Origin of the sequence: Burkholderia sp. MS455 (assembly GCF_016899445.1) — a bacterium.
Classification (GTDB): Bacteria; Pseudomonadota; Gammaproteobacteria; order Burkholderiales; family Burkholderiaceae; genus Burkholderia; species Burkholderia pyrrocinia_C.
On sequence record NZ_CP041778.1, the window covers coordinates 2908543 to 3136268 of the forward strand.

General features: G+C 66.1%; 203 protein-coding genes, 2 tRNA genes, 3 rRNA genes, 8 pseudogenes and 1 riboswitch (2 of these 217 only partly in view). Of the genes and pseudogenes, 95 read left to right on the plus strand and 121 right to left on the minus strand.

Going from position 1 to position 227726, the window contains the following annotated elements:
• On the minus strand, positions 1–1014 hold the 5' portion of the coding sequence (locus tag FPJ27_RS17360; RefSeq protein ID WP_204421938.1) for a hypothetical protein. Its footprint begins 288 nt before the window's first position; 1014 of the gene's 1302 nt are visible here — the first part of the coding sequence; the start codon lies at positions 1012–1014; the stop codon falls past the left edge of the window.
• A 390-nt stretch (positions 1015–1404) separates the two neighbouring features.
• A complete protein-coding gene (locus FPJ27_RS17365) occupies positions 1405–2823 on the minus strand; it encodes an MFS transporter (RefSeq protein WP_072443750.1) in 1419 nt (472 codons plus the stop codon).
• A gap of 430 nt (positions 2824–3253) precedes the next feature.
• Here FPJ27_RS17365 and FPJ27_RS17370 point away from each other — a divergent pair, with 430 nt between their 5' ends.
• Entirely contained in the window at positions 3254–5698 is a 2445-nt protein-coding gene (locus tag FPJ27_RS17370) for a DUF3772 domain-containing protein (RefSeq protein WP_204421939.1), read from the plus strand.
• A 229-nt stretch (positions 5699–5927) separates the two neighbouring features.
• On the opposite strand, the gene FPJ27_RS17375 is transcribed toward FPJ27_RS17370, so the two are convergent.
• Positions 5928–7439 carry an aldehyde dehydrogenase family protein gene (locus FPJ27_RS17375; RefSeq protein ID WP_204421940.1) on the minus strand — a complete coding sequence of 504 codons (1512 nt, stop codon included), beginning with the start codon at positions 7437–7439 and terminating at the stop codon, positions 5928–5930.
• A 629-nt stretch (positions 7440–8068) separates the two neighbouring features.
• On the opposite strand from FPJ27_RS17375, the gene FPJ27_RS17380 reads away from it, so the two are divergent.
• From FPJ27_RS17380 to FPJ27_RS17390, 3 genes are all read left to right on the plus strand, one after another.
• On the plus strand, positions 8069–9649 hold the full coding sequence (locus FPJ27_RS17380; protein WP_204421941.1) for an amino acid permease: 1581 nt from the start codon (positions 8069–8071) through the stop codon (positions 9647–9649).
• Positions 9650–9782: 133 nt separating this feature from the next.
• Entirely contained in the window at positions 9783–11051 is a 1269-nt protein-coding gene (locus FPJ27_RS17385) for an FAD-binding oxidoreductase (protein WP_204421942.1), read from the plus strand.
• Positions 11052–11166: 115 nt separating this feature from the next.
• On the plus strand, positions 11167–11841 hold the full coding sequence (locus FPJ27_RS17390) for a TetR family transcriptional regulator (protein ID WP_072443757.1): 675 nt from the start codon (positions 11167–11169) through the stop codon (positions 11839–11841).
• Positions 11842–11898: 57 nt separating this feature from the next.
• On the opposite strand, the gene FPJ27_RS17395 is transcribed toward FPJ27_RS17390, so the two are convergent.
• On the minus strand, positions 11899–13692 hold the full coding sequence (locus tag FPJ27_RS17395; RefSeq protein ID WP_204421943.1) for a phospholipase D-like domain-containing protein: 1794 nt from the start codon (positions 13690–13692) through the stop codon (positions 11899–11901).
• A gap of 105 nt (positions 13693–13797) precedes the next feature.
• Positions 13798–14556 carry a DeoR/GlpR family DNA-binding transcription regulator gene (locus FPJ27_RS17400; protein ID WP_204421944.1) on the minus strand — a complete coding sequence of 253 codons (759 nt, stop codon included), beginning with the start codon at positions 14554–14556 and terminating at the stop codon, positions 13798–13800.
• Between the two features lie 216 nt (positions 14557–14772).
• Between FPJ27_RS17400 and FPJ27_RS17405 the strand changes: the two genes are divergently transcribed.
• The 3 genes from FPJ27_RS17405 to nadE all read left to right on the plus strand — a co-directional run bounded on the left by FPJ27_RS17405 (position 14773) and on the right by nadE (position 17186).
• On the plus strand, positions 14773–14958 hold the full coding sequence (locus tag FPJ27_RS17405) for a hypothetical protein (RefSeq protein ID WP_204421945.1): 186 nt from the start codon (positions 14773–14775) through the stop codon (positions 14956–14958).
• A gap of 205 nt (positions 14959–15163) precedes the next feature.
• On the plus strand, positions 15164–16033 hold the full coding sequence (locus tag FPJ27_RS17410) for a DMT family transporter (RefSeq protein ID WP_175962093.1): 870 nt from the start codon (positions 15164–15166) through the stop codon (positions 16031–16033).
• 247 nt (positions 16034–16280) lie between these two features.
• Complete coding sequence (gene nadE / locus FPJ27_RS17415; RefSeq protein ID WP_204421946.1) at positions 16281–17186, plus strand: ammonia-dependent NAD(+) synthetase; 906 nt, start codon at positions 16281–16283, stop codon at positions 17184–17186.
• A gap of 75 nt (positions 17187–17261) precedes the next feature.
• On the opposite strand, the gene FPJ27_RS17420 is transcribed toward nadE, so the two are convergent.
• The 3 genes from FPJ27_RS17420 to FPJ27_RS17430 all read right to left on the minus strand — a co-directional run bounded on the left by FPJ27_RS17420 (position 17262) and on the right by FPJ27_RS17430 (position 21484).
• Positions 17262–18938 carry a peptidase S1 gene (locus FPJ27_RS17420; protein WP_204421947.1) on the minus strand — a complete coding sequence of 559 codons (1677 nt, stop codon included), beginning with the start codon at positions 18936–18938 and terminating at the stop codon, positions 17262–17264.
• A 73-nt stretch (positions 18939–19011) separates the two neighbouring features.
• Positions 19012–20604 (minus strand): S53 family peptidase, encoded by a 1593-nt coding sequence (locus tag FPJ27_RS17425; RefSeq protein ID WP_204421948.1) that lies wholly within the window; start codon positions 20602–20604, stop codon positions 19012–19014.
• 259 nt (positions 20605–20863) lie between these two features.
• Positions 20864–21484, minus strand: coding sequence for a LysE family translocator (locus tag FPJ27_RS17430; protein ID WP_204421949.1), 621 nt, complete (start codon positions 21482–21484; stop codon positions 20864–20866).
• A 134-nt stretch (positions 21485–21618) separates the two neighbouring features.
• Here FPJ27_RS17430 and FPJ27_RS17435 point away from each other — a divergent pair, with 134 nt between their 5' ends.
• The gene (locus FPJ27_RS17435; RefSeq protein ID WP_204421950.1) at positions 21619–22083 is read left to right on the plus strand and encodes an Lrp/AsnC family transcriptional regulator; all 465 of its coding nucleotides are present in this window, start codon (positions 21619–21621) and stop codon (positions 22081–22083) included.
• Positions 22084–22140: 57 nt separating this feature from the next.
• Here FPJ27_RS17435 and FPJ27_RS17440 read toward each other — a convergent pair whose 3' ends face one another.
• Positions 22141–23052, minus strand: a complete 912-nt coding sequence (locus FPJ27_RS17440) for a LysR family transcriptional regulator (RefSeq protein WP_204421951.1) — start codon at positions 23050–23052, stop codon at positions 22141–22143.
• Between the two features lie 139 nt (positions 23053–23191).
• Here FPJ27_RS17440 and speB point away from each other — a divergent pair, with 139 nt between their 5' ends.
• Together speB and FPJ27_RS17450 are read left to right on the plus strand one after the other, a co-directional pair.
• Positions 23192–24148: an agmatinase gene (speB, locus tag FPJ27_RS17445; RefSeq protein ID WP_072443776.1), complete on the plus strand. Its 957-nt coding sequence runs from the start codon at positions 23192–23194 to the stop codon at positions 24146–24148.
• Between the two features lie 56 nt (positions 24149–24204).
• Positions 24205–25530: an MFS transporter gene (locus tag FPJ27_RS17450; RefSeq protein ID WP_204421952.1), complete on the plus strand. Its 1326-nt coding sequence runs from the start codon at positions 24205–24207 to the stop codon at positions 25528–25530.
• 195 nt (positions 25531–25725) lie between these two features.
• On the opposite strand, the gene metE is transcribed toward FPJ27_RS17450, so the two are convergent.
• Positions 25726–28020, minus strand: a complete 2295-nt coding sequence (gene metE / locus FPJ27_RS17455) for a 5-methyltetrahydropteroyltriglutamate--homocysteine S-methyltransferase (RefSeq protein ID WP_204421953.1) — start codon at positions 28018–28020, stop codon at positions 25726–25728.
• A 126-nt stretch (positions 28021–28146) separates the two neighbouring features.
• Here metE and FPJ27_RS17460 point away from each other — a divergent pair, with 126 nt between their 5' ends.
• Positions 28147–29055, plus strand: a complete 909-nt coding sequence (locus FPJ27_RS17460; protein WP_204421954.1) for a LysR family transcriptional regulator — start codon at positions 28147–28149, stop codon at positions 29053–29055.
• Between the two features lie 21 nt (positions 29056–29076).
• Here FPJ27_RS17460 and FPJ27_RS17465 read toward each other — a convergent pair whose 3' ends face one another.
• Together FPJ27_RS17465 and FPJ27_RS17470 are read right to left on the minus strand one after the other, a co-directional pair.
• Positions 29077–29805: a CbtA family protein gene (locus FPJ27_RS17465; RefSeq protein WP_204421955.1), complete on the minus strand. Its 729-nt coding sequence runs from the start codon at positions 29803–29805 to the stop codon at positions 29077–29079.
• A gap of 13 nt (positions 29806–29818) precedes the next feature.
• Positions 29819–30028, minus strand: coding sequence for a CbtB-domain containing protein (locus FPJ27_RS17470; RefSeq protein ID WP_072443795.1), 210 nt, complete (start codon positions 30026–30028; stop codon positions 29819–29821).
• A gap of 32 nt (positions 30029–30060) precedes the next feature.
• Positions 30061–30199, minus strand: a riboswitch (cobalamin riboswitch).
• Positions 30200–30253: 54 nt separating this feature from the next.
• Between FPJ27_RS17470 and FPJ27_RS17475 the strand changes: the two genes are divergently transcribed.
• The 3 genes from FPJ27_RS17475 to FPJ27_RS17485 all read left to right on the plus strand — a co-directional run bounded on the left by FPJ27_RS17475 (position 30254) and on the right by FPJ27_RS17485 (position 33643).
• Positions 30254–30841: a histidine phosphatase family protein gene (locus FPJ27_RS17475; RefSeq protein ID WP_204421956.1), complete on the plus strand. Its 588-nt coding sequence runs from the start codon at positions 30254–30256 to the stop codon at positions 30839–30841.
• 180 nt (positions 30842–31021) lie between these two features.
• Positions 31022–32614, plus strand: a complete 1593-nt coding sequence (locus FPJ27_RS17480) for an inorganic phosphate transporter (protein ID WP_204421957.1) — start codon at positions 31022–31024, stop codon at positions 32612–32614.
• A gap of 285 nt (positions 32615–32899) precedes the next feature.
• Positions 32900–33643 (plus strand): 2OG-Fe(II) oxygenase, encoded by a 744-nt coding sequence (locus FPJ27_RS17485; RefSeq protein WP_204421958.1) that lies wholly within the window; start codon positions 32900–32902, stop codon positions 33641–33643.
• 237 nt (positions 33644–33880) lie between these two features.
• Here the strand turns inward: FPJ27_RS17485 and FPJ27_RS17490 are convergent, their stop codons facing one another.
• The 13 genes from FPJ27_RS17490 to phnS all read right to left on the minus strand — a co-directional run bounded on the left by FPJ27_RS17490 (position 33881) and on the right by phnS (position 48961).
• Positions 33881–35305, minus strand: coding sequence for a DHA2 family efflux MFS transporter permease subunit (locus FPJ27_RS17490; RefSeq protein WP_072443803.1), 1425 nt, complete (start codon positions 35303–35305; stop codon positions 33881–33883).
• A gap of 544 nt (positions 35306–35849) precedes the next feature.
• Positions 35850–35962: ribosomal RNA gene (gene rrf, locus FPJ27_RS17495) — 5S ribosomal RNA — on the minus strand.
• A 185-nt stretch (positions 35963–36147) separates the two neighbouring features.
• A 23S ribosomal RNA gene (locus tag FPJ27_RS17500) occupies positions 36148–39029 on the minus strand.
• Positions 39030–39332: 303 nt separating this feature from the next.
• A tRNA-Ala gene (locus FPJ27_RS17505) sits at positions 39333–39408 on the minus strand.
• Between the two features lie 85 nt (positions 39409–39493).
• Positions 39494–39570: transfer RNA gene (locus FPJ27_RS17510), tRNA-Ile, on the minus strand.
• A 63-nt stretch (positions 39571–39633) separates the two neighbouring features.
• Positions 39634–41166, minus strand: a 16S ribosomal RNA gene (locus FPJ27_RS17515).
• Together the 16S, 23S and 5S rRNA genes with 2 tRNA genes alongside form the textbook arrangement of a ribosomal RNA operon.
• A gap of 506 nt (positions 41167–41672) precedes the next feature.
• Positions 41673–42224, minus strand: a complete 552-nt coding sequence (locus tag FPJ27_RS17520; protein WP_204421959.1) for a phosphonate degradation HD-domain oxygenase — start codon at positions 42222–42224, stop codon at positions 41673–41675.
• Positions 42225–42228: 4 nt separating this feature from the next.
• A complete protein-coding gene (phnY, locus tag FPJ27_RS17525; RefSeq protein WP_204421960.1) occupies positions 42229–43683 on the minus strand; it encodes a phosphonoacetaldehyde dehydrogenase in 1455 nt (484 codons plus the stop codon).
• Complete coding sequence (gene phnA, locus FPJ27_RS17530; RefSeq protein WP_204421961.1) at positions 43680–44987, minus strand: phosphonoacetate hydrolase; 1308 nt, start codon at positions 44985–44987, stop codon at positions 43680–43682. Before phnA ends, phnY begins: the two co-directional genes overlap by 4 nt.
• A complete protein-coding gene (gene phnV, locus FPJ27_RS17535) occupies positions 44984–45844 on the minus strand; it encodes a 2-aminoethylphosphonate ABC transport system, membrane component PhnV (RefSeq protein ID WP_204421962.1) in 861 nt (286 codons plus the stop codon). Before phnV ends, phnA begins: the two co-directional genes overlap by 4 nt.
• Entirely contained in the window at positions 45834–46754 is a 921-nt protein-coding gene (gene phnU / locus FPJ27_RS17540; protein ID WP_204421963.1) for a 2-aminoethylphosphonate ABC transporter permease subunit, read from the minus strand. Before phnU ends, phnV begins: the two co-directional genes overlap by 11 nt.
• Positions 46732–47835, minus strand: coding sequence for a 2-aminoethylphosphonate ABC transport system ATP-binding subunit PhnT (gene phnT, locus FPJ27_RS17545; protein WP_204421964.1), 1104 nt, complete (start codon positions 47833–47835; stop codon positions 46732–46734). Before phnT ends, phnU begins: the two co-directional genes overlap by 23 nt.
• Positions 47836–47869: 34 nt before the next feature.
• Positions 47870–48961, minus strand: a complete 1092-nt coding sequence (phnS, locus tag FPJ27_RS17550; protein ID WP_111018957.1) for a 2-aminoethylphosphonate ABC transporter substrate-binding protein — start codon at positions 48959–48961, stop codon at positions 47870–47872.
• A gap of 314 nt (positions 48962–49275) precedes the next feature.
• Here phnS and FPJ27_RS17555 point away from each other — a divergent pair, with 314 nt between their 5' ends.
• Positions 49276–50385, plus strand: a complete 1110-nt coding sequence (locus tag FPJ27_RS17555) for a 2-aminoethylphosphonate--pyruvate transaminase (protein ID WP_204421965.1) — start codon at positions 49276–49278, stop codon at positions 50383–50385.
• A 112-nt stretch (positions 50386–50497) separates the two neighbouring features.
• Here the strand turns inward: FPJ27_RS17555 and FPJ27_RS17560 are convergent, their stop codons facing one another.
• Genes FPJ27_RS17560 through aroQ form a run of 3 tightly spaced genes read right to left on the minus strand, consistent with a single transcriptional unit; the run spans position 50498 to position 53196 of the window.
• A complete protein-coding gene (locus FPJ27_RS17560) occupies positions 50498–51841 on the minus strand; it encodes an MFS transporter (RefSeq protein ID WP_204421966.1) in 1344 nt (447 codons plus the stop codon).
• A 33-nt stretch (positions 51842–51874) separates the two neighbouring features.
• Positions 51875–52744 (minus strand): shikimate dehydrogenase, encoded by an 870-nt coding sequence (locus FPJ27_RS17565; protein ID WP_204421967.1) that lies wholly within the window; start codon positions 52742–52744, stop codon positions 51875–51877.
• Positions 52741–53196, minus strand: a complete 456-nt coding sequence (gene aroQ / locus FPJ27_RS17570; protein WP_034181783.1) for a type II 3-dehydroquinate dehydratase — start codon at positions 53194–53196, stop codon at positions 52741–52743. Before aroQ ends, FPJ27_RS17565 begins: the two co-directional genes overlap by 4 nt.
• 257 nt (positions 53197–53453) lie before the next feature.
• Here aroQ and FPJ27_RS17575 point away from each other — a divergent pair, with 257 nt between their 5' ends.
• Positions 53454–55346 carry a sugar phosphate isomerase/epimerase and 4-hydroxyphenylpyruvate domain-containing protein gene (locus tag FPJ27_RS17575; protein WP_204421968.1) on the plus strand — a complete coding sequence of 631 codons (1893 nt, stop codon included), beginning with the start codon at positions 53454–53456 and terminating at the stop codon, positions 55344–55346.
• 287 nt (positions 55347–55633) lie between these two features.
• The gene (locus FPJ27_RS17580) at positions 55634–55897 is read left to right on the plus strand and encodes a hypothetical protein (RefSeq protein WP_072444620.1); all 264 of its coding nucleotides are present in this window, start codon (positions 55634–55636) and stop codon (positions 55895–55897) included.
• A 70-nt stretch (positions 55898–55967) separates the two neighbouring features.
• Here FPJ27_RS17580 and FPJ27_RS17585 read toward each other — a convergent pair whose 3' ends face one another.
• Entirely contained in the window at positions 55968–56762 is a 795-nt protein-coding gene (locus tag FPJ27_RS17585; RefSeq protein WP_034181780.1) for an AraC family transcriptional regulator, read from the minus strand.
• A 650-nt stretch (positions 56763–57412) separates the two neighbouring features.
• Between FPJ27_RS17585 and FPJ27_RS17590 the strand changes: the two genes are divergently transcribed.
• Both FPJ27_RS17590 and FPJ27_RS17595 read left to right on the plus strand, forming a co-directional pair.
• Positions 57413–58549, plus strand: a complete 1137-nt coding sequence (locus FPJ27_RS17590) for a branched-chain amino acid ABC transporter substrate-binding protein (RefSeq protein WP_083534239.1) — start codon at positions 57413–57415, stop codon at positions 58547–58549.
• A gap of 313 nt (positions 58550–58862) precedes the next feature.
• A complete protein-coding gene (locus tag FPJ27_RS17595; RefSeq protein WP_204421969.1) occupies positions 58863–60173 on the plus strand; it encodes an MFS transporter in 1311 nt (436 codons plus the stop codon).
• 99 nt (positions 60174–60272) lie between these two features.
• Here FPJ27_RS17595 and FPJ27_RS17600 read toward each other — a convergent pair whose 3' ends face one another.
• The 4 genes from FPJ27_RS17600 to garD all read right to left on the minus strand — a co-directional run bounded on the left by FPJ27_RS17600 (position 60273) and on the right by garD (position 63602).
• A complete protein-coding gene (locus tag FPJ27_RS17600; protein ID WP_072444614.1) occupies positions 60273–60710 on the minus strand; it encodes a DoxX family protein in 438 nt (145 codons plus the stop codon).
• 194 nt (positions 60711–60904) lie between these two features.
• On the minus strand, positions 60905–61360 hold the full coding sequence (locus tag FPJ27_RS17605; RefSeq protein ID WP_072444612.1) for an RbsD/FucU family protein: 456 nt from the start codon (positions 61358–61360) through the stop codon (positions 60905–60907).
• A gap of 77 nt (positions 61361–61437) precedes the next feature.
• The gene (locus tag FPJ27_RS17610; protein WP_072444610.1) at positions 61438–61830 is read right to left on the minus strand and encodes a nuclear transport factor 2 family protein; all 393 of its coding nucleotides are present in this window, start codon (positions 61828–61830) and stop codon (positions 61438–61440) included.
• A 218-nt stretch (positions 61831–62048) separates the two neighbouring features.
• Positions 62049–63602 (minus strand): galactarate dehydratase, encoded by a 1554-nt coding sequence (gene garD / locus FPJ27_RS17615; protein WP_204421970.1) that lies wholly within the window; start codon positions 63600–63602, stop codon positions 62049–62051.
• Positions 63603–63832: 230 nt separating this feature from the next.
• Here garD and kdgD point away from each other — a divergent pair, with 230 nt between their 5' ends.
• A complete protein-coding gene (kdgD, locus tag FPJ27_RS17620) occupies positions 63833–64747 on the plus strand; it encodes a 5-dehydro-4-deoxyglucarate dehydratase (RefSeq protein WP_034181775.1) in 915 nt (304 codons plus the stop codon).
• A gap of 198 nt (positions 64748–64945) precedes the next feature.
• On the opposite strand, the gene FPJ27_RS17625 is transcribed toward kdgD, so the two are convergent.
• Positions 64946–65497, minus strand: coding sequence for a hypothetical protein (locus tag FPJ27_RS17625; RefSeq protein WP_034181774.1), 552 nt, complete (start codon positions 65495–65497; stop codon positions 64946–64948).
• Between the two features lie 265 nt (positions 65498–65762).
• On the opposite strand from FPJ27_RS17625, the gene FPJ27_RS17630 reads away from it, so the two are divergent.
• Together FPJ27_RS17630 and FPJ27_RS17635 are read left to right on the plus strand one after the other, a co-directional pair.
• Positions 65763–65960, plus strand: a complete 198-nt coding sequence (locus FPJ27_RS17630; RefSeq protein WP_072444647.1) for a type II toxin-antitoxin system VapB family antitoxin — start codon at positions 65763–65765, stop codon at positions 65958–65960.
• Positions 65957–66328, plus strand: a complete 372-nt coding sequence (locus tag FPJ27_RS17635) for a type II toxin-antitoxin system VapC family toxin (RefSeq protein WP_175917054.1) — start codon at positions 65957–65959, stop codon at positions 66326–66328. Before FPJ27_RS17630 ends, FPJ27_RS17635 begins: the two co-directional genes overlap by 4 nt.
• Before the next feature lie 133 nt (positions 66329–66461).
• On the opposite strand, the gene FPJ27_RS17640 is transcribed toward FPJ27_RS17635, so the two are convergent.
• Positions 66462–68039: an aldehyde dehydrogenase (NADP(+)) gene (locus FPJ27_RS17640; RefSeq protein WP_204421971.1), complete on the minus strand. Its 1578-nt coding sequence runs from the start codon at positions 68037–68039 to the stop codon at positions 66462–66464.
• Between the two features lie 253 nt (positions 68040–68292).
• Between FPJ27_RS17640 and FPJ27_RS17645 the strand changes: the two genes are divergently transcribed.
• On the plus strand, positions 68293–69669 hold the full coding sequence (locus FPJ27_RS17645; protein ID WP_275557387.1) for an MFS transporter: 1377 nt from the start codon (positions 68293–68295) through the stop codon (positions 69667–69669).
• A 74-nt stretch (positions 69670–69743) separates the two neighbouring features.
• Here FPJ27_RS17645 and FPJ27_RS17650 read toward each other — a convergent pair whose 3' ends face one another.
• Positions 69744–70469 carry a site-2 protease family protein gene (locus tag FPJ27_RS17650; RefSeq protein ID WP_072444600.1) on the minus strand — a complete coding sequence of 242 codons (726 nt, stop codon included), beginning with the start codon at positions 70467–70469 and terminating at the stop codon, positions 69744–69746.
• Entirely contained in the window at positions 70466–71419 is a 954-nt protein-coding gene (locus tag FPJ27_RS17655; protein ID WP_204423245.1) for a DUF2167 domain-containing protein, read from the minus strand. The genes FPJ27_RS17650 and FPJ27_RS17655 overlap by 4 nt, the downstream gene beginning before the upstream one ends.
• Positions 71420–71673: 254 nt before the next feature.
• Between FPJ27_RS17655 and FPJ27_RS17660 the strand changes: the two genes are divergently transcribed.
• Together FPJ27_RS17660 and FPJ27_RS17665 are read left to right on the plus strand one after the other, a co-directional pair.
• Positions 71674–72519: a helix-turn-helix transcriptional regulator gene (locus FPJ27_RS17660; protein WP_204421972.1), complete on the plus strand. Its 846-nt coding sequence runs from the start codon at positions 71674–71676 to the stop codon at positions 72517–72519.
• A 420-nt stretch (positions 72520–72939) separates the two neighbouring features.
• Positions 72940–74667 (plus strand): YadA family autotransporter adhesin, encoded by a 1728-nt coding sequence (locus FPJ27_RS17665; protein WP_204421973.1) that lies wholly within the window; start codon positions 72940–72942, stop codon positions 74665–74667.
• A 111-nt stretch (positions 74668–74778) separates the two neighbouring features.
• Here FPJ27_RS17665 and FPJ27_RS17670 read toward each other — a convergent pair whose 3' ends face one another.
• The 6 genes and pseudogenes from FPJ27_RS17670 to FPJ27_RS17695 form a co-directional block, all read right to left on the minus strand.
• Positions 74779–75990 carry an acyl-CoA dehydrogenase family protein gene (locus FPJ27_RS17670; protein WP_204421974.1) on the minus strand — a complete coding sequence of 404 codons (1212 nt, stop codon included), beginning with the start codon at positions 75988–75990 and terminating at the stop codon, positions 74779–74781.
• The gene (locus FPJ27_RS17675) at positions 75987–76838 is read right to left on the minus strand and encodes a hypothetical protein (RefSeq protein ID WP_204421975.1); all 852 of its coding nucleotides are present in this window, start codon (positions 76836–76838) and stop codon (positions 75987–75989) included. The genes FPJ27_RS17670 and FPJ27_RS17675 overlap by 4 nt, the downstream gene beginning before the upstream one ends.
• A gap of 54 nt (positions 76839–76892) precedes the next feature.
• A complete protein-coding gene (locus tag FPJ27_RS17680; RefSeq protein ID WP_027781522.1) occupies positions 76893–77549 on the minus strand; it encodes a methionine ABC transporter permease in 657 nt (218 codons plus the stop codon).
• A complete protein-coding gene (locus FPJ27_RS17685; RefSeq protein WP_204421976.1) occupies positions 77542–78720 on the minus strand; it encodes an ATP-binding cassette domain-containing protein in 1179 nt (392 codons plus the stop codon). Before FPJ27_RS17685 ends, FPJ27_RS17680 begins: the two co-directional genes overlap by 8 nt.
• An 18-nt stretch (positions 78721–78738) precedes the next feature.
• Positions 78739–80151, minus strand: coding sequence for an LLM class flavin-dependent oxidoreductase (locus tag FPJ27_RS17690; RefSeq protein WP_204421977.1), 1413 nt, complete (start codon positions 80149–80151; stop codon positions 78739–78741).
• A gap of 11 nt (positions 80152–80162) precedes the next feature.
• A pseudogene (locus tag FPJ27_RS17695) lies at positions 80163–80894 on the minus strand (MetQ/NlpA family ABC transporter substrate-binding protein); the annotation flags it as partial.
• 541 nt (positions 80895–81435) lie between these two features.
• On the opposite strand from FPJ27_RS17695, the gene FPJ27_RS17700 reads away from it, so the two are divergent.
• From FPJ27_RS17700 to FPJ27_RS17720, 5 genes are all read left to right on the plus strand, one after another.
• Entirely contained in the window at positions 81436–82800 is a 1365-nt protein-coding gene (locus tag FPJ27_RS17700; protein ID WP_072444572.1) for a 2-hydroxycarboxylate transporter family protein, read from the plus strand.
• 117 nt (positions 82801–82917) lie between these two features.
• Positions 82918–84801 (plus strand): ATP-binding protein, encoded by a 1884-nt coding sequence (locus FPJ27_RS17705; protein WP_204421978.1) that lies wholly within the window; start codon positions 82918–82920, stop codon positions 84799–84801.
• Complete coding sequence (locus FPJ27_RS17710; RefSeq protein WP_204421979.1) at positions 84791–86152, plus strand: sigma-54 dependent transcriptional regulator; 1362 nt, start codon at positions 84791–84793, stop codon at positions 86150–86152. The genes FPJ27_RS17705 and FPJ27_RS17710 overlap by 11 nt, the downstream gene beginning before the upstream one ends.
• A gap of 25 nt (positions 86153–86177) precedes the next feature.
• Positions 86178–86531, plus strand: coding sequence for a DUF3579 domain-containing protein (locus FPJ27_RS17715; RefSeq protein WP_204421980.1), 354 nt, complete (start codon positions 86178–86180; stop codon positions 86529–86531).
• Positions 86532–86778: 247 nt separating this feature from the next.
• Positions 86779–87630, plus strand: coding sequence for an alpha/beta hydrolase (locus FPJ27_RS17720; RefSeq protein ID WP_204421981.1), 852 nt, complete (start codon positions 86779–86781; stop codon positions 87628–87630).
• An 86-nt stretch (positions 87631–87716) separates the two neighbouring features.
• Here FPJ27_RS17720 and FPJ27_RS17725 read toward each other — a convergent pair whose 3' ends face one another.
• Positions 87717–88157, minus strand: coding sequence for a PACE efflux transporter (locus FPJ27_RS17725; protein ID WP_204421982.1), 441 nt, complete (start codon positions 88155–88157; stop codon positions 87717–87719).
• A gap of 98 nt (positions 88158–88255) precedes the next feature.
• Here FPJ27_RS17725 and FPJ27_RS17730 point away from each other — a divergent pair, with 98 nt between their 5' ends.
• On the plus strand, positions 88256–89146 hold the full coding sequence (locus FPJ27_RS17730; RefSeq protein ID WP_204421983.1) for a LysR family transcriptional regulator: 891 nt from the start codon (positions 88256–88258) through the stop codon (positions 89144–89146).
• Between the two features lie 65 nt (positions 89147–89211).
• On the opposite strand, the gene FPJ27_RS17735 is transcribed toward FPJ27_RS17730, so the two are convergent.
• On the minus strand, positions 89212–89544 hold the full coding sequence (locus FPJ27_RS17735) for a Tautomerase enzyme (RefSeq protein WP_204421984.1): 333 nt from the start codon (positions 89542–89544) through the stop codon (positions 89212–89214).
• Positions 89545–89793: 249 nt separating this feature from the next.
• Entirely contained in the window at positions 89794–89961 is a 168-nt protein-coding gene (locus tag FPJ27_RS17740) for a hypothetical protein (RefSeq protein ID WP_204421985.1), read from the minus strand.
• Positions 89962–90435: 474 nt separating this feature from the next.
• Between FPJ27_RS17740 and FPJ27_RS36575 the strand changes: the two genes are divergently transcribed.
• Complete coding sequence (locus FPJ27_RS36575; RefSeq protein WP_239483224.1) at positions 90436–90837, plus strand: hypothetical protein; 402 nt, start codon at positions 90436–90438, stop codon at positions 90835–90837.
• A 288-nt stretch (positions 90838–91125) separates the two neighbouring features.
• On the opposite strand, the gene FPJ27_RS17745 is transcribed toward FPJ27_RS36575, so the two are convergent.
• The 6 genes from FPJ27_RS17745 to FPJ27_RS17770 all read right to left on the minus strand — a co-directional run bounded on the left by FPJ27_RS17745 (position 91126) and on the right by FPJ27_RS17770 (position 97474).
• The gene (locus FPJ27_RS17745) at positions 91126–92409 is read right to left on the minus strand and encodes an IS256 family transposase (RefSeq protein WP_204420906.1); all 1284 of its coding nucleotides are present in this window, start codon (positions 92407–92409) and stop codon (positions 91126–91128) included.
• 119 nt (positions 92410–92528) lie between these two features.
• Positions 92529–93032 (minus strand): prolyl-tRNA synthetase associated domain-containing protein, encoded by a 504-nt coding sequence (locus tag FPJ27_RS17750; RefSeq protein ID WP_204421986.1) that lies wholly within the window; start codon positions 93030–93032, stop codon positions 92529–92531.
• Between the two features lie 66 nt (positions 93033–93098).
• Positions 93099–94523, minus strand: a complete 1425-nt coding sequence (locus FPJ27_RS17755; protein ID WP_204421987.1) for an aspartate ammonia-lyase — start codon at positions 94521–94523, stop codon at positions 93099–93101.
• The gene (locus FPJ27_RS17760; RefSeq protein WP_204421988.1) at positions 94501–95502 is read right to left on the minus strand and encodes a LysR family transcriptional regulator; all 1002 of its coding nucleotides are present in this window, start codon (positions 95500–95502) and stop codon (positions 94501–94503) included. The genes FPJ27_RS17755 and FPJ27_RS17760 overlap by 23 nt, the downstream gene beginning before the upstream one ends.
• A gap of 63 nt (positions 95503–95565) precedes the next feature.
• A complete protein-coding gene (locus FPJ27_RS17765; RefSeq protein ID WP_204421989.1) occupies positions 95566–96960 on the minus strand; it encodes an MFS transporter in 1395 nt (464 codons plus the stop codon).
• A gap of 190 nt (positions 96961–97150) precedes the next feature.
• The gene (locus FPJ27_RS17770) at positions 97151–97474 is read right to left on the minus strand and encodes a hypothetical protein (protein WP_204421990.1); all 324 of its coding nucleotides are present in this window, start codon (positions 97472–97474) and stop codon (positions 97151–97153) included.
• Positions 97475–97555: 81 nt separating this feature from the next.
• On the opposite strand from FPJ27_RS17770, the gene FPJ27_RS17775 reads away from it, so the two are divergent.
• On the plus strand, positions 97556–98881 hold the full coding sequence (locus FPJ27_RS17775) for an IS256 family transposase (RefSeq protein ID WP_239483157.1): 1326 nt from the start codon (positions 97556–97558) through the stop codon (positions 98879–98881).
• 55 nt (positions 98882–98936) lie between these two features.
• On the opposite strand, the pseudogene FPJ27_RS36580 reads toward FPJ27_RS17775, so the two are convergent.
• Positions 98937–99098: pseudogene (locus tag FPJ27_RS36580) on the minus strand (gamma-glutamylcyclotransferase); the annotation flags it as partial.
• A 130-nt stretch (positions 99099–99228) separates the two neighbouring features.
• The gene (locus tag FPJ27_RS17780) at positions 99229–100317 is read right to left on the minus strand and encodes a type II asparaginase (RefSeq protein ID WP_275557388.1); all 1089 of its coding nucleotides are present in this window, start codon (positions 100315–100317) and stop codon (positions 99229–99231) included.
• A 558-nt stretch (positions 100318–100875) separates the two neighbouring features.
• Between FPJ27_RS17780 and FPJ27_RS17785 the strand changes: the two are divergent.
• A pseudogene (locus tag FPJ27_RS17785) lies at positions 100876–101500 on the plus strand (tyrosine-type recombinase/integrase).
• A gap of 269 nt (positions 101501–101769) precedes the next feature.
• On the opposite strand, the gene FPJ27_RS17790 reads toward FPJ27_RS17785, so the two are convergent.
• The 3 genes from FPJ27_RS17790 to FPJ27_RS17800 all read right to left on the minus strand — a co-directional run bounded on the left by FPJ27_RS17790 (position 101770) and on the right by FPJ27_RS17800 (position 106779).
• Complete coding sequence (locus tag FPJ27_RS17790) at positions 101770–101913, minus strand: hypothetical protein (protein ID WP_175925440.1); 144 nt, start codon at positions 101911–101913, stop codon at positions 101770–101772.
• Positions 101914–102090: 177 nt separating this feature from the next.
• Positions 102091–105354, minus strand: a complete 3264-nt coding sequence (locus FPJ27_RS17795; RefSeq protein ID WP_204421991.1) for a hypothetical protein — start codon at positions 105352–105354, stop codon at positions 102091–102093.
• A gap of 9 nt (positions 105355–105363) precedes the next feature.
• Entirely contained in the window at positions 105364–106779 is a 1416-nt protein-coding gene (locus FPJ27_RS17800; RefSeq protein ID WP_204421992.1) for a hypothetical protein, read from the minus strand.
• 206 nt (positions 106780–106985) lie between these two features.
• Between FPJ27_RS17800 and FPJ27_RS17805 the strand changes: the two genes are divergently transcribed.
• Complete coding sequence (locus tag FPJ27_RS17805) at positions 106986–108041, plus strand: WYL domain-containing protein (protein WP_204421993.1); 1056 nt, start codon at positions 106986–106988, stop codon at positions 108039–108041.
• 441 nt (positions 108042–108482) lie between these two features.
• On the opposite strand, the gene opcM is transcribed toward FPJ27_RS17805, so the two are convergent.
• The 4 genes from opcM to FPJ27_RS17825 are packed head-to-tail and all read right to left on the minus strand — an operon-like array spanning position 108483 to position 115385.
• Positions 108483–110018, minus strand: a complete 1536-nt coding sequence (gene opcM / locus FPJ27_RS17810; protein ID WP_204421994.1) for a multidrug efflux transporter outer membrane subunit OpcM — start codon at positions 110016–110018, stop codon at positions 108483–108485.
• A gap of 10 nt (positions 110019–110028) precedes the next feature.
• Positions 110029–113229 carry a multidrug efflux RND transporter permease subunit CeoB gene (gene ceoB, locus FPJ27_RS17815; protein WP_204421995.1) on the minus strand — a complete coding sequence of 1067 codons (3201 nt, stop codon included), beginning with the start codon at positions 113227–113229 and terminating at the stop codon, positions 110029–110031.
• A 45-nt stretch (positions 113230–113274) separates the two neighbouring features.
• A complete protein-coding gene (gene ceoA / locus FPJ27_RS17820) occupies positions 113275–114492 on the minus strand; it encodes a multidrug efflux RND transporter periplasmic adaptor subunit CeoA (protein WP_204421996.1) in 1218 nt (405 codons plus the stop codon).
• Positions 114493–114524: 32 nt separating this feature from the next.
• Positions 114525–115385 carry an alpha/beta hydrolase gene (locus FPJ27_RS17825; RefSeq protein ID WP_027781544.1) on the minus strand — a complete coding sequence of 287 codons (861 nt, stop codon included), beginning with the start codon at positions 115383–115385 and terminating at the stop codon, positions 114525–114527.
• A 174-nt stretch (positions 115386–115559) separates the two neighbouring features.
• Here FPJ27_RS17825 and ceoR point away from each other — a divergent pair, with 174 nt between their 5' ends.
• Entirely contained in the window at positions 115560–116564 is a 1005-nt protein-coding gene (gene ceoR, locus FPJ27_RS17830) for a putative multidrug efflux transcriptional regulator CeoR (RefSeq protein ID WP_072444546.1), read from the plus strand.
• A gap of 394 nt (positions 116565–116958) precedes the next feature.
• Complete coding sequence (locus FPJ27_RS17835; protein WP_072444545.1) at positions 116959–117252, plus strand: DUF4148 domain-containing protein; 294 nt, start codon at positions 116959–116961, stop codon at positions 117250–117252.
• Between the two features lie 215 nt (positions 117253–117467).
• On the opposite strand, the gene FPJ27_RS17840 is transcribed toward FPJ27_RS17835, so the two are convergent.
• The 3 genes from FPJ27_RS17840 to selD form a co-directional block, all read right to left on the minus strand.
• Entirely contained in the window at positions 117468–118547 is a 1080-nt protein-coding gene (locus FPJ27_RS17840) for a purine nucleoside permease (protein ID WP_204421997.1), read from the minus strand.
• Between the two features lie 290 nt (positions 118548–118837).
• On the minus strand, positions 118838–119428 hold the full coding sequence (locus tag FPJ27_RS17845) for a LysE family transporter (RefSeq protein WP_204421998.1): 591 nt from the start codon (positions 119426–119428) through the stop codon (positions 118838–118840).
• 70 nt (positions 119429–119498) lie between these two features.
• Complete coding sequence (gene selD / locus FPJ27_RS17850) at positions 119499–120563, minus strand: selenide, water dikinase SelD (protein ID WP_083534240.1); 1065 nt, start codon at positions 120561–120563, stop codon at positions 119499–119501.
• Positions 120564–120668: 105 nt separating this feature from the next.
• Here selD and FPJ27_RS17855 point away from each other — a divergent pair, with 105 nt between their 5' ends.
• Positions 120669–121505 (plus strand): DMT family transporter, encoded by an 837-nt coding sequence (locus FPJ27_RS17855; RefSeq protein WP_072444542.1) that lies wholly within the window; start codon positions 120669–120671, stop codon positions 121503–121505.
• Positions 121506–121622: 117 nt separating this feature from the next.
• Here the strand turns inward: FPJ27_RS17855 and FPJ27_RS17860 are convergent, their stop codons facing one another.
• Complete coding sequence (locus FPJ27_RS17860; protein ID WP_204421999.1) at positions 121623–123131, minus strand: PLP-dependent aminotransferase family protein; 1509 nt, start codon at positions 123129–123131, stop codon at positions 121623–121625.
• 126 nt (positions 123132–123257) lie between these two features.
• Between FPJ27_RS17860 and FPJ27_RS17865 the strand changes: the two genes are divergently transcribed.
• Positions 123258–124541 carry a 4-aminobutyrate--2-oxoglutarate transaminase gene (locus FPJ27_RS17865; RefSeq protein ID WP_175960092.1) on the plus strand — a complete coding sequence of 428 codons (1284 nt, stop codon included), beginning with the start codon at positions 123258–123260 and terminating at the stop codon, positions 124539–124541.
• A gap of 85 nt (positions 124542–124626) precedes the next feature.
• Positions 124627–126096: an NADP-dependent succinate-semialdehyde dehydrogenase gene (gabD, locus tag FPJ27_RS17870; RefSeq protein ID WP_034181738.1), complete on the plus strand. Its 1470-nt coding sequence runs from the start codon at positions 124627–124629 to the stop codon at positions 126094–126096.
• A 115-nt stretch (positions 126097–126211) separates the two neighbouring features.
• On the opposite strand, the gene FPJ27_RS17875 is transcribed toward gabD, so the two are convergent.
• The gene (locus tag FPJ27_RS17875; protein ID WP_204422000.1) at positions 126212–127756 is read right to left on the minus strand and encodes a PAS domain-containing methyl-accepting chemotaxis protein; all 1545 of its coding nucleotides are present in this window, start codon (positions 127754–127756) and stop codon (positions 126212–126214) included.
• Positions 127757–128068: 312 nt separating this feature from the next.
• Here FPJ27_RS17875 and FPJ27_RS17880 point away from each other — a divergent pair.
• The 3 genes and pseudogenes from FPJ27_RS17880 to FPJ27_RS17890 form a co-directional block, all read left to right on the plus strand.
• Positions 128069–128428, plus strand: a pseudogene (locus FPJ27_RS17880) (class I SAM-dependent methyltransferase); the annotation flags it as partial.
• Positions 128429–128448: 20 nt separating this feature from the next.
• A complete protein-coding gene (locus FPJ27_RS17885) occupies positions 128449–129009 on the plus strand; it encodes an N-acetyltransferase (protein ID WP_204422001.1) in 561 nt (186 codons plus the stop codon).
• Positions 129010–129083: 74 nt separating this feature from the next.
• Positions 129084–129611 carry a DUF523 domain-containing protein gene (locus tag FPJ27_RS17890; RefSeq protein WP_204422002.1) on the plus strand — a complete coding sequence of 176 codons (528 nt, stop codon included), beginning with the start codon at positions 129084–129086 and terminating at the stop codon, positions 129609–129611.
• A 92-nt stretch (positions 129612–129703) separates the two neighbouring features.
• Here the strand turns inward: FPJ27_RS17890 and pcaF are convergent, their stop codons facing one another.
• Positions 129704–130906, minus strand: coding sequence for a 3-oxoadipyl-CoA thiolase (gene pcaF, locus FPJ27_RS17895; RefSeq protein ID WP_204422003.1), 1203 nt, complete (start codon positions 130904–130906; stop codon positions 129704–129706).
• Positions 130907–131259: 353 nt separating this feature from the next.
• Here pcaF and FPJ27_RS17900 point away from each other — a divergent pair, with 353 nt between their 5' ends.
• Positions 131260–132045, plus strand: a complete 786-nt coding sequence (locus FPJ27_RS17900) for an IclR family transcriptional regulator (RefSeq protein ID WP_204422004.1) — start codon at positions 131260–131262, stop codon at positions 132043–132045.
• A gap of 219 nt (positions 132046–132264) precedes the next feature.
• Here FPJ27_RS17900 and FPJ27_RS17905 read toward each other — a convergent pair whose 3' ends face one another.
• Positions 132265–133380: a succinylglutamate desuccinylase/aspartoacylase family protein gene (locus FPJ27_RS17905; RefSeq protein WP_204422005.1), complete on the minus strand. Its 1116-nt coding sequence runs from the start codon at positions 133378–133380 to the stop codon at positions 132265–132267.
• A gap of 56 nt (positions 133381–133436) precedes the next feature.
• Positions 133437–134210 carry a transporter substrate-binding domain-containing protein gene (locus FPJ27_RS17910; protein ID WP_204422006.1) on the minus strand — a complete coding sequence of 258 codons (774 nt, stop codon included), beginning with the start codon at positions 134208–134210 and terminating at the stop codon, positions 133437–133439.
• Between the two features lie 136 nt (positions 134211–134346).
• On the opposite strand from FPJ27_RS17910, the gene FPJ27_RS17915 reads away from it, so the two are divergent.
• On the plus strand, positions 134347–135267 hold the full coding sequence (locus FPJ27_RS17915) for a LysR family transcriptional regulator (protein WP_204422007.1): 921 nt from the start codon (positions 134347–134349) through the stop codon (positions 135265–135267).
• Between the two features lie 36 nt (positions 135268–135303).
• Here FPJ27_RS17915 and FPJ27_RS17920 read toward each other — a convergent pair whose 3' ends face one another.
• Complete coding sequence (locus tag FPJ27_RS17920; RefSeq protein ID WP_204423249.1) at positions 135304–136626, minus strand: MFS transporter; 1323 nt, start codon at positions 136624–136626, stop codon at positions 135304–135306.
• Positions 136627–136680: 54 nt separating this feature from the next.
• A complete protein-coding gene (locus FPJ27_RS17925) occupies positions 136681–137871 on the minus strand; it encodes a M20 aminoacylase family protein (protein WP_072445230.1) in 1191 nt (396 codons plus the stop codon).
• A gap of 176 nt (positions 137872–138047) precedes the next feature.
• Here FPJ27_RS17925 and FPJ27_RS17930 point away from each other — a divergent pair, with 176 nt between their 5' ends.
• A complete protein-coding gene (locus tag FPJ27_RS17930) occupies positions 138048–138401 on the plus strand; it encodes a hypothetical protein (RefSeq protein WP_239483225.1) in 354 nt (117 codons plus the stop codon).
• Positions 138402–138420: 19 nt separating this feature from the next.
• Here FPJ27_RS17930 and FPJ27_RS17935 read toward each other — a convergent pair whose 3' ends face one another.
• Entirely contained in the window at positions 138421–139308 is an 888-nt protein-coding gene (locus FPJ27_RS17935; protein WP_204423250.1) for a LysR family transcriptional regulator, read from the minus strand.
• Between the two features lie 143 nt (positions 139309–139451).
• On the opposite strand from FPJ27_RS17935, the gene FPJ27_RS17940 reads away from it, so the two are divergent.
• Together FPJ27_RS17940 and FPJ27_RS17945 are read left to right on the plus strand one after the other, a co-directional pair.
• Positions 139452–140204, plus strand: coding sequence for an SDR family oxidoreductase (locus tag FPJ27_RS17940; protein ID WP_204422008.1), 753 nt, complete (start codon positions 139452–139454; stop codon positions 140202–140204).
• A gap of 160 nt (positions 140205–140364) precedes the next feature.
• Positions 140365–141045 carry a glutathione S-transferase family protein gene (locus FPJ27_RS17945; protein ID WP_204422009.1) on the plus strand — a complete coding sequence of 227 codons (681 nt, stop codon included), beginning with the start codon at positions 140365–140367 and terminating at the stop codon, positions 141043–141045.
• Between the two features lie 206 nt (positions 141046–141251).
• Here FPJ27_RS17945 and FPJ27_RS36585 read toward each other — a convergent pair.
• The 9 genes and pseudogenes from FPJ27_RS36585 to FPJ27_RS17995 form a co-directional block, all read right to left on the minus strand.
• Positions 141252–141838: pseudogene (locus FPJ27_RS36585) on the minus strand (transposase); the annotation flags it as partial.
• Between the two features lie 242 nt (positions 141839–142080).
• Complete coding sequence (locus FPJ27_RS17960; RefSeq protein WP_072440273.1) at positions 142081–143082, minus strand: NADP-dependent oxidoreductase; 1002 nt, start codon at positions 143080–143082, stop codon at positions 142081–142083.
• 310 nt (positions 143083–143392) lie between these two features.
• Positions 143393–144256 (minus strand): alpha/beta hydrolase, encoded by an 864-nt coding sequence (locus tag FPJ27_RS17965; RefSeq protein ID WP_204422011.1) that lies wholly within the window; start codon positions 144254–144256, stop codon positions 143393–143395.
• A gap of 71 nt (positions 144257–144327) precedes the next feature.
• Positions 144328–144909, minus strand: a complete 582-nt coding sequence (locus tag FPJ27_RS17970; protein WP_072440271.1) for a TetR/AcrR family transcriptional regulator — start codon at positions 144907–144909, stop codon at positions 144328–144330.
• Between the two features lie 46 nt (positions 144910–144955).
• On the minus strand, positions 144956–146206 hold the full coding sequence (locus FPJ27_RS17975; protein WP_072440270.1) for an NADH:flavin oxidoreductase/NADH oxidase family protein: 1251 nt from the start codon (positions 146204–146206) through the stop codon (positions 144956–144958).
• A gap of 6 nt (positions 146207–146212) precedes the next feature.
• A complete protein-coding gene (locus tag FPJ27_RS17980; RefSeq protein WP_072440268.1) occupies positions 146213–146611 on the minus strand; it encodes a helicase in 399 nt (132 codons plus the stop codon).
• Positions 146612–146667: 56 nt separating this feature from the next.
• Positions 146668–147513 carry an alpha/beta hydrolase gene (locus tag FPJ27_RS17985; RefSeq protein ID WP_072440266.1) on the minus strand — a complete coding sequence of 282 codons (846 nt, stop codon included), beginning with the start codon at positions 147511–147513 and terminating at the stop codon, positions 146668–146670.
• Between the two features lie 223 nt (positions 147514–147736).
• On the minus strand, positions 147737–148525 hold the full coding sequence (locus FPJ27_RS17990) for an SDR family oxidoreductase (protein WP_072440264.1): 789 nt from the start codon (positions 148523–148525) through the stop codon (positions 147737–147739).
• A gap of 56 nt (positions 148526–148581) precedes the next feature.
• Positions 148582–149664 carry an alkene reductase gene (locus tag FPJ27_RS17995; protein WP_204422012.1) on the minus strand — a complete coding sequence of 361 codons (1083 nt, stop codon included), beginning with the start codon at positions 149662–149664 and terminating at the stop codon, positions 148582–148584.
• A gap of 132 nt (positions 149665–149796) precedes the next feature.
• On the opposite strand from FPJ27_RS17995, the gene FPJ27_RS18000 reads away from it, so the two are divergent.
• Both FPJ27_RS18000 and FPJ27_RS36590 read left to right on the plus strand, forming a co-directional pair.
• Positions 149797–150426: a TetR family transcriptional regulator gene (locus FPJ27_RS18000; RefSeq protein WP_175960074.1), complete on the plus strand. Its 630-nt coding sequence runs from the start codon at positions 149797–149799 to the stop codon at positions 150424–150426.
• Positions 150427–150643: 217 nt separating this feature from the next.
• Entirely contained in the window at positions 150644–150988 is a 345-nt protein-coding gene (locus FPJ27_RS36590; RefSeq protein ID WP_239483226.1) for a hypothetical protein, read from the plus strand.
• 203 nt (positions 150989–151191) lie between these two features.
• On the opposite strand, the pseudogene FPJ27_RS18010 reads toward FPJ27_RS36590, so the two are convergent.
• Both FPJ27_RS18010 and FPJ27_RS18015 read right to left on the minus strand, forming a co-directional pair.
• A pseudogene (locus FPJ27_RS18010) lies at positions 151192–151605 on the minus strand (sigma-70 family RNA polymerase sigma factor); the annotation flags it as partial.
• A pseudogene (locus tag FPJ27_RS18015) lies at positions 151604–151861 on the minus strand (DUF4142 domain-containing protein); the annotation flags it as partial. The pseudogenes FPJ27_RS18010 and FPJ27_RS18015, both read right to left, overlap by 2 nt.
• Positions 151862–152050: 189 nt before the next feature.
• Here FPJ27_RS18015 and FPJ27_RS18020 point away from each other — a divergent pair.
• Together FPJ27_RS18020 and FPJ27_RS18025 are read left to right on the plus strand one after the other, a co-directional pair.
• Entirely contained in the window at positions 152051–153124 is a 1074-nt protein-coding gene (locus tag FPJ27_RS18020; RefSeq protein WP_204422015.1) for a TIGR03118 family protein, read from the plus strand.
• Positions 153125–153201: 77 nt separating this feature from the next.
• Positions 153202–153618, plus strand: coding sequence for a plastocyanin/azurin family copper-binding protein (locus FPJ27_RS18025; protein ID WP_072440253.1), 417 nt, complete (start codon positions 153202–153204; stop codon positions 153616–153618).
• A gap of 424 nt (positions 153619–154042) precedes the next feature.
• Here the strand turns inward: FPJ27_RS18025 and FPJ27_RS18030 are convergent, their stop codons facing one another.
• The 4 genes from FPJ27_RS18030 to FPJ27_RS18045 are packed head-to-tail and all read right to left on the minus strand — an operon-like array spanning position 154043 to position 156540.
• The gene (locus FPJ27_RS18030; RefSeq protein WP_204422016.1) at positions 154043–154525 is read right to left on the minus strand and encodes a DoxX family protein; all 483 of its coding nucleotides are present in this window, start codon (positions 154523–154525) and stop codon (positions 154043–154045) included.
• Positions 154522–155346 carry a putative DNA-binding domain-containing protein gene (locus FPJ27_RS18035; protein WP_204422017.1) on the minus strand — a complete coding sequence of 275 codons (825 nt, stop codon included), beginning with the start codon at positions 155344–155346 and terminating at the stop codon, positions 154522–154524. The genes FPJ27_RS18030 and FPJ27_RS18035 overlap by 4 nt, the downstream gene beginning before the upstream one ends.
• Entirely contained in the window at positions 155318–156205 is an 888-nt protein-coding gene (locus FPJ27_RS18040; protein WP_204422018.1) for a DUF692 domain-containing protein, read from the minus strand. The genes FPJ27_RS18035 and FPJ27_RS18040 overlap by 29 nt, the downstream gene beginning before the upstream one ends.
• Before the next feature lie 14 nt (positions 156206–156219).
• Complete coding sequence (locus FPJ27_RS18045; RefSeq protein ID WP_175960065.1) at positions 156220–156540, minus strand: DUF2282 domain-containing protein; 321 nt, start codon at positions 156538–156540, stop codon at positions 156220–156222.
• A 132-nt stretch (positions 156541–156672) separates the two neighbouring features.
• Between FPJ27_RS18045 and FPJ27_RS18050 the strand changes: the two genes are divergently transcribed.
• Complete coding sequence (locus FPJ27_RS18050; protein ID WP_204422019.1) at positions 156673–157323, plus strand: sigma-70 family RNA polymerase sigma factor; 651 nt, start codon at positions 156673–156675, stop codon at positions 157321–157323.
• Positions 157323–157979: an NrsF family protein gene (locus FPJ27_RS18055; RefSeq protein ID WP_072440308.1), complete on the plus strand. Its 657-nt coding sequence runs from the start codon at positions 157323–157325 to the stop codon at positions 157977–157979. Before FPJ27_RS18050 ends, FPJ27_RS18055 begins: the two co-directional genes overlap by 1 nt.
• 107 nt (positions 157980–158086) lie before the next feature.
• Here the strand turns inward: FPJ27_RS18055 and FPJ27_RS18060 are convergent, their stop codons facing one another.
• Both FPJ27_RS18060 and FPJ27_RS18065 read right to left on the minus strand, forming a co-directional pair.
• Entirely contained in the window at positions 158087–158959 is an 873-nt protein-coding gene (locus FPJ27_RS18060; protein ID WP_204422020.1) for an SDR family NAD(P)-dependent oxidoreductase, read from the minus strand.
• 180 nt (positions 158960–159139) lie between these two features.
• A complete protein-coding gene (locus tag FPJ27_RS18065; protein WP_204422021.1) occupies positions 159140–159718 on the minus strand; it encodes a TetR/AcrR family transcriptional regulator in 579 nt (192 codons plus the stop codon).
• A 202-nt stretch (positions 159719–159920) separates the two neighbouring features.
• Between FPJ27_RS18065 and zwf the strand changes: the two genes are divergently transcribed.
• Positions 159921–161396 (plus strand): glucose-6-phosphate dehydrogenase, encoded by a 1476-nt coding sequence (gene zwf / locus FPJ27_RS18070; protein WP_204422022.1) that lies wholly within the window; start codon positions 159921–159923, stop codon positions 161394–161396.
• Between the two features lie 89 nt (positions 161397–161485).
• On the opposite strand, the gene FPJ27_RS18075 is transcribed toward zwf, so the two are convergent.
• On the minus strand, positions 161486–162436 hold the full coding sequence (locus FPJ27_RS18075; protein WP_072440235.1) for a LysR family transcriptional regulator: 951 nt from the start codon (positions 162434–162436) through the stop codon (positions 161486–161488).
• Positions 162437–162537: 101 nt separating this feature from the next.
• Between FPJ27_RS18075 and FPJ27_RS18080 the strand changes: the two genes are divergently transcribed.
• The 7 genes from FPJ27_RS18080 to FPJ27_RS18110 all read left to right on the plus strand — a co-directional run bounded on the left by FPJ27_RS18080 (position 162538) and on the right by FPJ27_RS18110 (position 168923).
• Positions 162538–163740, plus strand: a complete 1203-nt coding sequence (locus tag FPJ27_RS18080) for an MFS transporter (RefSeq protein WP_072440232.1) — start codon at positions 162538–162540, stop codon at positions 163738–163740.
• Between the two features lie 31 nt (positions 163741–163771).
• Entirely contained in the window at positions 163772–164095 is a 324-nt protein-coding gene (locus FPJ27_RS18085; protein WP_204422023.1) for an adenylate cyclase, read from the plus strand.
• A 13-nt stretch (positions 164096–164108) separates the two neighbouring features.
• The gene (locus FPJ27_RS18090) at positions 164109–165071 is read left to right on the plus strand and encodes an LLM class oxidoreductase (protein ID WP_204422024.1); all 963 of its coding nucleotides are present in this window, start codon (positions 164109–164111) and stop codon (positions 165069–165071) included.
• A gap of 150 nt (positions 165072–165221) precedes the next feature.
• Positions 165222–166028: a 2,5-didehydrogluconate reductase DkgB gene (gene dkgB, locus FPJ27_RS18095; RefSeq protein ID WP_072440228.1), complete on the plus strand. Its 807-nt coding sequence runs from the start codon at positions 165222–165224 to the stop codon at positions 166026–166028.
• A 64-nt stretch (positions 166029–166092) separates the two neighbouring features.
• The gene (locus FPJ27_RS18100) at positions 166093–167208 is read left to right on the plus strand and encodes an alkene reductase (protein WP_072440226.1); all 1116 of its coding nucleotides are present in this window, start codon (positions 166093–166095) and stop codon (positions 167206–167208) included.
• 20 nt (positions 167209–167228) lie between these two features.
• Complete coding sequence (locus FPJ27_RS18105) at positions 167229–168233, plus strand: aldo/keto reductase (protein WP_204422025.1); 1005 nt, start codon at positions 167229–167231, stop codon at positions 168231–168233.
• Positions 168234–168404: 171 nt separating this feature from the next.
• On the plus strand, positions 168405–168923 hold the full coding sequence (locus tag FPJ27_RS18110; RefSeq protein ID WP_204422026.1) for a DUF3455 domain-containing protein: 519 nt from the start codon (positions 168405–168407) through the stop codon (positions 168921–168923).
• A 140-nt stretch (positions 168924–169063) separates the two neighbouring features.
• Here the strand turns inward: FPJ27_RS18110 and FPJ27_RS18115 are convergent, their stop codons facing one another.
• The gene (locus FPJ27_RS18115; protein WP_204422027.1) at positions 169064–169729 is read right to left on the minus strand and encodes a class I SAM-dependent methyltransferase; all 666 of its coding nucleotides are present in this window, start codon (positions 169727–169729) and stop codon (positions 169064–169066) included.
• 48 nt (positions 169730–169777) lie between these two features.
• Between FPJ27_RS18115 and FPJ27_RS18120 the strand changes: the two genes are divergently transcribed.
• The 3 genes from FPJ27_RS18120 to FPJ27_RS18130 all read left to right on the plus strand — a co-directional run bounded on the left by FPJ27_RS18120 (position 169778) and on the right by FPJ27_RS18130 (position 173085).
• The gene (locus tag FPJ27_RS18120) at positions 169778–170455 is read left to right on the plus strand and encodes a TetR family transcriptional regulator (RefSeq protein ID WP_204422028.1); all 678 of its coding nucleotides are present in this window, start codon (positions 169778–169780) and stop codon (positions 170453–170455) included.
• A 435-nt stretch (positions 170456–170890) separates the two neighbouring features.
• A complete protein-coding gene (locus tag FPJ27_RS18125) occupies positions 170891–172279 on the plus strand; it encodes an NCS2 family permease (RefSeq protein WP_204422029.1) in 1389 nt (462 codons plus the stop codon).
• Positions 172280–172491: 212 nt separating this feature from the next.
• Entirely contained in the window at positions 172492–173085 is a 594-nt protein-coding gene (locus FPJ27_RS18130) for a hypothetical protein (RefSeq protein ID WP_204422030.1), read from the plus strand.
• Between the two features lie 9 nt (positions 173086–173094).
• Here the strand turns inward: FPJ27_RS18130 and FPJ27_RS18135 are convergent, their stop codons facing one another.
• On the minus strand, positions 173095–173496 hold the full coding sequence (locus FPJ27_RS18135) for a CopD family protein (RefSeq protein WP_204422031.1): 402 nt from the start codon (positions 173494–173496) through the stop codon (positions 173095–173097).
• Positions 173493–173801 carry a DUF3817 domain-containing protein gene (locus tag FPJ27_RS18140; RefSeq protein WP_111019019.1) on the minus strand — a complete coding sequence of 103 codons (309 nt, stop codon included), beginning with the start codon at positions 173799–173801 and terminating at the stop codon, positions 173493–173495. Before FPJ27_RS18140 ends, FPJ27_RS18135 begins: the two co-directional genes overlap by 4 nt.
• Before the next feature lie 108 nt (positions 173802–173909).
• Here FPJ27_RS18140 and FPJ27_RS18145 point away from each other — a divergent pair, with 108 nt between their 5' ends.
• The 4 genes from FPJ27_RS18145 to FPJ27_RS18160 all read left to right on the plus strand — a co-directional run bounded on the left by FPJ27_RS18145 (position 173910) and on the right by FPJ27_RS18160 (position 178241).
• The gene (locus tag FPJ27_RS18145) at positions 173910–174857 is read left to right on the plus strand and encodes a helix-turn-helix domain-containing protein (RefSeq protein ID WP_204422032.1); all 948 of its coding nucleotides are present in this window, start codon (positions 173910–173912) and stop codon (positions 174855–174857) included.
• A gap of 141 nt (positions 174858–174998) precedes the next feature.
• Positions 174999–175919: a LysR substrate-binding domain-containing protein gene (locus tag FPJ27_RS18150; RefSeq protein ID WP_072440209.1), complete on the plus strand. Its 921-nt coding sequence runs from the start codon at positions 174999–175001 to the stop codon at positions 175917–175919.
• Positions 175920–176145: 226 nt separating this feature from the next.
• A complete protein-coding gene (locus FPJ27_RS18155; RefSeq protein WP_204422033.1) occupies positions 176146–176928 on the plus strand; it encodes an ABC transporter substrate-binding protein in 783 nt (260 codons plus the stop codon).
• Between the two features lie 197 nt (positions 176929–177125).
• Positions 177126–178241, plus strand: coding sequence for a succinylglutamate desuccinylase/aspartoacylase family protein (locus tag FPJ27_RS18160; RefSeq protein ID WP_072440205.1), 1116 nt, complete (start codon positions 177126–177128; stop codon positions 178239–178241).
• Between the two features lie 133 nt (positions 178242–178374).
• Here the strand turns inward: FPJ27_RS18160 and FPJ27_RS18165 are convergent, their stop codons facing one another.
• Positions 178375–179181 carry a MetQ/NlpA family ABC transporter substrate-binding protein gene (locus FPJ27_RS18165; RefSeq protein WP_204422034.1) on the minus strand — a complete coding sequence of 269 codons (807 nt, stop codon included), beginning with the start codon at positions 179179–179181 and terminating at the stop codon, positions 178375–178377.
• 307 nt (positions 179182–179488) lie between these two features.
• On the opposite strand from FPJ27_RS18165, the gene FPJ27_RS18170 reads away from it, so the two are divergent.
• The 10 genes from FPJ27_RS18170 (at position 179489) to FPJ27_RS18215 (ending at position 189073) form a co-directional block, all read left to right on the plus strand.
• Positions 179489–180649, plus strand: coding sequence for a porin (locus tag FPJ27_RS18170; RefSeq protein ID WP_072440203.1), 1161 nt, complete (start codon positions 179489–179491; stop codon positions 180647–180649).
• A gap of 206 nt (positions 180650–180855) precedes the next feature.
• A complete protein-coding gene (locus tag FPJ27_RS18175; protein ID WP_072440302.1) occupies positions 180856–181116 on the plus strand; it encodes a DUF2866 domain-containing protein in 261 nt (86 codons plus the stop codon).
• 124 nt (positions 181117–181240) lie between these two features.
• The gene (locus tag FPJ27_RS18180; protein ID WP_204422035.1) at positions 181241–181624 is read left to right on the plus strand and encodes a DUF6232 family protein; all 384 of its coding nucleotides are present in this window, start codon (positions 181241–181243) and stop codon (positions 181622–181624) included.
• A gap of 210 nt (positions 181625–181834) precedes the next feature.
• Positions 181835–182062, plus strand: coding sequence for a hypothetical protein (locus FPJ27_RS18185; RefSeq protein ID WP_034181704.1), 228 nt, complete (start codon positions 181835–181837; stop codon positions 182060–182062).
• Positions 182063–182306: 244 nt separating this feature from the next.
• Positions 182307–184577, plus strand: coding sequence for a TonB-dependent hemoglobin/transferrin/lactoferrin family receptor (locus FPJ27_RS18190; RefSeq protein WP_204422036.1), 2271 nt, complete (start codon positions 182307–182309; stop codon positions 184575–184577).
• 49 nt (positions 184578–184626) lie between these two features.
• Positions 184627–185718, plus strand: coding sequence for a ChuX/HutX family heme-like substrate-binding protein (locus FPJ27_RS18195; RefSeq protein ID WP_204422037.1), 1092 nt, complete (start codon positions 184627–184629; stop codon positions 185716–185718).
• Complete coding sequence (locus FPJ27_RS18200) at positions 185715–186632, plus strand: helical backbone metal receptor (RefSeq protein WP_204422038.1); 918 nt, start codon at positions 185715–185717, stop codon at positions 186630–186632. Before FPJ27_RS18195 ends, FPJ27_RS18200 begins: the two co-directional genes overlap by 4 nt.
• Positions 186633–186647: 15 nt before the next feature.
• On the plus strand, positions 186648–187736 hold the full coding sequence (locus tag FPJ27_RS18205) for an iron ABC transporter permease (RefSeq protein ID WP_204422039.1): 1089 nt from the start codon (positions 186648–186650) through the stop codon (positions 187734–187736).
• 19 nt (positions 187737–187755) lie between these two features.
• The gene (locus tag FPJ27_RS18210) at positions 187756–188586 is read left to right on the plus strand and encodes a heme ABC transporter ATP-binding protein (RefSeq protein WP_204422040.1); all 831 of its coding nucleotides are present in this window, start codon (positions 187756–187758) and stop codon (positions 188584–188586) included.
• 103 nt (positions 188587–188689) lie between these two features.
• A complete protein-coding gene (locus FPJ27_RS18215) occupies positions 188690–189073 on the plus strand; it encodes a VOC family protein (RefSeq protein ID WP_204422041.1) in 384 nt (127 codons plus the stop codon).
• 21 nt (positions 189074–189094) lie between these two features.
• On the opposite strand, the gene FPJ27_RS18220 is transcribed toward FPJ27_RS18215, so the two are convergent.
• Together FPJ27_RS18220 and FPJ27_RS18225 are read right to left on the minus strand one after the other, a co-directional pair.
• Positions 189095–189706, minus strand: coding sequence for a trimeric intracellular cation channel family protein (locus tag FPJ27_RS18220; protein ID WP_204422042.1), 612 nt, complete (start codon positions 189704–189706; stop codon positions 189095–189097).
• 8 nt (positions 189707–189714) lie between these two features.
• Positions 189715–191832 (minus strand): PBP1A family penicillin-binding protein, encoded by a 2118-nt coding sequence (locus FPJ27_RS18225; RefSeq protein ID WP_204422043.1) that lies wholly within the window; start codon positions 191830–191832, stop codon positions 189715–189717.
• Positions 191833–192070: 238 nt separating this feature from the next.
• On the opposite strand from FPJ27_RS18225, the gene FPJ27_RS18230 reads away from it, so the two are divergent.
• Entirely contained in the window at positions 192071–192862 is a 792-nt protein-coding gene (locus FPJ27_RS18230; RefSeq protein WP_204422044.1) for an aminoglycoside phosphotransferase family protein, read from the plus strand.
• Between the two features lie 86 nt (positions 192863–192948).
• Here the strand turns inward: FPJ27_RS18230 and FPJ27_RS18235 are convergent, their stop codons facing one another.
• The 6 genes from FPJ27_RS18235 to FPJ27_RS18260 form a co-directional block, all read right to left on the minus strand.
• Positions 192949–193785, minus strand: a complete 837-nt coding sequence (locus FPJ27_RS18235; protein WP_034181695.1) for a bifunctional allantoicase/(S)-ureidoglycine aminohydrolase — start codon at positions 193783–193785, stop codon at positions 192949–192951.
• A gap of 660 nt (positions 193786–194445) precedes the next feature.
• Entirely contained in the window at positions 194446–194649 is a 204-nt protein-coding gene (locus FPJ27_RS18240; protein WP_143155750.1) for a hypothetical protein, read from the minus strand.
• A gap of 19 nt (positions 194650–194668) precedes the next feature.
• A complete protein-coding gene (locus FPJ27_RS18245) occupies positions 194669–195124 on the minus strand; it encodes a hypothetical protein (protein WP_034181694.1) in 456 nt (151 codons plus the stop codon).
• A 377-nt stretch (positions 195125–195501) separates the two neighbouring features.
• Entirely contained in the window at positions 195502–196161 is a 660-nt protein-coding gene (locus tag FPJ27_RS18250) for an isoprenylcysteine carboxylmethyltransferase family protein (protein WP_072440181.1), read from the minus strand.
• Positions 196162–196311: 150 nt separating this feature from the next.
• Positions 196312–196476, minus strand: a complete 165-nt coding sequence (locus FPJ27_RS18255; protein WP_162836114.1) for a hypothetical protein — start codon at positions 196474–196476, stop codon at positions 196312–196314.
• A 258-nt stretch (positions 196477–196734) separates the two neighbouring features.
• On the minus strand, positions 196735–197154 hold the full coding sequence (locus FPJ27_RS18260; RefSeq protein ID WP_204422045.1) for an HIT domain-containing protein: 420 nt from the start codon (positions 197152–197154) through the stop codon (positions 196735–196737).
• 286 nt (positions 197155–197440) lie between these two features.
• Here FPJ27_RS18260 and FPJ27_RS18265 point away from each other — a divergent pair, with 286 nt between their 5' ends.
• Together FPJ27_RS18265 and FPJ27_RS18270 are read left to right on the plus strand one after the other, a co-directional pair.
• A complete protein-coding gene (locus FPJ27_RS18265) occupies positions 197441–198622 on the plus strand; it encodes a hypothetical protein (RefSeq protein WP_204422046.1) in 1182 nt (393 codons plus the stop codon).
• 192 nt (positions 198623–198814) lie between these two features.
• The gene (locus tag FPJ27_RS18270; RefSeq protein ID WP_204422047.1) at positions 198815–200206 is read left to right on the plus strand and encodes a serine hydrolase; all 1392 of its coding nucleotides are present in this window, start codon (positions 198815–198817) and stop codon (positions 200204–200206) included.
• A 62-nt stretch (positions 200207–200268) separates the two neighbouring features.
• On the opposite strand, the gene FPJ27_RS18275 is transcribed toward FPJ27_RS18270, so the two are convergent.
• From FPJ27_RS18275 to FPJ27_RS18300, 6 genes and pseudogenes are all read right to left on the minus strand, one after another.
• Positions 200269–200892 (minus strand): glutathione S-transferase, encoded by a 624-nt coding sequence (locus FPJ27_RS18275; RefSeq protein WP_204422048.1) that lies wholly within the window; start codon positions 200890–200892, stop codon positions 200269–200271.
• 72 nt (positions 200893–200964) lie between these two features.
• Positions 200965–202464, minus strand: coding sequence for a TIGR01777 family oxidoreductase (locus tag FPJ27_RS18280; RefSeq protein ID WP_204422049.1), 1500 nt, complete (start codon positions 202462–202464; stop codon positions 200965–200967).
• A pseudogene (locus tag FPJ27_RS18285) lies at positions 202461–202880 on the minus strand (DUF393 domain-containing protein); the annotation flags it as partial. The pseudogene FPJ27_RS18285 and the gene FPJ27_RS18280, both read right to left, overlap by 4 nt.
• Positions 202881–203027: 147 nt before the next feature.
• Positions 203028–203498 (minus strand): DUF2269 domain-containing protein, encoded by a 471-nt coding sequence (locus FPJ27_RS18290; RefSeq protein ID WP_072440171.1) that lies wholly within the window; start codon positions 203496–203498, stop codon positions 203028–203030.
• Positions 203495–204814 (minus strand): SDR family oxidoreductase, encoded by a 1320-nt coding sequence (locus FPJ27_RS18295; protein WP_072440169.1) that lies wholly within the window; start codon positions 204812–204814, stop codon positions 203495–203497. Before FPJ27_RS18295 ends, FPJ27_RS18290 begins: the two co-directional genes overlap by 4 nt.
• Before the next feature lie 88 nt (positions 204815–204902).
• The gene (locus tag FPJ27_RS18300; RefSeq protein ID WP_047902276.1) at positions 204903–205436 is read right to left on the minus strand and encodes a MarR family transcriptional regulator; all 534 of its coding nucleotides are present in this window, start codon (positions 205434–205436) and stop codon (positions 204903–204905) included.
• Between the two features lie 160 nt (positions 205437–205596).
• On the opposite strand from FPJ27_RS18300, the gene fabV reads away from it, so the two are divergent.
• Positions 205597–206799 (plus strand): enoyl-ACP reductase FabV, encoded by a 1203-nt coding sequence (gene fabV / locus FPJ27_RS18305; protein WP_072440167.1) that lies wholly within the window; start codon positions 205597–205599, stop codon positions 206797–206799.
• Between the two features lie 54 nt (positions 206800–206853).
• Here the strand turns inward: fabV and FPJ27_RS18310 are convergent, their stop codons facing one another.
• Positions 206854–207558, minus strand: coding sequence for an SDR family oxidoreductase (locus tag FPJ27_RS18310; RefSeq protein WP_072440165.1), 705 nt, complete (start codon positions 207556–207558; stop codon positions 206854–206856).
• Between the two features lie 345 nt (positions 207559–207903).
• Between FPJ27_RS18310 and FPJ27_RS18315 the strand changes: the two genes are divergently transcribed.
• A complete protein-coding gene (locus FPJ27_RS18315; protein ID WP_072440163.1) occupies positions 207904–208488 on the plus strand; it encodes a TetR/AcrR family transcriptional regulator in 585 nt (194 codons plus the stop codon).
• Between the two features lie 51 nt (positions 208489–208539).
• Here the strand turns inward: FPJ27_RS18315 and FPJ27_RS18320 are convergent, their stop codons facing one another.
• Positions 208540–209118, minus strand: coding sequence for a hypothetical protein (locus FPJ27_RS18320; protein ID WP_204422050.1), 579 nt, complete (start codon positions 209116–209118; stop codon positions 208540–208542).
• Between the two features lie 26 nt (positions 209119–209144).
• Here FPJ27_RS18320 and FPJ27_RS18325 point away from each other — a divergent pair, with 26 nt between their 5' ends.
• Positions 209145–209384 carry a hypothetical protein gene (locus FPJ27_RS18325; protein ID WP_143155749.1) on the plus strand — a complete coding sequence of 80 codons (240 nt, stop codon included), beginning with the start codon at positions 209145–209147 and terminating at the stop codon, positions 209382–209384.
• Positions 209385–209399: 15 nt separating this feature from the next.
• Here FPJ27_RS18325 and FPJ27_RS18330 read toward each other — a convergent pair whose 3' ends face one another.
• The gene (locus FPJ27_RS18330; RefSeq protein ID WP_204422051.1) at positions 209400–210179 is read right to left on the minus strand and encodes a YhfC family glutamic-type intramembrane protease; all 780 of its coding nucleotides are present in this window, start codon (positions 210177–210179) and stop codon (positions 209400–209402) included.
• A gap of 34 nt (positions 210180–210213) precedes the next feature.
• Positions 210214–210744, minus strand: coding sequence for a GNAT family N-acetyltransferase (locus tag FPJ27_RS18335; protein WP_204422052.1), 531 nt, complete (start codon positions 210742–210744; stop codon positions 210214–210216).
• A 191-nt stretch (positions 210745–210935) separates the two neighbouring features.
• Here FPJ27_RS18335 and FPJ27_RS18340 point away from each other — a divergent pair, with 191 nt between their 5' ends.
• The 3 genes from FPJ27_RS18340 to FPJ27_RS18350 all read left to right on the plus strand — a co-directional run bounded on the left by FPJ27_RS18340 (position 210936) and on the right by FPJ27_RS18350 (position 212370).
• Positions 210936–211301, plus strand: a complete 366-nt coding sequence (locus tag FPJ27_RS18340) for a metalloregulator ArsR/SmtB family transcription factor (RefSeq protein WP_204423252.1) — start codon at positions 210936–210938, stop codon at positions 211299–211301.
• Positions 211273–211758: an SRPBCC family protein gene (locus FPJ27_RS18345; RefSeq protein ID WP_204422053.1), complete on the plus strand. Its 486-nt coding sequence runs from the start codon at positions 211273–211275 to the stop codon at positions 211756–211758. The genes FPJ27_RS18340 and FPJ27_RS18345 overlap by 29 nt, the downstream gene beginning before the upstream one ends.
• Positions 211759–211893: 135 nt before the next feature.
• Complete coding sequence (locus FPJ27_RS18350; protein ID WP_034181826.1) at positions 211894–212370, plus strand: SRPBCC family protein; 477 nt, start codon at positions 211894–211896, stop codon at positions 212368–212370.
• A 27-nt stretch (positions 212371–212397) separates the two neighbouring features.
• Here the strand turns inward: FPJ27_RS18350 and FPJ27_RS18355 are convergent, their stop codons facing one another.
• The 4 genes from FPJ27_RS18355 to FPJ27_RS18370 all read right to left on the minus strand — a co-directional run bounded on the left by FPJ27_RS18355 (position 212398) and on the right by FPJ27_RS18370 (position 217195).
• Positions 212398–213528 carry an amidohydrolase family protein gene (locus tag FPJ27_RS18355; RefSeq protein WP_204422054.1) on the minus strand — a complete coding sequence of 377 codons (1131 nt, stop codon included), beginning with the start codon at positions 213526–213528 and terminating at the stop codon, positions 212398–212400.
• A 1-nt stretch (position 213529) separates the two neighbouring features.
• The gene (locus FPJ27_RS18360; RefSeq protein ID WP_204422055.1) at positions 213530–214837 is read right to left on the minus strand and encodes an MFS transporter; all 1308 of its coding nucleotides are present in this window, start codon (positions 214835–214837) and stop codon (positions 213530–213532) included.
• An 82-nt stretch (positions 214838–214919) separates the two neighbouring features.
• Positions 214920–216212: a CaiB/BaiF CoA-transferase family protein gene (locus FPJ27_RS18365; RefSeq protein WP_204422056.1), complete on the minus strand. Its 1293-nt coding sequence runs from the start codon at positions 216210–216212 to the stop codon at positions 214920–214922.
• Complete coding sequence (locus tag FPJ27_RS18370; protein WP_204422057.1) at positions 216209–217195, minus strand: hydroxymethylglutaryl-CoA lyase; 987 nt, start codon at positions 217193–217195, stop codon at positions 216209–216211. Before FPJ27_RS18370 ends, FPJ27_RS18365 begins: the two co-directional genes overlap by 4 nt.
• A gap of 172 nt (positions 217196–217367) precedes the next feature.
• On the opposite strand from FPJ27_RS18370, the gene FPJ27_RS18375 reads away from it, so the two are divergent.
• Entirely contained in the window at positions 217368–218183 is an 816-nt protein-coding gene (locus FPJ27_RS18375; protein WP_204422058.1) for an IclR family transcriptional regulator, read from the plus strand.
• Positions 218184–218332: 149 nt separating this feature from the next.
• Positions 218333–218971, plus strand: a complete 639-nt coding sequence (locus FPJ27_RS18380; RefSeq protein WP_204422059.1) for a 2-hydroxychromene-2-carboxylate isomerase — start codon at positions 218333–218335, stop codon at positions 218969–218971.
• Positions 218972–218994: 23 nt separating this feature from the next.
• On the opposite strand, the gene FPJ27_RS18385 is transcribed toward FPJ27_RS18380, so the two are convergent.
• Entirely contained in the window at positions 218995–219138 is a 144-nt protein-coding gene (locus tag FPJ27_RS18385) for a hypothetical protein (protein WP_204422060.1), read from the minus strand.
• 345 nt (positions 219139–219483) lie between these two features.
• Here FPJ27_RS18385 and FPJ27_RS18390 point away from each other — a divergent pair, with 345 nt between their 5' ends.
• On the plus strand, positions 219484–220176 hold the full coding sequence (locus FPJ27_RS18390) for a phosphatase PAP2 family protein (RefSeq protein ID WP_204422061.1): 693 nt from the start codon (positions 219484–219486) through the stop codon (positions 220174–220176).
• A gap of 100 nt (positions 220177–220276) precedes the next feature.
• Here FPJ27_RS18390 and FPJ27_RS18395 read toward each other — a convergent pair whose 3' ends face one another.
• Positions 220277–220936 (minus strand): glutathione S-transferase family protein, encoded by a 660-nt coding sequence (locus FPJ27_RS18395; protein WP_034181666.1) that lies wholly within the window; start codon positions 220934–220936, stop codon positions 220277–220279.
• Positions 220937–221062: 126 nt separating this feature from the next.
• Complete coding sequence (locus FPJ27_RS18400; RefSeq protein ID WP_204422062.1) at positions 221063–222133, minus strand: MBL fold metallo-hydrolase; 1071 nt, start codon at positions 222131–222133, stop codon at positions 221063–221065.
• Between the two features lie 397 nt (positions 222134–222530).
• On the opposite strand from FPJ27_RS18400, the gene FPJ27_RS18405 reads away from it, so the two are divergent.
• Complete coding sequence (locus tag FPJ27_RS18405) at positions 222531–223439, plus strand: HTH-type transcriptional regulator ArgP (RefSeq protein ID WP_072440132.1); 909 nt, start codon at positions 222531–222533, stop codon at positions 223437–223439.
• A 31-nt stretch (positions 223440–223470) separates the two neighbouring features.
• Here FPJ27_RS18405 and ltaE read toward each other — a convergent pair whose 3' ends face one another.
• Positions 223471–224484: a low-specificity L-threonine aldolase gene (gene ltaE, locus FPJ27_RS18410; RefSeq protein ID WP_204422063.1), complete on the minus strand. Its 1014-nt coding sequence runs from the start codon at positions 224482–224484 to the stop codon at positions 223471–223473.
• Positions 224485–224969: 485 nt separating this feature from the next.
• On the opposite strand from ltaE, the gene FPJ27_RS18415 reads away from it, so the two are divergent.
• From FPJ27_RS18415 to FPJ27_RS18425, 3 genes are read left to right on the plus strand one after another with little or no spacing between them, the layout of a single operon-like run.
• Positions 224970–226382, plus strand: a complete 1413-nt coding sequence (locus FPJ27_RS18415) for a cytochrome ubiquinol oxidase subunit I (RefSeq protein ID WP_072440128.1) — start codon at positions 224970–224972, stop codon at positions 226380–226382.
• A gap of 29 nt (positions 226383–226411) precedes the next feature.
• Positions 226412–227419 carry a cytochrome d ubiquinol oxidase subunit II gene (gene cydB / locus FPJ27_RS18420; protein WP_034187693.1) on the plus strand — a complete coding sequence of 336 codons (1008 nt, stop codon included), beginning with the start codon at positions 226412–226414 and terminating at the stop codon, positions 227417–227419.
• Positions 227391–227570, plus strand: a complete 180-nt coding sequence (locus tag FPJ27_RS18425; RefSeq protein WP_047902253.1) for a hypothetical protein — start codon at positions 227391–227393, stop codon at positions 227568–227570. The genes cydB and FPJ27_RS18425 overlap by 29 nt, the downstream gene beginning before the upstream one ends.
• A gap of 53 nt (positions 227571–227623) precedes the next feature.
• Here the strand turns inward: FPJ27_RS18425 and FPJ27_RS18430 are convergent, their stop codons facing one another.
• Positions 227624–227726, minus strand: partial view of a TIGR00725 family protein gene (locus FPJ27_RS18430; protein ID WP_204422064.1) — the final stretch only. It continues 446 nt past the right edge of the window; 103 of the gene's 549 nt are visible here — the last part of the coding sequence; its start codon lies off the right edge, out of view; the stop codon is at positions 227624–227626.

Below are 227726 nucleotides of genomic sequence, written 5' to 3' on the forward strand. Positions count from 1 at the left end.
GTCGGGGTCGGTCGCATGCATCCGGAAGCGCATCGGCGACACGCCGCCCTTGCCCCAGCCGCGCTCGCCGTCCTCCCATCCGAAGTCGTAGATGCGCATGTCGCGACGGCCGTAGCCGCGAATGCCGTTGTCGTTCGTCGTGCCTTCCGCACGGAAATCCATGTTGTCGGGCGAGTGATGGAACACGCCGAGCGGCGTCACGAAATGATCGTACTTGCCAGGCAGCCCGGTGCCGACCGGCGATGCGCCGATCATCAGCCACGCATTGGCCGGCGTCGCGCGGAAGTAAATGAAAAGCGCCTGCACGTTCGGCGCGCGGTCGACCATCGCGACGTATTCGCCGGCCAGGTCGCCGAGGTCCGCATCGGCGAGCGCCTTCTGGAGCCGCTCGGCGTATGCGCGCTGCTCGCTTACGGGTAGGTTCAGGCGCCGCGTGACTTCCTGCGTGAAGCGCTTGCGCATGTCGATTGCACGTGCCGTCGCGTTTTTCGCCTCGTCGGCCGACAGCGGCGGATGCCGGCGCGGCGGGGTCGGCACGGGCGGCTCGGCCTCGCTGGCCGGTACGTCGGACGCGTCCGACGCAGGTTCGGCAGTGGACGCCGCGGAAGCCGCCGATGCGCCCGATGCCGCGCCGGCAGGCTCCACATGATGCACATGCGATGCCGCAGTCGCGGGCTGCGCGGCCGACGCACCCGACGACGCATGCGCGGACGAAGCCGGATGCGCACGGGAAGCTGCCGACGCCGGCGACGCAACCGATGAGGATGACGTAGCAGCGGACGACGGGACGCCGGATGCCGCAAAGGCAGGCCGCCAGGCAAGAACGGCAATCGGCAGCATGGCAGCGAGCCACACATACGCGGCGACTGCGCGGGTACGGCAACGTGGCTTCGCAAATCGCCGCATCAGGATGGAAAGCATCATATGTTCGAAGCCATCGGCCGATCCGGCCGCCGCATGTTGCTGTTGCGAGCGGCGCATCGTCCGCGCGAGGCATCGACACGTCCGGCGCATCGTGTGCGTCCGGCGCCGACGCCTCTTCGCGGTGGAGCCGTTCGCTGATGCAACGCCTGCGGTCCGATGGCGGCTAATGAGTCGTCAGGCCCTTCATTCTACGCGCCAGCGCAGGAATCGGCAGCGGCGAAAGTCGCGGTTTCGCGGCGGATTTGCGCTTCGTCACGCTTTGTTTCAACTCGTTGCCGCTTGCGGCGTCGTCGCGTGGCAACCTTACAAGTTGGACGTTTCAAAGCATGCGTCCGGCGGGTTTTTGCGCTCCGCCCGCAACGATGTTTTCCGCCAAACAAATTCGCATGCCAAATCATTTCGGCGACGCCGTTTTCCTCCGGGAAAACCGCATCGCACGCATGCCGCACGAACCATGCGACACGCGTGCGCAACCACCGACTACTTCGAAATGGTTTCGAGCGCGATGCCCTTCGTGCGCGGCCCCATGAGTCCGATCGCGGCCATCACGATCGCCATCGCGCCCGCAATGAACGCGAACACGCCGAAGGTGCCGAAGCCCTTCAGCACGGCCGCGATCACGAACGACGAGAAGATCGCAGAGAAGCGGCTCCACGAATAGACGAAACCGACGGCCCGTGCGCGGATCGACGTCGGAAACAACTCGGCCTGATACGCGTGGAAGCTGTACGACATGATGTTGCTCGCGAGCGTGAGGCCGATGCCGAGCACGATCAGGAACGCACCTACCGTCGTCTGGCTGAACAGCAGCCCGCAGACGACGATCGCCGCCGCCATCGCGACGATCACCGACTTGCGCTCGAAGCGGTCGGCGATCACGAGCCCGATCAGCGGGCCGATCGGCGCCGCGAGCGCGATCACGCTCGAATACATCAGGCTCGACGTGATCGTGATGCCCTGCTTGATCAGCAGCGTCGGCACCCAGTTCGCGAAGCCGTAGAAGCCGACCGTCTGGAACACGTTGAAGATCGTCATCATGATCGTGCGGCTGCGATACGGCGGCACCCACATGTCGCGAAAGCTGCCGCGCGGCGGCACCGGCTCGGCCGGCGCGGGCGGCGGCAGCGGCCGCCCGTATTCGGCTTCGACCTTCGCCTCGAGCGCGCGCATGATGCGGTCGGCTTCGTCGACCCGGCCCTGCTGCGCGAGCCAGCGCGGGCTTTCCGGCAGTTCGCGGCGAATCCACCAGACGAACAGCGCGCCGTGCGCGCCGATCAGCACGACCCAGCGCCAGCCGTCGAGGCCGAACGGCGCATGCGGCACGAGCAGATACGCGAGGAACGCGACCACCGGCACCGCGACGAACCCGACCGCCTGCTCGCACGCGAATGCGCGGCCGCGGATCTGCTTCGGCACGAGCTCGGAGATGTACGTGCCGATCGTCACCATCTCGACGCCAAGCCCGAGACCGACGACGAAGCGCCAGAAGTTCAGCCCGGCCGCGGTGTCCTGGAACGCCATCACGACGTTGGCGGCCGTGTACCACAGCAGCGACCACGTAAAGATCGCACGGCGGCCGAAGCGGTCGGCGAGAAAGCCGCACGCGATCGTGCCGATGAACAGCCCGGAGAACAGCGCGGCGATGAAGCTCGCGACGCCGGTGGTGCCGAACAGGCCGTGTGTTGTCGCGGAAAGGATGCCGCTTTTCACGAGGCCGGGCGCGACGTAGCCGCTGTAGAGCAGATCGTAGAGTTCGAAGAAGAAGCCGAGGCTCAGCAGTACGACGAGTTTCCAGACGCTGCGGGTCGGCGGCAGGCGGTCCAGGCGGGCCGAGATGGAGCCGGGGTCGATGGATGGGGAATGGGAAGATGCCTGCGAAAGGCTGTCCGTTGAGGCCATCTTGGGCGCGTCTCCTGATCGTGTCGTGTTGTGTGTTGTTGTCCGGCGACCGTCGAGCCGCCGTCGGGCGAATCGCTGCATTGTACCGGCACGCCCGCCTGCGGTCCGGCCGCGCTGCGTGCACCGAGCCGATTCGGACACCCCGATTTCGCGCCGGACAATGTGTAAATTGCGTAACCGTCTGTCGGGTATGGAAAAAGCGTCGGAACGACGATCCGGCGCCGCCCGTGCCGAGCCTCGGCGGTGCCGGCCCGACGGTACGGGCCTGCCGCACCGTTTCGCGCGGGCGCGCATCGCCGGGATCGCCGAAAACGGGGTACGCAATCGGGACAACCACGCGTTCCGCGCCCCGGTAACATGCTACCGGGCCAACTACCGGCTTCCGGGTGCCTTTCGGCGACCGGCATTGTCGGCAAATCGTAAGCATTCCATGTTCATACAACGACTATCCACGTACGCCCGCCGGATCGCACTGATTGCGTTGCTGCAGTTCGCGGCGATCGCGACCGCATCGGCGTTTCCGGCGGCTGCTTCCGCCCCGGGCGCGAGCGGCACCGACGCGTTCGTGCCGACCATCTCGCTGAACGACGCCGTCGCGCAGCTCAAGCAGATGCAGGCCGAACAGGATCGCATCAAGCAGCAGACCTCGACCGCGTCCAACAGCAAGGAGCTGGACGCGCTCGGCGATGCGACGCAGGAGCTGAGCACCGATGTCGCGAAGCTGCAGAGCGAGCTCGTTCCGCAGCGCGCGCAGGTCCAGGCGCAACTCGACGTGCTCGGCCCGGCGCCGGCCGAAGGCGCCGCGCCGGAAACGCCGGCTGTCGTGAAGCAGCGCGCGACGCTGGACGCGCGCAAGACGCAGCTCGATGCGGCGCTGAAACAGGCCGCCGATCAGAAGACCAACCTCGCGAACCTGACCGAACAGTTCGCGAAGCTGCATCGCGGCCTGCTGAAGAACCAGCTCGCGTTCCGTTCGGGCGGCATCTTCAGCGCGCAATTCTGGCTGCCGCTGTTCCAGCGTTCGCCGGACGACGTCCAGCGGCTCGAGGATTTCAACGACGAACTGCGCGACATGCTGCGCTCGTCGTGGGTACCCGGACAACGGGCGATCACCGCGCTGCTGCTGCTCGCCGCGTTCGCGATGTGGCTCGGCGGCCGCCGGCTCATCGAGCGCGGGCTCGCGTGGATCTGCCTGAACCGCCTGCCGCCCACCCGCTTGCGCCGCAGCGCGCTGGCGCTGTCGACCGCGCTGTCGACATTCCTGGCAACCGCCTTCGCCGTTCAGATCCTCTACCTCGCCGTCGCGCGCCACTATGAACTCACGCCGTCGCTGACCGATCTGTGGGACCAGTTCGCGAAGCTCGCGGCGACCTGCGCACTGATCGCCGGGCTCGGCCGCGCGCTGCTCTGCACGAAGCATCCGTCGTGGCGCCTGCCGGCGCTCGCCGATTCCGTCGCGCTCGCGATGAAGCCGTTCCCCGGCATCCTGGCCGCGCTGCTGCTGATGTCCGGCACGCTCGAATCGATCAACCGGATCGTCGACACCAGCCTGTCCGTCACGCTGTTCGGCCGCGGCATCGTATCGCTCGTCGTCGCGCTGACGGTCGGCGCGTCGCTGCTGCGCTCGAACCGCGCGCGCAGCGCGCTTGCGGCGGCCGGCGAGGCGCCCGAGCAGCGCTCGACGCTCGCCGGGCTGATCCACGCCGGCGTCACGCTGGCGATCGTCGTGTCGCTGATCGCACTCCTGATCGGCTACGTCACGGTCGCGCGCTTCATCACCTACGAGCTCGTATGGTTCGAGATCGTGCTGTGCGCCACCTATATCCTGATCCAGTTGACGCGCGACGCGAGCGAAAGCCTGTTCTCCGCGAGCCTGTCGACGGGCCAGCAGATCAAGAACCTGTTCGCGCTCGAAGACCGGCACCTCGACCAGGCCCGCACGGTCCTGTCCGGTTTCGGCACGAGCCTGCTGATGCTGATCGCGGCCATCGCGCTGCTGACGGGCGGCTTCGGCACGACGCCGGGCGACCTGCTCGACAGCGCGGTCGCGATGATCGGCAGCCAGCGGCTGCAGAGCCTGAACATCATGCCCGACCGGATCCTGAATGCCGTAATCGGCTTCGCGATCGGCTTCTACCTGCTGCGTTCGCTGCGCCGCTGGCTCGACGGCGAGTTCATGCCCGCGCTCGGCATGGATACGGGGATGCGCGTGTCGCTGATCACGCTGTTCACCAACGTCGGCTACGTGCTGCTCGTGCTGATGACGCTCGGGCTGCTCGGCGTCAGATGGAACAACCTCGCGTGGATCGTCAGTGCGCTGTCGGTGGGTATCGGCTTCGGCCTGCAGGAGATCGTGAAGAATTTCGTGTCGGGGCTGATCCTGCTGACCGAGCGGCCGGTGAAGGTGGGCGACATGATCAGCATCGCGGGCGTCGAAGGCGACATCCGCCGCATCAACGTGCGCGCGACCGAGATTCAACTCAGCGACCGCTCGACCGTGATCGTGCCGAATTCGCAACTGATCTCGCAGAACCTGCGCAACGTGACGATGGGCAACAGCACGCAGGGCGTCGCGACGCTGGTGCTGACGTTCCCGCTGAACACCGATCCCGAACAGGTGCGCGACCTGCTGCTCGATGCGTACCGCACGCATGAGGCGATTCTCGAAAAACCGGCGCCGTCGGTGACGTTCAGCCAGCTCACGCCCGACGGGATCACGCTGAGCGTGACGGGCTACGTGTCGAGCCCGCGGATCGCGAGTTCGACGAAGAGCGATCTGCTGTTCGAGATCCTGAAGCAGTTGCGCGCGGCAGGGATCACGCTGTCGAGCCCGCAGATGCTGGTGGTGCAGAACATGCCGGCGCTGGAGAAGTAACGGACGTTGCGCGCCAGCGGGTATTCGACTGGAACAGGCCGCACGCGCTCGATGCAATGGTTCGCGGCATCGTCCCCGGACACCACTCATTCGTCGCCGGTCCGCGTCAGGAATCCCGATTGACGCCAATGCGCACGATACTCCACCGCCCGAAACACGACGGGCCGGCACCGCATCGCGGCAACCGGCCCGTTTCATTCACACGCGGCGCCGAAACCGGCGCCCCGCATTACACGTCAAACTTCACCCCCTGCGCCAGCGGCAACTGCCGGCTGTAATTGATCGTATTCGTCGCGCGACGCATATAAGCCTTCCACGCATCCGAACCCGACTCACGCCCGCCGCCCGTTTCCTTCTCGCCACCGAACGCGCCGCCGATCTCCGCGCCGCTCGTGCCGATGTTCACGTTGACGATCCCGCAATCGCTGCCCGCTGCCGACATGAACTGCTCGGCCTCGCGCATGTCGTTCGTGAAAATCGCCGACGACAGGCCTTGCGGCACCGCGTTGTGCAGCTCGATCGCGTCGTCGAAGTTGTCGTAGATCATCACGTACAGGATCGGCGCGAACGTTTCGCGCTCGACCACCGCCGATTGCTTCGGCATCCGCACGATGGCCGGACGCACGTAGTACGCATCCGCGTGACCGATGTCCACGCGCTCGCCGCCCTTCACTTCGCCGCCCTGCTCGCGTGCATCGGCCAGCGCCTTCTGCATCGCGTCGAACGACGCGCGGTCGACCAGCGGGCCGACCAGCGTGCCTTCTTCAAGCGGGCTACCGACCTTCACCGACGCATAGGCCTTCTCGATGCGCGGCAGCAGTTGCTCGACGAGGCTGCGATGCACGATCAGGCGACGCAGCGTCGTGCAGCGCTGGCCGGCCGTGCCGACCGCCGCGAACGTGACCGCGCGCACCACGAGGTCGAGATCGGCGCTCGGCGCGACGATCATCCCGTTGTTGCCGCCGAGCTCGAGGATGCCGCGCGCAAGACGCTGGCTCAGCACCTTCGCGACTTCCTGGCCCATCCGCACGCTGCCCGTCGCGCTGACGACCGGCACCTTCTTCGATGCCGTCAGCACCTCGCCCACATCGCGCATGCCGAGCACCAGCTGGCTCAGGCCCTGCGGCGCGACGCCCGGATGGGTCTGCTCGAATTCGCGGATCGCCTTCTCGAGCAGCACGTGGCACGCAATCGCGGTGAGCGGCGTCTTCTCCGACGGCTTCCACACGACCGAATCGCCGCACACGAACGCGAGCGCCGCATTCCACGCCCACACCGCGACCGGGAAGTTGAACGCCGAAATCACGCCGCATACGCCGATCGGGTGCCACGTTTCCATCATCCGGTGGCCCGGGCGCTCCGACGCGATCGTGAGGCCGTAGAGCTGGCGCGACAGGCCGACCGCGAAATCGCAGATATCGATCATTTCCTGCACTTCGCCGAGGCCTTCCGACGTGATCTTGCCGGCTTCGAGCGTGACGAGGCGGCCCAGCTCGGCCTTGTGCTCGCGCAGCACGTTGCCGAACACGCGCACGAACTCGCCGCGCACCGGCGCCGGCACCGTGCGCCACTTGAGGAATGCGTCGTGCGCGGCGTCGATCTTGCGCTCCGCGTCGGCGGGCGAGTCGACCGCCAGCGTCGCCAGCGTCGCGCCGTCGAGCGGCGAACGCGCGGTCAGCGCAGTGCCTTTCCACCGGGCGAGATCGATGTCGAGCGCAGCAAGAATGTCGTTGAATTGCATCACTTCCTCTTCAGGGACAGATTGATCGGTGCGGCGGCGACGCCGCCCGCGTGATTCGATTGGAGCGCGTTCGCGCGCCCTGTGCAAGCGGATGCGCAGCTCGGCGGGCCCGGTGCGCCGCACGGCGCATCGCGCTGCGCCGCCGCCGAAAAGCCCGGCCGGACGGCACGCCCTCGCGTCGCGAGGCACGATCCATGAAACACATTGTCGGCGGCCACAAGTCGGGCCGCTATTGATATTAACTCACGACTTCATTCCCAAAACGCAACACCTCAGCGAGCCAGACCGATGCATTCTTGTGCCGATATGGGACGTTTCCAAAGCCCGTAGCAGGGCGGCCAGACGCGTCCCGACGCGACGCAAGTTGATGACAAAGCCGCATCACCCTGTTCGGAAATATCGTTTGCCGGCCCGTGCATCGGGCACACACAATCGGTGCGACGTCGAGGTGCAACGCACCCGGCGCGCCGCCGGCCGCCACTACGGCAGCCGGACGACAGACGAACGCGACACGCATCGCGGCCCGGCTCATCCGGCCCGTTCCCGCGAAGCACCACCGCTGCCCGGCCGGCAACGCGTCGCGCTTCGTCGCCGAAAAACAATCCCGGAGACAGCGCCCAGCACCCGCCATGCATTCAGATGCCCGCCCCGATTCGCCCCATCCGTCCGGCTCGCCGCCCGCGAAGCCGTCCCTCCACCGCGCGCTGCAGGCCCGCCATCTGCGGATGATCGCGATCGGCGGCTCGATCGGCACGGGCTTGTTCGTCGCATCCGGCGCGTCGATCTCGCAGGCCGGCCCCGGCGGCGCGATGCTCGCGTACATGGTGATCGGCCTGATGGTCTATTTCCTGATGACGAGCCTCGGCGAAATGGCCGCGTTCATGCCCGTGTCGGGTTCGTTCGCGACCTACGGCGCGAAGTTCGTCGACGAAGGCTTCGGCTTCGCGCTCGGCTGGAACTACTGGTACAGCTGGGCCGTGACGCTGGCGGTGGAACTCGTCGCCGCGCAGCTCGTGATGCACTACTGGTTTCCGCATGTGCCGGGCGTCTGGTGGAGCGCGCTGTTCCTCACGCTGATCTTCGCGCTCAACGCGCTGTCGGTTCGCGGATTCGGTGAAGCCGAATACTGGTTCGCGCTGATCAAGGTGCTGACGGTGCTCGCGTTCGTCGGCGTCGGCCTGCTGATGATCTTCGGGATCATGCAGGGCGGCCCGAGCGCGGGCTGGGGCAACTTCACGATCGGCGACGCGCCGTTCGCCGGCGGCTGGGCGACGATGCTCGGCGTCGCGATGATCGCCGGCTTCTCGTTCCAGGGCACCGAAATGATCGGCGTCGCGGCCGGCGAATCGGAGCACCCGCGCACGACGATCCCGCGCGCGGTGAAGCAGATCTTCTGGCGCATCCTGCTGTTCTATGTGTTCGCGATCTTCGTGATCGGCGTGCTGATTCCCTATACCGACCCGAGCCTGCTGAAGAGCGACGTGACCGACATCGGCGTGAGCCCGTTCACGCTCGTGTTCCGCCACGCGGGCCTCGCGTTCGCGGCCGGCGTGATGAACGCGGTGATCCTGACGGCCGTGCTGTCGGCCGGCAACTCGGGCATGTACGCGTCGACGCGGATGCTCTACAACCTCGCCGTAGAAGGCCGCGCGCCGAAGCTGTTCGCGAAGCTGTCGCCGGGCGGCGTGCCGCGCAACGCGCTGTATGCGACGACCGCCGTCGGCGCACTGTGTTTCCTCACGTCGCTGTATGGCGACAAGACGGTGTACCTGTGGCTGCTGAACACGTCGGGCATGGCCGGCTTCATCACGTGGCTCGGCATCGCGGTCAGCCACTACCGGTTCCGCAAGGGTTTCCTCAAGCAGGGCTACCGGCTCGACCAGCTGCCGTACCGGTCGAAGTGGTTCCCGTTCGGCCCGCTGTTCGCGTTCGCACTGTGCGCGGTCGTCGCGCTCGGCCAGGATTACCAGGCGTTCCTCGCCGACAAGGTCGACTGGGCGAGTATCGCCGCGACCTATATCGGCCTGCCGTTCTTCCTCGCGATCTGGCTCGGCTACGCGCTCGTGCGCAAATGCCGCCTGGTGCGCTACGAGGACATGGAGATCGCGCCGTGGATCGAACGCAACGCGATACCCGAAACGGCACCGCAGGCCGAAACCGGCTACGCGGGCTACGTCGCCCGCCCGGCCAACCCGGCGCAGGGCGCCTGACGGCCCGCCTCGTGCCGGCCGCCTGCCCGGCCGCGGCAGCCGGCGCCTCGCCCCCATTCGACGCGGCGCGCGCGTTCAGGCAAGATCGACGCGCGCCGTCCGTTTTTCCGCCGTTACGAGTCAACGAAATCGCATGCAGAACTTCTACGAAGCCACCGTTACCCGCCAGCCCTACCCGCAACTGACCGGCACGACCGACACGCAGGTCTGCATCGTCGGCGGCGGCCTCGCCGGCCTGTGCACGGCGCTCGGCCTCGTCGAGCGCGGCGTGCGCGACGTCGTCGTGCTCGACAGCGAACGGGTCGGCTTCGGCGCATCGGGCCGCAACGGCGGCTTCGTATTCGGCGGCTACAGCCTCGACAACGCCGACCTGCTGCGCACGCTCGGCCGCGACGAAGGGCGCCGGCTGTACCGGCTCACCGTCGATGCGGTCGACCTGATCCGCGCGCGGATCGCACGCTACGGGATCGACTGCGACATCGTCGATGAGGGCGTGATGCTCGCGAACTGGTTCGACGATCCTTCCCGGCTCGACAGCGTGCGTACGCTGATGAAGCGCGAACTCGGCGTCGACTGGGAACCCGTGTCGACGGACGCGCTGCGCACGCGGCTGAAGACGCAGCGCTACTACGGCGGCCTGTTCGAGCCGAACGCACTCCACTTCCATCCGCTCAAGTACGTGCTCGGCGTCGCGGCGGCCGCATCGCGCGGCGGTGCGCGCGTGTACGAGCGCTCGGCCGCGCTCGGCATCGCGCGCGAAGGCGCCGGGTACCTCGTGCGCACGGCGCAGGGCGCGGTACGCGCGAAGGACGTCGTGTTCGCTGGCGGCGGCTACGCGCGCGGCGTGTCGCCGCGCATCGAACGCGCAGTGCTGCCGATCGCCACCTACGTGATCGCGACCGAACCGCTCGGCGCGCGGCTGCCGGACGCGATCGACGCGCCGTACGCGATCTACGACACGCGTTTCGCGTTCGACTACTACCGCCCGCTGAAGGACACGCGCATCCTGTGGGGCGGCCGGATCTCGGTGCTCGACCGCGGCCCGGACGCGATCGCACGCCTGCTGCGGCGCGACCTGCTGCGCGTGTATCCGCAACTCGAAGACGTGAAGGTCGACTACGCGTGGGGCGGGCTGATGAGCTACGCGCGGCACAAGATGCCGCAGATCGGCCGCGACGCGGACGGCGTGTGGCACGCGATCGCGTTCGGCGGCCACGGGATGGCGCCGACCACGGTCGCCGGCGAAGCGCTCGCGGCCGCGCTGGCCGAAGGCCGGCCGGTGCCGGACGGCTTCGGCGCATTCGGGCTCACGCGCACGTTCGGGCTGGCGGGCCTCGCCGCCGCGCAGCTCACGTACACGGCATATCAGGCCCGCGACGCGCTCGCGTCCTGCCGCCGCTGAGCGGCCGCGGCGGCCGAAACACCCCTGCCGATTAGAGCGGAGGGTCGGCCGGGCGGGGATTTCCCACATGCTAGAATGCCTTTTCCAAGCCGCCGCGAACCCACAACAAAGTCACATGAAAGCAGGAAGCAAAGCCGCCACGTCCGAAAGCCGCGCGCTTGCGTCCGACGCGCGGCGCAAATACGATCCCGAGCAAACCAAGCGCAACATCCTCGATGTCGCCACGCAGGAATTTTCCGCGATGGGCCTCGCCGGTGCGCGCGTCGACGCGATCGCCGAGCGCACGAACACGACGAAACGGATGCTCTATTACTACTTCGACAGCAAGGAAGGCCTGTACGAGGCCGTGCTGGAGAAGGTGTACGGCGACATCCGCGCGCTCGAGCAGGAACTGCACGTCGGCGACATGGAGCCGCGCGAAGGCATGCGCCGCCTCGTCGAATTCACGTTCGACTATCACGACAAGCATCGCGACTTCGTCCGCCTCGTGTCGATCGAGAACATCCACGGCGCGAAGTATCTCGAACAGCTCAAGTCGTTCAAGAACCGCAACGTCAGCATCATCAAGACGCTCGAGGAACTGGTCGAGCGCGGCGCGGCAAGCGGCGCGTTCCGCAAGGACATCGATGCGTTCGACCTGCACCTGCTGATCAGCTCGTTCTGCTTCCACCGCGTGTCGAACCGCTACACGTTCGGCGCCGCGTTCGGCCGCGATCCGTCGGCGCCGCGCCTGCGCGCGCGGCATCGCGACACGATCGCCGACGCCGTGCTGCGCTACGTCGCCGCGTAAGCGGCGGCCGTAGCAGCCGAGGGCACGAAACGTCCGTGCCCTTCGCGCGTCAGCACTTCAATCCGTCGGCGCGGTCGACGCCAGCGCGATCCGCGCCTTCTCTTCCGGGCTCCCCGCCACGTAGTACTTCTTCGCCCAGCTCGAATCGGGCGCGAGCGCGAGCCGCGCATGCGTGCCCGTGCCGGCACTCGTGCCGCGCTGCTTCGCACTGATCGCCAGCGCCCGCGCACGATAGTGCTCGTAGAGCCGCAGGAATTCCGCGAGATAGATCGCCGCGATCCGCTTGTCGCGTATCTCGAGCAGATTCTCGTCGTTGTACTGCTCCGAATTGCGGCTCATGTTCGCCGAACCCGTATAGACGACCGGATTCGCGCCTTCCGCATCGATCACGATGAACTTGTGGTGGATCACGACGGGCGGATAGGCCGGCGCCGGTTCGCCCGGAAACTGCCGCAATTCCGGCTCGAAACCCTGCGGCACCGTCGCCGGCGAGAAGTACTCGGCGTCGATCACGTCGTGGTTGTCGCGGCTGCGGTGATACAGCTCGAGGTTCGCGAGCGTCGCCGCATCGAGCGTCTGGCCGGCCTGGCGCGCGGCGTCGGCCTTCGTCGCGCTGCCGATGTTGATCTTGTTCACCAGCCCGAACATCATCAGCCCGCGGTCGCCGGCCGCGAAGCACGCGTCGCGCAAGGCCGCGTCGGTCGGCATGAACAGGCAGAACGACACCGAATGCTTCGCGGCCGTGATCGCGGCGACGATCGTGTCGATCTCGGTGCGCTGCCCCGACGGTTCGGGCGAGAACGCCAGCCGCACCTGCGCGCTGCCGATCGTCATCGGCGCCGACCAGCCCGGCGACAGCCGCGCCGTGTCCGCGATCGACGGATTGCCGGCCAGCGCATGCGCGCGATCGTTGTACAGCGCGGCCAACGCAGGCGAATCGAACGTGTGCAGCACGTTGGCCTGCTCCGTCAGCCCCTCGGTCGTGAAGTTCGCGGAGCCGGTCAGCACCCGCACGGGCGCCGGGTTGGACGGCGCGTCGGTCACGATGAACTTGTCGTGCATGATGTGCGTCTTGTCGCGCGGCGCGAGCGTGGCGAGCCCCTGCAACGCGTCGACGGCCGGCTGGTTCGGCGACGGCAGCGGCGGCTTGCCCTTGCGCGCCGTCGTGTGCGCGTCGTAGACGATCGCGAGCGACGCGTCGCCGTGCTTGCGCCCGAACGCTTCGAACGCGGGCAGCGCCCACAGCGTGTCGGTCAGGTGATAGACGGCCGACGCCGCGCGCGACGCGCGGTCGAGCATCTCCGCAAACACCTGTTCCATGTCGTTCGCGAGCCACGTGCGCAGCTTCAGCGCCTGCGCGTCGCTCGGTGCCGCATTCGGCGCGAGGCCCAGCGCCGCGACCTGCTTCGCGAACGCCTGCGAGCTCACCACCGCGCGGTTGAACCACGTGCCGATGCCGTCCTCGATATGCGCGGGCAGCACGACGTCGCACACGCCGGCTTGCGCGTCGAGCACGTGCAGGTCGTCGGGCGTGCCGACGACCGGATAGACGTCGTAGCGGAACGACGCGTCGCGATCCTGTGGATCGATGCGTGCGTCCCACCACATGAATTTCTGGATCGGCGCCTGGTCGGTCGGCGCGTCACCCTGCGTGTCGGCGGCCGGACCGTCGAACGTCAGCCGGTTCGGCAGCCAGCTGTTCGGCGCGCGCGTCTTGCCGTCGGCCGACCAGAAGCCCGGCGTGCGCCGGATCGCGAAGCCGAGGAAATCGTTGCGCGACTGCGCATCGGACCAGTCGAAGGCCAGCAGGACGAGAGTGGGGGAAAGATAGCTGCGCACGCTGACGGACATTCGTTGCTCCCTGGCCGCGAGGCCGGTCGAAATGAATGGGTCAGTGTCGGTAGAGGTTCTTCCCGCGGAATGACGGTTCGATGAACCTTGTATGTCGGACGCGCGTCAGTCGCACACGAGCAGCTCGATCCCGCGCGAGGTCAGCGCGCGGCGCACGGCCTTGTCGGGTGCGCGTTCGGTCACGAGATAGCGCGCGGCCGCCGCGCCGTTGATCCGTACCGGCGTCACGCGGCCGAATTTCGAATGGTCGGCGACGATGATCGCCGTGCCGGCCGCCGCGATCATCCGGCTGCGCACTTCGGCCGCGATCCGCGAGTAGTCGGTGCACTCGCCGTCGGCCGTGATGCCGCCGGCGCCGACGAACGCGAAATCGACATGGTATTGCGCGAGCTGGTGGATCGTGTCGAGCCCGAAGGTTGCGTCCTCGTCGTCGGACAGTTCGCCGCCGAGCAGCGTCACGCGGTTGCCGTTGCGCCGCGCGAGCACGAACGCGGTGCGCCAGTCGTTCGTGTAGATCGACAGCCGGTGCCGGTCGGCGAGCGCAAGCGCAACCGCATGCGGCGTGCTGCCCGAATCGATCAGCACCGATGCGTCGTCGGGCACGAATTCGGCCGCGCGCCGCCCGATCGTGCGCTTCGCGTCGGCGTTCGCGGCTTCGCGCTCGGACAGGCTCGGTTCGCGGCGGTCGGCAGCGAGCGCGCCGCCATGCGTCATCACGAGCAGGCCGCGCGCGGCAAGCGCGTTCAGGTCGCGCCGCACGGTCTCGCGCGACACGTCGAGCGAGCGCACGAGTTCCGCGACCGACAACGCGCCCGACCGTCCGAGTTCCGACAGGATGTATTGATGACGTTGTTCCGCCAGCATCGCGTGTGCGCCCGGGGCGACTGGTAATGGGTAAGCCGGCCATTGTATTACGGCCGCTTTACCGGTATTTGACTGCGGCGCGAAACGCGGCCGGGCGGCCGGCCGCATTCCCCGAAAGCGAAATTCTGTATTGCCTGACGCGCGCGAATCGGCGCGGTGCCGGTTGCTACACTTTGCGCTTCGTCAAACGACAGACCAGGCAAAGGGGCCCGCACAATGTATCGCAAAGGCAGCGTGATCGAAATCCAGTTTCCGCCCGAACGACTCAACGATGCGGCCGGCGATCCGTACTGGATCGACCTGACGCTCGACGAGGCGCGTCGGCTCTACGAGCAGCTCGCCGTGCGCTTCGCGACCGACGCGCGCGCCAACCAGCCGCTCGACACGTTCTCGATCGACTGATCTTCGCAGCTTCGCGCTTGCCCGCACCGCTCGCGCCCGCCGATAGCCGGCCCGTACCGGAAGCCGGATGCCCGGCACCCAATGACCGTCGGCGCATTCCCACGATGCGCGGCACGAGTGCAGGATTCGACAAGACGCCGGTGCCGCTTCCCGCGATACTGGCCGACTTTACGATTCCGTCCGGCCGCATCGCGGCCCGCCTCGCATGCTTACCTCGATCGTCGCCGCCGCTTTCGTCGCGCTGTGGTCCACCGGCTTCATCGTTGCACGGGCAATCAAGCCCTACGCCGATCCCAACCTGTTCCTGCTCGCCCGTTTCGCGGGCACGGCCGCGCTGTTCGGCGCGGTTGCGCTCGTCGCGCGCGCGCCGTGGCCGGCCCGCCGCGAATGGCCGCGCCACCTGATCGCGGGCGCGCTATTGCAGGGCGTCTATCTCGGCGCGAGCTACTGGGCCGTCGCGCAAGGGCTGAACGCGGGCGTGATGGCGCTGCTCGGCGCGCTGCAGCCGCTCGCCACCGCCGTGCTCGCCGTCCCGCTGTTCAACGAGCGGCTGCCCGCGCGCGGCTGGTTCGGGATGGCGCTCGGGCTCGCCGGCGTCGCGCTCGTGCTGGCGCCGAAGGTCGCGGGCGGCGTCGCGCCGCCGCCGGGTGCGGCGCCTGCGTGGTTCGTGGTCGTCGTATCGGTGCTCGCGGTCGGGTCGATCACCGCCGGCTCGCTGTACCAGAAGGGCAAGCTCGCGCAGAGCGACCTGCGCACCGCGGTCGCCGTGCAGAACTTCGGCGCGGCGATCGTCGCGGCGATCTTCGTCGCGCTGCTGCATGAAACGCGCTGGATCGGCGCGCCGGCACTGTGGGTGTCGCTCGTGTGGGGCGTCGTGTTCCTGTCCGGCGGCGCGGTCACGATGCTGATGTGGATGCTGCGGCGCGGCAACGCTGCGCGCGCGACGTCGCTGCTGTTCCTCGCGCCGCCGCTTGCCGCGCTGCAGGGCTACCTGCTGTTCGGCGAGACGCTCGCGGCGATCCAGCTATTCGGCTTCGCGCTCGCACTGGCGGGCGTCGTGCTCGCGCGGCGCTGACGCGGGCGCACATGTACGCGGTTGTACGGCCGCGCCGACGCTTGCCGACAAGCTCGAGCGCATCGAGGCTGGCCTCACGGATGCCGTTCCCGCGGCATCCCGCACCCGCCCGGCGCACCGTGCACCACAGCGACGCAGCGCGTCTCGCCGAAGCAACGCAAGGCGGCCGGATCGCACGCCCGGCGCGGCGCCCCGCCGCGATTGCGCTTATGATGGGCGCCTTGCATTTCGTTCCGGAACCTTCTTCATGACATCCGCCGATTACGCCAGCCGCCAACGCGCGATCATTGCCGAACTGAACGTCGCCCCGCATTTCGACGCCGAGGCCGAGATCGCCCGCCGCGTCGATTTCCTCGCGCAATACCTTCGTTCGACCGGCCTGCGGACCTACGTGCTCGGCATCAGCGGCGGCGTCGATTCGTCGACGGCCGGGCGGCTCGCGCAACTGGCGGTCGAACGCCTGCGCGCCGACGACTACGATGCGCGCTTCATCGCGATGCGTTTGCCGAACGGCGTGCAGAACGACGAAGCCGATGCGCAGCGCGCGCTCGCGTTCGTGCGCGCGGACGAGGAACTGACCGTCGACGTGAAGCCGGCCGCCGATGCGATGCTCGCGTCGCTGGTCGCATCCGGTCATGCGTTCGACACGCCCGCGCAACAGGATTTCGTGCACGGCAACATCAAGGCGCGCGAGCGCATGATCGCGCAGTACGCGGTGGCCGGCGCACGGCGCGGCATCGTGATCGGCACCGATCACGCGGCCGAATCCCTGATGGGTTTCTTCACGAAGTTCGGCGACGGCGGCGCGGACATCCTGCCGCTCGCGGGCCTGAGCAAGCGCCGCGTGCGCGCGGTGGCCCGCGCGCTCGGCGGCGACGAAGCGACCGTGATGAAGGTGCCGACGGCCGATCTCGAGGAGCTGCGCCCGCTGCGTCCCGACGAGCACGCATACGGCGTCAGCTACGACGAGATCGACGATTTCCTCGAAGGCAAGCCGGTCAGCGACCATGTGTACGAAACGGTGCTGCGCTTCTACGACGGTTCGCGCCACAAGCGCGCGCTGCCGTACACGCCGTTCGACTGGCCGACCGCGCAAGCCGGCCACCAGCGCGAAAATACCGTCGCGTCGCAATCCGGCGCTGCGGCCGCATGACCGGCCGGCCGCGCCGGAACCCGACCGCCGCGCGCACCGTAGCGGCAACACGCGGCAACCAAACGACGGGCAACGCTACGCGTGCCCGCCCGTCTTCTTCGCCTGCAGCGCGCGAATCCGCATCCGTGCGCCCGTATCGCTGACCGTCGTGTCGTACATCGTCGCGAGATCGCGCTTGAGCGCGGTGCGCGAGCCGCCGTCGAGATACACCATGTGCCCCGACGGATAGAAACGCGCGGACAGGTTCTGCCGCACCTTCTGATCCTCGAGCGGCATCTGCTGCAGGTCGATCACGGTCTGGTAGAACGGCGTGACGAAATCGTACAAGCCGTTCGCCGACAGCACCTTCAGGTCGACGTTCAACGCCATCACCGCGGCGAGATCGCCGGCCGTATAGAGGATCACGTTCCCCTGCGCATCGATGCCCTGCTGTGCGCCGGTCGGGTCGATGTGGCTGAAATCCCAGTTCCGGAACGCCTGGTCGTTCAGGTCCGTGAACGCGGAATTCGACGTGAACTTCAACTGCTCGTTCAGGTAGCTGTTCCACATCGCCGTATAGACGCCCGTCACGGCCGTCATCGTCGGATCGTTGCCGCCCGAGTTCGGGTCGATCTTGCCGGCGATGCCCGTCGAGATCGCGGTCACGCGGCCGTCGTACGAACCGAGCGAGAGCCCCTGCGCATGCAGCAGCGTCGTCAGGAACAGCGAATTGCCGCGCGCGTCGTAGCCGGCGATGTCGAGGCGCCACGATTGCAGCGTCGCCGTGTCGATGCCCGTGTATTGCGACAGTTTCTGCACGGCCGCCGGGTCTGCATGCGGGGCCTTGCGCAGCGCGTTCAGGTAGTCGGTGCGCGAGAACTGCGCGACTTCCTCGACGAACGCGCCGAGATCGGCCGGCGCCGGCGTGACGCCGAGTTTCTTGTGATACCACGCATCGGCCGCGGCGGTCGGCAGCGCGCCGACCGGGTTGCCGGCCTGCCGGTAGTCGAGGATCGACGATTGCAGCGTGACGCCGTTCAGGTCGACGCCGTCCTCGTGCAGCTTGTACGCGAGCACGCAGCTGCGCGCGGTGCCGTACGATTCGCCGAACAGGTATTTCGGCGAATTCCAGCGGTTGTTCTTCGTCAGGTAGCGCTTGATGAACTGCTTCAGCGAATCCGCATCCTGGTCGACACCCCAGAAGTTGCGGTTCTTGTTCGGCGCGACGGCCGCCGAATAGCCGGTGCCGACCGGGTTGATGAACACCAGGTCGCTGTGGTCGATCATGCTGTCCGGGTTGTCTTCCATCTGGTACGGCGCGGGCGGCGTGAAACCCGGCATCGACGTCTTGATGCGCTTCGGCGCGAACGAGCCGAGCAGCACGAACACCGACGACGAACCGGGCCCGCCGTTGTAGAAGAACGTCACGGGCCGCGTTTCCTCCTTCGCGCCGTCGGCCGTGAACGCAACGTAGAAGATCTTCGCGGCCGGCAGCGAACTGCTCGGGTCGACCGTCACGAGGTGGCCGACCGTCGCCGTGTACGCGATGCGCTTCCCGTCGATCAGGATCGTGTGATGCGTGATCGCGGCCGCTTCGGTCGTGTCGGTCACCGAATCGTCGGGGCCGTTGCCGTACGCAACCGGATCGAAGAACGGCTGGTCGCGGCCGCGGCTCAGCGCGACCGGATTGATGGTCGGCGGCACGCCATGCGAATTGTGGTCGCCGTGATGCAGCGGATAAACGCCGCCGGAAGATGCGGAATCGATGCCCATCGTGCTGCTCCTGGAGGTGAAAAAAGACGCGGGCAGGGAACCCGCGTCGAACGGAAAGGCGTGTGCCGACGCGTCAGCTCGACGGCTTGCGCGCGAGGATCGCGGCGAGCTGCGCGCCGTCCGGGCTGCCGAGGCCCGTGCATGCGTCCCAGCCCGACGCGGCCGCATACGTGCCGTTCGATCCTTTCGTGATATCGCGCAGCGCGCCCGGATTCTTGTACAGCACCGGATTGACCCAGCCGGCCGATGCGCCGGCCGCCGCATTGATCCGCGCGATCAGCGCGGCCCACAGCGGCGCGACCGCGCTCGTGCCGCCCATCACGGTAGCCGTGCCGGCGACCGATACCTCGTAGCCCGTCTGCGGCGACGCATCGCCGGCTACGTCCGGCACGCCGCGCTTTGCGAGCGGCGTGCGGCTGCCGTCGGCGCGCGTGACGGCGAGCCCCTGCTGCCACGCCGGCAGGTCGAACAGCGTACTAACGCCGCCGCCGCCCGCGCCGCCGCCCGACGCCTCGTCGTTCCACGTGACCTCGCTGCGGATGCCCTGCCCGGGCAGCGCGTCGAGCTGCGTGCCGCCGCAGCCGAGCACGTACGGGCTCGATGCAGGGAAGTCGACGTGATCGGCGCCGTCCTGCAGCCCGTCGCCCGAGCCGCTGTCGCCCGACGCCGCACACACGGTGATCCCCTGCGCAGCCGCCGCCTGCAGCACGCGGTTGAACGCCTGCGCCGACTGCGCCTGCCAGACCGCTTCCGCGCCGCCCCAGCTGATCGAGATCACCGACGGCTTGTTGGTCTTGTCGTTGACGGCCGCGTTGACGGCCTGGATGAAGCCCGCGTCGCTGTTCGGTGCGAAGTAGACCGCGATCTTCGCGGCCGGCGCGATCGCACCGGCGATCTCGATGTCGAGCGCGACTTCGCCGTCCGGGCCGTTCGGGTCGCCGGACGGCGCGTTGCGGCCGGTGCCGACGTTCACGTCGACGAGCGTCGGCGGCATCTTGATGCCGAGCCCGCTGAAATACTGCCGGATGTCGGCCGCGCGGTAGCCGCCGCCGAGTTCGACGATCGCGATGCACTGCCCGGCGCCGTCGCCGGCCGGGAAGCCGTACAGCGACGCGAGCTGGATCGGCGTGAACGTGACGCCCGCCATGCCGCCGCGCGCCGGCCTGAATGGCGGGCGCAGCCGGAAGTGCGGCCGCGCCTGCGGGCGGCTGTCGAGGCCGAGCACGGCCGTGACGGCGTCGCCGAGATCGTCGGGCAGCGTGATCGGGCCCGAGCGGCCGCGATACTGGCCGATCGAACGATGCTCGAAACGCTCGAGCTTCACGCCGAACGCCGCTTCGAACTGCTGGATCATGCCGGACAGCACGACGACGCTTTCGACGGGGTCGACGCGATCGACCGTCAGCTGGTGACGGCGCGCGAAGTCCTCGGTCTTGCGGATGTCGTCGGGATTGGCGGAGAAACGCTGCGCGAACGCGTCGCGCGACAGCGGTTTCGCCTGTGCGTCGCCGGTGGCGAGCTGCTGGACCAACGTATCGAGTTGCCCTTCTTCCTGCCGCCGCAACATGATCGTGACGTGGATGCGTTCTGCCGGATCGCACGGGCCAAGGCACTTGGACTCGGCGACGATTCGGGGTTCACGGTCGGCGTGAAGATGCCTTGCCATGTTCAGACCCTCCTTGGTACCGCGTTGCACGGAACAGCCAGGAAATCGGACATAGCCGGCGGAAGTCGGTTCCGTTCGGTCAGTCGGTTCGCAGCAGCGCGAAGTTAAAAGGAGTTTAGAACAGTCAGATGATTTGCGCGCGCGCCCTGCGGCGGCGGGGGATGCGCACGAAGGCCGGCATTGCGAGCGGCCTGCGCCGAACGGCGCAGCGGCACCGCACGGCCCGTCGACCTGCTCGGCGGCAAGGCAGCGGCGGCGCTCAGTCCATCGACAGGCGCAGCGCGAAACCGATCAGCGCCGCGGAAAACGTCCAGCGCTGCACCGTCTGCGCGAGCGGATGCGCGCGCATCCACGCCGCGATGCGCGCCGCGCCGAACACGCAAGCGAGGTCGAAGCACACGCCGGCCGCAACCAGCAGCGCGCCGAGTTCGAACATCTGCACGACGACCGGCCCGGCCTCGGGCCGCACGAACTGCGGCAGCAGCACCGAGCAGAACAGCAGCGCCTTCGGGTTCAGCAGGTTCGTCAGCAGCCCCTTCACGAACGACTGCCGCAGCTCGCCCGCCGCCGCGTCGCCGTCGCCGAGCGCGAACACCGGCGAGCGGAACACCTGGATCGCGACATACGCGAGATAGAGCGCGCCGCCGTAGCGGATCACCTCGTACAGCCACGGCGCGCTGCGGATCAGCGCCGCGACGCCGCATGCGGACAGCGTCACGTGCGCGGTGCGCGCGAGCGACAGGCCGGCCGCCGCCGCCATTCCCGGCCGCACGCCGCGGCCGATGCTGGTCTGCAGCACGAGCGCCATGTCGGGCCCCGGCACCGCATAAATGGCCGCCAGCGCGGCGAGATAGATCAACAGCAAATGCGTGGAAATCATGTTCTGCCCCCGTCCTTCAATGACGATATGTTGCCGCTGAAGAAGGAGGGATTATTGGCCATCTTTGGCCATGAATTGGCGATTCGTAGTGGAATCCTCCACAATCTCGAAATCAGAACAAGGATTCCGCCAATATGACCGAACTCGACAAAACCGATCGCGCGATCCTCGCTGCGGTGCAGCGCGAGGGCCGCATGCCGATCGCGCGCCTCGCCGAATCCGTCGGCCTGTCCGAGACGCCTTGCGCGCGGCGCCTCAAACGTCTCGAAAGCGACGGCTACATCGAGCGCTACCGCGCGCAACTGTCGCGCCAGGCGCTCGGCTTCGGCGTCGTCGCGTTCGTGCTGGTGCGGTTCGCGACGCACGACCGCAAGGTCGCCGACCGGTTCGAACGGGAAGTGCTGGGGATCGAGCGGATCCTCGCGTGCCACAACGTCGCGGGCACGGCCGACTACCTGCTGCAGGTGGTCGCGCGCGATCTCGACGACTACGGCACGTTCCTGCGCGACTCACTGCGGATGCTGCCGGGCGTGACGTCGATCGAATCGGCGCTGTCGCTGCGCGAGGTGAAGCACGACGCGGGGTTGCCGGTGCCGTGACGCGCGCGGCGGCCCGCGCCGATGTAACGCTCGTTCACATTGCCGGCGGCGCCGGCGTCACGCGATGTCCGGCGCCTGGTGCGCGCGCTCGAGATCCTCGAGAAACGCCTCCACGAGCGGATTACCGCGCCCGTTGCGCGCGACGACCATGTGGAACGTCACGTCGTAGCGCAGTTGCTCCGGATTGAGCGGCGCGAGCAGCCCCTGCGCGACGTACGGCGCCGCGAAGTGCTGCGGCAGGTAGCCGAGGTGGTGACCGGACAGGATCAGCAGCGCGACGGCCTCCATGTTGTCGGCGGTCGCGGTCACGCGGTCGGGCGTCGTCGACATCTGCGCTTCCGGCAGCGGATACGAGCGCCACGCCCATTCGAAGCCCGCGACGTCGGCCGGCGTCAGCGTGCCGGCGCCGTCGAACAGCGGATGGCCGCGCCCGCAGTACGCGACCTGGCGCTCGACGAACAGCGGCGTGTAGTGCAGCGACGGCACGCGGTGCCAGAAATAGCCGACCGCGATCTGGATCTCGTCGCTCAGCAGCTTCTCCTCGAGATCGCCCGGCGCGCGCACGGAGATCGAGAAGCGCACGGCCTCGTCGCGCGTGCGGAACGCGGCGATCGCCTCGGCGATCCGCGCGTTCTGGCTCACCGGCGTATGGCCGATCAGGCCGATATTCAGCGTGCCGACCAGTTGGCGGTCCATGTGCCGCGCGGCCATCCCGAATTCGTCGAGCGCCGCGAGCAGCTTGCGGCTCATCGCATGGAACCGTTCGCCCTTCGGCGTGAGCCGGAAACCGCTGCGGCCGCGCTCGCAGAGCCGGTAGCCGAGCCGCGTCTCGAGCGACGCCAACTGCGCGCTGATCGTCGACTGCCCGACGTTCAGCACGGCCTGCGCGGCCGATACGCCGCCCGCGTCCGTGACCGCGAGAAACACGCGGATCAACCGCAGATCGAGGGTCGACAGATTCCCCAGCACGCTCTTCCCCTTCCATACATCGATGGGAATCGATGTTAACGTCGATATCTTCGCATTCTTCTTTCCCGGCGGAGCGCGTAAAACTGTGCGCCAAGCCGCGTCGAATGATACGGCAACCCCACATCGGAAGAGGCGCCCCATGAACGACCACACCCATTTCCAGCCGCTCGGCGGCAACGAGATGCCGCGCTGCGGCGGCATCGCGACGATGATGCGCCTGCCGCACGTGGCGAGCGCCGAAGGCCTCGACGCATGCTTCGTCGGCGTGCCGTTCGATCTCGGCACGTCCAACCGCACCGGCGCGCGCTTCGGCCCGCGCCAGATCCGCACCGAATCCGTGCTGCTGCGCCCGTACAACATGGCCACGCGCGCCGCGCCGTTCGACTCGCTGCAGGTCGCCGACATCGGCGACGTCGCGATCAATCCCTACAACCTGCACGATTCCATCGCGCGCATCGAAGCCGCATACGACGCGATCCTCGAGCACGACTGCAAGCCGGTCACGCTCGGCGGCGACCATACGATCGCGCTGCCGATCCTGCGCGCGATCCACCGCAAGCACGGCAAGGTTGCATTGATCCACGTCGATGCACACGCCGACGTGAACGACACGATGATGGGCGAAAAGATCGCCCACGGCACGCCGTTCCGCCGCGCGGTCGAGGAAGGCCTGCTGCACGGCGACAAGGTCACGCAGATCGGCCTGCGCGGCACGGGTTACGCCGCCGAGGATTTCGACTGGTGCCGCGAGCAGGGCTTCCGCGTCGTCCAGGCCGAGGAATGCTGGAACAAGTCGCTCGCGCCGCTGATGGAAGAAGTGCGCGAGCGCGTCGGCGACACGCCCGTCTACATCAGCTTCGACATCGACGGCATCGATCCGGCCTACGCGCCGGGCACGGGCACGCCGGAAATCGCGGGCCTCACGGTGCCGCAGGCGCTCGAGATCATCCGCGGCGCGAAAGGGCTGAACATCGTCGGCTGCGATCTCGTCGAGGTCGCGCCGCCGTACGACCCGTTCGGCACCACGGCGCTGCTCGGCGCGAACCTCGCGTACGAGCTGCTGTGCGTGCTGCCGGGCGTCAAGTACCGCGACTGATCCCCGCAACGCACGACCCATTCCAAATCAGAAGATTCCAGAGGAGCCAATAAAAGATGGGGACTTCCGTCAAGCAACCGAAGCGGGCGGCGCTCGCTTCGTTCGTCGGCACCACGATCGAGTGGTATGACTTCTATAGCTACGCGACCGCCGCCGCCATCGTGTTCGGGCCGCTGTTCTTTCCCGGCGAAAACCGCTTCGTCAGCCTGCTCGCATCGTTCGGCTCGTTCGCGGTCGGCTTCTTCGCGCGGCCGCTCGGCGGCGTGATGTTCGGCTATCTCGGCGACCGCTTCGGCCGCAAGCGTTCGCTGCTCGCGACGCTGATGCTGATGGCCGTATCGACGGTCGCGATCGGCCTGCTGCCGACCCATGCGCAAGCCGGTGTGATCGCACCGATCCTCCTCGTGCTGATGCGCGTGCTGCAAGGCATCGCGGTCGGCGGCGAATGGGGCGGCGCGGTGCTGCTCGCCGGCGAGCATGCGCCCGAAGGCAAGCGCACGTTCTTCGCGTCGTTCGCGCAGCTCGGCAGCGCGAGCGGCCTGATCCTGTCGATGCTCGCGTTCGGCGCGATCAGCACGCTGTCGAAGGACGACATGATGAGCTGGGGCTGGCGCGTGCCGTTCCTCGCGAGCGCCGTGCTGCTGGTGGTCGGCTTCGTGATCCGCGCGAGCGTGTCCGAGTCGCCCGAGTTCGAGGAAGTCAGGAAGAGCGGCAACACCGCGCAAAACCCTGTGCGCGAAGCGCTCAAGTGCTGGCCGCTGCTGCTGCTCGCGATCGGCGCGAACGTGTACGGCATCGCCGGCGTGTATTTCAGCAACATCTTCATGATCAGCTACGCGACGCAGTTCCTGTCGCTCGACCGGTCGATGGTGCTGCATTGCATGGCGATCGTCGCGGTGCTGCAGTTCGTCGTACAGCTCGCGGCCGCGTTCCTCGCACAACGCTTCGGCACGACGCGCGTGCTGCTGATCACCGGCGCATGGGCCGCGATCGTTCCGTTCGTGATGCTGCCGCTCGTACACATGGGCACGCCGCTGTCGATCACGGTCGGCGTCGGCCTCGCGACGCTCGCGGAATCGGGCTACTACTCGGTGGTCGCGGGCTTCGTCAGCGGCATCTTCGCCGCGCGGATCCGCTATACGGCGATCTCGATCGCATATCAGGTGTGCGGCGCGCTCGCCGGCGGCCTCACGCCGCTCGTCGCGACCATCATCGCGCAGAACACCGCACCGCAATGGTGGCCGCTCGCGATCCAGTATACGAGCGCCGCGATCCTGTCTTCGCTGTGCGTGTGGCTGATCTCGCGCCGCGTCGGCATCGACGATGCCGGGGCGCCCGGCAAGGCGAACGAGCCGCTGCCGCACGGCGCGCGCACTGCGTAACGTCCGCAACGGGCAGGTTGCTTCACTCGCCTGCCCGGTCATCGCATGCAAGGGGCGGCACAACCACGCCGCCCTTTTTCATTTCCCCGCCGAAAGGCCGGGCGCACGGCGAGCATCGCGTTGCGCTTGGCGCCGAACACGCTGCAGAACCGGCCGTGCGGGCGGGTGCAGTCGTCGCGACAGGCGCGGCGTTTGCTATTGCACCTGGCTGCGCAGCGCCTTCGCCGCCGCGACCATGTTCGTCAGCGCCGGAATCACTTCCGCCCACCGGCGCGTCTTCAGGCCGCAATCCGGGTTCACCCACAGACGCTCTGCCGGAATCCGCTCGGCCGCCTTCTTCATCAGGCCGACGATGTGGTCCTGCGTCGGAATGTTCGGCGAATGGATGTCGTACACGCCCGGCCCGATCTCGTTCGGATACCTGAAGCTGTCGAACGCGTCGAGCAGTTCCATGTCCGAGCGCGACGTCTCGATCGTGATCACGTCCGCGTCCATGTCGGCGATCGACGCGATGATGTCGTTGAACTCCGAATAGCACATGTGCGTATGGATCTGCGTATCGTCCTGCACGCCGTTCGCGGTGATGCGGAACGATTCGACCGCCCACTTCAGGTACTCGCTCCATTGCGCGCGGCGCAGCGGCAGCCCTTCGCGCAGCGCGGCCTCGTCGATCTGGATCACGCGCACGCCGGCCTTCTCGAGATCGAGCACTTCCTCGCGGATCGCGAGCGCGAGCTGGTAGCACGACACCGAGCGCGGCTGGTCGTCGCGCACGAACGACCAGTTCAGGATCGTCACGGGGCCGGTCAGCATGCCCTTCATCGGCTTGTTCGTCAGCGACTGCGCATACGCGATCCATTCGACCGTCATCGCCTTCGGGCGGCTGATATCGCCGAACAGGATCGGCGGCTTCACGCAGCGCGAACCGTACGACTGCACCCAGCCGAACTGGCTGAACGCGTAGCCGTCGAGCTGCTCGCCGAAGTATTCGACCATGTCGTTGCGCTCGGCTTCGCCGTGCACGAGCACGTCGAGCTCGAGCGACTCCTGTTCGCGAACGCTGCGTTCGATTTCAGCCTTCATCGCCGTGCGGTAGCCGGCTTCATCGAGCACACCTGCCTTGAACCGGCTGCGCGCCTGGCGGATTTCGGCGGTCTGCGGGAACGAGCCGATCGTCGTCGTCGGGAAGGCCGGCAGGTTCAGTCGCGCCGACTGCTTCGGTGCGCGCTGCGTATACGGGCTCACGCGGTTGCCGAGCCGCGCGTCGATGCGCGCGATCGCCGCCTTCACCGCCGGGTTGTTCACGCGCGGCGAGCGGCGGCGCGAGTCGATCGCGGCGGCGTTCGCGGCAAGCGCATCGGCCACCTTGTCGCGGCCTTCGTTCAGCGCGATCGCGAGCACCTTCAGCTCGTCGAGCTTCTGCAGCGCGAACGCGAGCCACGAACGGATCTCCGCGTCGAGCTTCTCCTCGCTCGCGAGATCGACCGGCACGTGCAACAGCGAGCACGACGGCGCGAGCCACAGGCGATCGCCCAGTTGCTTCGCGAGCGGCTCGAGCCAGTCGAGCGTCGCGCTCAGGTCCGTCTTCCAGATGTTGCGGCCGTTGATCGCGCCGACCGACAGCACGCGCTCGGCCGGCAGCTCGCGCACCAGAGCGTCGATTTCGTCGCGCGCATTGATCGCGTCGACATGCAGCCCGTCGACCGGCAGCGAGCTCGCGAGCGTCAGGTTGTCCTGAAGCTGGCCGAAGTACGTAGCAAGCAGCAGCTTGATGCGACGCGTCTCCAGCACCGCATACGCGGTGCGGAACGCCTGCCGCCATTCGGCGTCGAGCTCGGTGACGAGAATCGGTTCGTCGATCTGCACCCATTCGACGCCCTGCGCGGTCAGCGTGTCGAGCAGCGCGCCGTACACGGGCAGCAGCTTCGGCAGCAGCGCGAGACGATCGGAATCGTCCTTCGCCTTGCCGAGCCACAGATACGTGACGGGGCCGATGATCACCGGCTTGGCATTCACGCCCTGCGCCTTCGCCTCGGCCAGTTGCTGCAGCAGGCGCGACGGGTCGAGCGAGAAGTTCGTGTCCGCGTGGAATTCCGGCACGATGTAGTGATAGTTCGTGTCGAACCACTTCGTCATTTCACCGGCCGAGACACCACCGCAGCACGCCGCATGCTCTTGCGCCGACTGCGCCGAACGGCCGCGCGCAACACGGAAATAGTTGTCGAGCACGTCGCCGTGGAAACCCTGCACGCGCTTGGGCAGGTTGCCGAGCATGAAGCTCATGTCGAGTACCTGGTCGTAGAACGCGAAATCGCCGATCGGCGCGAGATCGAGATCGCGCTGTTCGTTCCAGTGGCGCTGGCGCAGCTCGGCGCCGAGCGCCTTCAGTGCGTCGCGCGACGATTCGCCCTTCCAGTAGCGTTCGAGACCGAACTTGAGTTCGCGCTTCGCGCCGATGCGCGGAAAACCGAGGTTGTGTGTCCTGACCATGAAGCTGCCGTCCAGATGTAGTGAATGTCCGGCAGCCATGATAGGGATTTCAAACCATGAAATAAAATGGCATTATTTCATTCATCCATTAAATTTGTTCATGCATCTGTTGAGCGAACGATATCCATGCTGGAACGATTCCATCTCGTCGTCATTCGTGAAGTCGAGCGCCAGGGCTCGCTGACCGCGGCCGCCAATGCGCTGCATCTCACGCAGTCGGCGCTCAGCCATACCGTCCGCAAAATCGAGCAGCAGCTCGGCACGCCGATCTGGGATCGGGAAGGCCGCGGCCTGCGGCTCACGCAGGGCGGGCACTTTCTGCTGAAGCTCGCGAACCGGCTGCTGCCGCAGTTCGAACTCGCCGAGGAGCGGATGAGGCAGTACGCGAAGGGCGAGCGCGGCACGCTGCGCATCGGGATGGAGTGCCACCCGTGCTACCAGTGGCTGCTGAAGGTCGTGTCGCCGTATCTGTCGCGCTGGCCCGACGTCGACGTGGACGTGAAGCAGCGCTTCCAGTTCGGCGGCATCGGTGCGCTGTTCGGCTACGACATCGACGTGCTCGTCACGCCCGATCCGCTGAACAAGCCGGGCCTGCGCTTCGATCCCGTGTTCGACTACGAGCAGGTGCTGGTGGTCGCCGACTCGCATCGGTTCGCCAACGCCGACTACGTGACGCCCGAGCAACTGACCGACGAGATCCTGATCACGTACCCGGTCGAAACCGACCGGCTCGACATCTACAACCAGTTCCTGACGCCGGCCGGCATCGTGCCGAGGCGCCACAAGTCGATCGAGACGACCGACATCATGCTGCAGATGGTCGCGAGCGGGCGCGGCGTGGCCGCGCTGCCGAGATGGCTCGCCGACGAATACGCGGACCGGATGCCGGTCGTGCCGGTCAAGCTCGGCAAGCAGGGGATCGCGAAGCAGATCTTCCTCGGCATCCGCGAAGCGGATGCATCGATCGACTATCTGGCCGCGTTCGTCGCGCTGGCGCGCGAATCGACGTGGAGCGCGCCGCGCATGCTGCGCTAGGCGCGCCCATTGCAATGCGCGTCAGGCGGCGCGCATGCCGATGCGTTCGTCGCGTTCCACCCATGCGCCGAACAGCAGGCCGATCGTCGTCCACATGATCGCCTGCATGCCGATGGCCGCGACGCGGAACTTCCACAGCACGGCGGCCGGGAACGCGGCCGGCACTTCGTTGATCGACGGCAGCCCGAACTGCACCGCCGCGATGATCGCGATGAATACGAGCCCCGCGACAATCGACGCATTCCATTGGCCGAGCGTCGCCAGCAGATGGCGGCGCACGCTGACCGAGAACGCCATCGTCGCGATCGAGACCGCGATCATCAGGAAGAACAGGCCCGTGCGATAGCCGATCGTGTCGGGATCGCCGACCGACGGCGGATTGGCCGGGTACTTGATGTTCGGCACGATCACGAGCGCGACGAATGCCGCCAGCGCAAGCCACGCGGCCAGCGGCCGTGCCGGAAGGCGGCCGCCTCGCCCGTATGCATACGCAAAGACCAGCGAGAACAGCCCGCCGAATGCCGCGCCGTAGGTCACGACACCCGTCAACAGGCCGAGGCCGGCCTGCGTGTCGCGGCTGACCAGTTCGTGCTCGTGCTCCGGCACGTCGCCTTTGGCGGCCTCGAGCTTTTCTTCAAAGGAAATCGCCTGATCGACTTGCGGTTCGCCGACGATTTTCGCGAAACCGAACGTGAGGAGGCCCGCGGCGATGCCTGCGAGCATCCCGCGCATGAGCAGCTTTCCGACCATCGTGTACTCCGCGTCAGTGGCAGGGAAAGCCGAGCAGGTGGCGGCCGTCGTGGACGAATTCATGAACGACCATGCCCGGCACGAGCGACGTCGCGCCTTGTTCCGCGCCGACGAAATAGAGTGCGAGCAGCAGGATCAGGCCGGCGAACACGGCCCACGGCAGCAGTTCACGGACGGGGATGGGTGCCGGCACGACAACCGGCTTCAGCACTGCTTCGCTCATGGATGCACCTCAGGGGAATCGCGCCCCGGCAAATGTTGGATGGGTACGAAGGCAGGTCTGGCTTCCGGGATCGGGATTCCCCGGTTACAGTGGCGCGACCGCGCCGGGATTGCACCGGCTTCCGCGTTTCGTATCGGGCGAATTGTACGCGCGAACGGCCGCGCATTGAAGGAGTGAAAGCCCGCGGACGACCGCGCACCCGCCCCGGCCCATCCGAAAACCGACATGAACATGCATGCCTCGCTGCGCCTGATCGCACACGCATCGACCCGAGCGATGCGCACCGGCACGTTTCCCGACGACGATCCGCTCGATGCACGCGGGCTCGCAGGCGCCGCTGCGCTGCGCGACCGGTGGGCAGGCGTCGCCGGCTCGCTCGTGCTGTGCAGCCCCGCATGCTGCGCGCGGCAGACCGCCGATGCGCTCGGGCTGCATGCCGACGTCGATGATGCGCTGCGCGACATCGACTACGGAAACTGGCGCGGCAAGCGGCTGCTCGACCTCGCGCGCGACCTGCCGGACGAACTGGGTGCATGGATCGCCGATCCGTCGGCGTCGCCGCATCGCGGAGAGTCGTTCGAAGCCGCCGCTCGCCGTGTCGGAATATGGTTGAACGCGCTGCCGCCCGGCCGAGACATCGTCGCGATCACGCATGCGGCGATCGTTCGCGCGGCCGTCGCACACGCACTGCGGATGGATCCCGACGCTGCAACCCGCATCGACGTCGCGCCGCTGTCGTGCATGACCTTCATTGCATCGCCGCACGGCTGGACGTTGATCACGAACGACGATCGACGCGACACCGATGCGTAAGTCCCTGCGGTGTCGTGTTCACTATGTGGACAGAGATGCGAGCCGACGTGTCGCGTCTCTGTCGCATGCCGACGTTCACCTTGCATCGCCGTAAGACATACCGTTCGTCATCCCGATTGTCATCAAACTGACTGCTGGCCACCGCTAGGATCGGAAGCGGTTCCCTTACGAGATGCCGTCATGAATCAACCCGCTTCGTCCACCGCGAACAATCGCGGCTCCGTCGAGCGCAACCGGCAGGTCGGCTATGCCTTCTTCCTGCTGGTGCTCGCGATCGGCGCCGTCTATATCGCCACGCACCTGATCGCCGATCTGTCGCCTGTCCGCGAAGGATCGCTGTTCCCGTACCTGATGCTCGGCGCCGCGCTGCTGATCGCGCTCGGCTTCGAATTCGTCAACGGCTTCCACGACACCGCGAACGCGGTCGCCACCGTGATCTATACGCACTCGCTGACGCCGAACGTCGCGGTGATCTGGTCCGGCATGTGGAACTTCCTCGGCGTGATGGTCTCGAGCGGCGCTGTCGCGTTCGGCATCCTGCAGTTGCTGCCTGTCGAGCTGATCCTGCAGGTCGGCAGCGGCGCGGGCTTCGCGATGGTGTTCGCGCTGCTGATCGCCGCAATCGTCTGGAACCTCGCGACCTGGTATTTCGGGTTGCCTTCGTCGAGCTCGCATACGCTGATCGGCTCGATCATCGGCGTCGGGCTGATGAACCAGTTGATGCACGGGCCGTCGGGCACGAGCGGCGTCGACTGGGGCCAGGCGCTCGGCGTCGGCAAGTCGCTGCTGCTCTCGCCGATCGTCGGCTTCCTGTGCGCGTCGCTGCTGCTGCTCGTGCTGAAGGCCGTCGTGCGGATTCCCGAGCTGTACAAGGAGCCGCCGAAGGATCAGCCGCCGCCGTTCTGGATTCGCTGCCTGCTGATCCTGACCTGCACGGGCGTGTCGTTCGCGCACGGTTCGAACGACGGGCAGAAAGGGATGGGCCTCATCATGCTGATCCTGATCGGCACGGTGCCGACCGCGTATGCGCTGAACAAGGCCGTTACGCCTGCCGAATCGCAGACCTTCGTTGCGGTCGCGAACCAGGCCGCCGCGACCTTCGGGAAATACACGAACGGCGTCGCGCCGTCCGCGAACCCGCGCGCCGACATCGAGCACTACGTGCAGCGTCGCGAGCTGACGCCCGCCGTGCTGCCGGCCGTACAGCAGTTGTCGACGTCGCTCGCGACCGCGGTCGGTGCGTCGGGCTCGATGGCGGCGGTGCCGCAGCGCGACGTCGACAACGTACGCAACACGATGTATCTGGTATCCGAAGCAATTCGTCTGATCGAGAAGTCGGGCCAGCCCGCGCTTGCCGCTGACGACAAGCTCGCGATCGACAACTATCGCAAGCAGCTCGACCACGCGACCAAGTTCATTCCGACCTGGGTGAAGGTCGCCGTTGCGATCGCATTGGGTCTCGGCACGATGGTCGGCTGGAAACGGATCGTCGTGACCGTCGGCGAGAAAATCGGCAAGCAGCATTTGACGTACGGACAGGGCGCGTCGGCGGAACTCGTCGCGATGCTGACGATCGGCGCAGCCGACGTGTACGGGCTGCCCGTTTCGACGACACACGTGCTGTCGTCGGGCGTCGCGGGCACGATGGCGGCGAACGGGTCCGGGTTGCAATGGAGCACGGTGCGCAGCCTCGTACTCGCGTGGGTGCTGACGCTGCCGGCGTCGATCGCACTTGCGGGCGGGCTCTACTGGTTGTTCCGGTCGCTGGCCTGATCGGGGACGCAGCGGGTGGCCGGCCGAAGCCGGCCGCCTGCTGTTGGAGATTCGACCTTCGCTTCTTCGCTCCGACGTCGACGCATCCGGTGCGCCCATCCCACATCGCGGGCTTTCCCCTCTTCCTTTTCCGAATTGGAGCGCAATATCTGGAACGCGCCGGCGCACGGATGTCGCTAGACTGGGTTCATCAACTTCCATCGTGGACTCAACCGTGCGTGCAACGTTTCCTGAGCATTCCGAGCGACCGCACGGCGCCACACTGCTGACGAACGAGGTACGCCCGTGAACATCGCCGACCTGCAACCTGCCGTCGAATCGCTGGATATCGCGCAACGCGTCGACACGGTCGACTGGACGACCGTCGATGCCGAGCTCGATCGCTACGGATGCGCGCGCTTGCCGGGCCTGATCTCGGCAAGCGAGTGCGATGCGCTCGCATCGCTTTATCCGCGGGATGCGCTCTATCGTTCACGCGTCGTGATGGCGCGACACGGATTCGGGCGCGGCGAATACAAGTATTTCGCCTATCCGCTGCCTGCGACCGTCGCCGAGTTGCGTACCACGATCTACCCGCATCTCACGCCGATCGCGAATCGCTGGAACCAGGCACTCGGGATCGACGTCCGCTATCCGAAAGACCATGCGACCTTCCTCGATCGCTGCCACGCGGCGGGACAGACACGACCGACGCCGCTGATCCTGCAATACTGCGCCGACGACTTCAACTGCCTTCATCAGGACCTGTATGGCGAGAACGTGTTTCCGCTGCAGGTCGCGATCCTGCTGTCGGCGCCGGGACGCGATTTCACGGGAGGTGAGTTCGTGTTGACGGAACAGCGGCCACGCATGCAGTCGCGTGCGGAAGTGGTGCCGCTGACGCAAGGCGACGCGGTGATCTTTGCCGTGCACGGCAGGCCCGTGCAAGGAACGCGCGGTGTCTATCGCGTCAACCTGCGCCACGGCGTAAGCCGGATCAGAAGCGGCCACCGCAACACGGTCGGCATCATCTTCCATGACGCGCAGTGACGGTAACGAGCGCGATACGGTCGTGCGGTTGATCACGCGGATGGGTTCGCGCGGTAAACATCGCACGTCTGTCGCGCCAGTCGCGTGTAATCGTTCCGAGGACGTTACGGCCACGCATCGCCGCACGATCTGCCCGCCCATCAGGTCATCACAGCCATGACGATTCGACGTTGCTTGCGAGCGACAGGAAACCAAAACACTCACCTGTCGCGACACAAACGCGATTAGCAGTCCGTCCTACCCTCGAGCCACATTCGCCCGCAGCCGATCGCCTGCATCGGAGGCCAATCGCGCGTAGCCCGGCAACGTCAGCAGTGCGAGCACGCCCGCCGCGACGAATGCCCAGCGGAAATCGTCGAGCACGTAATGCATGCCGGCCGCATCGCCACGCACCAACGCCGCGAGCCGCAGCGACAACGCGCCGAACGCGATCCCCATCCCGATCGTCATTTGCTGCGCAGCGCTCCACAACGTGCTGGCCGCGCTCGTCTGGTGAGCCGGGATATCCGCATAGGCCAGCGTCGCGAGCGTCGTGAACTGCATCGACCGCGTCAGCCCGTAGACGAATACGACGAACAGCGTGATCGTCAGCGGCGTCGATGCGGTCAGCCAGCCGCATACGATCGTGAAGATGCCGACGAGCGTCACGTCGACGAGCGCGACGCGCCGGAAACCGTAGCGGTCGAGGATCCACGACGTTCCCGCCTTCATGCCGAGATTGCCGAGCGCACTCGCGAGCAGCAGCAAACCGGACTGGAACGGCGACAGTCCGAAACCGATCTGGAACAGCAGCGGCAGCAGGTACGGCACGGCGTTGATCGCCATCCGCGTGATCGAGCCGGTGATCACCGTCACCGAGAACGTCGGTACCTTCAGCGTCGTGAAATCGAGCAGCGGATGCACGCAACGTTGCGCATGCAACCATGCGGCCATGCCGAACAATACGCTCGCGCCCACCAGGACGGCCGCGCGCGTGAAGTGGACATCCTGCTGGCCGGCCGCCTCGGTGCCGATCAACAGACAGGTCAGTGCTCCGCCGGCCAGCACGAAGCCGACCCAATCGAGCGGCCGCTGCTCGTCGGCCCGCGTGTTCCGGACGATCAGCCAGGTACAGACGAGCGCGGCGATGCCGAACGGGACGTTCAACAGGAAGATCCATCGCCAGGACGCATAGGTCGTGATGAAACCGCCGATCGGCGGCCCGACGACGGGCGCGACGATGCCCGGCCACGTGATCGTCGCGATCGCACGCATCAGCCTTGCTTTCTCGGTGCTGCGCACGACGATCATCCGCCCGACCGGCACCATCATCGCTCCGCCGACACCCTGCAGCAGCCGCGCAGCCGTGAACGTCACCACGCCATCGGACAGCCCGCACAGCACCGACGCGCCGGTAAAGACGACGATCGCGCTGGCGAACACCGTGCGCGATCCATATCGATCCGCGATCCAGCCGCTGATCGGGATGAACACCGCAAGCGCAAGCATGTAGGCCGTCATCCCGAGGCTCAGCGCGTTCGGCCCGACGCCGAACGAATGCGCCATTTGCGGCAGCGCGGTCGCGATCACGGTCGTGTCGAGGTACTCCATGAAGAACGTTGCGGCGACGAGATACGGCAAGAAGTCGGTCGTCCGACCACCTTGGGCAGGGCTGTCAGTCATGAATGCAGGAGATGGAATGCGAAAAACACCGACCGCCAATAGGTGCAGACAAGCACCGGGATCGGGGGCGAATGGCGATATTACCCTGAAGGGCTTTGCCTTCGCTTCGCCGACTCATGTCGCACGAATGCACTTTATGCGCATAGATTTCGGGGACGGTTTCGTGCTGCGCTCGTCGAGTGACGTCCTCGGACAGCTCGAGGCAAAGCATGGGAGGATGGATTTCTTTCGCAGAAACACGCCATTTATCGAACATCATCGATGAACGTCGCCCATCAGTGGCCATTACAACATCATCTTCGAATCTGCCGACATGCGCTAGGCACCGGCTGAAGGTGCATCGATACGATGCGTAGAAGAAGACACCTGAAAATTTCAGCGGCGCAGAACTGCGGATCGCTCGAGAACGGTAGCTGCTCAAATCGATGCCATCGGCGCTCCGGCTCTGGCCCCGACTGCGGTGCCGTTGCTTGGCCGCCCGGCATTTTGGCCGCGCCAATGCAAAAACCCCCGCCTGGTTGGGCGGGGGTTTCTGGCTAAGGGAGCCTGACGATTACCTACTTTCACACGGGAATCCGCACTATCATCGGTGTAGAGTCGTTTCACGGTCCTGTTCGGGATGGGAAGGGGTGGGACCGACTCGCTATGGTCATCAGGCAAAGAGGGTTGTTGCGTTGCTTCGCAGCGCAACCAATCTTGGAAGAAGCAGTAATTTAGTTGGGTTGTGAGCTGTATCTCACACGTACGCGGTACTTCAACCGTCGTACGTCGAGTGCCTTGCACTCGACGCTCGATATCCGTAAGCGCTGAAGCGCTAACGGCTATCGAGACAGACTTGTTATAGGATCAAGCCTTACGGGCAATTAGTATCAGTTAGCTGAACGCATTACTGCGCTTACACACCTGACCTATCAACGTCCTGGTCTCGAACGACCCTTCAAGGGGATCTAGTCCCCAGGGATATCTCATCTTAAGGCGAGTTTCCCGCTTAGATGCTTTCAGCGGTTATCTCTTCCGAACATAGCTACCCGGCGATGCCACTGGCGTGACAACCGGTACACCAGAGGTTCGTCCACTCCGGTCCTCTCGTACTAGGAGCAGCCCCCTTCAAATATCCAACGCCCACGGCAGATAGGGACCAAACTGTCTCACGACGTTTTAAACCCAGCTCACGTACCTCTTTAAATGGCGAACAGCCATACCCTTGGGACCGGCTACAGCCCCAGGATGAGATGAGCCGACATCGAGGTGCCAAACACCGCCGTCGATATGAACTCTTGGGCGGTATCAGCCTGTTATCCCCAGAGTACCTTTTATCCGTTGAGCGATGGCCCTTCCATACAGAACCACCGGATCACTATGACCTGCTTTCGCACCTGCTCGACTTGTCGGTCTCGCAGTTAAGCACGCTTATGCCATTGCACTATCAGCACGATTTCCGACCGTACCTAGCGTACCTTCGTACTCCTCCGTTACGCTTTGGGAGGAGACCGCCCCAGTCAAACTGCCTACCATGCACTGTCCCCGACCCGGATCACGGGCCAAGGTTAGAACCTCAAACAAACCAGGGTGGTATTTCAAGGACGGCTCCACCGAAACTAGCGTTCCGGTTTCATAGCCTCCCACCTATCCTACACAGATCGGTTCAAAGTCCAATGCAAAGCTACAGTAAAGGTTCATGGGGTCTTTCCGTCTAGCCGCGGGTAGATTGCATCATCACAAACACTTCAACTTCGCTGAGTCTCGGGAGGAGACAGTGTGGCCATCGTTACGCCATTCGTGCAGGTCGGAACTTACCCGACAAGGAATTTCGCTACCTTAGGACCGTTATAGTTACGGCCGCCGTTTACCGGGACTTCAATCAAGAGCTTGCACCCCATCATTTAATCTTCCGGCACCGGGCAGGCGTCACACCCTATACGTCCACTTTCGTGTTTGCAGAGTGCTGTGTTTTTATTAAACAGTCGCAGCCACCAGTTTATTGCAACCCCTTCACCCTCTGCGCGCAGGCGCATCAAGCTACAAGGGCGTACCTTATCCCGAAGTTACGGTACCAATTTGCCGAGTTCCTTCTCCCGAGTTCTCTCAAGCGCCTTAGAATACTCATCTCGCCCACCTGTGTCGGTTTGCGGTACGGTCATCGTTAGACTGAAGCTTAGAGGCTTTTCTTGGAACCACTTCCAATTGCTTCGCTCCCTAAGGAGCTCGCGCCACACCCTTGAATCCTGCGCCCGGATTTGCCTAAGCGCCTTCTCCAATGCAGCGACCGGGACTTCCAACACCCGGACAACCTTCCGCGATCCGTCCCCCCATCGCATCTAACAATGGTGCAGGAATATTGACCTGCTTCCCATCAGCTACGCATTTCTGCCTCGCCTTAGGGGCCGACTCACCCTACGCCGATGAACGTTGCGTAGGAAACCTTGGGCTTACGGCGAGGGGGCCTTTCACCCCCTTTATCGCTACTCATGTCAGCATTCGCACTTCCGATACCTCCAGCACGCTTTTCAACGCACCTTCGCAGGCTTACGGAACGCTCTCCTACCATGCGTGCAAAGCACGCATCCGCAGCTTCGGTATATAGCTTAGCCCCGTTACATCTTCCGCGCAGGACGACTCGATCAGTGAGCTATTACGCTTTCTTTAAAGGGTGGCTGCTTCTAAGCCAACCTCCTGACTGTTTTAGCCTTCCCACTTCGTTTCCCACTTAGCTATATTTGGGGACCTTAGCTGGCGGTCTGGGTTGTTTCCCTCTTGACACCGGACGTTAGCACCCGATGTCTGTCTCCCGTGATTGCACTCTTCGGTATTCGGAGTTTGCTATGGCGGGGTAATCTGCAATAGACCCCCCAACCATGACAGTGCTCTACCCCCGAAGGTGAGACACGAGGCACTACCTAAATAGTTTTCGGAGAGAACCAGCTATTTCCAAGTTTGTTTAGCCTTTCACCCCTATCCACAGCTCATCCCCTAACTTTTCAACGTTAGTGGGTTCGGACCTCCAGTACGTGTTACCGCACCTTCATCCTGGCCATGGATAGATCACTTGGTTTCGGGTCTACGCCCAGCAACTGAACGCCCTATTCGGACTCGCTTTCGCTACGCCTGCCCTATACGGTTAAGCTTGCTACTGAACGTAAGTCGCTGACCCATTATACAAAAGGTACGCCGTCACCCCTTACGAGGCTCCGACTGTTTGTATGCATGCGGTTTCAGGATCTATTTCACTCCCCTCCCGGGGTTCTTTTCGCCTTTCCCTCACGGTACTGGTTCACTATCGGTCGATCACGAGTATTTAGCCTTGGAGGATGGTCCCCCCATCTTCAGACAGGATTTCACGTGTCCCGCCCTACTTGTCGCACACCTAGTTCTTTCATACTGTTTTCGCCTACAGGGCTATCACCTGCTATGGCCGCACTTTCCAGAGCGTTCGGCTAACAATACAAATAAAGAGTGCAAGGCTCATCCCATTTCGCTCGCCACTACTTTGGGAATCTCGGTTGATTTCTTTTCCTGCGGTTACTTAGATGTTTCAGTTCACCGCGTTCGCTTCACATGGCCTATGTATTCAGCCATGGATACTCCAAAAGGAGTGGGTTTCCCCATTCGGACATCTACGGATCAAAGCTCGTTTGCCAGCTCCCCGTAGCTTTTCGCAGGCTACCGCGTCCTTCATCGCCTGTGATCGCCAAGGCATCCACCACATGCACTTGTTCGCTTGACCCTATAACGAGTCTGTCTCTCGACAGTCGTTACAGGTTGAGTTCTCGCGTTGTGCCGTATTCCAATTGAGCCGAACAATGAAGTTCGAATCATCTTGAGATACATCGATACAATCACAACCCGGATAGTTTTCACGTCCATCTCGAGACGCTTCCGCTATCCAAATTACTTGCTTCTTCCAGATTGTTAAAGAACGACAGCCGATATGGTGTTACTCATATCACTCTGACTGGCTCAATCGCCAATGGCAAATGCTCGTCTCACACGTCACTTTCGTGTGATCCAAACGCTTCCCATTGAAGATTGGTGGAGGCAGACGGGATCGAACCGACGACCCCCTGCTTGCAAAGCAGGTGCTCTCCCAGCTGAGCTATGCCCCCATGTACAGAGACCTCAGGTACTAGCCTGTCGGCTTGGGGTACTCGTAAGCGCTAAAGCGCTAACGATCACCGACACGTCAGACAATGGTGGGTCTGGTTGGATTCGAACCAACGACCCCCGCCTTATCAAGACGGTGCTCTAACCGACTGAGCTACAGACCCCTGAGTCTGTCTTTAATTTACAGCCGATAAGCGTGAGCGCTCAACTTCGCGAGATAGCTCTGGAAAGGAGGTGATCCAGCCGCACCTTCCGATACGGCTACCTTGTTACGACTTCACCCCAGTCATGAATCCTACCGTGGTGACCGTCCTCCTTGCGGTTAGACTAGCCACTTCTGGTAAAACCCACTCCCATGGTGTGACGGGCGGTGTGTACAAGACCCGGGAACGTATTCACCGCGGCATGCTGATCCGCGATTACTAGCGATTCCAGCTTCATGCACTCGAGTTGCAGAGTGCAATCCGGACTACGATCGGTTTTCTGGGATTAGCTCCCCCTCGCGGGTTGGCAACCCTCTGTTCCGACCATTGTATGACGTGTGAAGCCCTACCCATAAGGGCCATGAGGACTTGACGTCATCCCCACCTTCCTCCGGTTTGTCACCGGCAGTCTCCTTAGAGTGCTCTTGCGTAGCAACTAAGGACAAGGGTTGCGCTCGTTGCGGGACTTAACCCAACATCTCACGACACGAGCTGACGACAGCCATGCAGCACCTGTGCGCCGGTTCTCTTTCGAGCACTCCCACCTCTCAGCAGGATTCCGACCATGTCAAGGGTAGGTAAGGTTTTTCGCGTTGCATCGAATTAATCCACATCATCCACCGCTTGTGCGGGTCCCCGTCAATTCCTTTGAGTTTTAATCTTGCGACCGTACTCCCCAGGCGGTCAACTTCACGCGTTAGCTACGTTACTAAGGAAATGAATCCCCAACAACTAGTTGACATCGTTTAGGGCGTGGACTACCAGGGTATCTAATCCTGTTTGCTCCCCACGCTTTCGTGCATGAGCGTCAGTATTGGCCCAGGGGGCTGCCTTCGCCATCGGTATTCCTCCACATCTCTACGCATTTCACTGCTACACGTGGAATTCTACCCCCCTCTGCCATACTCTAGCCTGCCAGTCACCAATGCAGTTCCCAGGTTGAGCCCGGGGATTTCACATCGGTCTTAGCAAACCGCCTGCGCACGCTTTACGCCCAGTAATTCCGATTAACGCTCGCACCCTACGTATTACCGCGGCTGCTGGCACGTAGTTAGCCGGTGCTTATTCTTCCGGTACCGTCATCCCCCGGCTATATTAGAACCAAGGATTTCTTTCCGGACAAAAGTGCTTTACAACCCGAAGGCCTTCTTCACACACGCGGCATTGCTGGATCAGGCTTTCGCCCATTGTCCAAAATTCCCCACTGCTGCCTCCCGTAGGAGTCTGGGCCGTGTCTCAGTCCCAGTGTGGCTGGTCGTCCTCTCAGACCAGCTACTGATCGTCGCCTTGGTAGGCCTTTACCCCACCAACTAGCTAATCAGCCATCGGCCAACCCTATAGCGCGAGGCCCGAAGGTCCCCCGCTTTCATCCGTAGATCGTATGCGGTATTAATCCGGCTTTCGCCGGGCTATCCCCCACTACAGGACATGTTCCGATGTATTACTCACCCGTTCGCCACTCGCCACCAGGTGCAAGCACCCGTGCTGCCGTTCGACTTGCATGTGTAAGGCATGCCGCCAGCGTTCAATCTGAGCCAGGATCAAACTCTTCAGTTTAAACCTGTTACTGTTTTCGGTTCAGTTAAGAACCGGTCGCTCACTCAAAGCTGACAGGAATATGTATCACTTCATAAACCTGACTTACTTTAGTGTGAGACTCTTGATACTTTCGCTATCTGATCCGAAGATCAGCTCGCTTCCATCAAGCGCCCACACTTATCGGCTGTTAATTTTTAAAGAGCATTTCTGCGAGAAACTTCGTGTTTCTCAGCAGCGCCGCGTTTTCAGCAGCAGAGAAGCGAGATTATGAACCGTGTTTCGCAGCTCGTCAACAACTTTTTAACCACTTCGTTGCGACTGCGGGGCCCATCTTCCTGCGCCAGCCGTGCGCCCAACCTGCTGCACACCACCGACTTCGCTTCCCTCCCCCGCGCCGCGTTTCCGTTAGCGCGAAAGAGGCGTGATTCTATGCACCCCGCGACAATCATGCAAGGGGTTTCGCAAAAAATAAAAGGCCCCGCACGCTGCCGCGTGCGGGGCCTTTTATAGAAGCAGCCGAACCGTCAGGCCGCGCGCACCTGGCGCGCGACGATCTCCATATAGTGATCGAGATCCGGCGTCGTTTTTCCTTCTTCCTTCGCGGTATCGTCCCAGCGACGCAAACGCAGCGCGTCCTCCGCAAACGGGCGCTGCAGGAACGCCGCCGTTTCCTCTTCACTAAAGATGCCCCCCTGCAACGCGAGGCTGCGCACCGAGTCCGGCGACAGGCTCTCGAAGTAGCCGGCGTCCGTGCGGCACAGGCAGCGCTTCGCATCGACGTGCAGCCGGATCGGTTCCAGCACCGCGTCGGAAAATAGCGGCCGCAGGAACGGCAGCACGTAATACTGATGCAGATCGTCGATCCCGCGCGCGCTCGGCGTCTCGCCCTGGCGATTCAGCAGGTGCCCGAGGTCGTGCAGAAACGCCGCCGCAACCAGCGCTTCGTCAGCGCCCGCCTCTTCCGCCAGCAATCCGCTTTGCAACGCATGCTCGAGCTGCGTGACCGGTTCACCGCTATAGGCCACATGGCCGTGCTCGCGATACAGCCCGTGGATCTCTTCCACCGTCAATGCCATTCGCTCACTCCCAAGGCAGCGAAAACGTCTTCAGGTTCGTGAAGCTCTTCATCGCCTCCTGAACACCTTCCTTGTAACCGAGCCCCGAATCCTTGATCCCGCCGAACGGCGACAACTCGATCCGGTATCCGGGCACCTCCCATACATTCACGGTGCCGACGTTCAGCTCGTTTACAAATCGCACGACGGCTGCCGTGCTGTCCGTACAGACTCCCGACGACAGCCCGAACGCCGTTCCGTTGCTGATCCGGATCGCGTCGTCGATCGTGTCGAACGCGATGACGGGCGATACGGGGCCGAAGGTCTCCTCGCGCACGATCGTCATCGACGGATCGACGTTGTCGAGGACGGTCGGCGCATACAGCGCGCCGCGCCGCACATTGCCGGTCAGCAGGCGCGCACCCTGCGCAACCGTCTCGTCGACCCGCGCCTCGAACAGCCGCGCCGCCGCCTCGTCGATCACCGTGCCCATTTCGTTCGCCGGATCGAACGGATCGCCGTACTTCCATGCGCGGGTCTTCTCGACGAGCAACTCGGTAAACGCGGGCGCGATGGAGCGCTGCACCAGCATCCGCTTGACGGCCGTGCAACGCTGGCCCGAATTCCGGTACGAACCGAGCACCGCCAGTGATGCCGCGCGTTCGAGATCGGCATCATCGAGAACGATCAGCGGGTCGTTGCCGCCCAGCTCCAGCACGATGCGCCGGTAGCCGGCCCGCGCGACAATCGCCTTGCCGATCGCAACGCCGCCGGTAAACGTGATCAGCGATGCATGCGGATGCGTAACGAGTTCGTCCGCAATCTCGCGCGGGTCGCCGGTCAGCACCTGCAGCATCGGCTCCGGCAGCCCGGCCTCAACCAGCAGATCGGCCAGATAGAACGCCGACAGCGGCACCTTCTCCGACGGCTTCACGATCACGCGGTTGTTGGTCGCGATCGCCGGCGCGATCTTGTGCGCAACCTGGTTCATCGGATGATTGAACGGCGTGATCGCGACGATCACGCCGTCGAGCGGCTGCCGCTGCGAGAACACGCGTCGCGCCTTGCCGTGGGGCGTCAGGTCGCACGAGAAACTTTGCGCGTCGTCGCGCAGCGCCTCGACCGCCGCGAACTTCAGCACGTCGGCAACGCGACCGATCTCGTAGCGGGAATCCTGTTTCGACAGCCCCGATTCGAGCGTGATCAGGTCGGACGCTTCCTCGGTACGCTCGCGCAGCAGCGCGGCCGCACGTTCGAGGATCTGCGAACGCTCGTAGCGCGTAAGCTTCGGCCGGTAGGCCATCGCGTAATCGAACGCGGCGCGCACGTCGTCGACGCTGGCGAGCGGCGCGGTACCGACCCGGGCGCCCGTATAAGGATCGTCGATATCGAAGGTGCGCTCGCGCGTCGCGCGCGTGCCGCACCAGCGCAGCGCCTCGGCGCGAAACTCGGGGTGGTCTTGCCGGGGGTGGGCCATCATGTCGCGATCCGGTTCAGCACGAAATCGAACACGTCGAAGTTGCGCGGGCGACGCGCGGGATCGTCCCGCTCGATACGGCGATTGAACAGCAGCGGCACTTCCTGTTCCGACACGCCGCCATGCGAACGTAGCGGCACCGTGAGGCCCGACAGGTCGTGTTCGCGCTCGCGCGTGCCGAGCGTCATGTCGCGACGGCCGATCACGACGAGATCGCCGATCCGGTCGGCCGGCAGCTCGAAGCGTGCGGCGGCTTCCGCGTTGTCGAGCACGAGCTCGACACCGTCGAGGCCGCCGACGCGCCACATCGCCTCGGCCCGGTCGACGCCCGGCGCCAGGTAGATGGTTGCAAACGAACCCAGCGCGCCGTGGTGCACGACATACGGATCGGTAATCGGCAGGATCACGCGCGCGGCCTGCGCGCCGTACCAGCCGTCGAACGCATCCTGCAGATAAATCACGTTCGGGCGGCCGGTCGCGGGATCGTGCTTCGCGTTCATCCCGTGGTCGGCCGTGAGCCCGATCGCCCAGCCGAGCGCGTCGAGCTGCGCGAGATAGCCGTCCATCATCGCGTAGAACGCGTTCGCGCCGGCGCTGCCCGGCTCGCACTTGTGCTGCACGTAGTCGGTGGTCGACAGGTACATCAGGTCGACCTGCCGCGTCTGCGCGAGCCGCACGCCGGCCGCGAACACGAATTCGGACAACGCCGCGCTGTAGACATCCGGCGACGGCAGGCCGACCCAGTCGAGCACGTCGACGATGCCGTTTTCCGCGAGATTCGCCTGCGCGGCCTTCTCGGCGGAAAAGCAGATGCCGTTCAGCTGCCAGCCAAGCAGCCGGCGCAGCTTGTCCTTCGCCGTCACGACGGCCACCCGCGCACCGGCGTCGGACGCCGCCGCGAGCAGCGTACCGGCCCGCAGATAGGCCGGATCGTTCATCATCACTTCGGCGCCGCGCCCGCCGTCGGCGGCCGCGTCCCAGAAATAGTTGCCGCAGATCCCATGGACCGACGGCGGCACGCCGCAGACGATCGACAGGTTGTTCGGGTTGGTGAAGGTCGGCACGACGCAATCGGCGCGCCACGCCGTGCCTTCCGCGATCATCCGGGCAATGAACGGCGCGACGCCCGCTTCCACCGCACGTTCGAGATAGTCGTACTCGCAGCCGTCGACACAGACGACGACGGTCGGCTCGACCGGCAGCCGGTAGCGCCGGCCGTTGACGTCGACGGAGCGTCCCGCGAGATCCGGCGATGCGCCGGCCGCCGACGCTTCACCGGGATGGCGCAATGCGAACGCGGCGTTCATGATGCAGCCCGCGTGCCGCGCGGCACGCGCGCGGCGATCAGCAGCAGCGCCGCGAGCGACGCGCCGAGCATCAGCAGCGACAACGCCGATGCCGGAAGGTAATAACCACGCTCGACCTGACCGATCACGACGATCGGCACGGTCGCGAAGCCGGGCGGATAAACCGTCAGTGTGGCGCCGAGCTCGCCGAGCGACAGCGCAAAACCGAGCGCGAGGCTCGCGCGCAGCGCCGGCACGAGCTGCGGCAGCAGCACGCGGCGCAGCACCATCGCGGGTGGCGCACCGAGGCTCGCCGCGGCTTCGCGCAGCACGGTCAGCTCAGGGCGCAGCGCGGCGGCCGCGCAGCGATAGCAGAACGGCAAAATCAGCGCGAGCTGCACGAGCACGACGATCGCCGCCGAGCTCGACAAGTCGACCGGCTTCTGGTGATACGCGATCAGCACCGCGAGCCCGAGCACGACGCTCGGCACGCCGTTCGGCACCATCACGAGCGCGTCGACGACCGCGCCGAGGCCGCGTCGGTCGCGCCCTTCGAGCGCAAGCGCAAGCCACAGCCCGAGGATCGTGCCGATCGCCGACACGCCGAAGCCGATTTCGAGGCTCGTCAGCAGCGCATCGTATTCCGGCGAGCCGAGCCGCTCGAACCAGCGCAGGCTGTAACCGGCCGGCAAGATCGTGCCCGACCATTGCGTCGACACGCTCGACAGCGCGACGACGATGACGGGCAGCACGAACAGCCAGAAGCACGCGAATGCGGCCAGCGCGAGCGCGGCGCGCGACGCATGCTTGAGCAGCGCGTCGCTCCAGCCGATCTGGCGGCGCGGCACGGCCTGCCCGATACGGAATTCAGCGGACATCGTCCCCTCCCGTCGCACGCCGGTTCACCCGGCGATAAACCGTATACAGCGCCAGCGACAGCGCGAGCATCACGACCGCGCCGGCCGACGCGGTCGGCAGGTCGAGATCGACGGTCGCGCTGCTGTAGATCGCGACCGGCAGCGTCACGAGCCGCGCGCTGCCGAGCACGAGCAAAATCCCGAATTCGTTCAGCGTCAGCAGGAAGCACAGTACGGTGCCGGCGGCGATGCCCGGCCACGCGATCGGCAGCACGACGCGGCGCGCGAGCATCCAGCCGGGCGCGCCGAGGCTGCGCGCGGCTTCGATCAGCCGCAGGTCGAGCGTCGCGAACGACGCGAGTGTCGGCCGCACGACGAACGGCGTATAGAACACGGTCTGCGCGAGAATCACGCCGCCGATGCCGAACAGGAAATCGAGCGGCGGATTCTCGAGATGGAACAGGCGCTGCAGCGCGATGCCGATCGACCCTTGCGAGCCGTACAGGAAGATCAGCGTGAACGCGACGAGGAACGACGGAAACGCGACGTACAGTTCCAGGAAGCGCGTGACGAGCGATGCGCCCGGAAACGGCTTGAAGAACAGCAGCGCGGCCAGCAGCACGCCGAGCACCGACGCGGTGCCGGCGCTCGCGAACAGCACGCCGAGCGTCGTCAGCAGCACGGTGCGCGTGTCGGGGTTACCGAAGAAGGTCCGGTATGCGGCAAAACTCAGCCCGTGTTCGCCCGATACGCTCAGCAGTACGAGCCGCACCAGCGGATACACGACGAGCGGGCCCAGCACGACGACCGCGAGCGCGGCCAGGTGCAGGTCGCCCATGCGCTTGCGGCGCCGCGCGACGGCGGCATGCGCGGCGGCGGACGCGAGCACGTGCGGCGGCAGGCCGGCCTCAGGGCTCGATAAGGACGACATCGTCTGCCTCGCAATGCAGGGAAACGCGCGCACCGCGCTCGGGGGCCGCGCCGCGGCCGCGTTGCATCGTCACGCGCACGGGTTCGTCGGGCGCCGCGTCGATCACGACCGCGATCGACAGGTCCGCGCCCTGCCATTCGACGGACGACACCGTGCCGTGCAAGCCGCCTGCAGCGGGCGGCATCACGGTCAGGCGCTCGGGGCGCACGCACGCGACCTTGTCGCGCACTTCGTGACGCGGATCGCCGAGCGGGAAAATCACGTGCGGCGGCAGCAGGTTCGCCGGGCCGAGATAGCGCGCGACGTAGCCGTCCTGCGGCGCGTCGTACAGTTGCTGCGGCGTGCCGAGCTGCGCGATGCGGCCGTCGCGCAGCAGCAGCGCGCGATCGGACAGCACGAGCGCGTCGTCGCGGTCGTGCGTCACGCAGACGACGGTCAGGTTCGGCAGGCGCTCGTGCAGCGCCTTCAGTTCGCTGCGCACCGATGCGCGCAGGTTGGCGTCGAGCGCCGACAGCGGCTCGTCGAGCAGCAGCACGTCCGGCTCGATCACGAGCGCGCGGGCCAGCGCGACGCGCTGCTGCATTCCGCCCGAAAGCTGCGCGGGCAGGTGGTGGCCCGCATCGCCGAGCTGCACGAGCTTCAGCGCGTCGGCGACGCGTCGCGTCACTTCGGGCGACGCCATGCCGCGTGCGCGCAGCCCGAAGGCGACGTTCTCGAACACCGACAGGTGCGGGAACAGCGCGTAATTCTGGAACAGCAGACCAAGATTGCGCTTGTGCGGCGGCGCATAGGTCAGGTCGCGTCCGGCAACGGTCAGCGTGCCGGTCAGGCCGTCGGCCTTCACGAACCCGGCGATGAAGCGCAGCAGCGTGGTCTTGCCGCAGCCGCTCTTGCCGAGCACGGTCAGAAATTCGCCGGCGCCGATCGACAGCGACAGATCTTCCAGCACCGTGCGTGCGCCGTAGCGCACGCTCAGGTGCTGGATCTGCACGCCGCCCGGCGCGCCGGACCGCAGCGTCGCGTGCGGTTCGGCGGCGCCGAATGCGCCGGGATGGGTCAGGGTGGTTTCCACCGGGTTCATCCTCTTGCTCGCTGATACAGGCGGTGTGCGCCGATCACTTCGGCTTGACGACGTCGAGCTGCTTGCCCGAGCTGCCGATCACGTCCTTCTTCCAGCGCTCGATCCACACCGGCTTCTTCGCCATCACCTGGGCCCAGTCGACCGGGATCAGCTTCACGCCGGCGATCGCCTTCTTGACCGCTTCGCCGTTCTTGCCGGCCAGCGGCACGTCCGTGCGGCCCGGGATGCCGTACATGTCCGGCACCTTCGACTGCACTTCCGTCGACATCAGATAGTCGATCAGCTTCTTGCCGGCGTCCTGGTTCGGGCCGCTCTTGATCAGCCCGATGCCGTACGGGAGCTGGAACGTGGTCGGCTGGTCGCCTTCCTTCGCGGCCAGGAAGATCGGCTTGACGGACAGCGCGCCGTGTTCGGCATCGTCGAGGTCCATCTGCAGGTCGCCGTTCGCGACGCTGATCTCGTTACGCGACAGCAGCACGTTCAGGTAGCCCGTGCCCTTCGTGTGGAACTTCACGCTCTGCGACAACTTCGCGAGGTAGTCGAACGCCTTGTCCTCGCCCATCAGCGAGGTCGTCAGGATCAGCACGGCCATCCCGTCGCCGGCCGTGGCCGGGTTCGAGTACGCGACCTTGCCGGCGTAGCTCGGCGACAGCAGGTCGGCGAACGTCTTCGGCTGGTTCTTCACGACGTCCGGGTTGATCGCGAACGAGAAGTAGTTGTTCACGAACGTCGCCCACGTGCCGTCCTCGGCCTTCGCGATCGCCGGCACGTTCTTGTAGTTCACGCTCTGATACGCCTGTAGCAGGCCCATCTGGCCGGCCTGCTGAATGAACGGCGGCAGCGTGACGATCACGTCGGCCTTCGGGGAATTCTTCTCGATGTTCGCGCGGTTGACGACCTCGCCGCTGCCCGCCGTCACGATGTTGACCTTGACGCCTTCCTTCTTCTCGAAGGCCGGCAGCACATCGCGATAGAGGTTCTCGAGACCGTCCGCCGTATACAGCACGACCGCGTTTGCCGCATGCGCCGGCAGCGCGGCACCTTGCAGCAGACCGGCGGCGCAGGCGGCCAGTGCGAGCTTGCGGAACGCGCCGGCAGCGGCGCGCGAGGAATTCTGCAGTGTCATCTCACTTCTCCGTAGGCGGAACACCAAACGGCCGGGGCATGTCCGGCCCCATGCTTCGCGGTCGGCCGGAGTTGGCGCTTCAGCACTTCCTCCGGCTCCATGCAAGGCCTGTTATCTCCGGGCAGGCCGATAAGCGGCCCGCCTCGCCGCCGCGCTGCGGTTGGTTTCGCGCGGCAACCGAAGGATCACAGCGTTCAATGACAAACCCGTGACGAGTGCCACAATTTCCAAAAAATGACACATTTTGCCAATATCATGCACGTCATTCAGAAATGCCGCCCGGCGTTTCGCCCGACCTTTGCTGGAGACAAACCATGCCCGACCCGATCCTGCTCACGCCCGGCCCGCTCACCACGTCCGCCACAACCCGCCACGCAATGCAACATGACTGGGGGTCGTGGGACGCCGCTTTCAACCAGTTGACGGCCAGCGTCTGCACGGACCTCGTCGCGATCGCGCGCGGCGGCGGCGACTACGTGTGCGTGCCGATGCAGGGCAGCGGCACGTTCTCGGTCGAGGCCGCGCTCGGCACGCTGGTGCCGCGCGACGGCGTCGTGCTCGTGCCCGACAACGGCGCGTATTGCGCGCGCATCCTGAAGATCCTCGGCCGGCTCGGCATCGACGCGATCGCGTTGCCGTTCGGCGAGGACGCGGCCGTCGACGCGGCCGCGGTCGAGGCCGCGTTCGCACGCGAGCCGCGCATCACGCACGTCGCCCTCGTGCACCTGGAGACGAGCGCCGGCATCCTGAACCCGCTGGACGCGATCGCGGCCGCATGCCGGCGACACGGCAAGCGGCTGATCGTCGATGCGATGAGTTCGTTCGGCGCGCTGCCGATCGCGCTGGCGGACAGCGGCATCGATGCGCTGATCTCGGCGAGCGGCAAATGCCTCGAAGGCGTGCCGGGGATGGGTTTCGCGATCGTGCGGCGCGACGCGCTCGACGCGAGCGAAGGCAACTCGCGGTCGCTCGCGCTCGATCTTCACGATCAATATGCGTACCTGCGCAAGACGGGCCAGTGGCGCTTCACGCCACCGACGCACGTGATCGCCGCGCTGCGCGCCGCGCTCGACCAGTACCTCGCCGAAGGCGGCCAGCCCGCGCGCGGCGCGCGCTACGCGGAGAATTGCCGGACGCTGGTCGAATCGATGCGCGCGCTCGGCTTCGTGCCGTTCCTCGACGCGGGCGTGCAGGCACCCGTGATCGTCACGTTCCACGCGCCCGACCATCCGGCCTACGATTTCCGCCGCTTCTACGACGCGGTGCGCGACGCGGGCTTCATCCTGTATCCGGGCAAGCTCACGCAGCTCGAGACCTTCCGCGTCGGCTGCATCGGCGCGATCGATGCCGACGATATCCGGCGCGCGGTGGCTGCGATCGCGCAGGCGGTCGAATCGCTCGGCATCGCCGTGCAGCGCGCGTAACGCGCCACGCGAGCCGGGATACAAGCCGGCACACCAGCCGGCGCGCAAACAAAAAAGCCCGGCGGCCAACCGGCCGCCGGGCGAACGCACGAGATGCGCGTGGAGTGGGTGCTTACAGCTCGATCCGCTTGATGTCGCCGACGACGAAGATGTACGACAGCGCCCCGACCAGCGCGATCACGCCGATGAACACGAGCGCACCGACGAACGAGCCGGTCGACGCGACAATGAAGCCGACGACGAGCGGCGTGATGATCCCCGCCAGGTTCGCCGCGAAGTTGAAGATGCCGCCCGTCACGCCGAGCAGGCCGTCCGGCGCGATGTCCGACACGAGCGTCCAGCCGAGCGCGGCCATCCCCTGCGCGAAGAATGCGACCGACATGATCGCGATCACGGCCTCGTTGCTCTGCACGTAGTTAGCGAGAATGATCGTCGATGCGAGCAGCAGGCCCGCGATGATCGGCAGCTTGCGTGCGAGGTTCGCGGATTTGCCGCGGCGCAGCAGCCAGTCGGAGAAGATCCCGCCGAACATCACGCCGACCGACGCGGCGATGAACGGCATCACCGCGAAGAAGCCGATCTTCAGCCAGCCCATGTGGCGCTCGGTCGCGAGATAGGTCGGGAACCAGGTCAGGAAGAACACGAGCGTCGAATTGCCGGCGAACTGGCCGAGGCAGATGCCCGCGAGCTGGCGCTTCTTCAGCAACTGGCCGGCCATCGCCCAGCTGAACTTCTTCTGCCCGCCCTTGCCGCCGTTGTCACCGTCCTTGCGTGCGGCGTGCACGAGACCGCCGCCCGCCTCGATATACGCAAGCTCTTCCGAGTTGGCGCCCGGATGGTTGCGCGGCTCGTGATAGAACTTCCACCAGACCAGGCCGAACGCGATGCCGACCGCGCCGACGACCCAGAACAGCGAGCGCCAGCCGAACGCGCCCATCAGCGCGAACAGCACGGGGCTGAAGAACGCGAGGCCGATGTACTCGCCGACGGTATAGGTGCCCGTTGCCATCGCGCGCTCGTTCTGCGGGAACCACGTCGCGACGACACGGCTGTTGGTCGGGAAGCACGGCGCCTCCGTCACGCCAAGGCCGAGCCGGCATGCGAGCAGCGTCGCGACGCCCGGCACGAAACCCTGCAGTAACGTGCAAAGCGACCACAGCGTCATCGACCAGTAATAGGTGATCTTGCTGCCGAAGCGGTCGAGGAACAGGCCGCCGGGCACCTGCATCGCGACGTACGTCCACGAAAACGCGGAAAACATGATGCCCATCACGGCCGCGTTGATGCCGAGCTCCTTGGTAAGCTGCGGCGCAGCCACCCCCAGCACGGTGCGGTCGAGGTAGTTGATCATCGTGCCGATCGCGAGCAGCGCGAGAATCTTGTAGCGCGCCGAGGTGCGCCGGACCGTGCCGGCCGCCTGCGCCGGCGCGGCACTCGTATGAGTGGTGTGCTGCATGGTCGTCTCCTGGTCTCTCTTTCTATAAGGGGGTCAGCGCGCGACGAGCGACTGAAAGTGATCGAACATCCGCTCGGGGTCGGGCGTGCGTCCGGTGAAGATCTCGAACGCGTCGACGGCCTGGTAGACGGCCATCCCGCCACCTGGCAGCGTGGCGCAGCCGGCCGCGCGCGCGGCGCGGATCAGTTCGGTTTCGAGCGGGAAATACACGATGTCGGCCACCCACATCCCAGCGTGGAGCAGCTCGGCCGGCAGCGGCAGGCCCGGGTGCTTGGTCATGCCGGTCGGTGTCGCGTGAATCAGGCCCGTCGCGGCGCGCATCGCGGCCGCGAGATCGTCGCCGGACGGAGCGCCGCCCGACGCAACGCGCGCGGCCGGGAAGCGCTGCTGCAGCTCGCCCGCGAGCGCGATGGCGCGCGCGCCATCGACATCGAAAATCGTCAGTTCGGCCGCGCCCATCTGCAGCGCCGCATGGGCCACGGCCGCGCCCGCGCCGCCCGCACCGAGCTGGACGACGCGTTCGAGCGACGCACCGGGCAGCCCGCGGCGGAACGATTTCGCGAAGCCCGACCAGTCGGTGTTGTGGCCGATCCGCTTGCCGTCCTTGAACAGCACGGTGTTCACTGCGCCGAGCGCGCGGGCATCGTCCGACAGCTCATCGAGGTGTTCGATCACGCGCTGCTTGCACGGGTGCGTAATGTTGAGTCCGTTGTAGCCCATCCGCTGCGCCGCATCGAGCAGTTGCGGCAGCGCGTCGGCGGTCACGCCGAGCACGTCGAGATCGATGCGCCGGTAGACGTAGCCGAAGCCCTGGCGGAATCCTTCTTCCTCGTGCATCGCGGGCGACAGCGAACCGCCGATACCCTGGCCGATCAGGCCGATCAGAAACGACGGGCGGCTCATCGCGCGGCTCCCTGCGCAAACAGCGTCGACAGACGCTGCAGCGCGAACACGTAGCCTTCGGTGCCGCAGCCGCAGATCACGGCTTCGGCGACCGCCGACACATAGGAATGGTGACGGAACGCCTCGCGGCGATGCACGTTCGAGATATGCACTTCGATCACCGGCTTCGCGATCGCCGACAGCGCATCGGCCAATGCCACCGACGTATGCGTATAGGCGGCCGGGTTGATCACGATGCCGTGCGTGTCGTGACGCGCCGCATGCAGCCAGTCGATCAGCTGGTGCTCCGCGTTCGACTGGCGGAAATCGATCTCCAGCCCGAGCCCGTCGGCCGCCGCGCGGCAGCGCTGCTCGACGTCGGCGAGCGTTTCCGCGCCGTAGATATGGGGCTCGCGTGTCCCCAGCAGATTCAGGTTCGGGCCGTTCAGCACCAGCACCTTGTGCTTGCTCATGGTGATTCTGCTCCTAAAACGGGGGCGAATCGCTAGCCGACTTCGCCCCCTGACGTCAAGATTTGGCGCTAGTGTGCGCTTGCGCAAGCGCAATGTCTTTTCGGGTTTTCGCTAATTTGTACCAACTAGTTAGTTTGTATAATCCATGTCACTTACCCAGTAAATTCGGGATATGGCGCGCACCCGGAACTCAACGACTGGTTCATTCAGGGCCGGTTCGACCGACGCCATGCCCCGCTCATCCGCAGGATTCGCCCATGCAGCGCTCGATCGCCACCGTGTCACTGTCCGGCACGCTCGCCGAGAAGCTCGCCGCCATCCAGGCCGCGGGCTTCGACGGCGTCGAAATCTTCGAAAACGACCTCGTCTACTTCGACGGATCGCCGGCCGACGTCCGGCGCATGGCCGCCGATCTCGGCCTCGACATCGTGCTGTTCCAGCCGTTTCGCGACTTCGAGGGCGTGAGCGCGGCACAGCTTGCACGCAATCTCGATCGCATCAAGCGCAAGTTCGACGTGATGCACGCGCTCGGCACCGACCGCATCCTCGTCTGCAGCAACGTGTCGGCCGACACGATCGCGGACGACGGGCTGCTCGTCGACCAGCTCGGCGCGCTCGCCGAAGCCGCCCGGGAGGCCGGCGTGGTCGCCGCGTACGAAGCGCTTGCGTGGGGCCGCGTCGTGAACCGGTACGGCCATGCGTGGAAACTCGTGAACGCCGTGAACAGCCCGCATCTCGGCCTCGCGCTCGACAGCTTCCACACGCTGTCGCTCGACGATTCGCCGGATGCGATCGCCGAGATTCCCGGCGACCGCATCGCATTCGTGCAGATCGCCGATGCGCCGAAACTCGCGATGGACGTGCTCGAATGGAGCCGCCACTACCGCTCGTTCCCGGGCCAGGGCGACTTCGACCTCGCGCGCTTCACCGCGCGCGTGATCGAATCGGGCTACACCGGGCCGCTGTCGCTCGAGATCTTCAACGACGGCTTCCGCGCGGCGCCGACCGCGATCACGGCCGCCGACGGCCATCGCTCGCTGCTCTATCTGGAAGAACTGACGCGCACGCGGCTTGCGCAGGACGGCCGTGCGCCGGCCGCCGGCCAGCCGCTCTTCGCGCCGCCGGCGCCGCCCGCGCACGTCGGGTTCCAGTTCATCGAATTCGCGGTCGACGCGCAGGCAGCGGCGACCGTCGGCGAATGGCTCGGCAGGATGCGCTTCCGGCTCGCCGGCCGGCATCGCTCGAAGGACGTGACGCTGTTCCAGCACGGCGCCGCGTCGATCGTGCTGAACGCGGAGCGCGACTCGTTCGCCGATGCGTTCTTCCAGCAGCACGGGCTGTCGCTGTGCGCGTCGGCGTTCCGCGTCGACGACGCGAAAGTGGCATTCGAACGCGCGGCCGGCTTCGGCTACGCGCCGTTCTCCGGCCGCGTCGGGCCGAACGAGCGCGTGCTGCCGAGCGTGCAGGCGCCGGACGGCAGCCTCGAGTATTTCGTCGACGAAGCGCCGAACGCGCCGACGTTGTATGAATCGGACTTCGTGCTGACCGACATCGACGGCCCGAGCGAAGTCGGCCCGCTGACGGGCATCGACCATGTGTGCCTCGCACTGCCCGCCGACGCGCTCGACACGTGGATCCTGTTCTTCAAGACGGCGTTCGGCTTCGAGGCCGAGCGCAGCTGGCTCGTGCCCGATCCGTACGGGCTGATGCGCAGCCGCGCGGTGCGCAGCGCCGACGGCTCGGTGCGGATCGCGCTGAACGCGTCGGTCGACCGTCACACGGCCGTCGCCGAATCGCTCGACCGCTACCACGGCACGGGGCTGAACCACGTCGCGTTCCGCACCGACGACATCGTGAAGACGATCGCCGCGTTCGCGGCCGACGGCGTGCCGTTCCTGCGCATTCCGCCGAACTACTACGACGATCTCGCCGCGCGCTACGCACTGCCGGACGAACTGATCGACACGCTGAGCGCGCACCACCTGCTGTACGACCGCGACGAGCACGGCGGCGAATTCCTGCACGCGTATACGGAACTGGTCGACAACCGCTTCTCGCTCGAGATCGTCGAGCGGCGCGGCGGATACGACGGCTACGGCGCGGCGAACGCGGCCGTGCGGCTCGCCGCGCAGGCGCAGCGCAGGAAATAACGGAAGGATGCGAATCGGGAGTCTGGGGCCGGATCACGCCGCAGCCCGCGTCCGACTCAAAGGGCCGCATCCCGCGCGCACCATCGTGGCGAATCGAGTGGCCGAGAACCAGCCCGCGCGGCTGACCGTGACCCGGCCGGGAGCCGCGCTCCGTATGACGTTACATACGGTAACCCGTACCGCAGCGCAGCATCCCGTCGCCCGCCACCGTTTTAAGAATCGCTTAAGTCTTCGACGGCACCATCCGCAACCAGTACCCGATGGTTATCTCGAAAAGGAGGAAAGCGATGAGCGCCGTAGAAGCACCCGCGGGCCGCCAGGCCGCGCCCCCTGCAAAGAAGACGATGCTGCGCCGCCTGCTCAGTCATCACGAAATCGCGACGCTGCTCGTGCTGCTGCATGCGCCGATCGGAGCGAACGCCAAACCCGAATTGCCTGCGCTGCAGGAAGCCGGCCTCGTCGAGATGATCAAGCTCGACGCCGATACGGCTCCGAGCTTCCGGCTGACCGAAGACGGCACGGCCGTCCTGAAAGGGCTCGGCTACCGCTGAGCCGCCGTTTTCCCCGCTTCCCCGCATCGCCCCGATCCCTGCGACGCGCCGGCCCTTCCGGCGTCTCGCGTCATCCCGCCCGCTCCTGCAGCATCAACCGGTATTCCGTCGGCGTCACGCCGACCGTCGCCTTGAACTGGCGCGTGAACGCGCTGTGATCCGTATAGCCGCATAGCGCCGCGACGTCGGTCACCTTGTCGTGCGTGACGAGCAGCGCGGTGGCCGCATCGAGCCGCGTCTTCAGCAGCACCTGGCGCGGCGTCAGGTGGAACACCTTGTGGAAATAGCGTTCGAGCTGCGCGACCGACATCCCGGCCATCTGCGCGAGATGCTTCAGGTTCAGCGGCTGCACGTAGTGATCCTGGATGTGCTGGACCACGTCGGCGAGCTTGCTGTAGGCCGGATGCGATCCCTCGTGCGCCTTCAGGTCGCGCGAGATGCCCGCGAGGCCGACCACCTTGCCCGCGGCGTCGCGCAGCGGCTCCTTGCAGGTCAGGCACCAGCCCGGCTGGCGGCCCGGATACAGGTGCAGCTCGAGCTGGTCCATCAATTGCTGGCCGGCGTTGATCGTCGCCATGTCCTGCTCGAAATAGCTGCGGCCGAAGCGGCGCGGAAACACTTCGTCGGTCGTCTTGCCGAGCAGGTCGCGCTTGTCCTTGTAGCCGCAGCGCATCGCCAGCGTGCGGTTGACGAGCGCGTAGCGACCGCTCGCATCCTTCACGAAGAACGCGACGTCCGGCAGCGCATCGAACACCGGTTCGAGCAGGCGGAAATGCGCGAGCATCGCGCCGAAATCGGCGTTGTCGGGCTGGTAGCGCAACGTGTCGGACAGGCTCATGGGCGGTACGGCAAGCAAGGTCGTCATCCCGGCATCCGCGAAGCGAGTGGCAGATGGCGTCGATTATAGGAGCGCCCCTTCAATCGCGTCGCGCCGATCGCGGGGGGCGGGCAAGCTGGCGGCAGCCGTCGCATCGCGCCGCCGATCGGCCGGCATCGGCAAGCGACATCCGTTGCGCGCGCAACTACCGCGCTGCGGGTACGGCGGCCGGCCGCGAATCCGCTTGCGCCGCCGCATGCAGTCACGCATGCGCCGATGCCGACCTGCCGCATTGGCGCACCGGCACTGCGTGTCCGGATCCACCATCCTAAAAATGCGGACGTGCAGCGTCTTGGCGCGATTGCGCATTCGACGTGACGATTTCGGCATATATCAGGGTTATCGACGATATGCCGATATCGTCGCCGGCCGCGCACCGAACGCGCAAGACGCGCGCATTTTCGCTATCTAGACTTCGCTTCACGGTCACGAGACGACACCGCGCCGCTGCAGCAATCGGCGCGCACGGCCTCGCCGCATCACCCGCAGCGCACGCCGATTCCGGCACAACCCGGGCTGCCCGCGGCGAGCAAGCATGGCCTTCGCATCGGCCTGCCGGCCGAACCGTCTCGCCCGGTTTACCGGCGCCGGCCCGCTAGCCGGCGGCGGCCCAACCACGCCATCAAGGGGAAGTGAAAGTGAAGCTGAAGGTATCGTACGTCGCGCTGGCTGCCGCCTGCGCACTGTCGGGCACGCATGCCATCGCCGCCGACGTCGTCAGGATCGGTTTCGCCGCACCGCTGACCGGCCCGCAGTCGAACTACGGCTCGGACATGCAGAAGGGCGTGCAGCTCGCGATCGCCGACTTCAACGCGACGCGCCCGACGATCGGCGGCAAGCCCGTCACGTTCCAGCTCGACTCGCAGGACGACCAGGCCGACCCGCGCACCGGCACGACCGTCGCGCAGCGGCTGATCGACGACAACGTCCGCGGGATCATCGGCCACTTCAACTCGGGCACCAGCATTCCGGCGTCCGACCTGTACGATCGCGCGGGGCTGCCGCAGATCTCGATGGCGACGTCGCCGCAATACACGGCGCGCGGCTACAAGACGACCTACCGGCTGCTGACGAGCGACGCGCAGGCGGGCCGCATCGTCGGCACGTACGCGGTGAAGACGCTGCGCTTCAAGCGCATCGCGATCATCGACGACCGCACGGCCTACGGCCAGGGCATCGCCGACGAATTCGCGAAGGCCGTGGAGGCGGCGGGCGGCACGATCGTCAAGCGCGACTTCACGAACGACAAGGCGCTCGATTTCTCGGCGATCCTGACCAACCTCAAGGGCGTCAATCCCGACGCGGTCTTCTACGGCGGCGGCGACGCGCAATCGTCGCCGATGATCCGCAAGATGCGCCAGCTCGGGATGAAAGCGGCGTTCGTGACGGGCGAGATGTCGCGCTCGCCGACGTTCCTGAAAGTCGGCGGCGAAGCGGCCGAAGGCGCGATCGTCTACATGGGCGGGCTGCCGAAGGAAAAGATGCCGGGCTTCGCCGGCTACGCGGCACGCTACAAGGCGCGCTTCAACGAAGACGTGATCACGTACTCGCCGTACTCGTATGACGGCACGATCGCGCTGCTCACCGCGATGAAGGACGCGAACTCGACCGACCCGAAGGTGTACACGCCGTATCTCGGCAAGGTATCGGTCAAGGGCGTGTCGGCCCCCAGCATCGCTTACGACACGAAGGGCGACCTGAAGGATGCGCCGGTCACGATCTACAAGGTCGAGCACGGCGCGTTCAAGCCGGTCGATACGATCGCCGGCAACTGATACGCGCGACCTGCCCCGCGCGGCGCGGGAAGCGGCTCACCGGCCGCCCGCGCCGCGCACGCTTCGGCTGGACGTTCGAAGCCTTCCTCGGTGCGCACCCGCGCGCGCATTTCGCGCTCCTGTAGAATCCCCCCACCCGCTTTGACGCTTCGTCTGCGCCGCGCCCCATCCCGGTGCGGCGGTGCGTGTTTCGTGCCCTATCCGGCACCCGGCACGCCTCGACGACGCAAGCCGCGCCTTGTCAGTCCATGCCGATAGCGGGCCCTGGAGACGCAGCACCGACAACAACATTCGAAAACCGATCGTCCTGACCATGCAAGCTTCCGAATTGAGCGGCGTGCCTCGCGCCGCCGAACGCGCGCTCACGCGCAGCGACTACAAGACCCTTGGCCTCGCCGCACTCGGCGGCGCCCTCGAGTTCTACGACTTCATCATCTTCGTGTTCTTCGCACCGGCGATAGGGCAGCTGTTCTTCCCGCACGACATTCCCGACTGGCTGCGCCAGTTGCAGACGTTCGGCATCTTCGCGGCCGGCTATCTCGCGCGTCCGCTCGGCGGCGTGATCATGGCGCACTTCGGCGACCTGTTCGGCCGCAAGCGGATGTTCACGCTGAGCGTGCTGATGATGTCCGTGCCGACGCTGCTGATGGGCCTGCTGCCGACCTACGACTCGATCGGCATCCTCGCGCCGGTGTTGCTGCTGCTGTTCCGCGTGCTGCAGGGCGCGGCGGTCGGCGGCGAAGTGCCGGGCGCGTGGGTGTTCGTGTCCGAGCATGTGCCGTCGCGCCATATCGGTTATGCCTGCGGCACGCTGACCGCGGGCCTCACGGCCGGCATCCTGCTCGGCTCGCTCGTCGCCGCCGGCATCAACAGCCGTTACTCGACCGCCGAAGTCGCCGCGTTCGCATGGCGCATCCCGTTCCTGCTCGGCGGCGTGTTCGGGCTGTTCTCCGTGTACCTGCGCCGCTGGCTGCATGAAACGCCGGTGTTCGCCGAGATGAAGGCGAAAAAGGCGCTCGCGGCCGAGATTCCGCTGAAGGCCGTGCTGCGCGACCACGGCCGCGCGGTGATCGTGTCGATGCTGCTCACGTGGATGCTGTCGGCGGCAATCGTCGTCGTGATCCTGATGACGCCCGCGCTGCTGCAGAAGCAGTTCCACCTGACGCCCGCGACGACGCTGTTCGCGAACAGCGTCGCGACGCTGTGCCTGACGGCCGGCTGCATCACCGCGGGTTCGCTCGCGGGCTGGATCGGCGCGAAGCGCGTGCTCGGCATCGGCGGCCTCGGGCTGGCCGCGTGCTACTACCTGCTGTTCGTGCAGGTCGCGGCGGACGCGTCGACGCTGCCGCTCTACTACGGGATCGCGGGCTTCATGGTCGGCACGATCGGCGCAGTGCCGTTCGTGATGGTCAAGAGCTTCCCGGCCGTCGTGCGCTTCTCGGGCATCTCGTTCTCGTACAACGTCGCGTATGCAATCTTCGGCGGCCTCACGCCGGTGATCGTGTCGCTGATGATGAAGTCGAATCCGCTCGCACCGGTCGTGTACGTCGCGACGATCTGCGTGCTCGGCGCGATCGCCGTGCAGTTCTCGAAGGATGCGAAGGACGTGAAGGACGCGCACTGAACGCGGCGCACGCGCCCGTTCCATGAACAAAGGGCCGAATCCCGCGGCGTGCGGGATTCGGCCCTTTCGTTTTGCTTCAGCGCAACGGCGCGCGTGCGATCAGCGCAAGCCGCCGTACGACGAACTCGGACGGCGCAGGCCGTCGATGCTCGCGCCGCCCGCGCCGGTGACGAACAGCAGCAGGAAACCGCCGGCGATCGAGATGTTCTTCCAGAAGTGGATCACCATCTCGTGCTGGACCGCGGCGTCCGTCGCATCCCAGAAATTGTGCCCGACCATCGCGGTCGCGACCGTATAGAACGCCATCAGCAGCGCGAGCGGCTTCACCTTGTAGCCGACGATCAGCAGCAGGCCGCCGAGCCCCTCGATTGCGACGACGATCGGCGCGACGACCTGCGGATACGGCACGTTCAACCCATGCAGGTAACCGACGAAATCGCCGTAGCCGAGCAGCTTCATCACGCCGCCCCACAGGAACAACGCCGCCAGCGCCAGGCGTGCGAAAAAAATGACGCCGGAATCGACGGAACGCGTCATGCCTCTCTCCTCGTATGCAGTTCGGCCGGCCGGACGTGGCGCGCCCACGCGGCTCGGGGCCGCGCGACCCTGCGGGGCCCGCGGCAAATGGGCCAGCATAGAGGGTCTTTCGGCCGGGTCCAAGAAAAAGGTTGTAGCAAATCTTTACACGGCAGCGGTCGCGCGGCCCGCTTGCGGCGGCACGAAAAAAGCGTTTAGCCCGCGTCGCTCAACAGCACGCCTTTCTTGAAGATGAAGCAGCCGTAACCGCGCAGTTCGCCGGTGACGATCACCGCATACGCCTGCTGCGCGCGCTCGTAGAACGCGAAACGCTCGACGCCGGTGAGCGGCACCGCACGCCCTTCCGCGCGGTCGATCTCCGCCTGCACCTCGCGCTGCACGGGCGGCACCGCAGCCGCGTCGCCGACGACTTCCATCCGCCATGCGGGTGTGTCGACGAACGTATCGAGCGGCAGCACGGACAGCACCGCACGCGCGACGCGTGCCGAATCGGCGCCGTCGATCCGCAGCGCGCGGCCGACCACCGTGTGCTCCGCGACGGATTCCGCCGGAAAATTCGCGTCGCAGATCGCGATTTCGTCACCGTGGCCCATCGCGCGCAGCGTGTGCAGGATGTCGGCGTGCAGCAGCGGGTCGAGATTCTTCAACATGTCGGCTTGTCTCCAGGATCAGGAATGAACGCATAAATTACCCGATCGCTGTCGCCGCCGGGCAGGTATCGCTCGCTTCACGACGCCGCGACGGGCATTTCGTCGATGAAACCCGTGACCGATGCGAGACGGCCCGACGCATCGACGGCGCCGAAGTCCGAGCCCTTCACGATCGCCGCGCCGTCGGGCGACACGAGCGCCCACGAGAACCGCAGATGCTGGCCGAACGCGTCGACGTCGGTCGTGCGGCGGAAGCGGTATGCGGGGAAGCGCGCCTGCACGGCCGCGATCATCGTGTCGATGCCCGCGTGGCCGTCGCCGGCCATCAGCGGATCGCGATAGGTCGCATCGCTCGCGTAGGTCGCATCGATCAGCGCGCGGCGGCGCGCGACGTCGGGTTCGTTCCATGCGTCGAAGTAGCGGTCGATCAGGTCGGCGTGAGCGGACCGTGCGGATTGGGCGGTGTTCATGGCGAGGCTCCTTGTGTCGATGAGGGAACGGTGTCGCGAACGTTTCGTGTCCGCGTGCAGCTATCGTCGCCGGCCTCGCGCGGGCGGTCGATTACGTGCGAGGTAAGGAATTCGTGCCGGCCGCGTACGACATGCATGCGCCGCATCGCGAGCCCGCCGCCACAGCAAAAACGGGCGCCCGAAGGCGCCCGCATCGTCTGCCGTCACCACCGCGCGCGTCAGGTCACCGGCGCCGGATTGAACAGCGTCAGCGCATTCGCGAGCTTCCATTGCTCGGCCCACGTGCGGCGCTTGCCGCTCGCGACGTCGAGCATCAGCCGGAACAGTTCCCAGCCCACATCCTCGATCGTGGCCGCGCCGGTCGCGATCTGCCCGGCGTCGAGATCCATCAGGTCGTGCCAGCGGCGCGCGAGATCGCTGCGCGTCGCGACCTTGATCACCGGCACCTGCGCGAGGCCGTACGGCGTGCCGCGGCCGGTCGTGAACACGTGCAGGTTCATCCCCGCCGCGAGCTGCAGCGTGCCGCAGATGAAGTCGCTCGCGGGCGTCGCCGCGTACAGCAGCCCCTTCTGCCGCGCGCGATCGCCGGGGCGCACGACGCCGGCGATCGGCGCGCTGCCCGATTTCACGATCGAACCCATCGCCTTCTCGACGATGTTCGACAGGCCGCCCTTCTTGTTGCCGGGCGTCGTGTTCGCGCTGCGGTCGACGCGGCCGCGCTGCAGGTAACGGTCGTACCAGTCCATCTCGCGGATGATCTCGCGTGCAATATCCTCGTTCGCCGCGCGCGACGTGAGCTGCGCGACGCCGTCGCGCACTTCCGTCACCTCGGAGAACATGATCGTCGCGCCCGCGCGCACGAGCAGGTCGGCCGCGAAGCCGACGGCCGGGTTCGCGGTGAGCCCCGAGAACGCATCGCTGCCGCCGCACTGCACGCCGACGACGAGATCCGATGCGGGGCACGTCTCGCGGCGGCGGCGGTTCAGCCGCTCGAGATGCGATTCGGCCATCGTCACGATCGAGTCGATCATCGAGTTGAAGCCGACGTGCGCGGCGTCCTGCAGGCACACGACACCGCCGTTGTCGGTCGCGCCGTCGGCGGCCACCGGAATCGTGCCGGGCGGCAGCAGGCGCTCGGGCTGCAACTTCTCGCAGCCGAGGCTCACGGTCATCACCTCGCCGCCGAAGTTCGGGTTCAGGCTGATGTTGCGCAGCGTGCGGATCGGGATGTCGGCGTCGGGCGCATCGATCGCGACGCCGCAACCGTACGTGTGCTCGAGCCCGACCACGTCGTCGACGTTCGGGTAGCGCGGCAGCAGCTCGGCCTTGATCCGCTTCACCGCATGCTCGACGACGCCCGACACGCACTGCACGGTCGTCGTGATCGCGAGGATGTTGCGCGTGCCGACCGAGCCGTCGGCATTGCGGAAGCCCTCGAACGTATAGCCTTCGAGCGGCGCCAGCGGCGGCGCGGCACGCGTCGCGAGCGGCAGGTCGTCGAGCCCCGGCGGCTCGGGCATGCGCATCGTGCGCTCGTTGACCCAGCTGCCGCGCCGCAGGTCGGTCAGCGCATAGCCGATCACCACGTTGTAGCGGACGATCGGGTCGCCGGCCGCGAGGTCGGCCAACGCGACCTTGTGCCCCTGCGGCACGCCTTCGCGCAGCGTCAGCCCGTCGGCGAACGTCGCGCCTTCGTGCAGGCCGCCGTCGTTGACGACGATCGCGACGTTGTCGTCCGGATGCACGCGGATGTAGAGAGGAGAAGCAGTCATCGGAATTTCCTGGAAGCGACCGGTCATATCGTTAGTCATCATACGACACTCGGCCTCAACCGGGGATTCTGCGTAAACCCTTATCCGGAAAGACCCTACTATCGAGCAGCCAGCAAACCGCTTGCGCCACCCTTTCCCTCGTTGTACGATGACATACAACGACATCGCCAATGTGGCTCGTATGCCGTTCCCGACGAACCCAGCACTCGCGCTAGACGGACGACCCAACCATGACTTCACCGCAAGAACTCAAACAAATCATTTCCCACGGCCTGCTGTCGTTTCCGCTGACCGACTTCGACGCCGACGGCAACTTCCGCCCGACCACCTATGCCGAGCGCCTCGAATGGCTGGCGCCGTATGGTGCGAGCGCGCTGTTCGCGGCCGGCGGCACCGGTGAATTCTTCTCGCTCACGCAGCGCGAGTATTCGGACGTGATCCGCGTCGCGACGGAAACCTGCAAGGGCAAGGTGCCGATCCTCGCCGGCGCGGGCGGCGCGACGCGCGTCGCGATCGAATATGCACAGGAAGCCGAGCGCCTCGGCGCGAGCGGCGTGCTGCTGATGCCGCATTACCTGACCGAAGCGAGCCAGGAAGGGATCGCCGACCACGTCGAACAGGTGTGCCGCGCGCTGAAGATCGGCGTCGTGGTGTACAACCGCGCGAATTCGAAGCTGAACGCCGACATGCTCGAGCGCCTTGCCGACCGTTGCCCGAACCTGATCGGCTTCAAGGACGGCGTCGGCGAAATCGAAAGCATGGTCACGATCCGCCGCCGCCTCGGCGACCGATTCGCGTACCTCGGCGGCCTGCCGACGGCCGAAGTCTATGCCGCCGCGTACAAGGCGCTCGGCGTGCCGGTGTACTCGTCGGCCGTGTTCAACTTCATCCCGAAGACGGCGATGGAATTCTACGAAGCGATCGCGAAGGACGACCATGCGACGGTCGGCCGCCTGATCGACGATTTCTTCCTGCCGTACCTGAAGATCCGCAATCGCCGCGCGGGTTATGCGGTCAGCATCGTGAAGGCGGGCGCGAAGCTCGTCGGCCACGACGCGGGCCCCGTGCGCGCGCCGCTCGTCGACCTCACCGACGAAGAGGCGGCGGAGCTCGACGTGCTGATCAGGAAGATGGGCCCGCAGTAAGCGGGGGTGGCCGGCGCGGCGCCTGCATCGGCGCCGCGGCCGGCTCGCCGTTACGCAGTGCGCAACGTTTTTGTGTCGCGGCCGGTTTGTATCTGCCGCGGTCGTTTGTATCGGTAATCGTGCACGCATCCGCCGCGATGCGTGCGGCGTCGCAGCGCTCCGCCCGACGCCACCCGCTTCGCGGGCCGGCCGCCTCCGTCACATCTGCGCGATGATCCCGACGATCCGGTAGCGCACGTTCCCCAGCTTGACCCGCGTTGCCTCGATCTGGTCCTGCGCGCCCGTACGCGCACGCGCCTTCGATTCGCCGTCGAGGATCTGCCCGAGCACATCGCGATCGACGACCGCGTCGAAGAACCGGCCGACCGTGATCGTCGCCGACTGCTTCGCGGTCGCGAGCTGGCTGTTCGCCTGCGTCAACGCTTCGGCGCGCAGGCCCTGGTCGCGTTCGTCGATGCTGCGCCGGTATTGGAGCGCGAACACGAGCGCTTCCATGTCCTGCCGGAAACGTCGGACGGCCTGCCCGAACATGAGCGAATGCGCGTCGGCGCCCGTGACGAGCCGCCCCTGGTTGATCGTCAGGTCGAATTCGCTGCCGCCCAGGTCCCGCTGGAATTCCAGCAGCGCGTTCGCGAGCACGCGCCCTTCGCTGTATTGGCCGATCTGGGTGCGCACGGATTTCGCGACGTCGCCGATCGCTTTCCACAATCCGGCCGCGAACAGGTGATCGCCACGCTTGTTGATGTTCATCGGAGGGTTCCCTCGTTGTCTTTTGTCGGTCTCTCAGGCTCGCCCACGGACCGTGCGGCCCGGGGCTTCGCTACTGTAGGAGAAATTCGGGCGACGCGGAAGACGGCAAGATCGACGACAGCCTGGCCTCCGGTGCCGCCGCTACCCCGCCCGACCCACCGTGCTGCACCAACATGCCCCCGGTCATCTCCCCCTCATCGCGAGGCATCACAATCGACATCAATCGGTGACATAATTGATGCACCTATCGTTTCGGAAGCCGATCATGCGCACCACCTTATCCCTGGACGACGCCCTGCTCGCCAAAGCGCAGCAGTTGACTGGCGTCACCGAAAAGTCGGCGCTGGTAAGAGAAGCACTGCGCGCGCTGATTGCCCGCGAAAGCGCACGACGGCTGGCTCGTCTCGGCGGCACCGAACCCGATCTCGAACCCGTGCCGCGCCGCCCGTCGGAGCCAGCATGATTCTTGTCGACACGTCCGTCTGGATCGACCACCTGCGAGCCGGTGATGCGGCGCTCACTACGCTGCTCGAAGCCGAGCGGGTATTGATCCATCCGTTCGTGGTCGGCGAGCTTTCGCTCGGCAGCCTGCGCGATCGCCAGACCGTGCTGGACGCGCTGCGCGACCTCCCCGCTGCCACCTCGGCAACCGACGACGAGGTTCAACGCATGATCGATGTCGTGCCGCTTCACGGACTCGGCATCGGTTACGTCGACGCGCACCTGCTCGCTTCAGTCAGACTGACCAGCGGCAGCAAGCTGTGGACACGCGACCGGCGCCTGCTGGCCGCAGCCGACCGCCTGCAGCTCGCCGCTCACCCCGCCCACTGACCCGACGAGATCGACGGCACGAACGCCCGCCATGCAAAAAGGCGGAAGCGGCCCACCGGCCACTTCCGCCTTTCTGTTTCCCTGCCCCGGCGCACCAACCACCGGGTATCGTGCCCTCAATCGATCCGCCCCGTCACTCCGCCTTCCCGTCCCGCAGACGCGGAATCGCGAGCGGATTGCTTTCCTGCAGCCCTTCGGGCAGCAGGTCGTCCGGGAAGTCCTGGTAGCACACGGGCCGCAGGAAGCGCTCGATCGCCGTCGCGCCGACCGACGTGACGGCGGGGTTCGACGTCGCGGGGAACGGCCCGCCGTGCACCATCGCATCGCACACCTCGACGCCGGTCGGATAACCGTTGACGAGCAGGCGCCCGGCCTTGCGTTCGAGGATCGGCAGCAGCCGGCGCGCGAGCGGCTTGTCGTCGGCGTCCATCTGCAGCGTGGCCGTGAGTTGGCCTTCGAGCGCGTCGAGCACACGCGCGACTTCGTCGAGATCGCGGCAGCGCACGATCAGCGACGCCGGCCCGAACACCTCGTGGCTGAACGCCGGCTCGGCCAGGAACGCCTGCGCACCGACTTCATACAGCGCGCCGCCCGCCTGGCATTCGGTCTGCGCGGCCTCGCCCGCGCCGATTTCGCGCACGCCCGGCAGTTCGGCCAGCTTGCCGCGGCCGTTGCGATACGCATCGGCGATGCCGCGCGTGAGCATCACGCCGGCCGGCTTCTTCGCGAGCGCCTGCGCAGCGACGGTCTCGAAGCGGTCGAGGTCGGGGCCGTCGATCGCGAGCACGAGGCCGGGGTTCGTACAGAACTGGCCGACGCCGAGCGTCAGCGAATCGACGAAGCCCGTCGCGATCGCGTCGCCGCGCGCGGCGAGCGCGGCCGGGAACAGCACGACGGGATTGATGCTGCTCATTTCCGCGTAGACGGGAATCGGCTGCGGGCGCGCGTTCGCGAGCTGCACGAGCGCCATGCCGCCCTGCCGCGAACCGGTGAAGCCGACGGCCTGGATCGCCGGATGGCTGACGAGCGCCGCGCCGGTCACGCGGCCGGGGCCGATCAGCAGCGAGAACACGCCGGCCGGCATCCCGCATTTCGCAACGGCGGCGCGGATCGCGCGGCCGACCAGCTCGGACGTGCCGAGGTGCGCTTCGTGCGCCTTCACGATCACCGGGCAGCCGGCCGCGAGCGCCGACGCCGTATCGCCGCCGGCCACCGAGAACGCAAGCGGGAAGTTGCTCGCGCCGAACACGGCGACGGGCCCGAGCCCGACCTTCTGCAGCCGCAGGTCCGCGCGCGGCAGCGGCGTGCGCGCGGGCTGCGCGGGATCGATCGACGCGGCGAGGAAGCGCCCGTCGCGCACGACGCGCGCGAACAGCCGGAGCTGGCCGACGGTGCGGCCGCGCTCGCCCTGCAGCCGTGCGACGGGCAGGCCCGTTTCGGCGTGCGCGCGCTCGATCAGCGCGTCGCCGAGCGCGACGATTTCATCCGCGATCGCGTCGAGAAACGCCGCGCGGGCCGCGAGCGGCTGCGCGCGGTACGCATCGAACGCGTCGCGCGCGAGTTCGCACGCGCGGTCGACGTCGGCCTGCGTCGCGACACCGAACGCCGGCGCATCGATCGGTGCGCCCTTCGTCGGATCGAACGCGTGCAAGGGTCCGGCCGACCCGGCCACCGCTTCGGCGCCGATCAGCATCTCTCCAGTCAGTTGCATGGGGGTGTGCTCCGTGGTTCGTTCGGGAATGGTCCGTCAATTGTATCTCAACAGATACGATGTCTGCCGACAGCATGGCAGCATTCTCACCGCCTGCGATGGCGTCGACGATACACCGGAAAGCCTTGTGCAGTCAGCATAAGCGCGTCTTTCCCACATTGTGATGACGATCCTCGAGGGAAAACCCGAAGTTTCTGAATTCGGGCTTTCTCAATAAACTTTCAGCCATGTCATACGACGACGTACATTTAAAGTGAACGACCACACCTCTCCCCGCGATCTTCCGATCGAACTCGCCGGCAGCGCGCGCCGGACCGCCGTGCGCTACTGGATCCTGGCGATGCTGTTCGTCGTCACGACGCTCAACTACGCGGACCGCGCGACGCTGTCGATCACCGGTACGCCGATCCGCAAGGCGTTCGGCATCGATCCGGTGACGATGGGCTATATCTTCTCGGCGTTCAGCTGGGCGTACGTGCTCGCGCAACTGCCGAGCGGCTGGCTGCTCGACCGCTTCGGCGCGCGGCGCGTGTATGCGGCGAGCATCTTCCTGTGGTCGGCGTTCACGCTGCTGCAGAGCACGATCGGCCTCGGCGGCAGCGCCGCGTTCGCGGTCGCCGCGCTGTTCGCGATGCGCTTCGCGGTCGGCATCGCCGAGGCGCCCGCGTTCCCCGCCAACGCGAAAGTCGTCGCGAGCTGGTTCCCGACCGCCGAGCGCGGCACGGCGTCGGCGATCTTCAACGCCGCGCAGTATTTCGCGGCCGTGGTGTTCTCGCCGCTGATGGCGTGGCTCACGCATGCGTACGGCTGGCACCACGTGTACCTGTGGCTCGGCCTCGCTGGCATTGCGCTTGGGTTCCTGTGGCTGCGCGTGATGAAGGATCCGGCCGACCATCCAGCGGTGAACCGTGCGGAACTCGACCATATCGAGCAGGGCGGCGGCCTCGTGCGGTCGAAGTCGCGCGGCACCGGTCCGGCGTCCGAAGGCAGCCGCGTCGCCGGCTGGTACTACGTGCGCCAGCTGCTGTCGAACCGGATGCTGATCGGCGTCTATCTCGGCCAGTACTGCGTGAACGTGCTCACGTACTTCTTCCTCACGTGGTTCCCGATCTACCTCGTGCAGGCGCGCGGCATGTCGCTGCTGAAGGCCGGTTTCATGACGTCGCTGCCCGCGATCTGCGGGTTCCTCGGCGGCGTGCTCGGCGGCATGCTGTCGGACGCGCTGATCCGCCGCGGCGTGTCGCTGACGCTCGCGCGCAAGATCCCGATCGTCGGCGGGATGCTGCTGTCGATGGTCATCATCGGCTGCAATTACGTCGACAGCGAAGCGCTCGTGATCGCGCTGATGGCCGTGTCGTTCTTCGGCAAGGGGATCGGCTCGCTCGGCTGGGCCGTGGTCGCGGATACCGCGCCGAAGGAAGCGATCGGCCTGTCGGGCAGCCTGTTCAACATGTTCGGCAACACGGCCGGCATCGTCGCGCCGATCGCGATCGGCTACCTGGTCGGCGCGAGCGGCTCGTTCAACGGCGCGCTCGTGTTCGTCGGGCTGAACGCGCTCGTCACGGTGTTCAGCTATCTCGTGATCGTGAAGGACATCAGGCGCGTCGAGCTGCGTCATCGCGACGCTTGAGCTTCGGCGGAAAATTTCGGCGCAAAAGGATGGAAGACGACGGCGGCCGCGTAAAAGCGGCCGCCGTTCTTGCGTCAGGTCGCGGAATGCACGACGCGCAGCATGTCGTGCACGCCGGATGTCATCAGCGCGAGGAACGCGAGCAGGCCGACGTAGCAGAGCGCGTACGTCGTCTTCGTCTCGATCGACGTCGCGTAGTACACGCGGTTCTCCGGCGCGTCGGGATCGTAGCGCCACGCGCGCTTCAGTTGCGGCAGCGCGAGGATCGCCATCACGATCAGCAGCGGGCTCGGCCGATACACGAACAGCGCGATCAGCACCGGCACGCCCGCGAACCAGATGCGCGGCGACAGCACCGCGGTGATCCGCCCGCCATCGAACGGCGACAGCGGAATCATGTTGAACAGGTTCAGGAAGAAGCCCGTGTACGACAGCGCGAGCAGCAGGTTGCTGTCGTAGTGGCGTGCAGCCGCGTAGCAGGCCAGCGCGCCGAGCGTGCCGACGAACGGCCCGGCGAGCCCGACGTACGCTTCGGTTTCCGCGTCGTGCGGCATCTCCTTCAGCTGGATCCATGCGCCGACGAACGGGATGAACGTCGGCAGCCCGACGTCGAGCCCGCGCCGCTGCGCGGCCAGGTAGTGGCCGGCCTCGTGCACCAGCAGCAGCGCGACGAAACCGGCCGCGAACCGCCAGCCGTAGAACAGCGCGTAGACCGCGATCGACGCCAGCATGGTGCCCGCCGAAACGAGCACCTTGCCGAGCTTGAGGCCGCCGAAGATCAGCAGCAACAGCTTCGTCATTCCTTGCGCTCCGTGCCGGTTGCGTCGGACGCATCGGCGACGGCCGGCACCGCGGCCGCCTTCGGCTTGCGCCCGAAGAAGCGCTTCAGCGCCGCGCCGCCGGCCAGCAGCGCGACCGCGCCGATCTTGAAGAACTTCACCGCGAATGCGCCGATCAGCGCGAGCAGGCCGAGCTTCTTCGCGCCGACGCCGACGATCAGCGCCGCGAGGCCGTACTCCGCGACATGGTCGGTCGACTTGTTGAAATCGGCATAGCGCTTGCCGTCGTTGAAGCTGATGTTCGACAGCAGGCCGTCGGCCGACGCCTTGTACTTCGGCAGATCGGCCAGCGTCGACGCCATCGTCAGCGACAGGTAGCCGTCGCGGCCGAGCACGAGCGTCCGGTAGTTCACGCCGTCGTTCGCGGCGTTCGGGGCCGCACCCTTGTCACGGATGATCGCGGACCACACGAGCCGGTGCGTGGCCGCGTCGTACGCGGGCGCTTTTGCCCAGCCGACCACCTCGGTTTCGGGCAGGCCGCGTTCCTTGCGTGCCGAGTTGTTTTCCTCGGTGCCGGCCTGCAGGTTCTTCAGCAGTTCGTCGGGCTTCCAGTCCTTCGCGTCGTCGTCGCGGATGTAGCCGCTCGGCTCGAACGACACGACCGAAATCCAGTCGGCGTCGGGATCGTCGGGCAGCACGAGGCCGACCAGCTTCGATTCGTCGATCGAGTTGCCCATCGAACGCAGGTAGCGGCCGGCTTCGGCGGCCGGCACGAACGACTCGCCGGCCTTCAGCTTCAGCACGGCTTCGTGCTTCACGTCGATGTCGGTCGGCCCTTTGACGACGGCCTCGTTGGCGGCCGCGGCGGCGGCCCTCATTTCCACCTGCGCAGCTTCGGTCTGCGCGTGGCCGCTGGTCGCGGCGAGTGCGAGCGTCGCCACGCAGGCGAGCCGCACGGCAAGCGTTTTCATTTTCATTGTTGGATTCCCCTGGAATGCCTTGTTGTAAACGTGCGCGGAACCGGCCCATGCATTGTCGTCGCGGGTCCGGAATCGCCTCTCAGGTGGCACGGAAGCTATGGTAACGCAGCGCCGGGGGCGCCCGGGGAGCCGCATGCGCAACGGGCTGTCGACCGCTGAAGCCAGCGGTCGGCGACGCGCGTCGGACCGGAATGCTTACCTTGCAGGTAATACCCGGCGCGTACAGGATTGCCTATCATCTGCGCATGAACCCGACCGCCACCCTCTCCTCGCCCTCCCCGTCCGCCGGCCGCGCGTCCGGCATCGGCCCGCTGCTGCGCACGTGGCGCCAGCGTCGGCGCCTGAGCCAGATGGCGCTCGCGCTCGACGCGGAAGTCTCGGCGCGCCATCTGAGCTTCGTCGAATCGGGTCGCGCGCAGCCAAGCCGCGAGATGGTGCTGCATCTCGCGGAACGGCTCGACGTGCCGCTGCGTGAGCGCAATGCGCTGCTGGTTGCGGCCGGCTTTGCACCGCTCTTTCGCGAGCGGCCCTTCTCGGATCCGCAGCTGGACGCCGCACGCCATGCGGTCGAAGCCGTGCTGCGCGGCCATGAGCCGTACCCGGCGCTCGCGGTCGACCGCCACTGGACGCTGCTCGCCGCGAACCGGATGCTCGGCGCGCTGGTCGCGCAGGCCGATCCGTCGCTGCTGCAGCCGCCCGTCAACGTGCTGCGGCTGAGCCTGCATCCGGACGGCCTCGCGTCGCAGATCGTCAACTGGCACGAATGGCGCGCGCACATCCTGCATCGGCTGCAGCGGCAGATCGATGCGAGCGGCGACCGCGCGCTGCATGCGCTGCGCGACGAACTCGCCGCGTATCCGGCGCCGGCCGGCCAGGCCGACGACAAGCACGCGCGCGCCGACTTCGCGGATATCGCCGTGCCGCTGCGGCTGCGCACCGCGACCGGCGAACTGACGTTCTTTAGCACGACGACGGTGTTCGGCACGCCGGTCGACGTGACGCTGTCGGAACTCGCGATCGAGGCGTTCTTTCCGGCGAATCCGGAAACGGTGGACGCGATGCGGAAGCTGGCGGACGCGTTGGCGGTGTAGTAGCAAGCGCGCAGCGGAGATTGACGGAAGCCGACGCCCGAACGCCCGCTTCCGCGCCCAGGACCGGTATGCCGGCGGTCGGCGCAACCATCAAGACGACGAACTTTCCCCAAAGCATAGAGATCGGGCGCCATGGCAAACATGGGCGCTGGCGAGTCCGATCAAAATGCGTCGTCGCATCTCAATGCTGCAGATCCGGGACGCGTCCGCGTTCCGGAAAACGTCAAATGTAGCGGCACCCGTGCCATTTCCCCCTGGACTCACTCCGCCGAATGTCAAATTTGTTTAGTACATCTTTTCAATCGGACTGTATTCGAACAAGGGCTTCGGCAAAAAAGATCGCGAATGCACTGCGATCGGGAAATCGTGAGAACGACAAGCAAGCCACAACACAATTTTCATATCGAGCCTAGGAAAAACATGAGCAAGATGCATCGAGGGTTGGGGAATCCGGCACTGCGCGCGCCGGCGAAGTCGAAAGCAGCGCTGGCCATCGCCGTGAGCGCAGCGGTTGTCGCATTCGCGGCTTCCGCACCCGCGCGCGCCGACTATGTGCAGAACGGGACGTCGACCGAAACGTCGGCCGGCTGTGTCGGCAACATCGCCATCTCGGGAAGCGGCACGTATCCGGCCGCTGCAACGGGCTGCGACAACGTGGCGATCGGCACTGCGGCAGTCGCGAATTCGGGCTCGTCGACCGGAGCCTATAGCGAAACCGTCGCGATCGGCCGCATGGCGGCCGCGACCGGTACGTTTGCGACGGCCGTCGGCGGAAATGCCGTGGCAACCGGCGACCAGGCGACGGCGATGGGCGCGGCCGCAAGCGCGGTCGGAACCCAGGCGACGGCAGTCGGCAACGGAGCCATCGCGAACGGCACGACGGCATCCGCCTTCGGCCAGGGCGCGTTCGCGGTCGACCAGTCGACGGCGGTCGGGCAAAGCGCCAGCGCCACCACGACATTCTCCACGGCCGTGGGCAAGGGCAGCATTGCGGCCGGCGGTACGTCGCTCGGCTTTCAGGCAAACGCCGGCGCGAACGATGCGGTAGCGCTCGGCGTCGACAGTTCGGCCTCTGCTGTCGGGAGCATCGCCATTGCGCGTGCGACGGCATCCGCAGTGAATGCGGTCGCGATCGGCGAAGGCGCGAACGCCGCCGATGCGAATTCCGTCGCACTGGGCTCGAACGCGTCTACGCGCGCTTTCACGACCGTCAACAGCGTGACGCTCAACGGCGTCAGCTACGGCGGCTTCGCGGGCACGCCCGTGGGCGTGGTCAGCGTCGGCAGCGCGGGCGCCGAGCGTCAGATCGTGAACGTCGCGGCCGGCGCGATCAGCGCGACCAGCACGGATGCAGTCAACGGCTCGCAGCTCTTCTCGATCGCAAACCAGGTTTCCACGTTGACGGCGGATCTGGCAACGCTCACGACGACCGTCGGCAAAATTTCGTCGAGCGTCCCGAGCGGCACGGTGACGGACGATACGGACACCGCAATCGGCAAAAATACGCGGGTCAGCGTGCCGAACGGGACCGCGATCGGCGACGGCTCCAATGTCTCGGGCGATAACGGTACGGGCATCGGCGTCAATTCCACCGTCACGGCGACGAACGGAACCGCCATCGGCACGAATTCGAAAGTTACCGCGCCGAACGGAACGGCGATCGGCGCAGGGTCGAATGTCTCCGGCAAGGACTCTACCGCGATCGGCACGAACAGCCGCGCGACCGCCAGCAATTCGGTCGCGTTGGGAGCGAACTCGGTCGCCGACCGGGACAACACGGTATCGATCGGTTCGCCCGGTGCCGAACGTCAGTTGACCAACGTGGCCGACGGCACCGCGCCGACGGACGGCGTCAACGTGCGTCAGTTGAACGGCGCAATCAATTCGGTTCGCGAAGAAATGTCGAAGTATCGCAAGGACGCGAATGCCGGCACGGCAAGCGCGATTGCAATGGCAAACCTGCCGCAGGCAGTGCTGCCCGGCGAGAAGGTGGTCGCGCTCGGCGGCGGCACGTATGGCGGCCAAAGCGCAATGGCGGTCGGCCTTTCCGTCGCCACGGCGAAATGGCTGGTCAAAGGCTCGGTGACGACGGCCGTGTCGGGCCATGGCTCGTTCGGCGCGGGCGCCGGCGTCGGCTATCGCTGGTAATCCAGCGGCAGCGGCAACGCGTCGGGAGCTGTTTCCCGACGCCCGCAGGCCGGCCATCGGCGCCCATGCGCCAACGACATGACGGCGTGGCCCGTGCGGCCCGCCGTCATGTCACGTATACAACGACGCCGGCGGCAATTCTCCCGTCAGCGCGAACCGGCCGACATCGCGCAGCCGATAGTCGAGCGGATCGTGCAGCGTATGCGTGCGCGCATTCCGCCAGAAGCGGTCGAGGCCGAGCGACGCAGCCGTCGCACGCGCGCCGCATGCGTCGAACAGCGCCTCGCCGTTGTCGAGCGCCGTGCGCTGCGCGACGATCTTTGCGTCCGATACCGCAAGCGCCACCTCCGCTCGCTCGTTCGCCGTCAGCGCATCGTGCCGCGCCCACGCGTGCTGCAACGCGCCGGCCGCGCGATCGGCCAGCGCCGCCGCGGCAACGGCCCGCACGCGCATGTCGCCGAAGCGCTGCAGCGTGTACGGATCGTCGCTCGCCTGCGCGGCGTCCGAGTGAATCCACGGCCGGCCATGCTTCAGCACATAATCGCGTGCCTCGACCAGCGCGCCTTCCGCGAGCCCGACGAACAGGTTCGTCAGCACGAGCTGCGACACGAGCGTGCGCAGCGTCGCGCGCGGCGTTGGCGGCGTCTCGGAACGGTGCAGCACCTCGTCCGGCGCGAGCGTCACGCCGTCGAAGCGCACGCTGCCGCTGTCGGTCTGGCGCTGGCCGATCGGGTCCCAGTCGTCGTTGACCGTGATACCCGGGCGATCGGTCGGCACCACGCCGAACACGGTGCGGCCGGTTTCCGGATCGTGCGCGGACACCGTCATCCGCTGCGAGCCGCGCGTGCCCGAACAGAAGCCCTTCACGCCGTCGAGCCGGTAGCCGCCGTCCTGCGTCGCGGTGGCCACCAGCCGCGTGTCGAGCGGATTGACCGCATTGCCCCACCACCAGCGCTGCTCGACCGTGCCGCGCAGATAACGTTCGCGCTGCGCGGCGCTGCCCCACACGTCGACGCTCACCACCTGCAGGCACTGGAACCCGACGAGATGCGCAAGCGCACTGTCGACGCGCGCGATCTGCCGGATCGCGTCGTAGATCGCTGGCCACGCGGCTTCCTGCCCACCGAACTCGCGCGGCACCGCGAGCGTCAGCAGGCCCGCGTCGGCGAGCCACTGTTTCTCCTGCGCCGCGTGACCGCCCGCGCGGTCGCGGGCGGCGGCGGTTGCACGCAGTGCGTCGATCGCGCGCGCAAGTGCGGCCGGATCGATTGCCGAGACATCCGTTGCCGCGGCGAGCGTCGCCGGGCCGCGTGGATCATTCATGCGACGGCTTCCTGTTCCTGGGTCGAGACGGCTTCCGACAACGGCACGAGTTTCCCGAGTTCGCGCCTGCCGGTCAACCGCGACAGGATCTCGCGCCGCCAGTCGTCGTAGATCGCGCGGTAGTCGGCGATATCCGCGCCGAACACGTGCGCGGTATGCGCATACTCGTCGTGCAGATAACCGTCGAGCCGCGCCTGCGTTTCCTCGTCGGCCGCGATCACGCGATCGATCAGCGCTTCGCGCTCGGCCGCCGGCAGCGCGGCGAGCTTGTCGAACCACCACTGGACGATCTGCACGCGATGCCACTCCTCGTCCGGCCGGATCCGGTTCTCGCCGTGCTCGCGCATCGCGCCGTCGCCGATGCGGCCGGTCTTGCGCTGGATCCACAGCTTCGCGAGGATGTGCAGCTCGTAATGCCATTCGAACGCGAGAAAGCCCGCGACGTCGCGCACCGCGATATCGCCGATGCGCGCCCAGTGCGCGGCGACGAGCCGGTCGACTTCCGGCAGCGGATCGCGCCCCGTCAGTTCAGTCACGCGCTCGCGGCCGATCACCGCATGCGCGCCGTCGTCGCCGAGCTGGCGCGACAGGATCAGCTGGAAATGCGGATCGTCGCGGAACAGCGTGTCGATCGCCTTCGCGACGACCTGCACGATGAACAAGTCGTGCGACGCCATCTTCGTGTAGTAGTCGGCGACGGCGGCCAGTTCGTCCGCGTTGCGCGGTTCGCGCGGCGGCGTGGCCAGCTTGGCCGGGAAGCCGGGACGATGGCGTCGCGCCACGTCGAGAAACAGCGCTTCCTCGAATTCTCCGTTCCATTCGCGCGGCGCGCCGATGGGCAAGGTCATAGGTATTGTTCTCTCAGGATCATGAATGAAACGAGCGGACGCTTGTGGCGTCGCTCAGGTGCGCCGGGTCACACGTCGGACCAGGCGGTCGCCCGTGATTTGCACGGCCGAGACGAGCGCGATCAGGATCACGATCACGGTCGCCATGACGGTGGTATCGAAACGCTGGTAGCCGTAGCGGATCGCGAGATCGCCGAGCCCGCCCGCACCGACGGCGCCCGCCATCGCGGTCGAGCCGATCAGCGCGACGACGGTGATCGTGAAGCCGCCGAGCATGCCGGGCAGCGCCTCGGGCAGCAGCACGTGCCACACGATGTGGCGGCGCTTCGCGCCCATCGCGAGCGCGGCTTCGATCAGCCCGCGATCGACTTCGCGCAGGCTCACTTCGGCGATCCGCGCGAAGAACGGGATCGCGGCGATCGACAGCGGCACGACGGCCGCCCATACGCCGATCGTCGTGCCGATCAGCACGCGCGTGAACGGCAGCAGCGCGACGAGCAGGATGATGAACGGCGTCGAGCGGAACACGTTGACGAGCGCGCCGAGCACCGCGTTCACGCCGCGCCGCGCGTAGATGCCGCCGGGCGCGGTCGTCACGAGGATCACCGCGAGCGGAATGCCGATCAGCGCCGCGATCGCGGCCGACGCGGCGACCATCGACAGCGTGTCGCGGATCGCGTCGAGCAGTTCGGGCCACCAGAGCTCAAACATAGCCGAGCACCTCCGCGTGATTCGCATGGCGGCGCGCGCGTTCGAGCAGCGCGGCAACCGCGCCGCCGCGTGCCGACGACTGGCCGGCGTCATCCGCCCGCGGCGCGGCCGCGATCACGAGCCGCCCCTGCGCATGCCCCTGGATGCGCTCGATCCCGCCGTGCAGGAAACGCACCGAGCCGCCGAGCGCCGCCGCGAGCGCGCCGACGTCCGGCTCGCCGCCGCTCTCGCCCGTATAACGAACGTCGAGCACGACCTGCGCGCCGTCCGGCAACGCGGCCTGCTCGGGCAACGGCTGCACGCGCGCGGCCAGTTCGGCCGGCAGGTCGTGCACCAGCGTGCTGAGCAGCGCGCGCGTCGCGCCGTGGCGCGGATCGCCGAACACGCGCCACACCGGGCCCGTTTCGACGACTTCGCCCTGTTCGATCACCGCGACCGTGTCGCACACCGCGCGGATCACCTCCATCTCGTGCGTGATCAGCACGATCGTCAACCCGAGGCGGCGGTTGATGTCGGCGAGCAGCGCGAGGATCGACTGCGTCGTCTCGGGGTCGAGCGCCGACGTCGCCTCGTCGCACAACAGCACCTCGGGATCGTGTACGAGCGCGCGCGCGATTCCGACGCGCTGCTTCTGTCCGCCCGACAGGCTCGCCGGATACGCGTCGCGCTTCGCGGTCAGCCCGACGAGTTCGAGCAGCGCGTCGACCTTGCGCACGCGCTCGGCCTTCGGCACGCAGGCGATCTTCAGCGGCAGCGCGACGTTCTCGAATACCGTCTTCGCGGACAGCAGGTTGAAATGCTGGAACACCATGCCGGTGCGGCGGCGCAATGCGACGAGCCCGTCCTCGTCGAGCGCGCCGACGTCGATGCCCTGCACGCGCACGCGGCCCGAGCTCGGCCGTTCGAGGCCGTTCAGGAGCCGCAGCAGCGTCGACTTCCCGGCGCCGCTGCGGCCGATGATCCCGAACACCTCGCCGCGCCGCACGTCGAGCGTCACGTCGCGCAGCGCGGCGGCCTGGCCGCGCGGCGTCGCGAACACCTTGCCGACCTGCTCCAGCGACACGGCCACACCATCGGCCGGCGCGGCCGTTGTCTCATGCACCGTTGCAGCGGCGCCTGCGCGCGCGGCCGATGCGTCGACGAAACCCAGCGTATCGAACAATTGCGTCATCGCTTCGCTCCGTCACGTTCAGGCATGCGCGGGATGCGCGGGTTCGGGCACGGCGGCCGGCCGGTGCTGCGCGCCGGTGTGCCACGCGGGCAGGCGTGCGCCCGCGCCGAACAGCTTCTCGCGCAGCGTCGGCGCGGGATCGTAGTCTTCCTTGTAGACGCCGCGGTTCTGCAGCTCGGGCACGACCCAGTCGACGAAATCCTCGAACGACTCGGGCATCACGGTGCGCGTCAGGTTGAAGCCGTCGATGCCCGTCTCGTCGATCCACGACTGCAGCTCGTCCGCGACCTGCGACGGCGACCCGACGATCGGCGCGTAGCGGCCGCCGAGCGACATCTGTTCGAGCATCCGGCGCACGGTCCACGTGCCGGTCGTGCTCTTGCGCGAGATCGCGTCGACGGCCGACTGGATCGAATCGGTCTTCACGTACGAGATCGGTTCGTCGAGGCCGTACTTCGCGAAGTCGATGCCGGTCGAGCTCGCGAAATGCGCGAGGCCGGCTTCGGGGCTCGCGTAGCGCCGGTATTCGTCGAATTTCTCGCGCGCGAGCCGCTCGGTCTCGGCCGTCACGACGCTCACGCCCGCGAAGATCCGGATCGACGCCGGGTCGCGCCCCTGCCGCGCGGCGGCCGCGCGGATGTCGAGCGCCGCCGCACGCGCGGCGGCCTTGCTCTGCCCGTTCACGAACACGCATTCCGCATGCCGGCCCGCGAACTCGACGCCGCGCGCGGACGAACCGGCCTGGTACAGCACCGGCGTGCGCTGCAGCGACGGCTCGCTCAGGTGGATCGCGTCGACCGAATAGAACGGCCCGTCGTGCTTCACGCGCCGCACCTTGCCCGGCTGCGCGAACACGCGCGCCTGGGCATCGCGGATCACCGCGTCGTCGTCCCAGCTCTGTTCCCACAGCTTGTAGACGACGTCCATGTAGTCGTCCGCGCGCTCGTAGCGGTCATCGTGGCCGACCTGCTGCGCGAGGCCCATCCCGCGCGCGGCGCTGTCGAGATAACCGGTGACGATGTTCCAGCCGACGCGCCCCTTCGTCAGGTGGTCGAGTGTCGACATGCGGCGCGCGAACAGGTAAGGCGGCTCGTAGGTCAGGTTCGCGGTCACGCCGAAGCCGAGATGCCGCGTGACCTGCGCCATCGCGGGCACGAGCAGCAGCGGATCGTTGACGGGCACCTGCACCGATTCGCGCAGCGCGGCGTCGGGGCCGCCGCCGAACACGTCGTACACGCCGACGATGTCCGCGAGAAAGATCCCGTCGAACTTGCCGCGTTCGAGCGTCTTCGCGAGATCGGCCCAGTAGTCGAGATCGGTGTAGTGCGCGGAGCGGTCGCGCGGATGCGTCCACAACCCGTGATTGATGTGCCCGACGCAGTTCATGTTGAACGCGTTGAGCAGGATCTTCTTCCGGTTCGCCGTCGTCATGTCAGCCTCCGTCACCACGCGATCGCGTACAGCGAGCCGAACGCGTTGTCGAGCGCCTTGCGCACGGCCGGCGAGTGCTGGTAGATCGCGATGAACTTGCGGATGCGCGGATCGTTCACGCTGTCGGGCCGCACGACCCACTGGATCGCGAAGATCTTGTTCTCGGTGCCGTCGAACAGCAGCGCGCTGTTCGGGTCGGTCGTGCCGGCAAGCTTGATGAAGCTCGGATAGCCCTGCGCGAGATCCACGTCGTCGAGCGAACGCGCGAGCTGCGATGCTTCGAGCGGAATGATCTTCAGGTGCTTCGGGTTGGACACGATGTCGTGCGTCGTCGCGCGGTAGTCGGCGCCCGGCTTCAGCGTGATCAGCCCCGCGCGCTGCAGCAGCAACAGCCCGCGCCCGCCGTTCACCGGATCGTTCGCGATCGCGACGCGCGCGCCGTCCTTCAGCTCGGCAAAGCTTTTCACCTTCTTCGAATAGAGGCCGATCTTCATGATCGTGCCGGGCGCGATCGACACGAAGTTGTAGCCGCCCTGTTTGTTCGCGTTCTCGAGAAACGGGATGTGCTGGAAGTAGTTGACGTCGATGTCCTTGTTCGCGAGCGCCGCGTTCGGCGTATTCCAGTCGGTGAACTCGACGATCTTCACGTCGAGCCCCTGCGCCTTCGCCTCCTTCGCGGCGATCTTCAGCGCTTCGATCTGCGGGCTGGTCGAGATGCCGACCTTCAGCGGCGCGGTGTCGGCGCGTGCGCCGTTCGGCAGCCCGACGCCGAACAACCCGGCGAGCAGCACGGCCGCCAGCAGGCGGGCCGGCCTCGCGAAGCGGCCGGAGGAAAAGCGGGCGGAAAAAACGGCATGCAGCATGGAAACCACTCTCCTGTCCAAAGACGGTATCGACGGATGAGCGACGCCGCGGCGAACGCGCGGGCGTTCTCCGGACAGTCGTCGTCGCATCGGAAAAGGATCAGCCGATGATAGAGAGCGGCGAGGGGGCGGTCTACGAAGCGATTGTGCGAAGAAAATCGCGCGCGGCGATATGGCGGTCGATCGGGCGCGGCCGGGGGCCCGGCCGGCCATCCGGCCGAAATCTCGGCCTGCCCGCCGCACGAATTCCGAAATCTCGGAACGGCCTTCGCGCCGCCCTTTCCGCAGACGATACAAATCCCTTATGAATCAACGATCTGCAAACAAGCCGACAGGCCGACACCTTGGCACGGAGGTTGCGTAATAGTCGGCACACGATGCCGCGAAGCAAAGCAGGCATTCCAACATCAGGAGACACGTCTTGCAGACCTCTATCCATACCCCGTCCCATCCCGAGCCGATTGCCGAAGCCGGCCCCGCCACGCGCGCACGCTTCTGGCCGGAAGGCTGGTGGAAGCTGATGGAAATCCGCATCGGCATCATCCCGCTGCCGGTCTACGTGATCCTGTTCGGGTTGATCGTCGGCTTCGCGGTGACGGGCAAGGTGCCCGGCGAGATCTCGATGGCGATCGCCGTGCTCGCGTTCTTCGGCTTCACGTGCGCCGAACTCGGCAAGCGCCTGCCGCTGCTGCGCAACATCGGCGCGGCCGCGATCTTCGCGACCTTCGTGCCGTCGGCGCTCACGTACTACCACCTGCTGCCGAAGCCGGTGCTGAACCTGACGGTCGAATTCACGAAGTCGACCAACTTCCTGTACCTGTTCATTGCGTCGATCATCGTCGGCAGCATCCTGAGCATGGACCGCCGCGTGCTGATCCAGGGCTTCTTGAAGATCTTCATCCCGCTCGCCGTCGGCTCGGTCGCCGCGGCGATCGTCGGCACGGCGGTGGGCACCGCGCTCGGCCTCGGCGCGCGCCACACGCTGCTGTACATCGTCGTGCCGATCATGGCCGGCGGCGTCGGCGAAGGCGCGATTCCGCTGTCGATCGGCTATTCGGAACTGATGCACCTGCCGCAGGGCGAGATGTTCGCGATGGTGCTGCCGCCGGTGATGCTCGGCAGCCTGACCGCGATCATCCTGTCGGGCGCGCTCGACATGCTCGGCAAGCGCCTGCCGCACCTGACCGGCAACGGCCGCCTGCAGGTCGGCGAAACCGGCGACATGACGCCGGAAAACGAAGAAATCCGCGGCCACGTCGACGTCACGCACATCGCGGGCGCCGGCATCACGGCGATCACGCTGTACCTCGTCGGCCTGATGGCACACAAGCTGTTCGGCCTGCCCGCGCCGGTCGCGATGCTGTTCCTCGCGGTGCTCGTGAAGCTCGCGCGCGCGGTGTCGCCGCCGCTGCAGGAAGGCGCGTTCGTCGTCTACAAGTTCTTCTCGACCGCCGTCACGTATCCGCTGCTGTTCGCGATCGGCGTCGCGATGACGCCGTGGGACAAGCTGACCGCCGCATTCACGATCGTCAACGTCGTGACGATCGTGTCGACCGTCGCGACGCTGATGGGCACCGGTTTCGTGGTCGGCCGCCTGATGAAGATGTACCCTATCGACACCGCAATCGTGAACGCGTGCCATAGCGGGCAAGGCGGCACCGGCGACGTCGCGATCCTGACCGCCGCGAACCGGATGCAGCTGATGCCGTTCGCGCAGATCGCGACGCGCATCGGCGGCGCGATCGTCGTCACGGTGACGCTGATCCTGGTCGCGCACTTCGGGTGACGCTCCGCCGCGCGCACCGTCGCGCAGACCGCTTCGCACGCGCCGCCGCCGGCTTTGCCGGCGCGCGGCGCGCGTCGTTCCGGCGACGCGGTTGCTGACGACCGGTTGCGGGCTTCGATGAGGGCGAACGTGCAGAAGAGCTTCAAGGGAATCCCGTGGTGGGGTTGGGCGTTGACCGCCGTGCTGTATGTCGGCGTGGCCGCCGCGGCCGTCGATTTCGCATGGGAACGCGCGATCGACGCGCTCGAGGAAACCGGCGCGCACCGGCTCGACCTGTACGCGTCGAGCCTGAAGAGCGAGCTCGGCCGCTTCGAGATCCTGCCCGGCCTGGTCGCGCGGCAGGACGGCGTGCGCGCGATGCTGAAGGCCGCGCCGCACGACGCGCCCGACCTCGTGCACAAGGTGAACACGTACCTCGAAGCCGTGAACCGTGACGCGGGCAGCGGCGCGGTCGACGTGATCGACCTGCAGGGCGAAGTGATCGCCGCCAGCAACTGGAACGAGACGATCAGCTTCGTCGGCACCAACGTGTCGTACCGGCCGTACTTCAAGGACGCGCTCGCGCGCGGCAGCGGCCGCTTCTTCGGCATCGGCACCAACACGGGCGTGCCGGGCGTCTACTTCGCCAGCGCGGTGCGCGACGACGGCGTGCCGATCGGCGTGGCCGCCGTGAAGATCAGCGTCGATTCGCTCGAATCGGCATGGCGCGCGCCGGGTGTCGCCGCGATGGTCGTCGACAGCAACGGCGTGGTCGTGATTTCGACCGAACCCGCATGGAAATTCACCGCGCTGCGCCCGATCACCGCGCAGCAGCAGCACGACATCCAAGCGTCGCGCCAATACGCGGGCCGTACCGTCGACGCGCTGCCGTACCGCCACATCGGCGAGCGCAGCGCGGCCGCGTGGCTCGGCGCGTTCCCCGATCCGCGCCGCGCCGGCCGCAGCACGCGCTATCTGGTGATGTCGCGGCCCGCGCCGCAGGCCGGCGATTCGCTGATGGTGCTGCTCGACGTCGCGGGCGCGCGGCGCCAGCAGCAGACGGCGTTCGTGTTCGTCACGGGCGCGTTCCTGATCGCCGCGCTGCTGGCCGGCTACGCGATCCAGCGCCGCCGGGCAATCGTCGCGCGGCTGAGCGCACAGGATGCGCTGCGCCGCGCGAACGACCGGCTCGAACTGACCGTCGCGCAGCGCACGGCCGCGCTGACGGCCGCGAACGAGCGGATGCAGCGCGAGATCGACGAGCGCGAGCGCACCGAGCAGCGGCTGCGCGATTCGCAGCAGGAAGTCGTGCACGCGGGCAAGCTCGCGGTGCTCGGGCAGATGGCCGCCGGCCTCACGCACGAGCTGAACCAGCCGCTCGTCGCGATCCGCACGCTGTGCGACAACGCGCGCACGTTCTTCGCGCGCGGCCAGCCGGCGCAGGCGGATGCCAATCTCGAACGGATCGGCAAGCTCGTCGACAGCATGGCCGTGCTCACCGGCGAGCTGAAAACCTTCGCGCGCAAGCCCGACGTCGAGCGCGTCGCGGTGTCGCTGAACGAGGCCGTTGCGCATGCGCGGCTCATCTACGACGCGCGAATCCGCGACGAAGGCGTGCGGCTCGACGTGAACATCGCGCCCGGCACGGCGGTGTCCGCTGAATCGAGCCAGTTGCAGCAGGTTATCGTGAACCTGCTCGGCAACGCGCTCGACGCGGTGCACGACGCGCCCGTGCGCCGCATCGTCATCGAGGCGGCCGAGCCGGACGAAGCCGGCCGCGTGCGCTTCACGATCGCCGACAGCGGCGCCGGCATCGCGCCCGACGTGCTGCCGCACCTGTTCGAGCCGTTCGTCACGACCAAGCCGCGCGGCCAGGGCCTCGGGCTCGGCCTCGCGATCACGTCGCGCATCGTCGAGGCGTTCGGCGCGAAGATCGCCGCGACGAACCGCGACGAAGGCGGCGCGCAGTTCAGTATCGAATTCGCGGCGGCGACGCTGCAAAGGACAGAGCATGGAAGATGAGATTCGGGTGCTGGTCGTCGAGGACGATGAAAACGTCCGGATCGGCGTCGAGCAGGCCGTCGCGCTCGCCGGGTTCCCGGTCGACGCGTTCGCGTCGGCCGCCGACGCGCTCGCGCACGTCGCACCCGGCGCGCCGGTGGTGATCGTGTCGGACGTGCGGATGCCGGGCATCGACGGGCTGCAGCTGCTCGATCGCGTGATGGCCGTCGATGCGCAGATCCCGGTCGTGCTGATCAGCGGCCACGCGGATATCTCGACGGCCGTCGGCGCGATGCAGGTCGGTGCGTACGACTTCATCGAGAAGCCGTTCTCGTCGGACGTGATCGCCGGCCGCGTCGCGCGCGCGGTCGAGAAGCGCCGCCTGACGCTCGAGGTGCAGGGGCTGCGCGCGGCGCTCGACAACTGGCAGGGCATCGAGGCGTACGTGCTCGGCAAGTCGCCTGCGATGGCCGACGTGCGCAAGAAGATCCTGCGCCTCGCCGATACGTCGGTGTCGGTGCTGATCACCGGCGAAACCGGCACCGGCAAGGAACTGATCGCGCGCAGCCTGCACGACTTCGGCAGCCGGCGCGATGCGCATTTCGTCGCGCTGAACTGCGGCGGCCTGCCCGAGCAGATCTTCGAGAGCGAACTGTTCGGCCACGAGGCCGGCGCGTTCACCGGCGCGATCAAGAAGCGCATCGGCAAGATCGAATGGGCGCACGGCGGCACGCTGTTCCTCGACGAGATCGAGACGATGCCGATTTCGCTGCAGATCAAGATGCTGCGCGTGCTGCAGGAGCGCGTGGTCGAGCGGCTCGGGGCGAACGAGCTGATTCCGGTCGACTGCCGCGTGGTTGCCGCGTCGAAGGCCGATCTCGCCGAACTCGCGGCCGACGGGCGTTTTCGTGCGGATCTTCTGTATCGCCTCAACGTCGCGCAGATCGAGCTGCCGCCGTTGCGCGAGCGGCGCGAGGACGTGCCGCTGCTGTTCGAGCATTTCGTGCTCGCGGCCGCGCGGCGCTTCGGGCAGCCGGCGCCGGTCGTCACGGCTGCGCAGGTATCCGAACTGATGACGCACGCGTGGCCCGGCAACGTGCGCGAGCTGCAGAACGTGGCCGATCGCTTCGTGCTCGGGCTGACCGGCGACAGCCTGCTGTCGTCGGGCGGCGCGCCCGCCGTGGGCGGCACGCTCGCGGAACAGCTCGCGTATTTCGAACGGATGCTGATCGAGGACATGCTGCAGCGTCACCACGGCAACGTTGCGGACGCAAGCGTCGCGCTCGGCATGCCGAAGAAGACGCTCTATCACAAGCTGCGCAACCTGCGGATTCCCGCGCGCGGCGACGCGGCGGCCGACGGCGGCGAATGACGCGGACAAGGACACGCACCACGGCATGGATCGCATCGAAGTCACTGAACACGGCCGCCTCATTGGCCCAACCCACGGCCAAACCCACGGCCACCTGATCCGCGGCGTCACGCGCGCGCGGAAGACCTTCCGCCCGAGCGACTGGCCCGAGCGCCTCGCGGGCGTCATCACGCTGTTCGTCGGCGAACGGCGGCCCGGCTATCCGTGCGCGCTGTCGCGGCTCGCGATGCCGGTCGTCGACGGCGGCGTCAAATGCCTGTTCGTGTCGGACGAATTGCGCGACGTGTGCGCCGACGCGTTCGACTTCGCGATGCAGTTCGCGACCGACAACGATCTGCCCGTCGAGCTTCGGGCCGCGCCCGCGTTGACGGTGCGCTGACGCGCAGCCCCCTGCCTCCCCTCTTTTCCGGTGCGTTTGCGCGTGTGCGCAGGCCGCCGCACGCCCTTTCTCCGCCGAAATCAATCGTCAGATGATTGAAGGCTTCGACATATGGCCACGCTCCGACAGGGGTTTGCGGAGCAGCCATCAATAAAATTGATCGTCACGATGAAAATTATGCGTTTTCCTTGCAGGTCGCCGTGATGCATAGTTGCGTCGTGTTGACGCACCTTTGAGTCTTTCAGTCATGAACATGCGAATCGAGCCGTCCGTGCTCGCGAACCCCGACCTGCAATTTGCGACGCTTTCGTCAGGCATCAGCCTGCCGTATGTCGAGCGGGGCAGCGGCGCGCCGATGGTGTTCGTGCACGGCTCGCTTTGCGACTACCGCTACTGGGATCCGCAGCTTGCGTCGCTGTCGGCCCACTACCGCTGCATCGCGCCGAGCCTCAGCCATTACTGGCCGGCCGTCGAAGCGGGCATCCAGGACGAGTTCAGCTGGCAGAACCACGTCGACGAGCTCGCCGAATTCATCGACGCACTCGATCTCGGCCCCGTGCACCTGGTCGGCCATTCGCGTGGCGGCAGCGTCGCGTTCAACGTCGCGCGCCAGCATCCGCACCTCGTCGACACGCTGACGCTCGCCGATCCGGGCGGCCCGCTGCAGCAGCAGGGCGTGCGCGAAGCCGCGCTGCCGGCCGCCGCGATCGCGCTGCGCACGAAGGCCGTGAGCCTGATCGGGCAAGGCGACGTCGAATCCGGTCTCGAGATGTTCGTCGATTCGGTGAGCCTGCCCGGCGCATGGAAAAAGAGCACGTCGCGCTTCCGCACGATGGCGATCGACAACGCGAGCACGCTGCCGAAGCAGTTGCGCGACCCGCTGCCCGCGTATTCGCAGCACACGGCCGGCGATATCGCATGCCGCACGCTGCTGATCGACGGCCAGCGCAGCCCGAAGATGTTCCGCAACAACGTCGACACGCTGTCGCAGTGGATCGGCGATGCGCAACGGCAGACCGTCGCCGGCGCATCGCACGGGATGAATGCGGCGAGCCCGGCGGTGTTCAACCGTTACGTGCACGAGTTCGTCGCCGCGTAATTTCCCGGGCGGCGTTCGTTCCGCCCGATCTTCACCGCTCCATTCCCCGGACGATGCGGGCGCCCGTCCGCATCGAGGGCGCCCGGTTACGCCGCCGGTTTCGCCTTCCGCGTCACCGCATCCGGCAGCCCGAACACGCTGTCGAACGACCAGTTGTACACGAACGTGAAGATCGGGAAGAACACGATCAGCACCGCGTCGAACAGGAACGCCTGCACCAGCGACACGTCGAGCCACCACGCGATCAGCGGGATCAGGAACGTCACCAGCGCGACCTGGAAACCGACCGCGTGCAGCACGCGGCGCCCCACGGTGCGCGTCGTCGCCGCGCGCCGCCGCTCCCACGCCTCGAACGCGAGGTTGTACAGGAAATTGACGGTGACGCCCGTCGTCGAGATCATCACGCCCAGCAGGCCGCTCGTTTCGGCGCTCGCGCCGCTCAGCACGCCGAGCACCGTCGACGCGATCAGGATGCCGAGCACCTCGAACATCACGACGTAGACTATGCGTCGCTTCCAGCCTTGCATGAACATCCCCTTCGAATCGAACAAGGTGGCGAGACTAGCAGCGGGTACCCTGTGCGCAAAAGTCAGGTCCTTTCGATTTTTCTGACAGGAGGTATCGCGTGCTGACCAGCGACCATATCGACATGCTGCTGACCGTCATCGACAAAGGCTCGTTTTCAGCGGCCGCGCGCGCGCTCGGCCGCACGCCGTCGGCGGTCAGCATGGCGATCGCGAACCTCGAGGCCGAACTCGATCTCGTGCTGTTCGACCGCGGCACGCGCGAACCGACGCCGACCGCCGCGATGGCCGCGCTGCTGCCCGATGCACGCTCGATCGCCGAACGGCTGCACGCGCTGCGCGCGCATGCGCAGCATCTGTCGGAAGGCGTCGAGGACACGCTGCGGCTCGGGCTTGCGGCGGAACTCGACGGCGCACCCGTCGCCCGCGCGCTGACGGCCGTCGCCGCGAAATATCCGGCGCTCGCGATCAGCGTCGTCACGGCGCCGCAGGACGCGATCGTCGACGCGCTGCATCGTGGCGCCGTCGATCTGTGCATCGCATACGGCGGACTCGACCTGCATCCGCAGGAACAGATCCACGCGCTGTGGACGGAAACGCTCATTGCAGTCGCCGCGCCGAGCCATCCGCTGATCGCCGAAGCAGCGCATCCTGAAGCGATCGAGCGGCTGTCGGGTTTCCGGCAGATCGTGATCGTCGATCCGGGGCGGCCGCTGACCGACGTGCAGCCCGTCATCGGCAACCGCACGTGGAAGGTGACCGACATGGCCACGGCGATCGCGCTCGTGACAGCCGGTCACGGCTGGGCGAACCTGCCCGCATCGATGATCGGCCGATACGTCGCCGACGGCGAACTCGCGCCGCTCGTGTTCGCGAACATCCGCAACGGGCTGCCGCTGCCCGTGTACCTGCGGCGGCCGAAGCACACAGGGCTCGGCAAGGCGGCCAGCGAACTGGTGCGCGCGCTGCGCGCTGCCGGCGAAACCACGTAACCGGTGCGGTGGCGATCGCCGCCGCACCGTTGGTCACCGCATGACGGCTTGACCGTTAGTTGCAGTTACTGCACAGCAGCAGCCGCACTCTGGATCGAATCGACAAGCGATGCGTTGTCGAAGCGTCGTCCGGCAATGCCCCATCCGCCGTCGACGGCATGAACGACGTTCACCCACACTTGCGCCGGCGTCAGCCGCCCGCCGGCCCGGCGCAGCACGATCGCGGTCGCCCGTTCGACGAATTGCCGCTGCCTGTCGGGCGCCGCGAGCGCCACGGCGGGAAGCTTCAGTTCGACGAACGCCGCCGGCTCCGCCCGTCCGTGCACGAAAGTCCGGTTCCGTGGCAGCACATTGAGCGTGCCCACCACGTTCGGCGCCAGGAACGCATTCCCGGTCAACGAAACGCGGCATCAGCCCAGTGGGGTCGAGCGCATCCAGTCCATCCGGAAGGCCCGACGCCCCGTTGAGTTTGGTGATGTTCCATCTCGTGGAGTCGTTCCACTCGTAATCCATTCGATAGGAATACCGAGAGTTGGCACGAAGGAGGCAGACGCGAAATTTCTTTCCGTTGTTCGATAACGCGTCGCGCAGTTGCACGCCGATGCGCACAATGCCGTCAATGAAATCCCGATGCTGCATCGTCGGGATCAATTCGATGCCGCCTGTCGTGGCGTAGGACGCTCGCACCCCGTACTGGGAATCGCTCGGCGCGTCAAAACGAAATAGACTTCGCGCCAACCTGGAAATGTCGCCTGCATGTGACTGACGACGTGTTTGGCCAGCGCAATCACCTGTTCTGTCGCGTCGTCGTTCATTGGCGCTCCTTGATGTCGGATCCACGCCGGAGCGTAATTGGACGGCCGGTCGGACGTCAATGCCGGCCACGTGTAAGGCTGCACGGAATGGCGGCTTTCTTGCAATCCCGCTGTTTCTTCGTTGCGGTCGGGTGGAGCCCTTTGCGGACGGCTGGAACGGCAAGCGGCTGGGTTCGGCTGCGGATTCAATCCGTCGATGCCGGACGCCGACGTCACGCGGAAGCGCTCGTTCGACGCCCGTCATGGACGAGATCGCACCGATAAACGCAAGCGTTGAATTCCGGTCCCAGTCGAAACAGCGGCCGTCTAATCGTGGAGTAGTATTTCCCCATGTCCAAGTTATTGCTCGGCCTCTGCGGCGAACTGTCAACCCATCCGTGGCGAGGGCGGCAAGATCGTTAAAGGGTTTGGAAACTGCTTCAACGAGACGTGTGGTGGCGTCGGCCGTGGCGACGGCATTGACGGGAATACATCATGTCAACCGAGTGGAAGCACCGCGTCAGACTGTTTATCCAGCGTTTCTGGCAGCCGACCAGTGCGTGCATGACCTGCATGCCGGGGAGCTGGGGCAGTATCACGAGCCTCGCCCATTGGACGATTGCATTTCATACCGGTCTGCTTACCGGACTCCTGGCTGTACTTTTGACTTTCACGCCCGCGGCGAAACTCTACGCGCATCGATACGGCAATGCGCTGGTCGTTGGCTTCCTGACAACGCTAGGCGACGCCTACTCGCACACGAGTCACTACCGTATCCCCTACGTCGAGCACATCGCGACGGGTGCAATTTCAGGTCTCTTGACACTGGCGGCCTCATATCTCTTCGAAGACCGCGCACGACGCCTTCGGGCGGTATGGGCTCGAGTTTTCAGATAGCTTATCCGGTGACTTTCCGAACCCTCCTGGCCGAACGGAAAGAGGCTCCCCGGTGTGGCTACGCTTCATGATTGGGAGACTGCGTATGGACAACGGGAATTCGCGGCCGTTACATGCGCCAGCGTCGGGGTGCGCCGCCAGTTTCAGCCAATCGCACCAGATGGCGGATTCAACCGGAATAGGGAGCGTTACTTGATCTGCCTTTGCGGCATTCAGATCTCTGCGTACATAAGGCGGCGTTTCAAGGAGCTAATGTCAAATGTGGTGTACGACAGTCGAGCAGCATGATCAAGCGGCAAGCGGTTGAGCAGGAGCCGGTGTGCTCTCGGTCACCGGTGTTCCGTCCTTGAAGGGCACGCCGTTCAAGATCTGTTCGATTTTGTCGACACCGCGAATGCGGCGCCATGATTCCTCTGCTGCTTCGATGAGCTTGAAGGCCATGCCGAGGAAGGTCGCGCGCGACAGACAGTTTCGCGTGCGGGTCGTGCGGTGGCGGACCGTCGCGAAGGTCGACTCGATCGGATTCGTCGTGCGCACATGCTGCCAGTGCTCGGCCGGGAAGTCGTAAAACGCGAGCAGCTCGTCGCGATCCTTCGTGACCTTCTCGACAGCTTTCGGATATTTGGCCGTATAGGTCGCGACGAACTGATCGTAGGCGACGATCGCATCGGCGCGCGTCGCGGCGTTCCAGATCTCCGCGAGCGCGGCCTTGGCCTTGCCCTGCTGCGACTTCGGCAACGCGTTGAGCACGTTGCCGATCTTGTGAAACCAGCAGCGCTGGTGCCGCGTCTGCGGGAACACTTCCTCGAGTGCCGCCCACAAGCCCATCGCGCCGTCGCCGACGGCTAGCAGTGGGCCGGCTTGTAGACCGCGAGCCTTCAGATCGAGCAGTAGCTCGACCCACGAATCCTTCGACTCGCGGTAGCCGTCGGCGAGCGCGACGCGTTCCTTGCTGCCGTCTGGCTTCACGCCGATGATCACCAGCAGACATTGCCCGTCGGAATCCTCGCTGCGCGCCCCAGTATGAATGCCGTCGGCCCACCAGTAGACCCAGCGGGCCGCCGACAAGTCCCGATTGTTCCATTGCGCGAATTCGTCCGCCCAGATCGCTTTGAGACGAATGACGGTATTTGCCGACAGGCCTTTCGCCTGGTCGCCGAGCAATACGCTGAGCGCTTCGCTCATGTCGCCGGTCGAGACGCCGCGCAGATACAGCCACGGCAGCGCCGACGACACACGCGGCGACTTGCGCACGTAGGGCGGCACGATCTCCGAGTTGAACTTTACCCCCGAGCCCGAGCGATCGCGGACCTTCGGCACCTGGACCGTTACCGGTCCGATTGCCGTGACAACGTCTCGCTCAGGCAGATAGCCGTTGCGCACGATCGCCCGCCGGCCGTCCAGCGTCTTCACGTTCGAATATTGCTCGAGCAATGCCTTCAATTCCGCCTCGATCGCTTGCTGGATAATCTGCCGCGCGCCTTGCTGGATCAACTCGTCCAGGCCGACGGGCCCCTTGAATTCTGTTTCCGTTGCTTGACTGTCGTTCGCTTCCCGATTACGTTTCGCCATGGTGGTGGATTGGTTGCTGGGTTCGTTACCTTGGAAAGCAACATTCTCCTGCAATCGCCACCGCCTCCCGCCGATTCCGCTCCACACCGCCGTACACCACTTCCGACATTAGCTCCGTTTCAAGCCGCCGGTCGCGCTCCGAGGGCTTGCCACGAGGGAGCGTGGCCGATGCCATGCAGGAATACCTCGAAGTCTCGCCGCGACAGCGCGATCGTAGCGGTGCTATCGAGCGGATGAAACAAAAAGATCCGTTCGTGGGCCAAATCCTCGTCGATTACGAGGCGAACGTTGCGCGCGTGGTCATTGATCAACGCGAGTGGGCTCAATGATCCCGGCCGAACACCCAGTAGGCCGAACAGGCGGTCGGCCGAAACGAACGACAGACGCTTGCTGTTCAGCGTTCTCGCAACAGCCGACAGATCCAGCGACTTCTGCGCAGTCGTCACCACAAGGTACAACGCCCCCAACTTGTCCTGCAGCAAGAGATTCTTGCAGCGTGCACCTGCCAATGAGAGGTTGAGTGCTCCCGATTCCGCCATGTTGAACACCGGTTCGTGGTATTCGCAAGCAAACGGCACATGCCGTTGCTCGAGCAGTTCGAGCAGTTCGTCCCTTTCTATCATTTCCCATTCGATCCAGAATGTTGCGAAGGCCGGCCGCGAACTCGCGGTCGGCCAGGACCCTTCCAGTTACAGTCGCCGATGCACCTCGAAGACCGGGTACGAAGCCTGGTCGATAGCCGACAAAGTGTCGTCGCGAGACAGCAGGCCAGATTCCTCGAGGATAGCCGCCAGCGGTCGACCGTCCGCAACCGACTGGCGCGCCAGCTTGCTCACACGCGCATATCCAAGTTTGGGCACGAGCGCCGTGGCCACAGCCATCGAATCCATCAGATGTTGCTCATTGCGCGCGACGTCTGCCGTGATGCCGGCAACACACTTCTGCGTGAACCGCTGAATGCCGTTGGTTAGCAGCATGATGCTGTCGAACACGCGGGACGCCACGACAGGCTCGAAGTGATTGATTTCCAGTTCGCCATACTGGACGGCCTGAGCCACCGCGACGTCATTGCCGATCACCGCAAAACTCAGCTGGATCATGGCCATCGGCAGGACCGGATTGACCTTGCCCGGCATGATCGACGAGCCGGCTTGCGCTTCGGGCAGGCGCAATTCCCCCAATCCACCCACCGGACCGGATGACAGAACTGTCAGGTCCGATGCGATCTTTGCGATGGATGATGCGCAGGTACGAAGCTCGCCCGAGACACGCGAGAACACGTCCATATTCTGCATCGCGTCGAACGAGTTGGTCGGCGCAACATAGTCGACGCCCGCGATATCCGACAGGTGCCGGTAGACGGCGGGCCGATACCCAGCGGGCGCGCCAAAGCCCGTGCCGATCGCCGTGCCGCCCAGCGGGAGCGTACGCAGTTTGTCGCGCACTGCCGTCAGTTCTTCCGCCAGACGTCGTGTAAGCGACGAGTAGCCGCCGAAGAGCTGGCCGAGACGCATCGGCTGCGCATCCTGCAGACACGTACGACCGAGGTGGAGGACGTCGGCAAACTCGGCAGCCTTGCTGCCGAATCGCTCGGCCAGCTTTTCTACTTCCGTGATGAGCGGCCCGAGCATCGCATACGTCGCAATCTTCAGCGCGGCCGGATATACGTCGTTCGTGGATTGAGATCGATTGACATGGTCGTTGGGATGGATCACGTCATACGAGCCGGGAGCATGGCCCAAATGCTGTTGCGCCCGATTGGCGATAACCTCGTTGAAGTTCATGTTCGTCGAGGTTCCACCCGAGCCCTCGAGCAGATCGACGATCAGAGAGTCATCGAACTTGCCTTCAATGATCTCCTGACATGCCCGACTCATTGCATCGCATTGCTCCGGCGTGACCACGCCGTTGTCCCGGTTCGCGAGCGCAGCCGCCCATTTGCACTGAGCGAAGGCCACCCGGAACGCCGGATAGTGCGCAATGCTGAGCGGCGAAACCGTCAGGTTGTCGACGCCCCTTACCGAGTTGACGCCATACAATTTGTCAGACGGGATATCGACTTCGCCGACATAGTCGCGTTCCGTACGCGTTTCAGCTTTGGCTGGACTGATCATGTGTGTTCCTGTTTCCAACATCAATGAGTTGTTCAATTTCCTGGCCGAGTGCCTTTCTTACCCGTGGCAGGAACGACGTTTCGATAACTTCGCGTGCTGCGTCACACGCGTCTTCGAAGAAGGCACTGTATTCGTCCCGGCGGGCCACCAGATACAGCGACCGTTCGAGGCCCAGCCTGTCGACAACGTGGGTGGCCACCTGATCTGCATAAGCCGCCCCCTGAAGCAGACACATCGGCGATGTCACGGCCCATCCGATGCCTTCGGCAACCATCGACGTGAGCGCATCGGCGTTGTCTAGTTCCAACCGGGTCGGCGTACGCACTTCGATTCGCCGCAGATAGCGCTCGATCTGCATGCCAACCTGTGAATTCCGGTTAAAGCGCACGATGGGCAACGCATTGGCCAACGCTCTGATGTCCTCCACGGTTCGGACCGACTTGCGAAGATCCTTGGGCGTGATGACAAGGTACTTCTCGGAAAAAAGGCGGTACCGCACCACGTCGTTGGCGTCTATCAGCGCGTCGCTCGTAACGATGAGATCCAGATCGCGCCGCAGCAGCGCCTCACCTTGCTGCGGGCTCAACCCCGTACGTATCGACAGTTGCGATACCTTTCCCAGCAACCGCTTCGTAAAAACCGAGCCGCACGTGGCCGCAAACGAGTCGACAAGTCCGATGCGAAGGTCCGGCTTGATTCCTCGCCCCGCTTCGACAACCTGAGCCTTCAGATTGGCGATTTCCTCGCTCAGCACCGCTCCGCGATTCCTCAACGCTATGCCGAACGGTGTCAACGCGAGGGGACGTGTCGTCCGATTGACGAGCACAACTCCCAGTTCATCTTCCAGTTGCCGGATGATCTGCGAAACACCCGATTGGGAAATGCCCATGCGCGCGGCTGCCCCCGACATGCTGCCTTCCTCTGCCACCGCGACGAAGACCTGTACCGCGTACATATCAATTGGCTTGTTGGACGACATGATGGGCTCCCCTAGTTGCGTTCAGCAGGCGTCACCCGGAGTGCGCTAACGCCCGTCGGCATGTCAACCGCCAGCATGCCCGTTGCGACGCGCCGACGTCTGCAGGCTCATGTTGCGCTCGCCGTCGAGCGCCGCCTCATTTCCGCTATGGCCAGTACTCATATCCGAAAGATTCTCACTGCCGGTTTCCGGTGCAAACAAGTGGCAGAACACACCGCCGACCACCAATACGGCAACACATGCGCCGAGTGCCGCGTGAATGCCGACATGTTGTACGGCCACCGGCAGGAGGAATGTGCTGATTGCGGAACCGAATCGGCTGGAGGCAACAGCCAGCCCTACACCCGACGCGCGCAGATGGGTCGGGAAAAGCTCGGGCGGGTAGACGAATTCGAGGTTCGCCGCGGCCGAGAGGATGCAGGCGAAAATACCGAACGAGAGTATCGTGCCGAGCGGTCCGAATCCGGCGTATGCGAGCACTGCGAGCCCGAGCGCGGCAAGATAGAAGCTCCCGATTAGAAATGCACGGCGCGAAAGTCTGTCGGCGATCAGCAGTCCAAATATTGCACCGGCGAAAAGCAGTACGTTATAAACGAGTCCGCCGACGAAACCGTCTTTGACCTGCAAGGCTTGAAGCACCTTGGGAGAAAACGTACCAAGCGCGAAATACGGAATCACCTGGCACGTATAAAAGACGCAGCCGACCAGGGTGTTCTTTCGCCAGCGGGCCGAGAACAGTTCCGACCATGCGCCGCGGCGTTGCGAGGGGACTGCTGTCGACGCAAGCAAAGTCGTTTCCGGACCGAATTTGGCACGTATGATTTCCAGTGCCTCGTCTTTCCGGCCACGCTTCATCAGCCACATCGGTGACTCGGGTACACCTAGGCGAAACGGCAGAATCAGCAGCGCCGGAAGCCCACTGGCGGCCAGCATGATTCGCCACGCATCCGGGCCCATATCGCGAATGGCAAAGCCAGCGAGGTAAGCGCCCACGTAACCAGCAGCCCAGGCCGCTGCGAGGACGCTCAGGAGGCGGCCACGATAGCGGCGCGGAGCAAACTCCGTTACGAGCGACTTACTCACGACGTAGTCGGCGCCCAGAATAAGCCCAAGCAGCAAGCGCAATACCAGCAGTTGGGTCGGCGACGTTACGAAATACTGGGCTGCGGATATCACCGCAAAGAGCAGCATGTCGAATGCGAAGATGGCGCGGCGGCCATACCTGTCCGCGACGGGACCGGCGAACATGCTTCCGAAAAAGAGGCCGGCAAGGGACGCCGCACCAAGCGCACCCATCCAGATCGCATTCAGGTGAAGTGTGCCTGCCGCCATGCTCACGGCGATTCCGATAATACCCAGCACGAAACCGTCGCTGAACTGTCCGCCTGTACCGCTGAACGCCACGCGCAGGTGGAAGCCGCGCAGCGGAACGTCCTCCAGCAATATCTGTTTGCTCACTTTCGTCTCCTGGGACTTTAGTTATCACCGAGGCGCTTACCGGCGCCTTCAGAAACCAGTGTAGAGACTCAAATTCACGAAAACAGCATATCAATCGGCAGTATCAGTGATTCTTATAGTATGTCGCGCGGAGGTTGAAGTTGAACACCCAAACGGGCCGCAAACGGGTTGAGCCTCGAATCACGGACTGTCACTGCGTCAGATGCTCAGTGAATGGTTCATGGAGAGAGGCTGGAACGAAACTCGGCTTGGATGCGTTGCGTGTGGGCCGTTGATCGATCGATGCCGTTTGGCGTGAAGACCCGTGTGCTACCCAATCGCCACTCAGGATCTCGGCCTTACCTTCGACGGAGGATGCGGCAATGGGATAGAAACGGCATGACAAACACTTTCCGCCAACCTTCAGCGACACTTCGTGTTCGGCGACGAGTTCGTCATCGTCCAGATGAACCTGTTCGATGTCCTCGGAAATCGGGATGAGTGATGTGTCGACTTCGTACACTTCGCCGATCACCGGAACGCCCCGAGCTATCGTTGAAAGTGGTGTATGCGGCGTAGGGTTGAGGCAGGAGAAGGCGGTGGCGATTGAAGGAGAATGTTGCTTCTCACGGTAACACTTCCTCAATCGAACTCCACCACCATGGCGAAACTTACGCAGGATACGAGCGGCAGTCAAACAACAGAAGCAGACATCAAGGGTACGCCCGGCCTGGACGATCTGATCCAGCAAGGGGCGCGGCGGATCATCCAGCAGGCAATCGAGGCGGAACTGGCGGCAATGCTCGAACAGTATTCGAATGTGAAGACGATCGATGGCCGGCGCGCTGTCGTGCGCAACGGGTACCTGCCAGAGCGCGAGATCGTCACGGCAGTCGGTCCGGTGCCCGTTCAGGTGCCGAAGGTCCGCGATCGTTCGGGCTCCGGCATCAAGTTCAATTCGACGATCGTGCCGCCCTATGTGCGCAAGTCGCCGCGCGTGTCATCGTCGCTGCCGTGGCTGTACCTGCGAGGAGTCTCAACCGGCGACATGGGCGACGCACTGTCCGAGCTGCTCGGCGAACAGGCTAAAGGGCTGTCAGCGAGCGTCGTGAGCCGCCTGAAGGCCGCCTGGTCAGAAGAGTACGAGAAGTGGAACAAGCGCGACCTGTCCACCTCGCGCTGGGTCTACTGGTGGGCCGACGGCATCCATACGCAAGCCCGCGCAGAGGATTCGGACGGGCAGTGCCTGCTGGTGATCATCGGCGTGAAACCGGACGGCAGCAAGGAGCGCGTGGCGCTCAACGACGGCTATCGCGAATCGAAGGAATCCTGGAAAGAGCTGCTGCTCGATCTGAAGAAACGAGGTCTGCAGGCGCCGCCGCTGCTTGCCGTCGGCGATGGCGCGATGGGGCTGTGGGCGGCGCTTGAAGAGGTGTTCCCGCAGACACGGCACCAGCGCTGCTGGTTTCACAAGATCGGCAACATACTCAACGTCATGCCCAAATCGCAGCACGGCAAGGCCAAGGTTGCGCTCGCCGAGATCTGGAATGCCGCGACAAGAGCCGACGCAATCGCCGCGTTCAACCAGTTCGTCGACACGTACGCGGCCAAGTACCCAAAGGCCGTCGAGAAGCTCACGAAAGACCGCGACGCACTGCTCGCGTTCTACGACTTCCCGGCCGAACACTGGCAGCACGTGCGGACCACGAATCCGATTGAATCGACGTTCGCGACGGTGCGCCACCGCACGAGCCGCACGCGCAACTGTCTGTCGCGCTCGACCTTCCTCGCGATGGCGTTCAAGCTGATCGAAGCGGCCGAGCAGACCTGGAGGAAGATCCGCGGCGTCGACAGGATCGAACCGCTTCTGAAGGGCATTCCCTTCAAGGACGGCACCCCGGTGATGGAAAGCACACCGGCTCCTCAAGCGCTAGCCGCCTGATCATGCCGCCCGACCCGCGTACACCAGTCTTGACGATTGCTCGAACGCCCCACTTGTCGATCACAAGGCCCGGATAGTTGCCGAAGTCGTACAGTCTCCCGATCAACGTCGACATGCCAATCAGTCGAGGTTAGAGCACTTCATTGTGTTCGGCCGCAAGCCGAACGTCATTGACTTCGCCGGCGCGCAACGTACCGTAAGCAAAGATATGGGGCATCATTCAGGAATTCCTGGGTATTGACACATGTCTGCTCATTGCGGAACGGCAGTCGGCGCGGCGATGCTTTAGCGGCATCGTCGCGCCTGATTGGATCGGTATTCCAGCGAACTCAGCAGGAGATGACGACTCAAAACTCGTGAAACATTTCCTGAATACGTGACGGATCTTTGGTTACCGTCAGCGCAAGCATCAGAAGAATGCGGGCCTTTTGGGGGTTCAGGTCGTCGCCGAGAAGACCCAAGTAGGCCGGATCTTCCGGTACGAACCCGCCACCCGTGCGGGAGGAGCGGACCACGACTACACCGTGCGCAATTGCCTTCTTGATTGACGGAAGGGTAAGGAGCGATTCGCTGCCTGCCCCGACGCCAGCGACGACAATGCCCTTTGCGCCATGCGCTACCGCGGCGTCGTACATAAATCCGCTGTCGTTCTGGTAGCCATACACGATATCGACTTCCGGCAGCGAGGCAAGCGTCGACACATCGAACGGCGTTGATGTGGTGTGATGCTTCAACGCTGACGTCTCGAAATGCGGAACCTCGTCGACCAACGTGCCCAAATAGCCGGCGTCATTTCCTTTGAACGTATCCAGTGTGGTGCCATTGGTCTTCGTGGTGAAGCGCGCAGAGCCGATCCGATCGTTCAACACGATCAACACGCCACGTCCACGCGCCTCCGGCGAAGCGGCAACGGTGACTGCCTGCAGGAGGTTGCTCGGGCCATCCGCACCGATGGCCGTCGACGGTCGCATCGATCCCGTTACCACCACCGGCTTGTCGCTCTTGATAACGAGGTTGAGGAAATACGCGGTTTCCTCGAGGGTATCGGTGCCGTGCGTAATCACGACACCCGAGACATCCGGTTGAGCGAGAAGCTGATTCACGCGCTTGGCGAGCCTCAGGAGAATGTCGTTAGTGATGTTCTCGCTTCCGACATTCGAAATCTGTTCACCAGACACCTGTGCAATCTTGCCCAGTGACGGTACCGATTTGAGAAGTGCGTCCGCAGTGAGTACGCCCGGTTTGTAGCCTGTTGTTTGCGTCTCACTCCCGGCAGTACCTGCGATTGTGCCACCAGTTGCCAGCACCGCTACGTTTGGAAGCGCTCCGGATGTTTTGGGTTGCGCCATGGCAGGCGTCACTGACAGCAGGCAAAGTGCAATGCTGGCAATCAGTCGGCGCATGTAATTGCTCAGATGAGCGTGGTCGTGTCTCACGAACGTCTCCAGATTGGAAGAGTGGAAAGCTGGATAACCCGTCTAAAAGGCGCAATGCAGGGAATCAGATTTCAACGAAAGTCGGCGATCGAACGCAGGAGTGACCAACGCGTCACGCATGTCCGACGCGGACGAGTGTAGTGACACATTCGCGGAGTCAAATTAGTGGCGCGACATCATTAGAAAAATTGATTGTGTGATGTATGGTCGATGAAGGTGCGCGCACTCCTCAGCGCTCCGTCCAACTGCTGCACATGCCTTGCGTAACGGGCGCTCGCTCTTGGCCGCGGATTGGGCTAGAGACGAATCGGTCTCGCATCTGAATGAGACGATCCCAAATTGATCATACGAGACTGCCAATAACCGGTTGCGCGCGGATGCCCCAACGACAACATCCGGCCGAGAGGCGGCGACGGGTCGAAAGGACGGAAACTCTGAAATTGACAGCAGGCATACCCGCCTTTCAGCCAGAGCCAGCGCGACGGTCAGCAATGGGCCGGATAGCGTCCGCCGGAAGAAGCGCACACTCAATCTCCCTTGGCTTGAAAGGAGATTGTCATGGAATCCGGGGATGTTGTCGTTGGCCACCGTGTGCCATGGAACAAGGGCAAGCTCACCGGGCAGAAACCGCCGTTAAAGCTCCGAGAAATCTGGGCGATACGGACGAGACTTCAGATGGCGTCGAACCTTCGTGAGTTCGCGATGTTCAATCGCAATTGATAGCAAGCTCCGGGCGTGCGATCTTACGCGGTTGCAGGTCCAGGACGTCCGCTACGGAAGCCACGTGGCGTCTAGGGCGACGATCATGCAGCAGAAGACCCAGCGACCGATGCAATTCGAGATCGCGGAACAGACCCGTGAGAGCCTCGAGGCTTGGATCGAAGCGCGAGGACTGAGGGCCGCATATTTTCTGTTCCCGAGCCGGTTGCATACGTCACCGCATCTATCGACGCGGCAATATGCCCGACTGGTACATCGCTGGGTTGCGTCGATCGGCCTTGACGATGCCGGGTACGGATCCCACACGATGCGCCGCACCAAGGCTTCACTGATCTACCGGCGAACGAAGAATCTTCGAGCGGTGCAGTTGCTGCTCGGACACACGAAGCTAGAAAGCACAGTTCGCTATCGCGGCATCGAAGTCGACGATGCCCTTGAGATGGCAGAGCAGACGGAGGTTTGATGGTATCGCGGTCGGCGAGCGGTCGCTTGCCGGCCACAAACGGCCATTCACATGAGTCGTCGGTAGGACGGCCAGGCGTCGGCTCCGCCCCGTAACCGGCCATCCGTTTGTCAAAGACGAATGCTCCTTTATCGGCCTTAGCCGACGTTCACCATCGATTCTGCCGTTGGCTGCAATCGACTGCAAAGCGGACGTCGGCGGGAGTGAGCCCGAGGGAAGCCTAGATCGATTCAGCGCATGGCATCTGCATCGCGTTGAGCGTGCTGCGTTCAGGCCGGGCGCGACACCGAATCGATCGCATCGCGGCGCACCTTGTCGACGTATTTCCCGAACGCGATGCTAGAGAGCAGGCCTGCCGCGAACGTGATGGCAAAGGCGGCGAGCGTTTCGAGTGCTGAGTTGTTGTAAGGCATGGTGTTCGACTCCGGTGAGGGAATGGCGTCAACGCCTGAGTGCGTGACTGACTTCATGCTAGGTGCGCAACTGGACGCGCCGTGTCCGGAAGCGCTGCGAATCCGCTGAAATCACGGCGATGAAATGAAACGGGGCCGCTCGTGGCGGCCGCGTGGTTCAGGAGGGTTCAGCGCGGATCAGGACTGCGGCAGGTAGCGATAGCGTCCGATGCGCAGCACGGTTTCCTCGTGCCGATTCTCGTAGTAGACGGCCAGCAGGTTCATGTCGTTGGCGGTCAGATGGTTCCAGTGGCCGTCCTCCATGCGTAGTTCCTTGAAGCTGAGACCGTCGTCCTGGCTCACCAGCATCGTTGCGCCGCTGCTCGAGGTAATCAAGCTCAGGTCTCGCAGCGCGAAGCATTGGCCGATGTGGATCGGCGTGTCGCGATGCGTCCACGCATAGCCCTTGTCGGAGGTGAACAGTTCCGACGCTACGCACATCAGCCCGCCGCGCGAGCCGAGGTGAACCGATGTCGTGCTGGACGCGGTGTAGCGCGAGTTGCTGTCCCAGTCGCATTTTTGCCACGCTTTTGCCGCGCCGTAATACATGACGAACGGCGGCTGCTCTGGCTTCTTCTTGTCGCGCATGTACGACCAGTCGTATTTGCAGAACGCCAGCAAGCCATTGCGGCCGGGCAGGGCGCAGATCCTCTCGATCACCACGCCCTCGTCGGTGCGCGGCGTCTGATCCCAAGGCTCCCAAGGGCCGGCGAGATCGGCCCCGCGGAACACGAGGGTTTGTGCATACGAGCCCGACTTGGTGGTGTCGGAAAAGAAGCCTTTCTCGACATAGCTGTAACGCCGGTATTTCGTCGCGGTCCACAGCCACATGCCGTTGAAATACACGATGTCCTGATAGGACAAGTGCCCGTCATTGAGCGATAGATTGCTGTTGTTCGCGGGCGCCGGGCCGGCACTGCGTTGCCAGTTCAAGGTGTCGCGCGAGTAATAAAAGCCCGCGGGGCGCGAACTGCGCCACACGCGGTGCCACACGATCCACACGCCGTTGACGATTTCGAGCTTGCCCACGCTGACATCGTATTCGGGCGCGTCAAGCCGCACCTCCTGCCACTGCAAACCGTCTTCGCTGCGATAGAAGCGGTCCTTGGAATCGATGCTGGCCACCACCAGCCAGATCTTGCCGTCGGTGCGGATGTGAGTAATCTTCTCCGCTTCGCACGGCGGCTGCGCAACTTGCTGCCATTCGAGGCCGAGCAGGCAAGGCTCGCCATCCTTCACGATGGCCACCGACTGCTTCTCCAACTGTTCCAATGCCTGCTTCTGCTGCCATTCCGCGCGTTTGCGTTCCTTGATCGCCATGACCGAGGAATCGAAATCGCCCTTGACGAAAAACTCGAGCTGCTCGGCGGCTTCGGTGCACACGCTGGAAAATGCATTGAGCGTGTGATCGATCTGGTTGTAGTAGCGCTGGAACTGGTCGCCCCAGTCTTCGTTGTCAGTGGAGTCGTCCAGTACGTAATCGGAATAGGCAATGTCGTCCGAGAATTCGAATTTGGGCAGGTTCCAGCGCGCAATCCGGCTGTTCGCTGCGTACAGCGCCGATTGGTGCTCCGACAGAAAATCGCGCGCCCTCTTTCGGAATTCGTTCAGGCTCGACAGCACCGAACGTCGCCCGAGGCCGTAGGCGGCGGAGCCAGCCTTGTCCGCCAGACCGCTTAGGAAACCGCCGTCGGACGAAGCCATGTAGAACGAATATTCCATGGCTTTCATGGGCACGCTGCTGAATTCCGCCGTGAGCCGCAGATTGGCCCAGCCGGCCACACTCAATAGCTTGAGCACGTCCGAATAGGAGGCCTCGAAACGCAGCGCGCGGTAGCGCACCAGGTTCTTCCAGCCCTGCGTGTCCGCGCTCAGCTTGCCGGCCGCATCCAGCACAGCGGCGTGGTCCTCGCCGTTCACCATCGCCAGCAGGTTCGGCAGGCTGTCCTTCAGGTTCGCCGGTTTGAGCATGCCTAGCACGATTTTAATCGCCGGGCTTTCGATCGGCTTTTGCGCGAGCGTCAACAGGAAGAAGGCGTCAAGCAGCCAGGTGGCTTTCTTGTTCTCGTCGTCGAGCAGGGCCTGCATGATCGGCTGACAACGCAGTGCTTTGCGCGGATCGTCGGCTAGCGCGAGCACGTCTTGGCGCAACTCAGGCACGCAAGCATGGTCGGCCAGCAGCGCGATGAATTCGCGCGCCGGGCCGTTGAGCGCCGCGGCATTGTCCACGCACAAGGCCAGCAGCAACAGGTAATCGCGCTTGGCTTGTTGGCTGCCGCAGGCGTCGAGGAAGCTGTGCGCGGTGATGTCCGGCAGCGACGACACCAGCGCGATCTGCTCCGGCGCGGCTTCCGCGTCCAGAGCGGGCTCCCCGGGCGGCACGTCGAGTCCGTGCTGATCGCGATACACAGCGATCGCCAACTGGCCTCCGCCGATGATTTCGCAGGTCAGATCGCGAATGCTGTAGGTCGCGGCTAGGCCGTTCAGCTCCTGGCCGAAGAATTTGGCGATAATTTTCTCGCGCGCCGCGTCGCTGGCGCACAGTTCAGGGTCGCCGATCAGGTCGGCGACCCTCTCGTAGTGATCGGCCAGGAAATACAGCGCATTGAAGCCGACGCCGGAAATCGACTTCTGGATATAGGCCGAGTCGATGTCGTGCGCATCGGTCGACAGCGCGACGGTGGCGCGGTATTGATCGAGGCCCACCACGCCGATCTGATCGATCAAATCATTGATGAAATCGAGCAGGCGCACGGTTTCGTCGCAATTCACGCCGAGCTTTTCCAGCGTGGTGATGAGGTAATTGCCGACTTCGCGGCCGGTCAGCATCGCGCCCGGATGCTGGCGAAGGAAATCGTAGGCAAGTCGCAGAACCAGCAGGTTCTTGGGGATCGGCGCGAAGCGCCGCTTGTTGGCCTCGATATTTAGCGCCCAACTGCTGAAATTCGTGTTGTTCTCGACATGGCGCAGGCGCTGATCGATCCGGTCAACCGCCTGTTCGAGAAAATCCCGGGTTTCGATGATCACTTCGTTCATCGTCCCGAGGTTGTTGCGGATGACCGCGATGCTTTGCGCCGTGATCAGGTTCTGCTGCTGCAATTGCTGCAGGTAATGCCACGCAAAGCGCTGCATTTGCAGCATGTCCGCCTGGTTCAGCGCCTGGTTTTCGCTGGTCTTGCCGCTAACCGCATGGGTCAAGCGCTTGAAGAAACCGGCTTCCGCCTGGCGCGCCAAGCGCTCCTGGCTGGCCGTGACGAGCCTCGATGCGTCCATCGCCAATTGCTGCGTGACGGTGGCATTGGCTCGGTGCTTTTCGACGAGCGCGGTGATCGCCGCGAGTTCCGAACTGTCGAGCGGTGCCCCGAAAATTTCCGCGGGTTCGCTCAGGCTGGCTTGATTCATCGTGATATCTCAGAGATTGTTGATTTTATTTTTCAGGCGCGTGCCCTGCGCCTGCATGGTCTTGATTTGCTGATCGAAATGGCGCTCGGACAACATGAGCCCCTGATGAAATCCCGCGAAATACGTCTGCGATTGTTGCAGGTACTGCAAGGCGCCATGCGCGTCCAAACCGTTCGCTACCACCTGTTCGGTGGCCGCCAGGGTCAGCTGGAACGACTTCTCGATGTGATTGTCGAGCGCGATATTCATCGCCAGCGAGGTGATCATGCCGCCCACCAGGTTGCCGATCAGTATGCCCACCGGGCCGCCCAGCGCGCCGATCGAGCCGCCCACCGAGGCGCCCACCACGGCGGCGCCGGTCTGGAAGATGTTCTTGCCGGTGCGCGTTTCCAGCTCGTCGCGCGTCATCTTGCCAGCCGCGAACAGCACCAGACATTGCACAAGATCCACGGCGCAGACCGTCGCGCCGGCAATCGCGCCGCTGGCCAGGCTGGTCTGGAACGCCGAACCCGAGAACAGCGACGGCAGCGAGCGCGCCGCGAGGCTGACGCTGGCGGTGGCCGCGCCGGCCTTCAGGGCGCTGTCGCCGGCCGCGATCGCGGTGTCGCGCAGGATGCGCAGCGCCGCTTGCTCGGTGCTCAGTTCGCCGTCGCGCAACAGCTTGATGCTCTGGAAGGTGTTGATGCAGCCGGCCGTCACCGCCGTGATGACGGCCGCCGAACCGGCCGCGCGCAGGCTCTGTTGGACCGTGGCTCTGTTCAGATAGCCGTCCTGCATGCGCTGGTGCATATCCTTGCCTTGCTGCGTGCCGGCGCCGAGCTGCTCGGCCTCAGTCTTGCTGAGCGGGGCGGATTGCACGCCATCCAGCTCGATCTGGCCGGCTGTGTTGTCGCGTACATTCTCGGCCGCGCGCGCCACCTCGGGGCGGGTCTGCTGATTCTTCAGCACGGTCTTGTGCGCGGACGCCTGGATGCCCTCAATCTGATCGGACGGGCCGATGAAACGGTCGGCCCGCTCGTAATGGTGAACGCCGTCGCGGGTCGAACGGAAGGCTTTTTGGGTGGCGTCGGCGTCCTTGAAATACTTCAGTTGCGCGCCCAGCACCTGCTCGCCGTCCCTCATCACCACGATGTCGTGGGTCGGGTCATTTCGCGTCAGCGGGGTTTGCTTGAAGCCGTCGGTGAAGGCGCGCACGTCCTTGTCCTTCAGGATCGCATCGAGATTGAAGGATTCGGCGTGAAAGGTTTCGGCCGCGAAACCCCCTTTGATCGCAGCGTTTTGCGCGGTGGCCGAAATATTGCCCATGATGGTGTTGGCCTGATTGATCTCGCTGATCATCTGGCCGATTTTCCGGGTGGCCTCGGCCGGCCAGATCGGACAGACGCTGACCGACTTGACTAGGGTTTTCTGGTATTCGTTATTCATCACCGATCCTGACTGAAGTCGTGGCTGGGCCGATATTAGGCGCTGCGATAATCGAAGGAGGGCGGCGGTTTCGCGCCGGCGAGTGTCTCGCGTTCGAGCCGGGTCATTATGAATTTGGATCTGGACATGGCATGTCCGGGTCGCGGCCCAATATGGCAGCATGCTCGGGATTCACGCGTGTTCGAACCAAGACATCCGCTCCACTCATGCTCACACTCGAAGAAAAAATCGTACTCGACGTCATGGCGTCGCAATCGCAACGCGCCTGGCCCTCGGGCGAACTCAAAGGCGCGGTGCTGGCGCGTTTGCCGCAATTGGGTGAAAAAACCGTGCGACGCCTGTTCGTGAAATTGCAGGACGCTCGTTTGATTCAACGCAATGGCGAGGGCCGCAATACCCAATGGACGCTGTTGGCGCGCGGTCCGCGTGATTCCATCCGCCCGCCGGTCGATCTTTCACTGGCCCTGCTGAAATTGCGCCAATTGGCAAGACACCATGTTCCCCCCGGCGTTATCGGCGATTTTCAGGAATATCTTGAGGGTGCCAATCGCGTATTGGGCATGTCGCCGTCGGATTCGCGCATTCGCAGCGCGCAGGCCTGGATCGGCAAGACCGCGCGGGTCGAGCCCGGCTATCCGATGCTGGCGCCCGAGGTCGACGACGCGGTGTTCGATGCGGTGTGCGCGGCGTTGTATCGCGACGAATCTCTGGCCATCGCCTATCGCGCCGCCGACGTGCCGGAGGGCGGGCTGCGCGACTACCTGGTGCTGCCCTACGCGATCGTGGAAAAAGCGCCGTTCTGGTATCTGGTGGTGAGCCTACGCCGTTCGAGCGGCGCGCAGGGCGCCCCGTTCCTGCTGCGCATGGACCGCATCTCCACGGTGCAGTCGCGCGGCTTCATCATGCAGCGTGACGCCGGCTTCGATCTGGCCGCTTTCATTCGCGGCGAAAAAATCTTCGAATGGTTTCCGGAGCCGCCCGAGCCGGTGGTCCTGCGCGTGACTGAGCCGAACGGCGTGCGCAGCCCGTTTCGCGCGGCCCGGCTGGCTGACGATCAGTGCATTACAGAAGAGCCCGGCGGCTTCGTGCTGAGCGCGACGCTGACGCCTTCGCTGGCCCTGCGCAACTTGCTGCTCGGACATGCCGCGACGGTGGAACTGCTGGCGCCCGAACATTTGCGCGCGGGGATCGCCGCAGAGTTGAGCGCAGCGGCGCGGCGATACGAAGGCGCGGCCATGATGCCGGCGCAGGCGGCCGAATAAGGCCGCCGGGCGCGCGGTGCTTCAGTTGGGCGATGCGTTCGGCATGGCGAGGTAGAGGCAGGTCGGCAGACAGATCCTCGTGATCAGGCGATTCCCGTTGTGGACGATGGCGAGGTCGACATCCACTTTGCGGTCCATTGCGGCCATCGGCGGAGTCAATGGGAATGGCTGCTATGGCCGGACCGTTGTCCCTGAGAAGTCGGTATGGATGACCGGACCACTCTGATACCCGCCGTTGAGCCCGGACGACTCGACCGGCGGCAGTGGGTCGACAACAACCATCGAAGCCGATGCTACCCACCGACCACGGTAGATCGCCCCCCACCCCACCCGAAATCCACCAACAACAAAAAGCCCCGACCCACGCTAGCGCGGATCGGGGCGGTTCCCGGCCGGCAACCGTTCCGGCTGCCGCCTCGACTCGCTATGCGTGTCGGCGTCTCAACGCGCGGCCACGTTCTCCTTACCCGACGCCGCATCGCCGACCGCCGTCGGCGCATTACCCCACCCGCCACCCAACGCACGGATCAGGTTCACGGTCGACACGGCCTGCGCGCCGGTCAACTGGTTCGACTGCAACTGCGACTGCAGCACCGAGCGCTCGCTGTCGATCACGTCGAGATACGCGACCTGGCCTTCCTGATACTGCGTGCGCGATAGCGTCGCCGCGCGGCGCGACGCATTGACGGCCGCATCCTGCGCGCGGATCTGGTCGTCGAGCAGGCGCAGATCGGCGAGATTGTCCTCGACCTCGCGGAACGCGACGAGCACCTGCTGCCGGTAGTTCGCGACCTGCTCGTCGTATTGCGCGCGCGCCTGCTGCACGCCGGCCGCGCGGCGCCCGCCGTCGAACAGCGGCAGCGTCAGCGCGGTGCCGGCGAACGGCCCGAGCAGGAACGTGCGGCTCGACCACAGGAACAGGTTGCCGAGCGTCGACGCTTCATAGCCGAACGCGCCCGTGATGTCGAGCTTCGGGAAGTACGCCGACTTCGCGAGGCCGATCCGCGCGTTCGCGGCCGCCATCGCGCGCTCGGCCGCCGACACGTCCGGACGGCGTTCGAGCAGCGCGGACGGCAGGCCCGCCGGAATCTTCACGCCGACCGGCACGATCGGCGTTTCCTTGAACGCGAAATCCGCGGGCGCCTTGCCGAGCAGGATCGCGAGCGCATGCTCGGAAGCCGCGCGCCGGCGCGCGACGCCGACCGCATCGGCCTGCGCGCTGGCCAGCTCGTTCTTCGCGCGCGACACGTCGAGCTCGCTGATGTCGCCTTCGTTGAAGCGGCGCTGCACGAGCTTCAGCGCCTGATCGCGCAGCTCCACCGTGCGGCGGTACAGGTCCTGGTCCGAGTCGAGCTGGCGCAGTTCGAAGTAGTTCTGCGCGACGTCCGCCTGCAGCGCGAGCTGCACCGAACGGAACAGCGCTTCGCTCTGCGCCTGGTCGGCGCGCGACGCCTCGACGTTGCGGCCGACCCGGCCGAACAGGTCGGCCTCGTAGGACACCGTGCCCTGCGCGCGCCACAGCGTCGCGTTGGTCGGGCCCGTGCCTTGCGGCTGGAGCTGCGACGCCGACGACAGCCCTTCGCGCGTCGGCCCGAAGCCGGCGCCGACCTGCGGGAACCATTGCGAGCGTGCCGAACGCGTCGCCGCGCGCGCTTCCTCGACACGCGCGGCCGCGGCCTTCAGGTTCTGGTTCGCGGCGAGCGCCTGCGTCTCGAGCGAATCGAGCACCGGGTCGCCGAACACCTTCCACCATTCGCCGCGATGTTCGCCGTCCGACGGCTCGGCCGTCTTCCACGTGCCGGCCTGTTCGCTCGCCGCGAGCGTCGGCGCTTCCTTGAACGCGGCGGGCGTCGGCGCATCCGGGCGCTTGTAGTCGGGGCCCACCGCGCACGCGGCGAGCAGCGTCGCGAGCAGGGTGCTCGCGGCCGCCACCTTCGCGAAGCGCATCAGGCCATTCGTGTTGTGCATGTTGTTCATCTTTCTATCCTCAAGCATCCGAAGCCGGCACGCCCGGAGCCGTCACGCCGTAACCGGCCGAGTCCTTGCCCGCGACGTGGATCTTGCCGCCCGCGAGCGTACGCAGCACGACGTAGAACACCGGCGTCAGCATCAGCCCGAACAGCGTCACGCCGAGCATCCCGAAGAACACCGCGACACCCATTGCATGGCGCATTTCCGAACCCGCACCGGTCGACGTGACGAGCGGCACGACGCCCATGATGAACGCGATCGACGTCATCAGGATCGGGCGCAGCCGCAGCCGGCTCGCCTCGATCGCGGCCTCGAGCGGCGTCCTGCCGTCGTGTTCGAGTTCGCGCGCGAATTCGACGATCAGGATCGCGTTCTTCGCCGACAGCCCCACCAGCACCATCAAGCCGATCTGCGTGAAGATGTTGTTGTCGCCCTGCGTGAGCCACACGCCCGTCAGCGCCGACAGAATGCTCATCGGCACGATCAGGATCACCGCGAGCGGCAGCGTCAGGCTTTCATACAACGCGGCGAGCACCAGGAACACGAGCAGCACGCTGATCGGGAACACATACATCGCTGAATCGCCGGCAAGAATCTGCTGGTACGTGAGGTCGGTCCACTCGAACCGCACGCCACGCGGCAGCGTCTCGTGCGCGATGCGCTCGATCGCGGCCTGCGCCTGCCCCGACGAGAAGCCCGGTGCCGGGCCGCCGTTGATGTCGGCCGCGGTGTAGCCGTTGTAGCGCACCACCATTTCAGGGCCGAACGTCGGCGTCACCGTGACGAGCGACGACAGCGGCACCATCTCGCCCTTGTCGTTACGCGTCTTCAACTGCAGGATGTCGTCCGCGCGCTGGCGGAACGGCGCATCGGCCTGCACGCGCACCTGGTACACGCGCCCGAAGCGGTTGAAGTCGTTCACGTACAGCGAGCCGAGATACACCTGCATCGTGTTGAACACGTCGGTGACCGGCACGCCGAGCTGCTTCGCCTTCACGCGGTCGAGATCGACGTTGAGCTGCGGCACGTTGATCTGGTAGCTCGTAAACAGGGGCCCGAGCTCCGGCGCCTGCTGCGCGCGCTTGATGAAGTCGTTGGTCGCGTCCGACAGCTTCGCGTAGCCCACCGCGCCGCGATCCTCGATCTGCATCTTGAACCCGCCGAGCGTGCCGAGGCCGAGCACCGGCGGCGGCGGGAACACCGCGACGAACGAGTCCTTGATCGCGCCGTACTGCTGGTTCAGCGCGCCGGCGATCGCGCCGGCCGACAGCGCCTTGCCGTGCCGTTCGGAGAACGGCTTCAGCGTGACGAACACGATGCCCGCGCTCGAGCTGTTCGTGAAGCCGTTCACCGACAGCCCCGGGAACGCCACCGCGCTCTCGACGCCCGGCTGCTTCAGCGCGATCGAGCCCATGTCGCGGATCACCTTCTCGGTGCGGTCGAGCGATGCACCGTTCGGCAGTTGCGCGAACGCGATCAGGTATTCCTTGTCCTGCGCGGGCACGAAGCCGCCCGGCACGACCTTCGACACCAGCACGGTCGCGCCCACCAGCACGAGGTACACGCCCAGCATCAGCGTCTTGCGCGACAGCACGCCGCGCACGCCGCGGCCGTAGTTCTCCGCGCCGCGATGGAACACCTTGTTGAAGCCGCGGAAGAAGCCGCCGAGCACGCGATTCATCACGCGCGTGAGCCAGTCTTCCTTGTCGCCATGGCCCTTCAGCAGGATCGCGGACAGCGCCGGCGACAGCGTCAGCGAGTTGAACGCCGAGATCACCGTCGAGATCGCGATCGTCATCGCGAACTGCTTGTAGAACTGGCCGGTCAGGCCCGACATGAACGCGAGCGGCACGAACACGGCGACGAGCGTCAGCGCGATCGCGATGATCGGCCCGCTCACTTCCTGCATCGCCTTGTAGGTCGCCTGCCGCGCGTTCATTCCGCTTTCGATGTTGCGCTCGACGTTCTCGACGACGACGATCGCATCGTCGACCACGATCCCGATCGCGAGCACCATCCCGAACAATGACAACGCGTTGATCGAATACCCGAACGCGAGCAGCAGCGAGAACGTGCCGATGATCGACACCGGCACAGCGATCAGCGGAATCAGCGACGCGCGCCAGGTCTGCAGGAACACGATCACGACGATCACGACCAGCGCGATCGCTTCGAGCAGCGTGTGCACGACGGCCTTGATCGACGAACGCACGAACTGCGTCGGGTCATAGACGATCTTGTAGTCGACGCCCGCCGGCATGTCCTGCTTCAGCTCGGCCATCGTCTTGCGCACTTCGTCCGAGATCTGCAGCGAGTTCGCGCCCGGTGACTGGTTGATCGCCATCGCGACGGCCGGCTTGTTGTCGAGCAGCGAGCGCAGCCCGTATTCGGACGCATCGAGTTCGATTCGCGCGATGTCGCGCAGGCGCGTGACGCCGCCGTCCGGCGTCGTCTTCACGACGATGTCGCCGAACTCGTCTTCCGTCTGCAGACGGCCGCGCGCGTTCACCGACAGCTGCAGCGGCGTACCGGGCAGCGACGGCGACGCGCCGATCACGCCGGCCGCGACCTGCACGTTCTGCTCGCGGATCGCCTGCACGACGTCCTCGGCGGACAGCCCGCGCTGCGCGACCTTCTGCGGATCGAGCCATACGCGCATCGCGTAGTCGCCCGAACCCCACAGCTGCACCTGGCCGACGCCCTGGATCCGCGACAGGCGATCCTTCACGTTGATCAGCGCGTAGTTGCGCAGGTAGGTCATGTCGTAGCGGTTGTCCGGCGAGATCAGGTGCACGACCATCGTCAGCGTCGGCGAGCTCTTCACCGTGGTGATGCCGAGCCGCTGCACGTCTTCCGGCAGGCGCGGCAGCGCCTGGTTCACGCGGTTCTGCACGAGCTGCGTGGCCTTGTCCGGATCGGTGCCGAGCTTGAACGTGACGGTGATCGTCATGTTGCCGTCGCTGTTCGCCTGCGACTGCATGTAGAGCATGTCCTCGACGCCGTTGATCTGCTCTTCGAGCGGCGACGCGACCGTCTCGGCGATCACTTTCGGGTTCGCGCCCGGGTACTGCGCCTTCACGATCACCGAAGGCGGCACGACTTCCGGATATTCCGAAATCGGCAGCAGGAACATCGCGATCACCCCGCCGAGCAGGATGATCACCGATAGGACTCCTGCAAAGATCGGCCGGTCGATAAAGAATTTGGATATGTTCATTTCTGGCTCTGTCTGGTTGAACGCGGATGCGAAGCGGCGTGCCGCTTACGAATCCGCCTTCGCCGGTGCGGCCGGCTTCGCGGTGCTCGCGAGCGGCGCGGACGGCGCATCGCCGCCCGTCATCGGGACCATGTGCGGCTTCACCTGCTCGCCGGGCCGCACGCGCTGCGTGCCGTTCACGATCACGCGGTCGCCCGCGGAAAGCCCGCTCACGATTACGCGCCGGTTGCCGTGCTGCATCCCCTGCTGCACTTCGCGGTACGACACGCGGCCCTGCTGGTCGACGACGAACACGAACTTCTTGTCCTGGTCGGTGTTGATCGCCGCGTCGTCGACCAGAAGCGCCTGGTGCGGCGCGCTGCCGCCCACCTTCACGCGCGCGTAGAGGCCCGGGACGAGCGCGCCGTCGGCATTGTCGAAGCGCGCGCGCACGCGGATCGTGCCCGACGACGTGTCGAGCCGGTTGTCGACCGAATCGATCACGCCGCTGCGCGAGTAGCCGGTTTCGTTCGCGAGGCCGAGCTCGACCGGCACCTTGCGGCCGTCGCGCGCGCCGTTGATGTATTGCAGGTAGGTCTGTTCGTCCGCATCGAACGACGCATAGATCGGCGACACCGACACGAGCGTCGTCAGCGGCGCGGCCGACGCACCGGCCGACACGACGTTGCCGACCGTGATCTCCGCGCGCGACACGCGGCCCGACACCGGCGCGGTGATCCGCGTGTAGCCGAGGTTGATGCGCGCCGTTTCCAGCGCGGCATCGGCCGCCTTCACGTTCGCCGTCGCCTCGCGGGCCGCGTTCTGCTTCTCGTCGTAATCGCGCTTCGCGATCGCGTTGTCGCCGATCAGCCGCTGCGCGCGCTGCCAGTCGGTCTGCGCATAGCCGTTGCGGGCCTGGGCAGCCGCGAGCTGCGCGGCCGCGCGGTCGACTTCGGCCTGGTACGGGCGCGGGTCGATCACGAACAGCACGTCGCCCTTCTTCACGAGCGCGCCGTCCTTGAAATTCACCGCGACGATCGTGCCCGACACCTGCGGGCGTACGTCGACCTTCTCGATCGCTTCGAGGCGGCCCGAATAACCTTGCCAGTCGGTCACGGTCTGCGGCACGACGGTCGCGACGTCGACTTCGGGCAGCGGCGTGGCTGCTTTTTCGGGCGCGTTCGCGTTCACGCGCATTGCGCCGAACGTTCCGAGGCCGACGACGGCGAGCGTCACGATCGCCGCTGTCGCGATTCGGGAACGGGAGGTGCGTAGGATGGCCATGTGGATCTCCAATAAACGTGGATTGGTTCTGGTTATTCGGAACGGTTCGGCTGGCGCGCCTGGAAGCGGCACTGGAAGAAGCGCACGGCTTCCTCGAATGCGGCTTCGTGCGTCGCGAGCGCGGCGTGCGTGATGTCCGGATAGCGGATCACCTGCGTGAGCACGCCCGACGAAATCAGGCAGCCCGCATATTTCTCCGCTTCGACGTGCAGCACGTCGTTCTGCGCGGTGACGACGAGCGTCGGCGGCAACCCCGCGAGGCGCACCGATTCGATCGGCGCCGCGTACGGGTGCATGCGCTGCGCGGCCTGCGGCAGATACGCGCGATAACAGGCCGCGCATTCGCGTGCGGTGATGTCCGACGCGAGACGCTCGGCGTCGCCGATGCGCGTCATGCTCGGGTCGAGCATCGGCCCGAACAGCGCCTGCGCGGCGATCGACACTTCGCCGCGGTCGCGTGCGATGAATGCCAGACAGTTCGCGAGCTGCCCGCCCGCGTCGTGGCCCGCGACACCGATCTTCTTCGGATTGCCGCCGAACGCGCGGGCACGCGTGGCGGCCCACACGGCCGCGCGATACGCATCCTCCGGCGCGGCCGGAAAAGGAAAGGCCGGCGCGAGCGAATAATCGACCGACACTACGAGAGCTGGTAAGCGTTCTGCTAAAAAACGCGCGGCGAAATCGGCGTCTTCGAGCGAACCGCGGACGAAACCGCCGCCGTGGAAATAAAGCACTACTGGCAGCCCGGTCTTGTCCGGGCGGCGGTAGAGGCGCAGCACGATGTCCTGCGCGTAGCCGGGAATTTCCACTTCGGCGACCGTCAGCGCCGCGCCCGCCAAGGCTTGAGCGGGCAGCGCGGCTTTCAGGAATTTGCTGAATTCAGAAGCGTCCATGACGATGCAGCGTCCATTTCGAGATGGAACGAATTCTGGGTCCGGCAGACATTGGGATAAATGCCTATAATCCGGCAACACAATTCAACGACCCCGAACAATCCGAGGCTGCGTTCACCCACGAGGTAGCGCAGCCTTCTTGTTCCGGCGGCAAATTAGATTGCGGAGGTTGTGATGGACCGGCTTCAGGCCATGCAGGTGTTTACTCGCGTCGTCGATACAAGCAGCTTCACCAAGGCGGCAGAAACGCTCGGCTTGCCGCGGGCGTCCGTCACGACGATCATCCAGAATCTCGAAGCGTTCCTCGGCGTGCGGCTGATGCACCGGACCACGCGCCGGCTGTCGCTGACGCCGGACGGCGCCGCGTACTACGAAAGGTGCGTGCGGATCCTCGCGGACGTCGAGGAAACCGAAGCGAGCTTCCAGGCCAACAACCGGAAGCCGCACGGAAAGTTGCGTATCGACATGCCGGGTTCGATCGGGCGGCTGCTCGTGATTCCGTCGCTGTGCGAATTCCACACGCGCTATCCGGACATCGACCTGCAGCTCGGCCTGTCCGACCGTCCGGTCGACCTGCTGCAGGAAGGCGTCGACTGCGTGATCCGCGTCGGCGCGCTGCAGGACTCGTCGCTCGTCGCGCGCCGGGTCGGCCTGTTCGAAGGCGTGACGGTCGCCGCGCCCGCCTATCTCGAGCACTTCGGCGAGCCGAAGACGATCGAGGACCTGAGCCAGCACAAGGCCGTCAACTATTTCTCGAGCCGCACGGGCCGCACGATCGACTGGTCGTTCCTGATCGACGGCAAGGAAACCGAGATCAAGATGGAAAGCATCGTGTCGGTGAACGACGCGGATGCGTACGTGACCTGCGGGATCGAAGGCTTCGGGCTGATCCAGCCGCCGCTCTTCATGGTGCTGCCGCACCTGCGCGAAGGCCGGCTCAAGGAAGTGCTGCCCGGCATCAAGCCGCTGCCGATGCCGATCTCTGTCGTGTATCCGCACAGCCGCCATCTGTCGCCGAAGGTGCGCGTGTTCGTCGACTGGATCGCCGAAGTGTTCGACCGCTGCCCGCTGCTGAGCGGCAAGGGCAGCCTCGACGCGACGTGCAGCAAGCGCACGTTCGAGGAAGCCGAGCGCGCGCCGGCGCTCGACACGCCGGTCATCAACGAGTGGGTCGCGTAATCGTCTGAACCAACGCGCGCGGGCTGCGAGGCCCGCGCGTCGTCCCGCCTTCACGCCGCGTTCCCGCGCGGCGCCCGCCATCTTTCCTGAATCCGCAGCAATCCTTTGTGCCGAGCGCGGCAATCGTCCGCGTGCGTCGTCGCGCGTCGTCGTCGCATCCGTGTGAGCCCCGCTGCATGGGGCTGCCGGCGATTTCCGCATAACCCTGCCGGCCGTGCGGATGACGATTGTTCCTTTGCAACGACAAATCAATTCGCGTCTGCCGCATTTATCGCGACCGAACAGATACCTAGAGTAAACCCTGTCGCGCACCTCGTTGCGCATCGAACAGATCCCGCTTGATGGGACCGGAGCGAGCGCTGAAGCGCCAACTCCGACAGATTGGAGTTATGTCATGAACCGCCGCCACCTTCTCTCCGCCCTGGCCCTCGCACTCGCCGTGTCCGCCCCGGCCTTCGCCGATTCGGGCACGCCGCACGCCGGCGACTACGGCAACACGTCGTGGTACTCGCAGCACAACGGCCCGCGCACGCGCGCCGAAGTGAGTGCGGAAGTCGAGCAGGCTCGCCGCGACGGCACGCTCGCATACCTGCGCAAGGCAACTTCGTATCCGCAAGGGCTCGAACTCGCGCAAGGCCCGTATCGCTCGATGCCGGAAAGCAACCAGCTCGCCGGCGGAGGCCGGTAAACGCGCAACGCCGCGCAGCGGGTCACCCCGTGCGCGGCGTCGCGAAACACCCATCGACGACTCGCTGAGTCAGTTAGTTGCAGGAGCACATGATGAACGACCAACTTCCTTCGCCGCTCGATCACTGGGACGACACCACGCCGGTCTGGACGCCGTTCCGTTCGGCCCCGCACTCGCATTGACCGCCGGCTGAGTCATCGTCCGGCCTCCGGCCATCAGCGGCGCGGCACGCCGTCGCGCCATTCGCCCCAGTGCGTCACGATGTCCTGCACGAGCGGATTGCCCGCGCGGTACAGGTTTTCGGTCGCCGGCGCGAAGCCGCCCTGGTCCGCGTAGTTCAGCAGGTTGTCGGCGCTCGCCTGCCCCGCATACGGCCGGTCGAAATCGGACCCCGTGCGCAGCACCGCGACGCGCGACAGGTCGACCCGCTTCACGCTCGCCGCGCGCTTGAGCGCTTCGTACGTCGCGTTGTCTTCCTGCGCGGTCATGCAGTAAGTGCCCTTGCCGTCCGTCAGGATCTTCGTCCACTGGCGCGCGCGCTCGCCGATCAGCGTGCCCGAGAACCACGTGTTGCCCGATGACGTGTCGCACTGGATCACCGTCGGCGGCCGGTTCGCCGGCGCATACGTGAACTTCGCGCGCGCGGCCTGCGCCTGCGCGCTATCGGCGAGCACGACGTTGCGCGACAGCGCGTACGCGGCGTCGGTCAGTTGCGGATTGAGCTGGAACACTTCGGTGCGGTAGTCGAGCGGAGGCTTGTCGTTCGGGCTCTTCGTGTTGATGCCGAGAAAGCCCGTGTTCCAGCCGGACGGAATCTCCCGCGCATCAAGCTCCCATTGCAGGCTGAAATCGACGAGGTACTTCGACCACGCGGCGGACCCGACCGTGCCTTGCGCGGGATCGACGCCCGCGATGCCGGAGATCAGGAAATACGTGCGGCGCAGATCGAAGCGCTGCGAGAACGTGAGCGCCATGATCGTCGCCGACGCGTTCGCATAGCCCATGCCGGTCGTCACCACGCATACGTCCTGCTTGTTGCAGTGAACGGCCGGATAGTCGGGCGACAAGCCCGGCACGGCGATGTCGCGCCACGGGCCGATCCGGTCGAGCCAGGCCTGGCCCTCCGGACCGAACATCGTGATGATCATGACCTTGACCGGGCGGCCCTGTGCACCGGTCTCGGCAAATGCAGTGTTGCCCGCGTTGTTGCCCTGGTTGTCCTGTGCAATCGACGGCGCAGTCGCACAGGCCGCGAGCGAGAATGCGGCGGCGGAAAGAATGGAGCGAGTCAGCATCGGCGTCCCTTGTTTCGATGATGTTGGGTGAGAACGGCTCTCGGAGACTGCGCGAAGGAGTATAGAACGGGCCCGCGCGATGCGGAACCCGGCTACGAAACGGCCAGCCGTGTTTCGTGCGACGGTGTGCGTGTTGCGCAATGGCGACGTGCGCCGTTGGTTTCGCACCGTCGCCGTGCACGACAACCATCAGGAATGCTATCCGGTTGGCAGGAACGCATGCCCGCCGGCATATCGCCGAGCATCACATCCGTCGAAGTCGACGTCGCCTTCGGCCGGCTCCCGAACCGCTACACGCGCACGAGCCCCGCGACGCCATAACCGAGCACGACCAGCGCGGCAACCACATGGCTCGCCGCGAGCCACCCCGGCGACTTCACGAAGCGCCCGATCGCACTGCCGCCGAATGCGAACACGAGTTGCCCCGCGAGGCTGCCGGCAAACACGCATGCGGCGCCGAAAAGCCAGTGCCGATGCGCACCGGCGGCAGCCGTCGCATAGCCATAGAACAGCAGGATGGTCAGCGGATTCGCGAGCGTGACGAAGAACATCGACGTGAACGGGCGATTGCCCGGCGTCAGGACATCGCCGTCGAGCGTGCGGCGCCGGTCTCGCAGCGCCTGCCACAGCATCCATGTGCCCATCGCGAGCAACACGAGCGCACCGACCACACGGAACAGCAACAGGTGCGACGCGAGCGTGCCCGCGAGCATCGCGCCAATCGTGAACGCGACGATCGCATAGCAGCCGTCGGCCGTCGCGACACCGACTGCCGCGCGCACGCCGCTCGCGGTGCCGGCGCGCATCCCGTAGTTCGCAATCATCAGCGCGACAGGCCCGACCGACAGCGCGATCGTCAGCCCGAACAGGAAATCGCTCACCGATCCTCGACGCCGTCAACGAAAGGCATCGATTCCAGCGGCAGCAAAATATCCGCAGGAAGAACGGTGATCAAGCTACCTCGACCCGCGCCGCCCCGTCCACCATCTCGCCGATCACGGCCGCGCGGTCGAAGCCGTCGGCGCGGAAGCACGCGAGGACTTCGTCGACGGCCTCCGGCGCACACGCGACGAGCAGGCCGCCCGACGTCTGCGGATCGGTCAGCAGCGCCTGCGCGACGGGCGGCAGGCCGTCGGCGAGCCGCACGTCGGTGCCGTACGCGGCCCAGTTGCGGCCCGATGCGCCGGTGAACACGCCGTCGGCGACGAACGCCTCGACACCCGTGAGCCACGGCAGCGATGCGTAGTGCACACGCGCGGTGAGATGCGCGCCGCGCGCCAGTTCGAGCGTATGGCCGAGCAACCCGAAGCCCGTGACGTCGGTCAGCGCGTGCACGCCCGGCAGCGCGGCAAGCTCGGCACCCGGCCGGTTCAGCTTGGTGGTCGTCGCGACCATCTGCGCGTAGCCCGCGGCGTCGAGCTGGTTCTTCTTCAGCGCGGCAGACAGCACGCCGACGCCGAGCGGCTTGCCGAGCACGAGCACGTCGCCCGCGCGCGCGGCCGCGTTGCGCTTCACGCGCGACGGATGCACGACGCCGATCGCCGCGAGCCCGTAGATCGGCTCGACCGAATCGATCGAATGGCCGCCCGCGACCGGAATGCCGGCGTCCGCACACACCGATTCGCCGCCGCGCAGCACGGCTGCGATCGTCTCGTGCGGCAACACGTTGATCGGCATCCCGACCAGCGCGAGCGCGAGGATCGGCTTGCCGCCCATCGCGTAGACGTCGGACAGCGCGTTGGTCGCCGCGATACGGCCGAAGTCGAACGGATCGTCGACGATCGGCATGAAGAAGTCGGTGGTCGCGACGATCGCCTGCTCGTCGTTCAGGCGGTACACGGCCGCATCGTCGGACGTCTCGGTGCCGACCAGCAGGTCCGGGAACAGCGCGGGCGGCGTCGCGCGCTTCAGCAGTTCGGACAGCACGCCCGGTGCGATCTTGCAGCCGCAGCCGCCTCCGTGCGACAGGCTCGTGAGGCGCGGAACGGCAGGCTGGGCTTGGGTGGCTTCGGTCATCGTCGGCATCCGGTGAATAACAACGCTCCATTATCGACAATTCCGCGCGAGCGCGCCCGATACCCACATAATTGTCGGCGCCCGCCTTCGTCCGCCCCTTCATTCATGGATCACCTGTTCATCGGCCTCGTGCTGTGCTCGGCGCTGCTGCACGCCATCTGGAATGCGTTCCTGCACGTCAGCGAGGACCGGCTCGTCCAGCTCGGCACGATGTCGCTGCCGTATCTCGCGTTCGGCATCGCCGGCGCCGCGCTGCTGCCCGCGCCGGCGCCGGCCGCCTGGCCGTATGTCGTCGCATCGGCCGCGCTCGAGGTCGCGTACTGCTTCACGCTCGCGCGCGCATATCGCAGCGGCGAGTTCGGGCAGATCTATCCGATTGCGCGCGGGATGTCGCCGCTGCTCGTATCGGTGCTCGCGTTCGCGGTGCTGCACGAGCGGCCGACGCCGTTCGGCTTCGCCGGCATCGCGCTCGTGTCGTTCGGCATCATGTCGCTCGCGCTGCGCCGCGGCTTCAGGTTCTCCGGGGAAGGCGTGCCGTATGCGCTGCTCACGGGCGTGTTCATCGCCGCGTATTCGATCTGCGACGGGATCGGCTCGCGCGTATCCGGCAGCGCGCTCGGCTACATCGCGTGGGTGTACCTGCTGTGGAGCGTGCCGCAGCTCGTGCTCGTCTGCGCGGTGCGCGGCGGTCCGCGCGCGGTGCTCGGCTCGCGCACCGCGCTCAAGCAGGGCGCGATCGCCGGCACGATCTCGCTCGCGGCGTATGCGATCGTGATCCTCGCGTACCGGCACCTGCCGGTCGCGACCGTGTCGGCGCTGCGCGAAACGAGTTCGATCTTCGCGGTCGCGATCGGCTGGTTCGTGATGCGCGAACGGCCCGGCGCGCAGCGGCTCGCCGCATGCGCGCTGGTCGTGGCGGGTGCGGTGCTGATCCGGTTGTAGGCGCGCGGGCCGACGACCTTCGTCGCACCACCGCCCGCCCGTACGCTCCATCCGCGCCGCGGGGAGACGGTGGCGATCGACTCGCACTGCTCCGCGACGCAGCGACACCGTCGACCATCAAGCAGCCACCGCCGCCCCGCCGAACGCCCGCTCGTCGATCGCCTCGGCGAGCGTCGCGAATGCCGGCGCGATCTCGTCCTCCGGCACGCATGCATAGCCGAGCAGCAGCCCCGACGCCGCGCGCCCGCGTTCCGCGTAATAGCCGGACAGCGGCCGCACGACGATATTGCGTTCGAGCGCGGCCTGCGCGACCGCGCGATCGTCGACGCCTTCCGGCAATTGCGTGACGAGATGCAGCCCCGCGTCGCTGCCGAGCGCCTGCAGCGTGTCGCCGTAGCGGCGCGCGACCGCATCGAGCAGCACCTCGCGGCGTTGCCCGTACAGCGTGCGCATCTTGCGGATATGCGACACGAAGTGCCCTTCCGCGATGAATTCGGCGAGCACGGCCTGCTGCAGCAACTGCCCTTCGCGATACAGCTCCGCGCTCGCGGTCGCGAAGCTTTCCGCGAGCGGCTCCGGCGCGACCAGGTAGCCGACCCGCAGCCCGGGGAACAGCGTCTTGCCGAAACTGCCGACGTAGATCACCTGCCCGGCCGTATCGAGACCCTGCAGCGACGCGAGCGGCCGGCTGCCGTAGCGGAATTCGCTGTCGTAGTCGTCCTCGATGATCCAGCAGCCGTGCTGGCGCGCGTATTCGAGCAGCATCCGCCGCCGCGCGAGGCTCATCACCATCCCGAGCGGATACTGGTGCGACGGCGTGACGAGCATCAGCTTCGGCGGTTCCGCGAGATCGGCGGCCGACGGCGCGATGCCTTCGTCGTCGACCGGGATCGGCCGAGTGGTCAGCCCCGACACGTTCAGCACGCTGCGCACGCCCCAGTAGCACGGATCCTCGGTCCAGATCGCGTCGCCCGGGTCGGTCAGCAGCCGCACCGCGAGGTCGATCGACTGGTGGATGCCGGTCGTGATCACGATCTGCTCGGGCGTGCAGCGCACCGAGCGCGACGTGCGCAGGTAGTCGGCCAGCGCCTCGCGCAGCAGCGCGAGCCCGCCGCCCGGCGCATAGGTCAGCAGGTCGGGGCGCAGGCGCCGCCAGTACTTGTTGTGCAGCCGCGTCCACACGCGCGCCGGAAATCGCGACACATCGGGCACGCCCGGCATGAACGCGCCGCCCTGGCGCTTCGACACGCCGGCCCCTTCGACCAGCCGCGTGCCGCGTGCGGACAGCCGCCGCGCGGACGGCACCACGACGGCCGGGCCGGCCGCGGCGTCGGGCGGCACACCGACGATCTCGTCCGGCGCGCTGTCGGCGACGAACGTGCCGCGGCCCGTCGCCGAGTTCACATAACCTTCGAGCGCAAGCTGTTCGTAAACCTGCGTGACCGTGTTGCGCGCGATCCCGAGCTCGGCGGCCAAGAGCCGCGACGACGGCACGCGCGTGCCGGCCGGCAGTTCGCGCGACAGGATCGCCTGTTGCAGCAACCGGTGAAGCTGCCGGTAGATCGGCTGTTCGCCGCCGCGCACGAGGCGCTGCGCCAGCCAGTCCGACAACACGCTCGCGCGCATGATTGGCTCCTGAATATTTATTGAAATGGCTCTGATTGCCAGAGCCAAATGTGATTATAGTCGCCTCCATGGGCTGTCAACGCGCCCGATTTTCTACTCACCGGAAAGAACATCAAGGAGATGACCGTGAAGAATGCCGACCTGCAGGCCCGCAAGAACGCCGCTACCCCGCGCGGCGTCGGCGTGATGTGCGATTTCTACGCAGCCCGCGCCGAGAACGCGGAACTGTGGGATGTCGAAGGCCGCCGCTTCATCGATTTCGCCGCCGGCATCGCGGTGCTGAACACGGGCCACCGCCACCCGAAGATCGTCAAGGCGATCTCGGATCAGCTGAACAACTTCACGCACACCGCTTATCAGATCGTCCCGTACGCGTCGTACGTCGAGCTGGCCGAGAAGATCAACGCACGCGCGCCTGGCGACTTCCCGAAGAAGACCGCGTTCTTCACGACCGGCGCCGAAGCCGTCGAGAACGCGATCAAGATCGCGCGCGCAGCGACCGGCCGTCCGGGCGTCATCGCGTTCTCGGGCGGCTTCCACGGCCGCACGATGATGGGCATGGCGCTGACCGGCAAGGTCGCCCCGTACAAGCTGAACTTCGGCCCGTTCCCGGGCGACGTGTTCCACGCACCGTACCCGACCGCGCTGCACGGCGTGACGACGGCCGACTCGATCAAGGCGATCGAGATGCTGTTCAAGGCCGACATCGATCCGAAGCGCGTCGCCGCGATCATCTTCGAACCGGTCCAGGGCGAAGGCGGCTTCAACCCGGCGCCGGCCGAATTCGTGCGCGCGCTGCGCAAGATCTGTAACGAACACGGCATCCTGCTGATCGCCGACGAAGTCCAGACCGGCTTCGCGCGTACCGGCAAGCTGTTCGCGATGCAGCACTACGACGTGCTGGCCGACCTGATCACGATGGCGAAGAGCCTCGCGGGCGGCATGCCGCTGTCGGGCGTCGTCGGCCGTGCGGACGTGATGGACGCGGCAGCGCCCGGCGGCCTCGGCGGCACGTACGCGGGCAACCCGCTGGCGGTCGCGTCGGCGCACGCGGTGCTCGAGATCATCGACGAAGAGAAGCTGTGCGAACGCGCCACGCAACTCGGCGACGTGCTGAAGGCGAAGCTGAACGCGCTGCAGGCCGACGTGCCGCAGATCGCCGACGTGCGCGGCCCGGGCGCGATGGTCGCGGTCGAGTTCCTGAAGCCGGGCTCGGGCGAGCCGGACGCGGAATTCACGAAGCGCGTGCAGGCGCGTGCGCTCGAGCGCGGCCTGCTGCTGCTCGTGTGCGGCGTGTACTCGAACGTCGTGCGCTTCCTGTTCCCGCTGACGATCCCGCAGGCCGTGTTCGACGAAGCGCTCGTGATCCTCGAGGAAGTGCTGAAGGAAACGGTCGGCGTGCCGGCCTGAGTTCCCGTCAACTGAATGTGCCGCCGCCGTCGTCAGGACGGCGGCGGCCGTTTCGTCCTTCATCTTCAACGCAGGCTACATACACATGAGCACGGTTCAGGAAACCCTGGCACTGAAAGATCCGTCGCTGTTCCGCCAGCAGGCGTACGTCAACGGCGAATGGCAAAACGCATCGAACGGCGAGACGTTCGAAGTCCGCAATCCGGCGACGGGCGGCCTGCTCGGCACCGTGCCCGCGATGGGCACGGCCGAGACGCGTCACGCGATCGACGCCGCGAACGCCGCATGGCCGGCGTGGCGCAAGAAGACCGCGAAGGAACGCGCGGTCATCCTGCGCAAGTGGCACGACCTGATGATGGAAAACGCCGACGACCTCGCGCTGATCCTGACGACCGAGCAGGGCAAGTCGCTGGCCGAGGCGAAGGGCGAGATCGGCTATGCGGCGTCGTTCCTCGAGTGGTTCGCGGAAGAAGGCAAGCGTGTGTACGGCGACACGATCCCGACGCCGGCGAGCGACAAGCGCATCGTCGTGACGAAGGAAGCGATCGGCGTGTGCGCGGCGATCACGCCGTGGAACTTCCCGGCGGCGATGATCACGCGCAAGGTCGGCCCGGCGCTCGCCGCAGGCTGCCCGATCGTCGTGAAGCCGGCCGAGGCCACGCCGTTCTCCGCGCTCGCGATGGCCGTGCTGGCCGAGCGCGCGGGCGTGCCGGCCGGCGTGTTCAGTGTCGTCACGGGCGACCCGAAGGCGATCGGCGGCGAACTGACGTCGAACCCGATCGTGCGCAAGCTGTCGTTCACCGGCTCGACGCCGGTCGGCCGCCTGCTGATGGCGCAGTGCGCGGCGACGGTCAAGAAGGTATCGCTGGAGCTCGGCGGCAACGCGCCGTTCATCGTGTTCGACGACGCCGATCTCGATGCGGCCGTGCAGGGCGCGATCGCATCGAAATACCGCAACAGCGGCCAGACCTGCGTGTGCACGAACCGCTTCTACGTGCATGAAGCCGTGTACGACCAGTTCGCGCAGAAGCTCGCGGCGGCGGTCGGCCAGCTGAAGGTCGGTCGCGGCACCGAGCCGGGCGTGACGCAAGGCCCGCTGATCAACGAAGCGGCCGTGCTGAAGGTCGAAGCACACATCGAGGACGCGCTCGCGAAGGGCGCGACCGTCGTGACGGGCGGCAAGCGCCACGCGCTCGGCCACGGCTTCTTCGAGCCGACCGTGCTGACGGGTGTCACGCCGGCGATGAAGGTCGCGAAGGAAGAGACGTTCGGGCCGCTCGCGCCGCTGTTCAAGTTCGGCAGCGACGACGAGGTGATCCGCCTCGCGAACGACACCGAGTTCGGTCTGGCCGCTTACTTCTACAGCCGCGACATCGGCCGCGTGTGGAAGGTCGCCGAAGCGCTCGAATACGGGATGGTCGGCGTGAACACGGGCCTGATCTCGAACGAAGTCGCACCGTTCGGCGGCGTCAAGCAGTCGGGCCTCGGCCGCGAAGGCTCGCACTACGGCATCGACGACTACGTCGTGATCAAGTACCTCTGCCTCGCCGTGTGACGGTTCAGGGCCTGTCGCTTCGGTGACGGGCCCTGACCGCCCGGCCGGAACCGGGCGGTCCGACGCGGGCCGGTGCCCCTCTCCGCCGCGCCCGCGTCGCCTCTCCTCCCCGCGATCAGCGGAACACGTTCACCGCATCGACGAGCCGCGTCGCCTGCTGTTTCAGGCTCTCCGACGCCGCCGTGCTCTGCTCGACGAGCGCCGCGTTCTGCTGCGTGATGTTGTCCAGGTGCACGACCGCCTGATCGACCTGCGCGACACCCGTGCTCTGTTCGGCCGTCGACGAGCTGATCTCCGCGATCAGGTCCGACACGCGCTTCACCTGCGTGACGATGTCCTCCATCGTCTTGCCCGCGCCGTCGACGATCCGCGCGCCCGATTCGACCCGCTCGACGCTCGCGCCGATCAGCGTCTTGATTTCCTTCGCCGCGTTCGCGCTGCGCTGCGCGAGCGCCCGCACCTCGCCCGCGACCACCGCGAAGCCGCGCCCCTGTTCACCCGCACGCGCGGCCTCGACTGCCGCATTCAGCGCGAGGATGTTGGTCTGGAATGCGATCCCGTCGATCACGCCGATGATGTCCGCGATCTTGCGCGAGCTGTCGGTGATGTCGTTCATCGTCGCGACGACCTCGCTCACCGCCTGCCCGCCGCGCCCGGCCGCCTCACTCGCCGACACCGACAACTGATTCGCCTGCAGCGCCGTCTCCGCGTTGCTCGACACGGTCGCCGTCATCTCGGCCATCGACGCGGCCGTTTCCTGCACGCTCGACGCCGCCTGTTCGGTGCGCGCGCTCAGGTCGTTGTTGCCCTGCGCGATCTCGTTGCTCGCGCGCTGCACGTTGTGCACCTGTTCGCTGACGTCGTCGACGAGCCAGCGGAACATCAGCCCGAGCTGGTTGAGCGTGCGCAGCGTCATGCCGATCTCGTCGACGCGGTTCATCCGCACGCCGCGCCGGCTCTCGCCGGTCGCGACGTTCAGCGCCTGGTCGTGCAGCTGCTGCAGCGGCCGCACGATCTGCGCGTCGAGCCACAGCCCGGCCGCCGCCACCACGCCGACTGTCGCGCCGGCAAACGCCTCGAGCCCGGCGCCGGCCAGCCCGCATGCCCAGCCCGCGCCGATGACAGCCGGCGCCAGTACGCATAGCGCCGAATGAACGCGCGCACGCACCGACATCGTCTGCGACAGCGACGCAATGCGCAGCAGCCCGGTGCGGATGACCAGCCCCTTGTGGAACCGGCGCTGGCCGGCCTTGCCTTGACGAAACGCGCGATACAGCGCATCGGCGGACTCGGTCTCGTCGCGCGGCGCCCTCGTGCGCACCGACATGTAGCCCTGCGGCTCGCCGTTGCGCATCACCGGGATCGCGTTCGCACGCACCCAGTAATGATCGCCGTTCTTGCGGCGGTTCTTCACGAGCGCGGTCCACGGCTCGCCGCGCCGGAGCGTCGCCCACATGTCGGCGAACGCCTCCTTCGGCATGTCCGGGTGGCGCACCGCGTTGTGCGGCTGGCCGACGAGCTCCTCGTTCGAGAAGCCGCTCACCTGCGCGAACGTCGTGTTCGCGTACGTGATGGTGCCGTCGGCATCGGTCGTCGACATCAGCGTGACGTCGTCGGGAAAATCGAATTCTTGTTGGGTAACGGGCTGGTTGTTGCGCATGCAAGGCTCCGAAAGGCGGATCTGTCGTCCGCGTCGCGCTGAAATCGCGCTCAGTAGCCGAAAAACGGTTTATCGCTTTACGACGGTCTTCATTTTTACTGTCGGCAATCCGGCAGAAAACCTTACCCTTTCCTCACATAAAATATGCAATTCGGCCTGCATCATGATTTCGATCAAATAATCCGGCGATAATCGCCGCGCACGCCGATCCGCATGTCACAACTCGCCGCACAGCGTGTCAATACCGGCATCCATTGCGAACGGCGAAACAATTCGGTCTATTCTGCTCAATTCAACCAATATTCGAATTCGATGAAAAAGGCATTGCACGAACTGAATCGGCTGCCATGGAATACGGCGACGGTCGCGCATAACAGCCATAAAGGCGATCAGGCCGACTTTTTCCGCCATGGCGGCTCGACACTGTTTTCGGAAGAACGCGAACTGCTCGGCGACGGCGCGGACGCGACGGGCGTCGACATCGCCGACGAAGCGATCGGCTTCGCGCGGCAACTGCCGGCCGACGCAGGCCTGCCCGCGCGGTTCGAACGCGCCGACGTGCTCGACCGGATGCCCGTCGCCGCTGCGCGCGGCGAGCGCTTCGAGCGCGTGTCCACGTCGTACGGTGCGATCTGCTGGCCGCCGGGCCAGAACGCACGGGCGCGCGGGATCACCACGCACCGGGCGGCCGCATGACACGCCGTACCATCGCCGAACGCGACGCGCTTTGCGCACGCACGCTCGCACGCGACGAGGTGCCGCTCGTGTGGACCATCGACCGGCGCGAGATCATCGACCACCTGTATGTGCTGCGCGACGGCGCGCTGCATCTCGTTCCCGAGTTCTATGATGTCGGCGGCTGGCCCGCCGGCGAAGCCGATCACTACACACCGATCCTGCTCGACTGCCACGATCGCGGCGGCTGGTTCCGCGGCATGTTCGACGGCGCGCGGCTGGTCGCGGCGGTCGTCGTCGACAGCCGGCCGGTCGGCCCGTGTCACGACATGCTGCAACTGAAGTTCCTGCATGTGAGCCGCGACTGGCGCGGCTGCGGGCTCGGCGAGCAGCTGTACCGCGCGGCCCACGCGCAGGCGCGCGCGATGGGCGCCGAACGCCTGTATGTGTCGGCGACGCCGTCGCAGCGCACGATCGACTTCTACCTGCGGCTCGGCTTCACGGTCAGCGCGTCGCCCGACCCGGCGCTGTACGCGCTCGAGCCGGAAGACATTCATCTGGAAGGGCCGATGGACTGACGCACCGGCATGCGGGTGACGCGTAGAATTTCCCGCTTTGCCACAGCCGCCATCGGCCGACACGGAGAGCGAAATTGCAGAACGAACCGCAGCCGCAGGCCATGCCGAAAATCCTCGTCAGCATGTGCGTGGTCGGCCATCCGGTGCGTTACAACGGCTCGGCCAAAACCGCCGCGCACGAGGCGCTCGAACGGTGGCAGCGCGAAGGGCGTCTCGTTCCCGTCTGCCCCGAGCTGGCGGGCGGCTTCGGCGTGCCGCGCCCGCCCGCCGAAATCGCGGATGGTGAATCGGGGCAGCGGGTTCTGTCGGGCGCCGCACGCATCGTCGACGTGAACGGAACCGACGTCACGGCGCCGTTCGTCTCCGGCGCGCAAACCGCGCTGGCACTCGCACGCGCGCACGATTGCCGCTTCGCGATCCTGGCCGACGGCAGTCCGTCGTGCGGCAGCACCTTCATTTATGACGGGAGTTTCGCGAACCGGCGGCATGCGGAGGCCGGTGTCACGGCGGCATTGCTTCGCCAGCACGGCATCGAGGTGTTCGCGGACAGCGAGATCGACGCGCTCGACGCACGCCTCAGGCAGATATCGCAGGCCGGTTAACGACGATGCGCGGCACGACGATTGTCGTGCCGCGCATCGTTCGGGCAACGGCGAAGCGGCGCATATCCGGCCGCTTCGCCGCGTAACGCGGGTCAGACGCGTTCGATCGCGATCGCAATGCCCTGGCCGACGCCGATGCACATCGTGCACAGCGCAAAGCGACCGTTCGTGCGATGAAGCTGGTACATCGCGGTCGTCACGAGGCGCGCGCCCGATGCGCCGAGCGGATGGCCCAGCGCGATCGCGCCGCCGTTCGGGTTCACGCGCGGATCGTCGTCGGCGACGCCGAGCATGCGCAACACCGCGAGGCCCTGCGACGCGAACGCCTCGTTCAGCTCGATCACGTCGAACTGGTCGATCGTCATCCCGAGCCGCGCGAGCAGCTTCTGCGTGGCCGGCGCGGGGCCGATGCCCATCACGCGCGGCGCGACGCCGGCCGTCGCGATGCCCAGCACGCGTGCGCGCGGCGTGAGACCGAAGCGCTTCGCGGTTTCCTCGTTCGCGAGCAGCAGCGCAGCGGCGCCGTCGTTGACGCCCGACGCGTTGCCGGCCGTCACCGAGCCGTCCGGGCGCACGACGCCCTTCAGCTTCGCGAGGGTTTCGAGCGACGTCTCGCGCGGATGCTCGTCGCGCGACACGACCACCGGATCGCCCTTCTTCTGCGCAATCGTGACAGCGACGATTTCCTCGGCGAGCGTGCCGTCCTGCTGCGCACGCGCGGCCTTTTGCTGGCTGCGCAGCGCGAACAGGTCCTGGTCGGCACGGCTGATGTTGTAGTCGACCGCGACGTTCTCGGCCGTCTCCGGCATCGAATCGACGCCGTGAAGCTGTTTCATCAGCGGATTGACGAAGCGCCAGCCGATCGTCGTATCGTAGATGTCGGCCTGGCGCGCGAACGCGCTCGCGGCCTTACCCATCACGAACGGCGCGCGCGTCATGCTCTCGACGCCGCCCGCGACCATCAACGCGGCCTCGCCCGACTTGATCGCACGGGCGGCCACACCGACCGCATCCATCCCGGAGCCGCACAGCCGGTTGATCGTCGAACCCGGCACGCCCTGCGGCAGGCCCGCGAGCAGCAGCGACATGCGCGCGACGTTGCGGTTGTCTTCGCCGGCCTGGTTCGCGCAGCCGTAGATCACGTCGTCGATCGCCGTCCAGTCGACGTCGCGGTTGCGCTCGACGAGCGCCTTGAGCGGCACCGCGCCCAGGTCGTCGGCACGCACGCCGGACAGCGCGCCGCCGTAACGGCCGATAGGGGTACGGATCGCATCACACAGAAAAGCTTCGGTCATCAGTGTCTCCTGTCGATCGGACTTGGCGCTTTAGCGCTTAGTCCGATCCCATGGCGTGGTTGGCTGGAGTTAGCGCTTTAGCGCTTACTTCAGCCCCACGGCGGTCGATCAGAGTGGGCGCGCTAGCGCTGGCTCCGGCCACATGCAAGGCTGGGAAATGAACGGGGCGCGCCCCTTGCATAACCCGCCGGGATGCGCTTAAATGTTCTATATACGAACATAAGATCGTGTATCGAACGTTCAACGCATCATAGGGAGTGCGGGGACGACCTGTCAAGCGCCTGGTCCGCCGCGCGGTTGGCGTGTCAGGCCCCATGCGCTATCTTCTCGGCTGCACGATATTCCACCCGCTCATGACAACCGAAGACACTCAGAAACCCGGCGACTCCTATGTGCAGTCGTTCGCGCGCGGCCTCGCGGTGATCCGCGCGTTCGACGCGGCGCGTCCGGAGCAGACCCTCACCGAGGTCGCGTCGGCTACCGGCCTGACGCGCGCGGGCGCGCGCCGGATCCTGCTCACGCTGCAGACGCTCGGCTACGTCGAGGCCGACGGCCGGCTGTTCCGGCTCACGCCAAAGATCCTCGAGCTCGGCTTCGCGTACCTGACGTCGATGCCGTTCTGGAATCTCGCCGATCCCGTGATGGAGCAGTTGTCCGCGCAGATCCACGAAAGCTGCTCGGCCGCGGTGCTCGACCGTACCGAGATCGTCTACGTGCTGCGCGTGCCGACGCACAAGATCATGACGATCAACCTGTCGATCGGCAGCAGGCTGCCCGCGTACTGCACGTCGATGGGCCGCGTGCTGCTGTCCGCGCTCGACGACGCGGCGCTCGACGAAACGCTCGCGCAGAGCAACATCCGCGCGCACACGCCGCGCACGATCACGGACCTCGGCGAACTGAAGGCGACGATCGCACAGGTGCGCCAGCAAGGCTGGGCCGTGGTCGACCAGGAACTCGAAGTGGGCCTGATGTCGATCTCCGCGCCGATCCGCAACCGGCGCGGGCAGATCATCGCGGCGATGAACATCAGCGGCAACGCGCAGCGGCATACCGCGAAGCAGATGGTGAAGGAGTTTCTCGGGCCGCTGCAGCAGGCCTCGCAGACGGTGTCGGAGCTGGTGGCACGGCGAGGGTGAGCGGCCAGCTCGAGATTGCCGTATCGGCGATACGACAATCCACTCATAAAAAAACGGGCAGCACAAGCTGCCCGCCAACTCTGACCCTCTTGCAACGTTCTTCTCACGGAACACGGAGCAAACTCCGCGCTGCACAATTTAGTGACGCGCGGAAGCCCGGTCAATTTGACGAGAACGAAATTGCACGGAGCCGATCGGACAGCGCGCCCGCCGCGCCCCTCACGCGCCGAGCAACATCCCCGTGCGCACCGGCACCGTGCCCGTCACGCGGCCGAGCGGCGCACCGGCCGTCACGAAGCGGATCGCGCGCCGCATGTAGAACACGCCGTCGGTCCCGCTCGAGATTGTCGTGATCGCATCCGTCAGCGGATCGACGATGTCGAACAGAGGATCGCCGGCGCGGATCGTCGCGCCGATCGCCGCACGGTGCACGAGAATCCCGCTCACCGGCGCGTAGAACTGCTCGCTGCCCGCGAGCGGCGTGGCCCGCGCGGCAAGCGGCGGTAGCGGCGCGCGTTCGCCCCGCACCACGCCGCGCCACACCAGATAGTCGACGAGCGCATCGGCATCGCGTTCCGCATATTCATACGTCACGTCGCGCTGGCCACGGCACTCGACCGTCACGGCCACGGTGCCGGCCGCCATCGGCGTGCCGTCCGGCAAGTGCTGCCGCAACTGCGACCACAGCAGGTGATGCGCATCGTCGAACGCATGCCCGCCGGAATCCTCCGCGAGCAGCGACACGTCCGCGCCGAGATAGCGCGCCAGCGGCTCGACCTCCGGCCACGCGGTGTCGCTCGTATACACGTGCATCACCGCTTCGAGCGAACAATGCAGGTCGATCACGACATCGGCGTCATGCGACAGCTTCAGCAGCGCGAGTTGCAGCGCGTCGAATTCGGTGCGCGGCGCGATATCGTCGAGCGTCGCGCCGACGCATTCGCGCACGATCGCGCGATTGCGTTCGGGGTCGTCGCCGAGCCGGTCGCGCGCACGCGCGGCGATTTCCGCGAGCGGCAGGAAGTCGCGATTGAAGTTGCGGCCGCTTGCCAGGTCGAAGCGGCCGATGAACTGCCCGAGCAGATGATGATTGAGGCCGATCGGGTTCGCGACCGGCACGAGCACGATCCCGGCCGCGAGCCGGCCTGCGGCGTCAAGCTGCGCGAGACGCTGCTTCAGCACGAACGCCGCGAGCATCGCGGGCGTCTCGTCCGCGTGCAGCGCGGCCTGCAGGTAGATCTTGCGACCGGCATCGGCCGGCCCGAAATGAAAGCTCGTCAGCGTGCGCTGCGTGCCGATCGACGGCGACTGGAGCGGCGTGGTGCGAATCTGCATCGATGGTCTCGAACGGATTAAAACGGGGGAATCGGGGAAATCGGCATGCGCGGCGCTCAGTCGCCGTACGGGTTGAAATCGAAATACTTCTTCGCGATCCTGTCGTAGGTGCCGTCCTTCAGCATCGACGCGATCGCGCCGTCGATCGACGCCTTGAGCGCCGTATCGGACTGCCGCATGCCGATGCCGACACCGCGATCGCCCATATCGAGCGGCGCACCGACAAACGCAAAGCCCTTGCCGCGCGGCTGGCGCAGGAACCCGTAATCGGCTTCCACCGTGCCGAGCAGCGCGGCGTCGAGACGGCCGTTGACGAGATCGGCGAACACGTCGTCCTGGCTCTTGTACGGCACCACGCCGACGCCGGCCGGCGCCCAGTGCGCGAGCGCCCACGATTCGAACTGCGTGCCCGACTGCACGCCGACGCGCTTGCCGGCCAGCGACGCCGCCGAACTGCCGAGCCCGCTCTCGGGCCGCGCGACGAGCCGCGACTTGAAACGGAACAGCTTCGACGAGAACAGGATCTGCTTCTCGCGCTTCTCGGTGATCGCCATCGACGACAGGATCGCGTCGATCTTGCGCGCCTGCAGCGCGGGGATCATCCCGGAGAACTCGAGCTCGACCCACTGGCAGTGCAACTGCGCGCGACGGCAGATCTCGTTGCCGAGATCGACGTCGAAACCCTTCAGGCTGCCGTCGGGCGCCTTCGCGTCCATCGGCGGATAGGTCGGGTCGATGCCGAGACGCACGACGTGCGCGTCGAGCGCGCTGGCGGATGTCGCCGCCAATCCAATGCACAGGGAAACGAGCGGGACGAGGAAGCGTTTCATGGTCGACGCGAGGCAGGAAAAGGGGCAAACGGCATGAGCCGGACTGCCGGCGATCGTAGTGCGCGCGCGCCGCCGCCGGAATCATCGGCTGCCTTATCATGATCACCATTTCCGATCACCGACATCGCGCTTGCCCATGGCGTTCACGCTATCCCAGCTTCGCATCTTCCAGGCTGTCGTCGAGCACGGCAGCCTGCGCGCCGCGGCACGTGCGCTCGACCTCGCGCAAAGCGGCGTCACGCAGCAACTGCAAAGCCTCGAGGCGACGCTCGGCGCGACGCTGTTCACGCGCACCAATCGCGGCATCGTGCCGACGGCCGTCGGCCAGCGGCTGCTCGCGCGCTCCGGTTCGATCCTCGGCGAGTGCGAGCAGGTCGAGCGCGAAATCCGGCAACTGAGCGGCGCATACGAAGGCACCGTCACGCTCGGTCTCGTGACCGAACCGCTGATCGACGCGTTCGCGCCCGTGCTGACCGCGTTTCGCGCGCGCTTCGACAAGGTCGACGTGCACCTGCGCACCGGCACGTCGCGGATGATGATCGGCTGGCTACGGGAAAGTGCGATCGATTTCGCGATCTCGCACGTCGCGAAGCAGACCGACACGACCGACCTCGCGGTCACGCCGCTGCATGCGTCGGCGCCGGTGGTCGTCTGCCGCAACGGGCATCCGGCGATGCACGCGCAATCGCTCGCGGAACTGACCGGCTACGCGTGGGTGTCCACGCGCTCGCCGAACCTGAGCGCCGACCCGGTCGTCAACCGGCTGCTCGCGTACTTCGACGCGCATGGCCAGCCGCCGCCGAAGATCCTCGCGACCGTCGAAGGGATGTTCGAGACGCTGCAGCTCGTCACGCAGACCGATTGCCTCGCGCTCGAGACCGAAGCCATCACGCGGCACGGGCCGTTCGCCGCGGCGCTCGCCAAGGTGCCCGTGCGCGAGCAGGCGGAATCGCAGGACGTCTGCCTGCTGCAGCGCGCGGCCGTGCCGCTCACGCCGGCCGCGCAGGAACTCGCGACGATGCTCGCGTCGTACCTGAGGATGGTGCGCGGGCGGTAGGCGCGTCTTGCCGCCATATGCCCGTCACACCGCGCGTCAGTCCATCGACTCCCGAGCCGTCTCGCGCAGCATCGCGACCGCGATCAGCGACAGCACCACGCACGCGCCCACGTAGCCGGCCGGCGCGAGCTTGCTGCCGGTCGTCTTCACGAGCCAGGTCGCGACGAGCTGCGCGGTGCCGCCGAAGATCGTCACCGCGAGCGCATACGCGATCGAGATGCCCGTCGCGCGCACATGGCGCGGCAGCGACTCGCACATCAGCGCCATCTCCGACGCCGAGCCGAGCGAATAGAACAGCAGCATCAGCGCGGTCAGCGGCAGGATCACCGACAGCGTCGGATGATGGTTCATCAGCCAGAACGCCGGGAACAGCAGCGCGACCAGCACGCCGCGGCCGACGAAGATCGGCAGGCGCCGGCTGCCGATCCTGTCCGACAGCCAGCCGAACAGCGGGCACGTGACCAGCATCACGCAGCCCGACGCGACGCCCACGAACATCGACAGCTTCATCGGCAGGCCGAGCGTATGGATCGCGTAGGTCGGCATGTAGAAGGTCAGGATGTAGGTCGACACCGTGCCGCCCATCACCGTGAGCATCAGCAGCAGCACCGTGCGCGTGTGCTTCGAGAACAGCTCGTGCAGCACGCCGCGCTCGATCGCATGATGGCTGTCGCCGGGCGCATCGTCCGCGAGCCGGCGGCGCAGATACATGCCGACCGGCGCGATCAGCACGCCGACGAGGAACGGCAGCCGCCAGCCCCAGCTTTCGAGCGCATCCTTCGTCATCGTGTTCGACAGCAGCGCCGCGAAGCCCGAGCCCATCAGCGCGGCGCCGCCCTGCGTCGCGAGCTGCCAGCTTGCGCGGAATGCTCGGCGCGACGTGCCGCCCTGTTCGAGCAGCGTGGTGGTCGCCGCGCCGAATTCGCCGCCCTGCGAGAAGCCCTGCATCAGCCGCGCGAACACGACGAGCAGCGGCGCGGCCACGCCCGCCTGCGCATACGTCGGCGCGATCGCGATCAGGCCCGTGCCGAGCGCCATCAGCATGATCGTCAGGTTCAGCGCGGCCTTGCGCCCCTTGCGGTCCGCGTAGACGCCGAGCACGACGCTGCCCAGCGGCCGCGTGAAGAAACCGGCTGCGAATGTCGCGACCGACAGCAGCAGCGACGTGGTCGGATCGCTCGACGGGAAGAACAGCTTGCCGATCAGCACCGCGAAAAAGCCGTACACGGTGAAATCGAAGAATTCCAGCCAGTTGCCGATCACGGCCGCCGCGATCGCGCCGCGCCGCGTGACGGCGGGTGCGCCGGCTTCGACGGCCACCGCCGGTGCGGGGTGCAGTGCGAGATTGTCTTTCTGCATCATTCCGGTCTCCTTCTCAATACGGCCGGAAGCGCCGGCCGCGCGCCACCGCGATCACTGCCCCAGGTAACGCTCCACGAGACGCGTCCAGAACGCCGCGCCGATCGGCAGGTTGCGGTCGTTGAAGTCGTATTTCGGGTTGTGCACCATGCAGCCGTCCTCGCCTTCGCCGTTGCCGAGCCGCACGAACGAGCCCGGCCGCTGCTGCAGCATGAACGCGAAATCCTCGCTGCCCATCAGCAGGTCGGTCTGCTCGACCACGTGCGCGTCGCCGACCAGTTCGCGCGCGACCTGCGCGGCGAAATCCGTTTCGGCATCCGTATTGACGACGACCGGGTAGCCTTCGATGTACTCGACGTTCGCGGTCGCGCCGTAGCTCGCGGCCTGCGTTTCGGCCAGTTCGACGATGCGGCGCTTGAGCAGCGCCCGCACGTCGGGGCTGAACGAGCGCACGCTGAGTTCGAGGCGCGCGCCGTTCGGGATCACGTTGTTCGCGGTGCCCGCGTGCATCGAGCCGACCGTGACGACCGCCGGCTGTGCGGGGTCGACGTTGCGCGCGACGATCGTCTGCAATGCCATCACGATGCTCGCCGCGACGACGACCGGGTCGACCGTCAGGTGCGGCCGCGCCGCGTGGCCGCCGACGCCCTCGATCGTGATGATCGCCTTGTCGCCGGCCGACATGAACGGGCCGCGCCGCGTGAGGAAGACGCCGGGCGCCGCGCCCGGATGGTTGTGCATGCCGAACACGGCATCGCACGGGAAGCGCTCGAACAGGCCGTCGTCGATCATCTTCTTCGCGCCGCTGTCGACGCCGTGCTCTTCGGCCGGCTGGAAATACAGGTGCACGGTGCCGGAGAAATTTCGTGTCTTAGCGAGATGCTGCGCGGCGCCGAGCAGCATCGTCGTGTGGCCGTCGTGGCCGCACGCGTGCATCTTGCCGTGCGTGCCGCTTGCATACGGCAGGCCGGTCGCCTCGACGATCGGCAGCGCATCCATGTCGGCGCGAATGCCGATGCTGCGCGTGCCCTCGCCCACGTGCAGCGTGCCGACGACGCCCGTCTTGCCGACCCCGCGCGTCACCTGCCAGCCCCATTGCCCGAGCTTGTCCGCGACGAGCGCGGCCGTGTCGTGCTCTTCGTACGCAAGTTCGGGATGATGATGGATGTGGTGACGGATCTCGCGCAACCCGCCGGCGGCGGGCATCAGATCCTCGATTTCAGTGAAGCGGACGTCGGTGGTCATCAAGCGGCTCCTGCTGATTGTCAGCGTGTCAGCCGCACGCGGACGGTGCGTGCGGGAAAGCGAGCCACTATATCGAGCCGATATTGGTTCAATAAGATACGGAATTTTTCACCGCGATAAGATTTATTAATCAGGGTTAGTACGGGGGCGATCGTGTATGTGTAGTCTTCGATTAGATGATCGATTACACGGAAGAGCAGATAGCTGCCAGAGAACTCCGAAACACCGCATACCACGAAGCGGGCCACAAGTTGCTCTACGAGCGCTTCGGCGGCGCTGGCGACGCCGTCGTGTGGAAAAACGAGGGTGGCAATTCCGAGGAGTGCGCGTGGCTCGGCCAGTTCCGTCCCCGCACCTGCCCCGAGGAGACGCACAAGGTGGCGTTGAAACATGGGGTTGCGGTTCCCGAGCTACCTGCGAACCGGAAAATGCTCGTCGGCATGTCTGGCCTGTTGGCCGAAGAAATCCTGAGCGGTGAGCCAGATGCTGGACGCAGCTTCGCGGGCTTCGGTTCTGCTGGATGCTCCTAGATTGGCCGCAATCAATCCCCTAAGGCTTCGGAAATGCGATTTTGTTGAAAGCCGAAATCCTTGAAAATACGTCGGAAATGAATTCAATAAACACTATGGCCCGTGTTGGAAGCAACCTGTTTGCAACATAGACAATCTGAACAGGGACGGCCGGAGCAAAGTGCCCGGTCAGAATTAACTGCAAACGACCGCTTTTTAACCCTTCCTCGAACAGCCATTCCGGCCCATGCCCGACCCCTAACCCTGCCGTGACCGCTGCTCGAACGGCCTCGGGTGAGTTGACCCGCAATCTCCCAGAGACCGGAATATCGGCGTCACGAAAGCGCCATGTCGCACCGGACGACAGCAAAGTGTAGACCACGCAATCATGTTCGCGCAGGTCATCAGGTGTGTCCGGAACTCCGCGTTTCGCCAGATAGTCCTTGCTGGCCACGACCACACGCTCGTACATTCCTATGCGCCTGGCGCGTAGCGCACTGTCCTCCAGATGTCCAATGCGAATCGCGAGCTCGACTCCCTCGTCTACAAGGTTCACGTAGCGATCGCTGATCTGAAGATCCAGCGTCAATCTGGGATACCGCTCCAGAAAGACCGGAACCTGAGGCAACACATATGCATGCGCTAACGCCGTGGGACAGGCCACGCGCAAGAGTCCCGATGGATCGACACTGTTCCTGAAAGACGATTCAGATTCGTCCACCGCGTCAAGAATCCGGCGGATATCTGCATAGTAGCGTTCACCCTCGGGCGTCAGGGCAAGCTTTCGTGTGGATCGGTGCAGCAGCCGCGTTTGGAGATGGTCCTCCAGCGCGGCTACATAGCGGCTGACGTTGGGTTGGCCCAATCCCAAATCTCGCCCTGCAGCAGAAAAACTCCCCGTCTCGACGGCCCGTGCGAAGCACGTCATCAAGAGAAATCGGTCCACGCGGCCCCCAATTCATGCAACAGAAGCATGAAATATATTCAAAGCAGACATCTTATCGCCACATCAGCATAGGTGCACATTTCTCCCTGTCGACCACGGTTGGTTGTCACTTACAGGAGAAGTCAATGTCGCGCTTGCAAGGTAAACGCACCCTTATCACCGGCGGCACCAGCGGCATCGGTCTGGAAACCGCGAAGCAGTTTTTGGCCGAGGGCGCCCGCGTCGTCGTCACGGGAGTCAATCCCGATTCGATCGCCAAGGCGCAAGCCGAACTTGGACCCGAGGTTCCGGTTCTACGGGCCGACTCGGCCAGCGTCGCTGCCCAAAAGGAACTGGCACGAGCCATCAAGGATCACTATGGCCAACTAGACGTTGCCTTTCTCAATGCTGGTGTATCCGTCTGGTTGCCGATCGAGGAATGGACGGAAGAGATGTTCGATCGCTCGTTCGATGTCAATGTCAAGGGACCGTACTTCTTGCTCCAGGCGTTGCTGCCGGTGTTCGCTCGCCCGGCGTCGGTCGTGCTCAACACGTCCGTCAGTGCGCATGTTGGCGCAGAGCGCTCCTCCGTTTATGCGGCCACCAAGGCTGCGGTGCTGAATATGTCGAAGACGCTTTCGGCGGAACTGCTTGGACGCGGCGTCCGCATCAATGCGGTCAGCCCCGGCCCGGTCGACACGCCGCTGTACGACAAGCTCGGCATCCCCGACGCCTACCGCGAACAAGTCAACAGGGATATTGCCGCCACCATCCCACTCGGCCGCTTCGGTACTCCGGAGGAGGTGGCCAAAGCCGTGCTGTACCTGGCCTCCGACGAGTCCCGTTGGACGGTCGGATCGGAAATCGTCGTGGATGGCGGTCGCATGCTCAATCGCTGATCGAGCAACGCCGGAGCCCGGGGAAAGCGTCTTCTGTTCGCGCACGAGTGGCAGGTGCTGCGTTCGGCATCACGCTTTCCCCTCCCGCGAAGCAAAGAGAGCAGAGACACGGAAAACATCCTGGTGCACTGCCGCTGCATACAGACCATTCGAGCCTTACATGACAATGCCCTCGCTTACTCTGATAAGTCACCCTCTGTGCCCGTTCGTCCAGCGGGCCGCCATCGTTTTGCTTGAAAAGCAAGTTGCGTTCGAGCGTATCAACGTGGATCTCAACGCCAAGCCGGCTTGGTTTTTGGCACTGTCACCGACTGCCAAGGTCCCTTTGCTCCAAATCCAGCAGCCCGACGGCGAAGAAGAGATCTTGTTTGAAAGTATGGCGATTTGCGAATATCTGGACGAAACGCAACCCGGCCCACATCTCTACCCGGCCAATCCATTGGCACGCGCCAAGCATCGAGCCTGGATTGAATTTGGCTCAGCGACCCTGGGCGAGGCGTGGGGGCACTTGAACGCCAAGGACCATGCCAGCGCCGAAGTAAAAGCCACGTCGTTCAAAGAACGGCTGGTCCAACTCGAAAACGTCCTAGGCCTCGGTCCGTACTTCGACGGTGAGACCTTTGGCATGGTAGACGCGGTCTTTGCCCCCATCTTTCGCTACTTCGACACCTTAGAGACGGATGGTGTCGCGTCAATTTTCGCGGACGTTCCCAAAGTCAACGCCTGGCGTAGAAATCTCCGAGGAAGAGCTAGTGTGATCGGCGCCGTTTCTGTAGATTATCAGGCCCATTTTCTAGCGCACTTGCGACGGCAAAAGGCTGTGCTGGCCGAGAAAATGTAGGACGCGTCCCCATCGCCTCACGTGCTCTATTGGAACGCGCCCCTCCGTTACAAATCCATCCCGAGACCTTATAGCCGCAGCCGGAAGCTAAAAAAGGTTCTTCTCGGGAACCACGGCTAAAAGATGCCACACGCCTCGTGTGCTCGGAAAGACGATTGTCGAATGATCGTCATCGAGCATTCGTTCGGTGGGCAAATTATTCACTGGCTGCCAGGCTGTTTGCAGATCAATTCCAGCTCTTCCATCAAGCGACTGACCTTGAAGCGGCCAATCACCGTACCTTCCTCGCGCATCATGCCCATGATGCAGCGGCTGCCAGCGGAGCTTCGACTCTCGACGAACAACTCGTGCACACGGCTGCGCAACGCCATTCGCCCGGCATCAACGCGCTGGGCACGCTCCCGGTATGCATACAGGCAGGACCGCGATACATCGAATACCGCGCAGATCAGTTCGATCGATTCGCCTGCACCGATCTGATCGATTACTTCGTACGTTCGATGCCTTCCGACATCAAGAGCGCAGTAGCCCTTTTTAAAATGGCCTTCTCACGCTCGAGGCGTTCGATTCGCGCCTCGAGTTCCTGAATACGTTGCTGATCCGGTGTGATTGCGTTGCCCTGCGGCGTGACGCCCTGACGTTCCATCTGAAGGTGGTGCACCCAACGACGCAGCACCGTCTCGCCGACGCCGACCGAGCGACTCGCCTCCATATGGCTATAGCCCTGGTCGAGCACCAGACACGCGGCTTGCTGTTTGAACTCCGGGGAAAACGCACGACGTTGCTTGGTCATCAGACACCTCTTCTTGGCGAGCATTCTCGCCTAAATCAGTGTCCGGGTTCATTAGACCACTACACTTCGCCGGCCGAAGCCGACGCCGAAGGGGAAAATGTCGTCAGACGTGCCGCGAAATGAAGTCGTCCCGACGCTCGGCGTTGCGAACGCCTGACGCCAACTCGCCCAGGGGCAGGCGTATTGAGAGTCATACATCATTCCCGAGCTCGGCACGCCTCAACACTCAACCCTTAGGTACCTTACTTGATCTTGACCACGACCTTACCCTTGGCGCGTCCTTGCGCTAGGTACTCAAGCGCTTCCTTTGCCTGTTCAAACGGAAATACCTTGTCAATCACCGGATGGATGCGTTCTGACTTGAGCAGTTTGCCAATCTCGGCAAGTTGAGCACCGTCGGGGCGTACGAAGAGAAATGAGTAGGTGACGTCCCGCGTTCTCGCGAGACGCATGATCTTGCGACTCATTAGGCCAAATACGAACCTCAGGACGAAGTTCAGCCCGCGAGCACGGGCGAACGCTGCATCCAGCGGCCCGATAAGAGAGACGATCTTGCCTCCTTGACTCAGGATTCCTATCGACTTTTCAATCGCATCACCCCTGATCGTGCCAATCACCACATCGTAGCCGCGCAGCACTTTCTCGAACTCTTGCTTCTTGTAGTCGACTACCTCGTCCGCGCCCAGGCTCGTAACCAACGGGATATTACCCGTACTGGTGTTGGTCCCTACTTTAGCACCGAAATACTTGGCCAATTGGATCGCAAACGTGCCAATACCGCCAGATCCTGCAGGAATGAACACCTTCTGACCCGCGTGAAGATTGGCACGTTCCTTCAGCGCTTGCCAGGAAGTGAGTGCGACCATTGGAACCGAGGCGGCCTGCACGAAGTCGAGATTAGCCGGTTTTGGGGCTGCTGCACTCTCCGGTACAACGGCGAATTCGGCGATAGATCCTCTTCCAAGGTCGAACAGACTTGCAAAGATTGCGTCGCCTTTCTTGAAGCGAGTTACGCGGCTGCCAACATCGATCACAATGCCAGCCAGATCGCTCCCCATAGTCGCGGGCAGTTGGAACTTCAATACGGGTTTGAAAATTCCCGTCGGAATCATGTTGTCGATCGGGTTCACCCCCGCGGCGTGAACCTCGACCAGCAGTTCGTCGGGCTTTAGTGTGGGGCGCGGAACTTCGGCGAACCCAATCTCGGGTGATTTGCCATAGCGTTTGAATGTGAGTGCTTTCATGTTGCTCTTACTCCGATGTTGCGTTGTATTGTGAAGGCGCTGAACTGAGCCGCACTCACGCCCACGGCTGGAGTACTATCCAGCCGCTTCGACGCGAATGAGAACTTCGTCGTCGGCGAGTGAGGGATCTGGCACATCCTCATAGACCAGGGTTTCAGGGCCTCCGGTCTTATGAAATCGGACTGCTTTCATTTCTTTCTCCAAATTTCGGTGATGCTTTCGGCAAAGCGCGTCACGAATTTTGGTCGAGAATCATGCGCGCTCTGCTGGGTTCGCGAGAAACTTCATACGCCGCTGGTTCACAAAGTATTCATTGCGATAGGAACTCCAGTGCCGTGGGTACGAAGTTGGTGTAATGCTGGAAAATTCCACCATGGCCCGCGTCCTGATAAATGACGAGTTGTGCATGGGGGATGCGGCGGGCCATATCGTGGCTCAAAGCGGTGGGTACCATAATGTCGTTATCCCCATTGGCGATCAGGACAGGCATGGGCAGGTTGGTGAGGTCCTGTGGCGCCTGCTGGCCCCAAGCCTTGATCGCCTTGAGTTGATGAAGGAAGGCGCGAGGTGTAGGCCCTTTGTCACGGCCAATCTTACGTTCCTTCAACCGTTTCAAGAAGGCGCTTGCTGCCCGCCGGCCATTGGTTGTGGAGGTGAAGAACAGATAGGCCTTTGGATCGCGCAGCGTTAGCAGGCCTTTGAGCATCAGTGGCCAGGACACGGCACCCACACGATCGATGCCGTGACCGCCGGCGGGACCCGTGCCAGTGAGGATGAGCTTGCGCACCAGGCCGGGCGCCTTGAGCGCCACGTCCTGCGCCACGAATCCGCCGAGCGAGAAGCCAAGCAGGTCGACTCGATCAAAACCCATTGCGCGAATCACCGCGATGGTGTCGCGCGCCATCTCGTCCACGGTCACCGGCGCGATACCGCCGGATAAGCCAATTCCTCGATAGTCGATGGTGATAACGCGACGCTTGTGAGCCAAGCCGTCGACGATGCGCGGGTCGAAGTTATCCAGAACGGCTCCCCAATGGTTCAGCAAAACTAAAGGAATTCCGCCGTGCGGACCGAGTTCGCGGTAGGCGAAGGTAGTGCCAGCCGCCTTGACGAAGTTGTTCGGTGCTCGAGCAAACGACGGGGCCGATTGGGTGTCTGGGTTGATGCTCTTCATCATTGACTCCTTGGGTTCTACTTTCATATGTCGAGCATCATGCTGACGGGTAAAAAAAATGCAGTCGGACTTTAATCCGCGCCGCAAGCAAGATGCTCGAGTGCTGCTTCAAGCATCGATTCGGACAACGGCTCTTCGTCGACAGCGCGCGCCAGGATCACGGCCCCAATCATCGTTGCTGTGGTCGCCAGGGCACGCTTGTGCGCATCGGGCTCACCCCAATCGGCCGATTGGCGGGAGACGACTTCGATCATTTCTTTGATGCGGCGCGTAATTACGCGTCGTACAGCCGGCGCCTGACGCGGCATTTCCGTTCCCAGGGCGGCGATTGGGCAACCGACCTCCGGGTTTTTCACGTGCTCCTTGGACAGATAAGCTCGTAGGAGCGCCCGCAGGGAATGCTCGGCGGGCACTGCGGCCGTACAGCGCAAAAAGGTGGCGATGGCATCGGCGCCTGCCCGATCCGCCAACTCGACCAGCATTGCCTCTCTCGAAGCGAAATGTCCGTAAAACCCACCGTGGGTGAGGCCCGCGTGCTTCATGATGTCGCCAATGGCGACGCCGTCATACCCGCTGCGGCGGATCACGCGCGCGCCAGCGTCGACAATGCGCTCGTGCGTGGCTTCCTTTGATCGGGCGGCGGATCGTTTCATAGGACGTTCATCAGCGATGAGTTTCTAATCGCAAGCGCCTCGGCGCTCAACTGCGCGCCCGCAAACGACGCGTGCGAAACGTTCCCCAGCCGCTGCTGAATGCAGACTTCAAGAATGCTGCAAGCCCGCTCTCGTCGGGGCGCGGTTCTCTACCCCTCGCAATGCGCTTGAGCTGGCGCGTGTACCACAGCACCTCCATGATTCCGATGCGATCGACAGTCTTGAGGCCGGTACTGATTGGGTGCACCTGCTGCAGGCTGTCGCGCCCTTGAAGCAACGCGACGGGGGCATCAGGATCGATCGCGAGCAGACGCGCCAAGCCCACCACATCCAGCGCGCTGGAGTGCAGCGCCGCATTCATGCCGGCAGCCGTTCGGAAACCACCGGTCACCATCAGTGGCACTTTGACTGCTGCCCGCACCTTCTGGGAAAATTCAAGGAAGTAGGCTTCTCGGGCCGCGGTGGATTCCTTCTTCGGTTCTCGCATCGCCCCGCTCATGGCCGGCGCCTCATAGGTACCGCCAGAAATCTCGATCAGGTCGATGCCCGCGTCGGTCAACGCGCGGATTGTCTCGATCGATTCTTCTTCCGTAAATCCACCACGCTGGAAGTCGGCCGAATTGAGCTTGATGCCGACCGGGAAGTCTGGACCGACCTGCCGGCGGATTTCCGCATATACGGCCAGTACGAACCGGCGCCGCTTCTCGGGACTGCCGCCCCATTCGTCGCTGCGGCGGTTATGGTGCGGAGAAAGAAATTGGCTAATCAGATAACCATGTGCGCCATGGATCTCTACGCCACTGAACCCAGCCTTCTTGCAAATAGCCGCACTGCGCCCGAAGCGTTCGATGATTTCTTGAATCTCGGACGTGGTCGCTTCGCGCGGTGTCTCGAAGAATGCTGCCATGTCCTCGCGGAAAGGAACCGCAGAAGGCGCCAGGTTGAAGGCGTTCAAACCCTTGGTCGACTGCTTTCCGGGATGGTTAAGCTGCACCCAGATCGACGCCCCTTGCGCGGTTGCAGCCTCCGCCCACTGCCGCAGCACGGGCAAGTCTGCTTCGTCTTCGATCACGACATTCCCAGGCTCGCCCAAGGCGCGGCGGTCGATCATTACGTTGCCTGTCATGATCAGTCCGAGCCCCGAGGCAGCCCAGCGTCGGTACAACTGCACCAGGTCCGGTGTTGGGCGATTATCGTAGGTGCCCAGAGTCTCACTCATGGCGGCCTTGGCGAGCCGGTTGCGCAGAGCGCTGCCATTGGGCAGGCGCAGCGGCTGGTTAAGCAGATCGGGTTTCATGGCAACTCAGAAGACGGTGCGGTCGTAAGGCAAGACGACTTTCGGAGGCTGCAGGAACGCCGTAAGGCCCTGGAACCACAACACTTCCCGGAAGTCGCCGCTGATGGTCAGGTCTTTACTGCTCACCCCCCTGAGGAAAGCCGCTTGGGCATCCTTGGCCGACAGAATCTCGAAGCCTTTGGCGGCACTAGTAAAGGTGAGCGTGAATCGAGGAGTCGCTGCCAGTCCCGCAAACGATCGGACGGTGCCATCTTTGACAACAAAGTAGCGCCCGGCACCCGAAACCGTACGAATCTGGAATACCAGGCTCTTGGACGCGACGTAGCGTGCGGCGTTGGCGTCGCTCCTGATCTTACGTCTGAGCATCTGGGCGAATGCCCACAACAGGAACTTGAACTTAAGCATTTCGGGCCATCCTTTTGACTTGCGAAAAGTGCGTTCGGACTATGACGACCGTCGCGTCACTCGCTCAGAAACTGAATTGCGTGACCCAGGAAGCGTTGCGGGTACTGGAACTGCGCTGCGTGGCCGGCGTCCGGGTAAATGAACAACTGAGCATTTGGCAAGTTGCGAGCCATGTAAAACGAATTAACCGTCGGGACCATCACGTCGTTCACGCCATTGAGGATGAACGTCGGCTGCCGGATGTTGCGCAGATACGCAAATGGATCGTCTTCCGAGAGCCTCGGCATGTACAGCACGTTGGCCTCAATCTGCGCGATCGAGACCTCCGGCGAGGATGGCGGATCTTGGTCGGCTCGCATATGACGCCGTTCCCAGAACGCCCTTGCTGCCTGCTCAGCCTCTGCTGATCGGCCGAAGAACAGGTAGAGGAAGTCTTCGAACGCCGGGACCGGATTGACCGCTGTCGTCAACACGCGCTGCTCCATTTCGGGATTTCCCCCGCGCGGCCCGGTACCCAGCAGCATCAGCTTGCGCACGAGCTCGGGATGGCGCCAAGTCAGGTCCAGCGCCTGAAACCCTCCCAACGAAAAGCCCAGAACGTCGATTTGCTGCAAGCCGAGTGCGCGAACGAAGGCCGCTGCGTCATCGGCCATGTCCTCAATGCGCGTGCGTGGTTGCCCGCCGGAGGAAGCGACGCCGCGACCGTTGTAGAGAATGACTTCGCGGCTTTGCGCAAGACCATCCGTCATCAGTGGATCCCAGTTGTCCATGCCCCCACGGAAGTGCTGCAGGAACAGTAACGGCGGCTGCGAAGAATCTGCGTTACCCCAGCGGCGGTAGGCGAATCGAGTACCTTCGACATCCACGAAGCGCGTGGGCGTAGTGATATGGGTGTCAATCATGTTTTCACCTGTTGAGGCAGCTTCGCAGCTTCAATGCGCTAGAAATGCCAACACTTGGGGCGCAAAGTCTTCGTGGTATTGGTCGCTCCGCCGTTTGCCGCAATTGCTTTACAGACCACGGCGCCCCCTGAAACAACCAGAGGGTGCAGTGTCGGGATGCAAAAAACGGCTTCTTACAGATCAGGTACAGCCTGACGCTCGCCAAAAGCAGAAACGGCAATAGTCAGGCGTTGAGCTGATAGCGCTCGGCCGCGTGTGCTTGTCGAATGTCCGACATCAGTCCCTGGCGAGCGCCATCCAGCGCGTCCCATCGTCCGGCTACGTGCAGTGGCGGGATCGTGACCAGTTCGCGACGGTCGAACCCAATCAGTGCCGCATCAACCAGCTCTCCGACTTCCATAACTTCGGGAAGCGTGTTCACGTCGACCCCGGCACGCTCCCAGATCTCCGTGCGGGTCGCCGCCGGCAGTACCGCCTGCACGTAAACGCCCTTGGGCGACAATTCGAGGTTCAGGCCCTGCGACAGGAACAGCACGAATGCCTTGGTCGCGCCGTAGATCGACATGCCGAACTCGGGCGCGAAACCTACCACCGAGCCAATGTTGACGATCGAGCCATTACCGGACTGCACAAAGCGTGGAGCGACCGCGGCTGCAAGCCTCGTCAGCGCCGTGGTGTTGAGCGTGATCAGGCGTTCGATGCTTTCGGAGGTTTGCTGCAGGAAGCCGCCAGACTGAGCCACACCGGCATTGTTTATTAGAATTCCTATCCGATCGTCATCGCGCAGACGCGCCTCGAGCGCGGACAGATCGGTGGACTGGGTCAGGTCGGCCTGCAGCACTTCTACGGCCACACCGCTTTCCTCACGCAGGCGCGTTGCCAAGGCATCCAGTCGCGCCTTGTCACGGGCGACAAGGACGAGGTCATGGCCACGCCGAGCGAAGCGCTCGGCGTAGGTGGCGCCGATGCCGCTGGAGGCGCCGGTGATGAGGACTGTCGGAAGCGTGGTCATGGGTACTTTCCTTTGCAAGGGTTCTTCTGGCGGAGACTCAGTCAAGGGCACGAGCTTTAGCCGGAGATCGTCGGATAATCGATGTAGCCCACAGCGCCGCCGCCATAGAGCGTCGCCGGGTTGAGCTGCGTCAGGGGGGCGCCGTGCTGCAGGCGTTCGACCAGGTCCGGGTTGCTGATAAACGGACGGCCGAACGCGAACAGGTCGGCCCTGCCCTCATTGAGTTGAGTGGTGGCGAATTCCAAGTCGTAGCCGTTGTTGGCTAGATAGGTCTGCTTGAAACGGCGGCGCAGCGCGTCATAGTCGAACGCGGCGATATCGCGTGGGCCGCCAGTCGCACCTTCGACTACGTGCAGATAGACGACGCCCTGGGCGCTGAGCTGTTCGGCGATGTAGTCGTACTGCGCTTGCGGATCGCTGCAGGAAATGCCGTTGGCCGGCGAAACGGGCGAGATGCGCACGCCAGTGCGTTCGGCGCCGATTTCCTTGACCACTGCGGCGACCACCTCGAGCAGCAGGCGCGCACGGTTTTCGATCGAGCCGCCGTAGTCGTCGGTGCGATGGTTGGCCCCGTCCTTGATGAACTGCTCCAGCAGATATCCGTTGGCGCCGTGAATTTCCACTCCGTCGAAACCAGCGGCAATAGCGTTGGCGGCAGCCTGTCGAAAATCGTTCACGATGCCCGGCAGCTCGGCAAGTTCCAGTGCGCGTGGTTCGGACACGTCGGCAAATCCGTTGTTGACGAAAGTCTTCGTCTCGGCGCGGAGAGCGGAAGGTGCGACCGGCGCCGTACCGCCAGGTTGCAGGTCAGTGTGCGAGACGCGGCCCACATGCCAGAGCTGCACGAAGATGCGTCCACCCTTGGCATGTACGGCGTCCGTGACCTTCCGCCAGCCAGCGATCTGCTCGGGCGTGTACAGGCCGGGAGTGTCCTGATAGCCCTGGGCCTGGGCCGAAACCTGAGTGGCCTCCGTGATGATCAGGCCGGCCGACGCACGCTGGGCGTAGTAGGTCGCGGCATGCTCGCTGGGCACCAACCCGGCGCCGGCACGGTTGCGGGTCAGCGGTGCCATGACGATGCGATTGGCGAGCGTCAGGCCACCAAGGGCGTACGGCTCGAAAAGCGTTTTCTCCGACATGTTGTTCCAGCGTCTGGTGGTGGGAATGAGTTAATGATGATGACCATAATCAAAAGTGTCAAGACTTTGATGACGACCAACATCAATGTATAGTCAGGCCATCAGACAGGAACGCGCCCACGGAGAGGAAAAGTGAAAGTCACCAAGGCACAGGCCCAGGCCAACCGGGCCCACGTTGTTGAGACAGCGTCGACGCTGTTCAGGGAGCGCGGTTTTGATGGGGTCGGAGTAGCGGATCTGATGGGCGCAGCTGGGTTCACCCACGGCGGCTTCTACAAGCACTTCCGCTCAAAGGCCGATCTGATGGCGGAATCGGCGGCCTGCGGCATGGCGCAGACCGTTGCGCTGTCGGCTGGGGTGGACGCATCGGAATTCGTGCGACTGTATCTCGCGCGCGAGCACCGCGACTCGCGCGCAACCGGCTGCACGATGGCCGCGCTGGGTGGGGATGCCGCGCGTCAACCCGAAGCGGTCCGGGCCACATTCGCGGACGGCATCGAAAGACTGCTGGCGGCGTTAGTCCAAGAACGTGATTCGTCAGACGGTGCAGACTCGGCGGAGGCCCGAGCCAACTGCCTCGACATCATGGCGCATGCGGTCGGCGCCATTGTGTTGTCGCGCGCGTGCCCGGATGATTCTCCACTGGCCGACGAAATCCTGACGGTATGCCGCGACAAGATTCTCGCGACACTGGGCCCGTCGGCGACAGCGCGCGAACCAGGTCGCAATCAGGGTAACGACAGCTCCGCCAAGTCAAATTGACATCGGGCGCCGACGGCCACCTGGAAGGTATTGGAGATCATGGAATACGAGAGCTCCGACAACTGTTGTTCCCTGCGGGGCCGACTATCGTTCTCTTCTTTTATCCGTACAGGCGCACGAGCAGACCCGCATTTCTGCCGTTTGGATGATCTGTTGACATGACGCCTTATAGCTTGAGGAGAGGTGAGGGATTGAACCGTGGAACGACGAGTGTCAGATGCTCGCACGCCCGGCTCAGCGCAACGTAGAGCAGGCATCGATTCTTCTCGTTGGCAACGAGGTTGTTGGCGTCACGGGGGACCAAGAGCGCTCTTCGGGTTTCCAGCCCCTTCGACTTGTGGATGGTGCTAATCGCTTGAGGCGGCGACTGGCCTTTCCGTACGCCGCGTTGATGCGTCAGTCTCGTGAGAACGGTATTGATGTCCGGGTCCGTATGTATCTGGCGCGCCTCAGCGAATTCCCGCCCCAGATCGATCCGGATGTCGCGAAAATTTGCGCTCGTCTGCATCAACTGATGAATCAGCTCACCGAAAAATCGGAGCCGGGCACCAGCTCGGGATAACGCGTCAACGATATCCGCATCTAATCGAAGATGACACGTGTATGTCAGATTCGATTAGATGCGGATATCGGCGCTCGGCGCATGGCCGGCACGCCGCGCCGCTGCCGCATGGCTTGCGGCAGATGCTGCAGTGACGGTCGAGAAGGCTCGCCGTCGCGCCGTTTCCTTGAGCACACGGCGCGCGCCGTGCAAGCATATCGGCGCGAATCGAGCCTCGCCAGCACGCTGGTCACGATCCGATCGCAACGCGCGCCGCCGAACGAGGACACGTCACGCTCGGCCAGATCGACTTCCTGAGCAAGGGATTCGCGCAGCATGCTCCTTGCCCGGAAATGACGCGAACGCACGGTCGCTTCCGGTATACCGAGACACTGTGCCGTTTCCTCGACGCTCAGCTCCTCGACGCAACGCAGGACGAAGACGACCCGGAACGCGTCGGGTAACGCATCAAGCTTGCGCTCGAGCAACGCGCGCAACTCTGCCCGCATGAGTGCGCGATCGGGCGATGAGATTGGGTCTTCGACCATGACGTTCCGCTCGAAATCGCCGATGGTCGACGTGCTGGCCATCGGCGCGATGTTATCGCGCCGGGCGCTCCGGCGCTGACGCGTAAAACAGGTTCAGCCTGGTCGCAAGCGCGACTGCCGATCGGTTCACGCTGGTGTGGTCCGTGACCATCAATTTTGCGAAGTCCCTGACCTGCTTCGTGTGAGTCTTGCCTATCGCAAGCTTCCCTGCATCGATGTCGACCTGATTCGCCGTCACCACGATCGCGGCGATCTGGGGATCGGTTAACTGCGCATCCTGCGCGTAAGCCGCGAGCGGCAACGTCGAAAGCAGTGCCACCAGGCTCAGTTTGTACGTGAGCGCCATTTGTTTTCTCCTGTCCAGTTTGAACGGCCGTCCTCGCAAGGATCGACGATGGACGGTTCCGTGGCGATAGACGTCACGACTGATCGTCGCGTTCCGCGCCCGACACCGTAGCCGCGCGAATGAAACGAGCGGAATAAACGCACCGGCCTGTCCGTTTACTAACGTCTCAATCGTGTTCGGAGCCAAGTCATGAAACAGGTCCATACAACGCTCGGCGCTGCGATGATGGCATTAGTGCTGACCAGCGTCGTAGCATGCGGCAGTTCATCCCACGTCAGTCAGTACAAGGTCGGCGTACTGGTTTCCGACGGTGCGCTTCCCGCTGCTCACGTGGATACAAACCTGAAGAATCCGTGGGGCATTGCATTCAATCCCAAGGGCTTTGTCTGGGTCGCGGATAACGGGACGCAGCACGCGACGCTCTATGACGGCAATGGCGTGCCGCAATCGCTCGTCGTGACAATCCCCGCCGGCTCGCAAGGCGACGCCGCCCCCACGGGTATCGTATTCAACGGCACGTCAGACTTCGTGGTGACCCAGGGCGCAAAATCGGGGCCGGCGCCTTTCATATTCGCCGGAGAGGGTGGAACGATCACGGCGTGGTCGCCCGCGGTCAATCCGACATCGGCCGTCACCGTGTTCGACAGCGGCGGCAGCGCCGTCTACAAAGGGCTCGCCATGGCCAGCAACAACGGCGCGAATTTCCTGTACGCAACCGACTTCCACAACAACCGGATCGATGTTTTCGACAGGACCTTCACAAAGGTCACGACGGCCGGTGCATTTCAAGATCCCGCTTTGCCGGCAGGCTTTGCGCCGTTTGGAATTCAGGCCATCGGCTCGAAACTTTACGTCTCTTATGCGAAGCAGGACGCGGCAGCACACGACGACGTCGCTGGTGCAGGGTTGGGTTTGATCGACGTGTTCAGCCCGTCGGGACAATTCGTTCAACGCTTCGCCTCGGGCGAACCGTTGAATGCGCCGTGGGGCATGGCGCTTGCGCCCGCGGATTTTGGCCGCTTCAGCAACACCGTTCTGATCGGCAACTTCGGTGACGGCATGATCCACGCGTTCGATGCGACATCAGGCATGCTGCGCGGGACCCTGCAGCAACTCGATGGCAAGGCGATCGTCGAGCCGGGGCTGTGGGGCATCGCATTCGGCAACGGCCTCAACAATCAACCCGTCAATACGCTGTTCTTTGCTGCCGGCCCCAACGACGAAGCCGACGGTGTCTATGGCCGCATCGACGTCGGCCCGTGAGCGTTCCCGCCGGGATCGCTTACGGCAATCGCTCGACGCTTGATAGGCCGCGTTGTTTCGATGCAAAGGAGGCCGCCATGGACGCCGCTTACAGAATCGCCATCCTCGCCAGTGTGACCGCCCTCGGCATGACATCGCATGCAAGCCGGGCGGAGCAAACCGTCAACGCGACGTTGCGTTCGAACTCGATCCAGCTCGAGACACACAACGTGAAAGCGGGTCGCGTCACGTTCGACGTCAAGAATGCTGTGGACAACAACATGGAGCACGAACTTGTCGTGCTCAGGACCGATCTCTCGGATGATGCACTTCCTGTCCGCAAACGGCAGGTGCTGGAGCACAGGTTGAGAAAGATCGGCGAAGTCGAAGACATCGCGCCGGGCACGAGCAAGCGCGCGTCATTCAAGCTCACGCCCGGCCACTACGTGCTGATCTGCAACAAGCCGGGACACTACGTTGCGGGCATGCATACGGCGCTTGTCGTGACGCCGTAAGTCACTTCGCGGCCCGAAAGACAGCCCGGAAGCGCCGGGTACCGATGTCGTGCGATCGGAACCGGAGACTTCGCCACGCGGCGCGGCGTGTGCGTCGTCGACTTCGGCCCCTCTTCAGTTCGTCCGTCGCGCGGCGCCACCTCGGCGTCACGCGGACGGATGCCCTTGTGCTGCTGACCCCCGCCCCTTTTCAACGACGGCACGGCAAGCAGACCAATCAGCGAGAGGGTGACGATCCAGAACGCCACTCGCCGACATCTGACCGTGCGCGGATTTGCACAGGCTGAACCTGCCCGCGTGTTCCAGTGCTGCCGGAATCGCCCCCAATGATCCGGTCATGATGTCGGGAAGACGGTCCATTGAATTTCCATCCGTACACTTCACGATAGACCCTGGAGCGCACTCTCGGGTCGAGGCCTGCGGCTCAGTTTTCTGCTGAATTCCGCTGCAGCCAGCGCGTGCGCACCACATGATCAATCGATAACAATCCGGCGCCGCGACACAACAGCACGATCAGCATCGCCGCCCATTGAATGTGTATGGGCCACGCCTGCGGATAGACAAAGATTTCAATCACCGAGGTCATCCCGAGCAGGACCAGCGCGGCGGGCCGGACTGCCAGGCCGAGTACAAGCAGCACCGGCATGCTCAGTTCGATCGAGACAGCCATGTATGCGGCGATTTCGGGTGGCAGCACCGGCAACCGGTACTCTTCCGAAAAGAGTTGCAGTGCCGCGTCCCAGTTCGCAAGCTTGGTCATCGCCGAGTTCCAGAAGACGGTCGCCACCGCGATCCGCAGCGGAATGGCGAGCAGCCAGTAAGGAACACGCTCGAGCGTCTGCGCGATGCGCAGCAGTGCGTCGGCCGCGCTCGCCCGGGTATGGGCGGTTCGTGACAGGCGAGTCATGTCCTTGATCCTCCGTCGAACGCGCAGTCGTTCGCCGACTGCGACGCTTCAGCAAAACATCCGCGTGCAAGACAGGTTGCGAGCAGTGCGTATCCGTGCGCTTCGGGAGCTTTCGCGAGTGCGACACTCACCGTCTCGCCTGCGAAGAGCGCCGTGGTGATCTGCCATTCGGCGACACTCAAGCGGAGCGTCTCCACATCTTCGGCCGTGCGCTGCACGAGCAGGTGTGCGGGCGCGTCGTCGAGCCGGATCGCGCGTAGGGCCGAATCGTCGTTCTCGAGCACTGCGCGCCAGATCGCGTCGGCGGGAGAGTTGCAGCACAGCAGCCGCGCAGCTGGATGGGGCCGCAGCCGCAACTCGCCCAGCGCGACGTCGTCGAGTCGTGCCAGGCGGGTAAGATCGAGTATCGGATCGTCCGGTGCGTGAAGCACGAGATTGACCTGCCATTCGAGGCGTGCGACGTCGCCGAGGTACGGCAGCGACGCGGTCTGCGGCATCTGCGCGAGGAAGTCGGGAAACTGCGCGCCGTATTCGTCCAGCCACGCGCGATGCGGCGGCGCCGTGCTGCAGAACAGGCGCGCGGCACCGTCGAAGAATTCGGGGCCGACCAGACGCTGCACAGCCGGAAAGCTCAGGCGCAGCGCGTTGGCCAGCACGCTCATCGCCGTGTTCCGGTAGATGTTCAAGCGTGCGCGTGGCTCAAGCCCGTCGCCGAGCACCACGGCTGCAACGTCGTCATTCGCATCGTGATCGGCATCGCACAGCAGGCTGCGGCTGAAAGCCTGCTGCACGTCAGCAAGCGAATGCGTTTGCGGTTTCATTTCGAATCGCCTCCCCTACGGCATCCGCGATGGCCGCCTCCTGAATCAGAACCTCGAGCGTGGGCACGTCGTTGTCCCATTCGATCAGCGTCGGCACCTGGCCAAAACGCCGTAGCGCCGCTTCGTAGAGTGTCCACACCGCGGGCGCGACGCGCGAGCCATGATCGTCGATGCGCAGTGTTCGGCCGTTCTCGAGTTGCATCGTGCTATGGCCGGCGAGATGGATTTCGCCGATCGCCGCCGGCGGCAGCGTAGCGAGATACGTATGCGGATCCCAGCCATGATTGCAAGCGCTGACGTAAACGTTGTTCACGTCGCAAAGCAGGCCGCATCCCGTGCGCCGCGCGATTGCCGAAAGAAATTCCCACTCTGGAATGGTCGAGTGGACGTAGCGCAAATAGGTGGACGGGTTCTCCACCAGAATCTGCCGCCCGAGCACGGTCTGCACCTGGTCCACATGCCGGCATACGACCTCCAGTGCCTCCTCGGTCATCGGCAAGGGCAGCAGGTCCGCCAAATAGGTTCCGCCCACCGCGCTCCACGACACATGCTCGGAAACCAGGTCGGGCTCGAAACGCAGCACTGCTGCACGCACCCGTGCGAGATGCACGGCGTCCAGCCCGTCCGCGCTGCCGATGGACAAGCCCACGCCATGCAGCGACAGCGGGTAATCGCGACGAATCGCATCCAGACATCGCGACGCCGTGCCACCGCCCATGTAGTTCTCGGTGTGCACCTCGAACCATGCGACAGCCGGCCGCTCGTCAATGACCGTCCGATGGTGCCGGAAGCGCAGCCCGACGCCCGCCCGGGCCGGAATCGGGCGCGGCGCCGGGCGATGCGGCGCGGATACGCTCATGATGGGGCGGGCCGTCAACCGGCCTTGAGCTTGCCGCCGGCGATCTTGCCGCAATCGCCGGCCGGCAACAGCACGAACGACTTCGAATCACGAGCCTGCGTGGCCTGCCCCGCGCACGAATGCGCGCCCTCGGCGCAGTCGTTCTTGGCGACCGCGTTCACGCCGTAGCATTTTTCCAGATGGTTCTGCGCCATCTTCGCCATGTTGTCCTTGACGACCTGGGGCATATTGCTCATATCCTTCATACCCTGCGCCTGTCCCGGAGCGGCTTGCATGGCAAGCGCAAGTCCGATCGCGGCTGACAGGGAGGAAACGGCTAAGGCGGATTTGCTCATGGTGTCTTCTCCTGAAGATCGAGAGATCGCCGGTGCGCGACCTTGTCAGAAAATTCGCTCCGCGGCGACCAAAGGTTACGCAGCGCGCCGGAAAATTTTCTGCGCCGGACCTTGTAGCGGGATACCTTGGAAATGACCGACGACGAAAGCCATCGTGCAAGGCGTATCCGTCTGGTCCGGCCGGCAGCCGGGCCCGAGGCAGGTAGCGGACGGGCGGCGATTCGGGAGGACGGATCGCCCGACTGGTCGATGCTGATGGCGTGCGCACAGATCGGCGACCGGGACGCCTACCGCCGGCTGCTCGAGAGCGTCACCCCGTACTTGAGGCGACTTGCTGCACGCCACGGTGTCCACCCCGATGCCGTCGAGGATGTGGTGCAGGACATACTGATCACCCTTCATCAAGTGCGCCACACCTACGCGCCCGAGCGGCCATTCGGGCCGTGGCTGGTATCGATAGCGAGTCGCCGCATCGTTGACGCGCTGCGTCGCCAGGGCCGTGCGGCATCACGCGAGATGTCGCTCGACCCCGACCACGAAACCTTGGCCGGCGACGGAGCGAATCTTATGGAGGAGGCAGCCGATGCGCAGGTGCTGCGCGACGCGCTTGCCCGGTTACCCCAGGGCCAGCGCGACGCGATCCGGATGCTCAAACTCGAGGAAATGTCGTTGAAGGAAGCGGCCGTCGCGAGCGGCATGACGGTTGCCGCCCTGAAGGTCGCGGTCCATCGCGGGATCAAGACATTACGTAAATTGCTGGCGAGAAAAGGGACAGCTGAATGATACGGCCGACCTCCGAACTGATCGAATCGCTGGTAGCGGACAGCACGCCGGTCCGCCCGCTGCGCCGGCCGCTGTGGCGGGCAACAGGCTGGCTGACGTTCGCGGCGCTGCTGCTCCTTGCCATCGCCGTCGCGCACGGCTTGCGGCCGGATCTGTCGTTGAAGCTGCACGAGCGGGCGTTCGTCACCGGCATCGCAGCGGCGGCGGCAACAGGAATTCTGGCCGCCATCGGCGCGTTCATCGCGAGCGTGCCGGGGCGCTCGCTGCGATGGCTTCTGTTGCCGTCGCCGGCTCTGTTCGTCTGGATCTCGACGATCGGCTACGGTTGCCTGACGAATTGGGTCGAAATCGGCCCCGACGGCCTGTCGCCGGGCGAAACAGCCCGCTGTTTTGCGACGCTCGTGCTCACCGGTGTGCCGCTTTCGTTGACGCTGCTGATCATGCTGCGCCATGCCGCACGTCTCGCGCCGGTGCCCGTGGTCATGGCGGGAAGCGTTGCCGTCTCCGCGATGACGGCGGTCGCGCTATCGCTCTATCATCCGCTCGACGCCACGATGATGATTCTCGCGTGGAACGTCGGACTGACAATTGTCCTGCTGATCGCAAGTGCGTCGTACGGTGCGCGGCTGCTCCGTTGGGTCGGGGCGGGCGTGTGATCGACAGATGGCCGGCAGCCGATTGCCCGGCCGCTCGCATCGGGCCTGCCGTTACGCACGGCCCGACCCAACGGAGCAGCCGCGCGAGCGGCGCATAGCCGTGCTCATTACACGCGCTTCAACGCTTCCAGCCCCTCCGGCAGCTTCGCATCCGGAAACTGCGTGGACAGCGTCGCATCCCGCCACCGGGCGGCTTCTTCCGCGCGCTGCGTTTCCGCCTGCTCGCACACGAACAGCGCATCGCCGCCGAGCAGCAGGCGCATCGGCACGTCGTCGCGCCGCGACAGCTCGACGATCAGCTTCGCGACCCGCGCCGGATCGCCGACCTCGTGGCCGGCATATGCGCCGTACAGCTCGAGAATCTTCCCGACCGACGGCTGATAGTCGGGCAGCAGGCCGTCGACGCTGCGCTTCGCCTGCGCGGCCCAGTCGGTGCGCATCCCGCCCGGCTCGAGCGTGCACACGCGCACGCCGAACGGCGCGACTTCCTTCGACAGCACGTCGCTGAACCCGCCGACCGCCCACTTCGCCGCCTGATACGCGGACAAACCGGCCGTCGACGTACGCCCGCCGACCGACGATACCTGGAAGATGTGGCCCGCGCGCTGCGCACGCATCGTCGGCAGCACCGCGCGCGTCAGGTTGATCACGCCGAACAGGTTCGTTTCGATCTGGTCGCGGAAGTCGTCGGCGCCCATCTGCTCGAACGGCGCCGTATGGCCGTAACCCGCGTTGTTCACCAGCACGTCGATGCGTCCGAACGCTTCGCGTGCCGCCGCGACGGCCTGCGCGGCCGCCGCTTCGTCGGTGACGTCGAGCGCCACCGGCAGCAGCCGGTCGCCGTATTGCGCTGCCAGATCGGCCAGCCGCGCGGGATCGCGCGCACCGGCCACCAGCCGGTCGCCCGCCGCCAGCACCGCTTCCGAAATCGCTCGCCCCAGGCCGCGCGCGGCCCCTGTTACCAGCCAGACTTTCGACATTTTTCCACTCCTCGAAAAGATGAAACCACGAAAATGAATGATTACTCACTCATTAATATCGACGATGCATCGATGATTCGTGCGATGCGTCGCCCTGCCTGAAACCGTCCTGCCTTCCGCCGTACCGCACACGCACCGCCCACGGCGGCCACCCCTTCCGTCACATCGTTCGCGTCACGCTCACACCGCGTGCAGCACAGCCCACAGCGCACGAAACCCGGCTTCCCGGTATGCATCGGCCCGCGCCGGATCACGCGCGACCGACTCCATCGCCGTTTCCGCGATCGACGTAAACAGCGCCGCGCAGAACGCGTGCGCTTCATCGGCCGTCAGCCCGCCCGACGCGACGATCTGCTCCTGCAACAGCGAGCGAATCGTGCCGAAACCTTCGGCGCCGGCCGCGCGATGCACGTCGTCGATGCGTCCGCTCACGCCGAGCTGCTGCAGCGCGCGCCGCCCGTCCGGATTCGCGACGCCCCACGACACATAGCCGTTCCACGCGTGCCGCACGGCCTGCTCGGCCGGCGCGCCTTCCGGAAACCCGGTCATCATCGCTTCGCGCATGTCGGCCTTCAGGCTCAGGTACAGCGCGTTCAGCAACGCATCCTTGGTCTCGAAGTACGTGAACACCGTGCCTTCCGCCACGCCGGCGAGCCGCGCGATGCGTGCGGTGGTCGCGGTCGCGCCGTCCTCGGCGAGCGCGCGGGCGGCGGCGGCGAGGATGGCTTCGTGCTTGTCGGGACTGCGCGGTCGGGCCACGTTCGACTCCTTTAATGAGTGAGCACTCAATCATAATCAGGCCGCCCGACGGAACGCAAGCCCTGTTACATCTTGGGGGAACGCACACGCAATCCATCAAAACCGTGCACTATTATCGTTTTGCCGTACCGGTGCCGGCCATCCGGCGCCCGATGCCTTCGACGTTCGTTTCACGTTCCCCGTTTCAAACCGCGAACCACTCATGACGAATCAGCCTACCCAGACCGCGGCCGACCGGCCCGTCGACATGATCATCTTCGGCGGCGGCGGCGACCTGGCCGCCCGCAAGCTGTTGCCCGCGCTGTACATGGCGCACCTGCACTGCAACCTTCCGCCCGAGACGCGCATCATCGCCGTCGGCCGCCGCGACTGGGGCATCGACGGCTATCGCAAGTTCATGGACGAGCAGTCGCGCCCGTTCATCGACGAGAAGGCGTTCAACGCCGACGCGTGGAGCCGTTTCCTCGACCTGTTCAAGTACGTGCTGATCGACGTGAACGCGCCGGACGACTACCTGCGCCTCGCCGAAGCGGCGCGCGGCGACGCGATCCGCGTGTTCTACCTGTCGACGTCGCCGGAGCTGTTCACGACGATCTGCGACAACCTGTCGGCAGCGCACCTCGTCGACGTGCGCTCGCGCGTCGTCCTCGAAAAGCCGCTGGGCCACGATCTCGCATCCGCGAAGGCGATCAACGATGCGGTCGGCAAGCACTTCGAGGAATCGCAGATCTATCGGATCGACCACTATCTCGGCAAGGAAACCGTGCAGAACCTGATGGTGCTGCGCTTCGGCAACCCGATCTTCGGGCCGCTGTGGCAGGCGCCGAACATCCGCAGCGTGCAGATCACGGTCGCGGAAACGGTCGGCGTCGGCAGCCGCGCGGGCTTCTACGACCATACCGGCGCGCTGCGCGACATGGTGCAGAACCATCTGCTGCAGCTGCTGTGCATCGTCGCGATGGAGCCGCCCGTGTCGCTCGACCCCGACGCGGTGCGCGACGAGAAGCTGAAGGTGCTGCGCTCGCTGCGGCCGATGGCGCTGTCGGACGTCGCGCGCGACACGGTGCGCGGCCAATACACGGCCGGCGCGGTCGACGGCCAGCCGGTCAAGGGCTATCTCGAGGAAGACAACGTGCCGGCGGACAGCCGCGCGGAAACCTTCGTCGCGCTGCGCGCGCACATCAACAACTGGCGCTGGGCGAACGTGCCGTTCTTCCTGCGCACGGGCAAGCGGCTGCAGCGCCGCCAGTCGGAAATCGTGATCGAGTTCGCGGACATGCCGTTCTCGATCATCCCGACCGGCCCGCGCCACTACGGCAACCGCCTCGTGATCCAGCTCCAGCCGGAAGAGTCGATCCAGTTGCAGATGCTCGCGAAGGAACCGGGCAGCGGCATGAACATGGTGCCCGTCAGCCTGAACCTCGACCTGCAGCAGGCGATTCCGGAACGGCGCGCGGAAGCGTACGAACGGCTGCTGATCGACGTGATCCGCGGCCGCCTCACGCACTTCATGCGCCGCGACGAGCTCGAAGCCGCATGGTCGTGGGTCGAGCCGATCCTCGACGGCTGGAAGCAGCTCGGCGACCGGCCGCGCCTGTACACGTCCGGCACGTTCGGGCCCGCGGCCTCGTCGGCGCTGCTCGCGCGCGACGGCATGTCCTGGTCCGAAGAAGCGTAACCGCAGCACGACGGCGTGCCGCCGCGCGGCACGCCGGGCCAATCGGGGCGTATGCCCGCCCCGTCTTCCCCGCAAGCCGCCCGCAGCCGCTAGCGCGGCTCCAGCCACGCGGCCTTGCGCCGCGCCGGCGCATCGCTGCCGCTGCTGCCGCCACCGCCGCCCAGCACCTCGATCATGTAATCGACGAACGACGCGATCCGCGACGAGATCGCGGTATTGCGGTAGTACACCGCATGGATCGGCTGCTCGACGTCGAGCGTCTGGCGCGCGAGCAGCTGCACGAGCCGCCCCGCTTCGCGATCCTGCGCGGTCATGAAATCCGACAGGCAGACGATGCCCGCGCCGTCCAGCGCGAGCTGCCGCAGCGTCTCGCCGCTCGACGACCAGATGCCCGGCTCGATCCGGCACGGTTCGCCGTCGGTGCCGAGGATCGGCCACACGTTCAGCGATTCGGGCTGCGTGAAGCCGAGCAGCGTGTGCCTGCCGAGATCCTCGACCTTGCGCGGCAGGCCGTGCGCTTCGACATACGCGGGGCTCGCGAGGATGCGCAACCGGCTGTTGCCGATGCGCCGGCTGTGCAGCGTCGAATCCTTCAGGCGGCCGATCCGGATCGCGACGTCGGTGCGCCGCTCCAGCAGGTCGATGATTCCTTCGTTGCTGTTCAGCTCCAGTTCGACTTTCGGGAAGCGTTCGCGGTAGCCGCGCACGAGCGGCACGATCACGTGCAGCATGAACGGCGTCGCGGCGTCGACGCGCAGGCGCCCCGACGGCATCTCGCGACGCGCGAGCATCTGCTCTTCCGCATTCTCGACCGACTCGATGATCGCGCGCGCGTCCTGCAGGAATGCGCGCCCTTCCTCGGTCAGCTCGAGCCGGCGCGTGGTCCGGCGCAGCAGCGTGGTCTTCAGCTTCTCCTCGAGCCGCGCGAGCGTGCGGCTCGCCGCCGACACGGTGAGGTCGAGCTGCTGCGCGGCAGCGGTGATCGAACCGGTGTCGACCACGGCGGCAAAGGCCTGGAGTTCGTCGAGCGTGATTTTCATTGTTGATTTGAAATCAAAACAATTTGGTTTATAGACCAGTTTTTCAGCAAAAGTAAAGGCGGCACACTGCGATCCATCCTTACTGGAACCAGGATCCCATCATGCCACTCGCCCTGCTTGCGCTGACCATCAGCGCCTTTGCCATCGGCACCACCGAATTCGTGATCGTCGGGCTGATCCCGACGATCGGCGCCGACCTCGGCGTCAGCCTGCCGTCGGCCGGGCTGCTCGTCAGCCTGTACGCGCTGAGCGTCGCCATCGGCGCGCCGCTCCTGACCGCGCTCACCGGCCGCGTGCCGCGCAAGACGCTGCTCGCCGCGCTGATGGCGCTCTTCACCGTCGGCAACCTCGTCGCATGGCAAGCGCCCGGCTACGAATCGCTGATCGTCGCGCGCATCCTCACCGGCCTCGCGCACGGCGTGTTCTTCTCGGTCGGCTCGATCATCGCGACCACGCTCGTGCCGAAGGACAAGGCCGCCAGCGCGATCGCGACGATGTTCAGCGGGATGACCGTCGCGTTCGTCGCCGGCATTCCGCTCGGCACCTTCATCGGCCAGCACTTCGGCTGGCGCGCGACGTTCCTGATCGTCGCGCTGTTCGGCCTCGTCGCGTTCCTCGGCGCGGTCGCATTCGTGCCGCGCGCGCTGCCGCAAACGCCGCCGGCGCCGCTCGCCCGCCAGCTTCGCGTGCTCGCGCAGCCGCGCCTGCTGCTCGTCTATGCGATGACGGCCGTCGGCTACGGCGGCTCGCTGATCGCGTTCACGTACATGGCACCGCTGCTCGAACAGATCGCCGGCTTCACGCCGTCGCAGGTGAGCCTCGTGCTCGTCGGCTACGGCGTGTCGGTCGCGTTCGGCAACGTGTGGGGCGGCAAGCTCGCGGACGCCGTCGGCCCCGTGAAGGCGCTCAAGCGGATCTTCCTGCTGCTCGCGATCGTGCTGCTCGCGCTGACCTTCACGATCCACGTCAAATGGCTCGCGGTGCTGACGATGCTCGCGTGGGGCGCGGTCGCGTTCGGCAACGTGCCGGGGCTGCAGGTGTATGTCGTCAAGCAGGCGCGCCACTTCGCACCGGACGCCACCGACGTCGCATCGGGCTTCAACATCGCCGCGTTCAACCTCGGCGTCGCCGGCGGCTCGTCGCTCGGCGGCCTGATCGTCGCGAACGTCGGCCTCGGCCACACGCCGTGGATCGCCGCGGTCGTCACGCTCGGCGCGTTCGCGCTCACCGCGCTGAGCGGCCGTCTCGACCGCCACCAAGGGTTGCCGGCACGCACGGCAGAACCCGTCGAACTCGCCCATTGAACGTCACATCTTTTTGCAGGAGCTGATCAGCATGAACGCATCGACCCAGCGTCCGCCGTTCGCCGGCAAGACATTCGAAGTCCGTTACGACGGCCTCGCCGCGCTCAACGCGTATGACGAGGACGGCCGCCGCATGCGCTACGAGATCACCGAAGGCGCATACGCCGGCGCGAAGGGCGAAGTCGCCTGCACGTGGCAGCACATCGCCGGCGAGACCTACGCAATCTCGTGGCAGGAAGCCGACCGCGCGACGGTCGTGCATATCGACGATTTCGCCGCCGGCACATCGCGCTCGTTCTTCACCGCGCCGTCGCTCGATTTCTACCGGCTCGAAGGCAGCCTGCGCGCGATCTGAACGGAGCCCGACGATGTCCACTTCACTCGACAAACTCGCCGACGGCGGCTTCAGCGTCGGTATCGAACTGCCGCTCGACAACGACTGGTCGCCGGCCGGCGACGCGAAGCGCCAGCATGACGGCCGCCGCCCCGGCGTGCCCAACCTGGAAATCCACGCGGAGCTCGCGCAACTGGCCGACACGCTCGGCTTCCGCGCGCTCTGGGTGCGCGACGTGCCGGTGTACGACCCGTCGTTCGGCGACGCCGCGCAGGTGTTCGAAACGTTCTCGTATCTCGGCTACCTCGCCGGCATCACGCGCGACATCCTGCTCGGCACGGCGGCCGTCGTGCTGCCGCTGCGCGAACCGCTGCTGACGCTGAAATCGGCCGCGACGATCCAGGAACTGAGCGGCGGCCGCCTGCTGCTCGGCGTCGCGAGCGGCGACCGGCCGGTCGAATATCCGCTGTTCGGCCGCGACTTCGCATCGCGCGGCGCGAATTTCCGCGACCAGATCGCGCTGCTGCGCGACGGCGCGCGCGGACACCTGCCGCCCGGCCTCGACGTGCTGCCGGCCGCCCGTTCGCCGGTGCCGCTGCTCGTCGCGGGCCTCGCGCAGCAGACGCCCGCGTGGATCGGCGAGCACATGGACGGCTGCCTCGCGTATCCGGGCACGCCGGCCGACCACGCGCAGCGCGCCGCGAACTGGCGCGCGGTGGCAGGCGACAAGCCGTACGTGAGCTTCATCCATCTCGACCTCGCGGAGGATCCGCACGAACCGCTGCAGCGGCACCGCTTCGGCGCCCGCGCGGGACGCATCGCGCTGACCGAGGAACTCGCTGCGATGCGCGACGCCGGCGTGCGGCACATCGGCCTGCATTTCCGCCGCAACCGCCGTCCGCTCGACGAGACGATGGCCGAGATCGCAGCGGACGTGCTGCCGGCGTTCCATGCGAATGCGAACGCGAACGCGGGCGCGCGAACACACGTCGCATAAGGCCGGCAACGGCCCTCAGCGGGCCCGGTTCACGATCGATATTTGAATTCAAATCAAATATTTTTGACCTCTAAAGGCGTTTATCTCATCAGTCTCAAACGCCAGAATGACTCGCATACCGCAACCGTTCCCCTCTCCCAGGAGCACACGATGAGCAAGATTCCCGCATTCGGCCTCGGCACCTTCCGCCTGCAAGGCCAGGTCGTCGTCGACTCGGTCCGCAACGGCCTCGAGGTCGGCTACCGCGCGATCGACACCGCGCAGATCTACGCCAACGAAGCCGAAGTCGGCGAAGCGATCGCCGCATCGGGCGTGCGCCGCGAAGACCTGTTCCTGACCACCAAGATCTGGGTCGACAACTACGCGCCGGACAAGCTCGTGCCGAGCCTCGAAGAAAGCCTGCGCAAGCTGCGCACCGACCATGTCGACCTGACGCTGATCCACTGGCCGGCCCCGGACAACGGCGTCGCGCTCGACACGTTCATGACCGCGCTGGCCGATGCGAAGGCAAAGGGCCTCACGCGCCAGATCGGCATCTCGAACTTCAACATCGCACTGACGAAGGAAGCGATCGCGGCCGTCGGCAAGGATGCGATCGCGACGAACCAGATCGAACTGAGCCCGTACCTGCAGAACCGCAAGCTCGTCGAATTCCTGAACGGCGAAGGCATCCACGTGACGTCGTACATGACGCTCGCGTACGGCAAGGTGCTCGGCGACCCGGTGATCGGCGCGATCGCGCAACGTCATCACGCGACGCCCGCACAGGTCGCACTCGCGTGGGCGCTACAGCTCGGCTACTCGGTGATTCCGTCGTCGACGAAGCGCGAGAACCTCGCGAGCAACCTGCTCGCACAGACGCTGCGCCTGACCGACGAAGACATGGCGCAGATCGCCGCGCTTGACCGCAACGGCCGCGAAGTCGACCCGGCCGGCCTCGCGCCGAAGTGGGACTAAGCGCGCCGCACCCTCAATCGACCCGTCCGCGGCCGGCCGGCCGCGGCACCGACAGGAATTCACCATGACCCAGGATCCGCTTTTTCAACCGCTGCGACTCGGCACGCTGACGCTGCCGAACCGCATCGTGATGCCGCCGATGACGCGTTCGCGCGCGAGCCAGCCCGGCGACGAAGCCAACGAACTGATGGCCGCGTATTACGCGCAGCGCGCGAGCGCGGGCCTGATCGTCAGCGAAGGCACCTATATCGCGCCGCTCGGCAAGGGCTACGCGTGGACGCCCGGCATTCACACGCCGTCGCAGGTCGCCGGCTGGCGCAAGGTGACGGACGCCGTGCATGCCGCGCACGGGCGCATGTTCGCGCAGCTGTGGCACGTCGGCCGGCTGAGCCACACGAGCCTGCTCGGCGGCCGGCAACCCGTGTCGTCGTCGCCGATCCAGGCGAAGGGCGTGAACGTGTTCATCGCCGGTGAAGACGGCAGCACGCCGGGCTTCGTGCAGGCGTCCGAGCCGCGCGCGCTGACGATCGACGAGATCCGCGAGATCGTCGGCCAGTACCGCGCCGCCGCGCGCCACGCGATCGAAGCCGGCTTCGACGGCGTCGAACTGCACGGCGCGAACGGCTATCTCGTGAACCAGTTCATCGACTCGAATGCGAACACGCGCACCGACGCGTACGGCGGCTCGCTGGAAAACCGGCTGCGCTTCCTGCGCGAAGTCGCGCAGGCGCTGATCGAAGGCACCGGCGACGCGTCGCGCGTCGGCATCCGCCTCGCGCCGCTGACCACGCTGAACGGCTGCGTCGACGACGATCCGGAAACGACCTACCTCGCCGCCGCGAAGCTGCTCGGCGAGCTCGGCGTCGGCTACCTGCACATCGCGGAAGCCGACTGGGACGACGCGCCGCTGATGCCGGTCGAATTCAAGCGGCAACTGCGCGCCGCGTACCCGGGCGTGCTGATCTACGCCGGCGCGTACACCGCCGAGCGCGCGCGCGAAGCGATCGCCGCCGGCTGGGCCGACCTCGTCGCCTTCGGCCGCCCGTTCGTCGCGAACCCGGACCTGCCCGAGCGCCTGCGCACCGGCGCCGCGCTCACGCCGCACGACCGCAACACGCTGTTCGGCGGCGGCGCACAGGGCCTGACGGACTATCCGACGCTCGCGCAAGCCGCCGCGTGAACGATCCACAGGAATCCGACATGAGAATCACGCTCCCTTCCCGCCTGGGTTTCGGCACGGCGCCGCTGGGCAACATGTATCGCGACATCCCGAACGAAGAAGCACTGGCCACGGTCGATGCGGCCTGGGAAAGCGGTATCCGCTACTTCGACGCCGCGCCGCTGTATGGCGCGGGCCTCGCCGAGCTGCGCCTCGGTGAAGCGCTCGCAGGCCGTCCGCGCGACGAATATTCGCTCGGCACGAAGGTCGGCCGGCTGGTCCTCGACGAACACGAGGACGCGTCGCAGCGCGATCTCGGCGAGAAGGGCGGCCTGTTTCGCCATGGCCTGCCGAACAAGATCGTCTACGACTACACCGAGGACGGCACGCTGCGCTCGATCGAAGCGAGCCTCGAGCGGCTGCGCACCGACCGGCTCGACACCGTGTGGATCCACGATCCGGCCATCGACTTCCACGGCGAGCGCTGGCTCGACGTGTTCGACGTCGCGATGTCAGGCGCGGCCAGGGCGCTCACGCGGCTGCGCGACGAGAAGGTCATCAAGGGCTGGGGCCTCGGCGTGAACCGCGTCGAGCCGTGCGAGCTCGCACTCGAACGCTCGGATCCCGACGGCTTCCTGCTCGCCGGCCGCTACACGCTGCTCGACCATGCGGGCGCACTCGAACGGCTGATGCCGGAAAGCGTCGCGCGCGGGCTCGGCATCATCGTCGGCGGTCCGTACAATTCCGGCGTGCTCGCCGGAGGCACCCACTTCGAGTATCAGCCGGCGACGCAGGACATGCTCGATCGCGTCGCGCGCATCCGGCAGATCGGCGAGCGCTTCGGTGTGGACGTTCGCGCGGTGGCGCTGCAGTTCTCGCTCGCGCACCCGGCCGTCGCCGCCGTGATCCCCGGCGCGAGCCGGCCCGATCGCATCGACGAGAACCTGCGGCTGGCCGCGGCGCCGATTCCGTCCGAACTGTGGGACGCGCTGAAGGCCGAGCGCCTGATCGCCGAGCACGCGCCGACGCCGGCCGGCGCGGCCTGAGCCGCTTCCGCGCGACCGCCGCGACGGGCGGCCGCGCACAGCCATTCCGTCACAATCGCGGCGACTATCGCCGCGATTGCCATTTCCGAATTGCAGCCTGCGCAATCGGCGTCTAGCGTTTACGGGATCGACTCCGCACGATCGTCACCCGACCCGAAAGGACGCCCCGCCATGCCAAGCCGTTCCCCGAAACGCGACATGCTGCTGGCCCTCGCGGCCGGCCTTTCCTTCTCGGCTTTCACGTTGCCGGCTTATGCCGACGATGCGGCCGGTCTCGCGCCGCCCGAGCCAGCGACGCCCGTGCTCTCGACGACCGCGACCGGCGTGCAGATCTACGCATGCGAATACGACAATGAACACCGGCTCGCGTGGACATTCCAGCGCCCGGAGGCGATGCTGTTCGATGCCGGCGGCACGCTCGTCGTCCGGCACGGCGCGGGGCCGTCGTGGGAAGCGCTCGACGGCAGCCGCATCACCGGCAAGAAGCTCGCGGAAGCGCCGAGCGCACGCCCGAACAGCATTCCGCAACTGCTGCTCGCCGCGACGCCGGCCGCAACCGGCACGCTGGCCGACGTGCGCTTCGTGCAACGGCTCGATACCGCGGGCGGCACGCCGCCGGCCGCGACGTGCGCGACCGAGCATGCGATCGGCCGCTTTCCGTATTTCGCGCGATACGTGTTCCTGAAGTAACGCGCGGCGGCGCCCCCAAGCGCGGACGCCGCCTTCAGGTTGCTCGCAGCCCGTCCATTTGATCAGTTATCCTGCATTTATGGATTGGATACGTGGCATCTTCATCGTCGTCGTTCAGGCTACGAAATGATGCGCGCGCGTCAGCGTATCCGCATCGACAGCTCGACATCGCCGCCGAACGGCACCGACAGATAGCCGTTTTCCGGCGCGCGCACGTAGGCGAGATAGTCGGGGCTGTATTCCGCGTTGTCGGCGACGACGAACGCACCCGCCCCGAGCCGCGGTTCGACCAGCGCGAGTATCTCGGGATACAGCGCCTTCGCGCCATCGAGCAGCAGCAGATCGACCGTATCCGGAAGGTCGGCGGCCAGCGTGCACAGCGCATCGCCTTCGCGAATCTCCACGAGATCGGCAAGCCCGGCGGCCGTCAGGTTCGCCCGCGCGCGCACGACCTTCGACGGCTCGAACTCGCTCGTGATCAACCGGCCGCCGCCGTTGTCGCGCAGCGCGGCCGCGAGATGCAGCGTCGAAATGCCGAACGACGTGCCGAATTCGACGATCGCCCGCGCGCCACGGCTGCGCGCGAGCATATACAGCAGCGTGCCCGTCTCGCGCGATACGGCGAGCGGGTAATCCTTCAGGCGCGCATAAAAATCGGCGTAGTCGGTCTTGCTGCGCATCAGCCGCGCGTGCTCGTCGTGCGACAGGTCGGCAAAGTCCGGGCTCGTCGCGGGCGACGACGCGTCGGCCTCGTCGAACAGGCGCTCCAGCAGCGAGGCAAGCGGGTCGAGAATCAGGGTGGTCATGCGAATCTCCGGTATCGGGTTGAGTGCGTCGTTGCACCCGATTAGAATATGACGAACTATTCAGGTTTTACTATTCGCATTGGCAAACCGCTCATGACCGACCGCCGAAACACCCGGATCGCCACGCGCAAACAGCCCCAGCAGGCCCGCTCGACGCGTCTCGTCGAAGACGTCCTCCAGGCCGCTGTTCAGGTTTTGGCGAGCGAAGGCGCGCAGCGCTTCACGATGGCGCGCGTCGCCGAGCGGGCCGGCGTGAGCGTCGGTTCGCTGTACCAGTACTTCCCGAACAAGGCGGCCGTGCTGTTCCGGCTGCAGCACGACGAATGGCGGCAGACATCCGAGATGCTGCGCGGCATGCTGGAGGATGCGCGTCAAACGCCGCCCGAGCGGCTGCGCACGGCCGTCCACGCGTTCATCCGTTCGGAATGCGACGAGGCGCGCATGCGCATCGCGCTCGACGACGCCGCGCCGCTCTATCGCGACGCGCCCGAGGCGCGGGAAGCAAAAGCGGCCGGCAACCGCATCTTCCAGGCGTTCATGCGGGAGGCGCTGCCCGATGCGCCGGACGCCACGCGCGCGCTCGCATGCGACCTGATCACCACCACGCTCGCCACGGCCGGCAAGGCGTTTTCGGAAAGCGAGCGCACGCCCGCGGAAATCGATGCGTATTCGGCGGCCATGGGCGACATGTTTTGCGCGTACCTCGAGCGTCTCGCGCACAATTGACGCGTGGACGGGACCGGCCACGACGAAAGACTTTCGTAATACCCGATGCACCACCCGCTGCCGCCCTGCCCGCCGACCCCGCGTTCAAATAGTCGCCTTAACGGATTCGAACTAGGCGTATACACGCGTTCCGGCACGACGAAGCCCCGTTTCACGCCGATATAAGCGCTGCGACATGCGCTGCATGCTCTTCCCCCAATGGGACGTGATGGGCGGTTCGCCTAACCTTCGCTACGGCAAAGCACACGTGACGGGGTCGACAACACAACGCGCGGTACGACGCGACACGCTCGCGATCGTTTCGATGCGCGCATGACGACACGGATCACGCGTCATTCGTCCCCACGACGTTGCCGACAATTCCAACCAGATTCGAGACACCCTGACGACGGCTCGCCACGGGCCGTTTCAGCATGCTGATAAAGGAGCAAGCTCATGAGTGATACCCCGGTGCAGCCGACGGTCGGCGTCGGCGCGGAAGAAACTGACTTTGGCACCACGGGAGTCATCGACCGGTACTTCGGCATTTCGTCGCGCGGCAGCACGCAGCGCCGCGAAATCATTGCGGGCGTGACCACGTTCCTCGCGATGGTCTATTCCGTGTTCGTCGTGCCCGGCATGTTCGGCAAGGCCGGCTTCGACACGAGCGCCGTGTTCGTCGCGGTCTGCCTCACCACCGCGTTCGGCTCGCTGCTGATGGGCCTGTGGGCGAAGCTGCCGATCGCGATCGGCTGCGCGATCTCGCTGACCGCGTTCACCGCGTTCGGCCTCGTGCTCGGCAAGGGGCTGCATCCGACGGTCGCGCTCGGCGCCGTGTTCCTGATGGGCCTCGTGTTCACGGGCATCTCGGTCACCGGCGTGCGCTCGTGGATCCTGCGCAACCTGCCCGCGGGCGTCGCGCACGGCACCGGCATCGGCATCGGCCTGTTCCTGCTGCTGATCGCGTCGAACGACGTCGGCCTGGTGATCAAGAACCCGGGCGCCGGCCTGCCGGTCTCGCTCGGCCAGATCACCGCGCTCCCGGTCATCATGTCGGTCGTCGGCCTCGCCGCGATCTTCGGCCTCGAAAAGCGTCGCGTGCCGGGCGGCATCCTGCTCATCGTGATCGCGATCTCGGTGTTCGGCCTCGTGTTCGACCCGGCCGTGAAGTACCACGGCATCTTCGCGCTGCCGTCGCTGAGCGCACCGGGCCATGCGTCGCTGATCGGCGCGATGGACATCAAGGGCGCGCTGTCGATGGCCGTGCTGCCGAGCGTGCTGGCGCTGGTGATGACGGCCGTGTTCGACGCGACCGGCACGATCCGCGCGGTCGCCGGGCAGGCTGGCCAACTCGACGAGAACGGCCGCATCATCAACGGCGGCCGCGCGCTGACCGCCGATTCGATCAGTTCGATCTTCTCCGGCTTCCTCGGCGGCGCGCCGGCGGCGGCCTACATCGAGTCGAGCGTCGGCGTGGCCGCCGGCGCGAAGACGGGCCTCGCGGCGGCCGTGGTCGGCCTGCTGTTCCTCGTCGTGATGTTCTTCTCGCCGCTCGCGGGCCTCGTGCCGTCGTACGCCACGGCACCCGCGCTGATGTACGTCGGCCTGCTGATGCTCGGCAGCGTGAGCAAGCTGCACATGGACGACATGGTCGACGCGATGTCGGGCCTCGTGTGCGCCGTGTTCATCGTGCTGACCGCGAACATCGTGACGGGCATCATGCTCGGCTTCTCGACGCTCGTGATCGGCCGCATTGCGAGCGGCGAATTCCGCAAGCTCAACGTCGGCACCATGCTGATCGCGGCCGTGCTCGTCACGTTCTATCTCGGCGGCTGGGCAATCTGACCGCGGATCGTGCGCGACGTCGCCGGCAGAAGGACGGCGCGCATCAGGACGACAACGTCTCCTCCACCATCATCGTTGATGGTCTCCCGCCTGGGAACGCGAGTTTCCGGGCTTTTTTTGTCGATGCGGCGCGGTGCGATGCGCATCGCCGAAGCGGCGCGGCGCGAATTCGCGCCCGGTGCTACGATCGAGCTTTGCCTTCAGGAGCCGCCATGAACGCGCTCGGCATCGTCTCCGAATCGAGCACCCGGACCTCGGCGCGCAAGCCGCCGTTCATCCCGTCGTTCGGCTTCCACGAAGTGCACGAATCGCAGCCGATCCATGCGTCGCCGGCCCGCATCATCGACGCGGTCGCGGCGCTCGACATGCGCGCCGATCCGGTCATCGATGCACTGATGACGGTGCGCGAATTCCCGTCGGCCGTCGTCGACACGCTTCGCAAAGGGCCGGCCCGAAGCGAACGCGCGCGTTTCGGTTTCCACACGTTCACGCTGCTTCACCGGGACGACACGTCGCTGTCGCTCGGTCTCGTCGGACGCTTCTGGCGCCCGACGACCGACGTGCGCGCCATCGCCGATGCAACGGCCTTCGTCCGGCACGACGACCCACGCGACGCGAAGCTGGTGCTCCGGTTCGAAGTCGTCGGGCTGGCATCGGGTGCGTACATTCTGCGTACCGAAACCTTCATCCACTGCCCGATCGCACGGACGCGGCGGCTGTTTACGCCGTACTGGCTCGCGATCCGGCTGGGGAGCGGGTGGATCCGGCGCCGCATGCTGGCGGCCGTCGAAACGGCGCTCGCGTAAGCCAACGCATCAAAACGGCTTGATCACGACCAGCCCGACGACGATCCCCGCTGCGACCACGACAGCGCCCGCTGCGTGCCCGAGCCATTGCGCGGGCACGACGACGAGATCGTCGCGTTCCATGCGGCGCAGCGTGCCGGCCAGCATCCCGTGCAGCGCCGACAGCGCGACGACGACCGCCAGCTTCACCGACAGCCACGCGGCGCCGAACCAGTGTCCGCTCAGCGCGAGCGCAATCCCCGTGATCCAGACGAGCGCGAGCGCGGGCACCGTCACCGAACGATCCCAGCGCCGCACCGCGCGATGCACGGCGAGGTTCGCGATACGGATGCCGACGGACAGCATCAGCAGCCCGCCGACGAACGTGACGACGGCGACGACATGCGCGGCCTTGAGCAGCAGGTAGATCATTGCGCGTGCCGCCTGCGCGCGATCCATCCGGCGCTCGCCAGCCCAGCAAACGGCACGACGGCCGACAGCACGAGCCGCGCGACGTCGCCCTTGCTCCACAGCCCGCTCGACGCGGTGCCGACGACCGCCCACACGTACATCGCGAAAGCGATGCCGTGAATCGGCCCCATGATCGATACCGCGACCGGATAACCGGCCAGATGCTTGAGCGGCACCGCGATGCACACCAGCACGACGAGCGTGGTCGCCTCCAGTAGCGACAGGTACTGCAGGTTGCGCAACGCATTGCGATCGTCTTGTTTCATCGATGGGCCCTCAGGGTTGGTCAGCCGCAATTATGGCGTGTGGTACGGGCCCGATCCATTGGCTAGAATGCCATCTTTAAACGGATTCTGGCCACGGCCTCGAACGCCATGCATACGGTCGCCGTCCTCGCTCTGCCCGATGTCGTCCCGTTCGATCTGGGCGTCGCATGCGACACGTTCGCGCGCGTGCGTTCGCCCGGCGTCGAGCATGCGTACCGCGTGCGCGTGTGCAGCGAGCATGCGCGCGTCGCCGGCGACCTGTTCGAACTGCGGCCCGCGTTTCGTCTCGATGCGCTCGCCGACGCCGACACGATCGTCGTCCCCGGCACGTCCGTGCCGCTTGCGCCGACGTCGCGCCGCGCGATCGCGGCCCTGTGCGCGGCGGCCGCGCGCGGTTGCCGGATCGCGTCGATCTGCAGCGGCGCGTTCGTGCTCGCGGAAGCCGGGCTGCTCGACGGCCTGCGCGCGACGACGCACTGGCTGGCGGCCGGCGAACTCGCGCGCCGCTACCCCAACGTGACGGTCGACCCGAACGTGCTGTTCATCGACAACGGCCAGATCCTGACGTCGGCCGGCGCAGCGGCCGGCCTCGATCTGTGCCTGCACATGATCCAGGCCGACTACGGCGCGGCGGTCGCCGTCGACGCCGCACGCTACGCGGTGGCGCCGCGCGTCCGCGAAGGCGGGCAGGCGCAGTTCATCGCGCCGGAATGGCCGGCCGGCACCGACGGGCTGCAAAGCCTGATGGACTGGCTGCAGGCCAACCTGCACAAGCCGCTCACGCTCGACGCGATGGCCCGCAAGGCGTCGACGAGCGTGCGCACGCTGACGCGGCGCTTTCAGGAGCAGACGGGCACGTCGCCGCGGCAATGGCTGCAGACCGCGCGCGTCAGGCATGCGCAGCAGTTGCTGGAAGTCACGGAGCTGTCGATCGAACATGTGGCAACGGAAGCCGGGTTCGGTTCGGTGACCGCGTTTCGCGAGCGGTTCGCGCGCATCGTCGGCACGTCGCCGCAGCGGTATCGTCACGCGTTCCGCGCGCGGTCTGGCGCATGACGCTCGCGCTGCGCATCGGCACCCGATGCGTCGCCCCGACGACGTGAACCCACGCGCACAATCGTCAGGATCGCGACCGGAAGCCGCCGCCCCCGCCACCTCGCCCGCCAAAGCCCCTTTCGCGCCAACCGGACCCGACCGATGACCCGCATCCGCAATCCCCTGAACATCGCGCAGCTCCAGGCATTCGTCTCCGCCGCGCATCTCAAGAGCCTGCGCGCCGCCGCACGCGAACTCGGCGTCACGCAGCCCGCGATCACGCACACGATCCGCGAACTCGAAACGGCGCTCAACGCGGAACTGCTCGCGCGCAGCGTGCGCGGCGTCGAGCTGACCGCCTGCGGCCATGCGCTGCTGCCGCGTGCCGAGCAGTTGCTCGGCGACATCCGCCGCACGGTCGAGGCCGTCGAACAGGTGAAAGGCGAGATGTCGGGGCGCGTCGCGGTCGGCACGATGCCGTCGATCGCGCTGACGGCGCTGCCGCACGCGGTGACGGCGTTCCGCCGGTCGATGCCGAACGTCAGCCTGCATCTCGAGGAAGTGACGGTGCCCGACGCGCTCGCGCAATTGCGCAACGGCACGCTCGACATCGCCGCGATGCACCATGTGCCCGCGCTCGACCGCGATTTCACGCAATCGCCGCTGCTGTCGACCGAATTCACCGTCGTGATGCGCGAGGGCCACCCGCTCGCGCATGCGCGCCGTTTAGAGGAATTGCTCGACGCCGAGTGGATCGTCACCGTCGGCGCCGAGCAGTTTCCGCACAGCGTGATGGTCGGGATGTTCGAGGCGCGCGGGCTGCCGCTGCCGAAACGCCTGCTGAGATCGCCGATGTCGTTCGCGGTGACGCTCGGGCTCGTCGCGCGCTCGGACGTGATCGGCTGCTTCACGCGCCCGCTCGCCGCGATGGTCGCGCCGCTCGGCATCCGCACGGCCGAACTCGACGAAAGCATGCCGCGCTTCGACCTGTCGATCATCGCGCGGCGCGACATGCTGCCCACGCCCGCCGTTTCTCGATTCGTCACGTGCCTGCAGCGGGCGGTCAACGAAACGCTCGGTTGAATCGTTCCTGTGTCTGAAACGGTCGCGCGCCCCCGCGCGCCGCCGCCGGGCCCGGTATCGGGGCTTGTCCTAGGCGCCCTGCCGGTATTTTGTCTTGATAATCTCCGCACGTCGCGCGCCCGCATCGGGCGGGCGAAACGGACAGTCCGGCGCGAAGCCGTGCCGGACCGAAGGCTTATGGCGCGGCACAACCGCGCACCCATCGAACAAAACGAGGAGTCACCGAGTGAAAAAGATTCTTGCGGCTGTGACCGTTGCCCTGCTTGCCGTATCGGCCGGCAGCGCGTATGCGAAGGACTGGACGACCGTGCGGTTCGGCGTCGACGCAAGCTACCCGCCTTTCGAATCGAAAGGCCCCGACGGCAAGGTGGTCGGCTTCGACGTCGACCTCGGCAACGAAATCTGCCGCCGCATGAACGCGAAGTGCGTGTGGATCGAAAACGACTTCGACGGGATGATCCCGGCACTGAAGGCGCGCAAGTTCGACGGCGTGCTGTCGTCGATGTCGATGACGCCGGCGCGTCAGGAACAGATCGGCTTCTCGTCGAAGCTGTTCAATACGCCGACGCGCCTCGTCGCGAAGAAGGGCGCCGGCCTGCTGCCGACGGCCGAATCGCTGAAGGGCAAGTCGATCGGCGTCGAACAGGGCACGATCCAGGAAACCTACGCAAAGACCTACTGGGCGGCGAAGGGCGTGAAGGTCGTCCCCTACCAGAACCAGGACCAGGTCTATGCCGACCTGATCGCGGGCCGTCTGGACGGCGCGCTGCAGGACGCGGTGCAAGCCGAGATCGGCTTCCTGAAGACGCCGCGCGGCGCGGGCTTCGATTTCGCCGGCAAGGATATCGACGATCCGAAGACGCTCGGCAACGGCGCCGGCATCGGCCTGCGCAAGGAAGACACCGACCTGAAGGCGAAGATCGACGGCGCGATCGCCGGCATGCGCAAGGACGGCACGTACGACAAGATCGCGAAGAAGTACTTCGATTTCGACGTCTACGGCAAGTAATACGGCAAGCAAGCGAGCAATTCGCTTCGAAGCAGACGGGCTCCGCGAGGAGCCCGTTTTTTTTCCGCGCCAACCTCATGATTCTCAAGGAAAAACAGCGTGCTCCGGCACCGGTTTGATGGCGGCGACGCAGGCAACGTACAATCGATCTTCCACGCACACCGGATCATTCGCGGCTGCGCCGCACTCCCCTCATCATGCAAACGCAGACCCATCCGCTGATTTCCCCCGCCGTCGGCACCGAACGCCAGATCACGAGCTTCCACTACGGCCCGCGCGGCGGCAAGAAGGTCTATATCCAGTCGTCGCTGCACGCGGACGAACTGCCCGGCATGCTGGTCGCCGCGCTGCTGCGCCGCAAGATCGCCGCGCTCGAGACGGCCGGCAAGCTGCGCGGCGAAGTCGTCATCGTGCCCGTGCCGAACCCGATCGGCCTGTCGCAACACGTGTTCGGCGATCACCTCGGCCGCTTCGAGCTCGGCTCGATGCAGAACTTCAACCGCAATTTCTACGATCTCGCGGCGCTCGTGCTGCCGCGCGTCGAAAGCCGGCTCACGAACGACGCGCAGCGCAACCTCGTCGCCGTGCGCGCCGCGATGCGCGAAGCGCTCGACGAGCAGAAGCCGCGCACCGAGCTCGACTCGCAGCGCCTCGCGCTGCAGAAGCTGTCGTTCGACGCCGATATCGTGCTCGACCTGCACTGCGACAGCGATGCGGTGATGCACCTCTATACGAATCCCGATCTGTGGCCGGACGTCGAGCCGCTGTCGCGCTATCTCGACGCGCAGGCGTCGCTGCTCGCGCTGAACTCGGTCGGCAACCCGTTCGACGAGATCCACAGCTTCTGCTGGTCGGATCTGCGCAACCGCTTCGGCGACCGCTTCCCGATCCCGAACGGCGCGATTTCCGTCACGGTGGAACTACGCAGCGAACGCGACGTGTCGTACGAGTTCGCCGAAAAGGATTCTCAGGCGATCGTCGAATACCTGACCGAGCGCGGCATCGTCGACGGCACGCCGGCGCCGCTGCCGCCGCTCGCGCATCCGGCCACGCCGCTCGCGGGCACCGATCCGCTCGTCGCGCCGGTGTCCGGCGTGATCGTGTTCCGCACGCCGGTCGGTGCGATGATCGAGGCCGGCCAGGAAGTGGCCGACATCGTCGATCCGCTGACCGATCGCGTCGTCACGCTGAAGAGCAGCGTGTCGGGCGTGCTGTACGCGCGCCAGATCGTGCGCTTCGCGACGGCCGGCATGGAAGTCGCGCGAATCGCCGGCGCGACCGCGATCCGCACGGGTTCGCTGCTGTCGGCCTGAGATCGGCCCGCGCGCCGGGTAACGGCGCGCACCGACGCGTGCCAACACGCACCAATGCAATCGCCCGCTAGCGCGGGCGATTTGCTTTCCGATATGCCCGGCGATCCGGCCGGGCGGCGGCACGCCTGGGCGATCAGAACGCCGGCACGATCGCGCCGCCGAACTTCTCGTCGATGAACTTGCGCACGTCGTCCGATTCATAGGCCGCGACGAGCTTCTTCACCCACGGCTTGTCCTTGTCCTGCGCGCGCACCGCGATCAGGTTCGCGTACGGGCCGCGCAGATCCTCGATCGCGATCGCATCCTTCACCGGCGTGAGCCCCGCCTTCACCGCGTAGTCGGTGTTGATCGACGCGGCATCGACATCGGGCAGCGCGCGCGGCAGCTGAGCGGCATCGAGCTCGACGATCCTGATCTTCTTCGGATTCTCGGCGACGTCGAGCGGCGTCGCGTTCACGCCGTTCGTGCCGGCGCCCGGCTTCAGCTTGATCACCCCGTATTTCTGCAGCAGCAGGAGCGCGCGGTTGCCGTTCGACGGATCGTTCTGGATCCCGACCTTCGCACCGACCGGCAAGTCCTTCAGCGACTTGATCTTCTTCGAATAGAAGCCCATCGGCGCCGTGTAGGTGAGCCCGACGTTGACGATCCTGTAGCCGCGCTGCTTGATCTGACTGTCGAGGAACGGCTGGTGCTGGAAGCCGTTCGCGTCGAGGTCGCCCGAATCGAGCGCCGCGTTCGGCTGCACGTAGTCGTTGAATTCGATGACCTTGATCGCAAGCCCTTCGCGCGCGGCCACTTTCGTTACTTCGGTCCAGATCTGCGCGTCGGGGCCGCTCATCGTGCCGATCTTCAGCGTTTGCGGGTCGGCGTGCGCGCCGGGCGCCGCGAATGCCAGCGCCGCGGCGAGTGCGCCGAGGCCGGTCAGGATCGAACGTCGCATGGTGTCCTCTTGTCCCGTGTCGTTGTTGGAGCACGGATCGTGGCACGGGGCCCGAACACCGCCAACCAAGCTTATTTCATGTGCATATTCCCGATCCGGATCGAATCTCAGCCGAAATCGGTATAACTCCCCGCTATACAACCGGGCAGAATCCAATGTCGCATCGGCACCACACATTCTTCATATGACAGTCGCTGTCATATTCATTACGTGGCCCGCCGATAAAGTTGCCGCCGGTCCGTGAAAGCGCCCATAGAGAGCGCCGGAACCGCAACTGGACACGCCATTCATTCGCTCGGAGAATCCTTTGAACAAGAAACTGTTGACCATCGCCGCCCTCGCAGCAACGGCCGGCACGGCACACGCGCAAAGCAGCGTGACCCTGTACGGCGTCATCGATGCCGGTATCAGCTACGTGAACCACAGCAAGACCGCCACCGGCGGCTCGGGCAAGCTGTTCAAGTACGACGACGGCGTGGCCCAGGGCAGCCGTTGGGGCCTGCGCGGCACCGAAGACCTCGGTGGCGGCCTGAAGGCGATCTTCGTGCTCGAAAACGGCTTCAACAGCGGCAACGGCACGATCGGCCAGGGCGGCGCGATCTTCGGTCGCCAGGCTTACGTCGGCCTGAGCCAGTCGCAATACGGCACGGTCACGTTCGGCCGTCAGTACTCGTTCTCGACCGACATCCTCGGCTCGAACTACTCGACGGGCGGCAACACGGTCGCGGGCAACTACGCGTACCACGTGAACGACGTCGACCAGCTCACGTCCAGCCGCATCAACAACTCGGTGAAGTTCCAGAGCGCGAACTACGCGGGCTTCACGTTCGGCGCGTTGTACGGCTTCTCGAACTCGACCGACTTCGCCGGCGCACCGGCCACGACGTCGGGCACGACGACGACGGCAGGCTCGTCGCGCGCATACAGCTTCGGCCTGAACTACGCGAACGGCCCGTTCTCGCTCGGCGCTGCCTACACGGACATCCGCTTCCCGAGCCAGTCGACGCCGGCGTTCTCGACGACGATCGCGAACATCAGCACGGGCAACATCCGCGACCTGCGCACGTATGGCGTCGGCGGCCGCTACATCTTCGGCCCGGCGACCGCATGGCTGCTGTGGACGCGCACGCAGTTCACCCCGCTCGCGAGCGGCGCATCGGGCACGTTCTACAACGCATACGAAGCAGGCCTGAAGTATGCGATCACGCCGGCCCTGTCGGCAGCAGCCGGCTACACGTACACGAACGCGACGCAAAGCGGCGGCTCGGCGCACTGGAACCAGGGCAACCTGGGTCTCGACTACGCGCTCAGCAAGCGCACGGACGTGTACGGCCTCGTCGTCTACCAGAAGGCGTCGGGCAACAACGTGCAGGCGCAGATCGGTTCGAGCACGAGCTACTTCAACACGTCGGGCAACGGCTCGTCGAACCAGCTCGCCGCTCGCGTCGGCATCCGTCACAAGTTCTAAAGCATCCGCTTAACTCGCGGATCACGACGGCAAGAAGCGCCCCGCTCCACGCGGGGCGCTTTTTTATCTGCTTTTAAGTTTCGCTTAATTCTGGGCTGAGAGGATGCTCTCACCCCCCCTGTTGGCCGCCTGAGCATCGGCGGCTTTTTTTTTAAATGCCGACGGCGCCGCCATCGATTGCCCACAAGACAGGATCGGAGGCCATGATGATCGAAGATACCGTTTTCAGCCATCTGCACGCGATTCTGACGTGCCAACACTCGCTGCCGGTCCAGAGCTGCCGCGTATCGGTAGCAATGCAGCGCCCGTGGGGCCGCCCGTACCGGCTCGTCGAATGGACGATGCATCTCGACGCGCCCGCGCGGCGCCAGATCGTGCCGGCCGAATCGACCGACGAAGAGATCGCCGAGGTCGTTGCATCGCACGTGCCGGGCCGGCTTTACGGCGACGGCCGGCTGCAGTTCTGAACGCCTCCCTGTTCCCCCCGTTTCCCGTATTTCGGCCGCCCCGCACGCATCGTGCGGCAGTCGGTCTCGTTTGACGCGGCAACGAAACCTGCTACGCTGCGCGTTTTCGTCCACGCAACACACGATGGAAAACGCATTCAACGAACGCGGCGTCATGATCACGCGCAACGGCCTGTCGGCCGCCGGGCAGGTATTCGCGCTGCGTGACATCCGCCACGTCGACGTCGTCAAGATTCCGAAAAACCGTGTCGTTCCGGTGCTGATCTCGCTGATCGGTGCGGCCGCCGCCATCGCAGGCGGCATCGGCGCATCGAGCGCCGCACTCGTCGTCGGCGTGATGCTCGCCGTCGTCGGTTATCTCGCCTGGACCACGCAGGACGTCACGTATCGCCTGATGGTCGAGATGCCCGACGGCAAGCGCGAAGCGCTGTCGAGCGTCGACGCCGAATTCGTCGAACGCGTCGCGCAGGTCGTGCGCGATGCGCAAGCCGCAACGGCTGCAGGCTGATTCCATTCGCATCGCTGCACGCTTCGGTTCGCGATCCGCGGATGCGCGCGGCGCGTATCGGCTCGCGCGGCACATCGTTGCGTCGGGCCGACGCGTCTTCATCGAATCGGCTTCCCGCATCATCGTCGCGAACCCCGCGCCTGCGCTGCGTACGCCGACCGCCTAGTATGGAAAGAGCGGCCCGCCGCCGCATCGTCCGAGGAGGTCGGCATGAACGTTCAATTGCTGTCCGGCATGCTTCGCGCGCAGGAACTGCTGCTCGTGTCGATGATCCGCGCGCTTCCCCTTGACGAACGCCGTGCGCTCGTCGATCTCTACACCGAACAGATCGCGTTCGCCGAACAGGCGGGCCTCGAAAGCCACAGCGATCGCGCAACGCACGATGCGTTCATCGCGCATGCGCGCAACCTGCTGATCCGCATCGAAGCGCTGGCCTAGCGCCGGCGCGCCTGCGCGTTTCTCCCGAATTTCCCGCCGCGGCTCACTCGGGCCGCGCAGGCAAGCGCTCACCCGCACGGGCCGCTTTCCTTCCTTGTATTGATAATGATTCTCATTTACACTGGTAAAGTTATCAGTTTCTTTCAATTCGCCGTTCGCCGCATGCCGCGCGCGGACGGGCCAGCCAGGTGAACGCGTCACCCAGCCAGCCTTCGGGCTTGTTTTCGTCAATGGGAGACCACCTGTGCATTGCTATCCGCTGGCGCGGCGGCCGATCTGCGCCGCGCTGTTCGGCGCGTTCGGCCTGTCCGCCGCCCCGGCTCACGCCGATTCGTCGCCGCAAGGCGCCACCCCGCCTCCTGCCGTCCTCGTCGCCGCGTCCAAGCGCGGCGATGCAGCGCTGCTCGACCCTGTCACCGTCACGGCCACCCGCACGGCCACCGCCGCGAGCCGCACGGCGGCGTCGGTGTCGGTGATCACCGACGAGGATCTCGAGGAACAGCAGGCCACCAACATCAAGGACGCGCTGCGCTACGAGCCGGGCATCACGGTGCGCCGCACCGCGTACCGCCCCGGCAGCGCCGCGCTCGGCGGCGGCCGCGACGGCGATTCGAGCATCAACATCCGCGGCCTCGAAGGCAATCGCGTGCTGCTGATGGAAGACGGCATCCGCCTGCCGAACGCGTTCTCGTTCGGGCCGCTCGAAGCGGGGCGCGGCGACTACGCCGATCTCGACACGCTCAAGCGCATCGAGATCCTGCGCGGGCCGGCCTCGGCGCTCTACGGCAGCGACGGCCTGACCGGCGCCGTGAACTTCATCACGAAGGATCCGCGCGACCTGCTGTCGATCTACCACAAGCCCTATTACTTCTCGTTCCGGCCGAGCTACGACTCGGCCGACCGCAGCATCGGCGCGACCGTGTCGGCCGCGGGCGGCAACGACCGCGTGCAGGGGATGATCATCGCCGACGGCCGCCGCGGCCACGAGGTCGATACGCGCGGCGGCAACAACTCGGCGAGCACGCTGCGCACGACGTCGAACCCGCAGGACGTCTATTCCGAATCGCTGCTCGGCAAGCTCGTGCTGACGCCCACCGCGCGCGACACGATCAGGTTCACCGCGGAAACCGTGCAGCGGCGCGTGAGCACCGACGTGCTGTCCGCGATCAATCCGCCGACCACGCTCGGCCTCACGACGAACGACCGGCTCGAGCGCAACCGCTTCAGCGTCGACTACGACTTCCGCGACGACGCGTTCCGCTGGTTCCAGACCGCGCATGTGCAGTTCTACTACCAGGACGCGAAGCAGGATCAATACGCGTTCGAGACGCGCGGCGCGCCGCTTAAGTCGCGCTCGCGCGACAACCAGTACAAGGAACGCACGTTCGGCGGCTCCGCGTTTGCCGAAAGCGGCTTCGCGACAGGCCCGCTCGCGCACAAGCTGCTGTATGGCATCGACGGCAGCCTGTCGCGCGTGACGAACCTGCGCGACGGCACGGTGCCGGGCGTCGGCGAAGCGTTCCCGAACAAGGCATTCCCCGACACCGACTACACGCTGTTCGGCGCGTTCGTGCAGGACCAGATCGGCTACGGCCGCCTGCTCGTCACGCCGGGCCTGCGCTTCGACACATACCGGCTGAGCCCGACCGGAAACGATCCGCTGTTCATCGGCAAGGCCGTGTCGACGAGCGCGAACGAACTGTCGCCGCGCGTCGCCGTGCTCTACGAGATCACGCCCGCGGTCATTCCGTACGTGCAGTATGCGCACGGCTTCCGCGCGCCGACGCCCGACCAGGTCAACAGCAGCTTCTCGAACCCGGTGTACGGCTACACGTCGATCGGCAACCCGAACCTGAAGCCCGAGACGAGCGATACGTTCGAAGCGGGCCTGCGCGGCAAGGCCGGCACCGGCTACGGTGTCGTGCGCTACAGCGCGGCCGCGTTCACGGGCCGCTACCGCAACTTCATCTCGCGCACGACGATCGCCGGCAGCGGCCGGCCGACCGACCCGTCCGTATTCCAGTACGTGAACTTCGCCGACGCGCGTATCCACGGCCTCGAAGGCCGCGCCGAATGGGCGATGCCGAACGGCATCACGCTGAAGACGGCGATGGCGTTCACGAAGGGCTCGACGCAGAACGACGGCGCGGCCAGCCAGCCGCTCAACACGGTCAACCCGTTCTCGGCCGTGTTCGGCGTGCGCTACGAGCCGGGCGAGCGCTGGTTCGTGCAGACCGACCTGCTGTTCCAGGCCGCGAAACGCGACAAGGACATCGACAAATCCGACTGTTCGAACAAGGCGTGCTTCACGCCGCCGTCGTCGTTCATCGTCGACCTGCGCGGCGGCTACCGCTTCAACAAGCACGTGAGCGCGACGATCGGCATCCGCAACCTGTTCGACCGCAAATACTGGAACTGGTCGGACGTGCGCGGCATCGCGGCCGATTCGCAGGTGCTCGACGCGTATACGTCGCCCGGACGCACGGTCGCCGTCAGCATGAAAGTGGATTTCTGATGCGCGACGCCCGCGCTGCCACCCCAACCGTTACTTGAAGGAGTCCGACATGATGCAATCCGCCCTTCCCGGTCAACCGGCCGGCCCGGCCCGCGCGGCCGCCGCATTGCGCGACGCGTTCATCAAGCTCAAGACCGAGCGCCAGCTGCGCAACCGCGACGTCGCGCAGGCGCTCGGCGTCAGCGAAGGCCAGGCGCTCGCCGCGTTCGTCGGCGAGCACGTCGTGCGGCTCGACGCGCGCTTTCCGGCGATGTTCGAGGAAATGCCGCGCCTCGGCCGCGTGATGGCGCTCACGCGCAACGACACGGCCGTCCACGAAAAGGACGGCGAATATGCGCAAATGAGCCATGACGGCCCCGTCGGACTCGCGCTCGGCGACATCGACCTGCGGATCTTCTATCGCCACTGGGTGTCGGCGTTCGCGGTGCGCGACGAGACCGCGCACGGCCCGCTGAAGAGCCTGCAGTTCTTCGACGCGCAGGGCCACGCGATCCACAAGGTCTACCTGCGCGCGCACAGCGACCATGCCGCGTACGAAGCATTCGTCGAACGCTGGCGCGCACCGTCGCAGGAGCCGGGCCTCGACGTCGCGCCCGCCGCGCCGAAGACGCCCGAGCGCGCCGACACCGAGATCGACGTCGCGGGCTTCCGCGCCGCGTGGGATGCGATGACCGACACGCACCAGTTTTTCGGCATCACGCAGCGCTTTGGCGTGAGCCGCATGCAGGCGCTGCGCCTCGCCGATCCGCAATACGCGTATCCGGTCGAAACCGCGCGTGCGCTGCGCCACGTGCTCGAACGGGCCGCGCAAAGCGGCCAGCCGATCATGGTATTCGTCGGCAATGCGGGGATGATCCAGATCCATACGGGCCCCGTCGCGAACGTGCGCGAAGTCGGCGCGTGGATCAACGTGCTCGACCCGGGCTTCAACCTGCATGTGCGCGAGGACCTGATCGCCGCCGCATGGGTCGTGAAGAAACCGACGAGCGACGGCATCGTCACGTCGCTCGAACTGTTCGACCGGCAGGGCGACCACGTTGCGCTGCTGTTCGGCGAACGCAAGCCGGGCAAGGTCGAACGCGACGACTGGCGCGCGCTCGTCGCGACGCTGCCGCCGGCCGCACGCGGGGACGCGCGGTGAGCGCGCGATCGTTCGATCCGCGGCGCCGCACGGTGCTGGCGAGCGCGGCGGCTGGCGCGCTCGCGGGCGCGCTGCCGGGCCGCGTGCTCGCACAAGCCGCGCAGGCCGCACCGAAGCGCGTGGTCGTGATCGGCGGCGCGCTCGCGGAAACCGCGTTCGCGCTCGGCGGTGCCGAGACGCCGCGCTACCGGCTCGTCGGCGCCGACACGACCTGCACGTACCCCGACGCCGCGAAGCGCCTGCCGAAGGTCGGCTACCAGCGCGCACTGTCGGCCGAGGGGCTGCTGTCGCTGCAGCCCGATCTCGTGCTCGCGTCGGCCGAAGCCGGCCCGCCCACCGCGATTGCGCAGGTGAAAAACGCCGGTGTCGCGGTGACGACGTTCGACGAACGCCACGACGTCGAGTCGGTGCGCGCAAAGATCACCGGCGTCGCGCAGGCGCTCGACGTGCGCAATGCGGGCGCCGCGCTGCTGCAGCGCTTCGATCGCGACTGGCAGGCCTCGCGCGACGCGGTCGCCGTACGCGCACCCGGCGGCGCGCAGCCGCCGCGCGTGCTGTTCGTGCTGAACCATACCGGCACCCAGGCACTCGTCGCCGGCCAGCGCACGGCGGCCGACGCGATGATCCGCTACGCGGGTGCGCGCAACGCGATGCAGGGCTTCGATCACTACAAGCCGCTGACGACCGAGGCGCTCGCGGCCGCCGCACCAGACGTCGTGCTGATCTCCGACGAAGGGCTCGCGGCCGTCGGCGGGCGCACCGCGCTGCTCGCCACGCCCGGCTTCGGCGCGACACCGGCCGGCCGCGCGCAGCGCGTCGTGTCGCTCGATGCGCTGTTCCTGCTCGGGTTCGGCCCGCGCCTGCCGCTCGCCGTCACGACCCTGTACCGACGCCTGTCGGATGCACTCGCCTGATTCCGGACCGCCCCGATGCCCGCTCACGCTTCGCCTTTCCCTGCACCGTCGCCCGCCTCGCGCTCCGGCGCCGCGCGCATCGGCACGTCGCGCCGCTTTGCACCGTTCGCGCTGGCCGCGCTCGCGTGCCTCGTGTGCGCGATGTCCGTCGTCGCGCTGTGCGTCGGCGCGTACCGCATTCCGCTCGCGCAAGCATGGGCCGCGCTGAGCGGCGATGCAGCCGCTCAGCAGGCCCGCGCGGTGCTGCTCGACATCCGTGCGCCGCGTGTCGCGCTCGCGCTGCTGGTCGGCGGCGGCTTCGGCGCGACCGGCGCCGCGATGCAGGCGCTGTTCCGCAATCCGCTCGCGGATCCGGGGCTCGTCGGCGTGTCGAGCGGCGCCGCACTCGGCGCGACGACGGCGATCGTGCTCGGCCCCGCCCTATTTGCCGCGCACGTGAGCGCGGCCGCATTGCCCGTCGCGGCCTTCGCGGGCGCGCTTGCGGTCGCGGCGCTCGTCTACCGGCTCGCCGCATCGCGCGGCCGGCTCGCGCTGCCGCTGCTGCTGCTCGCCGGCATCGCGATCAACGCGCTGGTCGGCGCGGCGATCGGGTTGCTGACATTCGTCGCCGACGACGCGCAGCTGCGCTCGCTGACCTTCTGGAGTCTCGGCAGTCTGGGCGGCGCGCAATGGTCCGCGCTGGCGGCCGTCGCGCCGTGCGTCGCAATCGGCTGCGTGCTGCTCGCGCGCGAACGCGATGCGCTGAACGCGCTGCAGCTCGGCGAAACCGAGGCGCTGCATCTCGGCGTGCCGGTGCAGCGGCTGAAGCGGCGCGTGCTCGTCGCGGTCGCGCTCGCGGTCGGCGCGCTCGTGTCGTGCGCGGGCATCATCGGCTTCATCGGGCTCGTCGCGCCGCATTGCGTGCGGCTCGCGTGCGGCCCCGACCAGCGCATCGTTCTGCCCGGCGCCGCGCTGCTCGGCGCGTTGCTGACGCTCGCCGCCGATCTCGCCGCGCGCACGGTCGCCGCGCCCGCCGAAATCCCGCTCGGCGTGCTGACCGCGCTGCTCGGCGCGCCGTTCTTCCTCGCGCTGCTGTGGAAAAGCCGCGGCGCGCTCGGCGGGTAACCCTTCCGTCACGATGACCATGCTGACCGCCCACCATCTTGACGTCGCCCGCCGACACACCGCCATCCTTCGCGACCTGTCGCTGTCGATCGAGCCCGGCCGCGTGACCGCGCTGCTCGGCCGCAACGGCGCAGGCAAGAGCACGCTGCTGAAGACCTTCGCCGGCGAGCTGACCGGCAGCGTCGCGCCGAACGGCGTGCGCGTGACGGGCGACATCACGCTGAACGGCGAACCGCTCGCGCGTATCGACGCGCCAAGACTCGCGTGCCTGCGCGCGGTGCTGCCGCAGGCCGCGCAGCCGGCCTTCCCGTTCAGCGTCGACGAAATCGTGCTGCTCGGCCGTTATCCGCATGCGCGGCGCAGCGGTGCGCGGCACGTGATCGCGCACCGCGATCGCGACATCGCGTGGCGCGCGCTCGAACGCGCGGGTGCCGAAGCGCTCGTCGGCCGCGATGTCACGACGCTGTCGGGCGGCGAACTTGCACGCGTGCAGTTCGCGCGCGTGCTCGCGCAGCTGTGGCCGGACGACGACGGTATGGAGGGCGGCCCGCGCTACCTGCTGCTCGACGAGCCGACCGCCGCGCTCGATCTCGCACATCAGCACCGGCTGCTCGATACCGTGCGCGCGGTCGCACGCGAATGGCGGCTCGGCGTGCTTGCTATCGTGCACGACCCAAACCTCGCCGCACGACACGCAGATACGATCGCGATGCTCGCCGACGGCACGATCGTCGCGCACGGCGCGCCGCGCGACGTGATGACGCCCGCGCATATCGCGCAATGCTACGGATTCGCGGTGAAGATGGTGGAAACCGGCGACGGTACGCCACCGGTGATGGTGCCTGCGTAGCGTAGGCAAATACTGCACGGTCGTTGCGTCGCTCGATGTCCTACGCTGCCTTCAACTGCCGTTCACCCAACATCATTCGCGCATCCCCTTCGAGGAGCCTCGCGTGCCGCTTTCAATGACCCGCATCATCCTGTACGTCCGCGACGTCGCGTTGCAGAAGGCGTTCTACCAGCGGTATTTCGACCTGCCAGTCATCGAGGAAATCAACGGTGAATGGGTCGTGCTCGACGCGGGCGCGATCGAACTGGCGCTGCATCTGGCGGGCCCGGCGTTTCGCCAGGCAGCCACTTCTACGCATGCGAATGCCAACGCCAGCACCGTGAAGCTCGTCTTCTCGATCGACGCCGATATCGACGCGCACCGCGACCGGCTCGCCTGCGATGGCGTGACCGTGCGCGATCTCAAGCGCTACGACGGCTTCGCGTACCGGATGTACGACGGCCTCGATCCGGAGGGCAACGTCTTTCAGGTGATGCAGCCGGACTGAATGTCGGCGCGCGGGCCGCGCTCAATGCTCGACATCCGCCGCACCGAAGGTCCGCATCTTCCACCCGAGCCGCACCGCAAGCATCCGCATCGAGAATCCGGCCGCCAGCGCGATCACCGTCGCAAAGCCCGCATCGATGCCGAGATGCTGGATCCCGACATACAGCGTGCCCGTGACGAACGCGACGCTCGCGTACAACTCCTCGCGCAGGATCAGCGGCATCTCGTTGCACAGCAGGTCGCGCAGCATCCCGCCGCACACGCCCGTGATCGCGCCGGCCAGCACGACGATGATCGGCGCCGTGCCCGTCGACGCGCCGATGTCGCAGCCGATGATCGTGAACGCCGCGAGGCCGATCGCGTCGACGGTGACGAACAGCGTCTTCATCCGCGCGACATGCCGTGCGGCCCACGATGCGACGGTCGCCGCGACGAGCGTGATCACGAGGTATTCGGGATGCGCGATCCAGCCGAGCGGATAGTGGCCGAGCAGCACGTCGCGCACGGTGCCGCCGCCGAGCGCCGTCACCGCGCCGACGAGCGCGAGCCCGAAGCGGTCCATCCCGCGCCGCATGCCCATCAGCGCCCCCGACATCGCTTCCGCGACGATCGCAATCAGATAGAGCGTATGCATCGCGCGCGTCAGTCGTCGGTCCGGAACAGGTCGAGCACGCGTTCGCGCTCGGCCGCATCGACCGCTGCGGGCATCGGCTCGTCGGGCTTGCCGCGGTCGGCCGGCGCATCCGTTGCATCCGTCGCGTGCGCGCCGCCGCAGGCGAAGCGGCTGCGGATGTATGGCGGCACATCGGCCGTGCACGTGCCGCGCGTGTATTCGGCGTAGACGAAGTCGCCGTCGACGAGCGCGACGTCCTGCGGCGGCGAAGCATCGACGGGCGTGCGCCCGTCGACGGCCGTCTTCATGTAGTCGAGCCAGACCGGCAGCGCCAGCGTCGCGCCGGTCGCGCGCCCCATCGGACGCGGCGTGTCGTAGCCGAGCCACGCGACCGCGACGATGCCCGACGAATAACCGGCGAACCATACGTCCTTCGATCCGTTCGACGTGCCCGTCTTGCCGGCCGCGTCGTCGCGGCGCAGCGCGAGCGCGCCGCGCGCGGTGCCGGAGCGCACGACGTCGCGCAGCATGCTGTCCATCACGAACGCGTTGCGTGCCGACACGACGCGCTCGCCTGCCGGCACGGTCGCCTCGTACATCGCGCCGCCGTGACGCTGCTTCACCGACAGGATCAGGCGCGGTTCCATCCGCGTGCCGCCGTTCGCGAACACGCCGTATGCGCTCGCGAGTTCGAGCGGCGTCACGGCGCCCGCGCCGAGCGCGAGGGGCAGCGACGCCGGATTGCGCTGCGCGTCGAAGCCGAAGTGCACCGCGTGCTGCTGTACGTAACGTGCATCGGTGGCCTGCATCAGGCTGACCGCGACCAGGTTCTTCGAGCGCACGAGCCCGCGCCGCACCGGGATGAAGCCCTCGTAGCGGTTGCCGAAATTGCGCGGACGCCACGGTCGCGCGCCGGTTTCCTCATGCGTGAGCGTGCGCTGCGTATCGTCGACGAGCACGCCGGGGAAATAGCCCTTCTCCAGCGCCGCCGAATAGACGAACGGCTTGAAGCTCGAGCCCGGCTGGCGATACGCCTGCAGCGCATGGTCGAACACGTTGCGATTGAAATCCGCGCCGCCGACGAGCGCGAGCATGTCGCCGGTGGCCGCATCGAGCGACACGAGCGCGCCTTCGAGCCCGTTGCGCGCATCGCGCGTCGCGCGTGGCTGCCGGCTCAGCGTGCGGTCGAGCGCGGCTTCGGCCGCGCGCTGGTCGCGCATCGAGACCGTCGTCGTCACGTCGAGGCCGAGCGTATAGGCATCGTCGTGAAAACGCTCGACCATCATGCGGCGCGCGCGCTCGGCAACGTACGGCGCAGCGACGATCCCGGGCGGCGGCGTGGTCGCCAGCACGATCGGCGCGTCGACGGCCGCGCGGTACGTCGCGTCGTCGAGCTCGCCGAGCACATGCATCCGGCCGAGCACATAGTTGCGCCGCGCGGTCGCGCGCGCCGGATTGACGACCGGGTTGAACGCGGACGGCGCCTTCGGCAGCCCCGCGAGCACGGCCGCCTCGCCCGCGCTCAGCGCGTCGAGCGGCTTGCCGAAATACACGTTCGCGGCCGCCGCGAAACCGTACGCGCGCTCGCCCAGATAGATCTCGTTCATGTACAGCTCGAGCAGCTTGTCCTTGCTGTATTCGCGTTCGAGCCTGACCGCCATCAGGATCTCGGCGAGCTTGCGGCTCAGCACCTTGTCGCGCGTCAGGTAGAAGTTGCGCGCGACCTGCATCGTGATCGTGCTGCCGCCCTGCCCAGGCTGCCCCGTCACGACGTTCGCGAACGTCGCGCGCACGAGGCCGCCGACATCGACCGCGCCGTGCTGATAGAACTTCGCGTCCTCGGCCGCGAGCAGCGCCTGCCGCATCAGCGGCGGAATGCGTTCGAGCGGCACGAACTCGCGCCGCTCGACGCCGTATTCGGCCAGCAAGTCGCCGTCGCGCGAGAAAATCCGCAGCGGCAGCGCGGGACGATAGACGGCCAGGTGCTCGACGGACGGCAACTGCGTCCAGATGCGCTGGATCGTCCATGCGCCGATGCCCGCGCACGCGAGCGTCAGGCCGAGCAGCGCGCCCGCGAGCGTGCGCCACACGCGTCGGCGGCGCGGCGGCGCGGGTTGCGGCGGAGGGGATGCGGTGTAGTCGGTCATGTCGGGCTCCTTCTTCGAGGCCGCGACGGCCGGCGCGCGACAGGCGCCTGCCGATCGCAGAAGGCGCGCATTGTCGAAGGGATGGCGCGAAACCGGAACATTCTTTAGCCAAAGTTTGGCAGGCTGAATTTTATTTAGGAAAGCGCGCCGGAGCCGTTCGCGCAGCGCATGCCGGCTTGCGGCGCACCGTCGGACAAACCGCGCGGCATGCGGTCCGGTTCGCCTGTACCATCGCGTGATGTTCGATCGATACATCGGCCTGTGGGGCCTCGTTCCCGACGGCGGCCCGATCCTGACCGCGAGCGGCGGCCTGCTGCCCGTTCTCTGGCACGCGCGACCCGCGATGCTGAAGGTCGCCACGTGCGACGAAGAGCGTCGCGGCAATGCGCTGATGACGTGGTGGAACGGGCAAGGCACCGCGCAGGTGTGGCAGCACGACAGCGACGCGATCCTGCTCGAACGCGCGCAGCCGGCGCCGTCGCTGGCCGGCTTTTCGGCTTCGGGTCATGACGACGACGCGATGCGCATCGCGTGCGACGTCGTCGCGCGACTGCATGCGCATCGTGCTGAGCCGCCTGCGGTCGTGCCGCTGCACGACTGGTTCCATGCACTGCTGTCGAATGCCACGGCCAACGACGTGCTGCGCCGATCGGCCGCAACGGCATGCGCGCTGCTGTCGGCACAGCCCGTCGATGAAGTCGTCCTGCACGGCGACATCCATCACGGCAACATCCTGCATTTCGGCTCACGCGGCTGGCTCGCGATCGACCCGAAGGGGCTGCGCGGAGAACGCGGCTTCGACTACGCGAACCTGTTCTGCAATCCCGCGCACGACATCGCGGTCGACCCGGTGCGCTTCGAGCAACGCGTCGCGTGCGTGGCCGACGCCGCGCAGCTCGACCGCTGCCGGCTGCTGCAGTGGATTCTCGCGTGGGCGGGCCTGTCGGCCGTATGGCTGATGGAAGACGGCCTGCCGCCCGATTCACGGCTGCAGGTCGCGGCGCTGGCCGCGACAGCGCTCGGTCTGTAGCGCGCACGACGCCAGCCGCACCGTCCATGAAAAAAGCCCGCCGGCATGCACCGGCGGGCTTTCATATTCGACTGCTGGCGCGGCGCTTAGCGCGCGGGGTTCAGCGTCAGGTTCATATGGCGGTTCACATCCTTGTACAGCAGGTAGCGGAAGCGGCCAGGGCCGCCCGAATAGCATGCCTGCGGGCAGAACGCGCGCAGCCACATGAAATCGCCCGCTTCCACCTCGACCCAGTCCTGGTTCAGGCGATAGACGGCCTTGCCTTCGAGCACGTACAGGCCGTGCTCCATCACGTGCGTTTCAGCGAACGGAATCACGCCGCCCGGCTCGAACGTCACGATGTTCACGTGCATGTCGTGGCGCATGTCGCTCATGTCGACGAAGCGCGTCGTCACCCATGCGCCGTTGGTGCCCGGCATCGGGATCGGCTCGACGTCCTGCTCGTTGGTCACGAAGGCTTCGGGGAGCGGGATGCCGTCGACGGCCTGGTAATGCTTGCGGACCCAATGGAAGCGCACCGCGGCATCGCTGACGTTGTGCAGCGTCCAGTCCGCGCCCGGCGGAATGAACGCGTAGCCGCCCGGCTTCAGCACGTGCTTCGAGCCCTGCAGCGTCAGCTCGGCTTCGCCTTCGACGACGAACAGCACGGCTTCGGCGTTCTTGTCCTGCTCCGGCTTGTCGCTGCCGCCGCCCGGGTTCACTTCGACGATGTACTGCGAGAAGGTTTCGGCGAAACCCGACAGCGGGCGGGCGATCACCCACAGGCGCGTGTTCGTCCAGAACGGCAGCCAGCTCGTGACGATGTCGCGCATCACCCCCTTCGGGATCACCGCGTACGCCTCGGTGAACATCGCACGATCGGTCAGCAGATCCGTCTGCGGCGGGTGGCCGCCATGCGGCGCGTAATACGTTGTCTTAGACATATGCATCCAGGCAATGGGTTGGTCCGGCCCCGGGCGCAAACGGCATCGGGCGGCACGCATGCGCGTGGGGCACGCATGCGGCGGCGGGACACCGTTGCCGGGGTGGCTTGAAAGCGCATGCGCCTTCGTTCGGTCGGCCAGGCTTCGCGACGGATCCGTCCGGTTGATCGGACGCGGCGACCGATGCGGGTGGAGCCGGTGGCCGGGCCGCGGCGTTCGCGCTCATGCGACGAGGCGAGACGCGGCGGATGACTCGGTTCGATTCCGTACGCGGGCGTCGTTGACGATAGCGAAGTCGATCGCGATCGACCAATTAAATGTTGCGATGCTATCCATTCGATTTCCCACTACTTGCCGGCGCGTGCGATGCGCGGCGAAGCGGCGTGGCGCGGCGGTCTGCGTATCAGGGAAATCCTCACGGTCGGGGGGGGGGGACGCGAACGATCGCCCGGACGTTGGCGATGCGATGCATCCGACCACGGCAACACGGGTTGCACGCGCGGGCCGCGATACATCTGGTTACGCAGATCGAGGATGGTCAATACGCGCGTGGCCGCGAAGCACTCCGCCCCGGTCGCGAACCATTGTCAGGCTGGAACCGGCAGACGTGTCGAACGGAATCTGCGTAATGGCGTTCGCCGATCTTGCGCCGCGGCGCATTCAGGCGCGGCAGGCTTTGTAGTCGGGAAGCGGGGAAATACGGCGAGGAGAGAAATTGCCGGCCCGTCGGTCGGGCGTATGGCAGCAGCTGATGAAGCCGGAAAGGTCGCCGGTCTGGCCGGCGATGGCGGCCCGGCAGGCCGCCGGGCCGATTCTCGCGTCGGGGGCCGACGCCGTCGGCGCGAAGGTGCGCAGGTCGCGCACCGTGCCGCGCCAGCGGCGATCAGTCCCAGTCGCGGTGGTGATGATGCTTGTGGCGACGATAGCCGCGATCGCCGCGATAACCGCGATCGCCGTAATCGCGTTCGTACGAGCTGCGCGACATGTTGCCGCCGAGCGCCGCGCCCGCGCCGCCGCCGACCGCCGCGCCCAGCAGGCCGCCCGTGCGGCCGCCCATCGCGTTGCCTGCCGCGGTACCTGCGCCGCCGCCGAGTGCGCCGCCGATGATCGCGCCGGTGCGCTCGCGACGGTTCGACGTCACCGCACCACCCGCGCCGCCGCCGATGGCGCCGCCGATTACCGAGCCGGTGCTGCCGCCGACCGCGCCGCCGACCGCTGCGCCGGCAACCCCGCCGAGCGCGCCGCCAAGCGCGTTGTTCAAGTCACCGGCCAATGCCGGCAGTGCAGTCGTGCCGGTCAGCGCGGCGACGACGAGAGCGGGGGCGATTTTCTTCCACATTCCCGTATTCTTCCTTGTTCGCAATCTGGTTATCGAAGGTCCGCTCGGTACGACGATCTGAATCGATCGATGTCGGTTCAGGCATTGTGCCGAACCCCGGACCAATTCATTTCATTGAGCTTGCGGCGAAGAATAGCATCGGTCCCACACCCCTGCCGTGGACATTCTGGTAACAAGTTGTTTACGAATAACCGACCTCGAATGCGCTCCGCGAAATCGCCTGAAACCCTTGCCAGTATTGGCTTCGGCGGCGGTCCGGCCCTCACGAATGGCAGACCGGCCACGCGCAACGTCGCACGTTCGAGACACACGTGGCAACACATCGGGCACGTGTCGCGAGCGAGCGCCGAAACGACGCTTGGGGGTGGGATGAAGGGTCAGTACACGCCGGGCAGCAGCCGCCAGGTTCGCGCGCAATACGCGTCGTACTCGGCGCCGAATTGCGAACGCAGCAGCGCTTCCTCGGAGCGGATGCGCGCGACGAGCGGCACCGTCATCAGCGCGACCAGCAGCACGCCGACACCCGAGCGGAACGCGAGCGCCCAGCCGACCGAATTGACGAGCAGGCCGAGATAGCTCGGATTGCGGATGCGGCGATAGATGCCGTCGGTCACGAGCGTATGGCCCGGCTGGATCGCGACGAGCCCGCTGAAGCGCTTGCCGAGCACGAACACGGGCCAGATGCGCAGCGCCCCGCCCGCGATGTACAGCGCGACGCCGAACCATCGCACCGTATCGCCGCCGAGGGTCCAGACATCGAGCCGGTCGGTCAGCGCGGGCAGATACGCGAGCAGGAAGCCGCTCACCGCGAATGCCGCGAGCACCCAGCGGTTGTCGCGGTTCTCGCGCTCGCCGGCGCTCAGGTTGCCTTCGGTGAACATCGCGACGACGGCCATCGCCAGTGTCGCGACGACGATGACGATCAGCGGCGGATGCGAGAAAAAGGCGGCGAACCCGCCGAAACCGAACACGGCGAGCCCGAGATAGACGAGCGTGGATACGCCCGACAGGACAGCGAACTTGCGTGTGACGGACATGGCTGCCTCACAGGATGCTCTTTCCTGTGAAGTATAGGAACCGCGCGCACGATGCGCAGCGTGCCGTCGTCATGCGGCGCGCGAATCCGCGCGAACCTTCCGGTGAAGGGCGGCGAACCGGTGCGGGCAAGGCCCGCGCCGGGTACCCGATCAGCGGATGCGGAAGTTGCCGCCGATCCCGACGCTGACGGGCGGCGCGTAATACGCCGGCGCGTAGCCGTAGTAGGCCGGCGCGGGCGCGTAACCGTACGGCGGCGCGACGTAGCAGCCGGACAGGCCGCCGATCAGGGCAAGCGTGATGAGAAGTCTGGACATGGCTCGATTCCCGGCGCGAAAGACGAATGACACCTCGCGAAGACCATGCCGCCGTAGGCGACGGCGGCCGGCACGAAGAAGCGATCCGCTCTTCCTGTCGCTCGATGAAGTAATGCGCGGAGTCTAGCGCCGAGCTTGCCGAGCCGAGTTTCGCCGGCGGTTACACGTGTTACTTCGCGTGACCGCCGAAACAGGCGATGGCGGCGCGGCAGCCGGCCGGCTCTCGGCCGCCGTGCCGCGTCGCGTGCCGTTGATCCGTTACACAAAACGCGCGCGAATGCGCCGCGCGATCGATTCGAGCGTCGCCGCGTCGGCGATGTCGCGCGCATGCATCCGCAGCTCGGCGCCTTCGCGGCGAGGGATCACGTGGAAGTGCACGTGCGGGACCGTCTGCCCCGCCGCCGCGCCGTTGAACTGGCCGATGAACACGCCGTCCGGCTCGAGCGCCGCGCGCACGGCAGCCGCGACGCGCTGCGTCATCCGGATGCCGGCCGCGGCCGCGTCGCCGGACAGCTCGAAGATCTGCGCGGCCGGCTCCTTCGGGATCACGAGCACGTGACCGTCGGCCTGCGGCATCAGATCCATGATCGCGAGGGTCGCGTCGTCTTCCGCGACCTTCACGCACGGCAGTTCGCCACGCAGGATTTTTGCGAACGGGTTGTTGTTGTCATAGGACATGGTGTCTTCCGATTACGGTTGGATTGGGTGAGCGTTCGATGCCCGACGATTATCGGCCGGCGGCAGCCGATATTTCAACTTGTCAGGTCGTGTCGACATTGCAGCGAACAATCGATGCCGGTGCGCATGCAACGTGCGTAACCGGATGGAATAAGCAGCCGTCGCCATCCGTTTATTTCGAGCGCGCGGTTCGCGCGGCAAGATCGCGAACCCGTGCCGGACACCCGTCGGCTGCGCTGGCCGGCAGCCGGGATGACTGCTCGCGTTCATCAACCGGAGTCATGCCATGGACCCTCTCCCCACCTGTCGTTCCCCCGCCCCGCCCTTCTTCGCCGCGCACCCGCCGGCGTTCGCGCGCGCGTCGCACGTGATCGCGCGCACGTTACGCCGTGCGGCGTGCGCAGCCGGGCTGGCCGCCTTGTCGTCGACGTTCGCGTGGGCCGGCGGCAACGACATCATCCTGCCGCCTTCGTCGGTCACCGCATCGACCGTACCCGCCAACGGCGATCTCAATCCGTACGGCATCGCGTTCGTGCCGCGCGGCGTGCCGACCTGGAGCCCGTTGAAACCGGGTGACGTCGTCGTGTCGAACTTCAACGCGGCGTCGAACCTGCAAGGCACCGGCACGACGATCGTGAAGCTGTCGCCCGGCAATACGCCGACGACCTTCTTCCACGGCAGCAACGTGGGCCTGACGACCGCGCTCACGGTGCTGCGCAGTGGCTTCGTGCTGGTCGGCAACGTGCCGACGCCGGACGGCAAGACCGTGGTCGCGCCGGGCTCGCTGCTCGTCATCAATCCGGCGGGCAATCTCGTCACGCAACTGGTCAGCGCCACGCTGCTCGACGGGCCGTGGGACATGACCGTGATCGATCGCGGCCAGCGCGTGACCGCGTTCGTGTCGAACGTACTGAACGGCACGGTCGCACGGATCGAACTGGCGATCGGCAACGACAGTGTCACGATGCTGCCGGGCTCGCGCATCATCGCATCGGGCTACGTGAACCGGATCGATCCCAACGCACTCGTCGTCGGCCCGACCGGCCTCGCATACGACCCGAACGTCGACGTCCTGTATGTCGCTTCCACCGGCGACAACGCGGTGTTCGCGATCCAGAACGCCGCGTCGACGAACCGCAACGGCGGCGTCGGCCGGATGATCTACTTCGACACGAAGCACCTGCACGGCCCGCTCGCGCTGGCGCTCGCGCCGAACGGCCATCTCGTGACCGCGAACGGTGACGCGGTCAACGCCGATCCGCTGCATCCGAGCGAGATCGTCGAATTCACGGTGGACGGGCGCTTCGTCGCGCAGATGCAGGTCGATATCGTGCCGGGCGCGGCATTCGGCCTTGCATTCGGGCGAGGCAGCAAAGGCCAGCCGCAATTCGCGGCCGTCGACGACAATACGAATACCGCGACGGTCTGGACACTGCGTTTGGACAACGACAACAACGACGCGCAATGACACGCCATGTGAACGGGCCGCATGCGGCCCGTTCGAACCTCGCGATCGACACATACGATTCGCACTCGCCGCGCAACATGCGTCCGATCGACGCCACCCGGCGTCGCAAGCACCCGCGATTGCCAGCGCTTGCCCGAACCTGCGACACTGCCGGTTCATCGCCCGCCCGCAGACAACCGAGGACGCTCGCGCATGACGACACCCATCAAGACGTTGATCCGACGGGGCGCCGCCCTCGTGCTGCTGGCCGCGCTCGGCTATGCCGGATACATGCTGTCGCGGCTTGCGCCGATCGCGACCGGCTATGCCGCCAAGGCGCTGTGCTCAGGCGTGTTCGTGTCGGGCCGCCCGGCCGCGTCCGTGATCGACGTCGACATCATGGCCGGCGTGCATCCGCTGCTGAAACTGGTGCGTCCGTCGCTCGATCCCGACCATCATCGGGCGATGGCGACCTTCGCCGGCTTCGCCGGGCGCGAAGCCGACTTCCGGCCCGGGCTCGGCTGCACGCTCGCGCTCGGGCCGTCGTCTGCCACATTGCCGGGCGCATTGCCCCTTCTCCCCGACCCGCCGCCCGCACCCGCCGCGCCGCCCGCCGGCATCGACGCACACAAGCTGCAGACCGCGCTCGACCGCGCATTCGACGAACCCGATCCGGCTCGGCCGCGGCGCACGCGCGCGGTCGTCGTGATGTGGCGCGGCCAGGTGATCGCCGAACGTTACGCGCCCGGCTTCACGGCCGACACGCCGCTGCCCGGCTGGTCGATGACGAAGACAGTGACGGCCGCGCTGGTCGGCATGCTCGTCGCGCTGCACAAGCTGTCGCTCGACGCGTCGGCGCTGCTGCCCGAATGGCGCGGCAGCGGCGACCCGCGCGCGGCCGTCACGCTCGACGAGCTGCTACGGATGACGAGCGGCCTGCAATTCAACGAGGACTACGACGACCCGCTGTCCGACGTCGCCGTGATGCTGTTCACGCAGCCCGATACCGCGCGGTTCGCATCGGCGAAGCCGCTCGCCGCGACACCCGGCACGCAGTGGTACTACTCGAGCGGCACGAGCGCGATCATCGCGCGCGTGATGCGCGAAGCGATGGGCGGCAGCGACGACGACTACCTCGCGTTTCCGCGCCGCGCGCTGTTCGCGCCGCTCGGGATGCGCAGCGCGGTGTTCGAGCCCGATGCGTCCGGCACGCTCGGCAGTTCGTCGTACATGTATGCGAGCGCGCGCGACTGGGCGCGCTTCGGTCAGCTTCTGCTGCAGGACGGCGAGTGGAACGGGCAGCGGCTGCTGCCGGCGGGCTGGGTACGCTACCTGACGCGCGCGACGCCGCAGTCGCCGCACCAGGAATTCGGCGCGCATCTGTGGGTCAAGGTGCCGGAGCCGTTCAACGAGCGCGATCCGCATGCGAGCGCGATGCCGGCCGACGCGTTTCATGCGGTCGGCCATGAAGGCCAGTTCGTGAGCGTGGTGCCGAGCCATCAGCTGGTGGTCGTGCGGCTCGGGTTGTCGCGGCCGGAATCCGCGTGGAACCACGACGCGTTTCTCGCGCGCGTGCTCGACGCGGTGCCGGCGCCCGGCGCGTGACGACAGGCCGGTGGGCCCGCTGGCCCGTGCATGCCGCCGCGCCGCGCGCTACCTGCGATGCGTCACGGATTCGCGCTGCCGGCGTAGGTCTTGAAGCCTTCGCGCGTCGCAAGACGCTCGATATAGCGCGACACCGCCGGGAAATCCGGATGCTCGAACGGCGTGCCGAACCAGCGGTTCACCGACAGGCCGATCGGAATGTCCGCGAGCGTGAAGGTGCCGCCTGCCACGAACGCGCCGGTCGATTCGAGCTGCGCGTTCAGCACGCGCATGTGCTTCGTCCAGCCCGCGATCGACTGCGCGATGGCGTCCGGATCCTGATGATCAGGCGATTTCCGCACGAGGCCGAGGAACGCGCCCACCCACGAGCGGTTCAGGTCCGCGCCCTGCCAGTCGATCCATTGATCGACCCGCGCGCGCGCCTGCGGCTCGGCCGGATAGAGCGCGTCGCCGCCATAGCGGTTCGCGAGGTAGCGGATGATCGTGTTCGATTCCCAGAGCACGAAATCGTCGTCCTTGATGACGGGCACGAGCGCGTTCGGATTCAGCGCGAGATAGGCCGGATCGTTGGTCGTGCGAAAACCGGCGCCCCAGTCTTCCTGTTCGAACGGCAGGTTCAACTCGGTGCACAGCCACAGCACCTTGCGGACGTTGATGGACGGGATCTTGCCGAGGACGTGCAGCATGCAGTCTCCTTGTGAGGTCGGATGCGGAGCGTTCGGGACGCACGACACGTCCCGGGCGCGGTCACGTTGAATTTATACACGACCTTGAGGGAAACGGCAGGCCGGGCGCGCGAAATCGGCGTGCGGCCGGTTCGTCAGGTCGCGCAGCGCGTGCTCCGCCGTCGGGAACCGGAACATGAATCCGTCCTGATGCAGCCGCGCCGGCATCACCCGCTGCCCGTCCAGCAGCAGTTCGGCCATCTCGCCCATCGCGCGGCGCAGCGGCGCGGCCGGCACGTGCAGCCATGCGGGGCGGCGCAGCACCTTCGTCACGACCTGCACGAACTCGCGCTGGGTCAATGCACCGGGCGCCACCGCGTTGTAGACGCCGTGCATGTCCGCGTTCGACATCGCGCGCGCGATGATCCGCAGCACGTCGTCCCGGTGAATCCAGCTCATGACCTGCGCGCCGTCGCCGAATCGTCCGCCCATCCCGAAGTAATGCGGCAGCAGCATCGGGCGCAACGCGCCGCCGGGGCCGAACACGACGCCCAGCCGCAGCACTACCGCGCGCACCCCATGGCGCTCGAGCGGCTGCGCGGACAGCTCCCACTGCCGGCACAGCTCGGACATGAAGCCGGTGCCGGCGCTGCTGCCCTCGTCGAGCCGTTCGTCGGCCGGACGCACGCCGTAGTAGCCGATCGCGGATGCCTGGATCCACGTGCGCGGCCTGACCTCGGCGGTCTCGACCCAACGCATCAGCGACTGCGTGACGCCGACGCGGCTGGCGAGCAGCAGCGCCTGCCGGCGCTTGCTCCAGCGCGCGCCCAGCACCGGCGCCCCCGCAAGATTGATCACCGTGTCGAAGCGCTCGTGCGGCTGCAACTGTTCGACGGACGTCACGCTGCGCACACGGCCCCGGAACTGATAGGCCGCGCGCAGCGGATCGCGCGCCAGCAACGTGACCGTATGCCCCGCATCGAGCAGTTGGTTCACGAGGGTTTCGCCGATAAAGCCCGTGCCGCCGGTGACGAGCACGTTGCCGGCCGGCTGCCCCGCGAACGGATTGGCGACCGGGGCGTGTCGCGCGATCCCGCACGCGGCAATCCCGTCGCGGATACCCGATACCGTCACGCCGACGGCGAACAGGCTGAGCAGCCAGCCGCGCCAGCCGACGTCGATCGCGTGCAGCGCGGTCGGTTCGTGCGCCCAGACGGCCAGTTGCATCGCGAGCATCCCGAACAGCGCGCCGCCGTTGACGGCCAGCAGCGTGTGCAGCACGCGCTCGGTCGCCGGCAGCCTGCGGCTTTGGTCCTCGACGACGAAATCCCACAACGTCAGCACCACTTCGACGAGCACCACCGCCGCGATCGCCGCGACCCAGGCGCCGTGAAACGCAACGTTCGCGATCGATGCGAACACGAGGCCGTAGAGCACGGAACGCACCGCATGAATCGCCAGCTCGAGCCGCGCGCGCGGGCTGTGCGGCAGGTCCTGCGTGAGTTCGTGGTGATAAAGCGTATCGAATGCGCCCATCGCGCCCTGCACGATCAGCAGGTTGAGCGCCCAGTCGTAGGCAGGCACGGTGTTCATACGGTATCCCTCGTCAACAGCCAGACAAGCGGCGGAACCATCGCGACGAGTGCGGCCGCGTCGATCGCCACGTGGCCCCATACACGGGCCTGCAATGAAAACAGCACGTCCTGCGGCGCCCAGACCAACAGGCCGGCCAGCAGCCATCCCCACACTTCCCGCCTGCGCAACCGGTTGCCGAGGTGAACGAGCGCGAGCATCCAGACCGACGCACACTGCACCGTCGCGGCGATCATCGACATCCACCATATCTGCTGGGCACGCGCCGGTTCGGGTGCCGTTGCCGCCCAGAAATGCAGCTCGATGCCGCGGTGATACGCATCGACGAACGGTGCACCGGCGAGCCACGGAACGGCCACGCCGACGAGCAGGTGGACGATCGCCGCGGCATACATCCAGCGCACGACGATGCGGCGCGCGTTGTCGGGCGCAGGCCGAGGTGCAACGCGCTCCGCAACGTCGCCGATGGTCGGCGCCACTTCATTGATATTCATGCTCTGCACTCCTTCCTTTACCGAAAGCATCGTGAATCGTTCGGTCGACTGTTTTCAGACACGACGCGCTTACGCCGGCTTGAGCACCATCAGGAAGTAGACGGACAGCATCGCGCAGAATGCCGGATAGCCGAGCAGCTCCCAGCGCTTCGCATAGCGCCAGTAGCGTTCCGGCAATGCGGCGTCGCCGTTCACGTAAGCGAGCTTCGCCATCGCGGCGAGTTCGACCTGCAGCCACACGACCGGCAGCCAGCACGCGCCGGCGATCGCGTACAGCACGATCGACGCGACGAGCCATGGCGTATGCCACGGCCAGCCGGCCGTATGCGCGAGCCACAGCCCGGACGCCGGCTGGAAGATCACGGCTGGCGTCGTGAACCACCAGTCCGCGCGCACCACGAGCCGCGACACGGCCGCGATCGCGGGCACCGAGCGCGTGCGGTTCGCGAAGAACAGATAAAACGCGGTGCCGAACCCCGTGCCGACCAGCAGCACCGAGGACAGGATATGCAGCGCCTTGACGACGAGATAGGTATTCATGCGTGTTCTTCTTCTGAAAACAGGATCAACAGGATCGCGAGAATCGGTACGTTCTTGAGCACGGGGCCGAACGGTTCGGCCAGCAGGCCCGGCATCGTGACCGCGATGACGGCCGAATACGCGACGATCAGCGCGGCTTGCGCGGCCCACAGGCGGCGCGACGGCGCGGCGACGGTCGCGATGCCGAACGCGAAATCCAGCGCGCTTGCCGCATAGAGCGCGACCAGCGCTGGCAGCCCCGTCAGGTGCGCATGCGCGAGCAGCGCGAGGCTCGCGTGCAGCGGATGGACGAACGCACTTGCGATCGCCGTCCAGATCCACACGATCGCGAGCGCGCCCAGCAGCAACGGGCGCCGCCACATCGCGAGCGCGTCGCGACGCAGCGCGGCCGCGTCCGCGCCGACGAAACCGCCGATGCCGCGCGGCGGCCGGCCGAGCACGGCCGCGGCGGCCGCCGGATCGCCGGTGTTCCCGCCGCGCAGCATCGTCCATGTATCGCGCGTCAACATCGCGCCCGGCAGCGCACCGAGCAGCACAGCCGCCGCGCCGACCAGCGGGCCCGGCAACGTCACGCCGGCGGCCGGCGGAAACCCCAGCGCGGCGCGGTAGCGGGCGAGCATCTCGCGGTATTCGACTTCGTCGTTGCCGACCACGTCGATCACTTGGTTGCCGGCCGCCGGCGAATCGAACGACTGCGCGACCAGCCGCGCGACGAGTTCGGCGAGATCGTCTACATGCACGGGGCGCAGCCGCTGATGGCCGCCCGCCGGCAATACATGCACGGGCAGGCTCGCGAGCATCCGGAAAAACCGCGCCGACGTGCCGGCCGCGCCATAGACCAGCGCGGGACGCACGATCCGGGAGTCGATCGGCAGCGTCTGCAGGAAGCAATCGGCTGCGTGCTTGCTCGCGAAGTACCGCGTATCGCCGCGCTCGACACCGAGCGCCGAGATCTGGATCACGCGCCGCACGCGCGCACGGCAGCACGCGGTGAAAAGCGCGCATGGCGCGGCGCGATGCACGGCGTCGAGCGTCGCGCCGCGCCGGTCGGCGAGGATGCCGACCGCATTGATCACCACGTCGACGCCCTCCAGCCGCGCCAGCCACGCGTCGGGATCGACGTCCTTCGCGAAGTCGATCGCGACGTCGCGCGGGCCGGCCGCATCACGCACGCCGCGCAGCACGCGATGGCCGCCGGCTTCGAGCTGCGCGCACAGTGCCCGCCCGATGAAGCCGTTCGCACCGCAAACGAGGACGGTCACGCTGCGTTCCCCGGTGCGGCCGCTCTGGCAGGTAGACGGCAAGACTGCGTTCATTTCCACCCTCTTTTTACAGTTATTTCTGTACAGACAGAAATAACAACCCCGAAAAAAGCGGGCTGCCTGCCCGCACTTCCGCTACCGCTTACTTCGACGACTTGCGCCTGACCGTCTGGCTGATCTTCGCGCCGATGCCGAGCGCCTTCATCAGCGTATCGGGCTTGAGCCGCAGCATCTCGTCCGACCAGGTCGTCAGCGTCTCGACGAACTGCAGCGTGTCGCGGATGCGCTGTTCGGTCTCGCGGCTCTCGTTGGCGATCTCCGGGCTCGTCAGGCAATCGCGCAGCACCGTGAGCGTCGGCTCGATCTCGCGCTGCCGCCGCCCTTCGACGATCAGCTTGAACAGTTCCCAGATGTCGGTCGACGTCTCGAAATGGTCGCGGCGATCGCCCAGCACATGCACGACCTTCGCGAGCCGCCACGCCTGCAGTTCCTTCAGGCTCGTGCTGACGTTGGAGCGCGCGACGTTGAGCGTCTCGGCGATCTCGTCGGCCGCGACCGGCCGGCCGGCCAGGTAGAGCAGCGCGTGGATCTGCGAGACGGTTCGGTTGACGCCCCACCGCGAGCCCATTTCGCCCCAGTGGAGAATGAATCGTTCGGCAATCGGTGTGAGTTCCATGTCGGGAAATTTATTCATTTCAGTTATTTCTGTCAAGAGAGAAATGACCGGACGATCCGGCACCTTCCGGCCGCGTGCGCCCGCGATCGGCCGCTTCCTTTACAATGCGCGGGATTTTTCCGATTTCAGGCCGTTTCCGCCTTTCTCACAAGAGGTTTCCATGATCATCAAACCGCGCGTGCGTGGCTTCATCTGCGTGACGACTCATCCCGTCGGCTGCGAAGCCAACGTCAAGGAACAGATCGACTACGTGACTTCGCACGGCCCGATCGCCAACGGCCCGAAGAAGGTGCTCGTGATCGGCGCGTCGACCGGCTACGGCCTCGCCGCCCGGATCTCGGCCGCATTCGGCTCGGGCGCGGACACGCTCGGCGTGTTCTTCGAGCGCGCCGGCAGCGAATCGAAGCCCGGCACAGCCGGCTGGTACAACAGCGCCGCGTTCGAGAAATTCGCCGCCGAAAAGGGGCTCTATGCGCGCAGCATCAACGGCGACGCATTCTCCGACAAGGTCAAGCAGGTCACGATCGACACCATCAAGCAGGATCTCGGCAAGGTCGATCTCGTCGTCTACAGCCTCGCGGCACCGCGCCGCACGCACCCGAAGACGGGCGAAACGATCAGCTCGACGCTCAAGCCGATCGGCAAGCCGGTCACGTTCCGCGGCCTCGACACCGACAAGGAAGTGATCCGCGACGTCGCGCTCGAACCGGCGACGCAGGAAGAGATCGACGGCACCGTCGCCGTGATGGGCGGCGAGGACTGGCAGATGTGGATCGACGCGCTGGATGAAGCCGGCGTGCTGGCCGACGGCGCGAAGACGACCGCGTTCACCTATCTCGGCGAGCAGATCACGCACGACATCTACTGGAACGGCTCGATCGGCGAAGCGAAGAAGGATCTCGACAAGAAGGTGCTGTCGATCCGCGAAAAGCTGGCCGCGCACGGCGGCGATGCACGCGTGTCGGTGCTGAAAGCCGTCGTCACGCAGGCCAGCTCGGCGATCCCGATGATGCCGCTGTACCTGTCGCTGCTGTTCAAGGTGATGAAGGAAACCGGCACGCACGAAGGCTGCATCGAGCAGGTGTACGGGCTCCTCAAGGACAGCCTGTACGGCACGACGCCGCACATCGACGAGGAAGGCCGGCTGCGCGCGGACTACAAGGAACTCGATCCGCAGGTGCAGGCGAAGGTCGTCGCGCTGTGGGACCAGGTGACGAACGAGAACCTGTACGAGCTGACCGACTTCGCCGGCTACAAGACCGACTTCCTGCGGCTGTTCGGCTTCGAGATCGCCGGCGTCGACTACGACGCGGACGTGAACCCGGACGTGAAGATCCCGGGCATCATCGACACCACGGCCTGAGGGCCGAGCCCGCCGCGCGCGAACGCGGGTGGCGGGCGGTGCCTCCCGGCGGCGTCAACGCGGCGCCGGTTCCTCCAGATAGACGCCCGACGACAGCGTGGCTTTCACCTGCCGCGTGAACTCGTCGGTCGACACTTCCTCCGCACCCGCTTCGATCGCATCGTAGGCCTGGCGCACGACGTCGTCCGGCGTGGCCTTCGGCACGTCGAGGCCGCGTGTCAGGTCGGTGTCGATGAAACCGGCATGCAGCCCGACGACCTGCGTGCGCTGCTCGCGCAGCGAATGGCGCAGCCCGTTGGTCAGCGCCCATGCGGCCGATTTCGACACGCCGTAGCCCGACAGGATCGGCCGGTTCACCCAGCTCGCGACCGACAGGATGTTCAGGATCGCGCCGCCGCCATGCCCGGCGAGGGTTCCCGCAAATGCCCGCGACATCGCCAGCATCCCGAACACATTGGTTTCGAAGTGATCGCGCAGCGCGTCGGGCGCGCCGTCGTCCGTCAGGCTGCCGAGCCGCGCAATGCCTGCGTTGTTGATCAGCAGCGTGACGTCGCGCGCCGCGTCGGCAGCCGCGGCGACGGCCGCCGGATCGGTCACGTCGAGCTTCACGGGCACGACGCCCGGCAGCGTCACGGTGGCCGGATCGCGCGCCGCCGCATAGACCTTGCGCGCCCCTCTTGCGAGCGCCTGCTTCGCAAACTCGAGCCCGAGCCCGCGGTTTGCGCCCGTCACGAAAACGACTGCACCTTCGATCTTCATGATCGTTCCTTTCCTTTCGCATGATGAATCGCATGCGCGCCAGCTCGTCGCGCGCGTGAGATCCGGTGGAAAACGAGGCTGCCATTGCGTACCGAATCGCTGCGCCGCCGGAGGCAGACGGCGAGCCGTCCGCTGCCCGTCACCCTGCGGCGCCAAAGACCTCGACCAATTTCCATCCGTGTTCCAGCCGTGGCTTCGCACCGCCCGCCAAGTCGGCTACACTCGATATCAATGTCGATCACCATTGTCTTTGCGGTGCATTGTGTTCGCGCCACCCGGGCATGTCAATTGTGATCGCCATTGTGTTTTTCAATCGACGCGATCAGCAGAATCGGGGAGGGATCGATGGGCGTGTCAAGACAGCAGGCTGCCGAGAACCGGAGCGCGATCGTCGCGGCCGCCGAGCGGCTGTTCCGCGCGCGCGGCGTCGACGCCGTGGGGCTGACGGAGCTGATGAAGGAAGCCGGTTTCACGCAGGGCGGGTTCTACAACCACTTCAAGTCGAAAGATGCGCTGGTCGCCGAGGTGATGGAAAAGGCGATGCAGGACCGCGCGGATTCGCCGAACGCCGGCAGTCTCGCCGCACAGGTGGCGTCGTATCTGTCGGCGGCGCATCGCGACAATGTCGAGGCCGGGTGCCCGCTGTCCGGTTTCGCGGGCGACGCACCGCGACTGACCGAGGCGGCGCGCGCGTGCTACGCGCACGGCCTCGCCGCGTATCTCGACCGGCTGGAACGAATGGTGGCGACCGAAGGCGCGACGCCGGAACAGACGCGCCGCGACGCGCTCGCGGTCTTCAGCCAGATGGTCGGCGCGCTGGTGCTGTCGCGCGCGATCGCTGGCACCGATCCCGCGCTGGCCGACGAGATCCTCGACGCGGGACGGGATACGCTCGTCGACGGACGCGGCGGTTCGTTTGCGCCTGCGTAACGAAGCGCGGCGGTGCGCTTCCTGCGCTTCCTGCGTCCCTGCGTTCGTGCGCTATTCGACCGCCCGCGCGGCATCCCACAGCGGCTGCCCGCCCAGCGCCGCATGCCACGCATCGAAACGCGCGCGCCACGATTCGAACGGCTCCGTCAACGGATGGCGCGGATCTTCGCTGAGCGAATACGCCATCCCTTCGATCAGCCAGCGCGGCTTGGTTACGACGGCCAGGTTGCCGAGCACTTCCGCCTGGCGGTGATGGATCAGTTCGTGCGCGAGAAAGTAGGTCTGCCAGCCGCGCGGCGCGACGACCACGCCGAAATTCCCGAACGTCAGCGCCGCGCGCGTGCCGAGGCCGAATGCGTCAGCGCATGCGCGCGTCGAACAGAACACGACGCGCGGCGCGGCGCGGAACGCGCCGACGGCCGCCGCCGCGCGCGCATAGCCGTCGCGATAGAGCTGCTGCGCGTCGCCGAGCTTCGCGGCATCGTCCGTGCAGATGCCTGCGCTCGGGCAGGACACGCCGGGGATCAGCGCGGGCGCGACGATGCGTAGCGGCTTGACGAGCGCGTACGCGGCAATCGGCAGTGCGACGAGCAGGCCCGTGAGGGCGAAAGCGACATGGGAGCGTTTCATCGAGGCGGCGGTTCCGTGGCGTTTTGTTGGAGTTCTTCCTGCGCGAATATATCGGACCGGCACGGTTGCCGGCCCTGTTTTTCTTTCTGAACGGCTTCAGGCGCCGCCCGGCTCTCGACTCTCGGCGAGACCGGGGACACGCCCCGGCGCTCGCCGGCATCGGCATCGCAATCGTCACGGCCGGCATGGCCTTGAGCCTCGCCAGCCGGTGGCGAACCGGAGAACGGCCGGCGATCCGGCGACCGAACCTCGCCGCGCACGGCTGAAACGGGCGACGCGCGTCAAGCGGCGCGCCCGATGTCGCCGGCGCCCGCCCCCCATCGGCTCCAGCGAATGCCCAGCCACAGGAGCGCGGCACCGCACGCGAACAGGATCGCCTCGACCAACACGGTATCGACATGCCAGTACCGCGTCAGCAGCACGGCGACGAGGTCGAACATGAAATGGATCGCGATCGCATACGCCAGCCAGCGCTTGGTGCCGCGCACGAATGCCTGCAGCACGATCAGCGACAGCCCGACATGCGCGGCCAGCGCACTCGTGCGTTCGAGCAGCGCGAGAAACGGCGACACGAGCGTCATGCCCGCGAACTGCGCCCCGATCAGCGACTGCACGCCCTCAGGCACGACGACGCCCGCGTGCGCGAGCAGGTAACCCGTGCCGAGCGCGAGAAACCCGACGCCGACCAGCAGCATCGCCTCCAGCCCGCCGTGCCCGAGCCCGAGCATCACGGCCGCCTGTGCGTCGCGCCGCTTCGGCAGCAGATACCGGAACGCGACCCAGCGCCCGCATTCCTCGAAGAGCCCGGCCGTCAACGCCGCGAACACCAGCATCGGCACATGCCAGCGCGGGTCGTGAGCGAGCCAGCGGTACAGCGGAATCTGCCACGACATGCGCAGCACCGGCTGGAACACGAAGAAGGTCAGCATGCCGTAGCAAAACACGCGCAACGGTACCTGCGTGCGGCGTCGCCACGCGACCGCGAGCAACACGGGTGCAAGCAACGCGACGACACCGGCCGAGAGCGCGACGAACAGGAGAGCCGGTGCGACGGGATGCATGGCGGATGCCGATGAGCGGCGCCAACGCGCACCGCTACGCGAGCTGCTTGTGGAAAAACGTCGTCGCGCAGAGCGCGCCGTCGGGCATCAGCGCATAGTTCGGCACGACGCCGACGCGCTGCCAGCCTGCCCGCTCGTACAGCCGCTCGGCGTCGCCGCCCGTCACGGTGTCGAGCACGAGCACGGTCTTGCCGGCGTCGCGCGCGGCCGCGTTGGCCGCCGCCATCAGCCGCGCGGCGACGCCCTGCCGGCGCGCGTGCCGCGACACGAGCATCTTCGCGATGTCCGCGCGATGCGGCTGGTTCTCTGGCTGCGCGGTCACGACCTGCACGGTGCCCACGATCCGGCCGGCCGCATCCTCGGCGACGAGCAGGATGCGCTCGCCGTTCTCCACGCCGTCGGCCACGCGCGTCCAGAACGCGACGGCGGTCGGCCGCTCGATCGGCAACATGAAGCTGACGGACGCGCCGCCCTCGACGCAATCGATCAGCACGTCGGCCAGCGCGTCGACACAGGCCCTCGCGTCGCGCGCGCCGACGCGGCGGACGGTAACAGGTTCGGTCATGCCATCTCCGGTGGTCAGCCGGGCCGCACGCGTTCGTTCGTCATGCGCCCGGGTTGGAAAGAACGCCTGCCGGGCGTCGAGGCTTGCGCAACGGCGGCAGGCGTCCGGCAACGCGGCACAGGTCGGCGCGTGTTGCCGCCCCATCATCCTACGCGACGAAAATGTCCGCTGCATCGCCTATACTTAGCCGTATGGCTAACTTTCAACCCGGCATCAGCGACGTCTTCCACGCCCTTGCCGACCCGACGCGCTGCGCGATCGTCAGCGCGCTCGGCCAGGGCGAGCGAACCGTCTCCGCGCTGGCCGCGCCGTTCGACATGGCGCTGCCGTCGTTCATGAAGCATGTCGCCGTGCTCGAGCGCAGCGGCCTCGTCCAGACCCGCAAAAACGGCCGCTCGCGCACCTGCGCGCTGGTCGGCAGCCGGCTGACCGAGGCCGAGGAATGGCTCGCCGCGCAGCGTGCGCTGTGGGAGGCGCGATCCGATCGTCTCGTCGAATTCGTCGAACGCCGTCACCAGGAGGAGCAAGATGTCAGCAAGCCACGTCGAACCCGTTGAAGCCCACGATCTCGTCATCACGCGCACGCTGCGCGCGCCACGCCAGGCGCTGTGGCGTGCGTGGACCGACCCCGAGCTGTTGAAGGAATGGTGGTGCCCGAAACCGTGGACCACCGAGGTGCGCGCGTTCGACCTGCGGCCGGGCGGCGCCTTCCACACGTTCATGCGCGGCCCCGATGGCGGCACGAGCGACAATCCCGGCTGCTTCCTCGAAATCGTGCCCGAAGCGCGCATCGCGTTCACGTCGATGCTCGCGGGCGGCTGGCGGCCGCAGGTGCCGTGGCTGGGCTTCACGGCAATCATTACGATGGCCGACGACGCCGCGGGCAGCCGCTACGAGGCGCGCGTGATGCATCCGGATGCCGCGACGCGCGAGCGCCACGAAGCGCTCGGCTTCTTCGAGGGCTGGAACACCTGCATTACGCAGCTCGACGCATTCGCGGCCACGCTGCGCTGAACGGCTGAACGGCTGAACGCGGGCGAGCGCGCGGTCATTGCATGCCGCCCCGCCCGCGCCTACGATTCCTGAAGGAAGCACGACGACACGCCGGCATCCGGCGTGCACCGTCGCGCGCGCTCCGCGGGAGGCGACATGTTGCATACGCACACGCATTCGACCCGGGTCAGCCGGCACCTGAACGCACCGCGCGGACGCGTCTACCGCGCGCTGCTCGATCCGCACGCGGTCGAGCAATGGAAGGTGCCCGACGGCATGACGTGCCGCGTGCATGCGTACGACGCGCGCGAAGGCGGCGCGCTGCGCGTGTCGCTGAGCTACGACGCGCCGTCGGCCGACACCGGCAAGACCACCGCGCGCACCGATACCTACCACGGCCGCTTCGTCACGCTCGTGCCGGACCAGCAAATCGTCGAGATCGACGTGTTCGAGACCGACGACCCGATGCTGCGCGGCGCAATGACGATCACGATCACGCTGTCCGACGAAGCGGACGGCACGCGCGTGGATGCCGTGCACGACGGGATCCCGCCCGGCGTGCCGGTCGCCGACAACGAGACCGGCTGGCGCATGGCGCTGGCGAAGCTCGCGGCGCTGGTCGAGGCAGGGTGAGCACGCGCGGGCGCGCCGCGACACGCGTCAGCCGAGCCGGTAAGCGCGCGTGACCGTGCCGCGGAACAGCGCGTCGCGCTCGTCCGGGCTCGCATGCGCGGTCAGCCGCTTGAACGCATTCCAGCCGTTCACGTACGAATACGAGCCCTTGTCGACCGGGAAATTGCTCTCGAACATGCAGCGCTCGGCGCCGAACGCTTCGATACAGGTCAGCATCCACGGCTTCCACGCGTCGGCGAGCTGCTCGGAAGACGGCGGCCGCGCGCCCTTCTCGAAATCGAAACCGTTGATGCGCATCCCGAGCCCGCCGACCTTCACGTACACGTTCGGCAGTTGCGCGAGCGTGCGCATCGACGCCCGCCAGCGCTCGAACACCTCCGGCCGCTTGTCCGCGTAGCTCGCGATCCGCACGACGCCGCCGCAGTGATTGACGACGATCCGCGTATCGGGGTTCGCCTTCGCAAGATCGAACAGCTCGGGCAGTTGCGGAAAGAACAGCCACGCGTCATACGACAGCCCAAGCGGCGCTAGCTGCGCGACGCCGGCCCGGTACGCGGAATCGAGCAGCAGCCCGCGCGGCACCGCCGACAGCGGATTGGCGAGCGTCGGATCGGCATCCCACGTGGTCAGGTGCCGAACCCCGCGAAACCGCCCGCGCCCCGCTTCGAGATGCGCTTCCAGCACGTCGCGCACGCGTTCGCCGAGCCGCAGGTCCGCGTGACCGACGATGCCTTTCGCGACGGCAGGACGGCCGTGCTGGAGTGACTCGGTCACGCCGGCGACATAGGCTGTCTCGCCTGCCGGCTTCAGTTCGGCCGCGCCGGAATCGCGATAGCGTGTCTGCGCCTGCATGTAGACGGACGCCTGGATGTTGTGGCCCGAGCGCGCGTCCTGCAGATAATCGTCGAGCATGTAGATCCAGCCCGGCCGTTCATAGAAATGATGATGCGCGTCGATGATCGGCAGGTCGGGCTCGAGCACGGGTTCGAGCGCCGACGCGAGCCAGTCTGGGCGGACCGCGAGATAGTTGCTTTGCGTGGTCATGCGAGAAACTCCATCCAGGGTCGCCGCGCGCGTCTCGGTGAACGCGGGCAGCGCGAGCGACGCGGCGGCCGCGCCGAGCAGCCGCCGTCGCTTGATCGAAATCGTCGTGCTCATGTCATTCGCCCCGGTCGAACGCATACAGCGACAGCGTGAGCAGCGTCGTGATCGCGAGGACAATGGCAAGGCCCAGCATGCCGGCCGTGAAGGTACCGAAGCTGTCCTTCAGGTAGCCGACGAGATAAGGGCCCGCGAAGCCGCCGAGCGCACCGATCGAGTTGATCAGCGCCAGCCCGCCGGCGGCGGCCTGGCCGGACAGGAAGCGCGAAGGCAGCGTGTAGAAGATCGTGCGGCCGGCAATCGTGCCGATCAGCGCGAGCGTGATGCCGACGAGCGCGGGGCCGAGCGTCAGGAAATGCGTCGATACGCCGAGCGCCACCGCGCCGATGAACAGCCCGATCGCGAGGTTCGCGACAGGGCCGCCGCGACGATCCACCCGCTTCGCCCACCACAGCAGCGCGACCGTCGCGAAGAAGTACGGCACCGCGGAGAGCCAGCCCGTCTGCATCGTCGACATGCCGTGCGCCTTCAGCATCTGCGGCAGCCAGATGCCGATCCCGTACGAACCCATCGTGAAGCCGAACGAGATCAGCGCGAGCACGTACACGCGCACGTCGCGCAGCGCGACGCCGAATTGCTTCTTCCGTCCGGCGGCCGCGCCTTCGCGCTCGAACGCGCGCTGCAGCGCGGTACGCTCGTCGTCCGACAGCCACGCGGCATCCGCCGGCGAATCGGCCAGCAGCTTCAGCACGACAAAACCGAGTGCGCACGCGGGCAGCCCTTCGACGATGAACATCCACTTCCAGCCCGCGAGCCCGAGCGCGCCGTCGAGCTGCAGCAGCCAAGTCGACAGCGGGCCGCCGATCAGCGACGACAGCGGCGTCGACACGGTGAACCATGCGAGCACGCGCGTGCGGTAGCTCGCCGGGAACCACACGGCGAGGAAGAAAATCACGCCTGGAAAGAACCCGGCCTCGCCGATGCCCAGCAGCAGCCGGATCGCGTAGAAGCTCGTCGGCCCGGTCGCGAGCGCGGTCGCGACCGCCATCAGCCCCCACGTGATCATGATGCGGGCGAGCCAGCGGCGCGCGCCGAAACGGTACAGCGCGAGATTGCTCGGCACCTCGAACACGCAGTAGCCCGCGAACATGATCCCCGCGCCCCAGCCGAACTGCGTCGCGGTCAGCCCGAGATCGCGGTTCATCGTCAGCGCCGCGAATCCGACGCTCGTGCGGTCCAGATAGTTGAAGAAATACGCGAGCGCCAGCAGCGGAATGAAGCGCCATGCGGCCTTGCGCACGGCCCGTTGCTCGACCGATGCGTCGGTCTCGCGATCGGCGGCCAGCGCCGGGGAAGCGGATGTCATGGTTGTCTCCGTGGATGCAGCGATCCGCGCCCGCGCGTCGCGCGGCCGGGTGCCTTTGTTCGTTCGATGGATCGCGGCCGCGCTACGCGCTCGCCACTTCGTTCGGCGAAGGCGCGCCGCCCGGCCCGTCGCCGTGCGCTGCACCGTCCGCGCCGTACTGCCCTGCGACGACGCCCGCTTCGATCAGTGCACGCGCGTCGTCCGGCGTGTAGCCGAGCTCGCCGAGCAGCGCGCACGTGTCCTGGCCAAGCGCAGGCGGCGCCGAGCGCAGCCGCAGCCGCTCGCCCGCGAGCGTCAGCGGCAGCAGCGCGGTGCGCGTGTCGACCGGCCGGCCTGCGCAACTCGCGTCGGCCGGGAGCGTCACCGCTTCGAGGCCGCCGGTCACCAGCAGATGCGGATCGTCGAACAGGTCCTGCGGCTTCGTGATCGGCGCATAGGGCAGACCGATCGATTCGAAAATCGCGCCGATCTCGGCGGCCGAATGCGGCGCGAGCCGCGAGCGCAACGCGGGCAGCAGCCACTCGCGCGCCTGCACGCGCAGGTTGTTGGTCGCGAGGCGCGGATCGTCCTTCAGCGCCGCAAAGCCGAACGCATCGCAGAACAGCGCCCACTGCGTATCCGACACGACCGCGAGAAAGATCTGCTCGCCGTCCTTCACGGAGAACACGTCGTAGACGGCCCACGCGGAAATCCGGCTCGGCATCGGCGACGCGGCCTGCCCCGTCACCGCGAACTGCATCATGTGCTGCGCGACGAGGAACACGTTGTTCTCGAACAGCGAGCTCTGCACCTGCTGGCCGCGGCCGGTGCGCTCGCGCTGCGCGAGCGCGGCCATCGCGCCGATCGCGCCGAACATGCCGCCCATGATGTCGTTCACACTCGAGCCCGCGCGCAGCGGCCGGCCCTCGGGGCCCGTCATGTAGGCCAGGCCGCCCATCATCTGCACGACCTCGTCGAGCGCCGTGCGATGCTCGTACGGCCCCGGCAGAAAGCCCTTGTGCGACACGTACACGAGGCGCGGATTCAGCGAGGACAGCGCCGGATAACCGAGGCCGAGCCGGTCCATCGTGCCGCTCTTGAAGTTCTCGCTGAAGACGTCCGCGGTCGCGACGAGCCGCCGCACGATCTCCAGCCCGCGTGGATCCTTCACGTCGACCGCGAGGCTCTTCTTGTTGCGATTGAACATCCCGAAGAAGCCCGCGCCGGAGCCGCGCAGCGCACGCGTGCTGTCGCCCGCGATCGGTTCGATCTTGATGACTTCCGCGCCGAGATCCGCAAGCAGCATCCCGCACGTCGGGCCCATCACCATGTGCGTCATCTCGATCACGCGCACGCCTTGGTACGGCAGTGCCGCAGCAGGTAGCCGGCCGTTCATTGCGCGACTCCCGTCAGGCATCCTTCCGGTTGAGCGGCTGTCGGAGAGCGGCCGTCCGCATAGCGGAAGCCCTTCGGCAACCCGGCGTCCGGCACGTGGCCGTACAGCGCCTCGGACGGCAGCGCGTCGTGCAGGATCGCGCGCGCGGCGAGCAGCGCGTCGACGTCGACGCCCGTGTCGACTCCCATCGATTCGAGCAGGAACACGAGATCCTCGGTGACGATGTTGCCGGTCGCGCCCGGCGCATACGGGCAGCCGCCGAGGCCGCCCTGGCTCGCGTCGATCGTCGTCACGCCCGCGTCGAGCGCCGCGACGACGTTCGCAAGCCCCTGCCCGCGCGTGTTGTGGAAATGCGCGCCGCCCGCCTTGTCGCCGACTTCGCGCCGCAGGCGCGCAAACAGCCGGCGTACCTGCGCCGGGTTCGCATAACCGCTCGTATCGGACAGCCCGATTTCGTCGACGCCGCACTCGGCCATCGCAACGGCCATCGCGATCGTCTCGTCGTCGCTGACGGCGCCCGCGATCGTGCAGCCGAACGCGACCGACACGCCCGCCTCGATCTGAACCGACGGAAACCGCGCATCGCGCAGCGCGACGATCGCGCGCACCTCGTCGATCATCTGCGCGGGCGTCTTGCGGATGTTCGCCAGCGAATGCGCTTCCGTCACCGATACCGGCAGCGTCAGCTTGTGCACGCCTGCGTCGAATGCGCCCTCGGCGCCGCGCAGGTTCGGCGCGAGCGCGGCGACATGCAGCCCGGGAATCGCCAGCGCGTGCGCGACGACTTCGCGCACGTCGGCCATCTGCGGCAACAGCCTGGCCGGCACGAACGACCCCACCTCGATCTCGCGCAGGCCGGCCGCGGCCAGCGCGGTGATCCAGCGCAGCTTGCCGGCGGTCGGCATCACGATCCCGATGCTCTGCAGGCCATCACGCGGCCCGACCTCGCTGACCAACACCTTCGGATATTCGGAAACGCTCATTCGATACCTCATCGTTCTATCTAAAAGAACATCATTCTGTTAGACGGAACTCTAGACGCGCGTCGAATGAGCTGTAAGCGGGGTATACCCGTGAAATTGCGATTTTCTGGAACTTGAGTTCTGCCAGACAGAACGATATAGTCGGTCGACCATCATCCGAAGGAAGCAGGCAGTGCCTACCACTCAAGCAGATCACGCCGGCGACGGGCCCGATTCAGCGTCCGATGCCTCCAGCGGCGTCGCCGTGCTCGATCGCGCGTTCGCGATCCTCCGTGCATTCGGACCGACCGACGACCGGCTGTCGCTCGCCGAGCTGTCGCGCCGCACCGGGCTGTACAAGAGCACGATCCTGCGTCTGCTCGCCGCGCTCGAACATGGCGGCTTCATGCGCAAGCTCGACGACGGCCAGTACGCGGTCGGGCACGAGCCGCTGCGGCTCGCCGCGCTGTACCAGCGCTCGTTCCGGGTCGGCCCGGTGGTCGAGCCGCTGCTCGAGACGCTGAGCAGCGAACTCGGGGAAACCGCGTCGTTCTACGTGCGCCAGGGCGACATGCGCTCGGTGCTCTACCGCGTCGAGCCCGCACGCGCGGTGCGCGTGTCGATTCGCGTCGGCGAGGAGTTTCCGGTTCGCCAGGGCGCGTCCGGGAAGGTGCTGATGGCGTTCACCGACACGCAGGACGCACGCTGGAACGACGTGCGCGAACGACTGTGGGCCGCATCGTACGGCGAGCGCGACCCCGAGACGGCGTCGGCGTCCGTGCCGGTGTTCGATGCTGCCGGCGCATGCGTCGGCGCGCTGACGGTGTCGGGCCCGAAATCGCGGCTCGCCGCCGCGCCGACGATGGCGGCGGCGCTCGCGATGCTGCTGCCGCTCGCGCAGAAGGCGACCGTTGCCCTCGGCGGCGCAGGCGCACGCTACGACGCAGCCGCCGTGCGCGACAGCCTCGCTCGGCTCGCGCCGGCAGCAGACGACGCCGCGGGGTCGTAGCCGGCCGCGCGCGCGTCCGGCCGCGCAGCGCAGGGCAGCGCAAAAGGCGACCGCATGCGACACTGGCCGCCGATGCACGCATCGCACGCCACCCGTATGCGCACCATGCGTGCAACCGTCAACCGGCCATGCACAAGAGGGCATCCGCCATGAACGCCGCGCGCACCGCCACCTGGTATTTCGATTTCGTTTCGCCGTTCGCCTACCTGCAGCAGGAACAGTTCGACCGGTTACCGCCCGCCGCGGCGTTCGAGCCGCGGCCGATCGTGCTCGGCGCGCTGCTCGCGCACTGGGGCCAGAAAGCGCCGGCGGAGATCGCGGCGAAACGCGTCTTCACCTATCGCCACGCGCAATACCGCGCGGACAAGCTCGGCATCCCGTTCCGGATGCCGCCGGCACACCCGTTCAACCCGATCAAGCCGCTGCGCCTCGCGATCGCGATGGGCAATTCGCTCGATGCGATCCGGCAGATTTTCCGGCATATCTGGCGCGACGGCCATGACGTATCGACACCGGAAGGCTTCGCCGCGCTGTGCGACGCCGTCGGCTTTCCGGATGGCGTGACGGCCGTCGAAGCACAGCCGGTGAAGGACGCGCTGCGCGCGAACACCGATCGTGCGATCGCGCAAGGCGTATTCGGCGTGCCGACTTTCGAACTCGACGGCGACCTGTTCTGGGGCGAGGATGCGACCGACATGTTCGCCGACTGCGCCACGTCGCGCACATGGCTCGACTCGCCCGAGGTGCGCCGCATCAGCGCGCTGCCCGAAGGAATCCGGCGCGGCTGACGGCGCAGCCCGCGCCCTCCGGGTCAGACTTCGCGCGCTTCGACGAGCCCCGGCACGGCCTCGCCCATCATCGCGACGAACTGCACGACCGCGTTGCGCCGGCAAAACGGGCAGGCCCACCGGGCTTGCCCGCCTTTTCTTTTATTTTCGACCGGCGCATGCATCATGCTGCGCGGCCTGACAGATTCGCACGGAGCGTGACCCGCATTCGTTCATCCGGCGCAAGGTCCGCACCGGCTTGCCGAATTGTCCAGTTCAACCAAATATTTTTCCGGCGCCCGAACGCATCGACGCACAAACATCGGATGATTCGCCCCTGCCCCGCCGCTCGGCACGCTCCCATCCGGCCCCACCGCGCAGCCCCGTTTTATCAGGGGATTCCCGGTATTTTTTTGCATTTTCTTCGAAATAACGGGTGACATACTTGCCCCCCGTTGCGCTCCGGTACGAGCGCGCTTCCAGATCCTGCCGGCCGCACGCCGCGTGCTGCGCATCCGCCGGGGTCACAGAACATGAACAATTTCGACACCACGATCCAGATCTTCCTCACCCACGTGACGTTCGGCCCGCTGATGAATCACGCGATTCGCGTGATCGCCGGCCTGTACACGTTCAAGGGCTTCGTGCTCATTCCCGTGCTGTGCTGGCTGTGGTTCCAGCCGGGCCCGAACCGCGAGCGGCAACGCGAGCTGGTTATCGCGACGGTCGCGAGCGGGCTCATCGCACTCGCGATCGGCCGGCTGCTCGCGCAAGTGCTGCCGTTCCGCGTGCGGCCGATCTACAACCCCGACCTGCACCTGCACTTCCCGTCGGCCGGGCTGCGCGCGGCAACGCTGCAGGCGTGGAGTTCGTTTCCGAGCGATCACGCGATGCTGTGGATGGCGATCGCGACCGGCATCTTCATCATCGCGCGCCGCGCCGGCGTGTTCGCGCTGCTGTATTCCGTCGTGTTCATCTGCGTGCCGCGCGCGTATCTCGGCTTTCACTACCCGACCGACCTGATCGCCGGCGCCGCGATCGGCATCGCGATCGCATGGCTGCTGACGCGCGACGCGGTCCGGTCGCGCTTCGCACCGCAGGTGCTGGGAATGATCCGGCGCTTCCCCGCGCCGGCCTATACGCTCGCGTTCCTGCTGTGCTTCGAGTTGATCACGCAGTTCGACGAACTGCTGACGCTCGCGCAGTCGGCCACGCAAACGATGTAACGGGCACGCGCTGCGATGCTGCCGCTGCTTTCTTTCCGTCGCCCCGGCACGCGCTGCCGGCCGTGCGCGGCGGCAGCACGCCGCGCGACGGCCGCGCAGATCAGTCGCGATCGGGCGCGCCGAGCGGAAAGAACGAGCGAAACGGCCGCGCCTCGTCGACCGCTCTCGCGAACGACGGCCGCGCAAGCAGACGCTTCCGATACGCGATCACGTTCGCGAACGACGGATCGATCCGGTGCGTCCAGTCCGCGTAGAACAGGAACGGTGCCGCGCCGCAATCGGCGAGGCTGAAGCGGTCGCCCGCCGCCCATTCGCGATCGGCCATCTTCTGGTCCAGCCACGCATACGACGTTTCGAGCATCGCGCGCGCATCGGCGACCCCGCGCGCATCGCGCTCGGCTTCCGGCCGCAGTGCGTCGTGCACGACCTTCTGCTGCGGCGTCGACACGTAGTTGTCGAAGAAGCGATCCATCATCCGCACCTCGAGCGCCGCGTGCGGATCGTCGGGCAGCAGGCGCACCGGGCCCGGATGGTTCAGGCCGAGATACTCGATGATGATCGACGCCTCGACCACGGTGCGGCCCGCATCGACCAGCACCGGAAAACGCTTCAGCGGCCACAGCGCGGTCAGCTCCTGCATCGGCTTCGGATCATCGTGCGCGAGCACGCGATACTCGAACGGCGTGCCGTTCTCGTACAGCGCGGTCAGCACTTTCTGGCAGTAGGACGAAAAGGGATGGGCATAAAGCGTCGGCATCATCGCGTGGTCTCTCAGGGTTTCGGCGCTGCGTCATGCGGCGCCACATGATCTCGGATACCTTGACGACGAACGGCGACCGGCCGTTTCGACATCGATCCGGAAATTTTTTTGTGCGGCCCCGGCGCGCTACGACCGGCCGTCCATCACGACGCGCCCTTCGGCGCGCCAGCGCAGCATCCCGCCGCCGAGATTCGCGACCGCATCGAAGCCGGCCTTCAGCAGGATCACGTTCGCCTGCGCGGATCGCCCGCCGGCCCGGCACACGGTCACGACCGGCCGGTCGCGCGCGATCTCGCCGGTGCGTGCGGCCAGTTCGCCGAGCGGAATCGTCATCGCGCCGGGCAGGTGGCCGAGCGGGCCGGTGAATTCGTCCGGTTCGCGCACGTCGACGACCTGCACCGCCGGCAGATGATCCTCGAGCCATTGCGGATCGATTTCCCAGAAGCCGGCGAACGTATAGACGAGCGGCGCCCAGTCGGGCGACGCCTGCGCATCGGGCGCGTTCGCGGCGACGCCGCAATGCAGGTTCGCCGGCACCGCGACGTCGATCTGGCGCGGGTGCGCGAGCCCGAGATTGCGCATGTAGCCGGCGAAATCGTCTTCGCTGAGATCGCCGCCGAGACGCGGATTGAAGCGCCGCTCCTCGCCGACGCTCGTCACCGTGAGCCCGCGATAGTCGTGCGCCGGATACAGCAGGCACGCGGCCGGCAGCGTGAAGAGCCGGCCGTGCACCGCGCGATACAGCACGCGCGGGTCGCCCTGCTGGAAGTCGGTGCGGCCCGTGCCGCGGATCAGCAGGCAATCGCCGGTGAACGCCATCGATTCGTCGTCGAGCACGAGGCTGATGCAGCCGCTCGTGTGGCCGGGCGTCGCGCGCACGGTCAGGTAGCGCGAGCCGAATGCGCAGCGGTCGCCGTCGTTCAGGTAGCGGTCGGCGCCCTGCGCGCCGCTCGCGGCCGAGATCGCGATCGCGCTGCCCATGCGCTGCTTCAGCAGCCACGCGCCCGTCACGTGATCGGCGTGCACGTGCGTGTCGACGGTCGCGACGAGCCGCAATCCGAGTTCATCGACGAGTGCCGCGTCGCGGCGCACCTGCTCGAACACCGGATCGATCAGCAGCGCTTCGCGCGACGCGAGGTCGGCGAGCAGATACGTGTATGTCGACGATTGCGGGTCGAAAAGTTGCCGGAAGATCATCGCGAAGTCGCTCCGTCGCCTGTTCAGGTTGGTGTTGTATGGCCCACGTGCCGTGCGTCGCCGACGCGCGTATGCGCGAGCACGAGTGCCGCCCCGTCCGTATGCCCGCCGCGCCGCATGATCCGCAAATTTACGGCTGCGTCTGCTGCGCATCGTCGTCCGGCACCGGCGTCGACATGATGACATCGACGCCGGGCAACCGGCATCGCACCTGCCGCGCTTCGCACATTGATATAGCGTAGATCAAAATGCACGCGCCGCCCCGGCGTCCCATACACGGCGACCGATTCCGATGACGAATGGCGCGCGGCGGGACGATTCGCCGCGCCCGGACGGCGGCGCGGGCTGCCTTACACTACGGCCTGTTCTCGTCCCCGTTCACAGGAATTCCGTCGACATGTCGCTGACGATCGATCCGAAGCAGGCCGCCGCGCTGCTGGCCGTCGCCGACACGGGCAGCTTCGAGCAGGCGGCCGTGCGCCTGCACGTGACCGCGTCCGCGGTCACGCAGCGGGTCCGCGCGCTGGAGGCGAGCCTCGGCACGCCGCTCGTGCTGCGCACGCGGCCGTGCCGCCCGACGGTGGCCGGGCAGCGCGTGCTGCAGCACCTGCGGCGCGTCGCGCTGCTGCAGGCCGACCTGCAAAGCACGCTCGCGACCGAGCGCGAATCGCCGATCTCCGTGACGATCGCGCTGAATTCCGACAGCCTCGGCACGTGGTTCCTGCCCGCGCTGACGTCCGTGCTCGCGGGCGAGCGGATCCTGTTCGAGCTGATCGTCGAGGATCAGGACCACACGTTCGCGCTGCTCGAAAGCGGGATGGCGGTCGGCTGCGTGACGACCGAGCCGAAGCCGATGCGCGGCTGCGTCGCGACGCCGCTCGGTACGATGCGCTACCGCCTGCTCGCGGCCGCCGCGTTCGCTGCGCGCTGGTTTCCGCGCGGGCTGAACCGCACGAGCGCACGCAACGCGCCCGTCGTCGCGTATTCGCGGCGCGACACGCTGCAGTCGTCGTTCCTGAAGGAGAAGTTCGGGTTGCCGGAAGGTGCATACCCGTGCCATTACGTGCCGGGCACCCATTCGCACTTCGCGGCGGTGCGGCACGGGCTCGGCTACGCGATGGTGCCGGAGCCGCTGATCGGTACCGCGCCGCTTGACGCGCAGGGGCTCGTCGATCTCGCGCCCGCGCATCCGACCGACGTCACGCTGTACTGGCACGCGTGGACCGTGCAGTCGCCGACGATGGCGTCGCTGTCCGCGCGGGTGGTCGAAGCAGCGCGCCGGTTGCTCGCGCCGCTGTCGAAATGACATGAGCCGGTGACGGCCCGGCTCTCGGCGGTTACGCGCGCCGCTGCGAGAAATACGCGCCGACCGCGTCGACGAACGTATCGATGTCCGCGCGCGACACGTCGCAGTGGGTGACGAAGCGCGACGCGTACAGCATCTGCGTGAGGATCCCGCGCTCCTTGAGCCACGCCTCGAGCGGCGCGCAATCGGCTTCGGGGAATTGCGCGAACACCATGTTCGTCGCATGCGACAGCACCTTAACGGATTCGATGCGCGCGAGGCCTGCCGCGAGATGCGCGGCATTTGCATGATCGTCCGCAAGCCGCTCGACGTTGTGGTCGAGCGCATACAGGCACGCCGCCGCGAGAATGCCCGACTGCCGCATCCCGCCGCCGAGCACCTTGCGCCAGCGTTGCGCGCGCTCGATCAGCGCACGACTGCCGACCAGCACCGAGCCGACCGGTGCGCCGAGCCCTTTCGAGAAGCAGATCGATACGGTATCGAACGGCGCACACAGCTCGGCGATCGGGCGCCCCGACGCGACGGCCGCGTTGCATACGCGCGCGCCGTCGAGGTGCGCGGACAGCCCGCGGCTGCGCGCGAACGCGACGGCTTCCTGCACATAGCCTTCCGGCAAGACCTGGCCGCCGATCGTGTTCTCGAGCGCGAGCAGGCGCGTGCGGGCGAAGTGATTGTCGATCGGCTTGATCGCCGCGGCGATCTTCGCGAGCGGCAGCGTGCCGTCCGGCGCGTTCTCGATCGGCTGCGGCTGGATGCTGCCCAGCACGGCCGCGCCGCCGCCTTCGTACTTGTAGGTGTGCGCGAGCTGGCCGACGATGTACTCGTCGCCGCGCTCGCAATGGGACATCAGCGCGGCCAGGTTGCTCTGCGTGCCGCTCGGGAAGAACAGGCCGGCTTCCTTGCCCGTCCGCTCGGCCACGGCCGCCTGCAGGCGCAGCACGGTCGGGTCGTCACCCCATACGTCGTCGCCGACTTCGGCGGCAGTCATCGCGGCCAGCATTGCCTGGCTCGGACGTGTCACGGTATCGCTGCGTAAATCGATCATCGCTTTGCCCTGAGTAAACGCGGACCGGAACCGATGCGCCCGGCCCTGCCGAAACGAGACTCAGAGTGTACGCAATTCACGCAGCGCGTGCCGACGGTCGAGCCGCGGCCCCCACCCGCCACGCCCCTCCCGCGCGGTCGCCCGCGCTACACGCTAACGCGTCGAAACGGATCGGCCGCGCACGGTGGCACCCCGGAGGTTCCGCGCGGTACGGGCGTGCGTGTCGAATCGTTCCGATGACGCGACGCGCCATATTGCCGCACGTGCGTCAGACCGCCACGCCGCGGCCGCACGCGCCGCGAACGGCCTTCTTGATACGAATCAACGATTTATCCCGAAATCACACGCGGCAGGCTGGACATCTGCGACGAGTTGGCGCATTTCGCGGTGCAACATCGCGGCACATACTCCAGCCAACCCCGCCGCCTGTCGGCCGGGGTCCGCCGGCACCCGCCGGCGGGTATCGTCAGCTTCGGTCATCTGGTATGGACACCGCACTTTCGGCCCTCGATCTGGCCCGCCTGCAATTCGCGTTCACCGTCTCCTTTCACATCGTCTTTCCGGCGCTGAGCATCGGCCTCGCCAGCTTCATCGCCGTGCTCGAATATCGTTGGCTCAAGACCGGCAAGCAGTACTACAAGACCCTCTGTCTGTTCTGGTCGAAGATCTTCGCGGTCGCGTTCGGGATGGGCGTCGTCTCCGGCGTGGTGATGAGCTATCAGTTCGGCACCAACTGGTCGGGCTTCTCGAGCTTCGCCGGCTCGGTCACCGGCCCGCTGCTGATGTACGAAGTGATGACCGCGTTCTTCCTCGAAGCCGGCTTCCTCGGCATCATGCTGTTCGGCTGGAACCGCGTGAGCCCGCGCGCGCACTTCGGCGCGACGCTGATGGTCGCGATCGGCACGCTGATCTCGACGTTCTGGATCCTCGCGTCGAACAGCTGGATGCAGACGCCGCAGGGCTTCGAGATCGTCGACGGCCGCGTCGTGCCGACCGACTGGTTCGCGATCATCTTCAACCCGTCGTTCCCGTACCGCCTGTTCCACATGGCGATCGCCGCGTTCATCGTCGCCGCGCTGGTCGTGGCCGCGACGGGTGCATGGCACCTGCTGAAGGGCCGCCGCGACAAGGGCGTGAAGAAGATGTTCTCGATGGCGCTATGGCTGCTGCTCGTACTCGCGCCGCTGCAGGCCTTGATCGGCGACCAGCACGGCATCAACACGCTGAAGCACCAGCCCGCGAAGATCGCCGCGATCGAAGGGCTGTGGGAAACCGAGAAGGGCGGCACGCCGCTCAACCTGTTCGGCATTCCGGACATGAAGGCGGAAACGACCCGCTATGCGGTGAAGGTGCCGCACCTCGGCAGCCTGATCCTCACGCACAGCTGGGACGGCGAGATCCGCGGGCTGAAGGAATTCCCGCCCGAGGACCGCCCGAACTCGACCGTCGTGTTCTGGAGCTTCCGGATCATGGTGGGCCTCGGCTTCGCGATGATCGGCCTCGCCGCGCTCGCGTGGTTCCTGCGCCGCCGCGGCCGCCTGTATGAATCGAAGTGGTTCCAGCGCTTCGCGCTCGCGATGGGCCCGACCGGCTTCGTGTCGCTGCTCGCGGGCTGGGTGACGACCGAAGCGGGCCGCCAGCCGTGGGTCGTGTATGGCGTGATGCGCACCGCGCAGGCCGTGTCGCCGCTGTCGGTGCAGCAGGTCAGCCTGTCGATGATGACGTTCGTGATCGTGTACTTCCTCGTGTTCGGCACCGGCGTGTACTACATGCTGAAGCTGATGAAGGCCGGCCCCGCGCTGCCCGACGCGAAGCACGACGACACGCCCGACACGCGCCCCGATCACACCGCGCGCCGCCCGATGTCGGCCGTCGACGAGCTGATCGAGACCGTCTGAGCCCACCCCATCAGCAAACGAGAAAACCTATGGACGTCACCGTAATCTGGGCCGCGATCATCGCATTGGGGCTCTTCATGTACGTCGTGCTCGACGGCTTCGACCTCGGCATCGGCATCGTCTTCCCGTTCTTCCCGGACGAGAAGGAACGCGACCTGATGATGAACACGGTCGCGCCCGTGTGGGACGGCAACGAGACGTGGCTCGTGCTCGGCGGCGCCGGGCTGTTCGCAGTGTTCCCGATCGTCTATTCGACCGTGCTGTCGGCGCTGTACCTGCCGCTGATCTTCATGCTGGTCTGCCTGATCTTCCGCGGCGTGTCGTTCGAGATCCGCGCGAAGGCGCGACGCACGAAGCAGCTGTGGGATCTCGCGTTCATCGGCGGCTCGGCCGGCGCGACGTTGTTCCAGGGGATCGCGCTCGGCGCGTTCCTGCAGGGCATCAACGTGAAGGATGGCGTGTTCGCGGGCGACGCGTTCGACTGGCTCACCCCGTTCAGCCTGCTGACGGGCCTCGGCCTGATCGTGACCTATGCGCTGCTCGGCTGCTGCTGGCTCGTCGCGAAGACGGAAGGCGACCTGCAGCGCCGGCTGCATCGGGTCGTGTGGCCGCTAACCGTCGTGCTGCTCGGCTTCATCGCTGTCGTCAGCCTGTGGACGCCGCTGCAGGATCCGGCCATCGCGCAGCGCTGGTTCGATTCGGGGCTGTTCTGGCGCCTGCTGCCGGTGCCGTTCCTGGTCGCCGGGTGCGCGGTGTGGATGCGTCGCGCGGTGCGCGACCGGCACGACATGACGCCGTTCGTGCTCGCGCTGGCGCTCGTGCTGCTCGGCTACGTCGGCCTGCTCGTCACGCTGTTCCCGTATGCGATCCCGCAGACGATGACGATCTGGGAGGCGGCGGCGCCGCGTTCCAGCCAGACCTTCACGCTGGTCGGCGCAGCGGTTATCCTGCCGATCATCATCGCCTACACGACGATGGGTTACTGGGTATTCCGAGGGAAGGTGCGCCATGAAGACCAGCATTACTACCACCACTGATTCCGCCGATCGCCCGCCCGTGGCGCCCCGGCCGCGAATGCGCGGCTGGATGTGGTTCGTCGTGCTGTGGGCGGGCGGCGTGGCCGGCGCCGTCACGCTCGGTTATGCGTTCAAGATCTTCATGAACCTGACGCTGTTTGCGGTGAAGTGAAGCCGGAGCGCCGGCCGGGCGAGCGCGCCATGCGCGCGGGCCGGAATGCCGACCTACGCCGAACCGGACAGCCACTGCGCGACCCGCGCGACGAGCAGGTCCGCTTCGTCGAAGTTCTCGACGCCCGCCACCTGCGGCGCGTCGCAAATCGTGAAC

Bases quoted from the DNA above. Each gene is read 5' to 3' on its own strand.
- FPJ27_RS17365 (WP_072443750.1), bottom strand. From the start codon at position 2,823: ATGGCCTCAACGGACAGCCTTTCGCAGGCATCTTCCCATTCCCCATCC.
- FPJ27_RS17370 (WP_204421939.1), top strand. From the start codon at position 3,254: ATGTTCATACAACGACTATCCACGTACGCCCGCCGGATCGCACTGATT.
- FPJ27_RS17375 (WP_204421940.1), bottom strand. From the start codon at position 7,439: ATGCAATTCAACGACATTCTTGCTGCGCTCGACATCGATCTCGCCCGG.
- FPJ27_RS17380 (WP_204421941.1), top strand. From the start codon at position 8,069: ATGCATTCAGATGCCCGCCCCGATTCGCCCCATCCGTCCGGCTCGCCG.
- FPJ27_RS17385 (WP_204421942.1), top strand. From the start codon at position 9,783: ATGCAGAACTTCTACGAAGCCACCGTTACCCGCCAGCCCTACCCGCAA.
- FPJ27_RS17390 (WP_072443757.1), top strand. From the start codon at position 11,167: ATGAAAGCAGGAAGCAAAGCCGCCACGTCCGAAAGCCGCGCGCTTGCG.
- FPJ27_RS17395 (WP_204421943.1), bottom strand. From the start codon at position 13,692: ATGTCCGTCAGCGTGCGCAGCTATCTTTCCCCCACTCTCGTCCTGCTG.
- FPJ27_RS17400 (WP_204421944.1), bottom strand. From the start codon at position 14,556: ATGCTGGCGGAACAACGTCATCAATACATCCTGTCGGAACTCGGACGG.
- FPJ27_RS17405 (WP_204421945.1), top strand. From the start codon at position 14,773: ATGTATCGCAAAGGCAGCGTGATCGAAATCCAGTTTCCGCCCGAACGA.
- FPJ27_RS17410 (WP_175962093.1), top strand. From the start codon at position 15,164: ATGCTTACCTCGATCGTCGCCGCCGCTTTCGTCGCGCTGTGGTCCACC.
- nadE (WP_204421946.1), top strand. From the start codon at position 16,281: ATGACATCCGCCGATTACGCCAGCCGCCAACGCGCGATCATTGCCGAA.
- FPJ27_RS17420 (WP_204421947.1), bottom strand. From the start codon at position 18,938: ATGGGCATCGATTCCGCATCTTCCGGCGGCGTTTATCCGCTGCATCAC.
- FPJ27_RS17425 (WP_204421948.1), bottom strand. From the start codon at position 20,604: ATGGCAAGGCATCTTCACGCCGACCGTGAACCCCGAATCGTCGCCGAG.
- FPJ27_RS17430 (WP_204421949.1), bottom strand. From the start codon at position 21,484: ATGATTTCCACGCATTTGCTGTTGATCTATCTCGCCGCGCTGGCGGCC.
- FPJ27_RS17435 (WP_204421950.1), top strand. From the start codon at position 21,619: ATGACCGAACTCGACAAAACCGATCGCGCGATCCTCGCTGCGGTGCAG.
- speB (WP_072443776.1), top strand. From the start codon at position 23,192: ATGAACGACCACACCCATTTCCAGCCGCTCGGCGGCAACGAGATGCCG.
- FPJ27_RS17450 (WP_204421952.1), top strand. From the start codon at position 24,205: ATGGGGACTTCCGTCAAGCAACCGAAGCGGGCGGCGCTCGCTTCGTTC.
- metE (WP_204421953.1), bottom strand. From the start codon at position 28,020: ATGGTCAGGACACACAACCTCGGTTTTCCGCGCATCGGCGCGAAGCGC.
- FPJ27_RS17460 (WP_204421954.1), top strand. From the start codon at position 28,147: ATGCTGGAACGATTCCATCTCGTCGTCATTCGTGAAGTCGAGCGCCAG.
- FPJ27_RS17465 (WP_204421955.1), bottom strand. From the start codon at position 29,805: ATGGTCGGAAAGCTGCTCATGCGCGGGATGCTCGCAGGCATCGCCGCG.
- FPJ27_RS17470 (WP_072443795.1), bottom strand. From the start codon at position 30,028: ATGAGCGAAGCAGTGCTGAAGCCGGTTGTCGTGCCGGCACCCATCCCC.
- FPJ27_RS17475 (WP_204421956.1), top strand. From the start codon at position 30,254: ATGAACATGCATGCCTCGCTGCGCCTGATCGCACACGCATCGACCCGA.
- FPJ27_RS17480 (WP_204421957.1), top strand. From the start codon at position 31,022: ATGAATCAACCCGCTTCGTCCACCGCGAACAATCGCGGCTCCGTCGAG.
- FPJ27_RS17490 (WP_072443803.1), bottom strand. From the start codon at position 35,305: ATGACTGACAGCCCTGCCCAAGGTGGTCGGACGACCGACTTCTTGCCG.
- FPJ27_RS17520 (WP_204421959.1), bottom strand. From the start codon at position 42,224: ATGGCATTGACGGTGGAAGAGATCCACGGGCTGTATCGCGAGCACGGC.
- phnY (WP_204421960.1), bottom strand. From the start codon at position 43,683: ATGATGGCCCACCCCCGGCAAGACCACCCCGAGTTTCGCGCCGAGGCG.
- phnA (WP_204421961.1), bottom strand. From the start codon at position 44,987: ATGAACGCCGCGTTCGCATTGCGCCATCCCGGTGAAGCGTCGGCGGCC.
- phnV (WP_204421962.1), bottom strand. From the start codon at position 45,844: ATGTCCGCTGAATTCCGTATCGGGCAGGCCGTGCCGCGCCGCCAGATC.
- phnU (WP_204421963.1), bottom strand. From the start codon at position 46,754: ATGTCGTCCTTATCGAGCCCTGAGGCCGGCCTGCCGCCGCACGTGCTC.
- phnT (WP_204421964.1), bottom strand. From the start codon at position 47,835: ATGAACCCGGTGGAAACCACCCTGACCCATCCCGGCGCATTCGGCGCC.
- phnS (WP_111018957.1), bottom strand. From the start codon at position 48,961: ATGACACTGCAGAATTCCTCGCGCGCCGCTGCCGGCGCGTTCCGCAAG.
- FPJ27_RS17555 (WP_204421965.1), top strand. From the start codon at position 49,276: ATGCCCGACCCGATCCTGCTCACGCCCGGCCCGCTCACCACGTCCGCC.
- FPJ27_RS17560 (WP_204421966.1), bottom strand. From the start codon at position 51,841: ATGCAGCACACCACTCATACGAGTGCCGCGCCGGCGCAGGCGGCCGGC.
- FPJ27_RS17565 (WP_204421967.1), bottom strand. From the start codon at position 52,744: ATGAGCCGCCCGTCGTTTCTGATCGGCCTGATCGGCCAGGGTATCGGC.
- aroQ (WP_034181783.1), bottom strand. From the start codon at position 53,196: ATGAGCAAGCACAAGGTGCTGGTGCTGAACGGCCCGAACCTGAATCTG.
- FPJ27_RS17575 (WP_204421968.1), top strand. From the start codon at position 53,454: ATGCAGCGCTCGATCGCCACCGTGTCACTGTCCGGCACGCTCGCCGAG.
- FPJ27_RS17580 (WP_072444620.1), top strand. From the start codon at position 55,634: ATGAGCGCCGTAGAAGCACCCGCGGGCCGCCAGGCCGCGCCCCCTGCA.
- FPJ27_RS17585 (WP_034181780.1), bottom strand. From the start codon at position 56,762: ATGACGACCTTGCTTGCCGTACCGCCCATGAGCCTGTCCGACACGTTG.
- FPJ27_RS17595 (WP_204421969.1), top strand. From the start codon at position 58,863: ATGCAAGCTTCCGAATTGAGCGGCGTGCCTCGCGCCGCCGAACGCGCG.
- FPJ27_RS17600 (WP_072444614.1), bottom strand. From the start codon at position 60,710: ATGACGCGTTCCGTCGATTCCGGCGTCATTTTTTTCGCACGCCTGGCG.
- FPJ27_RS17605 (WP_072444612.1), bottom strand. From the start codon at position 61,360: ATGTTGAAGAATCTCGACCCGCTGCTGCACGCCGACATCCTGCACACG.
- FPJ27_RS17610 (WP_072444610.1), bottom strand. From the start codon at position 61,830: ATGAACACCGCCCAATCCGCACGGTCCGCTCACGCCGACCTGATCGAC.
- garD (WP_204421970.1), bottom strand. From the start codon at position 63,602: ATGACTGCTTCTCCTCTCTACATCCGCGTGCATCCGGACGACAACGTC.
- kdgD (WP_034181775.1), top strand. From the start codon at position 63,833: ATGACTTCACCGCAAGAACTCAAACAAATCATTTCCCACGGCCTGCTG.
- FPJ27_RS17625 (WP_034181774.1), bottom strand. From the start codon at position 65,497: ATGAACATCAACAAGCGTGGCGATCACCTGTTCGCGGCCGGATTGTGG.
- FPJ27_RS17630 (WP_072444647.1), top strand. From the start codon at position 65,763: ATGCGCACCACCTTATCCCTGGACGACGCCCTGCTCGCCAAAGCGCAG.
- FPJ27_RS17635 (WP_175917054.1), top strand. From the start codon at position 65,957: ATGATTCTTGTCGACACGTCCGTCTGGATCGACCACCTGCGAGCCGGT.
- FPJ27_RS17640 (WP_204421971.1), bottom strand. From the start codon at position 68,039: ATGCAACTGACTGGAGAGATGCTGATCGGCGCCGAAGCGGTGGCCGGG.
- FPJ27_RS17650 (WP_072444600.1), bottom strand. From the start codon at position 70,469: ATGACGAAGCTGTTGCTGCTGATCTTCGGCGGCCTCAAGCTCGGCAAG.
- FPJ27_RS17655 (WP_204423245.1), bottom strand. From the start codon at position 71,419: ATGAAAACGCTTGCCGTGCGGCTCGCCTGCGTGGCGACGCTCGCACTC.
- FPJ27_RS17660 (WP_204421972.1), top strand. From the start codon at position 71,674: ATGAACCCGACCGCCACCCTCTCCTCGCCCTCCCCGTCCGCCGGCCGC.
- FPJ27_RS17665 (WP_204421973.1), top strand. From the start codon at position 72,940: ATGAGCAAGATGCATCGAGGGTTGGGGAATCCGGCACTGCGCGCGCCG.
- FPJ27_RS17670 (WP_204421974.1), bottom strand. From the start codon at position 75,990: ATGAATGATCCACGCGGCCCGGCGACGCTCGCCGCGGCAACGGATGTC.
- FPJ27_RS17675 (WP_204421975.1), bottom strand. From the start codon at position 76,838: ATGACCTTGCCCATCGGCGCGCCGCGCGAATGGAACGGAGAATTCGAG.
- FPJ27_RS17680 (WP_027781522.1), bottom strand. From the start codon at position 77,549: ATGTTTGAGCTCTGGTGGCCCGAACTGCTCGACGCGATCCGCGACACG.
- FPJ27_RS17685 (WP_204421976.1), bottom strand. From the start codon at position 78,720: ATGACGCAATTGTTCGATACGCTGGGTTTCGTCGACGCATCGGCCGCG.
- FPJ27_RS17690 (WP_204421977.1), bottom strand. From the start codon at position 80,151: ATGACGACGGCGAACCGGAAGAAGATCCTGCTCAACGCGTTCAACATG.
- FPJ27_RS17705 (WP_204421978.1), top strand. From the start codon at position 82,918: ATGAGGGCGAACGTGCAGAAGAGCTTCAAGGGAATCCCGTGGTGGGGT.
- FPJ27_RS17710 (WP_204421979.1), top strand. From the start codon at position 84,791: ATGGAAGATGAGATTCGGGTGCTGGTCGTCGAGGACGATGAAAACGTC.
- FPJ27_RS17715 (WP_204421980.1), top strand. From the start codon at position 86,178: ATGGATCGCATCGAAGTCACTGAACACGGCCGCCTCATTGGCCCAACC.
- FPJ27_RS17720 (WP_204421981.1), top strand. From the start codon at position 86,779: ATGAACATGCGAATCGAGCCGTCCGTGCTCGCGAACCCCGACCTGCAA.
- FPJ27_RS17725 (WP_204421982.1), bottom strand. From the start codon at position 88,157: ATGCAAGGCTGGAAGCGACGCATAGTCTACGTCGTGATGTTCGAGGTG.
- FPJ27_RS17740 (WP_204421985.1), bottom strand. From the start codon at position 89,961: ATGAACGACGACGCGACAGAACAGGTGATTGCGCTGGCCAAACACGTC.
- FPJ27_RS36575 (WP_239483224.1), top strand. From the start codon at position 90,436: ATGTCAACCGAGTGGAAGCACCGCGTCAGACTGTTTATCCAGCGTTTC.
- FPJ27_RS17745 (WP_204420906.1), bottom strand. From the start codon at position 92,409: ATGGCGAAACGTAATCGGGAAGCGAACGACAGTCAAGCAACGGAAACA.
- FPJ27_RS17750 (WP_204421986.1), bottom strand. From the start codon at position 93,032: ATGATAGAAAGGGACGAACTGCTCGAACTGCTCGAGCAACGGCATGTG.
- FPJ27_RS17755 (WP_204421987.1), bottom strand. From the start codon at position 94,523: ATGATCAGTCCAGCCAAAGCTGAAACGCGTACGGAACGCGACTATGTC.
- FPJ27_RS17760 (WP_204421988.1), bottom strand. From the start codon at position 95,502: ATGTCGTCCAACAAGCCAATTGATATGTACGCGGTACAGGTCTTCGTC.
- FPJ27_RS17775 (WP_239483157.1), top strand. From the start codon at position 97,556: ATGTTGCTTCTCACGGTAACACTTCCTCAATCGAACTCCACCACCATG.
- FPJ27_RS17790 (WP_175925440.1), bottom strand. From the start codon at position 101,913: ATGCCTTACAACAACTCAGCACTCGAAACGCTCGCCGCCTTTGCCATC.
- FPJ27_RS17795 (WP_204421991.1), bottom strand. From the start codon at position 105,354: ATGAATCAAGCCAGCCTGAGCGAACCCGCGGAAATTTTCGGGGCACCG.
- FPJ27_RS17800 (WP_204421992.1), bottom strand. From the start codon at position 106,779: ATGAATAACGAATACCAGAAAACCCTAGTCAAGTCGGTCAGCGTCTGT.
- FPJ27_RS17805 (WP_204421993.1), top strand. From the start codon at position 106,986: ATGCTCACACTCGAAGAAAAAATCGTACTCGACGTCATGGCGTCGCAA.
- opcM (WP_204421994.1), bottom strand. From the start codon at position 110,018: ATGAACAACATGCACAACACGAATGGCCTGATGCGCTTCGCGAAGGTG.
- ceoB (WP_204421995.1), bottom strand. From the start codon at position 113,229: ATGAACATATCCAAATTCTTTATCGACCGGCCGATCTTTGCAGGAGTC.
- ceoA (WP_204421996.1), bottom strand. From the start codon at position 114,492: ATGGCCATCCTACGCACCTCCCGTTCCCGAATCGCGACAGCGGCGATC.
- FPJ27_RS17825 (WP_027781544.1), bottom strand. From the start codon at position 115,385: ATGGACGCTTCTGAATTCAGCAAATTCCTGAAAGCCGCGCTGCCCGCT.
- ceoR (WP_072444546.1), top strand. From the start codon at position 115,560: ATGGACCGGCTTCAGGCCATGCAGGTGTTTACTCGCGTCGTCGATACA.
- FPJ27_RS17835 (WP_072444545.1), top strand. From the start codon at position 116,959: ATGAACCGCCGCCACCTTCTCTCCGCCCTGGCCCTCGCACTCGCCGTG.
- FPJ27_RS17840 (WP_204421997.1), bottom strand. From the start codon at position 118,547: ATGCTGACTCGCTCCATTCTTTCCGCCGCCGCATTCTCGCTCGCGGCC.
- selD (WP_083534240.1), bottom strand. From the start codon at position 120,563: ATGACCGAAGCCACCCAAGCCCAGCCTGCCGTTCCGCGCCTCACGAGC.
- FPJ27_RS17855 (WP_072444542.1), top strand. From the start codon at position 120,669: ATGGATCACCTGTTCATCGGCCTCGTGCTGTGCTCGGCGCTGCTGCAC.
- FPJ27_RS17860 (WP_204421999.1), bottom strand. From the start codon at position 123,131: ATGCGCGCGAGCGTGTTGTCGGACTGGCTGGCGCAGCGCCTCGTGCGC.
- gabD (WP_034181738.1), top strand. From the start codon at position 124,627: ATGAGCACGGTTCAGGAAACCCTGGCACTGAAAGATCCGTCGCTGTTC.
- FPJ27_RS17875 (WP_204422000.1), bottom strand. From the start codon at position 127,756: ATGCGCAACAACCAGCCCGTTACCCAACAAGAATTCGATTTTCCCGAC.
- FPJ27_RS17885 (WP_204422001.1), top strand. From the start codon at position 128,449: ATGACACGCCGTACCATCGCCGAACGCGACGCGCTTTGCGCACGCACG.
- pcaF (WP_204422003.1), bottom strand. From the start codon at position 130,906: ATGACCGAAGCTTTTCTGTGTGATGCGATCCGTACCCCTATCGGCCGT.
- FPJ27_RS17900 (WP_204422004.1), top strand. From the start codon at position 131,260: ATGACAACCGAAGACACTCAGAAACCCGGCGACTCCTATGTGCAGTCG.
- FPJ27_RS17905 (WP_204422005.1), bottom strand. From the start codon at position 133,380: ATGCAGATTCGCACCACGCCGCTCCAGTCGCCGTCGATCGGCACGCAG.
- FPJ27_RS17910 (WP_204422006.1), bottom strand. From the start codon at position 134,210: ATGAAACGCTTCCTCGTCCCGCTCGTTTCCCTGTGCATTGGATTGGCG.
- FPJ27_RS17915 (WP_204422007.1), top strand. From the start codon at position 134,347: ATGGCGTTCACGCTATCCCAGCTTCGCATCTTCCAGGCTGTCGTCGAG.
- FPJ27_RS17920 (WP_204423249.1), bottom strand. From the start codon at position 136,626: ATGCAGAAAGACAATCTCGCACTGCACCCCGCACCGGCGGTGGCCGTC.
- FPJ27_RS17925 (WP_072445230.1), bottom strand. From the start codon at position 137,871: ATGACCACCGACGTCCGCTTCACTGAAATCGAGGATCTGATGCCCGCC.
- FPJ27_RS17930 (WP_239483225.1), top strand. From the start codon at position 138,048: ATGATCGATTACACGGAAGAGCAGATAGCTGCCAGAGAACTCCGAAAC.
- FPJ27_RS17935 (WP_204423250.1), bottom strand. From the start codon at position 139,308: ATGACGTGCTTCGCACGGGCCGTCGAGACGGGGAGTTTTTCTGCTGCA.
- FPJ27_RS17940 (WP_204422008.1), top strand. From the start codon at position 139,452: ATGTCGCGCTTGCAAGGTAAACGCACCCTTATCACCGGCGGCACCAGC.
- FPJ27_RS17945 (WP_204422009.1), top strand. From the start codon at position 140,365: ATGACAATGCCCTCGCTTACTCTGATAAGTCACCCTCTGTGCCCGTTC.
- FPJ27_RS17960 (WP_072440273.1), bottom strand. From the start codon at position 143,082: ATGAAAGCACTCACATTCAAACGCTATGGCAAATCACCCGAGATTGGG.
- FPJ27_RS17965 (WP_204422011.1), bottom strand. From the start codon at position 144,256: ATGAAGAGCATCAACCCAGACACCCAATCGGCCCCGTCGTTTGCTCGA.
- FPJ27_RS17970 (WP_072440271.1), bottom strand. From the start codon at position 144,909: ATGAAACGATCCGCCGCCCGATCAAAGGAAGCCACGCACGAGCGCATT.
- FPJ27_RS17975 (WP_072440270.1), bottom strand. From the start codon at position 146,206: ATGAAACCCGATCTGCTTAACCAGCCGCTGCGCCTGCCCAATGGCAGC.
- FPJ27_RS17980 (WP_072440268.1), bottom strand. From the start codon at position 146,611: ATGCTTAAGTTCAAGTTCCTGTTGTGGGCATTCGCCCAGATGCTCAGA.
- FPJ27_RS17985 (WP_072440266.1), bottom strand. From the start codon at position 147,513: ATGATTGACACCCATATCACTACGCCCACGCGCTTCGTGGATGTCGAA.
- FPJ27_RS17990 (WP_072440264.1), bottom strand. From the start codon at position 148,525: ATGACCACGCTTCCGACAGTCCTCATCACCGGCGCCTCCAGCGGCATC.
- FPJ27_RS17995 (WP_204422012.1), bottom strand. From the start codon at position 149,664: ATGTCGGAGAAAACGCTTTTCGAGCCGTACGCCCTTGGTGGCCTGACG.
- FPJ27_RS36590 (WP_239483226.1), top strand. From the start codon at position 150,644: ATGCTCGCACGCCCGGCTCAGCGCAACGTAGAGCAGGCATCGATTCTT.
- FPJ27_RS18020 (WP_204422015.1), top strand. From the start codon at position 152,051: ATGAAACAGGTCCATACAACGCTCGGCGCTGCGATGATGGCATTAGTG.
- FPJ27_RS18025 (WP_072440253.1), top strand. From the start codon at position 153,202: ATGGACGCCGCTTACAGAATCGCCATCCTCGCCAGTGTGACCGCCCTC.
- FPJ27_RS18030 (WP_204422016.1), bottom strand. From the start codon at position 154,525: ATGACTCGCCTGTCACGAACCGCCCATACCCGGGCGAGCGCGGCCGAC.
- FPJ27_RS18035 (WP_204422017.1), bottom strand. From the start codon at position 155,346: ATGAAACCGCAAACGCATTCGCTTGCTGACGTGCAGCAGGCTTTCAGC.
- FPJ27_RS18040 (WP_204422018.1), bottom strand. From the start codon at position 156,205: ATGAGCGTATCCGCGCCGCATCGCCCGGCGCCGCGCCCGATTCCGGCC.
- FPJ27_RS18045 (WP_175960065.1), bottom strand. From the start codon at position 156,540: ATGAGCAAATCCGCCTTAGCCGTTTCCTCCCTGTCAGCCGCGATCGGA.
- FPJ27_RS18050 (WP_204422019.1), top strand. From the start codon at position 156,673: ATGACCGACGACGAAAGCCATCGTGCAAGGCGTATCCGTCTGGTCCGG.
- FPJ27_RS18060 (WP_204422020.1), bottom strand. From the start codon at position 158,959: ATGTCGAAAGTCTGGCTGGTAACAGGGGCCGCGCGCGGCCTGGGGCGA.
- zwf (WP_204422022.1), top strand. From the start codon at position 159,921: ATGACGAATCAGCCTACCCAGACCGCGGCCGACCGGCCCGTCGACATG.
- FPJ27_RS18075 (WP_072440235.1), bottom strand. From the start codon at position 162,436: ATGAAAATCACGCTCGACGAACTCCAGGCCTTTGCCGCCGTGGTCGAC.
- FPJ27_RS18080 (WP_072440232.1), top strand. From the start codon at position 162,538: ATGCCACTCGCCCTGCTTGCGCTGACCATCAGCGCCTTTGCCATCGGC.
- FPJ27_RS18085 (WP_204422023.1), top strand. From the start codon at position 163,772: ATGAACGCATCGACCCAGCGTCCGCCGTTCGCCGGCAAGACATTCGAA.
- FPJ27_RS18090 (WP_204422024.1), top strand. From the start codon at position 164,109: ATGTCCACTTCACTCGACAAACTCGCCGACGGCGGCTTCAGCGTCGGT.
- dkgB (WP_072440228.1), top strand. From the start codon at position 165,222: ATGAGCAAGATTCCCGCATTCGGCCTCGGCACCTTCCGCCTGCAAGGC.
- FPJ27_RS18100 (WP_072440226.1), top strand. From the start codon at position 166,093: ATGACCCAGGATCCGCTTTTTCAACCGCTGCGACTCGGCACGCTGACG.
- FPJ27_RS18105 (WP_204422025.1), top strand. From the start codon at position 167,229: ATGAGAATCACGCTCCCTTCCCGCCTGGGTTTCGGCACGGCGCCGCTG.
- FPJ27_RS18110 (WP_204422026.1), top strand. From the start codon at position 168,405: ATGCCAAGCCGTTCCCCGAAACGCGACATGCTGCTGGCCCTCGCGGCC.
- FPJ27_RS18115 (WP_204422027.1), bottom strand. From the start codon at position 169,729: ATGACCACCCTGATTCTCGACCCGCTTGCCTCGCTGCTGGAGCGCCTG.
- FPJ27_RS18120 (WP_204422028.1), top strand. From the start codon at position 169,778: ATGACGAACTATTCAGGTTTTACTATTCGCATTGGCAAACCGCTCATG.
- FPJ27_RS18125 (WP_204422029.1), top strand. From the start codon at position 170,891: ATGAGTGATACCCCGGTGCAGCCGACGGTCGGCGTCGGCGCGGAAGAA.
- FPJ27_RS18130 (WP_204422030.1), top strand. From the start codon at position 172,492: ATGAACGCGCTCGGCATCGTCTCCGAATCGAGCACCCGGACCTCGGCG.
- FPJ27_RS18135 (WP_204422031.1), bottom strand. From the start codon at position 173,496: ATGATCTACCTGCTGCTCAAGGCCGCGCATGTCGTCGCCGTCGTCACG.
- FPJ27_RS18140 (WP_111019019.1), bottom strand. From the start codon at position 173,801: ATGAAACAAGACGATCGCAATGCGTTGCGCAACCTGCAGTACCTGTCG.
- FPJ27_RS18145 (WP_204422032.1), top strand. From the start codon at position 173,910: ATGCATACGGTCGCCGTCCTCGCTCTGCCCGATGTCGTCCCGTTCGAT.
- FPJ27_RS18150 (WP_072440209.1), top strand. From the start codon at position 174,999: ATGACCCGCATCCGCAATCCCCTGAACATCGCGCAGCTCCAGGCATTC.
- FPJ27_RS18160 (WP_072440205.1), top strand. From the start codon at position 177,126: ATGCAAACGCAGACCCATCCGCTGATTTCCCCCGCCGTCGGCACCGAA.
- FPJ27_RS18165 (WP_204422034.1), bottom strand. From the start codon at position 179,181: ATGCGACGTTCGATCCTGACCGGCCTCGGCGCACTCGCCGCGGCGCTG.
- FPJ27_RS18175 (WP_072440302.1), top strand. From the start codon at position 180,856: ATGATCGAAGATACCGTTTTCAGCCATCTGCACGCGATTCTGACGTGC.
- FPJ27_RS18180 (WP_204422035.1), top strand. From the start codon at position 181,241: ATGGAAAACGCATTCAACGAACGCGGCGTCATGATCACGCGCAACGGC.
- FPJ27_RS18185 (WP_034181704.1), top strand. From the start codon at position 181,835: ATGAACGTTCAATTGCTGTCCGGCATGCTTCGCGCGCAGGAACTGCTG.
- FPJ27_RS18195 (WP_204422037.1), top strand. From the start codon at position 184,627: ATGATGCAATCCGCCCTTCCCGGTCAACCGGCCGGCCCGGCCCGCGCG.
- FPJ27_RS18205 (WP_204422039.1), top strand. From the start codon at position 186,648: ATGCCCGCTCACGCTTCGCCTTTCCCTGCACCGTCGCCCGCCTCGCGC.
- FPJ27_RS18210 (WP_204422040.1), top strand. From the start codon at position 187,756: ATGCTGACCGCCCACCATCTTGACGTCGCCCGCCGACACACCGCCATC.
- FPJ27_RS18220 (WP_204422042.1), bottom strand. From the start codon at position 189,706: ATGCATACGCTCTATCTGATTGCGATCGTCGCGGAAGCGATGTCGGGG.
- FPJ27_RS18225 (WP_204422043.1), bottom strand. From the start codon at position 191,832: ATGACCGACTACACCGCATCCCCTCCGCCGCAACCCGCGCCGCCGCGC.
- FPJ27_RS18230 (WP_204422044.1), top strand. From the start codon at position 192,071: ATGTTCGATCGATACATCGGCCTGTGGGGCCTCGTTCCCGACGGCGGC.
- FPJ27_RS18235 (WP_034181695.1), bottom strand. From the start codon at position 193,785: ATGTCTAAGACAACGTATTACGCGCCGCATGGCGGCCACCCGCCGCAG.
- FPJ27_RS18245 (WP_034181694.1), bottom strand. From the start codon at position 195,124: ATGTGGAAGAAAATCGCCCCCGCTCTCGTCGTCGCCGCGCTGACCGGC.
- FPJ27_RS18250 (WP_072440181.1), bottom strand. From the start codon at position 196,161: ATGTCCGTCACACGCAAGTTCGCTGTCCTGTCGGGCGTATCCACGCTC.
- FPJ27_RS18255 (WP_162836114.1), bottom strand. From the start codon at position 196,476: ATGTCCAGACTTCTCATCACGCTTGCCCTGATCGGCGGCCTGTCCGGC.
- FPJ27_RS18260 (WP_204422045.1), bottom strand. From the start codon at position 197,154: ATGTCCTATGACAACAACAACCCGTTCGCAAAAATCCTGCGTGGCGAA.
- FPJ27_RS18265 (WP_204422046.1), top strand. From the start codon at position 197,441: ATGGACCCTCTCCCCACCTGTCGTTCCCCCGCCCCGCCCTTCTTCGCC.
- FPJ27_RS18270 (WP_204422047.1), top strand. From the start codon at position 198,815: ATGACGACACCCATCAAGACGTTGATCCGACGGGGCGCCGCCCTCGTG.
- FPJ27_RS18275 (WP_204422048.1), bottom strand. From the start codon at position 200,892: ATGCTGCACGTCCTCGGCAAGATCCCGTCCATCAACGTCCGCAAGGTG.
- FPJ27_RS18280 (WP_204422049.1), bottom strand. From the start codon at position 202,464: ATGAACACCGTGCCTGCCTACGACTGGGCGCTCAACCTGCTGATCGTG.
- FPJ27_RS18290 (WP_072440171.1), bottom strand. From the start codon at position 203,498: ATGAATACCTATCTCGTCGTCAAGGCGCTGCATATCCTGTCCTCGGTG.
- FPJ27_RS18295 (WP_072440169.1), bottom strand. From the start codon at position 204,814: ATGAACGCAGTCTTGCCGTCTACCTGCCAGAGCGGCCGCACCGGGGAA.
- FPJ27_RS18300 (WP_047902276.1), bottom strand. From the start codon at position 205,436: ATGGAACTCACACCGATTGCCGAACGATTCATTCTCCACTGGGGCGAA.
- fabV (WP_072440167.1), top strand. From the start codon at position 205,597: ATGATCATCAAACCGCGCGTGCGTGGCTTCATCTGCGTGACGACTCAT.
- FPJ27_RS18310 (WP_072440165.1), bottom strand. From the start codon at position 207,558: ATGAAGATCGAAGGTGCAGTCGTTTTCGTGACGGGCGCAAACCGCGGG.
- FPJ27_RS18315 (WP_072440163.1), top strand. From the start codon at position 207,904: ATGGGCGTGTCAAGACAGCAGGCTGCCGAGAACCGGAGCGCGATCGTC.
- FPJ27_RS18320 (WP_204422050.1), bottom strand. From the start codon at position 209,118: ATGAAACGCTCCCATGTCGCTTTCGCCCTCACGGGCCTGCTCGTCGCA.
- FPJ27_RS18330 (WP_204422051.1), bottom strand. From the start codon at position 210,179: ATGCATCCCGTCGCACCGGCTCTCCTGTTCGTCGCGCTCTCGGCCGGT.
- FPJ27_RS18335 (WP_204422052.1), bottom strand. From the start codon at position 210,744: ATGACCGAACCTGTTACCGTCCGCCGCGTCGGCGCGCGCGACGCGAGG.
- FPJ27_RS18340 (WP_204423252.1), top strand. From the start codon at position 210,936: ATGGCTAACTTTCAACCCGGCATCAGCGACGTCTTCCACGCCCTTGCC.
- FPJ27_RS18345 (WP_204422053.1), top strand. From the start codon at position 211,273: ATGTCAGCAAGCCACGTCGAACCCGTTGAAGCCCACGATCTCGTCATC.
- FPJ27_RS18350 (WP_034181826.1), top strand. From the start codon at position 211,894: ATGTTGCATACGCACACGCATTCGACCCGGGTCAGCCGGCACCTGAAC.
- FPJ27_RS18355 (WP_204422054.1), bottom strand. From the start codon at position 213,528: ATGAGCACGACGATTTCGATCAAGCGACGGCGGCTGCTCGGCGCGGCC.
- FPJ27_RS18360 (WP_204422055.1), bottom strand. From the start codon at position 214,837: ATGACATCCGCTTCCCCGGCGCTGGCCGCCGATCGCGAGACCGACGCA.
- FPJ27_RS18365 (WP_204422056.1), bottom strand. From the start codon at position 216,212: ATGAACGGCCGGCTACCTGCTGCGGCACTGCCGTACCAAGGCGTGCGC.
- FPJ27_RS18370 (WP_204422057.1), bottom strand. From the start codon at position 217,195: ATGAGCGTTTCCGAATATCCGAAGGTGTTGGTCAGCGAGGTCGGGCCG.
- FPJ27_RS18380 (WP_204422059.1), top strand. From the start codon at position 218,333: ATGAACGCCGCGCGCACCGCCACCTGGTATTTCGATTTCGTTTCGCCG.
- FPJ27_RS18385 (WP_204422060.1), bottom strand. From the start codon at position 219,138: ATGATGCATGCGCCGGTCGAAAATAAAAGAAAAGGCGGGCAAGCCCGG.
- FPJ27_RS18390 (WP_204422061.1), top strand. From the start codon at position 219,484: ATGAACAATTTCGACACCACGATCCAGATCTTCCTCACCCACGTGACG.
- FPJ27_RS18395 (WP_034181666.1), bottom strand. From the start codon at position 220,936: ATGATGCCGACGCTTTATGCCCATCCCTTTTCGTCCTACTGCCAGAAA.
- FPJ27_RS18400 (WP_204422062.1), bottom strand. From the start codon at position 222,133: ATGATCTTCCGGCAACTTTTCGACCCGCAATCGTCGACATACACGTAT.
- FPJ27_RS18405 (WP_072440132.1), top strand. From the start codon at position 222,531: ATGTCGCTGACGATCGATCCGAAGCAGGCCGCCGCGCTGCTGGCCGTC.
- ltaE (WP_204422063.1), bottom strand. From the start codon at position 224,484: ATGATCGATTTACGCAGCGATACCGTGACACGTCCGAGCCAGGCAATG.
- FPJ27_RS18415 (WP_072440128.1), top strand. From the start codon at position 224,970: ATGGACACCGCACTTTCGGCCCTCGATCTGGCCCGCCTGCAATTCGCG.
- cydB (WP_034187693.1), top strand. From the start codon at position 226,412: ATGGACGTCACCGTAATCTGGGCCGCGATCATCGCATTGGGGCTCTTC.
- FPJ27_RS18425 (WP_047902253.1), top strand. From the start codon at position 227,391: ATGAAGACCAGCATTACTACCACCACTGATTCCGCCGATCGCCCGCCC.